We start from the raw sequence: 230686 nt of genomic DNA, 5'->3' as shown, positions 1-230686 counted from the left end.
AAAAGTTAGCAAAAATGATAATAAATATGTGTCTATTATCGAATTTACTACTTTTATCCTAAGTGAATTTGCAAATATTAATCAAGTAAGACAAGCTTTAAAAGAATATAAAGTATGGTCAGATAGCACAACTATGGTTGATGGTATATCTCCAGAATTACATTTTCTTATTACAGATAAGCAGGGAGAAGGTCTAGTTGTAGAATATGTAAATGGAGATGTAAAGCTTTATGATGTAAATTCTAACGTCAAAGTAATGACAAATGCTCCTACTTACGATTGGCATCTTATTAACCTAAAAAATTATTTAAACTTGAGTAATAAAACTATAGTTAAAGTAAAGATTAGTGATTTCGTTGAAGATAACAAAAACAAACAAAAAACTATTCAAGATATAAATGGATTAGGTGAAGGAAATGGCTTTTTAGGATTACCTGGAGACTATTCTCCGCCGTCTAGATTTGTTAAGGTTGCTATACTAGCGTACTATTCTAACAATGAAAGCCCTGCTCTAGAAAGCTTGGTAACGAAAATAGCTCATATATTACATAATGTTGATATTGCAAAAGGCACTGTTGTCGAGAAAATTAGTGACCAAACGATGTATGATCATACTGCTTATACTGTCATCAAAGATTTAGATAAAAATTTACTTTATTTGTCATCATATTCAAATCCAGCTAGTTCAGTAATGATAGATCTAAATAAGCTAGATAAAAATAATACGAAAGCATTTGATACTATAATTAAGGATATTAAAATTCCAAACACTGATATTACAGACAATTTCCTACAATCCAATATCTTAAAAGACTATTAACTTAATATCGCAATAAATCTGTATTCAAGGCAGAAAACACCTCTACAAATTGGTTAAACTGTTTCACATAAGTTTCCATAGTATGTTATCATCGTAGCGTAGTAGTACATAGTGCAATTTTAAACTTTGGAGAAACTCGTGCAATATAACTATGACATAATTATTATTGGTAGTGGCCCTGGAGGTGAAGGTGCAGCCATGAAAGCTACTAGAAATGGTAAAAAAGTAGCAATTATCGAAGGTGATGCGCTTGGTGGAGGCTGTACACACTGGGGAACAATTCCTAGTAAAACACTTAGGCAAATTGCCAGAGAAATTGGCATGAATGGACAAAAAGGTAACTATGATTTTCCAAAAATGTTAGAGGGTGCTTACCAAATAGCAGACCTTCAAACAGAGATCAAAAAAAATAGATTTATAAGCCATGAGATAGATATATACTATGGTTTTGCAAGTTTTAAAGATAATCATACTATAAGAATATCTAGAAAAAATGGCTCTACTGAAATAATTACAGCTGAAAATTTTATATTAGCTACTGGATCAAGACCATACCACCCTTCAGATATTGATTTTTCTCATCCAAGAATATTAGATAGCGATAAAATTCTTACCTTGCAAGATAAAAACATTAAATCAATTTCTATTTATGGTGCTGGTGTTATTGGTTGTGAATATGCTTCTATTTTGAGAGCCTTAGACATACATATTAACCTTATCAATACTAGAGACAAACTGATGTCTTTTTTAGATGATGAAATTGTTGAAAACCTCACTAACCACTTTTGTATAAATCAACATATCCATTTAATTAATAATGAAACATATAAATCAATACAAGCAAATGATGATTATGTAACTATTACTTTACAATCAGGAAGGATCATAGAGTCTGACTATGTGTTATTTGCTCTTGGTCGCTCTGGAAATATTGAAGGTTTAAACTTAGATAAAATAGGAGTTCAAATCAATCCAAGCAGAGGACAAATAACTGTAGATGATAGCTATCAAACATCTGTACCAAATATATATGCTGTAGGTGATGTTATAGGACCTCCATCATTAGCTTCAGCTGCTTTTAACCAAGGTAGATTTGCGGCAACTCATATTATAGATGGCTCATGTAATGATAAACTAGTAGAGGATATACCTACTGGTATATATACTAGACCAGAAATTAGCTCTATTGGCAAAACAGAACAGGAACTAATAGCTGAGGGTGTTCCTTACGAAGTAGGTAGATCTTACTTTAAAGAATTAGCTAGAGCACAAATATCAAAAAATAAAACGGGTATGCTCAAAATTTTATTTAACCCTGATAGCGGTGCTATACTTGGTATACACTGTTTCGGCCATAGAGCATCAGAAATTATTCATATTGGGCAAGCGATCAAAGCTATGCCAGCTGAACACAATACCATAAGATATTTCTTAAACACTACTTTTAACTATCCTACTATGGCCGAAGCTTATCGTATAGCTGCTATTGATGGTGTTAACAAAGCGAAATTAAAAAAAATAGCTGCAGAGAAAGCAAAAACCGCAAAAAATAATTAACCTCTATATTTTCAAGATTGTAAACTATAATATATAATCATCTTTATTTAAAGTTTTACTAACCACCTTAAATTAAATGTTTGATACATATGTAGTACTCTTTTTTACTTTTCTATTTGGTGCTGCCATAGGCAGTTTTTTAAATGTTCTAGCTTTTAGACTTCCAGAAATGATAGAGCAGCAAGATGAAAAAACTGCTAAAGAAATACTAAATATAATTGATAACGAAGCTGTTGATATAGATGTAAAGCAACAAGAAAATATCCTACGACCCTCAAAATGTCCCAAATGTTCTAACAAATTAAAATATAGACATAACATACCTATATTAGGCTGGTTTTTGCTAAAAGGAAAATGCTATTTTTGTAAAGTCAAAATATCCATTCAATATCCTTTAGTTGAATTAGTAACAGCTATTAGTTTTTGTATCATAATTTATTTATATGGAGTAAGCTGGCAAGCTTTTGCACTTATTTTACTTTTTTGTTTTTTTATTCCTCTTCTTATAATCGACTTAAAACACTATATATTACCTGACGAACTAACTCTTCCTCTTATTTGGATAGGACTAATTATAAATAGTTATGAGGTATTTACCAGCTTAAATAGCGCAGTATGGGGTGCTATTTTAGGGTATTTATCATTGTGGAGCATATATTGGATATATAAAAGTTTTACTGCAAAAGAAGGCTTTGGCTACGGTGATTTTAAGCTTTTGGCTGCTATCGGTGCATGGTTTGGTTATCAGATGTTAATTTATGCTATCTTTGCTAGCTGCATAATTGGCTTAATAATAGCTGGCTTAATAAATTTATTTGGACGTAGAACAAATGTTATTGCCTTTGGTCCTTCTATAATTTTAGCTAGCATTTTTTATCTAGCTACTAAAGATAATCTTTATATATGGTATAATCACGTTATGCTAATTCAATCTCCACTATGAGATGTCAAAGAGAAATTTCATTATCCTAATATTAATAGTAGTAATATTAGTGTTGCTTTTATACATTTTTAGTACTTTTAGAATAAATACAAGTGTCTCAAGTAATAAACAAGGCTTATTTATTGTTCAACAAGCATTCCCACAATATAAGATCATAAAAACTTTCGATACAGGAATAAACTTACAAGGATATGTTCTTGAGGATAAAAAAGACCCTAAAAAGCGTACGATCACATTTACAAGCAATGATGGTAGCGTAATAGTAAATGGTGAGCTTCTAGCTTGGGATAGAAACGAAAATACACTGACTAATCTTAACCAAATTTATATAAGTTACTTTACTTCAGATGATACTGCAAACAAACTTTATTTGGAAATAAAGAAAAACGCTTCTTATATTCAACAAGGAAGTGATACTGCTCCTCATAAATTTTACGCCATTATAGATCCTAGTTGTAGCCATTGTAATACTCTCTTTGATGCTGCTCAACCAGCTATAAAAAAAGGGTTATTAGCTGTACGTTGGATACCAGTTGGTGCATTAAACAACAGCACAAATATCGTTAATAGTTTTTTTAACTCAGAAAATCCATTGAAAGCTCTTTTGCAATTCTATCAAGATAAAAAATATGACAAGAAACTCAGTGAAACTAATCAAAAAACCTCTGGTAACCTTAAGTTATCTAAACTCATAAGTGGTTTTCCAACTATTATTTACAAGACTTCTCAAGGGGCTCTTAAAATTTCTGGTGGCAATAAACTTCCACTTACCAATGCTACTGTAGCTAAAAAAGAAAATGTTAAAAAACTTAATGAGTTTTTACTTCTAACATATGACCAATTTTAAACTCATGAAGAAAATAATTATTTTTTTATCTAGTTTAATACATATTACCATAACTTTTGCTACTTCAAATAGTATTGAGATATCAAACCAAATAGCTAAGTTAGAAACAGGATATGGTGGTAAAATTGGAATATATTTAATTGATTATAATAATAAAAGCCACTTTGGTTATAATGAGAACTTCTACTTTCCTATTTGTAGCGTTTATAAATTTTTAGTAGTTGGTGCAGTACTTAAAGAAAGTATGGAGACCCCAAACCTTCTCAATAAAAAAATAAAAATCAATGAAAATGACATTATTGGATACACTCCAATAACATCTAAAAATATAGACAAAAAATTAACTATAGCAGAATTAAGTAAAGCTACAATGTTAAGTGATAATACTGCTGCTAATTTGCTAATTAAAAAATTAGGCGGCTTAAAAAATTTAAATAAATTTATCCAATCTCTAGGTGATAGAGATACTATAATCACCGCAGATGAACCAGCTATAAATAACGTTAACCTTAGAGATAATTTAAATAAAACCACTCCCCGAATAATTGCTAAAGACCTTAATAAAGTAGCTTTTGATAAAAAAATCCTTAATAAAAAAAACCAATCTCTTTTCAAAAAGTGGTTACAAGAAAATGATACAGGAAAAAATAGAATAGCTTTTAATATACCAGAAGAATGGAAAATTGGGGACAAGACTGGAACATGTGAATATGGGACAACAAACGATGTTGCTATTATTTGGCCTAAAAATAAAAAACCTATTATAATAAGTATTTTTTATACTCAAGTAGATAAAAATGCTAAAGCTAATGATATTGTTATCCAAAAAATTACTAAAATACTACTGGACAACTTAAAGTACGATGACCAAAATTAAAATGATAGTTGGCCTAGGAAATATAGGCAAAGAATACGAAGATACCCGCCATAACGTTGGAGAGTGGTTTATCGCTAAAATTGCTCAAGATAAACAAGAAAGTTTTAGTGTAAATTCAAAACTTAACTCAAATATTGCTAAAGTAAATATTGCTTATAATAATGTAATTCTAGTATTCCCTACTACTTACATGAATAACAGTGGTTTAGCTGTTAGCAAAGTAGCTAATTTTTATAAAATAAAACCAGAAGAAATACTAGTTGCTCACGATGAGTTAGATATTGATTGTGGCCAAATTCGTCTTAAAAAAGGTGGTGGCCATGGAGGACATAATGGTCTTAGAAGTATTCATCAACATTTAGGTACAAATGAGTACCTGCGTTTAAGAATTGGTATAGGTCATCCTGGTCATAAAAATAAGGTTTCAAACTACGTGCTATCAAAACCATCTATAGAGCAAAAAAAGCAAATAGACATTAGCATTGATAATGCGATATGTTTTTTAGATGATATAATAAACTATCAATTAGAGCCTGTAATGCAAAGGCTACATACAAAGTAATTTTATTAAGGAATTTTTATGGGATTTAAATGTGGTATAGTTGGTCTACCTAATGTTGGTAAATCTACCCTTTTTAATGCACTTACAGAAGCTGGAATTCAAGCTGAGAACTACCCTTTTTGCACTATTGACCCAAATGTTGGGATTGTGTCTGTTCCTGATCAAAGGTTAAATGAGTTAGCTAAAATTGTTAATCCTGAAAGAATACTTCCAACTACTATGGAATTTGTTGATATAGCAGGATTAGTAGCAGGTGCTAGTAAAGGTGAAGGACTAGGTAATAAGTTTTTAGCTAATATTCGCGAAACAGATGCTATAGCTCATGTAGTTAGATGCTTTGAGGATGACAATGTAATTCATGTTAGTGGTAAAGTTGATCCTATAGATGATATCAACACCATCAATATAGAACTTATTTTAGCTGATATTGAATCTTGTGATAAAGCTGTTCAAAGGTTTGCTAAAATGAAAAAATCTGGTGATAAAGAAGCTCTAGCAAAAGCTGATTTTTATACTAAACTTAAAGAGCATTTAGAATCTGAAAAACCAGCTAGAACTTTTGAAATGACTGAAGATGAAATTAAATGGCTTAAACAAACTCCCCTACTAACAAGTAAACCTGTATTATATATTGCAAATGTTGATGAAAATGGTTTTGAAAATAATCCTCTTTTGGATAAAGTTATTGAGTATGCAAAAGCAGAAAACTCAAACGTAGTGCCAGTTTGTGCAGCTATGGAACAAGAAATAACTCTACTAGAACCAGAAGAAAAATTAGAATTTTTAGCTGATATGGGACTGACTGAAACTGGTCTTGATAGAGTTATTAAGGCTGGTTATTCTTTACTTAATTTACAGACTTATCTTACAGCTGGTGTCAAAGAAGTTAGAGCATGGACTATACCAGTTGGGGCAACAGCTCCTCAAGCAGCTGGAGTAATCCATACAGATTTTGAGCGTGGCTTTATTCGTGCTGAAGTTATAGCTTATGATGATTATATAAAATATAACGGTGAAAAAGGCGCCAAAGAAGCAGGTAAAGCTCGTCTAGAAGGAAAAGACTATATCATGAAAGACGGTGATGTGGTTAATTTTAGGTTTAATGTTTAACCAAAAATATCCCCATCTCCCTCAACAATAGCCTTTGCATTTTTAGTAATTTTTTCAAGTGACCAATCCCACCAAGCAAGTTTCAGTAACTTTTTAATAGTTTGCTCATCGAAGCGTTTACGTATTAGTTTAGCAGGGTTACCTCCCACAATTAAATAAGGCTCAACGTCTCTTGTAACAACTGATCCCGATGCAACTATAGCTCCATCCCCTATCTTAACACCTGGCATAATTAAAGCATCATAACCAATCCAGACATCATTACCTATAACAGTATCACCTTTACTAATTGAGCTAAGAGGTATATCTTTCCAACTATTCCCAAACGCAGCAAATGGAAAAGTAGAGAAACCTTTTATAGCATGGTTAGCTCCATTCATTATAAAACGAACATTTGCTGCAATTTGGCAAAACTTTCCTATAATTAACTTATCACCTATAAAATTAAAATGATACAAAACATTTTTGTTAAAATTATTTACATCTTCCGGATCATCGTAGTAAGTATAATCACCAACAATAATATTAGGATTATCCACAATGTTCTTTAGGAAACAAAGACGCTTTACATTTTCTATAGGAAATTTAATATTAGCATCAACCATTTATTACCTCTTTAGATTCATATCTACAAAACTGTTAGCTTTATAGATACTATTTTATTATCTCTAATTTCTGTGATTTCCAACAGAACGTTATTGTCTTTTATAGAACATGGTCCTGATGGTAAATTCTCAATCTCCTCAATTATTAAACCAGAAAGGGTTTTAGCATCCTCACTTTCAAACTGAATACCAATATGGCGATTTATTTCCCTAAGTGTAGCGCTACCTCCAATTAAGTAACTACCATCATCAAGCTTACGAATATTATTATGGATATCAAACCTATCAGAAAACTCTCCTACTATTTCCTCCATAATATCTTCTATTGTAACCACCCCTGTAACATCTCCATACTCATCGACAACCACAGCAAAACGCTTCCCTTTTTTTTGGAAATTGATAAGTTGCGTCTGTAAAGATACAGTTTCTGGGATAAAATATGGTTGCTGGGCAATTTTACGCAACTTAGACTTGTTAATACTAGACTTAGATAGTATTAGCAAATTAATTATTTCTTTAAATCTAATGACACCTATTACATTATTTATGCCATTTTCACATACAAGAATATTTGCTGATTTGATTTTAGAAATACGAGCAAGTATTTTTTCTGTAGGATTATTTAAGTCTATATACTCTATTTTATTAAAATGAGTCATTACCTCTTGAATCAAAATTTTATCAAGCTCAAGGACACCTAAAAGCATATTTTTATTTTTAGACCCTAGCTTTGCATTTGACTCATGGACAACAGTATGTATTTCGTCTTTATTTAAAGATTCATTATTTACTGATTCTATTTTAATACCAAATATCTTAAGCGCTACCCTAGATATTATCCCTAAAACTATAACTATAGGATATAAAATCAACATAATCAGTTTTAAAGGCAATGAAAATGGAAATGCTAGCTTCTGTGGATATACTGCTGCAAATGATTTTGGTATGATTTCTCCAAATATTAAAATAATCATAGTAACAGCTATAGTAGATACCATAAGACCTAAACTACCAAAATGAGTTTCTGAATATGACGAAATAACTGCTCCTGCAAAGATGTTTGCAAAAGTATTACCTATAAGTATAGTAATTAAAAGTTTTTCTGGTTTAGCTACTAATGATAAACTGCGCTTTGCAGCTTTATTATTTTTCTTAGCCAAATGCTTTAATTTATATTTATTAAGAGCCATCATACACGTTTCTGAACTTGAGAAAAATGCCGATATGCCTACAAGGGAAAATAAAATTACTATTACGGTGTAAGTATCCATTATCTACTGAATGATTATAAAAACAAACTTGAAAGTAATTCTAACATATACAAGTTGCTAGGTAAAAATATATGATTTTATTTGCTAGATTGTATTCTCAAGATTAGCTAAGAAGTTAAAGCTAATAAATATAATAATTATTTATAAAAAATTTATATATTAAATTTAACAAAAATATATTATATTATTATAGTTGCTCATTAAGTGTTTTAGTTTAAAAAAAACCTGTGTATGTATAATTTAAATTTTAAAAAAAAACGGTTACAAAAACTGTTATTAGCAATAATTTTAACCCTACCAACGTTAGGATACTGCGGATTTATAGATTGGATAAGTAACTATACAGAAGTTATAAATGAGATAGAGCAACGCCTTGAGCAAAAATATTATGGTGAGAAATTTGAAGTTTGGGATGTAAGTTACTCAAGCAATTTGAATGAATATAATTTTAAGTATAAGTTAGAAGACAGCGACGATGTTACTTATATAGGGTCGTATTCCCCTAAAGGAGATAGATTAGTAGCAAATGAATATATGTGGGAAAAAATCTCTAAAGAATGGAGATCAATATTTGAGCAATATGTTAAAGGAGCCAGTAATAATTATTTTTTAATTGGCGGTATTGCTACACAATACCATAAAAATTTCAAAAAATATAAAATCGGTTATAGAAGTAAAGCATTAGACGATTTATTTAGTGAAAGTTTAACAGCTCAAGAGTGGATTGATAAAGATCATAGTGTTATTGCTGGGAGTATATCCATATTTATAGAGATACCAAGAACAGCAGAAGGGATATACAAAACCTTGCAGATGGCTGAAAAAATACACACAAAGCTTAGATCCTTTGACTTGTCTAGCTATAAGTTAGAAATAATAACTTATGATTTACCTAACAAATTTGACATAGATAAATATTTTAATGAAGTTAAAGATAATTTCGTAACTTTAGTTGATTGGTGGTTTGAACCAGGAATTCAGAAATATGCATGGGGATATTTATATTTAGATTCATGTCAAAAGGTTGATACTTTTGAAGAGTCTTGTGATGGTTATAAGGAAAACAATACAAATAATGATAACTTAGCACTAATAAAAAATCATACACCTGAAAATAGAACGCTTAGCTTAAATTATTTAGCCAAAAAATTTCGTTTAATAGATTGGTTCGGCGCACCCAATAAATGTGATCCTATATTTGGATGTTCAGGTATATGGCTTGCAAAACTAAGAGCTAATAAATCATTAAAATCTAGTCAACATTATCCAACACTAGTAAAACTAATAAATGAGGAAGAATATAACTACAAACAACTAGGTAATTAGGCCTATAAATTATAAAAAAGTTTTTAAGAAAGATGATCTAGATGGATGTTTTAATTTTCTAAGAGCTTTTGCTTCGATTTGTCTAATACGCTCTCTGGTTACGTTGAATTGCTTACCTACTTCTTCTAAAGTATGGTCAGTATTCATACCTATACCAAAACGCATCATCAAAACTTTAGCTTCTCTTTCAGTTAACCCTGTCTCTATCAATTCTTTAATTGCTTCTCTTAGGTTTTCTAAATTTGCTGACTCTATTGGAGAATAGTTATTTTTATCTTCAATAAAATCACCTACTGTAGAATCTTCATCATCACCAATTGGGCTTTCCATTGAAATAGGCGTATGCGAAATATTAAGAATTTTCTTAAGCTTTTCTTTAGTCATATTTGGCGTATGTTCGATAATCTCCTCTTCTGTAGCTTCACGACCTTTTTCTTGCATAATCTGGCGCTTAACTCTATTTACCTTATTAATAGTCTCTATCATATGCACTGGCACACGAATAGTTCTAGCTTGGTCCGCAATAGAGCGTGTAATAGCTTGACGGATCCACCAAGTAGCATAAGTTGAAAATTTAAAACCTTTACGATAATCAAACTTATCTACAGCTTTCATCAAACCAATATTACCTTCTTGGATAATGTCTAAGAAATGTAAACCTCTATTTGTATATTTTTTAGCTTCAGAAACAACTAACCTTAAGTTTGCTTCTATCATTTCTTTCTTAGCTTGCGTGATTTTAGCTTCACTTTTTGAGATCTCTAAATTGACTTTTTTAAGCTCTTCAATATCCATCATCATTAAATTTTGGAATTGGTTTATCTGCTTAGTAAGTGTTTCTATCTCACGAATAACATTTTCAGTAAACTTATATTTTTTAGTAATGGGCGCAAGCCAGTCTATTTTGCCTATTTTGTATACTTTTAGGAATTCTTGTCGAGGAGTTTTGGCTCTCTCAACACTTAACCTTAAAATTTTTCTTTCCAATTCTCTAACTTTTACAAATGGTAATCTGATATAATCTACCAATTTTTGTAAATGTGATGTTGATAACCTTAAGTTATCAAATTCTTTAACTATTACTGTATAGAGCTTTTTGTTTGGATTTTCTTGATATTGCTCATACAGTTTCTCAAGGTTTATAAAAAATTCATATGCCCTTTGAGTATCTATTTTTTCCTCGTGATCGCTTTCAGCTAATTTCTCCTCAACATCTTGCTCATCACTAAAACCAGCCATTATTTCATTAAATCTAATATACTTAGTTACAGGTTCCTCTTCTATTTCCTGAGAAGCCATGTATTCAGCAGCCTTCTCTTCTAGCTCACGAAATCTTTCAATATATGTTTTAACAACTACTGGATAACTCAAAATAGTACTAAAAACTTCTGTTGTACCTTCCTCAATCCTTATTGCAATTTCTGTCTCACCTTTTTTATCTAAAAGGTCTACTATACCCATTTCTCGCATATACATACGGATAGGATCAGAAGTTTTTCCTTTCAAATCATCAAGGTTTGCTTCACTTACTTTACGTTCATCCTCTTCTTCTAACTCGGGAGTTCTATCGTAAACATCAATTCCAGCATCTACTAATATTGCCTCTATCTCTTCATACTTTTTAGGATCATCCGAAACATCACCGGGCAAAGCATCTAAAATATCAGCTCTCGTTAAGTAACCCCTTTCTTTACCATCGATGATTAAATCTTTTAGATCTGAGAGCAAATCTTCTTTTGTCATTTAACACTCCAATAGAATTTTATTTTTTATATTTATCATTTAATATTTAAACTAAACACCTAATTTTGCTACTAAATATTTACGTTCCATCTCTTGGATTTCTGTCCGAAGTGGCAACGATGCTAAATATTTAAGTTGCTGCTTTACGCTTAGATTCTCAACTCGTTTTAACATATCTACTATTTGCTTTTGGTAATCAGCTTCTTTTGCATGTTTTTTAAGTGTATTTTCAATACCATAACTCAAAATTTCAAAAAAATACTCTCGACACTCTGGATAGTCTTCCGCTAATAGTTGTATAAGTATAATAGCTTCAACTTCATTAGATGTGTCCTCTTTGAGAATTTTCAAGCTCTTTGCTAAAATATCTAGGTTTTGCGAGGCTGAAAATATCTCAAAAACAGTATTTTTTTGCAACTCTTTAAAATCTTCTATATTTACAAAAATTTCTGCCAATAATATCTGTTCTAAAAGCAAACTTTTGGAGATCTTTAGTTGCTTATTATAGCGCTTTACAGCTAAATTTTGACCTATAGTACTGTCTATTCTCTTGCGTATTTTTAAAATCTTCTTTACTTGATCTATTTTTATATTTACCTTATCAGATATTGTAGCTATTATGCTTTCTGAATAGATATTTTCCTCTACTTCAGTTAAAAATGCTTTTAAATTTTCTAACACTTCTACTTTTGCTTGTGCGGTATTAAGGTCTCGATTACCTACAAAATTTTTAATTAGAAACTCCGCTACTGGTAACGCTTTATCTAAAATATTTTGAAAAGCTTCTAAACCATATTCTTTTATATAATCATCTGGATCTTTATTATTTTCTAAAGTCAGTATCCTAAGTTTTTTATTAGCAGTTAAAGTTGGTAATACTATTTTTATAGTCCTGATAGCAGCTTTTTGTCCAGCTTGATCTCCATCAAAGCATAATACCACCGAATTAGTTTCTCTAAATAAAATTTTCGCATGATTTTGCGTAAATGCTGTCCCCAAAGTAGCAACTGCCCCATAAAAGCCATGCTGTGCTAATCCCACAACATCCATATAGCCCTCTACTACAACTAAACTTTCACTTACATTTTTCTGTTGTTTTTTAAATTGTCTATACTCATATAAACCGTAAAGTATATTATTTTTCTGGAAAATTAGGGTTTCAGGTGAGTTAATATATTTTACACCGTCCTTATCATCTAACACTCTACCACCATAAGCTATAACATTCCCTTGAATATTACGTATAGGGAACATTATCCTTTTACGAAAACGGTCATAAATATTACCGTTATCTTTTTGTACTACCAAACCTGTTTCAATCAAAATATCATCAGTAAGTTTTGCTTTTTTCGCCAATTGGATAATGTTATCCCACCCATCACAAGCATATCCGATACCAAAAAATTTAGCTAACTCGCTACTTATAGCACGTTTTTTTAAATAATCTATAGCCTTATCTTTCATACTGGAATTTCCTAGACTCCAACGATAATATTTTTGAGCTGTTTCCAGAAAACTTATACATTTATTATATAATTGTTCTTGCTGTATATCTTCTTGAGAATGATTTTCATATTCTATAGGCTTACCTATCATTTCTGCTAAATTTTTTACAGCATCAATAAAATCTAAATTATTAACTTTTTTTATAAAAGTAATAGTATCTCCTGACTCTTGACACCCAAAACAATGAAAAAAATTTTTATCCGGAGTTACAAAAAAAGAAGGAGTTTTTTCGTTATGAAATGGGCAACAACCTTTATAGTTTTTACCAGATTTTTTAAGCTTAACAAAACGTGAAATTACATCAACAATATCAACACTAGATATTAGATCTTTGATAAAAATATTGGAGACTCTTTTTGTCATATTTTAAAGCAGCAAAAACTAACCTAAATTTGATTTTACTATAGCACTAACTTTACTCATATCTGTTCTACCAGCTAACTCTTCCTTTACATATGCCATGATTTTTCCCATTTCTTTCATGGAAGTAGCACCTACAGACTCTATAGCTTTTTGCACTATTGCAACTACCTCTTCGTCACTTAGCTGCTTTGGCATATAATTTGTGAGAATTTCTATTTCCCTTTTTTCACCATCCGCCAACTCAACTCTATTAGCTTGGATATATTGATTATAAGAATCTTGCCTTTGTTTGATCATCTTATTAACGATAGCTATCACGATATCATCAGTTATAGCAATTTTTTCATCTATCTGCTTTTGTTTAATAGCAGCCATAGCCATACGAATAGTAGTTAGCCTATTTTTATCTTTATTTTTCATAGACTCTTTCATATCTTGAGTCAACTGATTAAAAATTTGTGACATTGTATAAATAAGATTTCCTAATAAAATAGATGAGAGTATTTAATTACTCTCAAGGTGAATTAAATTATCTTGCTACTATATTGCTTTTGAAAGCCCTTTTTACAGCAGCAGCTTTTTTTCTTTTACGTGCCCAAGTTGGTTTTTCATAGTATTCTCTACTGCGTAGCTCAGATACTATTCCAGCTTTCTCACAAGATCTTTTAAATCTTCTAAGAGCAACGTCAAAAGGTTCTCTTTCTTTAACTCTAACGCTTGGCATACTTCTCTCACCTCACTTAAAAATGCCAGTTAATTAAGTTTATAAAAGTTTAGGGTACACACCATTAAATAACAAATCAAGATTTTAGCATATATTCAATTAAATGCAAATTTTTAATAAAATTACTAGCTCTTAAAGTTAGTACTTTCAAAAATTTTATCAGCTGATTTAGCTACAAAACCTTGGTATAACTTACCATTTTTATCCTGATACCTTTTAGCAAATTCATAGTAACAGCATGGTATAGTTTGCTTACCTTCGATAAAATCCACCTCTACCAAACCAGACAGTGTACTTGACTGCTCTAACAAATCAGCTGAAGTGCCTTTTATTTCTCCACCTGAAGAGTTAAGCTTTATACTATTTTGTTTTAAGAAGTCATTTACTTGTGCTACTTCATCAAATTTTTTTAATTTATTGATAAATACTGTAAAATGATTTGCCCTAAAACCAAAGGCATAAAACCAAGCCGCATATTCAGATTCTTCTAAAAGTTTAGTATAAGTTTGATAACTTAATTTATCCCAACTAGTGCCTGAAATTAAAAGTTGCTCTTTATTGTCTAATAACTTTTGCGGAATAGCTTTGATACATTTTTTCATAGTTTCCTGAACAAAAGAGCTAAACTCTTTTGTCAATAACTGGCTTATAAAAACTTTTGGCTGATTCTCATCTGTATGTTCAAGGTGTATTGCTTTTAGTTTTTTAACGTTAAAATCATAATCTCCACAAATACTATACCCCTTATCTATAAAAACTTGAGCTAAAGTATTTATATCTATACTTGGATCATCTAATGTTCTTAATGCAATATGATCATTGACAGGATTTTCTCCTTGTTTCACAAACAGATCATAAATCTGGGTAACATGAGGATTAAAAGCAACATATTGATCCCATAGCTTATTTAAAATATCTATACTCATAAATTTTTAATCCTCCAAATTAAATTTAATACCTTGCGCTAATGGTAAATCTTTACCATAGTTTATAGTATTAGTTTGTCTACGCATATAAGCTTTCCATGCATCTGAACCAGCCTCACGGCCACCACCTGTATGCTTTTCTCCACCAAAAGCTCCACCAATTTCTGCTCCTGAAGTTCCAATGTTTACATTAGCAATACCACAATCACTACCTTGGCTTGAGAGGAACTTTTCAGCATTTTGTAAATTATTGGTAAAAATAGAACTTGATAGTCCATAATTAACCGAGTTATTTAATTTAATCGCTTCGTCTATATTTTCAAAAGGCATTATGTATAAAATAGGACAAAAGTTTTCTTCTGCTACTATATGCATATCTTTGTTAGCTTCTATAATAGTTGGCTCTACAAAAAATCCTTCTTTTTGTATTTGCTTACCGCCTATTAGAAGCTTACCACCTTGCTCTTTTGCTTTTGAAACTGTATTAATAAAATTCTCAACAGCAACTTGGTCTATAACTGGTCCCATTAGATTTTTTTGATCCAAGGGATCACCAACTTTGATTTGCTTGTAAGCATTAAGCATTTTTTCTTTGACCAAATCGTAGATAGACGTGTGCACTATAAGACGACGCAAGCTTGTACAACGTTGCCCAGCTGTACCAACAGCCCCAAAGACAGCTCCAGGTATTGCAAGCTTTAAATCAGCAGTTTCATCTATTATTGTTGCATTATTGCCACCTAACTCTAAAATACATTTACCAAAACGCTTTGCTACCTGTTGGCCAACATCTTGCCCTACTTTTGTTGAGCCAGTAAATGAAACTAAGTTTACCCTTTCATCGTTAACTAAAGCCTTTGAAACTTCTATATCCTTTGAAATAACAGTGTAAAAAATTTCTGGGTAGTTATTTTCTTTAATAACTTTTTGACAAATATTTTGTACAGCAATAGAGCACAAAGGAGTTTTTTCAGAAGGTTTCCATACTACTGTATTACCACATATTACCGCTAAAAATGCATTCCACGACCATACAGCAACAGGAAAATTAAATGCCGAAATAACGCCTACTACGCCCAAAGGATGCCACTGCTCATACATTCTATGTTCAGCTCTTTCAGAATGCATAGTTGCACCATAGAGCATACGTGATTGACCAACAGCAAAATCTGCCATGTCAATCATTTCTTGAACCTCACCGTCACCTTCTTGCTTAGACTTACCCATTTCTAATGATACTAAACTACCTAAAGAATCTTTATTTTCACGTAGCTCTTGAGCTATTAATCTAACCAACTCCCCTCTTTTTGGAGCTGGCATCTGACGCCACTGTAAAAAAGCTTCTTTAGCTTTTGCAATAGCATTTTGCATATCTTTAATACTGTGATTTAGAACTCTAGCGATAATTTGACCATTAGCTGGATTGAGGGTTTCAATAGTATCTCCACTATCATTTACTATATAGTTTTCTAGACCTAAGTTAAATTTCTCTAACATATTAATAACCTCCTGCTATTCAGCTTGTATCAAAAAACCAGAGTTTTTATAGTAATCTCCAAACTTATTATTATAAAAATCTTTTAAGCAAATAGACTCTTGATTAATAAAACCAGAAGCTTTTTGCGGTTTATTTAGCATGATATCTATAGTCACGCAAAGGCTTGTTGCTGTAGTTAATTGTAAAGCTGAAAAACGCTTTTTAAATATAACTTTGGATGGATATTTTTGAGCAAAATGACGCTCAGACTTAAGACCTTTACGAATCCCGTCTACTGAAACGTATATTAATACTATGTCTTGGTTAATACGTGGGATAGCATTATCCATAATTTTAACCATTAGGTCTAAATCATCACCAAGCTTCATATCTTGCATTAAAAATCTCATTTTTTCGCAATGCCCAGGGTGACGAATACTTTTATAATTCATATTTTTGACTTTATCTTTATAGGTCTCAATCATCGAGCCAACTCCACCTGAAGTACTAAAAGCTTCGTAAGTTAAGCCATCAATCTTAATCTCTTCAATATCAGCTAATGGTGCTAGAATCCTCTTTTGCCCTCCTACTACTGCTTCACAAGGCTTAGCGTACTCATTTACCAAACCTTCTGTAGACCACGTTAAACCATATTGAAGTGTGTTTGAGACATTAAGAGGTAAAGCTCCTACACGCATACGCACAGTGTCAACCTGCTCAAATTCACCCAAAAGATTATTAGTTACAATGCTAATAAATCCTGGTGCCAAACCACATTGAGGGGCAAAAAAACTATTTGATGTAGATGCTAATTCTTTAATATATTTTGTTGTTTCAACATCTTCTGTTAAATCAAAGTAGTTAAGGTCTAACTTAGCTGCTAAGCTTGCTATGCCTTTATTAAAATAAAACGGTAAACAAGAAACTATCGCATCAAAACTATTATCTTTAGCATAATTTTCTAATTTTTCTGTATTAGTTACATCTAATTCAATGTATTTAAGATTTGTATTATTTTTTTCCAAGGTTGGGTTATCTTCAGGTATAACCTTATCAACTAAATGGACAATATATTCACCACTGTCTACAAGCAAGCATGACGCCAAAGAGCCTACACGGCCAGCTCCTAAAATTAAAACTTTTTTCATAAGATACTTCCTTGTGTATTATTATGAATATTCTAATTAAGTTATATCATTTAGCCCATGGGGAGTAAATATGGTTACGGCTAGAAAATCAAACAATAAAATAAAAAACTTTTTTAAAGCTACCTATATCGACAACCCATAACAAAGTTGTTTTACCTTGCTGGACTGATATTTTTTGACGTATATTATTTATTTGGATAGTATAAGTTCCACTATCTATCTGTTGTTCAAACAAATCCACGCTATTTGGCAGCAGTAGCCAACTTCTTAAATCAGCTTCTTTTGGTTCTATTTTTGATAAATCAAATTTCAACTTACTTCCTAGCAACCCACCTAAGGCAAAATTTTTATCATAATTGTACTTTAAAATCTCAATGACTGTATTTTGCATAATTATCTTAGGATATTCAGCCACTAAAGATTTTATAGCAAATAAAGTACCATCTAATAGTGTTTCGGTATAAGTATTGACTAATTCTCTATCATTATCTGAAATTATAACCTTTTTAGGCTCAAAAAATTGGTACTGTGTATTGTAAACAGGTAATTGAAATTTCCTAACTCCAATATTGCCAATATTTAAAGGTGCTTTTATGGAATCTCTAGTGTTTACTAACCCTTGCTCATAAAAAACAACTATCCGACCCATTCCCATTGGAAATGGTGATGTTTGGCTTTCTATTGCAGAATAGAATTCTTGTACTGTTTGGTCAAGATAATGATTTCCAACTGTATATTGTTGAGCTTTTATTAAACTTGTTAAAGCAGCATTATAATCTTTAGATATAGAACTTTCTAAGATAGCATTTAAGTAATATCCCATAGGATTGCCATATGAATTTGGGACCCTGTCAGAAAAATTAGTCATATTTTCTAAAGCTTCGAAATTTTTAACGCCTAAATTTTCCATATTAACAGCATCTGTTTTAAGCTGTTTTTGTGCTAGTTTAGCCATACCTTTAGCTATACCATCTTGCTGAAGGGTCCAGAACTTAGCATCATCTAGTTGCTTTAACGAATTAAGTGCAGAACTTAAATCATTTTGTTTTAAATAGTTTAAAGCTTGATATATATACAAGAAGTTTATAGCGTAGTCAGGAATTACATACGCATTATCAGTGTCATAATAATTATAAGTATTTTTATTTAATAATATTGCTCTTGCTTGCTTTATAGCTTCATCTTTAGATGTCGCCACAGTACTTAAAGCTTTATTATACTCATCTATGGAAATTTGGTACTGATCATTTAGTTGTAATAATCTTCCAGATTCTAAACTATTTAAATTTTTAAGTTGTTCTATATTTCCAATATGGTTATTGCTTTTAATAGCTGATTTTAAATTTGCCTGTGCTAACTTCTCACGTACAGAAAAAAATAATTTAGGGTAGTTACCAGATTCAAATTCTACTTTGGTAAGGTCATCTTTAGCATCTTTATAAGCACTACTGCAGCTACCTAATAAACATACCCAGCAAATCAAAAATAATTTATTTAAATTTTTCATCTTTATAACACCAGTGCCATGGCTCATAAATAAAGCCGTATTTATTATTTCTAGGAAAACTCATTATAAAACCATATTTTGAAGCGTTTTCATCTAGCCAATAAAAAGCTTCAGTATTTTCAAACTCCTCAGTTAAAACTTCTTTTTCACCTAAGGTTGTCAAATCTATAGCTTTACCTGTATGATGCTCACTTTCTCCCACTAAAGCATTTACTTTGCTAATTTGCTCCAATGTTTGACCATTGGCTAATTTTCTATCAATAATCTTTTGTTGATAATCATAGCTTCTAAACCCAGATACAATAAAAAGTTCTATACCATCAGACTTAGCAGCAGCATATAAAGCTAACCAAGCTTTATAAGTATTTTTTTCTAAATATACATCTCTTTGAAAGAAGTCTTTTCCAACTAATACAAGAGTATTTTTATCAGCTTCTGTAAATTTAGGTCTTTTTACCATCTAATTTCTTCTTCTAGTTTGAGTATTCCCTGAAGATATTTATCATGTTCTGCAAGATTACTAACACTTGCTTGACGTAAATTTAGTCTTTCAAAATCTATATCTGCACTATCTTTAGTTGCAGATTTAGAAGTTTGTAATGACAGTTTAGTTTGCCCTCCTGTCATAGCAAGGTACACATCTGCTAAGAGCTCACTATCTAATAAAGCTCCATGAAATGTTCTATGATCATTTCTAATAGCATAACGTTTACATAAGGCATCTAGATTATTTTTTTGTAGAGGATGTTTTTTCCTAGCAACTTCTAAGCTATCTACAATGTTAGCAACATGATCCTCAAGTTTTCCATACTTGTTGTTTTTTAATAAATTAAGCTCCCAATTAATAAATGGTACGTCAAAAGCTGCATTGTGGATTATAATTTCAGCATCTCTAAGAAACCCTATCATATCATCAACTTTTTCATCAAAAGTTGGCTTATCTGCTAAAAATTCATTTGTTAAACCGTGTATCGCTAATGCTCCTGCTTCAACTTCAAAATTTGGATTACAATAAAAGTGTAAAGTATTGCCAGTTATCTTCCTATCAATAACTTCTACAGCTCCAAACTCAACAATCCTATTACCAATTTTAAAATCAAAACCAGTAGTTTCAGTATCTATAAAGATTTGTCTAGACATTTGATAACAACAAAAATATAACTATAATGAAATTATATCAACAGATAGCTATAAATGTACTATTAGTTCAAAAAATACAGAACTAAAACCACATCACTATTTTACACATCTCCTGACTTGACATGAATCTCTCCAAGGGACCTCTATTCTTAGCACATACATAACTACATATAGAAATTAGATCCTGTTTATATTTAATAAGAACAATCAAATTAAAATATTATTTTAAATATTTATTTTTTGTATTATTCCAACGTAATAAATAATTTATTAATTAAATAGCAACTTAACGGGGAAATATTATGAATGAAATAGATGAAATCAAAACACAAGTTGTTTCTATGTTTGACTTCGACGAGCTTCCATTATCTAAAAAAATAAGTTTACACATCAAAAATATCTTAGAACTTAATGGCCCTCAACTGTCGATTGAATCGCTGGATATTGCACTTAAAACCTTGCAAGATCAGTTAATATCTCTAAAAAATGTACAACCTGGAATAGAACAACTTAGAACAGTAGCATCTGACGGTGTTTATCAAAATATTAATACGATCTGTACCCTTTTTTTACAAGAAAAAAATAAATGTTTCTTTGGCTTGAGTCCTGAAAATCAAAACTTCGAAAAATACCCTCAAATATATATTCATTATATACGTATACTTGAATCTTACTTCAGCTATGTGTTGGTAACACTTGACTTAATTCGTGATTTTTTATTTTCAAGTAAGTACCATAATTTGCGTTCATACAATGAATTTCTTAGAAAATTAACAGACTGGAAGTTTAAACAAAAAGGAATTTTAATTATAGAACTCCTTATAATACGGTTTAAACTTCCGGAGTTTGAATTTGAAACTGTACAGTTACCTGCCCATGTTTGTAAAAACATCAAGGCTATCAATTCTATGTATTTAGATGAAATACATCATTATCACCAATCTGGATCTTTAGATGATTTTAAGCTTTTAAATCCCTTAAAACTCTTAGATCCTATAAAACCCATAAAATGTGTTTTTTATGCACGGATGCTTGAATCTTGCTTCAAATATATAGCATCATCTAGTTTAACATTGAGAATCTTACCTAAAAAAACTAATTTATTAGCACAAAAATTGGTGTATAGCTTAGGCATATTACCTCAATTCGAACATACCTGGCAACAATCCGTAACTATGTATAAAGGTATGCAGCGTTATACCAAATACAATCGTGAAGCTATAGTAATGCATATCGATACAAGTGGAGATAGATATGCGGTGAATACCTGTATGATCCTGGACCCTAATGTGGATTTAATAATGATCAGTGATTACAATTCATACAGCAAATTGAGCGGTTATCTCTCTTTTTGGATGGGCTTTGCAAAATCAGCTTTTCCCAAATTATATAGAAACGGGGCAAACTCACGTTTCACAGTGTTCATCGGAGGGTCCCATAAATCTTCTGATGAAGAATATTCAAACAAAAGAGAAATCGATTCTCATAAAAAACAAAAAACAGATCTTGAAAAAAAGATAAATAGTCAGAAAAAAACATATAAAACATTGGAAGAAAAACTTAAACAAGAATTTTATGACAATCACATGAACGAAAAAACCTTTAGTACTGTCCATCGTGAAGAAGAAAATTTAGTTTCGCTCGAAAATGATATTCAAATAGTGAGTGAAAAACTACACCAGTATGAACAAGAATCTAAAGAAGAAATAGCAAACCGTATCAAGTCATTTAAATCAGACTGGGATGACTGTAACTTTGGTGACTATGCCACTATCATTGTCTCAAAAAAAGGGGAAAATGAAAAACATACATATTATTACCAACAATTATCAAATCATCAATTTCAGAACAAATTTCATAACGATATACCCCAAAATTCATCATCACATATAACGAGCACTGACCTTGCACTAGAACAAATAGAAAAATATTCTAGTGTGCACAATAGACGTATTACCAGAACTGTAGGGGAAGCTCATGAGATGATAAAAAAGAGTATTGACAAAAATGGTGCAAAATATATGAAAGATATCATGACTGATAAGCTGAAGGCAAGTTTAACTGATACCGCAAGAACTGCTATTTCAAAATATATCGACACATTATTACAACAAAATCAGCTAATTCAAAACAAAGGGACTTTGGTGGTAATCAGCCGAGGCATGAATCGGGAAGAATTAACACTATTCCGAAATACGGAATACCAAAAGAAAAAAATCACAGATGACGTGAACTTGTTTGATCTGTGTGACACCTCCGCGCAAGGACGTGATAACAAGACCGGTAAAAAGAATTTACACCATATGATGTGTAAAGAATTAAAAGATTTTTATGAGGGCTTGTCAGACACTTATAATATCGTCTTTATGGGAGATCCAATTTATCACCATATGGGCTTTCCAAGCGAAGAAACCAAATATAAATTCTCAGATAAAGTAATTGATGCTACACAAATATGGAACAAAGAACCTTTTAAAAATGATAAAGACGGTTCAACCATGTGCAAACAAGCGTATTTTATCCTAGAACTGCAAAATAAAACAAAAGGTGTAGTACAAACTGGTGTTAGAACTGGCATGATGGAATACATGGCCTATTTTTGTGTTCCAACAGTAGGAATAGAATTTCAAAGAGACTATGATGAAAATCCAGGAACAACTGGCATCAATAGATTACTAAACATCGCATCATGGATAGATGAATGTGAAGAAGAAGGACCAGTAGCAACCTTCCAAAAACATTTTAAAACAAAAAATAATAAATTTGTTCCATGGATACTGTTAGGATCATCAATACCATACGGGGCTTCCACCAAGAAACATCCATTAACACACAATAGGAAATATAATGGATTTTGGCGGGAGTTCAAAGCAAATACCAAAGAATTATATCGATACATTTTCGATAATTATATGTGTAATATAAAAAATAAATTTACAATTTCTTAACAAACTGTGATTTTAGTTTCATAGCTCCAATACCCTCAACTTTACAATCAATATCATGATCACCCTCAACTAAGCGGATACCTTTGACTTTTGTACCAACTTTTATAACTTGCGAAGAACCTTTTAGCTTAAGGTCTTTAATAACTGTAACAGTATCACCATCTTGTAATAAATTACCATTTGAATCTTTGACTATAAGTTTATCATCCTCATTTTTAACTTCATCCAACTTCCACTCATGACCACACTCTGGACAAATTAATAGATCGTTATTTTGATAAACGTACTGTGACTGACATTTAGGACATTGCGGTAAATCTTGCATATTTTTACAACCTTAATAATTTACATAAAAACTATTCTAACACAAAAGCAACTATATCTTTTTATATAAAAATCCTTAAATACAGTGAGAGTAAGTTATCTTGTTGAAAAGACTTATTTGCTTGGGCATTAATATAACTATAACTAAAACCAAGCCAAGCATCTGCAAAGGTATTATATCTAAATCCTGTATCTATAATAACTGCATAGTTAGTACTAGATTGCTGTAGTTGAGAATAACTGACATATGGTACTAGGTCTTTATTGTAAAATCTTGTAGTGTAATTTAACTGTGATGACCATGAATATACTTGTCCACCAGATGATAAAAAGTTATTTGTATTTAAATTTGGAAATAATGAGGTATAAAATACTTCTTTTAAGTTAAAAGATCCAGAAACATCAGTAGTTTTATCTACTCCTTTATCGGTAAAAATAAATTCACTCATAAATTCTAAGTCACTAACACTAATTCCAAAATTAAAATCTACAACCCCAATGTTGTCGTTGCTTTTATTTGTAAAACCTGAGACATTTGAGTAAGCTGAGCCAAAATACCAGTAATCACCTACTGTATTTAAGTCATATGTATATTTCATATTTACAGAAAAACCAAGTTTTGCATTACCATTATAGGCATTTGCAACTTGCAAAAATTGATTCTGAGAAGGCGCTAAAAACACTACGTTTGCCTGCAAACCATCATTATTATACGATAAGTTCACATTACCACCAGACTGCATAAAGTATATCCTAGTAAGTGTTGGTATAAAGTTAGTAGTTTCATCAAAATTACCAAAATTAACCGTAGAAAGTGCAGCATATGTAAATACTGGTAAACGCTTTAAATCTCCTAAAAGAAAATAAATGCCACCAGGATTTACATTCCAATCACCATTATCAGTATAAATGTTTACAGACGCAAAAACAGAAGTCCAATCACCTAGAGTACTTAACATATAATACTCAAAATTATAATTATTTATAGAAGTTGAATTTTGATTGCTAGTGTTATTTCTACCCCACATAGGTAAAAATGAAGCTGTTCCCCCAGCATAAAGATAATCATCTTTTAAAAGACCATTTTGGCGAGATAGCATTATAAACAAAGGATCAGCAGTTTCTTGCTGAGTATTCATCATTGCTTGTGAAAATATTACATTATTATCTATAGCTTGATAATATGGGAGCTTGATCGTATTAAGGCGTGTGTAATCTAATATAGTTTTACCTATATCAACACTAGTAGTTGGAACAAAGGCTTCTCCCTCTTGCTGCTCGATTACATCTATTACAGATTTATTTTCGATTGATGACTGATCTTCTGTAAGTTGCGATTTTTGATTATTATCAGAAGGATTATTAGCTGCATAAACAAGGCTGCTAAATACTAGCATACCTATAATTAAAAATAATTTTTTCATCTATACAGCTTACTAGAATATTTTCAGCATTTTATTATTTAGAAATACAAATATAAATAAATTTTTTATAAAAAAATAGAATAAATATTTAGACTATAGATCATCAACATGGTCTACTAAGTATTCAGCAACACCTTTTGGAGAAGCCTTCATGCCTTGGTCGCCCTTATTCCAACCAGCTGGACATACTTCACCATATTGCTCATGAAATTGCAAAGCTTCAACCATTCTTATAACCTCATCCATATTTCTACCTAATGGAAGGTCATTAACAACTTGATGACGTACTACACCTTGTTTATCAATCAAGAAAGTACCTCTAAAAGCCATACCACCTTCAGCTTGAACATCATAATCTTTTACAATTTTTTGATTAATATCAGCAACCATAGTATAACTGACTGGTCCAATACCACCCTCATTGATTGGTGTGTTTCTCCAAGCATTATGCGTAAAATGAGAGTCTATAGATACAGAAACAACTTCCACACCTAGCTCTTTTAGTTTAGCTGTTCTCTTATCTAAAGCTATTAACTCAGATGGGCAAACAAATGTAAAATCCAAAGGATAAAATACCACTACAGCATATTTACCTTGGATCGCTTTTGCAAAATCATAGTTGTCTACAATCTCACCATTTCCTAATACTGCTGGTGCGTTAAAAACTGGTGCTTTTTTGCCTACTAATACCATAATTACATTCTCCATTTATTGGTTTATGTTTATTTTAAAAGGTTGTTGATTTAACGCTAATAATTTTGCTTATTAATTATTCTTATGTCAACTTTATTTACTCTAATATACTTAAAGATTTCTTTAAAACTTACTGCTAAAATGTAGACCATATAATATGATCGATAACTAACTTAATATGAATAAAAAAATAGTACTTTTTTTAAGTTTAGTATCCTCTTTTGGATACTCTGAAATAGTTAAGTCTGAAGTTTGGAAAGTTGATGATGTAAGTAACACTTATAAAACAAAATATTTCTGCAATAAAGATTTATCTAAACAAGATTGTGACAAAAATATAAAAAATATGCAGGAATTAGATGTGGATATAGATCATCTTAACTCGCAAGATATAAAAAGTCTTCAGCTTAATAAAATTTCGTATAAAACTACAAATACCTTTCCAGCTAGTGGAAAAATTACTTCTAAAGTTTCTGGATTACTCATACTACCAGATACAGAAAAACCGAAAGGTGTGGTTCTATACTATCACCCTACTGTATTTGATAATAGTGGAGTTCCATCAAATTTAGATAAAAATAATAAAACTAGCTTAATGCTTAATACTATTTATGCTGCTCTTTACGCTGCTAATGGCTATATAGTTGTAGCTCCTGATTATATGGGTCAAGGAGATGATTATAAAAATTATCATCCATATGTTCTATACCCTCAGCAAACTGTAAATACAGCTATAGATCTACTTAATGATATCTCTAATGTAATTAAGGAAAAATACAAACTAAGTAATACAAAAAGGTTAAATCTATTTTCTGTTGGCTACTCTGAAGGCGCCCCATATTCCATCTGGACAGCAAAATGCTTAGAATCTACATATAATTGCGATGGTGTTAGCAAACTTGAGAAGTTATACAGGTATAGAGCTGCGGTTGGTTTAAGTGGTGCATATGATATCAGTAGTACTACCCTACGTTTTATGATAGATAACAATGATTCAAAAGCATACAAACTCTATAGTAAAATCATAACCTCTATGTTAAAACCAGCATTAGTAGCAAATACTTTAATGAGCTATTTAAATTATAGTAACACTGATAAAACTATTAACATTAAAGACATTGACAAAGAATTTTTTAACATGAAATGTTCAACATTTGCTCAATCTAAGTGTGATATAGATGGTAAGCACTACACACTTGCAAATGTATTTAACCAAAAAGATCTACCAAATACAGTCTTAGCTGAAGCTGTTTTTAGTAGTTCTCTATATAAAAAATTTCCGAATCAAGAGTCTGCTTCACATTATAGTATACCAACAGGCAATAACTCCATGCTTAATCTGTTAAGTGAAAAAATTTTTCATGACCGTGAATTTTTACAAACATTACAGAGTGCTGACATAGTTGATTTTGGAACCAGGACTAGAACACCAATCTTCATATTTAGCTTAAAAGAAGATTCTATTGTGACGCCTCTTAACTACGACAGTTTCATGGCAAAATCTAACGCTATAGTGGATGGCTTTGTCCTAGATAATGATAAAATAGTAACCAAAAGTATAGATTGGCTACCTGATGCCTTAAGCATGGGTAAGGTTGATCACATAACTGGTGAGGTTTATGCCAATCTTTTTGCATACAAATATATAGATGACTTAAATAAGGTTTACATATAATTATGATACAAGCAATTACAGAAAGAACTGGAATATTAGTTAACTCGAACGGTTTAAAAAAACTAGAAACTGCAAATATCTTTGTAGCAGGATGTGGTGGCGTAGGATCTTTTGTTATTGAAGCACTCGCTAGAGCCGGTGTTGGAAAATTAACAATAATTGATATGGATATAGTAGACCCATCTAATATCAATCGCCAACTTATTGCTTTACATAGTACAGTTGGTAAGCCTAAAGTTGAGGTTATGAATGACAGAATTTTAGATATAAATCCTAAATGTCAAGTCAACGCCATGCAGACTTTTATTAATTCTGAAAATACATATAGTCTACTTACTGCTGAAAAATATGATTATGTAATAGATGCAATAGATACTCTAAATGCTAAAGTTAATTTAGTAAAAGCATCACATGAATTAGGAATAAAAACGATCTCAAGCATGGGTGCTGGGGGCAAAACAGACCCTACGCAAATAAAGGTTGCTGATGTTTATAAAACTGATGTTTGTGCTCTGGCTCGTGCCATGAGAACACGTCTAAAAAAACAAAAAGTTAAAAAAGGTATAAAGACTGTATTCTCTACTGAAAAAGGTATAGCTCCACTACCTCCTAAAGAACCTCAGCCAAACCAACAAGGTCGATCTAGAGCAACTAATGGCACTCTTAGCTATATGCCATCTTTATTTGGGTTAACCATAGCTGGTATTGTAATTAAGGAGATAGTTGGTGATGATTTTAATAGTCAATTTTAACTTAAAAATTGTAATTTATCAGCGAAGCATTCCATAACCTTTTAAGAATTATCTTTTTCAAATTTCTTTAATGGGGCTGTTACCACCCATCTAATTCCAGTTTACACCAGTCCCTTAATTTCTTATGAAAATCTAGTGAATACGTCATAACTCAAAAAGAATAAATATTATAAACAAAATTACTTGCTTCATTTATATACAATATATAAATATTATTATTTCTTTATTTAAAAAATTTTTTTTTAAATAAAGAAATGTTAAAATTAGTATTAAATATTGGAAATAATTTTTACTTACTTTAAACAAATATATAATGACGTACATTTTTGGAGAATATTTTTAATGAACCTATATTTTAACCTATATAAAAATATAAAAGATATATCAGAAGATTGCCATTGGGGCAATTATTATACCGCTCTAGGTTTGCCAGAAGGACTATGTTTTGGTATGGCTGCTATGTGGGGTCAAGCATATTTAGCTGATGATCTTAAGACTTTTTATAAAAGATTAGAGTTACTTACAAGTGTCACTATAAATAAGCAGTTTGATGGCATTACCTATACCAGATTAACTGACCTTATTAACGCTGTACATAATTATGAAAGACAACTACCTAAACGCAAATTAGCTGGACAGGTTATTACTAATCGTATAGGTCAAGAAAAAGAAATATATGAGTTAGTTATTTCAATAAGAGCTTTCTTAGATGGGTTGCTTGCTTACCATCAAGCTAAATATACTTTAGTTAATGGTGAGGGTATAGATTTTAATCAAAATATATTAAAAACTTCACCATTTGTTATAAATAAAGAATTAACTGTTGTTAGTCAAGGGATATTTGGTGATCAAGGGTCTAATGTTACTTATCAAAAGGTTTCTCCATTGATCGAAATATACAATTACCCTTTTATTGGAGACAAATGGGATTATTGTGGTTTCTTAAAACCATTAGTTGATAAGCTTGCTAAATATCAGTTTCGTGCTTATATTAAGGTATCTAGTATTGATCATATGGTTGCATTTAGTATTAAGCCTACTTCTTCAAATCATTATAAATTAAAATTGTATGATGCTAATAATTTATATAGGAATCAAGTTGAAGCCGTAACATTTACTGATGTTTATGGTTTAGTTAATAACGGTATTTTTGAAGCTTTTGATTTTAATGTAGAACAAAATAGCCTCCTAGCTTTAAATTTATCAATCTATATTAGCCCTACTATAGGAGTCGATAAAATTGATGCTTATGAAAACGCTTGTCGGATTAAATTTCAAAAAAAGCTTGATAAAATTAAATTGGAAATATGCAACCAGTTAAATAAATATATAAGTAGCTATTTAAAATGGAAAAATCATAAGAAGCGTGCAATATATACTAGAGATAAAGTAAGAACAATAGATATAAATAAGCTTTATAATTTTATTGCAGATGAAAAACACATATTACGAAGAGAAGAAAATCTGAATGAGCCAACGGAAATACATTTTAATAATAATATGCCGTCATTAGAGAACAATTTAGAAAAATCTGCATATATGAGGATTATTGAAGTTTCTCTAAAAAAGATTAAAGCAACTTATGCTGGCAACATATATGATGATCGTGGTTATAAGGAGATGCTATTTAAAAAAATTTGTAGCAAAGGATATCATTGTAATACTGATTTTTTATATATTGCTTGCCGAAATGGCCACACAGAAATAGTTATTGAGCTATTGAGACATCCTGAAATTGAGGTAAACAAAGGTACAAATACAGGTGCTACTCCTTTATTTATTGCTCGCTACAATGGTCGCCAAGAAATATCTCGTGCGATAGTTAGAGCGGGTGGTGTAGGCTCTCTCTCGTGAAGAGGCCTGTTGAAAGCATAGTCGATTTGCGCAATTTAAGCTTAATTTTAATGCTGCGCACAAATCAATAATTATATATTTTTTATTAATATTTACCATATTTTGATACACCAATCCCTAGTTAAGACATAAACTTAATAAAAATAATGGAATTGTTCAATGTCAAAATTGCTCTGCTGCAACACTTATGTGATAAATCTCTTTGTTTACCAAATATCATCTGCAAAGGCTCTGCACCACTGCTGGGAAAACTATCTGCAAGCACAATCATAAGAATAACTCGAAAAACAAGTCAAATGTTTCCAGCTATCACACAATAACTACTAAAACCTATAAGCCAAGGTTGTCATAACTTTTGACTGGAGTTTCATTATAATTCTGACAGGTTTAGGAAGTTTCTTTCCCCCTGCTTTCTCCGCCTCTACAGCATGTTGTGCCTCGTCAAGATACATCTGTTTTAAGATCTCTCTAGAACGATTATCATTTACAGGTAAGTTTTTTAGATGTGAATCCAAATGTTTCATTACTTGTTTTTCTGTTTCTACTACAAAACCATAGCTTAAACTATCACTTATAGCTCCAGCTGTAGCTCCTATACCAAATGATGCCCAATACCAAAAAGGATTTAATAAACTTGGTTTTGCATCTAACTCCTGTAATCTCTCGCCACACCAAGCTAAATGATCATACTCTTCATCAGCAGCTTGATATAAATAGGTCTTTGTTTCTACTGATTTAGCTACTGCAGCTTGCCCACGATATAAGCCTTGAGCACATATCTCTCCGGTGTAGTCAACTCTCATTAGACCTGCTGAATGTTTTTTTTCTGCTTGGGTTAACTGTTGATCATATATGTTTTTACTAGGAGACTTCCTAGTAGGGCTAACTTTAGCCTTTGTAAATTTTGTGTAGCTATCAAGCTCTTCTATAACCCTATCTAAAAACGATAATTTTCTCATAAAATATAAATTCCTTTTGAAATTATATTTTGCTAATAAAGTCCATACAAAGAAATTATTGCAACTAAGGCAAATAATATGTTTAGTGCTAAAAAAATCCAGCTCACAGTAAAACCTTGTCGTATAGAAAAAACTGCATAAACAGACAAGAATATACCGCAAATTACCATAAATTCATTTCTGGCTAGCACGATCCCCAAACATAAGCAAACTAAACCAATAAATGCACAAATTCTAGCAAAATTTAGTTTATGCCTAGCAAAATACCAAATAGCAAACACAAAAATCAAACCAACAAAAACAGTTAAATTATAAACCTGTGGAGCTTGATAAAAAACCACTATTGCACTTATTACAAGTGCGATACCTTCCAAACCTGTAAAAAACTGCTCCTTTTGAATCAACGCTGCCACAAACAACAAAAGTGTGGCATACAGTATCACCACATTTTTCTCAAAAATACCTTTCTCAGCTAGCCCAAACACAAACAGTGCTAAGCCGATTAGACCCAGACAAAACCCTATATTATTTATGTATTTTTTTAACATGCTTTAGTAAGATCACTCTTTACTCTAAGGTACACATTATATGCCTATAATTATACTTGTAAATACGAATTTTAGCAAAACTTTAATTTGTTAACTTAACAACGTATTATGTTATAATCTGTTTGTTTTATTTAACTAAAATATATAAAGGAGATTTAATGTCTAGAAAGAAAATTGCTCTTATTGGTGCAGGTCATATTGGTGGAACTTTAGCTCACTTGGCACTTATCAAACAACTTGGTGATGTTGTTTTATTTGATATTGCTGAAGGTATGCCTCAAGGTAAAGCTCTAGATCTAGCACAAACGTGCCCCATTGAGGGAGTAGACTTTAAGGTTAAAGGAACAAATGATTATAGAGATTTAGAAAACTCTGATGTAGTTATAGTAACTGCAGGCGTGCCAAGAAAGCCTGGTATGTCTCGTGATGATCTTCTTGGTATAAACATAAAAGTTATGCAAGCTGTTGGCGAAGGTATCAAACATAACTGTCCTAACGCGTTTGTGATCTGTATTACAAATCCTTTAGATATTATGGTTAATATGCTACAAAAATTTTCTGGTATTCCAGATAACAAAATAGTAGGCATGGCTGGCGTACTAGACTCTGCTAGATTTAGAACTTTCTTAGCAGAAGAGCTAAATGTATCTGTTCAACAAGTTCAAGCTTACGTAATGGGTGGGCATGGCGATACTATGGTTCCTCTTACAAAGATGTCTAATGTAGCTGGTGTTTCACTTGAGCGTCTAGTACAAGAAGGTAAACTTACCCAAGAAAGACTAGATGCTATAGTTGCAAGAACTAGAAATGGCGGTGGTGAAATTGTTGCTTTACTAAAAACAGGTTCAGCATACTACGCTCCAGCTGCTGCTGGCATCCAAATGGCAGAAAGCTACTTAAGAGATAAAAAAATGATTCTACCATGTGCAACTAAAGTAAAAGCTGGTATGTATGGCCTTAAAGAAGACTTATTTGTGGGTGTTCCCACTGAAATTTCAGCAAATGGTGTTAGAGCTATAGAAGTAGAAATTTCAGATGAAGAAAGAAAAAATTTACAAGTTTCAATAGATGCTGTTAAAGATTTAAATAAAGCAGCAACAACTATTTTAGCTAAATAATTTTTTACTAATCTTCTTAATCCTTTATATTATCTAGCTCTTAAAACACCTCTAGTAATGTCAAGGATAATATTTCCTTTTTTGCTATTTTAAAATCCTAAAAAGTTGGTAGAATTCTAATAATAAAATATCAATTATACTTATTTAGTATAGTTTTAATTTATTTGTTAGTTTATTAATAAGGTTTATTATGGCTAAAGAAAATTATCTGGGCATAAATATAGATGTCTCAAAAGACCAAGAGCTTTCTCTACAAGCTCAACAGCTACTTACTAATTATTATTGCTTAGAGAATGAACCATCTCCCCAGCATGCTTTTGCTAGGGCTGCTATAGCGTACTCTTTTGGTGATACCAACTTAGCACAACGTATATATAATGCTGCATCTAACGGTTGGTTTATGTTTGCTTCCCCTGTATTATCAAATGCTCCACTTCCTGGGGCTAAAGTCAAATCTTTACCTATTAGTTGTTTTTTATCTTATGTGCCAGATTCCTTAGAAGGGTTAATAGAGCATTCATCTGAATTAAGATGGTTATCTGTAAAAGGTGGTGGCGTTGGCGGTCACTGGTCAAGAGTTAGGTCAGTTTCTGATAAGGCTCCTGGACCTATTCCTTTCATGCATACTGTAGATGCTGATATGGTTGCATATCGTCAAGGTAAAACTCGTAAAGGTTCCTATGCAGCATATATGGATATATCTCACCCTGATATAATTGAGTTCTTAAGTATTCGTGTACCTACCGGTGACGTAAATAGAAAGTGTCTAAACTTACACCATGCTGTAAACCTAACTGATGAATTTATGCAAGCAGTTGCTAATAATGATAACTGGAAACTAGTTGACCCTGATGATAGATCAGTTAGAGATATAATCAAAGCCCGTAAGCTTTGGGAAACTATATTAGAAACTCGTTACCGTACTGGTGAACCGTATTTAAACTTTATTGATACTGCTAATAGAGCATTACCAAAAGCTCAAAAAGAGCTTGGGCTAACTATTAAAGGTTCAAACTTATGTAATGAAATTCACCTTGTAACAGACGAAAAACGTACAGCAGTTTGTTGTCTATCTTCTGTGAATTTGGAAAAATATGATGAATGGAAAGACACTACTCTAATCAAAGATCTAATTAGATTTTTAGATAATGTTTTACAGTTTTTCATAGATCACGCTGGTGATGAAATAGCTAAAGCTAGATATAGCGCTTCTCGTGAAAGAAGTCTAGGGCTTGGAGCTATGGGCTTTCACTCTTATTTACAATTGCATAGAGTACCATTTGAATCCAAAGAAGCTGAAAAAATAAATGAAGAAATTTTTAAAAGGATAAAACAACAAGCTATTGAGGAAACTCTAAAGTTAGGTAGAGAAAAAGGTGAAGCTCCTGACATGGTAGGAACTGAGCGTAGAAATGCTCATTTACTTGCTATTGCTCCTAATGCTAATAGCTCCTTAATACTAAATACTTCCCCTAGTATAGAACCTTGGAAAGCTAATGCTTTTACATCTAGAACAAGAGTAGGCTCCCATTTAAATAAAAATAAATATTTGGAGCAAGAACTAGAGAAACTAAACAAAAATACAGAAGAAGTTTGGTCAGAAATTATAACTAACGGCGGTTCTGTGCAACAACTAGATTTCTTAAGCAAAGAAATAAAAGAGGTATTTAAAACTGCTATCGAGATGGATCAAGACTGGCTAGTGTACTTAGGTGGTGCACGTCAAAAATATCTATGTCAAGGTCAATCTTTAAATGTGTTTTTTCCTGCTGGAGCATCTCGGGCATATTTACATAAAGTACACTTTAATGCTTGGAAATATGGTTGTAAAGGTTTATATTATTTAAGAACAGAGACATCAAATAGAGCTGAAAATATTTCTAAAAAAGTAGAAAAACAAAGGCTTGTAGAGTTTTCAGAAGTAAAACAATCTGAAAGTGAATGTATCGCATGTGAAGGATAAAACTATGAAAGTTAAAATATATACTAAAACTGGTTGTCCATTTTGTACTGGAGCAAAACAATGGTTTGATCAAAATGGTATTAGTTATGAAGAAACTGTTCTTGATAATAACCAAGAACGTAATAATTTTTATGATAAAATGAATCAAAGCGGTAAGGTAAAATCACATATTAGAACAGTGCCCCAGATCTTTATAGATAATGAGCATATTGGTGGTTTTACGGATTTACAGGCTAATGAAAGCAAGATTCTAGGTAAAAAATAGGTAATAACGTGGAAGTAAAAATATATACAAAAACTAATTGTCCTTTCTGTGATTTAGCAAAAAGCTGGCTTGGTGCTAATGATATTCCATTTACACAAATTACCCTTGACAATGATAATGAAAGAGCCAAATTCTATGATGAAGTAAATAAGAATATCTTATTAGTAGAAGAGCATGTTAGAACTGTTCCACAAATTTTTGTAGGTGATGTCCACATTGGTGGTTATGATAATCTAATGACTCGAGCTGGCGAGGTAATCGCAAGGGTTAAAGGAACTTCGCTTACAACTTTCTCAAAGACATACAAACCTTTTAGCTACCCTTGGGCTGTTGATCTAACAGTTAAACACGAGAAAGCTCACTGGATCGAAGATGAAATTGACTTGTCAGAGGATGTTACAGACTGGAAAAATGGCAAAATCTCAAAAGTAGAAAAAGAATATATTACAAATATTCTAAGACTTTTCACTCAGTCAGACGTTGCAGTTGGTCAAAACTATTATGATCAGTTTATACCAGCATTTAAAAATAATGAAGTTAGAAATATGCTAGGCTCCTTTGCGGCTAGAGAAGGTATCCACCAAAGAGCATATGCCTTACTTAATGATACTTTAGGGTTACCTGATTCAGAGTATCATGCTTTTTTAGAGTATAAAGCAATGACAGATAAAATTGACTTTATGATGGATGCTAATCCCTCTACCCGTCGCGGTTTAGGATTATGTTTAGCTAAAACCGTGTTTAATGAAGGGGTTGCTTTGTTTGCTTCTTTTGCTATGCTACTAAATTTCCAGCGCTTTGGGAAAATGAAAGGTATGGGTAAAGTAGTTGAATGGTCGATACGCGATGAGTCTATGCATGTAGAGGGTAATGCCGCTTTATTTAGAATTTATTGCCAAGAAAATCCTTATATTGTTGATAACGACTTTAAAAAAGAAATATACCTAATGGCTAGTAAAGCCGTAGAGTTAGAAGATAAATTTATTGACTTAGCATATGAGTTAGGAACTATTGAAGGACTAAATGCCGAAGAGGTAAAAATGTATATCCGCCATATTACAGATAGACGCCTCACGCAATTAGGACTTAAAGAAATATATAATATAGAAAAAAATCCTCTAACTTGGTTAGAGTGGATTCTAAATGGTGCTGATCATACCAATTTCTTTGAAAATCGTGTAACAGAATATGAAGTAGCTGGTTTAACCGGTAATTGGGATGAAGCATATAGAAGTTAATAATTGTAAGTCTTGTCAAAAATTATTACATCTTGTCAATTACACTTAATACCAACTGAATTTTTAATCTGATATACTCTATTTAATAGAAAAGCTGTGTCAAATAATTATATTCGAGGTAACAATATGTCATCAGTGCATAGTATATGGGTTGGAGAACGGGAAATTTCAGATAGTTATTTGACCCGCATTCAAAATATGATTAAAGTGAACCAGAAAAATAATCATTATATATGGATGGACCGTCAGCCTACAAAAAAGGAATATGAATATACTAAGAATGGAAAGTTAACATTTAAGCACATATCTTATTTGAAAATAGCTATATCCGACAAGCGATATTCTAAACACAAAAATAAGCTTCATCAATTGTACGAACTGGCTCTTCTTGAATCAAAAACAGTTTATGGAAAAGCTTTTGCAAATAATTATTTTAAAGAACTTCTTCTTTACGTTGGCGGCGGATTAAATGAAGATTGGTCAATTGTCAGAGACCTTGGCGCAACATTTGAGGATGATTATTTACCAACAGTTGACGACATACTTAAGACAGTACATGCTCAATTCCATAATATGTATGATACAACTATTAATTATAATGCAAATACAATTCCTACTCCTCTAACGAATAATGGTAGTACGGTTGTTATGATAGGTAGAGCCGGTGCTTGTGGTTTAATTACAGATAATGATGGAGTTTTGCCTATATTAAAAAAATACGCTCTTGTTGATTGGTCGGCTTTTTTTACATCTGACACAAGTAAAGAAAGCTTTGATGATAGGCCAGCACAAGAATTAAATCCACATAGATATGAGGATAAAGAAAACCCCCTGTTGTTATTACAGCAAAAAAATGTTAACGAATTATCTATAGATGAGCTATTAACGCTCGCCCACTCGAATATAAAATTAAGAGAAATCTGGTCTAAATTTAGTTTGATTGATATGTATTCAAGTACACAGATTAAAGATAAACAAACCACTTTATTTAAAGATATGCTCGATACCATAAAAGAATATAATGATGAAATAAATTCTTTAAATGTTAAGTGTATTGCTACTTCTTTTGATAAAAAAGATCAGAAAAAGCATAAAGCTTTTTATGATCAAATGAGCCACAAGCAAACAAGACTCAAAGAATATACTGAAAGTGCAATGTTCGTAACTGATTACACTAATCTTCCTTCATTTACAATGATGAAAATGGCTTGTGATTTTCTGTATGTTTCATCTATCGAATGTAATGGGCTTTGTGTAGATACTGGCTACGATGAAGCAGTAGCTGAACAGAATCGGAATTTATCTTGGGTTCCTGGAGCTAAAGAATTTAATTCTTATAAGAAAAATTATGACCATAATGATTTTATTAATCGTCCTCGATCAAAAAGCTCTTATAAATCTAATACTCTAGAAGATTCTGAAAAACGTAAAAATAAAGCTTTAATTGCTATAAAAAAACCATGGAAATTTTACTAATTTTTAACCAGGGTAGTTTGTAGAAACCTTCTGTACTAGCCCTATAATCATAGGTCTTTTTCTATTTTCCAAATAAATAAATTATCGTTTTCGATAGACAAGTGACTGTTGTCGACGATGGTTTCTATTTACAAACTGAAACTATAGTTTAGCAAAATTAGGCTTTGTACTCTACTAGAATTCGGCCAACATGACTCTACCCAGATGATACTTCTTAAAAATACTATTCTTTATATCCTCTTTTTTTAGTTGATTTAAACTAGGAAAAATGGCAAAATCTCAAAAGTAGAAAAAGAATATATTACAAATATTCTAAGACTTTTCACTCAGTCAGACGTTGCAGTTGGTCAAAACTATTATGATCAGTTTATACCAGCATTTAAAAATAATGAAGTTAGAAATATGCTAGGCTCCTTTGCGGCTAGAGAAGGTATCCACCAAAGAGCATATGCCTTACTTAATGATACTTTAGGGTTACCTGATTCAGAGTATCATGCTTTTTTAGAGTATAAAGCAATGACAGATAAAATTGACTTTATGATGGATGCTAATCCCTCTACCCGTCGCGGTTTAGGATTATGTTTAGCTAAAACCGTGTTTAATGAAGGGGTTGCTTTGTTTGCTTCTTTTGCTATGCTACTAAATTTCCAGCGCTTTGGGAAAATGAAAGGTATGGGTAAAGTAGTTGAATGGTCGATACGCGATGAGTCTATGCATGTAGAGGGTAATGCCGCTTTATTTAGAATTTATTGCCAAGAAAATCCTTATATTGTTGATAACGACTTTAAAAAAGAAATATACCTAATGGCTAGTAAAGCCGTAGAGTTAGAAGATAAATTTATTGACTTAGCATATGAGTTAGGAACTATTGAAGGACTAAATGCCGAAGAGGTAAAAATGTATATCCGCCATATTACAGATAGACGCCTCACGCAATTAGGACTTAAAGAAATATATAATATAGAAAAAAATCCTCTAACTTGGTTAGAGTGGATTCTAAATGGTGCTGATCATACCAATTTCTTTGAAAATCGTGTAACAGAATATGAAGTAGCTGGTTTAACCGGTAATTGGGATGAAGCATATAGAAGTTAATAATTGTAAGTCTTGTCAAAAATTATTACATCTTGTCAATTACACTTAATACCAACTGAATTTTTAATCTGATATACTCTATTTAATAGAAAAGCTGTGTCAAATAATTATATTCGAGGTAACAATATGTCATCAGTGCATAGTATATGGGTTGGAGAACGGGAAATTTCAGATAATTATTTGATTAGCATTCAAAATATGATTAAAGTGAACCAGAAAAATAATCATTATATATGGATGGACCGTCAGCCTACAAAAAAGGAATATGAATATACTAAGAATGGAAAGTTAACATTTAAGCACATATCTTATTTGAAAATAGCTATATCCGACAAGCGATATTCTAAACACAAAAATAAGCTTCATCAATTGTACGAACTGGCTCTTCTTGAATCAAAAACAGTTTATGGAAAAGCTTTTGCAAATAATTATTTTAAAGAACTTCTTCTTTACGTTGGCGGCGGATTAAATGAAGATTGGTCAATTGTCAGAGACCTTGGCGCAACATTTTATAATAATTATTTACCAACAGTTGAAGAAATGCTTAATAGAAAACTAGCTGTCAATCCTAAACCTCCTCAGTATATATTAGAAGACTCGGGAATCAAATGGTATGATTATTATTTAACTTCTCCGAATATTAAAGCAGTAGGCGGTTCTACGGTTGTTATGATAGGTAAAGCTGGTACTTGTGGTTTAATTCCAGAAGATAGTAAAGATGGAGTTTTACCTATATTACAAACATACGCCCTCGCTGATTGGTCAGCTTTTTTTACATGTGACACAAGTAGAGAAAGCTGGTTTAGTAATCCAGCACAAGAATTAAATCCACATAACTATAAAGATAATATGAAACCTGCTTTGTTATTCAAACAAAAAAATGTTGAAACTTTAGCTACAGATGCTCTATTAGCACTCGCCCACTCGAATATAAAATTAAGAGAAATCTGGTCTAAATTTAGTTTGATTGATATGTATTCAAGTACACAGATTAAAGATAAACAAACCACTTTATTTAAAGATATGCTCGATACCATAAAAGAATATAATGATGATTTAAATTCTTTAAAGGTTAAGGCTATTGTAAAATCTTTTGATCTAGAAGATAAGGAAGAGTATGATAGTCTTCTTAATCAAATGAAAGAAAAAGAAATACTAATGAAAAGTTTTTTTGAAAGTGGGATGTTAGTAACTAGTTACGTTAATCTTCCTTCACTTACAATGATGAAAAGTGCTTGTGATGAACTGTATACTTCATCTCTCTTTTGTAGTAATAATTTAGATAGTAACTACAATTCAGGAGAAGCTGAACAAAATCGGAATTTATCTTGGGTTCCTGGAGCTAAAGAATTTAATTCTTATAAGAAAAATTATGACCATAATGATTTTATTAATCGTCCTCGATCAAAAAGCTCTTATAAATCTAATACTCTAGAAGATTCTGAAAAACGTAAAAATAAAGCTTTAATTGCTATAAAAAAACCATGGAAATTTTACTAATTTTTAACCAGGGTAGTTTGTAGAAACCTTCTGTACTAGCCCTATAATCATAGGTCTTTTTCTATTTTCCAAATAAATAAATTATCGTTTTCGATAGACAAGTGACTGTTGTCGACGATGGTTTCTATTTACAAACTGAAACTATAGTTTAGCAAAATTAGGCTTTGTACTCTACTAGAATTCGGCCAACATGACTCTACCCAGATGATACTTCTTAAAAATACTATTCTTTATATCCTCTTTTTTTAGTTGATTTAAACTACTTAAATAATTCTCACATTCAATTAAATTGCTTTCATATAAAAATCGAAGGCTATTTTTACACTTTAAGTCTTTTGGATATGTGTTATTTTTTATTTTATACCATTCAGAAAGCCTATCAATATCATCTGCTGTTACTACAAAAAGGTGTTTTTTTACTCTTGTGATAGCTACATAAAAAAGCCTGCGTTCTTCTTCTAAAATCTCTTCTGATATTTTTGAATTATTTTCACCAAAAAAACCTCCTTCTGTAGCATCATGGATAACTACGTAATCCCACTCTAAACCCTTTGCTTTATGCATAGACATTATTTGAACCTGATTAGGATTAGTAACATTAAGTCCTTGTTGAGTAGATTTTAGATATAGTTCATATAAAAGGTCTATAAATACATTAAGAGTTTCTTTGTTACTTTTAGCAAAGCTAGATATTCCTTCAATTATCTGAAGTTTTGACCTACTAGAATATGTCTCTGCCGAGACTTTAGATATAAGCTTTTCTATTTCTAACGTTTCAAATATGAAGTCTATGGCTTTACCTGGTCTTTTTGCACGTGTATTATTGAAAATAGTTCGCCAACAGTGTGCCACAGCAAGGATATTTTTTTCTTTAAAAGGTTTATCAACATTTTTACTTAACTCTATAATTAAACTTGTAGCTTGATCGATATTTTTAGCAATTTTTACAGCTAAAGCTTGTTTTTGCTCTTTTTTAAGGTATAAAGATGGATAGTCAAGCATAGCCTTTATAAATTCTATACGTTGATCTATAGTATGTTTTTCAAGGCCATAGCCTTTGCTTAAAAGCATTAGATAGCCATAAATAGCTTTAAATATATTTTCACTAAAAATGTCCTTATCAGCAACCACATGATATGGCAAATCATTATATAAACAACTTAATTCAAAAACGGTTGTTGAATTATATTTTCTAACTAATATAGCGATGTCACTTGCGTTGATTCCTAGTTCAATTAGAGCTTTTAGTTTTAACACAGCTTTATCACTATTATCTAGAATACTAATATTTGTAGTTCTATCTAACTTTGGATAAGTAATACATAGGTTATCATGACGTTTTTTATTATTGGCTATAATGTTATTAGCCATAAGTGATATTAAATCACCATAGCGAAACGTATATGAAAGTTGATATTGTTTGACTTTTTTAAAGTCCTTTTTGAAGCCCTCTAACATATAATATGGAGTTGATCCACGCCATTGATATATAGTTTGATCCACATCCCCTACTGCCATGATGTAGGTATTATCGCCTACTAGACACTTTAAAAAAAATTGTTGTATTGGGTTTATATCTTGGTATTCATCTATAATGATATGTGAATATAAATTATTAGCTCGTGAGATATTTGCTTTATCTTTCTCAAAAAATTTTGCTGGAAGGTAAATCATATCGTCGTATGTAATAGCTTTTAACTTTTCACATTGCTTGTTAAATTCAACAAATATTTTATCCAAAAGTTTCTTTTCTTTAGAGTTTAAACTTTTTAGTTTTTTATTATCTAAGCAAAGATCAGATTTTAAAATAGAAATATATTCTTTAAAAGCTTCTACCCTATCACTATCTATCTCTTTAATAATTTTAAATTCCTTCTGGTGGGTTTTAATTAAATTTAATAAAATACTGTCAACCTCATAATCTTTGAGAATTTTATTAAATTCAATATATCCTGCTTTAGCAAAAGCTTGTAAAAAGCTATTACCTAAAGAATGCATAGTACGTACATTTATATACTTTGATTTCTCAGCTGATAAAACTTTTTTTAATCTGTTTGCAAAATCTAATTGTGCTGATTTATTATACATAAGAACAAGTATTTTATTTGCTGGAATGCCCTTAGCTAATAAATACTCTATTCTTGCTATAAGTGTTTGAGTCTTACCACTTCCTGCTACTGCTGAAACTAATGCATGACTAACTATGTCATGCTGTATGATTTTTTGTTGCTCGGATGTATATTGCATTTAAAGTTTTTTTAAGAAGGTTCTTTATTTTTTGTAGAGAAAAGTTTAGAAACTATATATAAAACAGTGAGTACTATTTGTTTTACAATACTAGCTATAAATTTAGCTATATACAAAAGTGTGTACCCAAGGTATTTAATATAGCTGCTAACACTAATATTAGCTTTATTATCTTTAATAAACCTAAATGGACTAAAAATAAGTAAAACAAAACTGACCATAACTATATACGAGAAGATAGATCCTAATGCTTGCTCATACCAAATAGAAAATTTGTAGAATAATAATAAGGCTAAAGCGATCAATATTACTAATGAAAAAAATACAAATAAGCTTTTTTTATTCATTTGAGTCTCTCCTATTGTTTAGTACTGTCATGATACCACTATTTACAGTAAGTTATGTTATAATCTTAGCTTTAAATTATACAATATTATTTTTTATGACTACAAACCAAAGACTAGATATAACTATAGAAGCTTTAGATGATTTAAAAGGCATAAATATCCAAACTATAGATGTTGAGCATTTAACTGATATAATGGATAAAATTGTTATCTGTACTGCCTCGTCAACTACACATGCCAGAGCATTAGCTAAACACTTAGAGCAAGAGCTTAAAGAAAACTCGATTTCTATACTAGGCATAGAAGGTAATAATAAAGCTGACTGGGTATTAGTTGATATTGGCGATATAGTTACTCATATAATGCTTGAGGAAACAAGAGAGCTTTATGCTTTAGAAAAACTTTGGGATATTAAACGCAAAGATAGCTAATTATGTAATTATGAAACTAGAACTAACTTTAAAGCAATGGCAAAAAGTTAAAAATTATGCTGTAAATGAGTTAGGCTTATCATCATTATCAAAAGCTGATTGTGATTTATCAGAATACATCCCTTACTATAATAAATGGATAGAAAATGGCTACCATGCTGAGCTTGATTATATGGTTAAGCATGGTCAAAAACGTTTTGTTCCTGATCAACTAGTTCCTGGTACAAATAGTGTTATAGTAGCTACCCTTAATTATCTTAATCGCCCTATTTCCACAAAGACTGAAGTAAAGCGTCTAAGAGCACCTTCCGAAATAGCTGAAGTTTCTATATATGCTCATGGTAGAGATTACCATAAGGTAATGAAAAAAAAGCTACAAAAACTAGGAGAATATATAGATAAAATTACAAGCGATCACCAATTTAGAGTATTTACAGATAGTGCACCAGTATTAGAAAAGCCATTAGCTGAAAAAGCAGGTCTTGGCTGGATTGGTAAAAACTCAATGCTGATGAACAAAGAACAAGGATCTTTTTTCTTTATTGGAGTTATATATAGTAATTTAGATTTATCCAAGTTACCAAATACAGATCTTAAATTAAATGAATGTGGAAAGTGTCAAGCATGCATTAAGCTTTGTCCGACTGGCGCAATTTTGCCCAATAAAATGATCGACTCACGTAAATGTATATCTTATCTAACTATAGAAAATAAGGAGGCTATACCTCTAGAGTTTAGAGATAAAATAGGTACTAGAATTTATGGTTGTGATGATTGTCAGTTAGTCTGTCCTTTTAATAATCAAGCACCTGTGACGACTGAACAAGATTTTCAACAAAGAAATTTTTTAGTAAATAGACCTTTACTAGAGCTTTTTTCATGGTCTAAAGAAGACTTTGATAAATATACACAAGGTTCAGCTATTCGTAGAATTGGTTATGATGCTTGGATAAGAAATGTTTCTATAGCCATAGGTAATTCACCATATAAACACGAAAATTTATTAGCTTTAGAAAATAAAAGAGCCGAATATTTAGATAATTTTCTAATATTGGAGCATATCGATTGGGCTATAACCAAATTATATAATAAACAAAAATCATCTATATAAAAGTTGGGATTATTCATATAGTTTGTTAGAATGATTTTAAAGTTACTAAAAAAATTTCAAACAATGGGAGAAAATAAATAATGAAATTAACTAAAACTTTAATTATAGCTCCACTATTAGCAGGAGCACTCGTAGGTAGTAGTTTTGCTGCTGACAGCAAAGATGATATCAGTTATTCTGTAGGTTACTCAATGGGTAAAACGCTTCAAACACAAATGGCTCAAAGTAATATCGCCGCTGATAACGAACAGATAGTAAGTGGTCTAAAAGATGGTATTCTAGGTAAGGATGCTAGATTAACTCCTGAACAAATGCAAAATGCAATGGTTGAATTTCAAAAACAAGCTATAGCTAAACAAAAGGCGGCTGTTGAAACCCAAAAGCAAGAAGTAACTAATGATAAACCTACTCAAGCAAGTAATAATGTAGTACAAGCACAATCTGGGAAAACACAATTAGCAGGTACAGCTTCAGCTGAACAAGTAGCAAGTCAAACTAAGTAACCATTTTGGTTAAGGAGTAAAAATATAATGACTAAGAAAAAACTTTTAAAAGCGTTAGCAATTGCAATCATAACTACTAGTCTAGTAGCATGCTCTGGAAGTAGCGATAATAATGATGAAACTACATCTTCTGTAGCTATAAGCACACCTACTGCAAATGAATCTAACGTGGATAACGTTAAATCAGATGCTAGCTACACAATTGGGTACGGTATGGGTTCGCACATTACTCAAGATCCTAATCTAAAAGATTACGGCTTTAATTCTGATAAAGTTATAGCTGGCTTTGAAGATGCGATTAATGGTAAGAAGCCTGCCATTTCTCAAGAAACTATTGATAAGAGCATGAAAGAGCTACGTGATAGTTTAATGCAAAAAATGAGTGCTGAACAAGTTACTAACTTCTTAAAGGTCAAAGATAGTATATACAACTCGGATTTAACACCTAAAACAGATATAAAAGATCCTGCTGTAGTTATCTATGAGTTCTTTGATTATCAATGTATGTATTGTTCGAAGGTTGCACCAGAAATTGAAAAAGCAATAGTAAATCATAAAGATGTACAGGTTGCGTTTGTAGAATTTCCTATCTTTGGCCAAAGAGCCCCTGCTTCTGAATATGCTGCTGAAGTAGGCACTGCTATATACAAAATTTATGGTGCTAAAGCTTATGTTAAGTATCATAATGGTATATTTGCTACTGGTGAAGATGAAGGTAAACTTAAAAATTCAACTATTGATAATGTAGCAAAAAGTGCTGGTGCTGATATAACTAAAGTTAAACAAGTAATTAAAAATAATAAAATTTCTGAGCATCTACAAGATACTTTGGAGATGGGCTTTAAAGACTTAGAAATCCAAGGCACACCTTTCCTAGTTATTGCACCTGCTGAAAAAGCTGATGATAGCAATACTACTATAATCGGTGGTTACACTCAATATTCTAATATTGAAGAAGCCATCGCAAAAGCTAAAGCTTAACTTTTCTTTATTTCCTATAATTTTTAATTTTGATAAGTATTATCTGTTAAAATAGTTTATCGAAATTACAATAATTCCCCCTATAAATATGAAACTTAGAAAAGGTAGTAAATATTTAATATTTTTTATAGTTATCTTCGTTGCTTTGCCTCCTTTTGCTATTGACACCTATATTCCTGCTTTTGGTAACATAAGTGAATTCTTAAATGTAGATGTAAGCAAGATGACTATTACAGTATCTACTTACCTTGTAGGTTTTGGTATAGGTATGTTGATATGGGGAGCATTATCAGACAGGTATGGCCGCAAAAAAATACTTATCTTAGGTATGCTTATATATACAATTAGTACTATCTTATGTTCATTAAGCTCAGACTTTGAAACTTTAATTTTTATGAGATTTATCCAAGGTCTTGGTGACTCTCCTGCTGCTGTAGCTTCTATGGCTATATTAAAAGACTGCTACCGTGGGCAAAAATTAATCAAAATGATGGCAACTATGATTATGGTATTTATGATTGCCCCTATAATATCACCAATAATTGGTAGCCTTATTATTTATACAACCGGTAAATGGCAGAATATATTTCATTTTTTAACCCTGTATGGTGTAGTTTTATTATGCTTGACATTTATAATGCCAGAAACCCACAAGCCACATAAAAGATCATCAAGTTTATTACAAAGCTTTTACGTGTATATAAAACATACTAAAAATGTTCCTTTTATTTTAGGAGCTATTGGTGCTGGACTATGCTTTGGAGCACTATTTAGCTTTATAAATGCTTCATCAAACATTATTATAGAATATTTTAATTTAGGATATTTGCAATACTGCATTTTATTTGCGACTAATATTTTGGGTATAGTCTTTGCAAGCTACTATATAAAGAAAAATATAACTCCATATAATCAAAATAACATTATTTTTTCAGGTTATCTTATATCTACAGTTGTTATAATAATTAATCTAATATGCTCTTATATATTTAATAACATCTACGTTTTTGTATTATTAAATACTCTTGCTACAGCTTGCTTTGCTTTGGTAAATATTACATTGACTTCAAAAATTATAGACTTACTCAAAGAAGGCTTTGCTGCTGGTAACGCTATAAATAGATTAACCAAATTCGCTATAGCTGGTATTGGTGGGTTTATACTTAGTTTTTACTCCATCTCAGAGCTTATGGTAGAGATACCAGTCCAACAATTAGGATTTATAATCCTATCTTTAGTTCTATTTTTAGGAATAAAAAATAGATTGTTTCCAAAAGGTTAAAATATTTTCTTATGAGTATGACAATACGGTAAAGAGCCTTTTTTAAAGTAATAATCCAGATGGTAATCTTCAGCAATATAAAAAAGTTTTACTTCTATAACTTCAGTAGCTACGTTGTAGCCTTTATCATTTAGCGTTTTCTTTAGGTTTGTGGCTAGTTGTCTTTGTTCATCAGTATAATAGAAAATTGCAGATTTATATTGTTCTCCTATATCAGGACCTTGGCCATCTACTTGTTCAAAATCATGTATTTCAAAGAAATATTTTAAAACGTCATCTAGAGATAATTTATTCTTATCAAATATAACTCTGACTACTTCTAGATATCCTGTATCACCATCACAAACTCTTTTATAATCAGGATATGGCTGATCACCACCACAATAGCCAGATTCCGCAAGGAGTATTCCATCTAATTTTTTTAAGTAATATTCCACACCCCAAAAACACCCTGCTGCTAGTATGATTTCTTCTGTTTCACCAAAACCTCTAAACGGTATAAAATCCACAGACGCTGAGTTTACACAGTATCGAGTATTTAGTTGAGTATATCCTTCACCATGGAAAATATGTCCTAAATGTCCGTCACAACTATTACATAAGATCTCTATTCTACGACCATCTCTATCGGGTAGTTGCTTTACATTATCAGCGATATGAATATCATAACTAGGCCAGCCACAACTTGATATAAACTTACTATCTGATTAAAACAATGGTGTAACACAATTCCTACAAATATAAGTTCCTTCACAATCTAGTTCATTATACCTACCAGTAAAAGGCTTTTCTGTAGCTTTATTTATGATAATATCGTTTTGTAACGGAGTTAAGCTTTTAGTTTTTAGCATATAGAGTCCTAATTTCTTCAAAATAAACTTGCCTAAGAGAATTATCATATAAACTTCCACAAATGTATATTCTTCAACTATAATTTTAGCCAATAACAGTGTTACAGTAGCTATGTTTAAGCCTTGAAAGGGGCTGTTGCAAGCTGGAATTAGATGGGTGGTAACAAGACAGACGTATTCGAAAAGCGCAGTTTACATGTAGTAAATGAGCATTTTGAGAATGTTTTTAACACAGTGAGAAACATATAATTTTAGTTTGCAACAGTACCTGAAAGTTCTCACGACTTTTAATTTTAACTTTTTGCTAGAAAATGTATTTATAAATCTTTTATTTTAGTCAATAATTCCATCTAATAATCGACTATTTACTAACGTATAAAACTAATTTCTATAAAAACAAACATGCACTATAAGAGAAAAATTCATGATTCAAAACTTGCTTTTAAGAGTTGATTAAATTGAAATACCAAAATAAATTTAGCATGAAAATTTTATAGTGAATTACTACTCTATAGCAAAAAGGATAAAATTGCACACTTTTATATTTGATAACTATATGGGGGAGAAGATGGTTATGCAGATAAGTTTTTTAAAGACTATTGAGCTATTCTCTCAAGCATCAAATACTACACTTGAGAAGCTTTCAGAAATTTCAACGAGTTTTTTTTATAGGAAAAATACTTTAGTTATGGATTATGACCAGAGTTTACAAACTTTTCTGTATGTAACTAATGGCTGGTTAAAACTTTTTAGAGTAAGTGTTGATGGTGAAGAAATTATTATTGATATCCTTTCACAGGATCATTATTACGGTGAATCACTTATTACAACCTCATCTAGAGAAGAAGCTTATATGGCACATGCCATTTCTGATCTTAAGGGTTTTACTTTGCCTCTTGATAAATTAAAACTATTGTTAACGTTAGATAGCAATTTATCATTTAGCTTTTTACAAAAAATGTCGCAAAAGCAACTTTTATTGAATGCACATATTGAACATCTATCTATCCAGAACGCTATGCAGCGTGTAGGGTGTTTTTTATTAAGATTAAATAACAATGTTAATACTAATTATCAGAAAAGCTCTACTATACATTTACCCTATCCAAAAAACATATTAGCCTTAAAACTTGGTATGAGACCAGAGACTTTTTCAAGAGCAATTAGCAAACTTTATACTCGTTGTAATGTTCAAATTAAGGGGGAATATGTTAATATCCCCCAACCTAAAAAGTTAATCTCTTATGTCTGCCAACATTGCTCAAAAACATTTCCTTGTAACTTACCAATTGATTAGTATTTATAATTATAAACTATGATTCTGCATTAGCATCTTTAAATAAGTCGGCTAATGAAGTCTTATCTTTTACACGATGAATAACATCTATAAGAGATAAAATACCACAGAAAGCCCCATTTTTATTTTTTATCAATACGCGGCGTATATTGTGGCGAGTCATTTGAGAAACAGCATGCTGTAATGAATCCTCTTCTTCACAAAAGACTGGATTCTTACTCATAACTTCTGTGATACAGGTTTTCTCTAGGTTTTTATTTTTTGCTATCGCTCTGACTATAATGTCTCTATCAGTGATAACACCTTTAATATCCTTATCGTCATCGACTATCGGCAAAATACCACAGTTAGATTCTTCCATTTCCTTAACAGCCTCTAATACAGTTGCGCTTTCATTTAAAGTTATAGGCTCCTTTGTCATCAAATTTGCTATTTTCATAATTACCTTCTCCTTACGTTAAATTAGTAACTTAAAATTTAACTAACTTTTTGTGTACCTTCCTTGATTTTAATCAATGACGCCCTTGGGAAAAATAGAGAATAATAGTAGTTGCTTTTCTAACACTACCAATAGGAGGTAATTATGAATTTGCTAGCTACTAAGAAAAATGTTCCTATTAATTTAGGTCAGCGTAAGAATACACCATTCTGGTCAACAGCACAAAACGAGTTTAATAAGGCATTTAATAATATCTATGAATGGTTTGAACCATTTAGCTCCTCTATTGAACGTTTTGAAGACTTATCTCTTTGCCCTGCTGTAGATGTTGTTGATGAAAAAAATCAACTTAAAATTGAAATTGAAATGCCAGGATTAGGAGAGGATGACATTAAAGTTTCCATAGACAACGGAATTTTAACAGTTAAAGGAGAAAAAACCACCTCTAGGCAAGATAAAGATAAAAACTATATGATGCGTGAAATTAATTATGGTAGTTATGAGCGTAGTCTATCTTTGCCTGATACAGTAGATGTTGATAAAGCTAAAGCATCATTTAAAAAAGGGATGCTTTGGGTAGTACTGCCTAAGAAACCTGAATGTACCAAAGAATCTAAAACTATTGAAGTTGAAAAAGCATTGTAAGCTCATAAACTTCATAAAACTAAACTTACAATTTTAGTGTTTTAAATGTTTGTAACAGTCCTATGATTAATATTACTATTTAAACTAATAATTAAAAAACATACAATAACTGTAAAAGTAAAAAACATACTGTCTCAAATGCAAACTCTGACTCAAAAGCTCCAAAAAGAAATAAAGAAATTACACTCAAATCAAGGTAGAAAAAAATCGCAATTCTATATTATTGAAGGGCTTAGGTGTTGCCAAGAGGCATTAGTTAGGCTCGATAAAACCCAAATTGCAGCACTTATATTGACCAGAGAAAGTGATAATGAAAGCTACGATATAGAGCAAAAATTTATCGTTTCTGAAAAAGAGTTTACTGAGCTTTCTCAAACACATAACTCCCAGGGAATCATGCTACTTGCATATAAACCAGAGGTTAAGGATCTAAAATTTAATGATGATTTTTTATTAGTCTTAGATCGTATCCAAGATCCTGGCAATATGGGGACAATATTACGCACTGCTATTGCTGTTGGGCTAACCGAAGTTGCTCTTATAAATGGTACTGTAGATCCCTTTAATCCTAAAGCAATACGCGCTGGCATGGGCGCTCAATTTAGTTTAACTTTCGGCTACTTTGAAAGTTTAAAAGAACTTTGTAATCATCCACAAATAAAACAACGTCAAATATGGCTAACAACTCCACATGAGGGAATATCATGTTATGACCAAAGTTTTAAGCTTAATAATAGTATTTTAGTTTTTGGTGAAGAAGCTAATGGAATAGTAGATTTCTCACTTGGACAAAAAACTATGATTCCAACACTTAGTAATATAGAATCATTAAATGTGGCTCAAGCTGCTACGATATATTTGTTTGAGAGCTTAAGGCAGAAATTAATAATTTCGTGATACTATTTTAAAAAATTTTAAAGAAAATTAGTTAACAATATCCTTATCTGCTACGGCTAGGTGTAAATAATGAAGATGCTTATCATATTGATTAATAATATCAGCTATAACCTGCTCTTTTGAGTAACCCATAATGTCATAATACTGACCACCATGGCTTAGAAAAACTTCCACTCTAGTATATTTATCAATATCATCATCTCTATAACTAGGGGAGTCATAAACTCTAAGCATAACTGTATATACAAAATTATCTGAATTTATCTTAGAAATTACCAAATGAATTTGCTCTTTTCCTAAGTCTACTTTTGTATCTAACCCAGTTTGTTGCATTTTATTAGCTACTTCTAGTATAGCTGGTTTTACAATTTCTTTTAGAAACTCTCGGGCTTGGTTTTTTGTTGGTTTGTTAACTATAGCTGCTAACCTGTCTTGCCAAGATGTATTTGCCTTAACATACTGAACAACTGTTGAGTGAGTTTCGATACTCTTTATACGTAAAAAATCTAACCTTAAACTCTTTATAAGAGATATACACATAAAAAAAAGTATAAATAATAATGGAAAAGCACTGATTATAGTTGCAGCTTGCAGTGCTTGCAAACCTCCTGCTAAGAGTAAAGATATAGCTAGCAAACCACTTAGTATGGACCAAGAAACACGGTGAGCTGTAATTGATTCTTTAGCATTACCTGTTGCTAGTATATCTATCACTAAAGAGCCACTATCTGCTGAAGTTACAAAAAATGTTATAACCAAAAATACAGCTAAAATAGACGCAAAAGTAGAAAATGGAAAAAATCTTAAAAACTCAAATAAAGCTACAGGAATATTATTTTGAGAAGCATTTATTAGCTCTGAGCCTGCCCCACTCATAACTATATTAATAGCTGAATTACCGAAAATAGTCATCCATAAAAATGTAAAACCAACCGGAATAAATAAAACGCCTACGACAAATTCTCTAATAGTTCTACCTTTTGAAACTTTAGCAATAAATATCCCAACAAACGGCGACCAAGCTATCCACCAACCCCAATAAAATAAAGTCCAACTTTTTAACCAAGTCTGATTGTTTTTATTGTAAGCATATAAATTAAAAGTTTTATTAACAATAGTGCTTAAGTAATAACCTATGTTTTGGAAATAATCTTTTATAAGGTCTGTAGTGTGGCCAAAAAACAATACAAAAGCTAGTAACGCTAATGCTAAGATAATATTAAAATTACTAAGAAGTTTGATTCCTTTATCTAGCCCTAAGGCTACTGAAACTGTAGCTAGAAAAACAATAAATATTATGTAGATAATCTGCATGTTTACATTATCTGGAAGTCCCACTAAAAAACTCATTCCGGCACTAACTTGCATAGCACCAAAGCCTAAGGATGTAGCAACTCCAAAAAGTGTACCCAGTATAGCAAATACATCTACAGCATGGCCTATAGGGCCATAAATATGCTTGCCTAATATTGGGTATAGTATAGACCTAGGCAATAATGGCAAGTCATGACGATATGCAAAGTAGGCCAATGATAACCCAACTATAGCATAGACAGACCAAGCCTCTACTCCCCAGTGAAAGAAAGTAATATTCATAGCTTCTTGTGCTAAATAAAATTGGTCTAGTGACTGATCAGGTGGAGCTAGATAGTGTTGCAAAGGTTCTGCAACACCGTAAAACATAAGTCCAATACCCATACCCGCAGCAAAAAGCATAGCAAACCAAGAAATATTACCGTATTGAGGTAAGTCATGTTCTTGACCTAATTTTATATCCCCAAATCTGCTAAACATTAGAAATATGCATAAACAAACAAATATACTCATCCCTAGTATATATAGCCACCCTAGGTTACTTAAAATTAAATTTTGTACTACTCCCATATATTTTGAGAATACAGTTGGGGCAAATATACCCATTAAGGAAAAGGTTATTGCTAAAATAATAGCAGGATAAAATACTGGCGCATATGCGCCTTTATTACGTTCTATCATTTTTTTAGTTTTTTATATTAAGGGTACTTATTAACTTAACATAATAAAAACTAATAATCAAAGTGGTTAAAAATAGTAACTAGGTTTTGGTTTAACTATTATTCCCTTGTGGATTCTAACTCTTCTAAAGCCTTAAACCATTGTAACTCTGTTTCCTCTAATAGCTCTTTTAGGTTTACATGCTCTATAAGAGTTTCCTGTAATTTTTCTTTATTACCATATAAATTTTGGTTTTGTAATTGTTTCTCTATAACTAGATTTTGTTGTTGTAGCTTATCTAAACTTTTTTCTAATTTTTTAACTTTGTCTTGGAGAGGTTTAACCTGTTTTCTTTTATCTGCTGAAAACTTACAATTTTCCTTTTTAACATCTACACTTTGGGATTTTGCGGAGACATTATTCTCAAGCTTTTTAATTTCTAAAATATACTTGTAATAATCATGCATATCACCGTCAAAAACTTTAACTTCACCCTGCCCAACCAGCATATACTCATCAACCGTAGACTCTAACAAAAACCTATCATGCGAGACAAGAATAATAGCTCCTTGGAAGCTTTGCAACGCTACTGTCAAAGCTTCACGTACGCCAATATCTAAATGGTTTGTAGGTTCATCAAGTAGCAAAAAGTTTGGTTCTTGATAGACTATCATCGCCAAAGCTAACCTTGCTTTTTCACCACCAGAAAAACTGTCTACTTTAGCTAAAGCTTTATCTCCCGTAAAGTTAAAACTCCCCAGAAATGTTCTAAGTTTTTCTTGGGTAGCTTTCGTATCTAGCCTTTGCATATGTAACAAAGGACTAGCTTGCATATCTAACATATCCAAAGAATGCTGTGAAAAATAGCCTACTCTAAGGTTTGGATGCTTTTCAATCTTACCTGAAAGTATATCTATTTCACCAATTAGAGATTTAATCAGTGTTGATTTACCAGCACCATTTAGACCCAAAAGCCCTATACGCATTTCATTATAAATAACCAAATTTATATTATTTAAAACCTTATTTTGAAAGTATCCCAAATCTGCATTTTGTAAACTGACAAGTGTGCCATTTAAACGCTCTTTTGGTTGCTTAAACTCAAAACTAAATTCTGACTCAGTTTTTACAGCTTCTATGCGTTGGATTTTATCAAGCATTTTGACTCGGCTTTGAGCTTGCTTGGCTTTTGAAGCTTTAGCCTTAAAGCGATTAATAAAACTCTCTAAGTGCTCTATATGCTTTTGTTGTTTTTCAAATTGCTTTTGTTGAAGTACTTTTTGTTCATACGATTGTTTTTCAAAAGATGAATAATTACCAGTATATGCAACTATCTTTTTTTCATCTATGTGAAAAACCTGCTTAACAACATTGTCTAAAAAAATCCTATCATGCGAAATAAGCAACAAAGAACCTTTATATTCTTGCAAATATTGCTCTAACCATAAAACTGCATCTAAGTCTAAATGGTTTGTAGGTTCATCAAGTAGCAAAATATCTGACTCTTGTAAAAGTGCTTGAGCAAGGTTTAACCTTATCTGCCAACCACCAGATAGCTCTTTTACTTTTTGTTCTAATTGACTAATACTAAACCCTAAGCCTGCTAAAAGCTTACTAGCTTGAGACTCTATAGAATAGCCTCCTAACGATTCATATTCCTCATGGCACGTAGAATACTCAACAAAATCTTCTTTATCTAAAGCTTCTGCCATCTTATGTTTTAAAGATCTTAGAGATTCAACACCATTAATCACATAGTCTATAACTGTAGCTTCAAAATCATCAACTTCCTGTTTAACAGTAACTATACGCGTATTTTTAGCTAGCTCTATATCACCTTTATCAGGTGAAATATTTGCTTGTATCAAGTTGAAAAGTGTAGTTTTACCGGTACCATTCTTACCAACTAAACCTATTTTTTGATTTTGGAAAATAGAAAAGTTAATATCATTAAATAACTCTTTTATCTCAACTTGATAAGATACATTTTTAAAAAAAATCATTTATTTGTACTTTTTATATTTATTAGAAACAATTATATATAGTTAATCCCTTATAAAAAAGTCACGCTGGATTAATTTTAGTATCTCACTGTAGGCAATGTTTTTATTGATATTTTAAACTAAAAAAGACGATATAAAAACTGCTTACTTTACTGTACTATTTATAAATAAAAAATAAATAAAAAGTTTAATAAAAAAGTATGTTAGAGATAGTAACTATCTTATATGATGATTTTGAAACCTTAGATGTATTTGGTCCAATTGAGGTCTTAGGAAGCTTCAAAGGCGATTTTGGACCAAACTATTATTCAATTAATGGTGGTATAGTCACTAGTAGTCAAGCAGTAGAAATAAACACTAAAGATTTCTCTAAGATAACTTCTAAAAATTATATTTTATTTATACCGGGTGGTATGGGTACTCGTCAGCTAATTCATAATAAAAAGTTGATAGCTGAACTTACTAGGCTAGCAAATAATGCTAAATATATTTTTACGGTCTGTACTGGTTCTTCTTTATTTTCCCAAACAAAGTTACTTGATGGTAAAAAAGCCACCTCAAATAAGAAAGCTCTAAACTGGACAAAATCTATAGCTGCTGATGTTATATGGATAGATAAGGCAAGATGGGTTAAAGACGGTAATATCTATACAAGCTCAGGAGTTAGTGCAGGCATAGATATGAGTTTGGGATTTGTTGCAGATTTACTAGGTTATGAGGCAGCAAAACAAAAAAGTATAGAAATAGAATATAACTGGTATGAAGACTCTAGCATAGATCCTTTTGCAGGTATTTATAAATAAAAAACCATGAGTAGGGTAAGAAAAATTATACATATTGATATGGATTATTTCTTCGCTCAAGTAGAAGAAAAAGCAAATCCAAACTTAAAAGATAAGCCTTTTGCTGGTGGTGGCACAAATCCCAAACGTGATGTAACATTATTAAGCTTGTTGATGTAGGACTAACCGCTAAGCCAATCTATCTGTCGCAATATGGTAATCTTCATCTTCTAAAATGTTTAATTCCACTAGATCACCCGCTTTACCTAGTAAAATTTTACATTCTTGATTTAAATGGCGTAAGTGTAATTTTTTACCAAGCTTAGTATATTCATCAGCAACCCACTGAATAGCATCTATAGCAGACTGGTCAGCTACACGTGAGTATTTAAAGTCGATTATTACTTCTTCTGGGTCTTTAGCAAATTTAAATAAACCTTTAAAACCAGTTGTAGAACTAAAGAACAAAGGCCCGTGAACAATGTATTCCTTCTCACCATTTTCATTAGTTTTCTCTTCTACCCAAATATTCTTGGCTGTTTCCCACGAAAATACTAACGAAGCTATAATGATACCAATCACAACTGCTATTGCTAAATCAAACATTACTGTAGTAATTGTCACGACTATAATCAACAGCACATCTTTTTTAGGCACACGACGCATCATTTTAAAAGATGCCCATTCAAAAGTTTCTATCACAACCATAATCATCACACCAATTAATGCTGCTAAAGGTATTATTTTGATCAAGGGCATAGCCAATAAGATAAATATAAGTAAAAATACCCCTGCTGTAATTCCGGATAAACGCCCTCGCCCACCAGAAGATATGTTAATCATACTTTGACCGATCATAGCACAACCACCCATACCTTTAAAAAAACTAGATACGATATTTCCAACCCCTTGAGCGATACATTCTTTATTACCTCTACCACGGGTTTGCGTACGCTCATCAATAAAAACTAAAGTCATCAAAGATTCTGATAAACCGATAATAGCCAATATAAATGCATATGGCACAATGATTTTAAATGTCTCTAAAGATAAAGGAATATGAGGAATACTAAAGCTATGTGATATACTTCCCCCACTCATTGCCATTAAACTACCTACTGTTGGCATACTAACACCTGCTGGCATTGGTATAAATATCACAATCAATGTAACTACTATAATAGCTGTAAGTGCTGAAGGCAAAAGTTTTGTAAAACGAGGTAAGTAATGAGTAATCGCCATAGCTAAAAGTACTAAACTAACCATAATCCAAAGACTAATTCCACTAATCCATACAGAAGGCTCAACTCCTGGTGGTGAAATCCTAAAAGATTGGATTTGTGATAGAAAAATCACTATTGCTAAACCATTAACAAAACCTACCATCACAGATTTAGGCATCATACGGATAAATTTACCTAAACCTAAAACTCCTATCACAACCTCTATAACCCCAGTAAGTAAAACCGTTGCCATTAGATAACTCAAACCAGTTACAGGATCGCCCGGAAATAGTAACATGATAGATACCATAACAACGGCCATAGAACCAGTTGCACCGGATATCATACCAGGACGACCGCCTATAATAGCTGTTATTAGACACATAAAGAAAGCTCCCCACAATCCTACTGTTGGATTAACTCCTGCTACTAAAGAAAAAGCTACTGCTTCTGGAACTAAAGCTAAAGCTACGGTTAAACCAGATAAAAAATCCACTCTATAACTACCACCAAATGGCATCAAAAAATTACTAATACCTTGTTTCATTTCTATTTATTACCTCAAAATATTTTAAAATTTAAAAGCATGCTCTAAAAGCATTCTTTTACGTATAATTATATACTGATCGCGGATACAGACTTAATGAATAAGAAAATTAGAACTAAGGTGGAGTGATAAGTTTCATTATAATTGAATCTATTAATTTTAATAATTTGATAGTAAATAATAATAACAAAAAAACACCTAGTATAAAACCCTAAATCCAATCAACCCACTCTTTTGCAATAAATACTACCTCTAACAAAACATACAAGTTAAACTAACCATATATAGTTCAAGGAGTTTTTAATATGCCTGTTATGTCTGATAGTCTAGGTAAGGTTTTTGTAAAAGATGGAGCATTATATGGAGCTCAAACTCAAAGAGCCATAGATAACTTTAAAATTAGCAACCTACAAATGCCTAAGAATTTTATAAATGCTGTCTTATATATAAAAGAAGCTGCTGCTATAGTTAACTATAACTCAAACAAGTTATCTTTTGAAAAATCACAAGCAATACAAAAATCTACTCAAGAATTAAGAAATGGTAATTATTCTAATCAATTTCCTTTAGACGTGTTCCAAACGGGCTCAGGTACTAGTACTAATATGAATGTTAATGAAGTCATTTCTGGATTTGCAAAAGAAAAATTTGGAATAAATTTAGACCCAAATGATGATGTTAATATGAGCCAAAGTAGTAATGATGTAATTCCTACAGCTATAACTGTTTCTTCGCTTTTATTAGTCAAAAGAGACTTGATACCTAAGCTAGAAAAGCTTATCAAGGTATGTAAAACTAAAGAAAAAGAATTAAAAGGATGTGTTAAAACTGGTAGAACTCACTTAATGGATGCTATGCCTATAGATTTTTCTCAGGAAATATCAGGCTGGAGATTTCAGTTTGAAGAAAATTTACAAAGAATACAAAACTGTATTCCTAGATTTTGTAGATTAGCTCAAGGTGGAACAGCTGTTGGTACTGGAATTAACACACCAACACATTTTGCTAAAGAAATAGCAAAGGTCATTTCTGAAATTACAGGTGTTAGCTTTGAGCCTAGCCAAAACCATTTTGCTTTGATGAGTGGTCAAGAAAACAGTTTAGAACTTTCTTCATGCTTAAAAAATACTGCCTCAACGCTTATGAAAGTTTCAAATGACCTAAGGATAATGAACAGCGGTCCTTTATCCGGATTTAATGAAATAGAGCTACAAGCTCTTCAACCTGGAAGTAGCATAATGCCAGGTAAGGTAAACCCTGTAATACCAGAGGCTGTATGTATGGCTTGTGCTCAAGTTATTGGTAATGATACTTGTATTACAATTGGAGCTCAGAGCGGGCTATTTCAATTAAATGTTATGCTACCTGTTATAGCTTACAATCTACTTCAAAGTATATCTTTAATAGCAAATTCAGCAGAACACTTAGCTGAAAAAGCTATAGCTACTTTTAAAGTTAGAGAAGACAACATACAAAAAACTGTCTATAGAAATCCTATATTAGCTACAGCTCTTAATGAGCATATTGGATATAAAAAAGCCGCTGAAATAGCTAAAAAAGCTTATAAAGAAAATAAATCTATACTAGAAGTTGCTTTAGCTGAAACAGATATAAAAGAGACAGAATTAAAAGAAATATTAGACCCTAATAAGCTTATTTGTAAAAGTCTAGACTAATTCACAACTGTATAAGTACTTGTGTTTTAAATACACCGTTTAATAAGAGCCTTTCCACTTAACTGTGTAAATTCACTTACATGAATCTCTGAATTCTATGCTCAAACTCGATAGCGAAATAAGGCATAGCCTCATTCCAATATTTAACAGGCATAGACCATTTTTTAGTCAAATAATCTATAGCCAAGTACAAAGATTTGAAAACAGAGTCATCTTTAGGAAATAGCTTTTTATTCTTAATGACTTTCCTAAACTGGCTATTAAGCGATTCAATCGCATTAGTAGTGTAAATAACTTTACGAATTTTTGGAGGATATTGCAAGAATACAGTTAAATTATCCCAATTATTTATCCATGACTTTGAAATTAAAGGATATTTAGTATCATATTTATTTGCAAAGTTATCAAGCTCAGATTGAGCTATTGCAATGGTATCAGCATCATATATTTTCTTTAACTCTCTAGCTACCTCTTTCTTGTCTTTATATGGCACATACTTAAGACTATTACGAATTTGATGAACGATACAAAGCTGATGCTTTGTCTCAGGGTATATAGCTTGTATAGCATCAGACATGCCTTTTAAATTATCAGTACATGCTATAAATATATCCTGTAAGCCTCTATTCTTTAATTCAGTAAAAACACTAAGCCAATATTTAGCACCTTCATTTTGACTGATCCAAAGACCTAATACATCCTTATGACCAGTTAACGATATGCCAAGAGCCACATACACAGCTTTATTAATAATATGCTTGTCTTCTCTAACTTTAACGACTATACAGTCAAAAAACACTATTGGATAAACTGACTCTAAAGGTCTATTTTGCCATGCTTTAACATCATCAATAATAGCTTCTGTAACATCACTTATAAAGCTTGTACTTATCTTTGTATCATATAACTCAAATAACTGTTGTTGGATATCTGTAGTACTCATACCTTTAGCATACAAAGATATAATTTTTTGGTCTAAGCCGTTTATCTTGGTGACTCTTTTGGGAACTATTTGAGGTTCAAAGTCACTATCTCTATCTCGTGGAACTGATATTTCCAAATTACCTGTGTCTGTAGCTAATGTCTTGTTACTATAGCCATTCCTAGCATTTGATGAATTAGTCCTTTGGTGTTTTGAATAACCAAGATGACTATTCATTTCTGCATCTAGTGCTTTTTCTAATAATCGTTTTGTTAGTTGCTTTAGCAAACCATCTTTCTCAAACATTTGATTAATATCAACACCTGAATCTATTATTTGATCTGCAATAGCTGTGTAAATATCTTCTGACTTCTTATTCTTAGACATTGTTTCTATCCTTAATATTTCGCTAGAAATAATCTAGCAGGTTAATTAAGAATTTACACATTTATTTGGAAAGTCCCTTTAATAAAGTAGCTCGCTCAATTTTAACATTACAATCCATGGAGTGATTCCCTATGATGTTTCAAAGCGCCACTTCGAGTAAATGTAAGATTGCACACTTCACATACATATGGCCGCTCTCCTGTATGTTTTCGTTTATGTCTAATTAAAACACCTGGTCGAATAGTGTAATAATCACAGCCTTCAAAGTCACACTCATATTTCTCCCCCTGTATGTGTCCGCATATGTGTCTTTAGTTCAATTGAGGTACTAAAGCTTGTACCACAATCCTCAAAGTTACACACATATGGTCTTTCTCCTGTATGTATTCGCTTATGTTTAGTTAAATCGCCTAGTCGAGTAGCGTAATAATCACAGCTTTCAAAGTCACACTCATATTTCTTTTTTATATGCCTTTGCTTATGTCTAATTAAATCACTTGATCGAATAGTATAATAATCGCAGCCTTCAAAGTCACACTCATATTTCTCTTTTTTTGTATGTATTCGCTGATGTTTAGTTAAATCACTTGGTCGAATAGTATAATAATCACAGCCTTCAAAGTCACACTCATATTTCTCCCCTGTATGTGTCCGCATATGTATCTTTAGTTCATTTAACTTACTAAAGCTTGTACTACAATCCTCAAAGTTACATACATATGGTCTTTCTCCTGTATGTATTCGCTTATGTTGTATTAACTGCGTTGAAACCTTAAAACTTTTACCACAGCCTTCAAAGTCACACTTATATGGCCTCTCTTGTGTGTGTATTCGCTGATGCCTCTTTAGGTGCGATAAATTAATAAAAGCTTTATCACAATAATCACACTTATAGGGTCTTTCCCCCGTATGTGATAATATATGTATTTGCAAACCGCCTAATTGTTTAAAAGTTTTTTCACAACCTGGAAAAGCACATAAATAAGGTCTTTCTCCTGTATGTGCTCGCATATGAACGTTTAAAATCGATGGATAGGGAAAACTTCTACCGCAGCCTAGAAAAGTACAATCATATAGCCCGCTCGTGTGGGTTTGATTCTGCTGACTAAGGTCTATTCTGATTTCCTGTTCTAGAGTATAAGGTGATAAATCATAACCCTTCCTTTTTTGACCGACTATATTGTAAGAAGATTGCTTTGATAAGTTTTCAACAGGTGAGGTAAGTTTTTGAGGTTTGTTAATCTTTAAATTACTTTGTTGTATTTTATTCACATTGAGCACACTAACGTTATTTTCTACTAGCTGGCCTGCAAAATAATGGTCGCCAGTATAACCTAATGTGATGATATTATGACCATTACCAACCGTTTGCATATTGTTACCGCCTACATATGTTGAGACAATATTAATACTCAAGCCCGGGTAAGCCAATGAGAGTAATTGTGGTGCTAAATCGCCAGCAGAATTATTCCAATTACCCATCTGAATTAGGCTACTTCTAATATTAGCTAAGTTACCCGCATTATATCCAGAATTCCTTAAAGCTTGCTGAAAATTATAACTATCAAAAACTTGTAATAAATCATATCGCATTGCTTGGATTATTGCTTCATCACTAGCTCTATTGATAGGTAATAAATGAGCACTATTATTATCTCTTGCTGCTCTTAATACTGCTCTATAGAAACAATTTCCATCAGATTCTACATCTTTATAATTACTTATTTTATACCGCTGGTTATCAGGTGGTTTTCTTGGTGTCTTAGAAGGTGGTTCATAGTGTAAAGCTTTAATTAGTAAGTCAATTACTTCCTTGCTAAGATTTATATTAGATCGGTCTGAAAAAACTTGAGTTTGTTTAAATTTATAAAATTTATCTACTTCTGGTAAAATATCTTTACTAAATTTAAGCTTATTTTCCCCATTAAACTTACTTCTTACAATCCTGCTTATAATTATAATTTTTGATATATAATTTGTGATGCTCTTTATCTTTTTCTTAAAATATGGACTACTTCTATTAATAATGTTTTTTGATAAAAGAAAATTTATTTCTTGAGCTGTTAATAAATCCTTCCTAAGAGATCTGGCTATATCTAAAGAGTTTTGGTTATTGAGCTTTAAAGTCGTTAAATGTAATTGTTTTATAAATTTGACCAATTCACCAAAATCCTGTTTGTCCCAAAATGTTTTGAACAAATTATCAAAAATTTCCTTACCATCATTATGATTATATTCTATTTTTGTGAGACCACTTTTTGCTCTGGGGTTTTGAGAATATTTGTTTGGATTGTTAAACATAATTCCATAATATTCTAAAGCCTTATCTGTACTTTCAAGTTCAGTTTTATAATTATAGCAAAATACAGATAGAAGAACTCTAGCGTAACCATTAGCAAAAAATCCTGATTTTTTTCCTTCAAATTCTTGTTTCTCTTTATATACCGCATTACTTGAGTAAAGGTATGATATATGAACAAAATTTTGTTTAGGATATTTAGGCTTATTATTACCAGAATTACCCCAATTATAGTAACAGTGTAACCGATGATCTATCGGAGTATCATAAACCAATACTGCTAAAATTAATTTAGTTACTTTACAAACTAATAATAATGCACCTCCATCGATATCAGGTAAAAATGGCCTTAATAGATTATCTTTTGGATTATCTATTAGATTAACTAACTCTTCAGGTTGTAATTGTTGTTTACAAGCATCTACACTCAACTTAGGAATTATATACTTATTGTCTCGAAGCAGTTGGTTTTTAGCTGCTATTGCTTTAGCTTCTTTTACTACAGTTGGTTTTATTTTACCAAACTTAAGATATCCATACTCTGTATAACCAAAGGCAATTTTAAAACCTGTGCTCTCATAAACTAAAGAAACTAGCTTCTCTGACCATGGTATAACGTAAATATCTGCTGCAATTGTATTTAAAAAATCTTTAAATCCTTCAGGAACATGTAAATTATATAACATTAGTAATATCCTCCAAATCAGTTATGATGCATTCTATTGACTTATAATTAGTCTGTTTATCAGTATGACATAAAAAATATTATATTATAAATAATTTTAATATAATATAGTTTTAAATTAATTTAAACATGTAACAATTATGCTGGATTTTTTTGATAACACCACGATGATATTGACCCATTTTATTTAACAAAGTTCTTATCTACCCTAATTGATTTTCATCAGTTATAGAACTTTAATCGTATTTAGCAGAAGCTTCACATTTATTACTAAATTTGGTTCATGGTCGTGTTTACTAGTGTTATCATGTATAATTAAACTTTTATTTCCAAAAACTCATAAACACAAATTCGACAAGGAAAACTATGGAACAAATAGTTGTATGTGCAATGTATAAGTTTGTCACTCTTGAAAATTACAAACAAATGCAGAAACCTATTTTAGATGTGATGGTAAAAAATAATGTCAAGGGAACTCTTTTATTAGCTAATGAAGGAATAAATGGTACTGTAGCAGGAACACGCGAAGGAGTAACTGCTCTACTTGATTACTTAAAAACTGATAAACGCTTAGAAGATATCGACTATAAAGAGTCTTATCATGATAAGATGCCATTTTATCGCTCTAAAGTAAAACTCAAGAAAGAAATTGTAACTTTAGGAGTAAACGATATAGACCCTAATAAAGTCTGTGGAAAACACGTAAAACCTAAAGATTGGAATAAATTAATTTCTGATCCAGATGTAATGTTAGTGGATACTCGTAATGAATACGAAATTGAAATAGGAACTTTTAAAAATGCGATAAATCCTCATACGGATAATTTTAGAGAATTCCCAGAATATGTTGATAAAAGTTTAGATCCTAAAAAACACAAAAAAGTAGCTATGTTTTGCACCGGAGGTATTCGTTGCGAAAAATCTACGGCTCTTATGAAAGCCAAAGGTTTTGAAGAGGTTTACCATCTACAAGGTGGTATTCTAAAATATTTAGAAGAAGTACCTCAAGAAGAATCTCTATGGCAAGGTGAATGTTTTGTTTTTGACTCAAGAGTTGCAGTAAATCACAATCTTGAAAAAGGTAGTTATGACCAATGCTATGCTTGTCGCATGCCTATAACAGAAGAAGATAAAAAAAGGTCTGAGTATGAAAAAGGCATAAGCTGTCACTACTGTTATAATAAATTAACTGAAAAACAAAAATTACGCTTTATAGAGCGTCAAAAACAATCTCAGCTAGCAGCAGAACATGGTTTTTCTCATGTGGGAGACGAGGCTAAAAAATTAGCAGAATTAAATAAAGATAAAAAACTAAAAGCAAAAGAGAAGGCTCGTCAGCAAAGTAAATAAATTTATAGCTAGTAGCTACTAGCTCCTATTTTTTACCTAAATCTCTAAGTTTAGAGCCAGAAACTAAGTTACTTTCTATTTTTTCTAAGCTAATTCCTTTTGTCTCTGGTACAAAAAACTTAAGAAATACAATAGAAAGTAAACAAAAACCAGCATATACGATAAATAATAATGGTTTACCCCATTCACCTGCACTCATTATTACATTTGAATTACTTACAACTACATACACAAAAGTCCAGTTTATAATAGTTGTTACTGTTAGACCCACTTCACGAACTCTCTGTGGAAAAATCTCAGAACATAAAGTCCAAGCAACAGGTCCCCAAGAACATGCAAAGCCAAATATATAAACCAAACAAAAAACTAGTAATACATATTTTGGAGCATTAGAAGTAGTATGGCTTATATCAATTAGATAAAAACTATATGCTGCTATCAATAAAGAGATCATCATAATTATAGCTCCTACTGTTAATAACTTTTTTCTACCCCATTTTTCTACCCATTTTATAGCTGGGAAAGTAGATAAGAAATTAACAAAGAAAACCATTAATCCTGCTAATATAATATTTAAACCAGCACCTTCTAAAAACTTAGGTGCATAATAAATCATCATGTTTATACCAACAAGTTGCTGGAACATCTGGATCATAACACCCACAAACAAAATTTTCCAAAAATATTTCTTAGTAATAGCTTCTGCTATCGAAACTTTTTTCTCCCCGAGTTTTTGCTTGATTTCACTAATTTCTAGCTCAACCTCATCTTTTTTTCTGGTTTTAGCTAAAATAACTCTTGCCTCTTCTTCTCTATTTTTCAACATCAACCATCTAGGGCTTTTTGGTAAAAAGAAACAACCGACAAGCATTAAAAATGCAAACAGTGTTATTACACTAAACATTAGAGTAAGAGAGATTTTCGTATGACCTACAAACTCTACTATAATCACGTTTGTAAGGCATATTAAAAATATCCCAAAAGTGATCATAAGTTGAAATAACGTAGACATTGCTCCTCTTACTTTTGTTGGAGCTGTCTCAGCTAGGTAAAGGGGTGTTGCAAAAGAAGCTAGTCCCACACCAAAACCTAAAGTAAATCTACAGGCTGTTAGAATTTCGATAGGTGGCAATAAAGAAGAAACAAGAGCCCCTATCAGAAAAGAAAAACCAGCAACTAGTAAAGTATTTTTCCTTCCTAAATAACGAGTAAAAAAACCACTGCATAGAGTTCCAGCTATCCCACCAAAAGCTAAAATAGCATTAAAATTACCCTCTTGTATACTCCCATCTGCAATACCATATATATGATTAAGAGTTTTGCCAGCATTAGCAATAAACCCCTGATCTAAACCAAATAGCAAACCACCAAGAGCTGCTACTATGCATATAAAAATAACGATTTTTCTGAATTCTTTTTGACTTTCCATTAGTTAAAGCATTTTTAATACACTGTTACTATAAAATAGATTATTTAGTAAACTAATGCAATTACAATTTACACCTAACTTAGAATAAACTCATATAAATAATAGAAAGTACAAAACTGCTCTGGGTCCCCAGATATTTAAGTAAAATATATTAAACAAGTTTAAAATACATTTACCTTTTTTATGATACAATTTAATTGGTTATTGCAATACGTATGATTTTAAAATAAGATGCAAAAACTTATTATTTGGGAAAAATATGTTTACTTGTCAAATTTGTCAAAAATCTTTTACAGATAAAAATCAATTTCGTATTCATACGAAAATTAAACATGGAACAAATTTTTTTTTTTGAGGATGATGAATTAGAAAGTATTAAATTATATTCTGGAATTTTGTACCAAGAAATTAACAACTATATAAGAGGTATTAAAGAATTTCTTGATTTTCATATTAACGACGAGAAAAAATTAAAATTATATAATAGTATAAGAGCTTTAACTCTAAAGGAGTTGCCTAAGCCAATTAGAGTATATAGAGGGGTCGATTTTAATTACCCAACCAACTTAAAAAAAATCAATTTAAAGGGATTTTCTAGTACAAGTTTAGAGAAAGATATTGCTTTGAGGTTTGTAAAAGGGTTAAATCCAACTTTATTAATTATAAATAGAGTTGTACAAGGAATTGATATGAGCCTTGACTATAGGCTTAATAATGTTGAAAAAGAAGTGATTTTACCAGATGATACTGAAATATTAATTACTTTTGATAAATATGAAACTCAATATAGAGTAATTGAAGGAACTTTTATTAAAAAACTTAATTTATTTCCTACTTTTAATACAAATATGTACCCCAAAAAACCAATTTTAAAAGATGTACCAGTATTAAAAAAAAGACGATCTTTTTTTGATTCTCACTGTGACAGTGACGACTCTTACTTTGATACTACCGAACCTATAGAAAAAAAGAAAAGTAAACTATTTAGCGACTTTGATGATAGATTAGCAGATCTTGAAGATTTTATAGATAAAATATAGCAGTTAATTAAGAATTTACACATTTATATGGAAGGAGCAATTTTTATATAAAAAGCTACCCAAACATATTTTTTAATGCTGAAATGTTTTGCTTTGAATTCTTTTTGCGAGTTTCTGGACATTCTTTTTCACTACCAACCCAATATAAATCTGTCTCTGGTAGCTCTTCTATAAACCTACTTGGAACAGTGACTATTTTTTCACCAAATTTTTTACGATGTTTTGTAAGTGTTATCGTTAAATTTTCTTTTGCTCTAGTTATAGCTACATAAGCTAGGCGTCTTTCATCTTCTATAGATTCTTCTTCTATACTTTGCTGGTGAGGTAATATACCCTCTTCCATTCCCATTATATAGACTTTTTTAAATTCTAAACCTTTTGAAGCATGCATCGTTATAATCTGAACTTGATCACCGTTTTTTTCTTCATTATCTCTATCTAAAATGTCTATAAGCAACATCTTATTCAAAACCAAAGATAAAGAATCAAGCCCATTATACGCTTCATCCTCTAACTGATTAACTATCCATCTTATAACTTCTAATACATTAGCGTACCTAAATTCAGCTTGTTTTTCTGATGAGCTTGAGTCTATTAACCACTGTCTATACGAAATTTTTTCAACAAATTCTCCTAAAATCTTTTTAAGCTCTACTGTAGAAATACTAGCTACAATCTCTTGTTGAGTAAAAATTATTAAATCTTTAAATTTGTTAAGATTTGCTTTAGCATACTCACGCAATTCTACTTTATCTAGGTTATAGAGAGTATGAAAAAAACTACAATGATAAAAGCTAGCATACTCACCAAGTTTATGAATAGTTGCGCTACCTACTTCTCTTTTTGGAGTATTAATAACACGTAAAAACGCTCTGTCATCATCAGGGTTTACAATAAGACGTAGATAAGAAACAATATCTTTAATTTCAGATTTTGAAAAAAATGAAGTACCTCCACTTATAGCGTACGGAATTTTATGCATTTGCATATACCTTTCTAATACAAAAGCTTGATAGTTACTACGAATTAATATCGCATAATCAGAATTTTTTGAATTTGTTTTTATTCTATCAAAAAAAATATCACTAGCGATGAATTGTGACTCATCTTCATCATTTAGCAAACTTATAACTTTAACCTGATCACCATATCCTTTAGCTGACCAAAGTTTCTTTTCAAAAATATGGCTATTATTTTCTATAAGTTTGTTTGCGACATTTAAAATTCTACCTGTAGAACGATAGTTTTGTTCTAGTTTTATAACTTTTAAATCAGGAAAATCCTCTTGTAAATGGCGTAAATTTTCTGGTCGTGAACCTCGCCAGGCATATATAGACTGATCATCATCACCTACTACTGTAAATTTATTTTTACCTTGCGTGAGATACTTTAATAGTTGGTATTGTGATTCATTAGTATCTTGATATTCATCTATTAGTATATATCTAAATTTATCTGACCATAGTTTTTGTATATGTAGATTAGTTCTAAAAAGCTGAATTGGTTGAAATATTAAATCATCAAAATCAAATGAGTTATATGACTTTAAATATTTTTGATACTCTTGGTAGATAAACATTGCTTGCTGCTCTAGTTCATCTTTAGGCTCAACTTGCTCTGGCATTAAAAGCGCTGATTTCCAAAATGAAATTTTAGATTGTATTGCTCCAGCATTTTGCTTTGGTAGTTGATACTCTTCATATGCTATATCGTAAATAAGAGCTAAAGAATCAGCGCTATCAAAAAGTGTAAAGCTTTTTTTATACCCTAGATCAACATAATGTTTCTTTAAAACTGATAAACCTAATGAGTGAAAAGTAGTTATCATCAAGCCTTTAGATACATCTTTATCAAGTCTAGCTCTGACTCTTTCTTGCATTTCTTTGGCTGCTTTGTTGGTAAAGGTAACAGCTAAGATACTTTTAGCAGGATATAATAACTGCTCTATAAGGTAAGAAATTTTCTCAATAATAACGCTAGTTTTACCACTGCCAGCACCGGCTAATACTAATAAAGGTGATCCTATATACTTTACAGCCTGTTGCTGTTGGGAGTTAAGATTATCTAGCATTTTATGATTTTATGGCCATCTTCTAGCTGGTATTCTGACTCTGTAGATTCTTTATGGAAAACTACTAACATATAACACCGGTTATCTAAAAAGATTTTATTTACTACGTTTGCTAATGGTTTACTGTTTTGATCTTTCAAATCTAGTTCTTGAATATCAAAACTAGATTTTACAACTGCCAATTCTTTTTTCAACTTAGCTTTATAGTGCATTCTAGCTATAACTTCTTGCCCCATATAGCAACCTTTCTTGTAGGATACTACATTTTCTAAACTATCTAACTCTAGTTCTGCTGGAAGAAATTTTTCAGTATTTTTTGCATCAATAATAGCTAGTTTATTTAGGATATTTTGTTTTTGGGCTGCTTCAAAACTGATATCAGACTCTAAACTACCTGTAGGTAAAATATCGTGCTTTAAAAATCCATTATCAGTAAGAAATAAAGCATATTGACCATTTATAGAAAAGCTAACTTTAGAAAACATACCATACTTTTTAAGCCAAGATTGCAGTATTTCTAAAACACCATCTTCTACAGAAAGCAAGAATTTATCATCAGCTATATATTTGATAAAACTTAACGAAATTATTCTACCCTTGAGGTTTGCAAACGCTGTAAGCAAAAGGTTGTTATTTGATGATAATAGATTTAAATCAGCAGTTGCAAGACCTTGGAGAAACTTTTTAGTATCTACACCTTGCACTTCTAATATTTTAAAATTTTGGTATTGATAAACACTCATAAATATATGTAACCTTTATTAGTCTAGATTTAACAATTTTCTTAACCGTAGCTAATCAATTAATAATTTATCACAATGAATAATGTTTAAAATATCAATAATATGTCACCACGCTCGTGAAGACAGGCTTCGCTTTGTGTGACATATTAGTTTTATGGTAAATTAGCTATAACAAATTTTATATATTTAAGATAAACATGTAAAGCTTAGTTAAACCAATTAACAAAGCATATTTTAAATGATTTCAGATAATAATTTTTATGCTTTTAAACGTCTAATTCGATAGTTAGCTATTATTATAGAAGAAATAATCACCAGCATACCTATCATCTGTACAATGGTAATTTTTTCATTAAGGAATAATACTGCTAAAATTAAAGTAAATATAGGCATCAATGCAGTTAACATCCCTGTAGTTGGTGCTTGAAGATATTCACTCCCCTTACTCCAACATAAATAAAAAAGTCCTGATGCAACACCTAAAATCAATAGCATAACCCAATCAAACATACTTAACTTTTCAATAAACCCAAAATCCACCCAGAGCAACATCGGTAGTACAAAGATTGCATTTATGACATTAATAATAATCGAGCCTATTAATGGATTAATAGGAATTTTCATAACTTTAATCAATACATAATAGCCAGCCTCTGGTAACATAGCAATAAGAATAAGTAAGTTACCCAACCAGCTTATACTATTAACGCTAGTACTATCGTGAGAATACTGTAAATTAACCATGATTAAACCTATAATTGCCGTTAGAACACATATCCACTGTTTCAATGTTATAGATATTTTTAGTAGTAACCACATAGCTAAAATCACCATTGCAGGCAAAGTACTTGTGATAATGCCTGCCATAGTTGCAGAAGTATAATGAATCCCTGAAAGCATTAACAAATTAAATAATGCTCCACCACATAAACCTTGAGCAACTAATACCCACCATGCTTTTCGAGGCATTGACTTAAGAGCCAAGACTTGTGTGGTTTTACCACTAATGATTAAAATTATTAGAAGTGACATAGCACCGATAATGAAACGCATCTCTAGCAAAAAAATCAAAGGAACATGTTCTACTAAATATTTTGATCCAGTGATATTTATGCCCGTAACAAACTGAGCTACTAAAATACAACATAAACCAAATATAACCAATGCTCTGGAGTCTTGTTTCATGTCAATAACCTGAAAATTTTAAGCTCAAAATAAACTTTAATTATGACAGACAAAAGCTATAAAACGCAATTGAATTTTTTCATTAAGATCTAGCTTTACTTAGTATCAGGTCGAATAAATTTTCTAATAAATGTATTAACTATACTTATCCATAATGGACTAAATAGCAATGATAATGAAACCAAAGTTATACTCATTTGATATGTAGTATTATCTAAGATATTTAGCACATATCCCATTGTTATAAGTACAAAACTAAACTCTCCTATTTGTGAGAGCATCGCCCCACCCATTAGAGCTTCTTCCACTCGCTGACGCAATGCTCTAAATATAAGTGTATTGATAATAGTATTAATTACAAAAATTAATATTAGAAAAATAATAAACACAGATAAATTATTAAATACCAATTTTAAATTAATAAGCATACCTATGGAAATAAAAAATAAAGCCATGAAGATAGTTTTTACTGTAGCTAGGCTATTACCGACCCACTCTGTTTCTTCTACTGTAGCTACAATCATTCCTCCTACAAAAGCCCCCAAAGCTGAAGAAAGACCTAACTCACCTGTTAAAGATGCCATCCCAAAACATATTATCAATGCAGCAAAAACTTTCATTTCATCATCTTTCCCAAGTGCGGGTATAAAAGGCAATTTGATACTTTTCTTAATAGCCATAATAGCTGCGATAATAATAACCAGAGTACCACCTACAATCTGTAAAACAATCTGACTATAAGATGGGGCCTCACCTCCTAAAAAACCTATAATGATAAGCATAGGAACAACCGCTAAATCTTGTACAAGTAGCACTCCTAATACATTTTGGCCTAACCGAGTCCTCATACTACCACTGTCATGTAATAATTTTAGAACTACAGCTGTACTGCTTAAACTTACAACAGATCCAAAAAGCACTATCTTGGCTAAAGACCATTCTAAAGCTATTCCAACTAATGAAACTAGCAGGGTTGTTATAGTAATTTGTAACATAGTCCCGATAACTGGAACTTGCCAGTTTTCAGCAAACTTACGTGGTGAAATCTCCATACCTGCAAAAAATAATAATAAAATTACTCCTATTTCTCCTAATCTAGCAAGATTATGATTATCTTCTATAAGGTTTATGCCATATGGACCTAACAGTATTCCTGTTAGTAAATACGCTACAACATATGGTTGTTTAAGCTTTTTTATAATCATCGTAAGTACTAGTATTCCTAGCATTACAAATACAAATAATGAAATTAAAGGTTCTGTATGCATCTTATATATCTTTTAAAATTGTGTCTTTATATTAACCATTGTCCTACAGTTTTTACACTTGCTACCCTATTTATATTATTAATAGATGCTACATGCGCGGCTTCACTATAAGTTGTACACGCATCCTCTAAAACAGTTACATTATAATCTCTATCATGAGCTTCTCGAGCGGTTAGCTCTACAGCCATATCCGTTGATACTCCCATAATTATAATATCTTTAAAATCATTTGCTTTTAAAACACATTCTAAATCCGTGTTATAAAAAGCACTTATTCGGTGTTTAATTACGATATGATCATTAGCTTTAACATCTATTTGATCATAAATTTTTGTTCCCCATTTCCCTAGCTCTAAAGCATTAAATTTTTTAGCGTTACTAAAAATTGGTGAGTTTTCTGGACACTCTATATAATTAGCTGAAAATCCAACCTTCACATGTATAACTTGAATATCATTTGCACGTGCCTTGCTTATAGCCAAATTTGCATTTTCAATGACGTCATTTTTGACTAAGTTAGGTATAAACTTAGCTGCTAGCTTTCCTTCTGGATGTACAATTTCATTAATAAAATCAATTGAGAGTAAAACTTTTTTTACCATTTTACAACCTAACCTATACTTATAGTTAAATAACTTACTTAGCTATATTATACAAAACCATTGTTTGTTAAACCAACAAAAGCTACTTCTAATGATAATAAATTAGATTATTCCCCTATATCTTCATTCCAAAGACTAGGACTATCTTTGATAAACTTCTGCATTATCTCAATACATTGGGCATCATTTACAACTGTAACGTTTATATCATTGGCTTTTAAAAGTTCTTCTTGCCCCACAAAATTAATGTTTTCACCAATCACTACATTTTTAATACCATAAAGTAATATAGCTCCTGTACACATCGCACACGGTGACAAAGTAGTATATAGAGTAGCCTTTTGGTAATCAGCTGCTTTTAACCTACCAGCCTTTTCTAAACAATCCATTTCTGCGTGGAGTATAGGGCTACCTTTTTGGATTCTTTGATTATGTCCAGCTCCAACAATTTTATTATCAATCACTAATACCGCACCTATTGGTATACCGCCCTCTGTTAGTCCTTTTTTAGCTTGTTCTAAGGCTTGCTGTAAATATTTATCCATTTCTTAGTAAAACTTTAGGTTATTTATATAAAGCTTATAATACTCTAATATAATCGAACAGCTTTATTTTTACTTTGTCAGTAAAATACTCTGTAAAGGGGCTATTGCAGCTAACAATTACCTCCAGCTGTATTATTGAAATTATAAAAGATTTATGTAATTTTATAAATTATTCAGCTTTTTTTATCATAAAATGTTTAATTACAAGAGCCCTAATTGGACTAAACCATGATACACACCATCATGGTAATTCGCTTTTGTTATTAAAGTTGCCTTTTCTTTTAACTGCTTAGAGGCATTTTCCATTGCTATAGCAACATCAACCCTATCAAACATTTCTAAATCATTATTGCCATCACCAAAAGCATAAGTTTCATAATCTTGTAAGTTAAGATATTCAACCATTTTATCTATACCATCAGCTTTAGTATGACCTGCCAAATAACAATCAACATAACCATGTTCAATGTGCGGTGCTGTAACATAATCATCACCTAAGGTGTGTTGTAACGCTACAACATCAACATCCCTACCTAACACTAGAGCATTATAAATTGTTACATTTTGTAAGTTATGAGCTTTTATAATCTTATCTTTATTAACAATCACTTTATTATAAAAATATTTCAAGTCTTCTGATTCTAGATCATCTACGTAAGCAAAGTCACCTTCAAAAAGCCAATTATGATTATGCTTTTCGCAAAATTTAAGCACAGAAGTTATAGCTTCTTGAGGAAAAAGCTTTTCATAGACTAATTTATCACCAACTCGTATTACAGAACCATTTGCAGTAATATAGCCATCCATTGGTAAATCATACACTCTAGGTGGAACAAAATTTGGTGTCCTTCCTGTAGCTATAAAAGTTTTAAAACCTTGAGCTCTAAGCTTTTTAATAGCTTGAATATTTTTATCAGAAACAAAAAGTTGGCCTTTATTTTCGTAGACCAACGTACCATCAATATCAAAAAAGAACGCTTTTTTCATTTTTCTCCTTAGTAAATAAACATCGCGTCGCCATAACTATAGAAACGATATTTTTTATCTATAGCATGTTTATACGCATTTATTATATTTTCTTTTCCTGCAAACGCACTTACTAACATTATTAAAGTAGATTTTGGTAAATGAAAATTAGTAATCATTGCATCAACTATATTAAATTTTTTGCCAGGATATAAAAATATATCTGTCTCACCTTGATAAGCTTGTATTTCACCACTTTGCCCTGCTGATTCTAAAGAACGCACAGAGGTTGTACCTATTGCTATCACTCTACCACCATTAGCTTTTGTTTGACGGATCTTTTGGCAAACATCTTCTGGTACCGATATAACTTCTGAATGCATTTTATGACTCTCTACATCATCAACCTGTACAGGTTTAAAAGTACCAGAACCAACATGTAAAGTTATATAAGCTGTACCAACTTCTTTATCTTTTATCTGTTGCATTAATTCTTCTGAAAAATGCAAACCTGCTGTTGGTGCTGCCACTGAACCTAAATCTTTTGCATAAACTGTTTGGTAACGCTCAGCATCAAATTCTTCATCTTCTCGCTTCATATACGGAGGTAGTGGAATATGCCCAAACTCTTGCATTAACTGGTAAATATTCTTTTTATCTTGTAACTCAAGAAGATATATACCATCATCTTTATTCAAAACTTTAGCCAATGTGTCTTGAACATAAATTTCACTACCTATAACTGGTGAGCGATTTGCTTTGATATGAGTTTCAAAAACTTTTGGTGTTTTGATTTTTTCTACTAAGAATTCAAGCTTTGCACCTGTGGTTTTTTTACCATAAAGGCGAGCTAACATTACTTTACTATTATTAAAAACTAGTAAATCGTTTGGATTTATAAAATCGATAAAATCTTTAAATTTATAATCTTTGATATTGCCAGTCTCTTTACTTAACTTTAAAAGTCTACTTTCATCACGCTTATCCAATGGATAACTAGCTATTAGTTCCTCTGGTAATTTATAATCAAAATCATCTGTTTTCATTTTTATCTCTTTTTATAAAACTTATATTTGTAAAACTCCCCTCTTAAGAGGAGTATCTTGCTAAGCAAAGGGAGTAGAGTATAGTAACTACTAACTACAAAGCTTGTTTTACAATAATTCTTTTTATAAAACTATTTTTATCAACAAACTTTAGTCCAAATCTACGTATTTTTTTAATATACTTATTATCACTACCAAATACCTCTTTAAAAGTTTTCATTAAAGTAATCATTTTAGTATTATCAAGTTTTCTATCACGTTGATATTTGTCTAAAGTTGATTCAGCCCCCAATAATCTACCTTTTGCAAAACTCTCACTTAGAACATTAGTCAAAGAAATAACATCTTTAAAGCCAAGATTTACACCCTGTCCAGCAAGTGGATGAATACTATGAGCAGCGTCCCCTACCAATACAACTTTATCTTGAATATAACTTTTGGCATGGCGTTGCAGCAATTCAAAGCCAAACCTTTTTGTTAGTAATTTAGTATCACCCAATATGTTTCCAATCGCTAAAGCTAAAGCTTTTTCAAAGACTTGCTCTTTCAAACCCATTAAATAATTAGCGTAATCTGTCTTAACTGACCAAACAATTGAAGCTTTATTTTTATTCTCCAAAGGTAAAAAAGCTAATACACCTTTATCATAAAACCTTTGGTATGCTGTTTGGTTATGGTCCTTTTCGAGCTCTAAGGTAGCTACTATAGATATGTGATCATATGGTTTGACCTTTGTTTCAAAATTAAAATAATCTCGAATAAATGAGTTAGCTCCATCAGCTCCAACCACCAGACTTGTTTCTATAGTTTTATTTTCCAAAATGATTTTAGCTATATTTTGGCATCTTTGAACTTCTTTGATTTTTTGATTATCAAATATTTCAATACCAGTTTGGCTAATTTTTTCCAATAAAGCTGTTGTTATAACATCGTTCTCTACTATATATCCTAAACTATGTTCTGATATTTCCTCTGCTGTAATAGTAATTTTTTCATCAAAATTATCATCCCATACCTGCATTTGATAATATGGTGAAACCTTGTAAGATCTAATAATATTCCACACATCTAGTTCTTTTAAAAATCTTTTTGAGGTATGGTTTATAGCACTAACTCTAGTTTCTATTCTGTTTTGATCTAGTACTTTACTACTAATGCTTTTAGCCTCTACTATCGCTACTTGCAAACCTTTTTTATGTAGAGCTAAGGCTAAACTTAGCCCTACCATACCAGCACCTACAATCACAATATCTTTTTGCAACATCATCACTCAACAACCTTTCTCATAAGAGTTGAACCCTTGCTAAGTTTACCCATCATTACACGAGATAGAGCTTTTTTAGCTAATTTACTACGCTGTAGTAAATGTAATCCAATATTTCTACTTACAACTAACTTTGGATCATTTGACACAAACCAGCGAATAAATCCATGCGTTATATAAATAGTTCTATCGTGATCTGGTTTTCTCACATTAGCAAATTCTGCTAACTTTTGATTTAAAGTTTGTTCTGAAAAATTATTATTCAGCAAATCATATAAAAACCCGATATCACGAATACTTAAATTTAAACCCTGACCTGATACTGGATGTAAAAAGTGTAAAGCATTCCCAAAAAATAGAATATTTTGTTTATATACTTCTTCAGATTGCACAAGGTATAGTGGGAATATAGCAGGCTTAGAAACCAGTTTTAGTTGCCCTAATCTATAACCAAACCTATCTTGGATAAGCTTTTCAAATTCTTTAGCATCAAGGTTTAATTTTGATTTTGACTGACTTCTATCTACTGTCCAAACACAGCCCATAGTATTATCAGTTTTTGGCAAAACAGCTAATACTCCATCACTCATAAATCTTTCAAAAGCTGTGTTTTTGTGCTCAAGTTCAGTTTGGATATCAAAAACTACAGCATCTTGCTTATAATCAGTAGTTTTAGCCGCAACATCTAACATCTTACGTATACTTGAATTTGCACCGTCACAAGCAATTATAAGTTTAGCTTGGATTATCTCCTGATGAGAACTAGTTTTATGTTTAACTATTAAGGAATAGTTTTGATCTTGTTTTCCTAAGTCTTCAATATTTGTGGCAAAAGATTTTGTAATATTAGGGTTATTAGCAACGGCTTCTAAAGCTACTCTAAGTAATTCTTGCATTGGAGCAATAGTACCTAAGAATGGTAAATTTTCATCTTTTGCAAATATTTCTGCTCTACCATATTTACCTTTATCTGAAATGTGTACTTTTTGAATAGGCTGTGTACTACTTGTAATTTTATCCCATATTTCTAAGGTATTTAAAAATGCTATTGACGAATATGAGAGAGCTAAACTTCTATTATCATTTTTTACTTCTAGTTCATCTTTTTCTATGTGGATAATGTTAAGCTTCGCCTTAGCTAGAGTCAAAGATGTTAGTAAACCAACAACACCTCCTCCTACTATTGCTATATCATATTTACTAGCCATAAAATTTCTAAACCTTTTCACTATCTATTAGAAGCACAGCTACACGTGTGTATTCTAATAATTCCAAAAAATCACTTTCGCTAGTATCATTATCTTCTAAACTACTATAATCCATATATGATATTTGCATAAGGTCATAAATAGCCTCTTTTACTTCTTTACTTTCAGCGTTTTCATAATCTAATCCAAATAAGCCCACTCCTGATAAAAAGCCCTTAATCCAATGGCTAAGGCCTTCAGCACGGTAGCTAAGAGACTCTTCGTCTCCTGGAATAAATAAATCAAAACTTAAGCCTTTTTCATCAAACTGATTTTTTGTAAAATCATATAGTTCTTTCATGGTTTGTAGGGCTGATGCTGCTATGATATCTCCTTCTTCAAGTGACTTAGTCATCAGTGAGTCAGACCAAGCTGTAAATTTGACTTCTGCACCAAAGCTAAATAAAGCGCATAATAATCCATGAGCTTCTGAAGCAGTTGGCAAAGCTTGCATAACTTTCAAAGCTTCATTTATATCTTCAAAATTAGGTTTTTTATTTTTTTGCATAAAAGAATATTTATCATTTTATATTTATTGCCAAATATTCTACTTCATATGGCAGCTTAGTTATAGATGTTTTTTGAAAATGTAGATATAGTTAAGTTAAACAATTTGTATAAAAATTGTTGTTATAACTTAATGAAAGAAATTTTACTATATAGATTAGGACTTGAACTAGTCTAATTAATAAAAACATAGGAGCTGATTTTTGAATTACATAAAGTCCTTTATCGTCGCTGGTATAGTAGTTACATTTTTAACAAGTTGTACACCGCCGCAATCATATGATAAGAACTTATGGTATAGATATCACAATAAATCTTCTTCAAGTTCTAAATTACACTCTAAGCTTATAGAAATGAATGAAAAAACAGGTAGTAATTTTAATTGGACACATTATGACGTTAGAAATAAATAAGGTAAATAATATAAATCTGTTGCAAGCTGGAATTTTAGATAGATTAAACACAGCCCATTCTTTAAAAATAAGTAGTATGCCACATTGTGGAAACTTTACCTACAACAACTTCTCTTTCTGGTATATTGATTAAAAAATGTAAGCCTGTACGGTCCTCAATATCTTTTATAGAAGTCCTATAATTAGCGACTTTTTTCTTCTCAACTCTAGAATTTGGCATTACAAAAGCTATAGCTTTATTTTTAGTAGGTACATATATTATCTTAAAAAAATAATCAGGTACTGCTATCTTATTATCACCTATCGTTTTATGAATTTTTTGTTTTTTGTATATTGGACCAACATAAACATAAATACTATCATACATATTTGCCCAAATACGCTCATCTGTTTCTAAAGCTTCCCACCCTTGTCTATTTAAGCCAGCTTTTTGTGGAGAAATATTAGAAAGTAAAAATGACTGTTCTGCTGATTTTTCACTAAAATCAGTAGAAGCATATGAGGCAAGATGTCCTCTATCATAACCAGATTTCTTATAATCACTTAATTGAGCCCTATAAACAAAAGGCACGTCAGTGTCTTCACGAAAATTATCATCTCGTTTTTGCTTATTGGCAACCTTTGCTTTAGTAAGCTTAAAAGCAACCCAACTAGCTTGCTTAGTTTGATAATTATAACCAACCACATAGCCATCTCTACATAGATACAAATTAGCCTGACCTAGTCCATCAGTAACATCAAAGCTAGGGTTACCAAACTCCAGAAAACCATGACAGTAATCAGTAACAGCTGGTAAAGTTCTTTGTGGAGCATATTGTTTTAAATTATCAAACTGGTTTGCTTGTTGCTTCTTAGCTTCTTCACTTTCAGAAAAAAATCTTGCTATAATATTTTTATTATCTTCTGAAGTATAGTGTTTGATTGGCTCTCTAGTAAAATAATCATAGATAGCATATCTAAAGTTTATAAGTTTCTCTTTAAAATTATACTTATCAAAATAAGCTCCTGAAAAACCTGCGATTACAGTAATGCCAAGGTAGAGGAATATTTTAATATGTTTTTTATCCATATTTTTTTATTTGATATGTCTTGTTTTGAGTAATAAGAAATCTCTTACATCTTTTTCTTCAATTAATGGCAAAACTTCTTTTCTAATCCTACTATAATAGTTATTTATAGTTTTCTTCTCTGTGTACGTCAGCATATACGTTTCTATTAACTTATATTCATAAGGTATTAAAGTTAAATCCTCGAAACAATAAAATGGTCCGTGACCTGTAGGAGATTCTTGGTTACGTTGTTTAACATAACATAAATTTTCTATCCTAATACCAAACTCACCTGGAAAATATGCTCCTGGTTCATTACTTAGTATCATCCCAGGCATTAACTCTACTTTAGAACTTGAATTAATGCGTTGGGGACCTTCATGAACCCCTAAGAAACTACCTACACCATGGCCTGTGCCGTGACTATAATCAGCACAAAAATGCCACAAATGTTCGCGTGCTAAAACGTCTAATTGAGACCCTGTAGTCCCTTTTGGAAATACAGCTCTACCTAAAGCTAAATGTCCTTTTAACACTAAAGTGTAATATCTTCTATGCTCTTTAGTTGGCCTACCAAAATGTAGTACTCTAGTTATATCTGTAGTACCCTCATTATATTGTCCTCCAGAATCGCATAGTAAAGGCACTTGATCATCAAGTGTTTTTAACTGCGAGTTATTTTTAGGCTTGTAATGTATAATAGCACCATTAGCGCCATGCCCTACAATATATGGAAAACTATCTTCAACATAGCCTTTTTGCTGTGCTCTATATTCAGCTAGTTTGGCAACAGCTTGTAGCTCATTGATCCCTTGATAATTATTCTCTAGCCAATACCACCACTTTATAAATGCCGCTGCGTCTTTCCTATGAGCGTCTTTAGCGCCATTTATTTCTACGGAGTTTTTTATAGCTTTACTTAATACAATAGGTGATCTATCCACTAGTATTGAACTTTTAGAATTTTTCTCTATTGCTTGTTTTATAGCATAGCTAGCACTAGTAGCATCTAATAGATACTTAGCTTCATAAGTAGCCAAATCCTCAAAAAATTGTGTGTACTCTTTAACTATAACATTATTACTTGTTAAATAAGCCTTTATCTGCTCATCCAATTTAGAATTATCTATATAAAAGTAAACTTCTTCTAAAGTCATAACTAAGTAACTAATAGCTACTGGAGTATGTTCAATATCTCTACCACGAATATTAAGAGCCCACATGATTTCATCTAAACTAGAAACAACTAAAGCGTTTTGAGATTTTTCTTTTAACTCTTTACGGATAGTGTTTAGCTTTGATTCAACAGATTGACCGGCGTATTGGATTTGCTGTTCAAATACTCTTGCAGTTGGTACAGCTACTACTTGATTTAATTCCTGCTGAGCTCTTGCAACCAAATTCTCATCATCAAAAATTATCTTTCCACCAGATTTTGTAGCAATATCTAATAAATTTGAAACTCTAGTTATACCTATTTTTTTAGGATCTATAGCTAAAGTTTTATCAGCAAAACTTTTAGCTAACCATTTTTCAATTTCAGATTCAAAACTAGCTTGCTTTAATAAAGTAAAATCACTCTTTGCTAACTGATATTCAGCTTGAGAAAAATATCTACCATCAGTAGATAAGTATGCATGATCTAAAGTTACTAAAACATCCCCTGCAGATCCATCAAAGCCACTAATCCAACTACGATACTGCCAACACTCAGGTACATATTCATTATTATGATCGTCTATCGAAGGCACCAGATAAAAGTCATAGCCTCTTTCATTCATTAACTTTCTTAAAACTTGTAATTTTTGTGACATAAATATCCTTTTATACTTATTTACTCAAACCATATAAAACTAGCTTGTCTGCCTGTAACCCCTTCTTTACGATAGGAATAGAATCTTTTATTACTAAATGTACATAAACCTGAATCAACTACATCAAAACAATGATTACTATTTAAAATCTGCTTAGCAATAAACTTAATATCAAAAAAATATTTATTTTCTCCTTTTGGTTTAAAAGCTTGAATAAACGTTTCGTCTTGCTTGATAAAACTATCATATACGTCTTGGCCAACTTCATAATACGGTTGTGTTATACAAGGGCCAAACCATGCAACAAGGTCCAAACCTATAAATTCTTTTAAGCTAACTTCTAATACTCCATGAGCCAAGCCTTTCCAACCAGCATGTACTGCAGCTACTTTTGTCATTCTTTTGTCAAAAAGTAAAATAGGAAGGCAATCTGCTGTCAATACAGTACAAACTTGATTTGGTTTATCTGTATAGATGGCATCACAGAACTCTCCATCATACTCCTCGAAACTTTTTATAATATTTGTATGATTTTGTCTAAGCCACTTAACATTGGCGTTTACACACGATTTAAATAAATTACGATTTTTTTCAACTGCTAGAGGATTATCTCCAACACTATCAGATAGATTAAACTTAGCAAACTTTCCTTTACTAAAGCCTTGAGTATTATTTGTATAGCCAAACTTAAGCTTTGGGAATGGCGTTTTAATAAAAACTACTGACATCTCTCTACCTACTCACTTTTTTATAATTATTTCTAACATAATTCTCGACTATCTCTATAAATTCGTTAGAGATGTTATCACCTCTTAATGTATGAGACTTTTTACCGTCTATAAATACAGGTGCTACTGGTGATTCTCCACTACCAGGTAAACTGATACCAATATCAGCATTTTTAGACTCACCAGGGCCATTTACCACACAGCCCATAACAGCAACCTTCATGTTTTCAACACCTTTATACTCTTCTTTCCATTGGTGCATCTTTTCATCAAGATATTCTTTGACTTGGCTAGTTAGCTCCCTAAAAAATGAGCTTGTTGTTCTACCACACCCTGGACAAGATGTTACACTTGGAGTGAATGTTCTTAAACCAAGATTTTGCAGTATCTCACGGCAAACTCTAACTTCCTCTGTGCGCGGAGCATTTGGGGCTGGTGTTAATGATACTCGTATAGTATTACCAATACCTTGTTGTAAAAGTATACCTAAACTAATAGCACTAGCAACTATACCCTTTGTGCCCATACCAGCTTCTGTAAGCCCAAGGTGTAAAGCGTAATCGCATTCTTTAGCTAATTTTTGGTAAACAGCTATCAAGTCTTGAACCTCACTAACCTTACATGAGATTATTATTTTATCTTTTGCTAAACCTAAATCTTGAGCATATTTAGCACTTTCTAAAGCTGATGTTATAAGAGCTTTATGCATTATCTCTTTTAAGTCTAATGGATTTGCAGAGGAATTATTTTCATCTATTAATCTTGCCAGTAAACTTTGATCTAAACTTCCCCAATTAACTCCTATACGTACAGGTTTATCGTTTGCTATAGCTATTTTTATAATTTCAGCAAACTGAGTATCTTTTTTCTTCCCAAAGCCAACATTACCTGGATTAATTCTATATTTGGCTAATGCTTTTGCGCATTCTGGATATTTACTTAAAAGAGTATGGCCATTATAGTGGAAGTCCCCTACCAAAGGTACATGACAATCGTGTTTTGCGAGCTCTTTTACAATTACAGGAACTGCCTTAGCAGCTTCTTCGTCATTAACAGTAATCCTTACAATTTCACTACCAGCTCTATGCAATGCTAAAATTTGTTTTACCGTTTTATCTATATCAGCCGTGTAAGTATCCGTCATAGACTGCACTACTATAGGGTTATTACCACCGATTAAAATATCACCAACTTTTACAATACTTGTTTTATACATACGAAAACCCAAAAATTATGCTTTTACATTTTAAATACTATTTCAGAACATATACAATGTAAGATTATATCACTATAAACTTTATTTTTCAGACCTATGCACTTTAAAGAGCTAGAAAAATTCCTAAATGATTATTTTGAGATTAATGCTTATAAAGACTATGCTCCTAATGGCTTGCAAATACAAGGCAGCAAAAATATTAAGAAAGTTATAACTGGAGTAACAGCTTGCCAAGCTTTAATTGATGAAGCTATTTATGAAAATGCTGATGCTATAATAGTGCATCATGGTTACTTTTGGAAAGGTGAAGATTATCCTATTACTGGAATAAAATATCAACGCATAGCAAAACTTATAAAAAATGGTATACATCTATTTGCTTACCATTTACCCCTAGATGGTCATAGGGAAATTGGCAATAATGTACTACTAGCCCAAAAATTAAATCTGGAAAACATTTCTTTTTTTGATACTGGAGTGAAGCCTGATATTTCAGTAATAGCTGATTGTAATTTAGATTTAGCTAGTTTTAGCAAACTTATAGCAAAAATTTTAGGTAGAGAACCTTTAGTCATCAACACTAAGAGCTCAAACAAAAAAGTAGCTATATGTACTGGTGGTGCTCAAGATTTCATAGAATATGCTTATAACGCTGGAGCAACTACCTTTATATCAGGTGAAATATCAGAACGTACACCCCATATTGCTAGAGAACTAGGCATAAACTATATCGCAGCTGGTCACCATGCAACTGAAAAAGAAGGTGTAAAAGCCATTGCAAATCTTCTTGAAGAAAGGCTTAACTTAGAAGCTAAGTTTGTAGATATTAATAATCCTGCTTAAACTATTATTTGATAAAACCTTGTTCGATTTCTTCTAGGGTACGACCATTTGTTTTTGGTACAAACTTAAATGCTATAAAGCTATATACTAGAGTACATACTCCACATATGCCTAAAATCACACCATAATTTCCATTAAAATGCTGAGTAACAGGCATTACAGCAGAAGCCAAAATTGCAGAAGCCATGCTATTTAAAAACAACGCCATAGCTAAACCTTTACTTCTAATGTTTGTAGGTAAAAGCTCTGACATGATAACCCATATATAAGCTCCTGGACCAATAGCAAAGAAGAATATATATAATATAAAACCGATAAGTAAAGCCACTCCTTTAGCTGAAGTATCAGGCATAACATACATTAAAACAGCTAAAGTAAGTAAAACTATAGAAACCATCAAAGTTCCAAAAGTAATTACAAATTTCCTCTCGATCTTATCAGCTATAAGAACAGCTATAATAGTTGTAACAAAGTTAAGACCTGTTATAGCAACCCCACCAACAACAGCAGCATAAACAGAGCCCAAACCAGTTTCTTTTAGCATAGTTGGTGCATATTGTAAGATACTGTTTATCCCAGTCATCTGAGCTAAGATAGCAACTGAAAACACAATAAGCATCGGCATTAAATAATGTTTTTTTGTAAGACTTGATAGCAGACTACCTTCATTTTTGGTTTTCTCAATTAGAGTTTTAACCTCTTGCATTTGTCGTTTTGCTGCATCTACACCTATAGTTTCAGTAAGGATCTTTTCTGCTTCCTGTTCTCTATTTTTCATAATTAGCCATCTAGGAGACTTAATTAGAAAAAATCCGCCTATAAACACAATCAGACCAGGAACCAAAGCTGTAAGAAACATATTTCTCCAATCACCGATTTCTAGACCTGTAGTAGGATCTTTTGATATGAAGAATAAACTTATTGCTACAGACATTAATATCCCAGCAGTCAAAAACAATTGAAAGCATGTAACCGCTAAACCACGGATCATACTAGGCACAGACTCTGTCAGGTATAATGGAACAGTTATAGATATAAAACCAACAGCTATGCCTTGAACTAATCTTGAAAACACAAGAAAATTATAACTTTCAGCAAAATAAATCATAAAAACTGATGCCATAAATAGCAAACCAGATGCTGTAATGATATTTTTTCTTCCAAAGATATCAGCTAATACTCCGCCAATAAGAATCGCAAAAGCTCCGCCAAATAAAACAGAGCCTCCTAAGAACGACTCCTGCGCAGCAGTCATACCCAATTCAGATTTGATAAAAGGTAGAACCCCACCTATTATACCAATATCATATCCATATAGCATACCCCCCATTGCTGAAAAAAATATCAGCATTATGATCTTGAGTCTTGCTTTTTTAGTATTCATAAAATTTCTCCTGATAAGAATTTAAACTGTTTCTGTAACTTTTTTAAGGTTTGTTGGGTTATCTGGATTAAGACCAAGTAAAATAGCTAGATCATTAACCATAATGTAAAATTTTTGCAGTATCACTATTGGTTCAAGTACTGGGTGGGTTTTTAATTCTGCATTTAAACTAACCTTAGCTTGGGTTTCCAATTTAGCCCCAAAGCTAGCAAAAATAGTATTAACTCCTAAGTTTGACATCCTATTTACAATATCAACTGTTCCGGGCGCGCTTTCATCATTCTGTAAGACTGTAAAAGTTGTAAATGTTTGGTTCATAAGAGCAAACGGACCATGTAGCACTTCGGCCCCACTAAAAGCTTCTGCATGAATTCTACAAGTTTCTTTAAATTTTAAAGCCATCTCTTGAGCTATAGGAAATCCAAAACCACGACCAATAACAAACATATTTTTGCTTTTTTTAAAAGTATCAATAGCAGCAGTCCAGTCTAAAGTCAGAGAAGCTTCTAATACTTTAGGTAAGTTTTCTAAGGCTTCAAGTAAGCTTTCTTCTTGAGAATATTCTGCCACTATGTTAACTAAAGCCACTAGTGAGGTAATAACACTTTTTGTTGCAGCAACGGCATTTTCCTCACCAGCCCTGACAGGTAATACTAAATCTGCCACCTTAGCTAATGGAGATTCTTCCTTATTAACAATTGCTAAAGTAGTACAACCTGTTTTTTTACACCCCTGCAAAGCCAACCTCAAATCAGGGCTACCTCCAGATTGCGAGATAGCTACAGCTAAAGTTTCACTATCACCTATATTCTTGCCATAAATAGTAGTTACTGACGGTGACAATGATGAAACACTAAACCCTAATTTTACTTCAAATAGATATTTAGCAAAATTCGCTACGCAATCAGAGCTTCCTCTTGCTATTGTTATTATTCTTTTGATATTCTTAGATTTTAATAATTTAACAATGTCACTTACTATATCTTTATTTAATTCTAGCTGATTAGCTACTTTCTGAAAGCTACTAACAGCCTCTTGATGCATAAGCGTATTTGACATATTACTATTCCAGAAGACTAATTAACTTCATTATAATAATAGATTATATTTTTTTACAACATAAATTTGTATTTAAATATTTTAATAGAAGTTATTAGTTTATACATGTACAATATCCAATCATTTGTAATATTTATAAGTTATATAGAGGTTTAAATAAGATGTTCTTCATTCTAATAGTAGTTTTTTTACTGCTAATTTTTCTACACCTAAAAAGCTATAGTTTTAACTTTAGGACTATATTAGCACTAATCACCGGGACAATTGTAGGTATTTGCTATATTACAGTGGGTTATCATAGTGAAGCCTTCATCCAAACTAGTAACATATTAGGTAATGGCTATATTTCTCTATTAAAAATGCTAATTATCCCTATAGTTTTAACTTCTATAGTACATTCTATAGTTAACCTAAAAAATTATACTGGCTCCTCTATAATTAAGTTTGCTTATAAAACTATAGCTACTTTACTTATCCTAACTGGAGCAAGTGCTGCTATAGGAGCAACGGTTGCTATTCTTATGGACATTGGACACGGGCTAGATATACCTTCAATAGCTGGTAACTTTGCTAAAGAGATAAAAACTTCTACTTTTTCAGAAACTATCTTAAGCTTTTTACCTGATAATCTATTTCATCAAATGGATAATAATAACGTCATGGCTATCGTCATATTTTCCATCTTACTCGGTTTTTCTATGCTTATAGCCCACCGTGAAGATAGCAAACTTGCTAAACCATTTATCGATTTTATAGATTCAGCATTTTTTATAATCAAAAAGCTTGCAAAGATAGTTATCGCAATTACACCTTATGGTGTGCTCGGCCTTATGATCCAAATGAGCATAGAACTTGATAAGAATAGTATATCAACAGTTCTATACTTTATTTTAACCTGCTATATAGCTATGTTTATTGTTTTAGCTATGCATATTGGTCTATTAGTAATATTTAAAACTAACCTGGTTAGGTTCTATAAAAGTATTTGGAAGGCTATGTTAGTAGCAGCTACCTCCAGGTCAAGCATGGGCACACTACCTTTATCAATAGAAGGTTTAAATAAATATGGCACATCTAGTACTATTGCAACATTTGCTCCTACTATGGGGACTACATTAGGAATGAATGCTTGTGCTGGGGTATTCCCTGCTGTATTAGCTATTATGGCTATGAACGCTACTGGAGCTGATATTACATTCTCATGCGTTATAATTATATCTTTTATTTGTATGCTAGCATCTTTAGGTGTATCTGGTATACCAGGTACAGCTTTTGTAGCAGCTGGCGTAGTATTTTCTTACTTCGGCTTACCTTGGCAGCTTATTGCTCTAATTATAGGAGTAGATGCTATTATTGACAGCTTTAGAACCCCATTAAATATTCATGGTTCTATGACTACAGCTATTATTGTTGATAAAACTACAAAGATTAATTAGGCCACATCTAAAAGGTCTTTATAAAATATAATCCTTTAAAGTTTAACTTATAATGCTTCAATAAACATTAATCTTAGATATATTAAGTATAAATATCAACAACTTCTCTCTCATCAAAATATTCTTTAATTCCATTTTTATCTAAATAACACTCATGCCCCTTACCAGCTAATAAGATTACATCATTAAAAGTAGAATTTTTAATGCAATGGTTTATCGCTTTTTCACGTGAATTAATAAAAATATGGTTTTCAGGTTTTAAAAAGCCTTCTTTAATATCACTAAAAATATCTTCTATATTTTCAAAGCGATTATTATCTTCTGTTACAATCACTTTATCAGCAAATTTTTCTGCTATTGTTGCCATTTTAGATCGTTTAGTTTTATCCCTATTACCACCGCAGCCAAATACACACCACAATTTAGCTTTTGAATACTTCCTTAAAGTTTGTAAAACCTTCTCTAGAGCATCTGGAGTATGAGCATAATCTATTATAACTTTAGCATTATTAGCTAACTGTATAATCTCCATACGGCCTTTTACTGGTAAGATTTTAGAAATATTTTCAAGTAAAAAGTTTTTATCAACATTATTAATCAAAGCTCCTATACTTAAAGCCAAATTTATTAGATTAAATTCACCAATCAAAGAAGTTTTAAACTGGCCAGCAAACTCACCTTTAATGTATACGTTAAAACTAGTAAGCATATCTCTTACTTCGCTAACCTGTACATATATATCGGCTTGCTTTGATTTTAAGCTTACAGTTACTACAGGAGCTACAGATAAATTAACTAGCCTTTTACCATACTCATCGTCTATATTTATTACAGCTTTTTTTAGGCTTTTAAACTTAAATAGCTTAGCTTTAGCCTCAAAGTAACTATCCATAGTCTTATGATAATCAAGATGATCATGACTAAGATTACTAAATACTGCGACATCAAAATCTACTCCCTCAATACGCTTTTGATCAAGTGAGTGTGAAGAAACTTCCATTACTAAATTAGCAATATCAACTGTCATTCCGGACTCCGGTCCGGAATCTACATCAGTTTTATCACAATACGTAGTTATTGTTTGATATAAAGACAAAATATCAAGCGTTGTATGTGAGCTTTCTTTTAAATTAGGGTAAATACCATTACCATTTGTACCAAGCAATAGTGACTTTTGTCCAGCTAAATTTAAAAATTGCGCAACGTAATTAGAAATAGAGGTTTTACCATTTGTGCCAGTTATTCCTATTATATTTTGTGGTTTTTTGTAGTTATAAAACCATTTTGCTAAAGTTGGTAATTTATCTTTTAGATTATCCACAAAAAAGACATTTTCTCCATTAGCTAGTTTAGGATTATCAGATAAAACAAGTTTTACACCTTTAGCTAAGACATCCTCAATATATTTATTACCGTCAGTAATTTGACCTTTAAGAGCAATAAATGCTGATTTATTATCACATTTACGACTATCTAAATATAAGGATTGAATTTGAAGATTTTTAGCATCTAAAGCTTTAATCCCAAAAAATTCTAATATTTGATTTTTCATGCTAGAAATTCATCCTCTAACGATTATTTTAACAGGAGAAAACCTCCGTAACTCTTCCATCATCCTCGTGCTTAATACGGGGGTCTATTGACTAATCGCTAATATCTTAATGATACCCGCGTACGCGGGTATAACTCTACTTTTTTATTTAATAATAGTGATAACTATTCCTTAAACGCTGGAAAACCTAGTTTTTCTCTGGCTTGATAATATTTTTTAGCTACTTCTAATGCTAATTTTCTTACTCTTAAAATATAGCCTTGTCTTTCTGTAACAGATATAGCATGGCGGGCATCTAATAAATTAAAAGTATGCGAAGCTTTTAATACAAACTCATATGCCGGAAGAGGTAAATCTTTTTCTACTAATCTGTAACCTTCTTTCTCAAATAGATCAAACTGTTTAAACAGCTCTTCAACATTTGCTTCTTCAAAGTTATAAGTCGACATTTCAACTTCATTTTGGAAAAATACATCACGATAGTATAAAGGTCCATTTTGCGTATTGGCCCAAAGAATATCATACATACTGTCAACATTTTGAATATACATTGCTAAACGCTCAAGACCATAAGTGATCTCACCCATTACAGGTTTACACTCTAAACCACCAACTTGTTGAAAATATGTAAACTGTGTAATCTCCATACCATTTGACCACACTTCCCAACCAAGACCCCAAGCACCTAATGTTGGTGATTCCCAGTTATCTTCAACAAAACGAATATCATTCTCTAATGGGTCTATACCAAGCTCTCTTAATGAACCTAAATAAAGTTCTTGAATATTATCAGGGGATGGTTTCATCACAACTTGATATTGGTAGTAATGTTGTGTACGATTAGGATTATCGCCATAACGACCATCTGTAGGTCTTCTTGATGGTTGTACATATGCTGCTGTCCAAGGCTCTGGACCTATTGCTCTAAGAGTCGTTGCAGGATGAAATGTTCCGGCTCCTACTTCCATGTCTAGCGGTTGAATAATAGCACAACCTTTTGATGCCCAATAATGGTGTAATTTTAAAATAATTTCTTGAAATGCCAGCATATTATATTTATAAAAAGAAAGATTAAATAACTATCGAAAATTTTAACATATTTATTAGGACATAAGAAGAAAGCAAAGGAAACATCTAAAAAATTAATATAACCGAACTTTAAGAAGTTACGCCTTGACTATTTAGATGACCAAACAATATCAAGCTCTTTAGCAGCTTTGACATCATCTAAACGACGAGCTGGTAGATTATATGGAGCTCCTTTTAAATATTCAGGATTTTCTTTAGCAATATCACGAATCTCTACCATTGCTTGGATAAATTTTTCCATACTATCGACATTTTCAGTTTCAGTAGGCTCTATTAGCAGACACTCTGGCACTAATAATGGGAAGTACATGGTAGGAGCATGTACGCCTCTATCTATCAAACATTTAGCAAAATCTGTAGCTGTGACACCATATTTTTGTAGCTCAGGCTTCAAAGTTACAATAAACTCATGTGAAGCCCTTCTTTCTGGATAAGCTATAGTAAAACCTTCCTGTTTTAAACGTGCCATCATATAATTAGCATTTAAAGTAGCTATTTCGGATGCTTGTGTCAGACCATTGCCACCTAAAAGAGCTGCATAAATATACGCCCTAATTAATACGCCAATATTACCATTAAACGCAGATAATCTGCCAATAGTATTTGGCACATCTTTTTCTTCTAACCATACAAATTTATCGTCTTTTTTACCAACCATTGGTATTGGTAAAAACTCTTTTAGCTTATCATTCACAGCTACTGGACCAGCACCTGGACCGCCACCACCATGAGGAGTAGCAAACGTTTTGTGTAAATTCATATGTAAAACATCAAAACCCATATCTCCAGGACGAGTTTTACCCATGATAGCATTTAAGTTTGCTCCATCATAGTACAATAGACCGCCTGCTTCATGCACCTTCTTAGCAATAGTTGCTATGCTTCTTTCAAACACACCTACTGTAGAGGGGTTTGTTAGCATAATACCAGCTGTTTTAGGTCCTAGAACTTTTTCTAAAGCTCCAAGATCAATATCACCGCACCTTTTAGTAGGAATTTCAATAACTTTTAGACCACAAACTTTTGCAGTAGCTGGATTTGTACCATGAGCAGCATCTGGCACGATGATTTCATCCCTTTCACAATCTCCACGCTTTTGATGATATGCCTTTATCATAGCAACACCAGCAAACTCACCTTGAGCACCAGCCATAGGAGTCAATGAAACGCCAGTCATACCAGTTAGTTCTTTAATAACTTCTTGAAGATCATACAAGCACTCTAAAGTTCCTTGTATACTTTGACTATTTGCATATGGATGCCTTTCCAGAAACCCTGCTAAACTAGCATACTTATGAGCTGCGCGAGGATTGTACTTCATGGTACAAGACCCTAATGGATAAAAGTTAGTATCAATACAAAAATTTTTACGTGATAACTGCGTGTAGTGTCTAACAACATCTAGCTCTGCTTGTTCTGGTAATATAGGTTTTTTAGAACGAAGCATATTTACTGGAATATTTGAAACATCACCTTTTTTGCTAGGCATTACAGCTGGTGAGTTTACACCTCTAGTTTTTTCAAAAATAACCATTTCCTAACCTCCTAACCTAGCTAAAACTTTTTTAGCTGTAGTGATATAATCGATAATGTCTTCTTGTGTATGGATTTCAGTAGAGCAAATCATAATAGAGTTTTCTAAATCACTATGGTACTCACCTAAGAAATAACCAGCATCTATACCTTCTTTTTCCATCTCTTTTACAAAATTTTGCGCATTTACAGGTAAATCAACAACCACCTCATTAAAAAATGCTTCGCCAAACCTAACTCTAACACCATCTAGCTTAGAGAGTTCATTAGCTAGGTTTGTAGTATTTTCGTGTGATACACTAGCTACACGCTGTAAACCTTCAGCTCCAAGTAAACTCATATAAATAGTTGCTGCTGTTACCATTAAACCCTGATTGGTACATATATTTGAAGTAGCTTTCGCACGACGAATATGTTGCTCTCTAGCTTGTAAAGTTAGACAAAAACCTTCCTTACCATCTAGATCAACAGTTCTACCAACTATACGTCCTGGCATTTGGCGTACATAATCCATTTTACAAGTCATAAAACCAAAATACGGCCCACCAGAAGCTAAAGGCACGCCCATAGGTTGACCTTCCCCACAAACAATATCAGCACCATTTTCACCCCAGTCAGAGGGTGATTTCAAAATTGCTAAAGACATAGGATTAGTAACAGCAACAACCAAAGCACCCTGGTTATGAGCCCAATTAGTCAAATTATCAACATCAGCAATTTGGCCTAAGAAATTAGGGCTTTGAATTACTACAGCAGCATAGCTTTGACCTTGACACTTTTCTAAACTACTTATGTTTGTTTTTCCATTTCTTGAGTCTAGTTCGACTATATCTATCTCTATACCCTGATGCTTAGTAATAGTTTCTAAAACTTTTAAATATGTAGGGTGTAGCGCCTCTATAATTAACACTTTTTGCGACTTAGCTTTTTTATTAGAGCGGATTGCCATTAGCACAGATTCAGCTAAAGCTGTTGCTCCATCATACATAGAGGCATTAGAAACTGCCATGCCTGTAAGCTCTGCCATCATAGTTTGGTATTCATAAATGACCTGTAAGCTACCTTGAGAAGCTTCTGCTTGATATGGCGTATAAGCTGTATAAAATTCTCCTCTACCCACAATATCCCAAATAGCTGATGGGATGTAGTGACTATATGCTCCTGCTCCAATAAAGTTGGTATTTTGATGATTCTTACCTGCTCTTTTTTTCGCAAGGTTAGCTAACTGAATTTCATTTATCCCATCTTTGATCTTTAAAGCTTTTGATCTTAATTGTGATGGGATTTCATCAAATAAATCGTCTATTGAAGAAACTCCAATAGTATCAAGCATTTTTTTAATCTGCTCTGGTTTATGCGGAATAAAAGACATATACCCTCCTATGCCTTTGTATAAACTTTACAAAAGGTTAAAGATTTTTAATTAACTAAAAAAGTTTTGCTATGCTACGACTTAATAGTAGCGTCTTTTTTTTGACTCCCTAACTATTAATCCTACAGCCAAGCCACAGAACAACTTTAGTTACGTATTAATTTAATTTGTATTTTACGAAAAACTAGTCTTCTATGTTTTTTGCATAGTCTTCAGCACTTAACAAGCTAGTCAACTGAGACTTATCAGAAACTTTCATCTTAAATAACCAACCATAATGGTATGGTGTTTGGTTAACTTGTGAAGGATCATCAACTAAAGCTTCATTTACTTCTATAACTTCACCATCTACAGGTGCGTATACATCTGAAGCTGCTTTTACTGACTCAACTACACAAGTATCATCACCAGCTGCAAACTCCTCACCAACTTCAGGTAACTCCACATATACTAAATCACCTAATAAAGATTGGGCATGTTCTGTAATACCTACAGTTATCTCATCACTATCTACTTTTATCCATTCATGAGTTTTTGTATATTTCAAGTTATTAGGAATATTCGACATTTTATAACCTCCATACTTATAAATCAGTTAAATTTTAAAATTTATATTAATGACTTCCCGTTTTTAACAAACCTAGGCTTAACTACTTCAACCTCTAATAACTTTCCTCTGATATTAACTTTTGGGTTACCACCATCTTTAGGGATATATGCTAAAGCAATAGCAATTTTTAAAGTCGGTGAAAAACTACCACTTGTTATGTAACCACTTTTACCATTATCAAATACTATTTCTTGGGCTGCTCTAAGAACTCCTTTTGATCTTAATATTATACCAACCCACTTAATATCTATACCTTTAGCTTTTGTAGCTAAAAAAGCTTTTTTACCTATAAAATCTCGTGACTCATCAGATAAATCCACACTCCAACTCAAGCCTCTTTCTAGTGGAGTTGTATTTATATTCATATCTAAGCCATATAAATGCATACCAGCTTCTAGTCTTAAAGTATCTCTAGCACCTAAACCAGCGGGGCTTGCCCCTAAGCTAATTAATTTATCCCAAAATTCCACAGCGTTTTCAGCTGGTAAAATAATCTCAAAACCATCCTCACCAGTATAACCTGTACGAGCAAACATCCATTTGTCAAATACGCTAAATGTAAATGACTTTAGATCTAATACTTTATCAACAATATCAGTTGATAAAGCTTGTTTTACAACATCAGCTGCTTTTGGTCCTTGGACAGCTACTATTGCTAAATCTTCTTGTGGAGTTATATTAACATCAAAATTTGTAGTATTTTTTATAAACCATGCAACATCTGACTCTCTATTACCTGCATTTACAACTATTCTAAAATGTTCAGAATCTATCTTATAAGTAATTAAATCATCAACTATTCCAGCCTCATGGTTTAACATACACCCATACTGAGCTTGGTTAGATTCTAACTTAGCAACGTCATTTGCAAGTAAATAACGTAAGAAAGCTTCTGCATCTTGTCCTTTTATGTCTACAGCAAGCATATGAGAAACATCAAATAAGCCACAATTCTCACGAACATTATTATGTTCTTGAATTTGTGAACCATAATTAATAGGCATTGACCAGCCTGAAAAATCTACCATCTTAGCATTTGCAGCAAGATGGCACATATATAAAGGAGTCTTAAGCATAAAAGAACCAATGATTTTTTATATTAATAACAACAATATACATTTTTTAAATTTTTTTTATAAGAGTCTAGATAAAAAATATTCTACTCTTCATTAATCACTTTTATATAAAGCTTACCATCTTTAGACCTTTCTGGACCATGTATATCGGTATCAAAACCAGGGAGCATAGATCCAATTTTTTCCAGCATTAATAAGAAATCCAAAATCACCTTCGAATCGGCAGTAATTTTTTCCCCAGGGAATATTACTGGTATCCCGGGTGGATACGGTAATATCATAACTGCAGAGACATGGCCATATAATTCAGCTAGCGGAACTTTCTTAACCTTACCTTTAAGTAATTTCTGAAAAGCTCTATGCGGGTTTATTTGTTGCTCTGGAAGCGCATTAAAAGCTTGGTACATAAGCGTAGGTAAATTAGCTTCATACATATAGTTATGCAACTGTTCACTAATTTCCTTTATTCGTTTATCATCATAAAACTTCGGATCCTCTGCATATAAAGTTGGCAACATCTTTTCTACTAAAGCATTTTCGTCATACATCTGCTTAAACTTATTTAGAACAGATATAAGTCTTACAGATTTTGCTTTTGTTGTACCCAAACTAAATATGAACAGTAAAGAATATGGACCTGTTTTTTCAACTACGATATCATGCTCGTCTAAAAACTTAGCAACAACGTCTGCTGGTATACCCCAATCTTGTACCTCATTGTCTTTTATTCCCGGAGTCAATATAGTTATTTTTAATGGATCAAGTGATAAAAAATCTCCATCTACATCTTTAAATCCATGCCAGCTATCAGTATTCTTTAGTAACCAAGTTTCTTTATTTGAAATATCATCTGGTTGCCAAACGTCAAAAAACCATCCTTGGGCTTCGGATTTTAATTTGACTAATTCTTTTCTAAAATCCATAGCTAAATTAATAGTTTTATCTATCAAATTATATCCTTGTTCACCATCCATCATAGCTGCTGCTGTTTCAGTACTTGCAACTATTGGATAAAACGGTGAGGTTGATGTATGCATCATAAAAGCTTCATTAAGTACTTCTTCACTATAATCTCCTTTTATATGTAACATCGAGGACTGACTAAATGCTGCTAGTAGCTTATGTGTTGAGTGTGTTTCAAAAACAACATGCTCAGGCTTAGGGACAATTTGCATAGCTGATTTATGCTTATATATAGGATGAAAGATAGCATACGGTATCCATGCACCATCAAAATGTAACTTTTTGATATCTAGTTCATTATGAATTGTATCTGTGTTATATAAGATACCATCATAGGTTGAGTTTGTTATAACCGCATATTCTGGCCATTTATCAGCAATCTTACTTTCCTGTATTTTTTGCTGTATAGCTTCTTTTCTAAACTCTTTTCTTGGAATACCTCCAATAATTCCATAAGCATTTCTAGTTGGCTTTAGATACACAGGGTTTACATCTACCATCATCATAAGGTGAGTTACAGATTTGTGACAATTTCTGTCAACTAAAATAGTATCACCATCAGTAACACTATACATACCAACAATTTTATTTGCAGTTGAAGTACCATTTGTGACTATTAAAGACCTGTCTGATTTAAAAACCTTTGATATATATTCTTCCGCATCTTTATGCGCATCAGAATGATCAAGCAAGCTTCCAAGTTCTTTTACAGAAATTGAAAGATCTGTTTTAAATATATTCTCACCAAAAAAATCATAAAATAGTGCCCCTACTGCTGATCTTTGAAAACCATAGCCGCCTTGATGCCCTGGCGTACAAAAAGAAGAGTTAAAAGATTTAGAATACTTAAACAGCTCATATGTAAATGGCGGTAAAATATCATTAAAATAATTAATTATAGTTTTGTTGATAAAATCTGCATCTTCCCCAGCTAAAGCATCATATTGTAAGAAATTAATATTCAAGTTAAAATCTTTTAGATTAAGCTTGATACTATTGTTATAGTCAGAAACCACGAATATAGGCAACTTTGTATTTAAATGTGCTATGTCATGAAAAGCATCAATATTAAAACTTGCTCTATCTAAAACTATCGAGCATATTCTAGAATTTTCCTCAAGGATATCGACAACCTCATCCATGTCATCAACTGCTAAAGTATAATACTTATAAGCCTGGAGATCCTTTTTTATTTTTAAAAGGAAACTTTCTTTATATGATTTTAAATTGTTTTTATAGACAAAGACTATTGTTTTCATACTCTAACCTTAACACCGAACTTTAAATTATTTTATACTATGCACTATACCAAAAAACTATTAACAATAAAGGTTTATTAGCGATATCAACTTAAAATATGACAATCTTAAAATTTCATTACAGTTATTACTAAAAAGTTTTTTTCATATTTTTTCACGTAGTTAGAAAAATATAATTTTAGTTTGCAAGAGTCCCTTCATTACTCTAAACTAACATTGGTAGTTTAAAAATCTTTTTGTGCAAATTCTACTAGTTTGAAATAGATTACCAGTTATATTACAATTCACATAACTTATATAAATAGGAAGAGATTATGAGAATACTTTCTGTTCAAGATATGTCTAGCATCGTTACTAAACATGGGTTTGATAACTTTGTAAATGATTTAGTAAAGTATCTTAAAGAAGATTTTCTAAGGTGGAATGAATTTGACAAATCACCACGCTATGCTGCTCACGTTCCAGGTGGTGTAATAGAGCTTATGCCTACAGCTAATAAAAAACTATTTACTTATAAATATGTAAATGGCCATCCTAAAAACCCAGAGTCAGGCAAACAAACAGTAATCGCTACTGGTCAGCTTAGCGAGGTTAAACATGGCTACCCACTGCTAATTTCTGAAATGACATTACTTACAGCTTTAAGAACAGCTGCAGCTACAATTTTAGCTACTGATTACTTAGCCCGTAAAAATAGTAAAACAATAGCTTTAATTGGTACCGGAGCTCAAAGTGAGTTTCAAACTTTAGCTCATAAACTAATTCGTCCTATAAAAACAGTTAGATACTTTGATACAGATCCAAAAGCTATGAAAAAGTACGCTAATAATATGAAAGGTGCGGGACTTGAGTTAATAGCTTGTGATAGTGCAAAACAAGCCTGTGAAGGTGCTGATATTATAGTCGTTTGTACTGCTTGTAAATTACATGCTACTGTTATAGAAAATGACTGGATTAAAAAAGGTGTTCATATAAATGGTTTAGGCGGTGATTGTCCGGGTAAAACTGAGCTTGATAAAAATATTTTGTTTAGAGGTAAGGTTGTTGTTGAATATACACAACAATCTATGATCGAGGGAGAAATTCAAAATCTAACTCAACAAGAAATTGATCAAGTTTTACATGCAGAAGTCTGGGAAATCGTTACTGGAGCTAAAAAAGGTAGAGAAAGTGATGATGAAATAACGATATACGATTCTGTAGGCTTCGCGATCGAGGATTTTTCAGTATTACGCTTGGCTTTAGATTTAGCAGAAAAATATGATATTGGTAGCCAAATGGATATGGTTCCACCTATTAAAGATCCTAAAAATTTATATTCTATTATTTAACAAAGGCTCCAAGCATATGCCTCAGATTGTACTTGTGAATGGCTATTTAAGTTACTTAACTTTTTTTTAAAATTATACCTCCACCAGTCGCAGTATTATTAGTTACTAGTATATTTCCAAAGACTGATTAAATGGACTCTCTTGCTGGAGCAGTGATGCTTCAAAGAGCAAGTTGTTATACTTAAATTAACAAACCTAAACAGTCCACAGCCTATAATGAATATTACAATATTAGCTATAGATATTGCAAAAAATATTTTCCAATTACACGGCAACGATAAGTTTGGTAAATGTGTTTATAAAAGACGCATAAAAAGAGATAGTTTGCTTCAAACAATCGCTAATATCCCAAAATGCACAATTGTTATGGACAACATTTACTATATTTAATTAAATTTAACTCCCCACGAGCTAAAAATATTAAGCCTAGTTATTGTTATTGCTTACATAACAATTAACTCCCCACTGATGCAGCGCCTCACTCAAAATAAATCCATTATACGCTGATGCTCCGGAAGAAGAAGAGTTTGAAAAACCAGCGCCATTTGAAGCATACAACACTGAAGTATACCCAGTTGGAGTACGAACCGGCTGTAGACCCTGATTATTAGTTGTAGATGATCCAACCGCTAAAGTTGCAGCAGCTCCAGCCATCTCATAACCGTCTTTACATGTAAAAATCAAGCTATCACCACTAGCTGTGATACTAGCTATGCCACCTGGCAACCCTGCTGTATTGTTGTAGTAATTAGCAACAGCTTGCGCTGTAGTTCCTGTATCAGGGTAGACAGTATATGTAGCTTGCGTATAAGCTGGCGCTAGGCCTGAATTAATAGTGATAGGGGCAGTCACAGGAGCGATAGTTGCAGATGGTGGTGTTGCCACTAACGTTACAGTATATACTGTATCATAACTACCAAAAGTAACTTGCGTCTGGGATGTTGTAGTATCTGTGAATGTAGCACTTGGGCTTGAACTCCAACTTAACGTCCACTGATCGGTTATACCCGTATTCTGTAAATTTGCTGTTAAATCATAAGTTAACGTAGTGCCATAAGCTTTTTCAGATTGTATAGATGGTACTGTAGCTGATGCTGTTTTTACAGTTGTTGTAGCTTGTCTTGTATAACTGCCTTTAGTAGCTATATATTCAACAGTATAGGCGGTTGAAGTTAAAGGGGGACTTTCCAAATAAATGTGTAAATTCTTAATTAACCTGCTAGATTATTTCTAGCGAAATATTAAGGATAGAAACAATGTCTAAGAATAAGAAGTCAGAAGATATTTACACAGCTATTGCAGATCAAATAATAGATTCAGGTGTTGATATTAATCAAATGTTTGAGAAAGATGGTTTGCTAAAGCAACTAACAAAACGATTATTAGAAAAAGCACTAGATGCAGAAATGAATAGTCATCTTGGTTATTCAAAACACCAAAGGACTAATTCATCAAATGCTAGGAATGGCTATAGTAACAAGACATTAGCTACAGACACAGGTAATTTGGAAATATCAGTTCCACGAGATAGAGATAGTGACTTTGAACCTCAAATAGTTCCCAAAAGAGTCACCAAGATAAACGGCTTAGACCAAAAAATTATATCTTTGTATGCTAAAGGTATGAGTACTACAGATATCCAACAACAGTTATTTGAGTTATATGATACAAAGATAAGTACAAGCTTTATAAGTGATGTTACAGAAGCTATTATTGATGATGTTAAAGCATGGCAAAATAGACCTTTAGAGTCAGTTTATCCAATAGTGTTTTTTGACTGTATAGTCGTTAAAGTTAGAGAAGACAAGCATATTATTAATAAAGCTGTGTATGTGGCTCTTGGCATATCGTTAACTGGTCATAAGGATGTATTAGGTCTTTGGATCAGTCAAAATGAAGGTGCTAAATATTGGCTTAGTGTTTTTACTGAATTAAAGAATAGAGGCTTACAGGATATATTTATAGCATGTACTGATAATTTAAAAGGCATGTCTGATGCTATACAAGCTATATACCCTGAGACAAAGCATCAGCTTTGTATCGTTCATCAAATTCGTAATAGTCTTAAGTATGTGCCATATAAAGACAAGAAAGAGGTAGCTAGAGAGTTAAAGAAAATATATGATGCTGATACCATTGCAATAGCTCAATCTGAGCTTGATAACTTTGCAAATAAATATGATACTAAATATCCTTTAATTTCAAAGTCATGGATAAATAATTGGGATAATTTAACTGTATTCTTGCAATATCCTCCAAAAATTCGTAAAGTTATTTACACTACTAATGCGATTGAATCGCTTAATAGCCAGTTTAGGAAAGTCATTAAGAATAAAAAGCTATTTCCTAAAGATGACTCTGTTTTCAAATCTTTGTACTTGGCTATAGATTATTTGACTAAAAAATGGTCTATGCCTGTTAAATATTGGAATGAGGCTATGCCTTATTTCGCTATCGAGTTTGAGCATAGAATTCAGAGATTCATGTAAGTGAATTTACACAGTTAAGTGGAAAGGCTCGTTAAAGGAAATGTATACGTTAGAGTATTTGCAGTCTCTCCTGCTACCACATTTCCATCTATCAACCATTGTTTGACCCAACTATTATCTACAACTGTTCCACTAAGGTCCGCTACTATTGTCCATTTTAATGGATCACTACCCACTTGTTCGCTTGATAGCACTGGCTGGCCAGCCGTACCTGTTGTTATATTTTCTGTCGCTGTAGCTATCACCACATCATCTACTGATACTTCCAAAGTTACAGTGTATTTAACTCCTTCTTGGGGAAATAAATATTCTACTTCTTGTCCTGTTCCTACTTGCGTACCATTTACTTTCCATGTAAAAGTAGCATCTCCTGAGATTCCTGTATCTTCGATATCTACCGTAAATCTATAAAATAATCCGATTATTTCTTCAGATGTTATTTTGGGATCACCCATTTCCACAGAAAAGCTTTTCGATAAATTTATCTCTTGTGTGCTACCATTTGAATTAACTATAATCCCTGATACACTTATTTCCTTTAGGCCTAAAGAATCAAACACATAACCCGTTGGATTAGATGTATCCGTACACGTTTGATTTGCACATTCTATTAAGTTATGATTAGAAAGCTGTGTATTTGTAGCATATTGTCCATCATTTATAACCCATACTATGTTATCTTTGGAATTCTGTGATGGCTCTTCTTTTATTATATGGTCTATAGTTTTGCCTAGAACAGTTGTATATCTGATTAGATCAATATTATCTACCGCAATGCTACACACCTCCCCTCTACAGTCTGTAACTATATCATACTTATTTACATTTTCTGACGAGCCACAGCCACTTAAGAATATTGCCGATAATAATACCACACTACCATTTAATAATACTTTTTTCAAAATTTTTAAAAAATAGAAACTTATCATTAAATTAACTCCAAAACACTAAAATAATTAATTAATATATCAATAATATTAATTAATGTAAATATAAAATATAATTCTTGTTATATATAAATCATTTTTTATTGTTTACATAACTAAACAAATATATTTTGAAGTATATTTTATGTATATAAGGACTTATTTGTGGTAAATTTAAATAATCGAGTATAAGAATCAATTGGCAAGGCAAGGCAAGATGACTTTTGTTAAGCACATATTTTTAGTGCTTTTATAGTCACCTCTAAAACACTAGGTATTAACCCCACCTAAAGACTATATTGATTTAATCACAGAAATTCACATAACTGGGCGTGTTGAAATCTAATACTGCCAAGTCAAAGTTTTGTTAAAATATGTACAGTAAAAGTTATTTGAAATTTATTTATGAATCAAATAGAAATGATAAGTCTTAATGATTTAATACCGAGAAATCATACCTACCGTAAGTTTGTATCAATTTGGAACTTTAAAAATGTTGCTAAGAAATTAAGAAATTTGAAAAAGATAACCCTTACAAAGTTTATGGAATACTACGTTTATTTAAATGTTTGCTGTTACAGTTTATGGAAGATCTTAGCGATAGAGAATTAGAGAAATATCTACAAGAAAATACTGCAGCAAAATGGTTTTGTGAATTTGCATTATCAGAAAAAACACCCGATCATAGTGTATTTTGTAAATTGAGAAAGAATATAGGTACACGTTTTATATCAAGATGCAGATGAATCTGACGTATTAGTAACAATCCATCCTCCTTTACCTGGTACTTGTGTTAATTGATTAACTTGAGCATTCCAAGCATATGCCTCAGACCATACTTGTGAATGGCTATTTAAGTTACTTAACTTTTTTTTTAAAATTATACCTCCACCAGTCGTTTGATGAGCTGGGGCATCAACTGAAATAAAGCCCCCATTATCTTTCTCATATTTATAAACTACTAGACTATCAGTATTATTAGTTACTAGTATATTTCCAGATAAAGATCTATTAACTGAAATATCAGCATTTATATTACTACTAGAGTTTAGAAGTTTACTATTATCTTTTTCTGTAACTTCAAATTCTCTAAAGAATTTATTTTTCCCATTTACCTCACTTATAGCAACAATGATTTTTTGATTATTATTACCATCTACCTTTATTTCATTTTTATTATTTTGAAATCCAGTGATGTTAATAGTGTTCTTATTTACATCATTAGCCAATAAAAAACTAAATGAGCTCAATATCATTGTAGATATTACTAAAATATTTTTTTTCATATTTTATATTACCTCTCTTACTTTATTACTCTAAACTAATAAATATTTGGAAATTTAAAAACTTTTTCAAAATTTATGTTATACAAGTCACTCTACCAATTTTTTCAAGAAATACTGCTAATTTTGACTATATTAGCGAATACTTTCAATTGTCATGTAATACTACAATATATAGTTTCTTTTTTATTCTCAACAAATTCATAGTAACTTTATATGATTAATTTAATATATATATAATAGCAAAAGTAAACATACATTATCAGATATACTTTTTAAAAAAAGTTCAATGAAAATTAAAATACAAAGTTAGAAAGTACTAATATGTGTTGGAATTGGTATAACAGATGCAATTAGAAACTACTGCAATATCAGTTGCCCGTCCACTAGCTTATAAACCTTGTCCATCCGGCTAGCAAGTTGCTCATCATGAGTTACTATTACAAAACTAGTTCCAAAATCTTGGCTTAACTGTTGAATTAACTGAAATATACTTTCTGAACGCTGGCTATCTAAATTACCAGTTGGCTCATCTGCCAGTATACAGTTTGGATTAGTAACTAGTGCCCTAGCGATAGCAACTCTTTGACGTTCACCACCTGAAAGCTCAGCTGGTTTATGATCAAACCTTCCTACTAGACCAACTTTAGCTAAAATTTCTTGGGCTAACTTAATAGATTCTTTTTTAGTATATTTTTTAGTAATAGCCAAAGGAATCATAACGTTTTCTATAGCTGTAAATTCTGGTAATAAGTGATGTAATTGGTAAATAAAACCTAAGTGTTTGTTACGCATTAAAGCTCGTTTATTAACGGACTGATTGTCAAATCTTTCACCCATTAAATAAACTTCTCCAGCTGTACATTTATCTAACCCGCCAAGAATATTTAGCAAGGTAGTTTTACCAGATCCAGATAATCCTAATATAGCTATTTTCTCACCTTTTTGGATATCCAAATTAATATTTTTTAGAATATCTATTGTATTTTTAAACTCTATATATTGTTTAGAAACATTCTTACAGCTTAATACAATTTCTTTATTCATATCTAAGTGCCTCCACAGGTTGTACTCTTGAAGCACTCCAAGCTGGATACAACGTAGCTATAAAACTTAAAATCATTGAAACTATAGTTACTTTTATAACGTCATCTAACATAAGTTTTGACGGTATATAGTCAATCAAATAAACATTTGCACTAACAAGCTGTCTACCTGTAGCGTGCTGGATAAAGTTAACTATTTCAGTAGCATAACTAGAGAGTAAAACTCCCAATAATACTCCTAAAATAGTACCTATTAAACCTATAATAAAACCTTGGTAAATAAATATTGTTAGAATCTGTCGTGATGACATTCCCATCGTTCTTAATATAGCTATATCACTACGTTTATCAGTAACTACCATTACCAAAGAAGATAATAAATTAAATATAGCAACTGTAATAATTAAAAGTAAAATGAAAAACATCATCGTTTTTTCCATCTTTAAAGCATCAAAGAACGATTTATTTTCATCGGTCCAATCTCGAGTAAAATAGTAAGACTGTATAGCCCCATCGTTAAGTTTATTTTTTATCTCTGGAGCATCATAAATGTTATTTACGCCAAGTTGTAAAGCTGAAACATTATCACCTAACTGAAAAACCTTTTGTGCATTTTTAATATTTATAAGCGCATAATAAGCATCATACTGATAACTAACAGAAAAAATTCCTGAAACTGTAAACTGCTTAATTCTAGGTATCATACCGGCTGGAGTCAAGCTCACCTTTGGTACAATAAGCGTTACCTTATCACCTATTGTTACTCCTAAGCTATCAGCTAAAGCACTTCCTAAAACTATATTGTATCCTTTATCATCATCTAGTGTCGCCAAAGAACCATCTATAATATGCTCTGCTATAGGTAAAACTTTGGTTTGGTATTTAGGCTCTATACCCTGTATTTGCACAAAAGCTGTTGTACTACCACCGCGATTTGCGCTTAATAACCCTTGTGAATCTATGACCGGCGCTGCTGCTTTTACCTTAGGTATCTTAGATTCTATTTGCTTTGCAACACCTTGCCAATCTTCTAATTTCCCGCCTAACTCATAAACTTTCAATGGTGGCACCATCATAAGGATACGACTTTTAATCTGCTCATCAAAACCATTCATTACAGACATAACTGTAATAAGCACAGCTACACCTAAAGATATCCCTAAAAAAGAAATTGCAGAAATGATAGATATAAATCTATTACGTTTTTTCGCACGAATATATCTTAGACCAATAAATAAAGGAAGACTTCTAAACATCTATTTTTTTATACACATAAAACTAAATATATAGGATAGCATATTAAAGATTGAAAAACATTTTAAAATCTACCTATGCAAAAACTATTAGGAAACAATACCAAATTTGAAAAGTCCTGACGATTACCTACTTTCACCTGGGCAAATGCCAGACTATCATCAGCGTTAGTCCATTTCACTTCTGAGTTCGGAATGGGATCAGGTGGTTCCAGACTGCTATTATCGTCAGTGCATATATGATACTCTTCTTAATCTATAAGTCAACTATTAGTTTTAGTATTGCCACAAAAAAACTTATAAATCTTCACCTATTTGGTATTTTTCTAATAACAATAAAACCTCCTCGCCACATTCTTGATAAGCTTTAAGCTCGCCACTAGCACATGCATGTGCTTTAACAGATAGTGAATCTATCATGAACTATTGTGAATCAATGTCTGAAGCATAAGTCATTAGATTATTTCAAATACCTTTATCAGCCTAGTGTTTATAACGCTTATGGATGGCTCTACTATTACCATAATCCTTGTGAAGATATTTCCACTGAGCTCCTATTTTTAGGATAAAAAATACCGCTTCTATGAATTTTCTTAGTTTAACTGTATCTTTCGTATGTAAGCCTTTTTGTGATGTAAGAAAAGTTGCTAGATTGTATTCTGAAAGTTTTAAAATAGTTGACCAATTTGATTCTGATATATAATATTCCATGTGCATTAAGTATATTTTTTGTTTCGCAAAAAATATTTAAATATACTTACATGCATATTGCAAAAAATTTTGTTCATGGAACCTAATAAATTAAAAGTTTATGATTTCTTTAAAAACTGATACCAAGTATTATAATATAACTATATTGAGAGATCTCTTTAATGATTTGCTAGTCCGTATGCGACTATGGTTCAAAGCTTACTAAATTTTCTCATAGAAAAAATATACATGTAGCTTCTATAGCTGAGGCTGATTCAGTTATTAATGAAATTATAAATATAAGAATAAAACACGGGTATAGTGTAATATGAATTTAGATATTAATCCTCAATTTTCAAAAGCCTTAGATTTATTAAAAACTGGTGAAGAACATTTGTTCATTACAGGCAAAGCAGGTACAGGTAAATCAACGTTACTTAATCACTTTTGTAAAACAACTAAAGATAAGCCTGTTATTCTCGCTCCAACAGGCGTAGCTGCTCTAAACGTGCAAGGTGAAACTATTCATAATTTTTTTAATTTTTATATAGATGTAACTCCAGATAAAATCATCAATAAACAAATAAGACCTAAAAACCCTAAAATATACCAAAAAATAAATACCATAGTGATTGATGAAGCTTCAATGCTAAGAGCTGACCTATTAGACTGCATAGATGTTTTTTTAAGAATCTATGGTAAAAATGAAACATTACCATTCGGAGGAGTCCAGATGGTATTTATTGGTGATTTATATCAGCTCCCACCAGTTGTAAATAAAGCTGAAAAGAAAACCTTTGCTAGTTTATATGATTCTTCTTATTTTTTTAGTGCTAAAGCTATACAGAATATTGAACTTAATATAATAGAGTTAGACAAAATATACCGCCAAAAAGATCAAGATTTTATTGATCTATTAAATAAGATCCGAAACAAAACAATTGAGCAAATAGATTTAGATAAGCTCAATAGCCAATTATATAATAATACAAATACTTGTGATAAGTTTACTATAAACCTTACCTCAACAAATAAAAGTGCTGACCAAATTAATGAAGCTAAACTTGGGCAACTTAAACATAAATCACGCTTTAGTCATGCAATTATTACTGGTGATTTTGGTAAAGAATACTTTCCCACATCTCCTGAGCTTCAATATAAGATAGGAGCTCAGATAATGATGTTGAATAATGATTCAAATAATAGATGGGTTAATGGTAGTATTGCTGAAATAATAGATGTTCAATACGATGAGGATGAGCAGGAATACTTAAAGGTCTTATTAAATGACTCTAACAGAGTTGTTAAAGTCTACCCTCATACATGGGCTGTATATAGATTTTTCTTAAAAAATAGTAAATTAGTTTCAGAAAGTATAGGAAGCTTTACGCAATATCCTTTTAGATTAGCTTGGGCTATAACTATTCATAAAAGCCAAGGTAAAACTTTTGATAGAGCCGTCATTGATCTTGGAGCTACATCTTTTGCAAGTGGACAAACATATGTCGCTTTGAGTAGATGTACTTCTTTTGAAGGAATAACCCTTAAAGTTCCAATCAAAAAACACCATGTCAGAGTTGACTATAAGGTCTATAAGTTCTTAACTGATTACGCATATAAAAAAGCTAATGAAAAACAATCATTTGATAGAAAACTAGAAATTATAGAAGAAGCTATAAAAAGTGAAAACGAATTAAGTATCATCTACCTTAAAGCTAATGATACGAGATCTGAAAGAGTCATAATCCCAATATCTGTAGGTAGACGAATTTATCAGGGTAAGAAGTTTTATGGTTTGCTAGCATATTGTACTTCACAACAAGAAGAACGCATGTTTACTGTAGATAGAATTCTTGAGATTACATAATTATAACTATATGACATATAGCTGTATATGTTGTTATATATACTATTATTCTTCTTTCGCTATTCTTTTATTAAGGCCTTTTTTTAAAGAAATAAAGCATTGAGATTAACTATTTGCTAATATAGACAGACAATAAAAAAATATAGTAAATTATGTTCTTTAAAAATCTAACCGCATTTAAAATTACTGATATAAATATTGATACGTTTGAAGAATCAATTAATAAGCTGGCTTTTATCCCATGTAGTAAATCTCAAAAGTCTACTAAAGGGTTTGTAAACCCTTTCATCAAAGATGATGAAAATTGCCTCTTTAGGTTTAATCACCTAGCTGTTTTTTGTTTATTGACTGAAGATAAGCTACTTCCTGCGCAGATAATTAACCAAGAAGCACAAGCTTATATAGAAGAGTTAGAACAAAGTCGTTATGTAAGTAAAAAAGAAAAATCTGAGATTAAAGAAGATACTGAACAAAGACTTCTGCCACAAGCTTTTAGTAAATTTAAAAAGGTATACGGTTACCTAGATCTTACAAATAATTATCTAGTTATTGATAGTGTCTCTGAGAATCAAGTTACTAAAATAATAGAACTATTACAAAGATGTGAAGCAAGATTTGAATTAGTTCAAAAAGAAGAGTCTGAGATACTTACTCATTGGTTTATTGATAATGCTAACCCTTTAGATGTTGAAATATCAGATAAGTGTAAGCTCACTAGTGATATTGGTGATGGTATAGCTAATATTTCATGTCAAGGCTCCGCTGTGCTGAATGATCAGATAAAATCATTTGTAGAGGCTGGTGGTTATATAACTGAATTAGCTATAATTTGGAAAGAACAGTTAGCCATGACTGTTAATACCAAACTACAGTTTAAATCAATCAAATTCTTAGATGGTATTAAAGATCTAAACAAAAATGAAAGCCATGAGGCTGACCTTCTTTTAATGTCTGATACCTTCGCTGAACTAATCAACTCGATAGAGAAATGGCACAATGGATAAAAATATGTTGAAAAAGTTTTGAAGCTAAAAACCGTACTGCTAGAGATGGTAGAAACCCTCTTATACTACCCCAAACTAACCGTACTACCTTCTGCTATTAAGCTACTAATATCATTAACAAACTCATATATTGAGAAAGGTTTCTGTAAAGTATCAAAATTAGCTTCTACTCCGTCTAAAGATATAACTATCTCTAAAATATTTGATTTTTGTTCATTATGGAGGTTGATATTATTTTTAAAGTTATTAAGGACTTTTATCAGATTAGTAGGGTTTATATTTTCACCCTTTAACGTTAGCCTAACTTTACTAAAATTTTCATCTATATATTGAGAAATTGGCTGAACTTTATCAACACTTAGCTTATTTCTCTCTCGCTGTATATCTCGGCTAACTTTACCTTCTACCACAACTATATCATCAACACTAATACTGTCTTTAACAGATGCAAATATATCTTCACTAACTAGACAATCTACTCTATCAAATTCATCATCAATATTGATAATATACAAAATTCGACCAGTCTTAGTCTTTCTACGAATAGCCGGGGTTATCATACTAGCAATAATTCTAACTGAATTTCCATCCATATTTGAGCGTTGTATTTTTTCAAGGTCACTAAAACTTACATGATTACGCCAGTGACTTTCTTCATCAAGAATATGTCCAGTAAAGTACATGCCCAAAGCTTTTTTTTCATTTATTAATAATTCCCTTAAGCTCCATTCTTCTGCGAAACATTCTTTTTCAAATTCAGAATCTGTATCACTTTCTTGTTCTGTAAAGCCAAACAAATCATCTTGACCAGCAGCATTCATCTCGTTGACGTAACCGGCATTTTTTATAGCTTTTTCTATAGAATTAAAAGCTGTAGCTCTGTTTTTTGAAATACCATTTATAGCGCCAGCAAAACATAACGCCTCAAGAGCTTTTTTATTGACTTTACGTAAATCTACTCTACGACATAAATCAAAAATTGAACTGAATTTACCTGCTAACTCCCGTTCCGTAAGAATACTTTTGATAGCTTCTCCACCAAGCCCTTTTATAGCTCCTAAGCCAAGTAATATAGTACCTTTTGAAACAGCAATACAAGCATATACACTAGTGTTTATATTAGGGGCTTGGACTGATATTCCCATGTTTTTACAATCTAGAATAAACTTAACTAACTGATCAGTATTACCCATATCACCAGACATGAGAGCAGCCATATATTCATCAGGATAATGCGCTTTTAACCAAGCAGTTTGATAAGCTATCAAAGCATATGCAGCAGCATGGGATTTATTAAAACCATAACCAGCAAAAGCTTCCATCTGGTCAAATATTTCATCAGCTAAGCTAGACTCAATGTTATTGTATTTTTTAGCACCTTCTTTAAAAATCTTACGTTGTTGCTCCATCTCTTCTGGTTTCTTTTTACCCATTGCTCTACGTAAAAGGTCTGCCGCTCCGAGAGTGTAGCCAGCTAGTTTTTGTGCCATTTGCATTACTTGCTCTTGATAAACTGGTATACCGTAGGTTTCCTTAAGGACCACTTCAAGTAAAGGATGTAAATAAGAAATCTGCTTACGCCCATGTTTTCGATCTATAAATATTGGGATATTTTCCATAGGTCCTGGTCGGTATAGCGCAACTAGTGCAATAATCTCTTCAAAATTTGAAGTGCCAAGATCTTTAACTATCTGACGCATCCCCTGTGATTCAAGCTGAAATATTCCTGTAGTATTACCAGCTTGTAAAAGTTTATAGGTTAATTTGTCATCTAAAGGAATATCAGAAATATTTAAAAAAGGTTCACCAGCTTTTTTCTTAGCATTAATACTTTTAATAGTGTTATTTATTATCGTTAAGTTTTTTAAACCTAGAAAGTCAAACTTGACTAAGCCAACATCTTCTACATCGCCTTTGTCAAACTGAGTAACAATATCCCCACCTTTGTCCTCACAGTATATCGGAGCAAATTCAGATATAACTGTTGGTGATATAACAATACCCGCTGCATGTTTACCTAAACTACGTGGTAAGCCTTCAAGTTTTTGGGCTTTTTCAACTATTTCTGCAACATCCTCGTCAGATTTCATTTCCTCATACAAAGGCTCACCTTCATGAAGAATTTTTTTAAAAGTTGTACCAGGTGTTTCTGGAATAAGTTTAGCTATCCTATCACCAAAACCAAAACTTTGCCCCATAACTCTAACTACATCGCGCACAACACCTTTAGCAGCCATTGTTCCATACGTAATAATCTGGGCTACGCTTTCCTTACCATACCTTTGTTCAACATATTTGATTACTCTATCTCTACCTTGGATACAAAAATCTATATCAAAATCAGGCATTGATACCCTTTCAGGATTCAAAAACCTTTCAAAAAGTAATCCGTATGATAAAGGATCAATATCTGTAATCGATAAAGAATAAGCTACTAATGAACCAGCCCCTGAACCACGTCCAGGTCCTACTGGAATATCATTTTCTTTTGCCCAACGTATGAAATCCTCAACTATAAGAAAATACCCCGGAAAACCCATATCACAAATGATATCGATTTCTCTTTGTAATCTTTCTTTATAAGTTTTAATTATATGCTCATGTTTATCTGCAGACTTAAGCGATAATATTTTTTCTAGACGCTTTTCTAGTCCTTTATAACATATTTTTGAAAAATATTCTCTCTGTGTTAAACCTTCTGGGATACCAACAGTAGGTAATGATGGTTTACCAAGTTCAAATGTAACATTACAACGCCTTGCTATAGCTAAAGTATTGGTTAACAATACTGGTAAACCACCAAAGGTCTCGTGCATTTCTTGTGATGACTTTAAATATTGTTCTTGGGTAAACCTAGATTTTCTAGTCTCATCTAAGATAGTTGTTTTCTCGTTAATGCAAGCTCTAATTTCATGAATATCATAATCTTCTGAATTCATAAATACTGTTAGATTAGTAGCTACAGCAAGCAAACCTTTTTCATGGGCCAATTCTAAAGCTTTTTCAACATATGTGCCTTCATTTTCATAACCTAATTTATGGATTTCTATAAAATAATTATCTTTGCCAAAGATACTAATATACTCTGATATAACTTCTAAAATTTTACTAGAATCTTTTGAAAGTATAGCTTTACCTAACTCGCCATTTTGACCGCCGCTTAAACAAATAGTATTTTTAAAATCCATTTGATTAAACCATTTTTTAGGCACTAAAGGAATTGAGCCTACTCTATCAGCCTCCTGATATGCTCTTGAAATAAGGTTAACAATATTTTGATACCCTTGATTATTTTCAGCTAGTAATATTAAATCACATATCCCCAACTGAGTATCTATTTTTAGCTCAACACCAAATATTGGTTTGATGCCTGTTTTTAAGGCTTGTTTATAAAATTTAACAGCTGCAAATAAATTACATACATCAGTCAAAGCTAAAGCAACTATATCTTTTTGTTTAGCTGTTTCAAAAAGCTCATTTAGCCTAACTGTACTGTCAATAACAGAAAACCCTGTATGAACCCTAAGGTGAGAAATCATTATAAATATTTTTTTATAAATAAATTTAACTACAAATGTTACTATAAAAGAATTATAAAATCATGGTAGAATTTCACTAACACATTGTTAGACACAAAAAAAATTCTACCTAAAACTTAACTTATGGGATAACTTAGATCCAAGAAAGTCACTGATATGCTTTTGCTTATCTTTAAGGACAAAATCATTATATACAATCATATAAACTAAAACTTTACGAACATAGTGCCTAGTTTCACCGAATGGTATGTTTTCTATCCAAATGGGAGCTGGGACTTCTTTGCTATTTAACCATTTAGCTACATTTCCAGGACCAGCATTATATGCTGCTATGCCCAAGATTATATTCTTATTAAAAAGACTATCTAGAAAATATAAATTTGCGGTACCAATTTTAATATTATTCTCTGGAGTAAATATTTGGGTGTCAATCTTATCTAGCTTAGCTCCAACTAAAGATAGTTTATATTTTTTAACTATAAATTCTGCTGTTGGTATAGTTACTTGCATTAAACCTTTAGCACCCGCTGGTGATTTCGCTTCTATATCAAAAAGTGACTCTTTTCTCATTATAGAAAGGATTAGACCTTTATCAATAGCATACTTATCAGCATTCTCCTTAACCTTAGAAATAAAAGCCTTAGGAAATAGCAAGTTAATATTTGAATACTGACCAATAACTGACATATTAAATATAGCTGCATAGTACATATTCTCATTAGCTACTAATTGAGCTAATTTTTTTATTTCATCTTTTTGATCATTTTTTAATTTGTTTCTAATACTCCATTTCCATAAACTAGTAGAATCTGTATACTGATCAATCTGGTACAAATCAATAGCCTGTTGTATTGTTTGTTCTTTTAATAAGTCGTTAATATCTTTAGTGTCTAGCTTATCATTAGGTTTATCACCATAGTTATATGGTTTACCCAACTCATCAGCAGCCAAAAATGAATAATATTCTAAAGGTTCTTTAGCTAACTGCTCAAATATTTGTTTCGCTTTTTCTTGTTGTCCTAATTTCTTATAACTATATGCTAACCAATATCTCCAAGCATTGTCTTGTTGAGATTGCTTAGGAAGCTTACTATAAGTTTTTATATAATCTTTAAAATCACTATTATATAGATCTACTCTTAATAACCATTCCCAAACAATAGTATCTAGATATCTCTTATCTACTTTATCAAGCCAGTGTTTGGCTTGCAATGATTGAGAACGCGCGAAACTTACTGCTATTTCAGAAATACACTGATGTTTCGTTTTCTCATTTAGATACCTTGTATTTTTTAAACTATCCCAAACTTTAGCATAATTTTCCGAATCCTTTTTGATTAAATTTTTCGATATCTCTACAAAGATGTCATTAAAATTTTTATATCTATGGAACTTTAAAATAAAGTTATCCAGCTTACTAGGATCTTTTGTCACTTCTTTCCAAGCTGTAATGTAATTCACATAATCATCATTATTTTTTACATAAGTATTTAATAACCATAACGCATCGCTAAATTTACCTGCAAAAGCTAAAGTATAAGCTTTAGTTACAATATAATCTTTAGCTTTATGATCATAGTTATCCCAATATTTTTGCATTTCATTACAACCAGATGGCATATACACCATATCTTGCCATAGCTGAGCATATGCGTTTAAAGCCTTTTCCTTATCTTCTTGCTCATACTGAGCTTGTATACTCCAACATTTTCCGGAAACACCTAGACCACCTGTATAGTATTTATCAAATAACTCCCAATTATGATTTTTCGCATAATACGTCGCAAGGTCATCAGATAATTGCGATAACCAGTATGTGTCTTTGTTATCCTTGTAATAACTATCTATAGTCATTTGATCAAAAATACCTGGTTCTGAACTAATTTCTTTATACTGCAAATAAGAATAAATACTCGTATCTTTAAGCTTCGATTTGAGAAAATAATAAGACTTATAGTCTTTGTCATACAATGCCTGAATGGCTTGCTTTGAGGACTTAATTTGCTGATCTGTAAGACTATAGCCAAATTCTAAACTCGTTATAGTTAAAAAAACGATAAAAAATTTTTTTGTCATTACTGTCCTTTATTATATTCTTTGTATTAAGCTAAAAACGAAATTTGCTGATTTTTGTGCTGCCATTTTAGCAAATTCATCAAAATTTTCTGGTGCGTCACCATCTGCAGTATCTGATATACTTCTTAATATTAAACTTGATATACCAAGCTCATTACATACTAAATTAACACTACCACCTTCCATCTCTATAGCTTTTGCAGCAAACTCGCCTACTACAAAATCTTTTTTTACTGTATCGCAAATAAACTGATCTCCTGTAGCAATTACACCCATTTTAAGATCTAACTCTAACTCTTTTGCTACCAGTTGAGCTTTCTGTAACATCTCTTTACAGGTATCTATTTTGATCTCTGAAACTGGATTTTTACCATGTGGATAACCAAATGCTGTTATATCAACATCATGTTGTACTGTCGCTGTAGCTGCTAGCAGATCACCGACTTGTAGCTCTTGTAATCCTCCAGCTACTCCAGTAAAGAGTAAACATTCAGCTCCAAAACGCTCAATCATAATAGCTGCTGTCATGGCAGAAAATACTTTACCTATTTTGCTATATGCGATAACCAATTCTTTATCTTGGTAATTAGCTAAGTAATATTTGTTATTTGCATATTCAACTATTTGATAATTGTCTAATTTTTCTAGTATAGGCTGGATTTCAATTTCCATCGCACCAAGTATAGCTATTTTTCTCACTGTTTTTCCTCAACTTCAACTTCTATCCCATGTTTTTTTTGCAAACTTAAAAAAAGATAACAAAACAGTTGTTACTGCCGATACCCTAGAAGAGGAAGCTATACTCCCAACAGCACCTTCTAATAACACCATCAGTCTTTCTAATAAATTTAGTAAATAATCGAAAGAGGATTCCACATGAGATTTATTATGGTATGTAAAGTTCCAATAAAATCCAAGGGGTTAAAAAATGCTACACATAGACATTTAACTCTTTCAGATAGATATTGTATACAAAATTTACTTGGATTAGGATACCTGGAGACAGAAATAACCAATATTGTAAATTTTTTGTAAAATACTATTTGCATTAGCAAATAAAAAATGTAAAACCTAGTTTCATATTTTAAACCACCATAATATATAAAATAGTATATAAGCAGCAAATATGAAGGTATTTTTACCAAGCTCTGTAACAAATATTACTTCGGTCATTAATAGTTATTAAATATGTTATTAAATTTGTAATATTTATACTATATATGGTAGCCCATAAGTTACTTCCTATCAAAAACTTACTTTATGTATCAATTTCACCATATATAAATCAGAATTTTTAACCTATAAACTTCTTTCAAGTTTTAATTGTTTAGTATTTAGACTAACATAAACAAAGTAGGAGGATGAATATATGAAATATTTTTGTAAAATATGTAAAAAAGAAAAGATGGGTGGATATGATGGAGAACCTTGTAACTTAACTCGAGATTGTTCAGGGAAAATGGTGCCGCTATCATTAATTTTCGGAACTGATTACAATAATTTTAATACCTATTTTCCTGAAAAAATAACAAAAACTATGTATAAAGGCGAAGAATATATATTGCCTAATGAAATAGAGATTACAGGAAAAAAAATAAAATCCATTCATAAAGGTGAAGAATATATATTACCTGATAAAGTAAAAATCATGAAAAGCATAGCCAATGAAAACAGTGAGAGGAGGAGAAAAAAGGTTGATCCAATCGCTGCTTTAAAGGAAACTGATTTTGAAAGAAAGGTGGTGTATGAACAGTCTCTAGATGGGAAAAACTTATTAAATTCACTAAGAATAGATAATCCTATCCACGCATCACAACCAAACCTTGTTCATTTTATTTGGTTTGGTCGAGTACTACCAATAACATATCTTTGCAATATAGCTGATTTTTTAAGCCTAAATCCAGAGTACACAGCTATAGTATGGACATCAGACGTTCAAACAATGAGTGAATATGTAAGTCATGTGCCATGGAAAAGGGAACAAGCTGGAAAAACTATGGGAATAACTCAACCAGGTCTAAGGAATGATTTAGTCCTGCTACCATCGAAGAAAAGTTTAAGTTATTTAGATCTAGCATACACTGCTCGACAATCCACCCCAATGTCGGATGGATTAATGAAAGATTACAAAATGTTAATGTCTAAAGAAGCTGTTTATGCAGATAAAGTTGAATTAAATAAATCTTTTCCTGACGGAGTTCAGCAATTTAAAAAGCTATATAGAAATGGTCGAATAAAGATTCTTAGCGTACTTGACTTGGATGATAACATAAACAAAGCATTCGTGGAAACTAAAATTGACAAAACACAGTACAATGCTATACGAGAGCTATATGATCTCTCATTGAATCTGATAGGAGGACCGAATAAACATTTCGCTATGGCAAGTGATATCCTTCGCTTAATTTTGATTTTAACGAAAGGAGGACTTTATCTTGATACTGATACTTATTTTCACCCTAAAATGAAAGAAGCAAATAAATTAATTCGTAATAAAGATTCAAAAATAAGTCTAGTCCTGGGAAGTAAATATGCTAGTGCAACATATACTGCATATAATGCTATTATGTATGGGCCACAGTACTCTAGAGGAGCATTAATGATGTTAGAATTTATGTACAATAAGTTGCGAAAGTCTGTAAACTACGGTCGCTTATCTGAGGTATTGATAAAAAAGGACTTAAATCCTCAATTTGTCCTAGACAATACAGGACCATCGTTATATGAACAATATTTATCACTTGTTGGGGACGAAGGAGTTATTGCGACAAATGAATTTGCTATTATTGAATCAGACAAAACGTGGAAATAACAGGATTGATATGATTTGTCGTAAACTGACAAGCCTCTGAATTTATAACTCATATAAATATCCCTGGCTTAAAACCTAAGCAAGATTGCCTAGAAGGTATGTACGGCTCTGGTGAAGCTTTTATAAGACTTGTCCAGCAAGAAATAGTTACCGACCTTAAAGACAAAAAATTTGTCCTTTTCGGTTATGGTAAAGTAGGTAGAGGAGTTGCAAAATACCTTACTAAGGCTGGAGCTAAAATTAGTGTTGTTGAAATCACACCAAACACCTTGATGGAGAGTTAATAAATCAATGGTCAGAATTTTTAAGAGCCTTTCCACTTAACTGTGTAAATTCACTTACATGAATCTCTGAATTCTATGCTCAAACTCGATAGCGAAATAAGGCATAGCCTCATTCCAATATTTAACAGGCATAGACCATTTTTTAGTCAAATAATCTATAGCCAAGTACAAAGATTTGAAAACAGAGTCATCTTTAGGAAATAGCTTTTTATTCTTAATGACTTTCCTAAACTGGCTATTAAGCGATTCAATCGCATTAGTAGTGTAAATAACTTTACGAATTTTTGGAGGATATTGCAAGAATACAGTTAAATTATCCCAATTATTTATCCATGACTTTGAAATTAAAGGATATTTAGTATCATATTTATTTGCAAAGTTATCAAGCTCAGATTGAGCTATTGCAATGGTATCAGCATCATATATTTTCTTTAACTCTCTAGCTACCTCTTTCTTGTCTTTATATGGCACATACTTAAGACTATTACGAATTTGATGAACGATACAAAGCTGATGCTTTGTCTCAGGGTATATAGCTTGTATAGCATCAGACATGCCTTTTAAATTATCAGTACATGCTATAAATATATCCTGTAAGCCTCTATTCTTTAATTCAGTAAAAACACTAAGCCAATATTTAGCACCTTCATTTTGACTGATCCAAAGACCTAATACATCCTTATGACCAGTTAACGATATGCCAAGAGCCACATACACAGCTTTATTAATAATATGCTTGTCTTCTCTAACTTTAACGACTATACAGTCAAAAAACACTATTGGATAAACTGACTCTAAAGGTCTATTTTGCCATGCTTTAACATCATCAATAATAGCTTCTGTAACATCACTTATAAAGCTTGTACTTATCTTTGTATCATATAACTCAAATAACTGTTGTTGGATATCTGTAGTACTCATACCTTTAGCATACAAAGATATAATTTTTTGGTCTAAGCCGTTTATCTTGGTGACTCTTTTGGGAACTATTTGAGGTTCAAAGTCACTATCTCTATCTCGTGGAACTGATATTTCCAAATTACCTGTGTCTGTAGCTAATGTCTTGTTACTATAGCCATTCCTAGCATTTGATGAATTAGTCCTTTGGTGTTTTGAATAACCAAGATGACTATTCATTTCTGCATCTAGTGCTTTTTCTAATAATCGTTTTGTTAGTTGCTTTAGCAAACCATCTTTCTCAAACATTTGATTAATATCAACACCTGAATCTATTATTTGATCTGCAATAGCTGTGTAAATATCTTCTGACTTCTTATTCTTAGACATTGTTTCTATCCTTAATATTTCGCTAGAAATAATCTAGCAGGTTAATTAAGAATTTACACATTTATTTGGAAAGTCCCATTTTTAATGTTAACTGCTTCGACGTGTGCTTATACTTTTAGAGCTACTTATCATTTTTCCTCAATCTCAACTTTAGTGATTTTTCTAAATCCTTGTGGTAAAAGCACTCCACCACCTGATGTCTTATCTGTAATATAAGTGTCTATATTTTTATTATCTATACGTATAAACCTTTTACCCGCATTTAAAATAATTTCTTGGCTTTCTGGATCAAAGAGTTCTACATGTTCTACTTTATCTTTTTTATCAAGCTTAATTATAGACTTGCCTTTACCTTTTTTTAGCTCAGCAAAAGTTGAGAAGTCTCGAATTACAGCCCTACCTTGGGCACTTATAATTAAAGCTTTTGAACTACTGTCAAAAGCAACAAATTTTATCACCTCATCAGCATCAAAAATGTTTTTCCCCGTGACTTTATTTGCTACAAGATCCTCGCCAGGTATTACAAAGCCTTTACCACTACTATTTGCTAATAAAAAATGTGAAGCTGTATTTACAAATGCAATACCTATAATTTCATCTGCTTTATCTAAAGGAATATAAGCTGTAATATGCTCACCATATCCCCTTGCTGAAGGCAACTTATCTATATACATAGAGTACGATTTACCTAGTTTAGAGAAAAAGATAATTTTTACGTTGCTATGTCCTGATGCTGCTAGATAATGGCTATCTTCTGGCTTATAGCTAAGGCCTGTAGGATCTATATTATCACCCTTAGCACACCTTACCCAACCTGCTTTAGAGAGTAAAACTGTAACCTTTTCATTAGGGATTAAATCTTTTTCTTCTAAGGCTTGAGCTTTCTCAGCTTCTATAATTTTTGAGCGTCTTTGATCACCAAAATCAGCTAGTATCTGCCCAAACTCTTTTTTCATAAGGTTTTTAAATTTAGTTTCACTATTTAAATAACCCTCTAAAAGCTCTTTCTCTTTATCTAGCTCTTTTTGTTCTTTTTTAATCTCTATTTCTTCAATCTTTGCTAATTTACGTAATCTGATATTAAGTATTGCTTCAGCTTGAATCTCTGAGAGAGCAAATCTATTTTGTAACTCTATACTTGGATCATCATAATTTCTAATAATATTAATTACTTCATCTATATTTAGAAACGCTATTAGTAAACCCTCTAAAATATGTAAACGAGCTAATACTTTATCTAAGCTTGTAGTTAACCTTCTTTTTAAAGTTTGCTTTCTGTACTCAAGCCACTCTTGTAAGATTTCAAGTAAATTTTTAACTCTTGGACGATTATCAAGTCCTATCATATTCATATTCACACGAAAACTTTTTTCAAGATCTGTTGTTGCTAACAGATGCCCCATTAACCTTTTAATGTTCTTTTTTGTTGTATTCGAATATAAAACTATTTTCACAGGCTCTTTATCATCAGATTCATCTTGGATGTTTTTGATCCACGTTATCTTTTGTTGTTTTAGTTGGTTAGCTATTTGCTCCATAACAGCTGCACTTGAAACTTGATGAGGTAGTTTTGTGATAATAACATTACCATCATTATCAATGTCATACACCGCTTGCTGCCTAATTGATCCTGTACCAGATTTGTAAACTTCTGATATCTCCTGTTTGGTACTTATAATATTAGCTCCAGCTGGATAATCTGGTGCTTCAACTATCTCTAAAATATCATCTATGCTAGCTTTTGGATTAGATAAAATATGCAAACAAGCATTTATAACTTCTGTTATATTATGTGGCGGGATATATGTCGACATCCCAACAGCAATACCCATAGCCCCATTTAATAATATATTTGGCACTTGAGCTGGTAAAAGTTTTGGCTCATCTAAAGTACCATCAAAATTTTTCACCCAATCAACAGTTCCTTTCTTTAATTCGTCCAAAAGAAGAACTGCATACTTTGAAAGCCGAGATTCTGTATAACGCATTGCAGCAAATGATTTCGGATCATCAATAGAGCCCCAATTTCCTTGACCATCTATAAACGGATACCTATAAGAAAAGTCTTGAGCCATCAAAACCATAGCTTCATAGCACGCACTGTCGCCGTGTGGATGGTATTTACCTAATACATCACCCACTGTGCGAGCAGATTTTTTGTATTTAGAAAGGTGACTTAACCCAATTTCACTCATTGCATATATGATACGCCTTTGCACAGGCTTTAAACCATCTGAGATATGTGGTAATGCTCTATCTAAAATCACATACATTGAGTAAGTTAAGTAGGCTTGTTCTGAAAATTCACCTACTGATTGCCGGTTCTCTAAACTTGAAAATAAATCCATCTAATAAATTATAAATTACTGACTTTTGGTAAATTATATATTAACTACCTAGAGTATGCTAGTTTGAGCTGTTTCTAAAGAGTGCTTTGTTTCCTATGGTATTCTATAGTCTCAAGCTCCTTTGAAAACACAAACTTGTTTCTTCTAAGAAAATCAAGTGTTTTAAAAATATCAGTAAACTCTGATAATATCCACGCTTGAATATCATAATCATAAATAGTTTTTGCTTTTAAATACCTACTAACGCCTGCCCTACACTCTTGAGTTAGAAAATCAGTAGCTGGGAACTTTATAACAATATGCCCCCTTTTATCATATACAGCTACTTTTGAATACTCTCCTAGGCTAACAAGCTGTTCTTTTAATCCTTTAAAGTCTTCCCAAGCTAAGAGAGTCTTTTCAAACTTATCTCTCTCTAAGTATTTAATAGCTGTCGAGTTATAGTTTTGTTTTAATTCATAGGTTTGATCTTTTAGCTCATTATACTTAGTTAGCAACTCATTATATCTCTTATTTAGAGTTAAATTTGAAATTTCTAAGCTATCATTTTTATTTGAGAGCTCTGCTTGCTTTTCTCTATTTTTTTTAGTTTTAGTAGCAACTTCATTGTCAATATATTTAGCAAGCTTATTACGCAAAGATATAGCACAATCTTTCTTATCAATGGCGAATTCTTTTAAAGTTTCTTCTATCAAGAGCAACAGACTATCTTTTGGCTCCTCTTTTTTTACATCTTCTTGCAACTGAGCTAATTCTAACGCTTTAGGATGATTTTCTTTATATAAAGTAACTTTATCTACTAAATCAATTATTGAGACAGCTCCACCTATAAGTTTGCGAACCTTATTAACTGTTATCTCTTCATTTTGTGATTTTAAAAGGTCACATTTTTGATTTACTAGACTCTGTGCTACTTTTTGGACCATATTAAACTTTTTCTTCTTTTCTTAAGGTTAATACTTCATAACCATCTCTGGTGACCAATATAGTATGCTCCCATTGAGCAGATAAAGATCTATCTTTTGTCACCGCCGTCCAACCATCTTTTAATACAGATACTGGCCTTTTACCTATATTGATCATTGGCTCGATAGTAAATATCATACCCTCCTGAAATTTTGCTCCTGTCCCCATCTTACCATGATGCATTACATGTGGTGGCTCATGAAACTCTTTACCAATACCATGACCACAAAAAGTATCTACGATAGAGTAACCAAATTTTTTAGCATGACTTTCTATAACAGCCCCAATATCTCCAAAATGGTTGCCTGGCTTAACAACCTCAATCCCTTTCCATAAGCATTGGTGAGTTACCTCCACAAGCTTTTTAGCCATAACAGAAGCCTCCCCTATTATAAACATCTTGCTTGTATCTCCATGAAAGCCATCTTTTTTTACAGTTACATCTATATTTACAATATCACCTTTTTTAAGCTTTTTATCACAAGGAATACCATGACAAACAACATGGTTTATAGAGGTGCAAATAGACTTTGGAAAACCATGGTAATTAAGAGGCGCTGGATAAGCTTGCTGTTCATTTACTATATAATCATGACAGATTTTATCTAGTTCTGCTGTGGTTACACCTTCTTTAACATATGGAGTTATCATTTCTAAAACTTCAGCTGCTAATTTGCCAGCAACACGCATTTTTGCTATTTCTTCAGGCGTTTTTATAATTATTTCACTCATGACTTATTAAATTTCTAAAAATCTGGTTATACATTATAAACTATTGACTTATAAATATATAGCATCGCCTAAGATGGTGATAAAATTACGTATAACGGAAAACTAAGTGTAAACAAGTAAATATGTCCATTAAAAAAGCCCAAGAAAGCGTTTCTAACCTTTTTAGTGATATTACCCACCCTCGTCTTGCTAGTTTTATTGCTCTAACAGAAGAAATAGGTGAACTTGCTAATGAAATAATGAAAAAAGAAATTTATGAAGAAACTAACGATTTTACAAAGATTAAAGATGAAATAACTGACGTGTTTGTCAGCTTATTAGAAGTTGCTAATTTATATAACATTGATCTTGAAACAGCTTTTAATGAAAAAATAGAAAACCTAAAACCTCGCGTAAAAAAATGGAACAAAGCAAAAAATATTCTAAGCAAAAAAAGAGAAAAGCTCGACTAATCTAGGCTAATCTATAATAGCTTAGTCTAGAACCTAACATTTTACATGTAATTAATACTTACACAACTATTAACACATGATGTACAACTCAATTCCAAAATTTTATTCTGAAATGTATTTTTCATACTCACTTGGCTTAAGAAGTTGGCTAATTTCTTCAAGATCACTAAGTTCTAACTCAAATATCCATCCCTCATCATAACAATACTGATTTATTAATTTAGGATTATCAACTAGTTTTTCATTGATTTTCAACACCTTGCCTGATAATGGAGAGTAGATATCCGAAGCTGTCTTAACAGATTCAATAACACAAATTTCCTCACCTTTATCATAAACATGACCAAGTTTAGGCAAGTCAACATAAACTATCTCTCCAAATTCATTTTGAGAGTAATCATCTATACCTACCTTTACAATGTTGTCTTTTACTTGAACCCACTCATTTGTTTGGGTATATAAACAATTTTTATTTATTTTAGACATGCGAGCCTCCTATATTAGAAATATACATTAACTAATAACTGATGATAGATAATAACATAAAAATCCTTTAAAATTAATTTTGACAAACACCTAATCACATATTTTAAAATGGATAATTTGAGCAATAAAAATATTATAATTGCTGCTGGTGGCACTGGAGGGCATATTTACCCTGCTATGGCTGTTGCGGTGCTTCTTAATGAAAATGGAGCTAATATAACTTGGGTTGGTACACCTAACAGTATGGAAGCAAAGCTAGTAGCCGGTGTATTTGATATTAGATACATTAAAACTACTGGAATTAGAAGAAAAGGCTTTGTAAAAAAACTCTTATTCCCTATGAAATTAGCTATTAGCACCTTAAAAGCTTACAAAGTCTTAAAAGACACAAAAGCAGATTTAGTTATAGGGTTTGGTGGATATGTATCTGGTCCGGTATGTTTAGCAGCAAAACTAAAAAAGGTTCCTATAATTATCCATGAGCAAAATGCTAAAATCGGACTTACAAATAGGGTTTTAGCAAAATTAGCAGATAAAATATGTCTAGCATTTGATATTGATAATATAAAAAACTACTTTAATTCTAAACAGCTAGCAAGAACAAAAATCGTTGGTAACCCAGTAAGAAAAGATATTCTAAACCTTAACAACCTAGAAAAAAACTTCTCTCATCCAGAACTAAGGATTTTAGTACTAGGTGGTAGTCAAGGTGCAAAAGCTATAAATGATATTATACCTAAACTAATATTAGAATCTAAAAAGCATAATATAAATATTAAAGTGTGGCATCAAACAGGAGCCTCTTTGTTTGAGCAAACACATGCTAATTATGCTAATATACCTCAAGAAAACATCAAAGAAATTTCTGCATTTATAGTTGATATGGCAGCAGCATATAAATGGGCAGATTTAGTGATTTGTCGAGCCGGCGCTCTTACAGTATCTGAATGTGCTATTGCCGGGTTACCAACTATATTTATACCATTTCCGTCTGCAGTTGATGACCATCAGTTTTTTAATGCTCAAATTATTGTAAAAAGTAATGCTGGTTTTTGTATTAGACAAGATCAGATAGATTTAGAAAAATTAATAAGTATAATTAAACCCCTAACTGAAGATCGTAGTAAGTTAAAAAACTTATCAAATAATGCAAAAAAAGCATTGATAAAGAACTCTAGTGAACAGATATTAGAATGTGTGAAAGAAGTTTTATGTTAAGTAACTATTTAAGGATTTAAAAATGAATTTTGATATGTCTAAATTAATGCAACAAGCACAAAAAATGCAGGAGCAAATGAAAAAAGCTCAACAAGAACGTGAAAACATAGAAGTAACAGGAGAAGCAGGGGCTGGATTAGTAAAAGTAGTTATGACTGGTAAACATGACGTTAAATCTGTAAATATAGATCAAAGTCTTTTGAACGAAGATAAAGAAATGCTAGAAGATCTAATAGCAGCGGCTGTGAATAGTGCTGTTAAAAAAGTTGAGGTAAATTCTTCTACCGATCTACAGAAAATGGCTCAAGATGCTGGAATAAACCTACCTGATGGAATGAAATTTCCATTTTAATAAGAAAATTTTAAACGAAATGAACAATAAAATATTCTCTCCAAAAATTACAGCTGTTATTGAGTCTTTAAGAAAGCTTCCTACTATTGGTAAAAAAACCTCACAAAGACTGGCTTTACATTTATTAAGTAAATCGCCTGAAACAGCTATTGACATAGCTAAATCTCTTATAGAGGCTACCCAAAGTATTACTAACTGTAAATACTGTCAAGCTCTAACTGAAAATGAAATATGTGAAATATGTAGTGACTCTAAACGTGATAACTCTAAACTATGTATAGTAGAAAACTTGCTAGATCTCGTTGCCATAGAAGATGCTAATACTTTTAAAGGAAAATATTTTATCTTAAATGGAAGAATTTCTCCCCTAGATGGTATAGGACCTAAAGAGTTAAAACTAGATTTATTAGAAAAGATTATAGCATCAAGAAATATAAATGAAATTATACTAGCAATTAGCCCTACAGTTGAGGGGGAAACTACTGCTCATTTCATATCACAGATTATAGGTAAAAATATAATAATTTCTAGAATTGGATTTGGGGTGCCATTTGGTAGTGAGCTTGAATACCTAGACCAACAAACTCTATTACATGCTTTTAATGCCAGAACTAATCTCTAATTATCTGACTACTTAACCATATTTTTTCATCATTTTTGAAATAATTAATGAAGATAACAGACAGCTTATTAATATCAAAAGTATAGTACTATTAAGTATATATATATTAAGGACGCCAATATTATAACCTATCAATGCAACAGCCAGAGCAGCTGCAGCATGAGAGCTGCTTAAACCGAATATAATAATCTGATCTTCGTTTTTAAAGTTAAACATAATTTTTACCAATTTAGCGACCAACCATTTACTAAATATCGCCACTACAATAAAAGAAAATGTTAAGGTCAACCCCATCTTAAAAATAATTTTATAATCAAACATCATTCCTATACTTATTAAAAATACCGGGATAAAAAGCGTATTACCAATAAAATATATGTCTTGTTTGACTATTTCAATTTTATTTGAGAAATTACTTAAAACCAAACCAGCAAAGAATGCTCCAATAATAATATCCATACCCATACTCTCAGCAAAGATCGCTGAAGCAAAAACTATTAATAAAACGAATATATACACTAAGCTTTTCTGGTTTGAAAACCTATTTAAAAAAACTCTAGAAATAAAAGGGACTAAAATAAAAATTACTAATATGAATGTTATAAAATAGAGTGCTAAAGTAAAAAGCACTGACCATATAGTAACATTAATAAATTGATGCTTTATGTTAGTAAAAAATGCTAATATAAAAAGTACTATAGTATCTGTAATCACCGTTCCACCAACAACTACTGAAATTATATTTTTCTTCGGGAAATTAGTTATTAAAGGATACGCTATTAATGTGTGAGTTGAAAATATAACCGCTGTTAAAACTGCAGATTGAAAACTAAAATTAAAAAAGTAACTAAATACTATAAAACCCAAAATAAAAGGGATTAAAAAGGTAAGCGACCCAAAAGCAATAATCTTATTTTTATTAGTTCTAAAATCTGTAACATCAAGCTCAAATCCAGCTAAAAACATAATGTATATTAAACCTGTTTTTGCAAATATAGTTACTGCTAAACTTTGGTCAAGAATATTAAAACCATAAGGTCCAATTATAACTCCAGCAATTATTAAACTAATTATATTAGGTAATCTCAAAAACCTAGATAAAAGACTCGAAGTAAAAATTATTAAAAGTATAACTCCAAAAATATCAACTGGAGATTTTAAAGGAAAAATATCTAACCCCATTATTCAAAAACCTTATGATCCTTATAATAGAAAATCTATAATTTATTAAAATTAATACGTTAAGAGTAAATAATTACTATTTACTTATTCAGTATTCTTTCTACATTTATTGTCACATCTAATTTTCTAGTTAAACGTAGTAATAAATAAAGCTCTCTTCTATTACGCACTACCACTATAGCTGAAAGCTTAGCTTGTTTATTATCAATAGACATCATGTCAAGACTACGAATATCTATGCCTTCTCTGGCTAAAGTCGTGGTAAGTTTAGCAACTGCTCCAGGAATATTTTTTAAGGTTACAGCAATCCTAGCTCTAAAACTAGGCTCATCATCATTATTTACAGACCATTCTGCTTGTATCTGTTTAATGCCCTCCCTTTTAAGTATATTATATAATTCATTACAGCTACTTCTATGAACCTCTATATTATCTTGTGTTACTATTGCTTTTATTTCATCACCAGGCAGAGGCAAACAACACTCAGCTATACGCTGGTCATCTCCGTATCTGATTTGCACTTTTGATGCTGAGGATTTACTATACGAATGTTGAATATCATCTACATACTTAGCTATAAACTCAATAAAATTAGTAGGATCTATTAACCCTAAGCCAGTATCCAGGTAAAATCTATTTACAGTTTCTATACCCTCATAATTAAATAAAGCGCCATTAATAATTCCATTAGGAATACTTTTAATGTCAATATTATGTTCTTGTAATTTGCTCTCAACAAACTCCTTACCTGTAATGTAATTAACATTCTTATATTGCTGTTTTAGAAAATCTTTAATTGCTGATTTAGCTCTACCAGTTTCAACAAAATCCAACCAAGCGGGATTAGGGTCAGCTACTGCTGAAGTTACAATTTCTATGTTATCTCCTTGTTTTAGACGGTAATTAAGAGATACTACTTTTCTATTAACTCTCGCAGCTACACATTTATTACCTACATCCGTGTGAATATAATAAGCAAAATCTATACATGTAGAATTCTGGGGTAATTCAACTATCTCTCCTTGCGGAGTAAAAACAAAAACATCATTATTAAACATATCTGTTTTAACATTTTCTAAAAATTCTACAGAGCTGGCTGTATAAACGTTAATATCTGATATTTTCTTGAGCCACCTTTGTATAGCTTTATCAGTTTTTTCGCCTATCTTATAGCTCCAATGAGCTGCTATACCATATTCTGCTTGTCGATCCATCTGTAGTGTTTTAATCTGTATTTCTAACGGTATATTATAAGGTCCTAAGACAACAGTATGTAATGATCTATAACCATTAGCCTTAGGGGTTGCTATATAGTCTTTAAAGCGTTGTGGTATCGGCTTATACAGTTCATGAATTTTTCCTAAAGCTACATAGCAGTCAATACGACTAGGAACTATCACTTTATAAGCATACATATCCATTATTTCCTCAAAAGAAATACCTTTTTTACGCATCTTATTATATATACTATAAATTGTTTTCTTACGTGCTTTTATGCTATCTTTAGATGCCAACTCCCCTAACTTATCTACCAAAGTTTCTTTAACTTGATAAAATACTTTTTCTTTATTTTTTTCTACCTTTTTAACTTTTTCATCTAAAATGTGGTATCTATAAGGGTACATTCCCTGAAAAGCAAGAGTCTCTAATTGTTCTTTAAGAGTATTAATACCTAACCTATGAGCGATAGGAGCAAACACGTCTAAAGTTTCTTGTGAAATCCTTCTTTTCTTTTCTGGCTTAAGTGGTGCCAAGGTACGCATATTATGCAATCTATCAGCTAATTTAATAAATATAACTCGGACATCTTTTGTTACAGATAAAAGCATTTTCCGAAAATTTTCTGCCTGTTGTTCTGCTATATTTTTATGTCTAATTTGGGTTAATTTAGTAACTCCTTCAACAAGTTGTGATACCTTAGAGCCAAAAAGCTCTTGTATTTCCTGATGCGTATGCTCTGTATCTTCAACAACATCATGAAGTAGCGCTGCTATAATAGTGTCAACATCCATTCTTACTTCTGCTAAAATACAAGCTACTGCAACAGGATGAGTAAAATATGGCTCTCCAGAACTACGTACTTGAGTCTCATGAGCATCTGCCCCAAAAATAAAAGCTTCTGCTATTTTTAAACGTTCTAGGTCAGGAAGATACTTAGAGATAAGCCTATTAAGTTCATAAAAACAAAACATAATAAAATAAATAATATATATTAATGTTATAGATGATAAATCGATTTGATAATCAAAGCAATTACAACTCTACTTTGTTTTATAAGAAATTAAATATTTTCTTGAAATTATAGCCATCCCAACAACTAAACTTATGTCTATTATCAATAAAATAATTGCTAGAGTCGAGTTATAATTTTTTTGTGAAAAAGCTGCCCCTTGCCCCGGAGGAATAACTCCTATTGGGTTATATGCTAATCCATACTTTTTAATAATAGATGAGTTTATATCTCTTATGTTAACTACTGGAATACCTTCTTTTAAGAAATTTACTGCAACAGAATTAATATTTTTATATTCAGTAGGCAAATCTTTCACTACACCAGAAGGAAAACTATGTAACTTAACAAACCTATCTTCTTGTTCATTAGATTTAGTGTTTGCAGATTTTTCTTTATTATCTTTATCTTCTTTTTCTGATTCTGGCTTAATTTGTTTAAGTCCTATAGACGCCATATTACCGCCAACATTTATATATGCTTTAATTTTTTCATCACCAGCAGCTTCTTTATACATTTTCAAACGCGTTTCTACAGAAGTATTCGTGGCATCTTTATATGGGACATTGATAGTTTCATAACCATTTCTCTTGATTGCGTCATTTAATTTTAAAATCGCTGAAGGAGTCATACCATAACCATTATCTCTAGAGCCCCCTAATGTTGCTCCTAAAATTGGATAATCAAACATACCTTTTTCTACCAAATTATGATAGATATCTAACCATGTAAAATTAGGCCTATTAGCCCCATATTGGGAAGAACCAGCTGAAAATATAATTAAAGGCTTAAGTTCTAAAGTTTTAATTGCTGATAACATAGCAATATCTAAAGCAGGGTATGATCCAGTTTCTTGAACAGCAACAAGATCACCTTTTTTAAGATCTAACTCATTCAACCAGCTAACAAATATCGCTGCGATATTTGGATTAACAGAAGACCTTTTAGAATATAAATCGCCAGAATCAGTAGTAATTTCTGTCATTGATAAACCTACCAAGCCAGTACAAGTCACATCACCGACACCTTTACATAAGTAACCTTTAGACATAAAAAAGTTTTGTGTAAGTTTAAAAGCTTGACTGCTGGTCTCTGCTGCTTGTAATTTTTGAGTGTAGCCTTTAGTTTCGATGACTAAATTTTTCTCTACTATATATAAAGAAATTATCATGAATGCACTTAAAAACAATATTATATAACGCGACAAATATTTACGATGCCAATACATATTTTTCATTATTTATATTCCTACTATTTGAGGGCCAATCAACACTATCAGTAACAAACGAATAATAACAGACGCTATTAATAATGAACCTATAGTCTCAATAAGACCTTGTCTATCTATAGATAAAGTAATAAGGCCAGGTATAATATAACCTATAACTTTTATATTATCGAAATAAAAACTAGAAGTCATATATTCAGACAATATACTATTACATATAGTCCCTAATATAAAAGATAAAAGTACTGTAATAGCAATTCTTCTTCTACCATAAATAATCATAAATTTAGACATCAACCTAACTATTCCAAAAATCACTATCGAAATAACTATAGTCAATATGACTCTATCTGGTGCCCCCATTTCTAAAGCAAAATAACCTGGCACAACCATACCACCTGTAGATAAACCTAAAAGTGACACAAAGACTAGTCCAACAATCAAACCTATCCCTATAGAGAGAGTTAATGGATCCATATTTTCTCCTATTAAATGTACAATTTTTTAAAACAAACCGTATTTATAAACCATGCTTCTCTTTATGACTTTTATCACAAAAATCTACTAAACTCATTCCGATATCTTTAATATTACCAACTCCAACAAGTATGTATGAGTTAGCTTCTTGAGTTTCGTGTACTTTTTCAAGAATTTCAAGAGGTTGCTTGTCTTCACAAATGATAACTTGAGATCTCTTTTTATTAAGTGATTTTGCATATTTTTTATAGAAAGAAGTGAAAACTTCTGTACCTGTTCCAATAAGAACAACCAAGTTTGGAACTTGCCAATCAAGTATAGCTTCTGCTATCTGTTTAGACCTATCCTCTCTATCCTCTCGGCAGTTGACAACTAAAACTTTTTTATCACAATTCTCATACTTACTATAAAGCTTATCCCAAAGCATTTTAGTTGAAACTGGATCATTTGCAGCAAAAGCATTAGCAAAATTCATTTCAGAGCCTTTAATATCAAAATTATACTCTGTCATAGCTCCAGGATCAGGGGTTGCTTCCCACATACCTTTTAAAGCTACTTCTCTTGGTATCCCCAAATCATCTGTCACTTTTAATGCCAAAGCTACGTTAATTTTAAACTCAGAATATACAAACTTATTAATTTCTTCATCTGTTATTTTCTCAGCATCAGTAGCAGTAGCAACTATAAGTTCACTTCCCCTATCTTTACATGCATATTTGAAAAAATCAACATGCACATCTTCAGCTGTGAAATATTTTGCCTTTACAGGAACTGCCCCAGCTAAAGCTTTTGCAACATCTCTTTCTGTTGGACCCATCACATCTAAATGATCAGGTCTAGCATTAGTAAGTACGCCATGTGTAGCTTTAACTAATTTTAGCTCACATAAAGATTGTAATAATGGTTGAAGTGCCATACATTCTATAACTATAGCATCAGCTTTAGCTCTTTTTGCTTTAAACATTATTTTTACTTGCTCAGCTATATTACTAAAACCTATTCTAAAAACTGGAGTTTCTGAACCATCAACATTTATGTACCTAGCTAAAGTTCCTGTAGTTTTCGCAACAGTCCTATGGCCTCCAGCACGCACCCCAGCTGCTATTAATCTAGCAACGCTTGATTTACCCCTAGTACCATTCACATGAATACGTATCGGGATACTCCTAACACTTATATTATGGATAATGTTTTCTACTGTTAGATAAATACTTAGAACAAGAAAAACTCCTATAATCAGCCAAAAGTCCAAAATAAACCCCTTTCACACCTTTAAAACTTCTTTTCCTAATATATCATAAAAGCTAGCTTATCAAAAGCTAATGAGCTAATTTAAAATTTTTGATAGTCCCTTTAGTCGCAAAATAAATACCTATAATAAGCACAATACCCCAAATAATAAAGTTCACAGTTACTTTCTCAAGGTGAAAAATTATACTAAAAACACCTGCCCAAAAAATAAATGTAGCATTAAAAGTAGTTCCTAGACTTGCTCCTATACGCTTTATAGCATAATAATAAGCGATATATGATGCCATAGCAGACATCACACATATGATAAGTATTTTTATCATGAAAAAGTTTTCCACCACCTTTAAAAATTCTAAAGGAAAAAATATACAAATAAAGATTAAGCAAACCAAATAAGATATTGCTGAACAAAACTGTCTTGTAGCTAATAAAAATGAACTATGACCTTCAGTAGCCTTTTTTAAGGCCAATGAAAATAAAATTGATTCTAGCCCCCACCCAAGCATTGCACAAAGAGCAAACATAATGCCAATTAGTGTCTTACCACCTCCATGACGCCCGCCAGCAATTGATATGAATATAACAGCCAAGACTGATAGCACTATGCCAAGTATTTTTAAGTTTGTTGGTTTTTCTTTTAGAAAAAATATTGCTAAAACAAGAGCTACTATCGGGTAACATGAAGTGACAACACCAGCGTAAATAGGCCCAGCATATGATATACCAACTATACCAGCAACCATTCCTAGAGGTCCAGCGAAAATAGCCGCTAGACACAGTAACCAGAAGATTTTTTTTAAAGATTTAATTCTAGTGAAAAAAATTTTGGGAGAACTAAAATAATGGTATCCAAATATAGCCAAACAAGATGAAGTATCTTGCACAGCAGCTAAGAGTAAAGAAAAAATTATAGTTAACAATCCTGTTGATAGGATTCCTATTTTAATACTAAAAATATTGATATATACATCATTAAGGCCCCACAGCACGCCTGATAAGACTCCCACAAATATACCAAAAAATTTTAAAGACTTAAAACCTAACAAAATAAATCTATTACAAAATAAAACTAGAATCATAATAACATCTTAAAAGGTTTAAATAAACCATTTCAAACTTTTCTAGGGACGAGTAATTAAAAACCGACTTTTATAACTTCACCATCAGCAATACCAGCAACAGATTTTAGATAAGCATTTGCTACATTACTAGCCTTAACAGGTTTAAATCCAACAAAAAATGGTGCATATTTTTCTAAAGCTTCTTCAACAACAGTAGGGCTAACAATGTTTATACGGAAATCTGTATATTCAAGTGAAGCTGCCTTAACAAACCCTTCTAGAGCAGAATTTATAGTTGCAGCTATAGTACCATTAGCTATTGGTTGTACGTTTAATATTCCTGAGGTAAGTGTAAAGGATCCTCCTTTTGAAACATATCTTGCACCAATTTGGACTAAATTTACCTGGCCTAAAAGCTTATTAGATAAACTTAAATCCCAATCTTTTTGCTCCAACAGGCGTATATCCTTAAATACGACTTTACCTGTAGTCGATACAAGAGCATCAAAACTTCCTATCTGTTCAAATAACGCACAAATGGAGTTTGTATCCTGTATATCAACTTTGTAATCAGAACCTTTTCCAGAGAAACTGGCAGAAATAACATCAAAGCCAGCTTCAACTAAAGTTTTATACGTTGCTGAGCCTATCACTCCTGTAGCACCGATTAGAACAACTTTTTTAGCCATAAATTACTTAGACTCTAAATATTTTAGTAAATTCTCTGGAGAAGTCTCGCCATATGGGTCATCTTCTGAATTATTGCATTTCCCCGGTTCTACAAAAAATTTCTCAATTTCACCATTATTTACCACCATAGCATACCTCCATGATCTTTTACCAAAACCAAGGTTTTCTTTATCTACAAGCATATCTAAAGCTGCAGTGAACTCACCATTTCCATCAGGAATTGGTTTAATATTTTTAATCTTTTGGAACTCAACCCATTTATTCATTACGAACGAGTCATTCACAGACAAAACATAAATTTCATCGATTCCAAGCTTTTTAAATTTATCGAAGTTGTTTTCAAAACCTGGTAATTGATATGTAGAACAAGTTGGTGTGAATGCTCCAGGAAGTGAAAACACAATCACTCTTTTGTTATTAAAAATCTCTGAAGTAGTTAAATCTTGCCATCTAAATGGGTTTGAACCACCTATACTTTCATCTCTAACTCTTATTTTGAAAGTTACATTAGGTACTCGTTTTATCATTTTTCATTCTCCGACGTTATTAGATACAAGGTTTATTGTATTACAAATACACCAGTTGTAAAATATATAAAAGTTATGTTTGTAATAAGTTTTGCTTATATGAATACTAGAACCTTAGAATACATAATAGCAGTATACGAAACTAAAAGCTTTATTACAGCATCTGAAAAATGTTTTGTAAGCCAACCAGCATTGAGTATGCAAATTAAAAAATTTGAAGAGTACTTGGATATACAAATATTCGAGCGAGGTACAAAACAAGTATTTACTACACAAGCTGGCGAAAAAATAATTACTCAAGCCTATAAAATAATTGATGAGGTGAAAAACTTAAATAAAATAGCTAGCATGTATTTAAAGGGCAGTAAAATTAGTGTCTCTATAGGAGCTTTTCCCACCATATGCCCCTATATCATGCCAAAACTTTTACCATCTATAAAACAGCAAATACCTAATTTAAGTATCTCTGTGGTTGAGGAAAAAACCGATATCCTCGTAAGTATGCTTGAACAAGGAAAATTAGATTTTGCCTTATTTGCTGATCCTATAGATCACAATCAATTTATATCCAAAAAACTATTTGATGATAAGTTTTTTGTAGCTGTAGCAAGTACAAATAAACTTTCTAAAAAAAAGAAGTTATCTATAGCTGAAATTATAAAACAAAATCTTATGATTCTTGATGAAGGACATTGTCTTAGAGATCAGACTCTAAAACTATGCTCATTAAACAAATATAACAATATTAATTTTAAAGGAAGTAGTTTAGAAACTTTACGTCAAATGGTGTCCATCGATGAAGGCATAACCCTTATACCAGAAATAGCTTGTACTCAAATGGAGAATATAAGTTATTTAGCGATAAATGATCCGAATTTCAAAAGAGAAATATTTTTAGCAATGAGGAAAAATTCTGTATATAGTAAGATTTTTAAACAATTAGCTACTATTATAATTAAACATCATTAGACACAATTTCTCGTTTACTAACTAGGTTTTCGAAGTGTTTTATGGGAATATTTTTTTTAACACAATTAGAGTCATATAATTTTAGTTTGCAACAGTCCCTTATCTAAAATACTTAAACGTTATCAAATTAGTCATATATAAAAAAATACTATTAACTCATATAATCAAATCAAGTTTTAAGTGTAACAAAAAGTATTTAGAGGGTAATTCGATGTCTAATAAACTAATCCAACAACAAAAACAACAACAAAAAATTGAGAATTTACTAACACAGCTGCCACAGTCAAAAGCGCTTACTATTAGAGAAATTAGAAGCGAGGGTTACCTTAAAAACCTACAAACTGAAGCTTATGAACCTCTTATATAATTATTGAGTTTGTACATCAAAAATAAAACCTCTATCTCATCATTAAACATTAATGAAATATTCTTCGGGAAGACTAAAAAAAGATCTCTTGAGATTATAAATAACCTCTTAGTTAGAGAAAAGCAAAAAAATACTAATGATATCTCTATAAATTCTATCACTCCAGCTAAAACAAGTAGCTTTATATCATCGAATAAAGGAATCGTTGAAAGAAAAAAATGGATCATTAAAACAAATGATTTAAATCACTCTAGCCTCATCAATAAAAGTCAAAACCTTAACGATAGTAACTCTATACCTGACTTTGTAAATAAAAGTCAAATTTTTAACGATTATGATAGCTCAAATAATAATTCTATACATTATAACCAAAATCAATGGCTCAAAAATATGGGTAAATCCACTTTAGGAGAATCTCGATTAATAGATGATTCTCTTCTTATTAATGATCCTAATAGCTCAGTGAATTTATCTTATTCTATAACTGAAATCAGAGATACAGCTATAACATCTCTATGCTTATCAAATGAATCTCTAGATTTATTACAAGAATTACAGATTTCGCAAAATACTAATCTCCAAACAGAGTATTTAGAAAACATCATGCAACTTTCTCAAAACCACCATCAGCTTAAAAAAATGGTAGAATCTTCTTTAATTAACTCAACTACAGGACGCCGTAAATGGGAAAAACCTATTAATGGAACAAATTCTCAATTAAACCCTGAGCTTCAAAAGATATTCGGTGTAGCTCCTGGTGAGCTTCAAAGAAAGTATAACGATGCTATGCAAAACCAAAATATTAGTATGAACACATCTTTAACAAATCCAATTACAGGGCACCGTAAATGGGAAAACCTATTAATGGAACAAATTCTCAATTAAACCCTGAGCTTCAAAAGATATTCGGTGTAGCTCCTGGTGAGCTTCAAAGAAAGTATAACGATGCTATGCAAAACCAAAATATTAGTATGGGCACATCTTTAACAAATCCAATTACAGGGCACCGTAAATGGGAAAAACCTGTTAATGGAACAAATTCTCAATTAAACCCTGAGCTTCAAAAGATATTCGGTGTAGCTCCTGGTGAGCTTCAAAGAAAGTATAACGATGTTATGCAAAACCAAAATATTAGTATGAACACATCTTTATGTATGTCATTTGAAGAAATCTCCTCAATTAACGAAGAAGCTAATGATATATTATCTTTACTTGAGCAGATAGAAGACTTAGATTAAACCAATCTCTAATTAACATCTGGCTCATTGCCAGCATCCTACCAAAATTTCATCCTTAGGTCGTAAATAATAGCAAATAAAAAAATCATTCTATGCATAATTTTCTACTTTGCTTTTTTTAATAAGGTAATTTTAATAAGGTAAACATAACAATCATCTGTATTTACAGTCTTTAAAATGATATTATTTGAAACTATAAATCTAAAAACTGCATGGTTTATAACTTTGATTTTAAATAAACATTTTAGACTACTTTTTCTTATATTCTTAACTTTTATAAGTTTCTGCAGCACTTATGCAGCAACAGCTCGTAGTGAAATACAATATTTAGTAAAGGAATATGGCCTTACTGATGTAAAAATAAGTATAGCTACCCAAAATACAATTTCTGGTGCAAACTTATACGCTTATGGCCAAAATAGACCAATGAAACCTGCTAGTAATAATAAAGTTTTTACTATGGTAGCTGCATTATTTGCTATACCTGATAGTTTTACGTTTACAACGACAGTTAACTACTCTAGCAACAAAGTAAAAGGTCATATTTTACATGGCGATCTATATATAAAGTTCTCAGGCAACCCTGCTTTAACTGGAGGACAACTATCATCTTTAATAAAACAAATAAAAACTACTAAGGAAATAACACAAATAACAGGAGATGTATATCTTGTTGGCAATTTTTCAGGACCATATATCCCAGAAGGGTGGACAAAAGAGGATAGTACTTTTTGTTATGGAGCACCTGCTTCAAGTTTTACTATAAACAGAAATTGTACAGTAGTAAAACTAGCCAAGAATCCAAATAGTTTAACAACTCGTGTTATCACACTTAGCAATGCCAGCAATATCACAGTCAAAAATACCGCTAAATATACTAATTCAGCAGAACCTACTATTATTTCCATGAACGATGATAACGTTTTATATATTAGAGGCTACTTATCTCGTGCTGCAGAAAAAATGTTCAAATTAGCTATTAAAAATCCTGCTTTAAAAACATTAAATACCGTTGATGATTTTTTAAACACTAATGGAATTAAACATAACAAAATAGCTATAACAACTTCAATACCACCAGGAAATACTGAACAATTAAGCATAAGTTCTACAACTATAGGTAGTTTTATCGACCAAACACTTAAACACTCCGACAATCTATACGCTGAAACGATATTAAACACTATTGGTCTAAAGCAAAAAGGCATAGGCTCAACTAATGCAGGAACAGCTGCAGTTCAAGAAATTCTTTATGATAAGCTTAATCTAGATACTTCGGCATTAACCATGTATGATGGCTCAGGACTATCACACCTTGATAGAGTTACAGCCCAGTTTATGGTTAATTTTTTAACTAAAACATACAATAGCTCTATTGGTCAAAAATTCTACAGTTACTTACCAGCATCTGGGATAAGCGGAACTATATCATATAGAATGGGGGACAAATTACTAGGTAAAGTACATGCTAAAACAGGCACTCTAGCTGGAGTTTCCACTCTTGCAGGCTATGTCCTTACAGAGAAAAATCATCGTATAAGCTTTTCTATTATGCTTAATGATCTTAAGGCTTCTGATAGGTATAATGCTCGTAGGTTTCAAGATAAAGTAGTTGATGTTTTTTATAGGCATTTATAAATGAAAAAAATATTTAAGATCATATCAGTAACTACTATATTAGGTATACTTAACTCTTGTGCGACTGAACAACCTAAAAATATAAATAATGCTTGTAGTATAATCCATCAATATCCTAATTGGTATTACGATATGATTGACTCATACAATAGATGGGGAGTACCTCTTAATATTCAAATGGCTTTTCTTCGCCAAGAATCCTCTTTTAGAGCAGATGCTAAACCTTCTATGAATTACTATTTTGGTTTCATACCAGTAGGTAGAGCTTCAACAGCATATGGGTATGCCCAAGCTCTTGATGGTACTTGGGATCATTATAAAAAAGAAACTCAGCAATCTTTTGTCTCAAGGTCAAACTTTTCTGATGCTGTAGATTTTATAGGCTGGTATTTAAATAATGTACATAATAAAACAGGTATTAGTAAAACTGATGCCTATCACTTGTATTTAGCCTACCATGAAGGTATTGGTGGATATAAAAATGGTACCCACAAAAACAACTCTTTCTTAAAGAACTATGCTAGAAAAACAGCTGATATAGCACAAAAATACTCTACTCAATTACAAAATTGTAAGATCCCTGGTAAGCCACTATTATCTTACTTATTCTAGGAAATTTATGAATAAACAGCCTTTCAAAAAAACAATAAATATACGTTGGTCAGATACGGATAAAAACGGCCATGTAAATAATGGAAAATATTTTGATTATTTTGAAGAAGCTCGCACACAATGGGTTTATGCTTTTAAAAAACTTATTAATTGGAGCATAGAAAACTCTATCCAATTTGTTGTAGCTGAACAAAGCTGCAAATATATGTACCCCCTATTACACCCAAATACAATTGAGGTAACGCAGTATGTATCTAGAATTGGAGCAGCAAGTATAGAGTTTAAATATGAAATAAGGATACTAGGAAATGACAGAATTGTCACAACAGCATACTCCAAACTAGCATGTTATAACTTAAAAACAGCTAGATTAGAAAAGATACCTAATGATATAAAACAAGCTACTTTAGAAGACTATTATGAATAACGATAAGCAAAGCCTTAAAAAGCTAGAAAAACAAATATTACGAAAAACTGCCCAGGCTATTAATCAGTATAATATGATTGAAGATGGTGATAAAATTATGGCCTGTTTATCTGGAGGCAAAGATTCCTATTGCCTACTAGAAATGCTGTTACTACTACAGCAAAAAGCGCCTATTAAATTTGATGTCATCGCAGTAAACTTAGATCAAAAGCAGCCTAATTTTCCTGAAGATGTTTTACCAAATTATCTTAAAGAGAAAAAGATAGATTTTCACATTATAGAGCGAGATACCTATAGTGTTGTAAAAAGAGTAATTCCAGAAGGTAAAACCACTTGTGGGTTATGCTCTAGGATGCGCAGAGGCATCTTATATGACTTTGCGCAAGAGCATGGAATTACTAAAATAGCTCTAGGTCACCATCGTGATGATATAATAGAAACTTTTTTTCTAAATCTTTTTTATAATGGCTCTATCAAAGCTATGCCACCAAAGCTACTTAGTGATGATAAACGTAATATTGTAATTCGTCCATTAGCTTTTGTAACTGAAGAAGAAACTACAGAATACTCAAAGTTAAAAAATTTTCCTATCATTCCATGTAACCTCTGCGGTTCACAAGATAATTTGCAAAGAGTCTTTATTAAAGATATGCTTAACAAATGGGAAAAAAATAACCCAGAAAGAAAAAATGTGTTATTTAAAGCTCTGTCTAACATTTCACCATCACAAATGCTAGATAAAGAGCTTTTTGATTTTTTTAATATAACAAAAAATGACATACAAAGATAAGGAGTACAAAATGAAACTCAAAAAAATTGTTACTATTATATCCTACTCACTAATAGGGCTAACTATTAGCTCATGTTCTACCACTAGTAGTAACGACACAAGCACTGTAGAACAAACTGATAAAACGGCACCATCAGTGACAGTTTCCCCAAAAGATACTACACTACCTACAGCTAAAGTTACAGTAAAACAGGTTAAACCTATTACACTTGAAATGCCTGCAAATGCTAGCTATACAGTAGGATACCAAATCGGATCTGGTATTGCTAAGCAAGACTTTATTTTAAACGATGAGCAAACTATAGCTGGATTTAAAGATGCTATGGCAAATAAAAAGCCCAAATTGTCTGAAGAGCAAATACAAGAAAATATAGACTCTCTAAAAGACAAAATAATAAAAAGACAACTTGGTGTAGCTAAAGAAAATCAAACCAATTCATCTGCTTTTATAGAACAAATCTCTAAAATGAATAATATAATAAAAGTTAATGATGATGTTTATTATCAAATTGTAAAACAAGGAAATGGTAAAAAACCAAACTCTGATAGTCAAGTAACGATAGCATACAAAGGAACTACCCCTATCGTAGCTTACCGGAAAGATAACTCCAAGTTAGACTCAGTTAAACAAGCTAAACTAATAGGTCCTACTTTTGATTCAAGTGATAACGCTACTTTCCCGCTAACAAACTTAATTCAATGCTGGAAAGATGCTATACCAGAAATACCAGTTGGCTCCACTATTATATTATACTGTGCTCCCAAAGTAGCTTATGGCAGCAGAGCTCCAGCTGCAATAGGTCCTAACCAGGCACTATCTTTTGAAATAACACTTAAAGATTTTAAATAGGTTTTAATACTTACTAATAATTGATAAATCAGATAATAAGAATAAGTCCTACCCATTTATATCTTGCTGAAACTTTTGTTTTATTAATTCATCCAAACTTCTATCATAAAAAATTATTTCTAATAAGGCGATGGCATCCATTTCGCTATTAAGTACTATACTTTTTATCTTTTTTCCCAAATCTCCCTGAAGCAATGCCGCCTTCTCTTGTGGAGATAAAATAAATGGTGGAGACTCTCCTTCTGATAGAAACTTATTAGAATTAAATAACATACATAAAAGTTTTTTAGCTGCCCTTATTTTATCATCCTTAGAAAAACCTGTATTAAACAAAGATGTATAGCTACCCTTTTGTTCTCGTTCTTTAATATAATTTAAAAGAGCATATGCTAACCTATTTCTGATACAAATTTTTTTATAAAAAAGAAAATCATAAGATCTTTTATTTTTTGTTAATTGGTCAACTGGGGAAGTACGTTCAAACCCTTTTTTTTCTATATCAAAATGTGCAAATGTAATTTTAGTAGCTAATAATGTTATATTGTCAATTTCATTAATAAACATTTCTTCTTTGATATCTTTAAAGACCGTTTTAAGATCATTTCTAAACAAAGGATTCTCAATGCAAAGCTCCTTTACAAAGTAAACAATTTTCTTTCCTTCTTGTGATATTTGTTTTATCCCATTTTCTCTAGTAAGGAACTTATCTGAGAATATGATTTCAGTAGAGTCTGCAATTATATCGGGACTTATATTATCAAGAACGTTAGGAAGCTTACTAATAAAACCTATCCACGGATCTAGTAACACCCATCCTACTTTTTGTTTAACAACAACAAAACTATGTACAGGATCTCTAGAGTCAGTAACAAAAACATGTTCATAATGTTTTCTAAGGTTAAGTGATAAAAACAACGCTTGAAGCCTACAGTTAGAATATCCTGCTTTTTTTAAAGACTCATAAGCTTTACTTATATCATCTCTTTCCCACTCGTATACTTTTGCCGCGTATTCATCATTATGGAAATAAAATTTATCAGTAAGAACTGAGTTTTTTTCTTCAACTCCAAGTATTTGTCTATCATGTAGGTAAGGAGTTTCTCTTTTAGAATAAAGATGATTGTACTCATCTGTTATACCTCTATCACAAGTTCTACTTACATAAAACTCTGACATTATTTTTTTGAAAATGTCTGTTATTTTTTTATCTATCAAGTTTTTAGCTCATTTTTTTTTAAAAAAAGCTTATCACTACTGTGTTTAAAATCAATAAGTTTCGTAATAAAAAATAATAAATTGGTATTTTCCCGTACTAAACCTCACAGCAATACTTACTGACTAGAAGCTATGGCTTCTTCAACTAATTTATAATAATTCTCTTTATTTGTATATAATTTGCTAACGTTAAAGTCAGGATTCCAACCCTCTAGTTTATTTAAAAAAACCATGTACTTACTTCTGTCGCTCCCAATCTTCCTAGCCTCTCTTACCCAGTCTAAGCTTAATCCGTCGATCTCAAACGCTAATTTATTATTTGGTACTACATCAAAAGAGAAAATACCCTTCGCTGTTTTAGTCATCGTGATATTATCCTTGGATAATTGATTAGGCAAATTTTTTCCTCTAACTACAGCACAAACAGTTAACGTGCCCCTAAAAATACACTCTAAGTCATATTGACTCGGGAAGTAATAGTTATCTATACAAGTCTGTAAATAATTAATCACAGAACTTATAGCTTTACCTTTGCGATTACTATGATTTTTAGTATACCAACCCGATGATTTCTTTTTCAACCTAATAAAAAAATCCCTTAAACTAATCAGTTGCTGGTATTTCTGGATATTATATTCTAAGCTTCTTCTAACACTACTAAATCTACGACCCTGTGCAAAAGAATCTCGTTTATTTACTAATTTTTCTTTTTGTATTTTATAGCACTCTTGAAATGTATCTATATATTGTTTATCTATTTTAATAATATTTGAGGAAGGATTTATTTCTAAATGTTGACCTATATACATAACATTACCCCTATAATAATCTAGTACATCATATAACACAGCATGTTCTAAGTGTTCTCTTAAGTTTGACAATTTTGTAGCTTTATATATCCATGGATCAATAATAACAGCATTTTTTAGCTCATCATCTTGTTTAAGTTCACGAAGACTTTTTTTATACTTAGTCCATTCTCTTGCAGCATTATTAGCTAAACTTAAGCTATTGTGTGCTATAAGAAATACATGCTTTTTATATATTGACATTAAAGACAAATAAAAAGTGCCTATTTTTATTTCTTCTAAACCTTGTGCAATATGTAAAATAGCTAACGATAGTTCATCACATAAACCTACACCATTTTTCAAATAAACCTGTTTGCCTTGAGGAGTATAGGGCAGATGAAGTGTGTATATTTGCTCTAGCTTTTTACTCCTATGCTTGTAAAAGTCACTTTTTTTATAGCCCCTATATAAGTTATCAATGTTTTCAGAATATTTAATCTTGGATCTAACCGTCTGAACCAAAGCAGCTCCTATAGCTAATAACTCATCACTATCAATCATTAAAAATATTTTTTAAATAAAAATAATATATTTTATCACTATTTTTAAATAATAGTTTTTATTTTTATATGTAAATAATTATATTTATATTAAAAAATTGTATATTTGTTATTTTTCTCTTTTAACCACTAAATCACACAATAAATACATAGCTTTTTTATAATCACTATTTGGCAAAAACTGTATTGCCTGTTTAGCAAGCTCAGCATATTTACATGCTACACTATAGGAATATTCTATTGCTCCACTGGTTTTAACTATATTTATTATTTCATTTATTTGGTATTGCCCTTGCTCTATTGCTGTTTTTAAAATAGTTTGCTTTTCAACAGAAATATTTGTTAATGCGTAAATAGTAGGCAAAGTCATTTTACCTTCATCTAAATCATCACCAATGTTTTTACCTAAACTTTCGGCATTAGAAACATAATCCAAAACGTCATCAGCTATTTGAAAGGCATTACCAAGGTAAACACCAAAATTTTTAATATCTTGGCTATGTTTTTCGTATTCAAGCTTATCTAAACTAATAACTCCAGCTAATTCACATGCTGCCTCAAAAAGCTTAGCTGTTTTACAATAAATCACATTAATATAATCTTTTTCTGTAAGTCCAGAATTTCGCGCGTTTAAAAGCTGTAAAACTTCACCTTCTGAAATCTTATTTGTAGCATCAGCAAGTATCTGCATAATCTGCATACTATCTAACTCAACCATCATCTGAAAAGCTCTAGAATAGAGAAAATCACCTGTCAAAACACTAGCGGCGTTACCAAAAACGTTATTAGCAGTTTGCTTGCCTCTGCGTAGCTGTGAATTATCGACAACATCATCATGTAATAAAGTAGCTGTATGGATAAACTCGATAATAGCAGCACACGCTAAATGCTTTTGTCCTTGGTAACCTAAAGCTTTAGCAAATAACATCACTAAAAGAGGACGTAATCTTTTACCGCCACTATTTATTATATAGTGACTAATTTGGTTAATAAGTACCACATCTGAAGATAATGAATCTTTTATAAATTGATTATTGTCTTGAATATCTTTGTCTATAAGAGATTGGATGTCTTTTAGTTGCTGCATAATTATACTTTTAACCCATTTTAAAATACTATAGCTATCCTTGGTTCTATTATAGCTGATTGATTATTAATATTTCAAAAAAATATAAATTCCTTAGTTTTAATCATAGATCACAAATATTAGTTATTTGATGTATGTAATTCTTTAATTAATTGAAATATTTCTCTATACGATTTTTTTGGTTTATTTTTTTCTGCTTCTCTATGATGAGATCTAATTAATTGTCTTAATTTTTGGATATCCATATCTGGAAATTCCCCAATTAAATTATCTAAAGTTTGGTTACTCTTGTCTTTATCAGAATCTAAAAGATTATCACGGATATTTTCTAAACGATGAAATAAAAGATTGGCTTGCTTATCTTTATTTATAATTATATCGTAAGCTTTTTGAATTTCATCAAGATTATCAACCTTTCGCAATAGTTTACCTATAAATTGAATTTGTCTTTTTAAAGCTATCTTTTGCATAGACTTAGTAGCTAAAATATTATCTCGAAGGTTATCAGAAATCGGAAGCTTGACTAGCTGCTGATTACTAAGATCAATAAGTGCTTTACCAAAATCTGTAATTTCAAGCATATCTTTTTTTACGCTACTTTTACTTCTTGACAGTCGGTAGTGCGAATTCTCCTCTTCTCGCTCAAGACGTTCAACTTCATCTAGATCTATTACTTTGCCCATATATTTAGTATCTGTTATTTATTTACTATATATAAGGATATAAGATATAATCTAAAACATTCAACTTATTTTATTATATTTTAGAAGATCAGGAGACAATCAAGATATGTTCAACCGTGATAAAAATAGTCTAAAAAATACTGATAAAGAAATATTTGACGCCATAGAACTTGAAATTAAAAGGCAACATGAACATGTAGAGCTTATCGCATCAGAAAACTATGCTAGCCCGGCTGTGATGGAAGCACAAGGCTCCCAGCTAACAAATAAATATGCCGAAGGTTATCACGGCAAAAGATATTATGGCGGTTGTGAATATGTTGATATAGCTGAAAAGTTAGCTATTGAAAGAGCGCAAAAACTTTTTAACGTTGATTATGCTAATGTGCAACCACACTCTGGATCTCAAGCAAATGCGGCTGTCTATAATGCTATATTAAAACCAGGTGATACTGTACTTGGTATGGATCTAAGTGCTGGTGGACACCTAACTCATGGAAGTAAAGTTAATTTTTCAGGAAAGATTTACAATTCTATACAATATGGTCTTAATGAGGCTGGTGATATTGATTATGGCCAAGTAGCTGCATTAGCAAAAGAGCACAAACCAAAAATGATAATTGCTGGGTTTTCTGCTTTTTCCGGAATCTTAAATTGGGAAAAATTTAGAGAAATTGCTGATTCTGTAGATGCTGTACTTATGGCAGATATTGCCCACGTAGCTGGTTTAGTAGCAACAGGACTATACCCTAGCCCATTTCCATATGTAGATGTTGCAACTACCACCACCCATAAAACTCTTAGGGGGCCTCGCGGTGGTTTAATACTTTGCAACAATAATCCAGAGCTAGCTAAAAAGTTTCAATCTGCTATCTTTCCAGGTATTCAAGGTGGTCCTTTAATGCATGTAATTGCAGCTAAAGCAGTTGCTTTTAAAGAAGCTTTAGAACCAAACTTTGTAGAATACCAAAAGCAAGTACTAAAAAACGCTAAAGCTATGGAAAAAGCTCTTAAACAACGTAATATTAATATCATATCTGGTGGAACTCATAATCACCTACTACTTTTAGATATTACAAACTCTGGATTCTCTGGTAAAGAGGCTGAAGCTGCTCTAGGTAGAGCAAATATCACCGTAAATAAAAACTCTATTCCAAATGATCCTCGCTCACCATTTGTAACTAGTGGTTTAAGGATTGGTAGCCCTGCTATTACCACTCGTGGATTTAAAGAAGCTGAATGTGAATTTATAGCAAACTTACTAGCTGATGTGGTTTTCAACTGTGGTAACGAACAAATAGAAAAAGATGTAGCTAAGCAAATTCTAGAGCTTTGTGACAAATTCCCTGTTTATAAATAAGTATTAATTAGCATCTTTAAATACCTCAAATACCCACAATTTTAAACCTTCTTTATTAAAGCACTTATTACATTTGTATTACATATGGTATAATATAATTTTCATAATCAAAAAGAGAATAGCATGACAACTCTTACAATTAGAAAGACTGGTAATGCTGCTGGTATTAATATCCCAAAGAAAATACTAAAGCTTTTAAATCTACACATAGGTGATGAGCTTGATTTAGATATAAAAGATGATCAAATCATTTTAAAGCCCCATCATGAAGAATTAAATTTAGAGCAGCTATTAGCTGAGAGTGATAAAGATAGTTTCAAAGTAACACCAGAAGATAAACAATGGTTAAACCCTAAAGGTATGGAAATATGAAATACATACCTCAGCAAGGAGATATCATCTGGTTAGATTTTGACCCTTCAGCTGGCAGTGAAATAATGAAAAGACGCCCAGCACTAGTACTTTCAAGAAAGATATTTAATGAGCATACTGGTTTTGCAATGGTTGCTCCTATAACAAGTATAGAAAGAAAAAATAAATTTACTGTACCAACGCCAGAAAATAATAAAACAGAAGGATATGTTTTAACTTATCAAGCTAGAACACTAGATTTTAAAGTCAGAAATGCTGAAAAGATAGAATCTGTATCTTCTGAATATCTTCAAAAAATCACAACATTAATAAAGCTTATAATAAGCTAGGATAATCTTATATTATAGCCTATCTTTTTTAAAGATATTTCAGTCAGTACTACTTTTATACCTAGTAGGATGTAGTATTTTGAAAATATGGATAAATCAAAATCTTAATTTTATTTGTTTTAATTGATTTTGATAAAGAATGTTGAAGCAATTTTGATAGTAATTCTAGAATGAGGCAGTTGATAATTTCTGCCTCTATTTACTAATATACTTTATAGCAACTCATAGAAACAATTTTATTGCTGCCATCTAGGTTTCTCCATTTCATAATTCTACCAACAGCTGCAGGATTATCTGAATATATATTTCCAGTATTTTCATCAAGTGATAAGTAAATTAGCAGTTCGTCTTGTAAAAGAGGATAAGTCTTTTCTGTCCCTCCTGATGTTGGAGCAGATACAGAAGCTGGATATGCATAACCTGCTGGACAGGTGAACGTCAAATTACTAGATGAACCACCAAATTTAATACCATTTGCACCCACGCCGCCTGTAGGATATTTATTTAATATATTAGAGTAAGAGCCAATCATAGTCATTTCGTCTTTTAACCCAATCCCCGTGTCAATGCTTATATTAGCTGTTACAGGACTAAGACCTGAACCAGATGGTGGAGTAGCTTTAAAAGTTATAGTGTAATTAGTGTTATAATCACTAAATATTGCAGTTGGGTTAGTGTAAGGGGGATAAATCATTCCTGTGTCTGGTGACGATGGACTGAAGTACCAATATAACTGCCACTCTGAAGTTATTCCAGTATTTGTTAGATCTGCTGTTAAAGCATAATCTAACAACCCTGTTCTAGTACTACCCAATTCAGGTACTGTAGCTGGGCCTGTGAGTACAGGTTCAGTAACACTTCTGGTACTTTGACCTTTTGTAGCAGTATACGTTACGTTATATGTTGTACTAGTAAGTGCAAATGTATAATTTAGTGTATCTGTAGATCCTGGTACTACAACATCATTTACCTTCCACTGTTTTGTCCAACTGCTATCTATAATTGTACCTGTAGTATCTGCGATCATCGTCCAAGTAAGTGGATCACTACCATCTTGGCTATATGATAATGATGGTTGATTGACTGTACCTATATGTATAGTATCAGTAGCAGTTCTGATACTCTGACCTTTTGTAGCAGTATATTCTACCTGATATGTTGTATCAGATTGGGTAAAAGTATGGTTTAGTGTATCTGTTGTAGCTCCTGATACTACACTACCATCTATCTTCCACTGTTTTGTCCAGCTACTATCTATACTTGTATTTGTAGTATCTGCTGTTATTGTATAAGTAAGTGGATCACTACTATCTGGAGTAGTGATTAATGTCGGTTGAATGACTTCTCCTATCTGTATAGTTTTAGTAGCACTTCTTGTAAGCTCTCCTTTTGTAGCAATATACTCTACTTGATATGTCGTATCAGATTGGGTAAATGTATAGTTTAGTATATCTGTTGTTGCTCCTGATACTACATTACCATTTATCTTCCACTGTTTTGTCCAGCTACTATCTATAATTGTACCTGTAGTATCTGCTGTTATTGTATAAGTAAGTGGATCACTACTATCTACTACAGGTATTAATGTCGGCTCTACTATTTCACCTGTAAGTATATCTTTTGTATCTGTTGAGATTACTTCACCATCTACAGAGACTTCCACACTTACTGTATAAGTTGTATTTGGTGCTGGGAAAAGATACTCTATCTCTTGGGTTGTACCGACTTCTGTACCATCTATTTTCCAAGTAAAAGTCGCATCGTCTGGTATACCAGTATCTGTGGTATTAGCTGTAAATTTATAGTCCAATCCTGAACCTCCTACAACCTCTGACTCTATCTTAACTTGACCATACTCAGTACTTACTGTTTTCGCTATATCAATGCTCTGAACAGTACCATCTGGATATGTTATTGTTCCAGAAACACCTATCTGATGTGCACCTGATGAACCAAATACCCAACCAGTTGGATTAGATTCATATGTACAATCGCCATTACATAATGGTAAATTACTATTACCAAGCTGTTCATTTGTAGCAAACTGACCATCTGTCAGAACCCAAGTTAGGTTATATTGTGGATCTGGTACAGCTTCTTGTTTTAGGACCTTATCTACTGTTTTACCTACTACGTTTGTATATCTAAGCAAATCAGCTTGGTCTAATTCTATACTACAAACTGCACCATCACAATTTGTCCCTATTTGATATTCTGTTAGCTCCTCTTGAGAACAACTACTTAAAAGCACCGCCAATCCTAAGACTGAACTAACACCACATATATATTTATTTAACACTTTAAAGCCTCCATTTAAGTTAAATACAAAATATAAAATATAACAAAATTTAATTTAAGTAAATATATTTTATAAATAAATATTAATATTTTTTTATTTTTTTAATTTTTAAATTGTTTTAAAATAATTAAAAACTAAGTTATATTAGTGCGTATATAGGTAAATGAAAGAAGTTAAACATTTTGAAGCAATAAAATTTTTGATTAACGTGACTTTAAAAAAACTGAGTTAGATGTATGAAACACAATCTAAATGGAAGAATCGAGATATTACAAGGTATAGGCTGACTTCTTAGGTGAAATTAAAATTGAACATCTTATCATTAAAATTATTAAATAATATTAAACTTAATTAATATGGTGCCCCCGGAGCTGGACTATCTAATGTAAACAAGAAATATTACATGTTAGTTTCAGTACCTTGTATATACATTAAGAATAGAATTAGAATAAAAACTAGATAAATTATAAAATAAATCTAAAGTTTTGGATTTTATATATTAACAATCGCAATTAATCGCAAAATGTTGTATAATTAACTCATTAACATTTAATAAGGGCTAAAAATATGGCTTTGTCAGTTAGATTATCAGATGATTTAGTAATTAAAGCAAAAACAATAGCTAAGGTTATGCACCGATCTTGTGCAAGCCAAATAGAACATTGGGCTATGATTGGTAGAATTGTAGAAGAAAACCCGGACCTGCCTTATGATTTTGTTATTGGAAGTTTAGTAGCAAAAGCTGAGATGGATAATGGACTGGTAGAAGATTATGAGTTTGAAAATTAAACAAACCAATACGTTCAAAAAATATATAAAAAAACTATCTCTCAAAGATAAAAAAGAAGTAGATAACGCTGTAAAACTTATCGCTAGCAATCCCAGTATAGGAGAGCAAAAGAAAGGAGATTTAGACTTCCTAAGAGTGTACAAGTTCAAAATAAATAATCAGCTTATACTGCTTGGCTATAACTATAATGACGAAACTATTACATTAACATTATTAAAAATTGGCTCACATGAAAATTTCTATAGAGACATAAGAAAAGTTTCTTTCTAAGATGGGATTTCCAAGTCGAAGCACCAATAAATTTTTAAACTACAATCAAGTAAAATTAAATCAAAAACTTAATAAACGATCTATTCTAGATTATGATCTTACACTTATACCCACCAAATTTACGTATATTTATGACTCCTGTATCAAAGATTAAGTACTGTCCTTTTATACCCATAAGTTTACCGCTGATTATAGAATCTTTATCTAAGTTAAGCGATTTAATTTTTATTGGATACTGGATAACAGGATAATTTATTAACTGAAGTCTTCCTTCTACTGGCTCAACGCTATTTTCGCCATGTTTTAAGCGTATAGTACTAATTTCTGGATTTATTACTTCTAATATTCTATTTCGTAGTTCAAATAAAACTATGGAGGTATCTGGCTCGCCTTGAAGCATTTTACGCCAGTTAGTTTTATCAGCAATATATTTTTTTACTAGTATTTCAACTAAACCAGAAATTAATCTACTCTCTACTGCAAAGATAGGTATAGCTTGACTAGCTCCTTGATCAATCCAGCGTGAAGGTATATTTTTTAATTTTGTAATACCTACTTTCACATCTCCAGTATTTGCTAAATAAACTATATGGGTCTTCATGCAGTTATCCTCACCCCATGCTGGGTCTCTACATGTGCCTTGTGCAAAATGACATAACTCAGGTTTAACTATACAGATATCACATTCCGGTAATCTTCTCATACACATAAAACAGTAACCTTGAGAATAGCTTTTATTAGTCTTAGCTCCACATGCAACGCAATTTATTTCATTTAAATACTCTATTTTAAGGTTACTACCAATATAATCATTTAAACAAATATCATCAAGTTGATATATAGCCGTATCATTTTTATCTAGAGTTGTTTTTAATTTGTGTAAGTTTATGATGTTTTGCATTTTTAAAATTAATATCGCCCAAATTACCTCTTAGCATATCAAAATTTGAAATAGGTTAAAACTTTTTACTCATATCAGCTATGAATAAACTCTTCTTGAACTTTTAAACTGGAATTATAACAAAATATATTTGGCTATAACTTCTTAAAAGGGCTAGCTAATTTTTTTTTCATCTCTTCATCTTAGAACACAGAGACATATGTTATTTTTGAAGTTTGAATTTTGATTTTTTTTAGAAAACCAAAATATTTTAATGCAATTGCCCTGAGCTTTATTATGGACACCTTTACCAATAATAATTAGTTACTAAATTTCTCAATTAGTCTAAGGGCAACATAAATTATGGCACTAATAATAGCTGAAATTATACAAACTTTTAAAGCTAGCGGAAACAGACTAATAAATACTGTAACTATAGTTACAATAATTAAAACACCTACAAATATCGATAAAAACTTATCCATTTTATAAACTCCTTATTTTATAATAACTTTGGCAAATTTACGCTTACCCACTTGGAATACATTCTCTGTACCAATTTTAAAAACTAATTTGTTATCATCAACTTTCTCACCATCAACTTTTACAGCTCCTTGCTTAATCATCCTGTTAGCTTCAGATGTACTAGCTACTAAACCTGCTTCTTTTAGTAAATTAGTTATAGGTAAACTATCTTTTATATCTAATTCTACAATATTTATATCTTCAGGTATCTGGTTTTTTTGAAATCTTTGTATAAAATCTTGATGAGCATTTTCAGCAACTTCTCTACAATGAAATCTTTGTATAAGCTCTTTTGCTAACTCTATCTTGATATCACGAGGATTTGCACCATTAAGCACATTTTGCTTTAAACTAGTGATAACTTCTAAAGATTTAAAACTAAGCAACTTATAATAACGCCACATAAGTTCATCAGAGATTGACATAATTTTGCCAAAAATATCAATTGCTGATTCTTCTATACCTATATAATTTTGGCTAGATTTTGACATTTTTTTAACACCATCTAAACCTTCAAGTAATGGCATAGTTATAATAACTTGTGGCTCTTGATTATTTTGTTTTTGAAGCTCCCTACCCATTAGCAGATTAAACTTCTGATCAGTACCACCTAGCTCTATATCAGCCTTCATTACCACAGAATCATAACCTTGTACAAGTGGATACAAAAATTCATGTATAGAAATAGACTGGTTATTTTTATATCTCTTAGAGAAATCATCTCTTTCAAGCATTCTAGCAACCGTTGATTTGGAAGCTAGTTTAATCATATCAGCAGCTGACATATTGTTAAACCAATCACTATTTCTACGCACAATAGTTTTTTCTTTATCTAAGATTTTAAAAACCTGGCTCGTATAAGTTTCTGCGTTTTTAGCAACCTCTTGTGCTGTCAATGGTGGTCTAGTAGCATTTTTACCAGTTGGATCACCAATCTGAGCTGTAAAATCCCCTATCAAAAAATGAATTTCATGACCTAAATCTTGTAACTGCTTAAGCTTGTTAATAACAACCGTATGTCCTAAATGAATATCTGGAGCAGTTGGATCACAACCAAATTTTATAATTAAAGGTTTACCCTTTTGAAGCTTTTTAACCAACTCTTCTTCTAAAAGGATTTCGTCCACCCCTCTTTTAATAATATCTAGGGTTTGCTGTATGGATGACATCAGATTATTTAACTTTAATTTTACTCAATAAAGCAAAATTATATCACAAAACACTTTTATAGAACCAATAAAACCTTATACTTACAGAAAACTATAAATAACAACTAACTGATGAAAATATATATATCACAAAGCAACGATGTTTATTTTAATTTAGCTTTAGAAAATTGGTTATTCTTGGAAGATTTGAAAGATCAAAAAATATTATTTTTATGGCAAAACTCGCCATGCGTTGTAATAGGTAGGGCTCAAAACCCCTGGCTAGAATGTAATCTATTAGCTATGGAAAAAGATGGTGTACCTATCATTAGGCGTCAAAGTGGCGGTGGTACTGTTTATCATGATTTTGGTAATCTAAACTATACAATCATTTCTCCAAAGAACGATCACGATATTAAAGCTAATCTTGAATTTGTTTGTAGTGTTATCCGAAAATTGGAAATAAATGCCTATCCAAACCAAAGAAATGATATTGTAGTTGATCATAACAATTTCACATATAAAATTTCCGGGAGTGCTTTTAGAGAAAAAAAAGACAGAGCATTTCACCATGGAACACTACTAATAAATGCAAACACTAGCAAGCTTTATAACTACTTACACCAACCAATTGATACATCTTTGGATACTAAAGGAGTAAAATCATATAGATCTAAAGTAATCAATCTAAATGAATTAAAGCATGATTTACAAACTCAAGATATTACAAAAGCTTTTTTAAGTAGTTTTAAAAGTGTCAAACTAAGCTTAATAAATGAACAAACTCCTCTTGCAAATAAAGAGCTTATCGAACAAGAAATGAACGTATTAAAAAGTTGGAATTGGTGCTTTGGAAAAACTTTACCATTTACAAAAACATATTCTGAAAACCAAGAAGAATTAAAAATAAAAGTCGAATTTGGCATAATTAGTGAGCTAGATTATCAAAGTAAACAAAAAGATATTTCTAAGAAAGGTATTAAATTTAGCCAAAATTATAAATTTAAAGATTTAATCAAATATTTTGATCAATAGCATTTTTTTCACGAGTTACTAAAAAAGTAGCTACTGTAATAGCAAATATAAATGGTACCACTAATGAATCTACTATTGTCACAATAATATTTTGAATACTATTTTCTAAAGGGCTTATCTCCATACCTACATTTTTTAACAAATATATCAAACCCAAAGTAAGTAACGGCTTAACCACCATAAGAATTAGTATCACAAATACCAACTTAAACATGTAAAAAAAGTTTAATTTGATAACCTTAAGGTTATCTGTGATAGCTTCAAAAATGCTACTCTTACCTAAAAGTACAGCTGGCATAACAGTTAAAAACAACAAGATTGCAAGGAAGATACCTATATACTGTAAAAACATTGACAATAACGTTAATACGATTATGGACAGTAAAAAAGCTCCTAAAAAAGAAAATATCCGTTTAGAAAAAATCTGTAAAGAAAGTTTTATAGCTTCAGATGCCTTTAGCTGATTTTTAATAAATATTCCTTGTAACAAAATTATCATAGCATAGACAAAAATTGTAGCTACCATAATTACTAGTACCATAAAACTTAGTACATTTGCTGACGGAAAGTCTACTGGTATAGTTTTTCCACCACTTTCTATATACTCAGCCATACCGTGCTGCATCATATACACAAAGCAATATTCAGATATAAATGACAACATAAATGCTAACACGAATGTGAGTTTAAATGATCTCTTATAAATATTCGTAGCCAAACTAATCGTCTCTTTAAAGTTTAAATCACTTCTCATATCAAAACTCTCTGTAAAGTTAAACAAAAATAAACAAAAACCAGCTAAAATATATCATAAAAATACACCCTTTGTATTACTTTCGAACAAATATAAAAAATAATATTAAAAAAGCTTGTAAAAAACATAACTAGTCCCAATCTAGTTATATTAAATTAATAACATATTTTTAAATTTATAAACCACTAAAGAAGGTGTGTCAATTATGGAAAAAATGAAAGGAACTACTATCTTATGTGTTAGAAGAGGAGATAAGGTAGTTATAGGAGGAGATGGTCAAGCAACTTTAGGCAACTCTATAGCAAAAGATAATATTGTAAAAGTAAGAAAACTAAATGGCGGTAAAGTTCTTACAGGTTTTGCTGGCTCTACTGCTGATGCATTTACATTATTTGAAAAATTTGAACAAAAATTAGAATTTTATCAAGGAAATCTTGAGCGTGCTGCGGTAGAAATGGTACGTGAATGGCGTCTAGATAGAATGCTTAGTAAACTAGAAGCTATGATTATCGTAGCAGATGAAAAATTATCACTACTGATATCTGGAGTTGGGGATGTGATGGCAGCAGATAAAAATGATATAATATCTATCGGATCAGGGTCAAGTTACGCTCGTTCTGCAGCAACTGCTCTTGTTGAAAACACAAATTTAACAGCTGAAGAAATAGTCAAAAAAAGCTTAACTATTGCAGCAGATACTTGTATTTACACAAACCATAATTTCACGATAGAAAGTTTAGATAACAAAAAGGATAGTTAATACATTATGACGCAAATAATGACTCCAAAGACAATCGTACAAGAATTAGAAAGACACATAATTGGTCAAAATGATGCAAAAAAAGCCGTTGCTATAGCTTTACGTAATAGATGGCGTAGAATGCAGCTAGATAGTGAAATGCGTCAAGAAGTAACTCCAAAAAATATTTTAATGATCGGACCTACCGGTGTTGGTAAAACAGAGATAGCTCGTAGACTCGCTAAATTAGCTGATGCTCCATTTATTAAAGTTGAAGCTACTAAATTTACTGAAGTTGGTTATGTTGGTAAAGACGTTGAATCTATAATCCGTGATTTAGTAGAAATGGCTGTAAAAATGAAGCGTGAAGAAGCTAAAAATAAAATTATTGAAAAAGCTTCTAAATTGGCTGAAGATAGAATTCTTGATGTACTAATCCCACCAGCTAGACCAACTGAGTCAAAGATTGGCTTTGCTAATGAGCCTGCTGAAGATTCAGCTTCTAAGAAAGAAAAAGAAAACAAAACCCGCGAAATTTTTAGAAAAAAAATTCAAAATGGTGAACTTGATGATAAAGAAATTGAAATAGAAATAGCGGCTGCTCCAAAAGCTATTGGAGTAATGGGACCTCCAGGTATGGAAGATATGACAAGTCAAATTCAAGATTTATTTTCTAGCTTAAGTAGTGACAAAAAGAAAAATAAAAAAATGAAAATAAAAGACGCTATCAAACTAGTAAAGGATGAAGAAGCTGCTAAGCTAATTAACGAAGAAGATATAAAAGCTCGCGCTTTGGAATCTGTAGAACAAAATGGTATTGTTTTTCTTGATGAGATAGATAAAGTTTGTAAAAAATCGAATACTTATGGTGCTGATGTCTCTCGCGAAGGTGTACAACGTGACCTTTTACCACTTGTTGAAGGCTCTACTGTATCAACAAAATACGGAATGATAAAAACAGATCATATTTTATTTATCGCTTCAGGAGCATTTCATGTATCAAAACCTTCTGATTTAATTCCTGAGCTTCAAGGTAGATTACCTATAAGAGTAGAATTGAAATCTCTTGAGATAAATGACTTTGTTAGAATTCTTAAAGAGCCAGATTGTTCAATACTTAAGCAATATATTGCTTTAATGAAAACAGAAGGTGTTGAGCTGACTTTTGATGATAATGCTATTCAAAAAATTGCTGAGATTTCATACAGAGTCAACGAAGAAATTGAAAATATCGGGGCTAGACGTTTACATACTGTAATGGAAAAACTACTTGAAGAAATTTCCTTTGACGCGCCAGAATTAACTGATAAGACCATCAGTATAACTACTGAGTACGTTAATGAGAAATTAGGTAAATTAGTTAAAGATAAGGATCTAAGTAAGTATATTCTGTAATATATAAAAGTCTATACACAAAACATATCTAAAACAGAACGATTAAACCTAAATTCCGGATACTCAACCCCAACAAAATAAAGTCCTTGAGCTTTAGCTGTTTGCCCTGCTTGAGTACGATCTTTAGCTATTAATAAATCATTTATCCAACTTGGGTTTCTAAAACCTAATCCAACCTTGATTAAAGACCCTACCAAATTTCTAATCATGTGATGCAAAAAAGCATTTCCTATTACTTCAAAAATTATAAAATTACCAAATTTTACAAACTCTGCCTTTTTAATATTTCTAAAAGCTGTATTTGATTGACACTGAGAAGACCTAAATGAACTAAAATCTTGCTCACCAAGTAAGTATTTACAAGCTTGATTCATTTTTTGTATATCTAAAGGTCTATTTTCCCATAAAGTGTGCTCGGTAAACAATGGGGAGCTTATAGGCGCATTATAAATCACATAATTATAAGTCCTATTTATAGCTGAAAATCTCGCATTAAAATTTAATTCTACTTCTTTTATCTGCAAAATTTTTATATCTTGAGGTAACAATGCATTTACTCCTCGTTGCCACGCTTGTAGAGACCTATCTGCATCAGATAAAAAATTAACAACTTGTGAGCTTGCATGAACCCCCGTATCAGTCCGACCAGCACATATAGTTTCTATATTATGGTTAGCTACCTTTGATAAGGCTTTTTCTAATTCCTCTTGTATAGTTGATGAATGCGATTGTCGTTGCCAACCACAATAATTTTTTCCAAAGTATTCAATTTGTAAAACATAATTCTTCATTTTTTATTTAAGAAATTTAGTTATTCTTGTATGTAAAATATCCATCTCATTTGGAATAAGCTTTGAAAAGTTAATAAACCCATGTACCAAACTATCAAAATGGTAATGCTGTACTTCTACATTGTGTCGTATAAGTCTCTCTGCAAAAAGTAGACCTTCATCTTTTAGTGGATCAAACCCAGCTGTTATAACTAAAGTGCGTGGCATACCTTCTAATTTTTTGATATAAAATGGCGAGATTTTAGGAGACTGTTTATCAACGTTATCTGGTACATATAACTCTGAATACCACATGGTTTTGGCTTTAGTTAGTATATAACCACTAGCGAAATCTTCTAACGATTTAGTTGGCATATGTGATAAATCAACAGATGGATACAAAATAATATTATTAGCAATTTTGATTTTATTATCTTTTAATAGGTTATAGGTTGCAAGGATAGATAAATTAGCTCCTGCACTATCACCCATTAGTGTAAATTCTTTTTTAGAAACTCCAAAATTTTTTGCCTGGTTGTAAACATACTCAGCAATAAATTCTACATCATTTAGCCCTGCTGGAAACTTATGTTCAGGAGCAAGTCTATAGTCTACAGAAAAAACCACCCTATTTGTAGTTATTGCAACCTTTCTACAAAATGCATCAAAAGAGTCCAAAGTTCCTGAAACAAACCCGCCTCCATGTGAAAATACTATTGCCTGAAGTTTTTTACTAGGATCAGGGTTATAGAGCCTAACTGGTATATTATGTCCATCGTTATGAGTAATTTGGAGATCCTCTACTTTCTTAACTTCTAGCTTTTGGTAACTATATAAGTTAAGTGAAGCTGCCGCCTTTCTTGTTGATTCAATGTCTCTACGATTTCCATCTCTATCATATTTACTTATGAAAGTTAGTAGATCTTGCATTTTGGCAGGTATTGTTTTGATTCCACCATACAAATCAGGAACTTTCTTAAAAATTTCGGCTTCAAGAGCTTTTTCATGTTTAGAGTTATCTTTAGCAATAACTTTTAGCCAAGCCCTTTTGTTTGGAGGCAGTGTATCTAAAGGAGTAGATAAATATCTAGCTATTCCAAGCTCATGACAATCATTTTCAGAATAAAAAGATAAGTTTTTAACCAACCATTTAATTATACTTTCAGCTTTTGTGTTATTTGTTTGTCTTATTTCTAAAACGTTATATTCATTCCTAACGTCATAAGACCAAGGAACATAATCAACTATGAAATTACAACAAATATAATTTAAACCAGCCTCTCTTGCTAATGCAAACTCTGGGTAAGCTGTCATACCTATTACACCACCACCCATACTTTGAAAACATTTAGCATCTATAATTGTTGGAAACTGAGGCCCTTCTATACAAACATAGCTTTGCTTGAAATGTATAGTAAAATCAAAATCTGCTTTTCTTTCTCTAATTTCTTCGGCTATGCTTTCAGTTATTGGCCTTGAAAGAGAAACATAATTAAGTAAACCTTGATCACAAAATGTAAAATCACGTAAAGATTTTGTTCTATCTATAAATTGGTATGGGATTACCATATCTCCTGGCTTTAACTCATCTCTTAAACTTCTCACCGAAGAAAGCGCTATTATAGAGGTTGCACCATATTTTTTTAGTGCATAGATATTAGCTTTATAGTTAATTTGATGTGGTAAAATATTTTGCTCAAGCCCTGTTCTGTTTAAAAATAAAGCTTCTTGCTTGTCTATTTTTACTTTAAATAATCCATTTGAGCACAAACCAAAAGGAGTTTCTCTAGATAACTCTTCTATAATTTCAAAACTATCGAAACTTTCAAATCCACTACTACCAACAATTGCCCACATTTTACCACCGTATTTTTATTTAAAAAATGCCTCTAGAATAATGCTATCTTTACAAAATAGTTCTAACTTAAATTTATCGTTATAATTTATAACTCCAACACCTTTAGGTGTACCAGTCATAAGTAAATCATTTTCACATATAGAAATGTTATTATCCTTTAGAAAGTTAATTACCTGATTTGGTTTATAAATCATTAAATCATAACTACCCTCTTGGATTAGTTGATTATTTTTGTATGCCTTAAAACTTAAAAAAGGAATATGTAGCGCTCCAATTTCCACAAAATCGCTAATCACTGCACTACCATCAAAACTTTTAGCCAACTCCCAAGGTAGGCCTTTTGATTTAAGTTTTGACTGCAAATTTCTATCAGTTATATCTAATCCCAGCCCTACTGCTTTAATTTGAGATTTACCATCAAAAGCAAATACTATTTCACATTCGTAGTGTAACTCTCTACCAGAAAGTAGTTTTAATGATCTAGCTACGCTAGAATTTGGCTTTATAAAAATAACGGGATTATCTGGAATCTCATTATTTAATTCTTGGATATGTTCTACATAATTTCTACCGACGCAAATCACTTTTGATTTAGAAGTATCTATTTCTTTTACCATTTTTATCTATAGTTTAAAATCTTCTCCTAAATATACTTTTCTTACAGTTTCATCTGCTAGTACTTCCTCTGGCGTACCTGATGCTAGCATATTCCCAGCATTTACAATATAAGCTCGTTCACAAATATCTAATGTCTCTCGTACGTTATGATCCGTTATAAGTACTCCTATACCTCTATCTTTTAGATGTCTGATAACTTCCTTAATTTCAATCACTGAAACAGGATCAACACCAGCAAATGGTTCATCCAACAGAATAAATTTCGGATCCATAGCTAAAGCTCTAGCTATCTCAACACGTCTTCTTTCACCTCCAGAGAGACTCATACCTAAGCTTTTACGAATATGCTGAATACTGAATTCATCCAAAAGAGAATTCAAATTTTCATTAATCTGATCTCTTGTCAGCTCTTTTCTTGTTTCAAGGATAGCTACTATATTATCCTCAACACTAAGCTTCCTAAAAACAGATGCCTCTTGTGGTAAGTAGCCAAGCCCTTTTCTTGCACGTAGATGGATAGGCATCTTAGTGACATCTTCTTTACCCATACGAACTTTGCCACGAGTTGCAGATACAAGGCCAACTATCATATAAAAAGATGTTGTTTTACCAGCACCATTTGGTCCCAACAAACCTACAATTTCACCTGTTGAAACTTTCATTGAAACGTTATTTACAACCCACCTTGAGCCGTACTTTTTACCTAATCTTTTAGCTTCTAAAGTATATTTTTCCATTCCTAATCTCATATCCTTCTGCTTATGACAGAATATTTTCTGAATCGTCAAAACTAGAAGTTTTAACTATACTACCACTACTGACTTTTTTATTCTTGTTATATTCACTAATAGGTTTTAACCCTGTATCAATCTTAGTTTCACTCTGAACACCATCTAAGATTATTTTAGAACGTCTATCTTTACTACCAGGAATAGCTACAAGATCATGCTCCATATCATAATTAATTTCTCTACCCTTATAGTGGTTTTCATTCTGGTTAATTACAGCATTTTCAAAAAGCTCAAGATTCTTTTTAACGATGTTATAAATAATCTTTCTAGCTACCCCATTTAGTGGTCCTTTGGTTAGCTTTTTACTTTTTTGGTAAGCTTGATCTGAATTAGTTGGGAAGGTATAAAATTGAGATAATTCACCATCCATTGATTCCATAGTAAGAGTTTGAACTTTACGGTTTTTATCTAGTTCCATAACAAGTTTTTGACCTGATATGAAATTACACCCCTGCTCATCTGCACATAGCTCTTTTGCTTGCTCAAACCATTGTTGTTGTAATTCTTTAAAAGGAATTGATTTATTCCTAGTAAAATAAACCATATTTGTTTTGGTAGATTTGGTAGTTTTAGGCTTCTTACATAAAATGTGCTTATTATGAATTTGGATTACAAAAACATCTCCATAATATGTAAGAGTTTCTTTATTGCTATCGTAGGTAGCTTTATCAGCACATATTGTAAGAGGACCATATTCTTTGAGAATATTATCAGCACTTGTATCTTCTTTTTCATCTGCTACTGCTACGCTACCTTCTTGAAAAGGTATATTTTGATTAGAACTTGAATGTAAACCATTATCTGCTGAGCTAGAAGAATCACTATAACCAGACAAGAAAATACCTAAAACTCCTAGAGCTACTAGTACGATCCTAGCTTGACGCATAGTAACTCCTTACGTCTTTCTTAAAATTAATAACCTTAGTATCTGAGTTTCCAACTATTCCTATACCTGTGGTATTATTTTCCGTGTCAGGATCATACACTTTGACAAATTTATCATTATAATAATCATGTGTTTCTGTATCATAGTACATTTCTGATGATTTTATATATATTTTATTTGGTAGATATTTACCATCTGCATCTGGTGTCTGTTTAGCAGAACTTTCCCCTGAATCTGCTTGCTGATTTTTTGTAAACAAAATAGCATTAACTCCGTCAAATAAATGTATCAACTCATTATTATCTTTTTTCTGTGAAAAACCTTTAGGCGCTTTTACTCTCCAAGTCTCATCGCCTGTTTTCTCATCATAACTAGTTTCTATTAAATTGGTCATTTTAATATCTTGATTGACATATTGTTCTAGTTTTTCAGTAATAAAATTTGTAGTTAGTTTACCATCATCGTTATAATTATTATAATGAAAGTTAAATGCTGTTAATTCAACGCTACTTGAAGGTGAAAATTTTTTAGGATCGCTACCGCCCTGAACTGCTTCAGAATAAATAAATATTGTACTAAAAACCACAATCACTATCGCAAACACATTAACAAGCAGCGAATATTTAGTAAAAAACTTCATATTTTTATTTCATGCCACCATTTTCAATGTAATTTTCAATAACCTCATTGTAGCAACCAAGATGCTTTAATATATATTCACAAAACTCTCTAACAGCGCCAGTGCCACCCTTATTCTGACAAACGTAATCAGAGTAGTTTTTAACTAAATCTATACAGTTTGATGGTGCTGCTGAAATACCAGCTTGCTTCATAAGGACTATATCAGGAAGATCATCACCCATATAAGCTACGTTACAGTCATCTAGCTGATACTTTTCCTTTAAGGCCTGGTAGGCACTAACTTTATTTTTTTGTCCTTGAAATATATCCTCTATATCAACACCCAAGCTTGTAAACCTGTTAATAACTATTTGTGATTCCTTACCAGTAATTATTGCTATTTTTATACCAACTTTTTGTAACAAAACCAAACCTAAGCCATCTTTAACGTCAAATAACTTTGTTTCGTTACCATCATTTGACAATATTATTTTTCCATCAGTCATAACGCCATCAACATCAAAGATAGCTAAACGAATATTTTGATAAAATTTATTATTTTTCATTACTTACCCATAAAAAGAAAACTTACATACCTTCAATAGAAATATTACCACAAATAGAAAAAAGACAAAAACAGTAAACGTGAAGTTTTAGACATTAATCCTGTACACAATAAAAAAGCTGCGAATTTTTATGTTTACGATTGTTTTTTAAAGCACATTTGCGTTTAGCAACTGTTCAGCTAGTGAAAAAGAAACTACAAATTTAGCAAAATTGTTAATAGCCATCAAGGTTAACTATCTCTAAATGCTCCATTTGAGTTTGTAAAAACATCTCACCTATAGCTTTAAATTTTATAGGTATATCAGTCACATAAAATTTATATTCTGGCTTAGATTGCTTTTGGTTTAGCAAGTTATTTTGTTTTAACGAATCTTCAAGCATTTTGCTAGCCTGTAGCGAAGGATCTATAAGTTTTACAGGGTTCAATTCAATAGCAATATTGTCTTTGATAATAGGATAATGCGTACAACCAAGTATCAAAACCTCTAGAGATTTATCATGAAAATACTCTAGATACTGTTTAGCTACTAAAGTTACAATTTCACCATTTATAAAACCCTCCTCAATCATTGGCACAAATAGGCCACAGGCTTTAGAGTAAACTTCAGCCTTAGGATTAAGCTTATGAATCTCTAACGCATAAGCGTTACTATTTATCGTAGCAGGTGTGGCTATTACACCAACATTACTTAAGTCTGCTACTAAACTTACACCTGCACTTATTATATCTATAACTGGTATATCACCAGCTATTTGTTTCACAGTATCTTTAGCGATAGCAGAAATAGTATTACAAGCAATAACAATAGCCTTAACTTCTTGATCAATTAAAAACTTAGCTGTTTGAGCTGCAAATCTTTGAATAGTTGCCCGAGATTTTGTGCCATAAGGGATTCTTGCAATATCCCCAAAATAGATTATATTTTCATTTGGCAGCATATCCATAAGGCTTCTAACAACTGTTAAACCCCCTATCCCAGAATCAAAAACCCCTATTGGTCTATTGTTAATCATTTATTTTTTCTCAAGCTTTTTGATAATTTTTCTACGTGAGCGAGTTGGCATTTTTTCAAGATATTGTTCTTTTGCGTTAATAAAAGGTAATAAATTTTCTAAAGATAAAACTGCTTGATTAGCATCTTCTGCAACAAAATTATCACTTAACTGCACTTCTGGATTAGCAAATATTACAACAGTAACTACAGGGATACCTTTTATATAAATTCTTTGATTATAAAGATAGGTTTGTAGAACTTTTTTTTGTGCAAAAGTTTGCCTAATCGGGTTTTTAATAGTTTTTGCATAAGTTTTGTTATTTTGCGAGATTTTTTCCACTTGCCATCTCTCTGCCATATTTTCGACCTTAATATAACCTCGATTATTTTTAACCTCTACTATATATATCGCTTTTCTAGATATAACAAGAAAATCTAACTCTCTATTGCCTATCGTAGATTTATCATCTGGTAAAACTATTCTATTAAAAAGTACATAGTTACTATCTAGTTTTTTTAACTCATTTAATACGACTGATTCCCCTTTGGCACCTGATATTATGATATCTACAGGATTATTATCTTTTGTTATTAAGAAAAAAAATATAAATAGTATAAAAGCAAGTGTTACTGCTATCTGTAATGATTGGTTTACAAAATCTATATTGCCAAGGTATAAATTAACTCCTACAATAAAACCACACAATATAATTGAGGCATATAAACTTTTGCGTGCTCTAAACCAATAATTTTTAAATCTTACCCAAGTAAAGCGTAAAAAAAGCCGATCCTTTTTTAATTTATTCTCTATTGCCATAATCCATCAATAATATATTATTCATAACTCTATAAATCTCTGCTTTATCTTAAGTATTTTGTCTCTAATTAAAGTAGCCTGCTCAAACTCAAGCTCTTTTGCATGAGCTTTCATACGTTTTTCTAAAGCTTTTATAATTTTACTAGCCTCAGTTATACCTAGTATAGCCGAAACATCAACATCATCAACACTTATCCTGCTGTTATTTTTATATTCTCGCTTCTGCCTTTCTGGAGAGCTATCTAACATATCATCTATATTTTTTATGATCGTTCTAGGGATAATGTTGTTCTTTTTATTATACTCATCTTGTAGCTTACGTCTACGTAACGTTTCATCCATAGCCTTTTTCATAGACTTAGTTACAATATCTGCATATAGTATTGCTCGACCATTTTCATTTCTTGCAACTCTACCTATGGTTTGTATAAGAGACTTTTCTGAACGTAGAAATCCTTCTTTATCAGCATCAAAAATAAGTAATATACCAACTTCAGGCATATCTAATCCTTCTCTTAAAAGATTAATACCTACTAGCACATCAAATATCCCTTGACGTAAATCATGGATGATTTGAACTCGCTCAACAGTATCAATATCTGAATGCAAATACCTTACATTGACGTTATGTTCTGACAAATACTCTGTCAAATTCTCTGCCATTTTTTTAGTCAATGTAGTTATCAAAACTCTTTCATTACTAGCTACAGCCTTATTTATCTCAGATAAAGCATCTTCAACTTGAATTGCCACTGGTCGTACAAAAACTTCCGGATCTAACAGTCCTGTTGGACGAATCACTTGCTCAACTGTATTTTGAGATCTCTCTAACTCATAAGTTGCTGGCGTTGCTGATACATAAATTGTTTGTGGAAGTAGTTTCTCAAACTCATTAAATTTTAGTGGGCGATTATCCAACGCTGATGGAAGCCTAAAACCATAATTTACTAAGTTTGACTTACGTGAAAAATCACCTTTTTGCATACCCCCAAACTGTGGCAATGTCACGTGAGACTCATCAATTATTACAAGAGCATTTTCTGGTAAATAGTCCAAAAGCGTTGGTGGTGGGTCTCCTGGATCACGTCCAGATAACAACCTAGAATAATTTTCAATACCAGTACAGTAGCCTAGCTCTTGAATCATCTCGATATCATATTTTGTTCTTTGCTCTATCCTTTGAGCTTCAAGTAATTTACTCTCTTGTTCAAAATATTTAACTCTTTCTTTTAATTCTTTTTTAATTTCTTCTATAACTATATCTTTACGCTCTTTTGAAGCCACATAGTGAGTACTTGGAAATATTGTTGCTCTATGTAAAGGTTTAATTTTTTTTGAGGTTAAAGAATCTATTATACTTATTACTTCTATCTCATCATCAAAAAACTCAACCCTAATAGCGTCTTTTTCAGAATCTGCTGGAAAAATATCTAGTATCTCACCACGCACACGAAAGCTACCACGACTAAAGTCCATATCATTACGCGAATATTGCATTTCTACTAATTTGGTTTGTGCCTTTTTTATATCCAAAGTTTCACCAACCTTTAAGTGCAAAAGCATTTGCATGTACTGTTCAGGATCACCTAAACCATAAATTGCAGATACAGTAGCAACTATAATTACATCATTACGCTCTAATATAGCTTTAGTTGCGGATAAGCGCATTTGTTCAATATGCTCATTTACAGAAGAGTCTTTTTCAATATATGTATCTGATGCAGCAACATATGCTTCTGGTTGGTAATAATCATAGTATGAGACAAAATACTCAACGGCACTATCTGGAAAATATTGTTTCATCTCTGAATATAGTTGTGCAGCTAAAGTTTTATTATGAGCTAAAATTAGACATGGTTTCTGTGTTTGATTAATTACATTTGCCATAGTATAAGTTTTACCAGAGCCTGTTACACCAAGTAAAACTTGATGCTGTAAACCATTATTAACACCCTCAACTAGCGACTTAATTGCTTTGGGCTGATCTCCACTGGGGCTATATTTAGTAACTAAATTAAACTTAGCCATTTAAAAAAGATACTCCTCTAACTCATATAATAAAGAATGTTGTTCTTCTGTCAGCTCTTGTGTTTCTCTTAAATGTTCTATTTCTTTATAAATCTCTTCTAAAGTTACTCTTTTACAAGCTTTATGATCTACTAAAAGTTCCTCTTTTTCTAAACTCACTATTTTATTTAAATACTTTTGAAACTCATATTGAGCTTTCTCTGGTAACTTAGAAAAATCCAACCTACCAATTATTCGTACAGCTCTATCATAATAACTTTTAGGTAACTGATCTAACATTTGTGCTTTTTGTGTAACAGCTAAACTATGAAATTTATCACAACCCTTCTCATCAGCAGTAGTCATAAAATCACTTTGATATATAGCTGCATCACTATCGATATTTTCTATTTCCGGATACTTATACTCTAAAACATACTCAACAAAACTAACTAAAATCTCAGGATTATCCTTTATAAACTCTTTATTTGCTTTTATAAGATCTAGCCTTTGCTGCGGTAACTTCCCAACAAAGCGAGTTTTAGCTGGTAGAATAACTGGTATATCTCCCCACTTTTTAGCAATAGTTAATCTCCAATGTTCAGCCTCTAAACTACCAAACTCCTCTATAAAATCACTAAACAAATAATTATCTAAACGTAGAAAAATTTCTTGGTTTTTGTAGTGCCTATGCTGGCCTAAATCCAAAATAGCTGACATGAAATTACTGCTATAGCCAAAAGCACCACTTATAGCTATAGCCTGCTTGTAATGCGTATTATTTATACTAACACCAATATCAAGCTGATTCAAAACTTGCTCATCGTTTTGCTTATTAAATCTATCTAGTAAAAACTGCCACATTTTAGGATTAGCTTTTTTGAGTTTTTTTGCTAATTCAACCGTTACTAAAACATCTGTAATAGCATCGTGAGCTCGACCCTCACTATACAAATTATTTACGGTATTTAAATTCTCAAGTTTTAGAGAAACTTTTTTATCACCTTCTTTATCTACAGTTTCAGGCCACTCTAAAGCTTCATTAAAAAATAAATGATAACAAGCAACTATTGGAAACAAATCCGCCCTAAAGCAGCCATTTTTGTACTGATGAGTATAGGGAGGTAACATATTCTTAAAAAAAGCGAACCTTAAAAACTCATCATCAAATCCAAGTGTATTATAACCTATGCTAATGGTTTCTGGTGTATTAATTATTTTATGGATTTTTCTAACAGCCTGATATTCTGATACGCCCTGTGAATTGGCTTGAGCTATAGATATATGATGTGTTATCGTAGCTGTTGGAGATGGTGTAGTATCAGGGTTTAATTTTACAAAAAAGTTAAATCTCTCAACTTCATTAAAGTTAAGGTCGGTCCTCACAGCTGCAAATTGCAAAATCTGGTCAAAAGAGTTATTAATTCCACTGGTTTCTAAGTCATAAAATAGAAATGTTTGATTATTATACATGTTAAAATTCAGATACAAATTTAATTAATCTTTCTGTATTAAAATTCTATCATACCTAATTGTTAGTTTTTCAAAGTTTTTCTGAGATGTATATACCAAAGTAAAATTAACGAAAAATTACGTGGTTTTATCAGATCAATTTTATTACCAAGTATAAAACAAACCATACTTAAAGAGATAAGATCTTTGTGATAATGAATTGTGACTTAGAAAAGCTAATATTTATAGGTGATTATTGATAGAGCCTATCAAATTTTAATATCGGCTGTTGTATAAAATAGTAATTTAACCATCATATTTTTAATGTATCATATAAATTTATAAAACAATAATGACCACAATTTAATAATAGCAACCAAATGAATGGATATGGTAGATATGATTTATATAACTGACTGGTGGGAAAACAAACTACCAACCCTAGAACAAATCAAGATAGGAGCATGCACATTTGATATACAATGCATGTTAATACAAAATGACGGCTATAAATTTATTTTGGGTCGCGGCAATGGGCAACCTAGAATCTGGTATAAATCTAAATCAGAAAGTTGTTGGCGAGCTTTTACCGGTTTTAGACCTATGGGTGGTATGCAGAAAGGTGACGAATATAATGAAAATTATAGAGGGGCAGGGTATGTATTCGAATGTATGGTGATTTCAGAACTAGATGAAAAATTTGATAACATCTTTAGAATTGCTGAAAGAGAAAAGAAGATTGAGCCATCGTCCGGCTTATATCGACTGATAGCTAAATACGAACATGATAATTCTGATTTATTCAAATATTTAGTGGCTCAAGATGAAGACAAACTAGTGAACCAGGCAAAGGTGGCTCAGTATTACTCTTCCGAAGTAAAATTATCACACCCTATGAAGGATGCTAATGAATTCCCTTCTAAGTTTTTGGGTATCTTTCAACATGGAGAGAACTTTTCACAAATTGATAACACATATATCCAGGCGGATTACAGAGGAGAGCTTCTTGGAGCAGTTTACCTGAAAGATTACTACAATTTGTTTAGCGCCGCACTAAGAGCGGTTCATGTAGATCATAGGCGATCGCATCACGATGCCCTTGATGATGACATAGACATAGACACTTATCAATTTGAGTATAATGAAAAAATGTATTGCTATGAAATTGCCTCAACAATTAATTCACGACCACACTACTACACTAAAAATCATAAACGATTAAAAGTAGATGCTAAAGTTGTATGGGTGAGGACATTATATCAGTTAGATAACAACGAGGTTTCTAGCTTTGGTAATTATAAGGTGATACCTATTGAAATGGCAGCTCTAGTTCAAAAGCCCTGTGATTACCAACACCAGGTAGCAGATGTTTACAAGAAAGAAATTAATGAACAAGGTCTCATAGGAAACACATATATATTGCTTTCAGTTATTAACGAGATTACTTCGCCAATCATACAACAATATAAACTCATAAATAATGAACCTCTTCTGTCTGGAAATAGCGAACCTATGCTAGATGGTGTAAAGTTTAAATATACTTACACAACGGTCCCTTCGTCCAAACTTCTTCAGCTTAATCGACCATTTTTGTTATCTGAAGCTAATATTTTTAAGCAAACTGTAATTCAACCGCAACAAATTATTATTAACATAGATTATGATGTAATAAGTAGTAAGTTAATAGATTCAATTATTGAAGGAATAATGAGGTATAAAGCTTTATGGGAAATGCGCAATAGAAATAAAAAAACGGTAGAACGTAGGGAGGATGCAAAAAAATTTAAATTAGGACATCATGGTGATACTGGTCTAAGAAGAGCGGCTGAGTTAAAGCGATGTATTGCCCAAGCGGTCGATTTAGAAGCAGTAGATAGTTATTTAGTCTCTTGCTTTAAAGACAATAACATAGGTAATGAAAAACATATATTCCGTGCTATAAAATCTGAACCTTATTCTCTATTTACCTTGGTAAACTTGTCACTACTTTATGTGTTAAAAAATTTCAAATTTGACTGGCAATATGATGGAAATTTAAAGTACATACCTTTGATCCACGCACTTTATAGTTGCTTTAGTAAAGATGACATCCAAGCTGGACCTGATAAGTTTGTTAATTGTGTCGAACCAGTTAGTTCTAAATATCTTGATTTCGTTAAGAAAATAGATACAAAAAGTAAGTCACCTGTACAAGAGCTTATTATAAAAAGAAAACAGATAGTTATCATTTAATACGCTACAGAAGAATCATATTAGTAACTGCAAAAGTTTATAAACTTGATTAATCTTTTTGTATTAGAATCCTATCATACCTAATTGTTAGTTTTTCAAAATTCTTTTTGAGCTGGCTATTGGTATACTCTACCAAATCGGCATATAGCTCGTTATTATGTTTCTTTTGCTCAATAAATAAAGCTCGATAAGTTTTCAAATTTATTAAAAGTTCGTCCATAAGCAATATCATTTTTTTATACTCGTAGTATCTTTTATTAGACGAAAATTCATATTTAGCATTCACAAGCATTTCACTGAGTTGTATGTTTTTTTCAACTAAAAAAATTAATTTTCGGTTTGGAACATTTCTGTCAACATTATTGAGTATTTTCTTAAATTCCCCATAAGTTATATACATTTCTTTGGTAAAAATATTCAAAAACTTTTTACCTCTAGTCAAAAATGTAACAAGCACAATACAAACTGTACCGATAGCTACACTTACTATTCTTACAATAAAGAGTTCATGATCCCAGCCAACAAACAAACCAAAAAACATAACCAAGTATATATGTATAAAAAATACGCTTGTAGCATAATTTAAAAACATAGTGTAAATATACAATGTCAAAGCCAAGCCACAAAATACAGCTATAGTTATAAAACTAGCCATACTGTTATTTATCATAATCTTCTGGGTAACTAATAGTAAAACTGATCCTAATGACGTTCCAAGGATAGAAAATATAATAATAGCTTTCGCCCTGGTATATATAACGCTAGTGCTAGTACTTGCTGCAACACTTATAACTGCAATTACAACCCAATAGATTCTATCCTTAAACCCATGCTCTCCAGTAAAACTAAAAACCCCATAGCTCACAACCAAACCCAATGAGGCTGCTATTAAAACCCTATATGCCAATAAAGTTGTATCAGAAAGCTTATCTATAAGTCTATTTTTAAATAAGATCATAATAAGCCTCTTTGATATTTTCTAAACTAGTAAATATATCATCTAAAAGCAATATACTATCAAAAAGCAATTTCCTTTTTTGACGGTCTTTTTGATACTTTTCAATGTAAGCAATCTCAAGTTTATACTTTAGGTAATCAATTTCTTTTTTCTTCTCTTCTAAAGTATTAGGTTCTTGTTGGAATTGGAGTAATAAAGCTAGAGTTTGTTTAAAAATTTTTTCCAAACTTTCTGCTAAAACCTGAGCTTCAGAAGCATCCTTAAAACCTAGCCGTATATAGCCTAAACTTATTTTTTTATAAGTCAGTATAAATTTAGCTGCTAATCTATTAAATAGTATTAAATTATGACAAAAATAACGCCAGTTATCTTGAGTGTTCTTACGCATAAACATAAGCCCATGAGACTGTAATGAAATTATATTATTAAACTTACTATGGCTTACCTCTAAAACTCTAGTTTGAGTAAATCTTCTATACTTTGCTTTCTCAAATGTATCTAAATAGCTTTTTACGGAAATATTAAAAAACTCCCTAACAATTTTTTCAATGCCCCCTGAATTAATAAGCTTATAACGACTAATAAGTAAAATATAAAAAGCAACTCCCACTAATAATGCTGCTAAAGTAAAACTTAAATGATTGTACCTAGCCAGAGGAAACCTAATAAAACAGATACATGCCATTACTACAATCATGATTGGGAAAATAGTAAATGTATCCCCTAATCCACGCACCCAAAACCCCAAAAAAACCACAGTTATAATCAGCATAAAGTTATCTTCAAAAACATTATGCACATATGGTGATATGTTTAAAATAAAAATTGCACTTACTATGTACCAGAAAAATGCTTTTCTTTTTACTTCTATATTACCAATTAGTACGCTAGCTGCTAAATTTGCTATAAATAAAATCGTGATAACGATCAAATTTTTGTCAAAATTAAAAGTTGCAGCTATTATCAAAAACATAAAAAATATAATTGCAGACTTGATAGCTCCATCTTGAAAAATTTTTATAGGGTCTTGATCAATATATTTATGGTAAATCTCACTAACCTTTAACATTTACTGGTTTAAACCTCAAAATACAACCCTTATTACCTTGCTATAGATTATATTGCAAAAGCAATTTAATTAATATTACTAGAATGGTTATTTTCACATAAAAATGTAGTAGAATTTAGACGATATGGATATTACTATTTTTCTTATAAAATGATTTATAAAACTACTTATGATGTAATAGTTGTTGGTGGCGGTCATGCTGGTGTTGAAGCTGCTACTGCATCTGCTCGTACAGGAGCAAAAACACTACTCCTAACGCATAATATAGACACTATAGGACAGATGTCTTGTAACCCGGCTATTGGTGGAATTGGTAAGGGTCACCTAGTTAAAGAAATAGATGCTATGGGTGGCATCATGGCAAAAGCTATTGATATGGCAGGGATCCAGTTTAGAATTCTTAACTCACGTAAAGGTCCTGCTGTTAGAGCAACACGTGCCCAAGCAGATAGAGTTCTCTATAAACAAGCTATAAATACCCTTGTTACAAATCAAGAAAATCTTGATATATTTCAAGATTCTGTAGATGATGTTGTGATAAATAATGACATTATCTCTGGAGTTATAACTAAAACTGGCATCACATTTAAGTCTAAAAAAGTTGTTTTAACAGTTGGTACATTCTTAGGCGGGAAAATTCATATTGGTAAAGTATCAAAATCAGGTGGGCGTGCAGGCGACCAACCGGCTAACGCTTTAGCTGCTCGTCTTAGAGCACTACCATTTAGGGTAGATAGACTTAAAACTGGTACTCCTCCGCGTATTGACAAAAGAAGTGTTGATTTTAGTGTTATGGATGTTCAGCATGGTGATACTCCTACTCCTTATTTTTCTTTTTTTTCTAAAGGAAAAATACAACACCCACAGCAAATACCATGCTATATAACTTATACAAACCAAAAGACTCATGAAATAATCACAAATAACCTTGATAAATCAGCCATGTATGGTGGGCTGATAGAAGGCATAGGGCCTAGATATTGCCCCTCTATCGAAGACAAGGTAGTCAGATTTGCAGAAAAAGAAAGACACCAAATATTTGTAGAACCTGAAGGTTTAGAGAGCATTGAACTATATCCAAATGGTTTATCTACTAGCTTACCATTTGAGGTGCAATGTGAATATATCCGCTCTATAAAAGGTTTTGAAAATGCTTTTATTATGCGTCCAGGGTACGCTATAGAGTATGATTTTTTTGATCCTCGTGATCTTAAACCAACGTTAGAGACTAAATTTATTAAAAACTTATATTTTGCTGGTCAAATAAATGGTACTACTGGATACGAAGAAGCTGGCGCTCAAGGTTTAGTTGCTGGTATAAATGCTGCTATAAGTATTGATAATGATAAAGCATGGTACCCTACTCGTGCTAATAGTTATATTGGTGTACTTATTGATGATCTTATAACTAAAGGTACTAAAGAGCCTTATAGAATGTTTACTTCACGTGCTGAATATAGACTAATATTGCGTGAAGATAATGCTGACTTACGTTTATCAGATATAGCTTGCCAATTAGGTTTACTAAATAATGAAGATCAAAAAACTTTTATTGATAAGAAAAACACTATCAATGAACAGATAAACTTTATGCAAAATACATGGATAGGACCACAAACACAAAAAGCACGTGATTTAGAAAAATTCCTTGAAAAAAAGATGACCAGAGAAAGTACGCTTTTTGATCTTTTAAAACGCCCCGAGTTGGATTATAAAAAGTTACAACAAATACCTGAATTGAATTTAAATCTAAGCGATGAAGCTATAATTGAACAAATTGAGATATCTGCTAAATACTCTGGCTATATAGAACGCCAAAACAAAGATATTGCTAAATTATCGATTTTTGAACAAAAGAACATTCCAGTAGAGTTTGATTATTCTCAAGTCAAAGGATTATCAAATGAAGTCTTGCAAAAACTTACTGAACAAAAGCCAACAACGTTAGGAGAAGCTTCACGTATTCCAGGAATCACTCCTGCAGCAATATCTTTGCTAACAATATACATGAAAAAAACTGGTTTTATAAAATAAGGAGTTTAAATGTTTAAACATACTTTTAAAATAACCCTCCTATTGTTATTTATTATAAGTCTTTTTTCTTGTGCTACTAGACAAAAATACATAGACCAGCAAAAAGCCTGGATTGGCAAAAACATTGATCAATATATGAAAGTATTTGGTTACCCTGAAAATGTAATAAGCGTTGCTCCTAATCCAAATATCCAAACGTATGTCTACATACGCACAGCTGTTAACCCAGAAACTCCAGCTCTAGCTGGTTCAGCTGTTAACAGTTTAGTTATGGCTAATAGAGATCCTCAATTTGTACAGTTTGGTGCTCTTAAGTGTACTACTTGGGTTTCTATTGATAAAAATACCAAAATAATAAAAAATATTACATTTCGCGGTAACTACTGTGCAACTAGAAACTAATTTATAGGTTAGGTAAATGAACATAAAACAAACATACGCTTCCCTTCTAGTAGGATTCATTTCAACAGCAACTTGCTTTAGCTTTGGCTTTTTTACAACTGTTTTTAAATATAATGGACTTGAGTTTTTTTATGCTTATATTATATTTTCTATACTTTTATCTTATACAATGAATTTGGTTGCTTTTTATATAGGCAAATTTCATCCAGAAATTAATACATACTCTAGTCTAGTAAAATATGTCATTGGTAGCTCAAAGTTTAGGTCTATTAGTATTTTATTTACAGGTACTGTAATCATATTGCTGACACTAATACTTTTCAATACTGTTACATACCTATCAGATCTTATCAGCAGCGTTTACACAAATACTTTAGATGTTAGTACAAGCTTAAACTTGGCAGCGTTAGGTATTACATTTATCTATATAACAATACTATTAGTTCTAGCTTTAAAAACAAAAAACCATATTAAAAAGTTTTTCAAAGCCTTAGCTTTTGTGGGCTTAATTCTAGTTATAACCACTGTTTTAATAGTTATATACACCTCACCATATAGCTTAATTGAATTTAAAAACTTCAATACTGCAGATAGCCAGATAAACACCTTAAGCAACATGCTAGTAATGGCTTTAGTTTACGCTATATTAAGTAAGTTTATTTCACTAGCACTTTATAAAAATATTCTAAACACTCTTGATAATAGTTTTAATAATTTAAAAGTTATTTCTTTTAGCAGTCTGTTTTGCAATATTACATTTTCTTTAGTAATTTGTATGTCTATATACGCTACTTTAGGAAACTATGGTATTTTTCTACAACCCATGGATGAGGTGTGTCTAATCACTCTCTTTAGCTTAATAAAGCAAAATTCTTTTATCGTCTATATTTTGCTTGAAACTACTTTTATTCTATTTAATCTAATTGTAATGATCTCGATTCTAGTCTACATCACGAAAATAACTAACAAATTCTATATTAAAGTAGCAATTAGTATAATTCCTTTACTAATTACTATAAGCTTGATCACTCAAGGCTTCACACATGTTAGTTTTTCAAAAATGTTTGCCCTTGATCTTCTTATAGTATTTATTTTCCTTTTTGAAGTTTTTATCATCGGTTGGATTTATGATGCACAAAAACTTAGTTACGAGATCCTAAAACATACAAACACAAAACTATCTCCTATGTTTAACATTATGCTAAGGATCGTTATTCCTTTTGTTTGTTTATATACAGTAGCTGGCTATATCTTTGTGTGCAAATCAGTAATATTACAAACGTTAATAGCTGTGATTTTTATGATTATCTACATAACAATAGGTATAATATTCAACAAAGTTTTTAATAAGAGAAAGTTTTAACATGTTCTTTAATAAAAAAAATAATCAAGACGAGTTAAAAAAGCTTGTTGCTATTGAAGCTGCTAAATTAATTACTCCAAATATAACCCTAGGTATTGGCACAGGTAGTACAGTTAAGTTTCTTATAGAAGAGCTTATTAACTATAAAAATAAAATTGCACACATAGTGTCTAGCTCCGAAGATTCTACTGAAAAATTAAAGAAACTAGGTTTTGATGTAGTAGATCTTAACTACGCTGGGGAAATTGATTTATACGTAGATGGTGCTGATGAGTGTAATGTCCATAAAGAGCTTATTAAAGGCGGGGGAGCTGCTTTGACACGTGAAAAAATATGTGTCGCTGCTGCAAAAAAATTCGTATGTATTATAGATGAGTCAAAAAAAGTTGATATTTTAGGTAACTTTCCTCTACCAATAGAAGTAATACCCATGGCTAGAAGCTATGTGGCTAGAGAAATAGTAAAACTTGGTGGCCAGCCGGTCTACAGAGAGCAAACTATTACAGATAATGGCAATATAATCTTAGATGTACATAACCTAAAAATTGATAACCCTCTAAAATTAGAAACTGAATTAAATCAAATAACAGGAATTGTCACTAATGGTATTTTTGCGTTAAAGCCTGCTGATACTGTTATTATGGCTAAAAAAGATGGAAAGGTTGAAATTTTCTAGCACTCAAACTCATATCCTTACATTATCTACCAATAGTATTTATTTTCTAACAATTTTTTTAACTATAAATGGCACCACTGTCAATACTGCTAAAATACTCAGAGCCAATACAAGCTCTTTGTCTAAAAAACTTTCATTATTAGTAAGCTTCTGGCTAAAATTGGTACCAATCCATACATATATAAATGTAATTGGAACAATACCTAGCAAAGTAGTAAAAAAGAAAATACTATTTTTAACTTTTAAAATCCCAGCTAAAATATTTGGCACGAAAAACGGTATAGGTAACAATCTTGCTAAAAATAATACCATAATAGGATGGCTCTCCACCATATCCTTAAATCTAGACATTAGTTTATATTTAGAACTGTTAGAGACTTCTCCCCAATTATATTTTATAAACATAAAAGCTAACATACCACCAGTTGTGGCAGATACTATAGATACACAAAAACCAAAAAACAAGCCAAAAAACAAACCTGCTAACATTTTCAAAGCTGGTTTTATTGGTATAGAGAAAAAAACTGTTAATACATAAATACATCCAAACATGAAAATAGCTTTTGTAAAGTGAAGATCTACATAACTCTTAAAATTTTTATATATACCTACAAGCTCATTGAAAGAAGAATATTTAGACCCATTAAATAAAAAAAATAAAACTAACCCTCCTACAAGAAACAGTAGTAAAAAAAACCTTTTTAAAAAAGTTAAATAATGAGAATTCACAAAATAGGATTACTATAGAAAAAAGCTAATTCAGATAATAAATATATAAACCCAGAACTAAGCTAACGCAGCTTTTGCTTTTTCAACTACAATAGCAAAAGCATCTTTGTTATATACTGCTAGTTCAGCTAAAGCTTTTCTATCCAACTCAACACCAGCTTTATTCAAGCCATTAATTAATTGGCTATAGCTCATATCATACTGTCTTGCCGCAGCATTAATACGAACAATCCATAAAGATCTAAATGTTCTTTTCTTAACTTTACGATCTCTATAAGCATATTGACCCGCTTTAATTACAGCTTGTTTAGCTACTCTATATACTCTTGAGCGAGCACCATAGTAACCTTTTGCTTGCTTTAAAACTTTCTTATGACGTGCACGTGCTGTTACGCCTCTTTTTACTCTTGACATAATCTAATTTTCTCCACTTTAAAAATTTTATACACAAACCTACGCGTAAGGCATTTGTTGAACTAAACTAGCAGTATCAACTTTAGCTACTTGATTCATACCTCTTAAATGACGTTTTCTTTTAGTCGTCATCTTAGTGTTGATATGAGCACGATTTGCACAACGGTGTTTAAAACCACCTTTACCTGTCTTTTTAAAGCGTTTAGCCGCACCACTTTTTGTTTTTAACTTTGGCATATTTAAATACTCCGCATTGTTAAGTTATTTTTATTACATTTGTTTTTTCTTTGGTCCTAAAACCATTATCATCTGGCGACCTTCCACTTTAGGTTGGTGTTCCACTACACTATGTTCAGCTGCATCATTTGCCATACGGTTAAGCATTTCAATACCTAACTCTTTATGGGACATTTCTCTACCTCTAAACCTAAGCGTAACTTTTACTTTATCGCCTTTTTCTAGAAACTTAATCAGGTTGCGTAGTTTTACCTGATAGTCTCCTACATCAGTTACAGGTCTAAGTTTTATTTCTTTGATCTGCATCTGCTTTTGGTTCTTTTTAGCTTGTGCTTTTTTCTTACTCTGTTCAAATAAGTACTTACCATAGTCCATCAAACGACAGACTGGTGGCTTAGCATTTGCTACCATTTCAACCAAATCAACACTAGCCGCTTCAGCTAATGCTAAAGCTTCATTGATAGATACAACTCCAATTTGCTGACCATCAACTCCTATTAAACGCACTTCTTTAGCTTTTATTTGCTCATTTATAGGTGCTTTTTTTTCCGCTTTAATAACTATTTTCCTCCAAGAAAATTATTTTTTATTTCTACCTGTTCTTTCAAGAAAACACAAAAATCCTCTATTGACATTTGTCCTAGAGTTTCACCATTATGTTTTCTCACAGTTACAATATTTTGCTCTAATTCGTTTTTACCAAGAACTACTAGGTAAGGAACACGCAACAGAGTATGCTCACGTATTTTAAACCCTATTTTCTCATTTCTCAAGTCTATTTTCACCCTAAAGCCTCTTTTTTCAAGGGCTTCAAATACACGACTACAATATTCATCTTGCTGATTACTAATTCCCATCACGACAACCTGAGTTGGTGCTAACCATAACGGTAAATTACCAGCATAATGCTCTATTAACATACCTATAAACCTTTCTAGAGAGCCAACGATTGCCCTATGTAACATTATCGGAGTCTGTTTATCACCATTGTTATCAATATAGGTTGACCCCAATCTTTGCGGCATTGAGAAATCCACTTGTATCGTTCCACACTGCCAACTTCTACCAATAGCATCTTTTAAATGAAACTCTATTTTAGGTCCATAAAAAGCCCCTTCGCCTGGCAATAATGTATACTTGACATCATTTCTTTGTAAAGCATTTTTTAGAATCTGCTCGGATTTATCCCAAATTTCATCACTACCGATTCTATTATCAGGTCTTAAAGCTATTTTTACTTCAAAATCTTCAAAACCAAAATCTTTATAAACTTCAAAGCATTGTTTTACCATTAAGCTAACTTCGCTTTCAACCTGTTCAGCTGTACAAAAAACATGTCCATCATCTTGAGTAAAACTTCTGACTCTAAGTAGCCCATGTAAAGATCCAGATGGCTCATTTCTATGTACCACACCAAACTCTGCCATTCTTACAGGTAAATCCCTATAGCTGTGTAACTTGGTATTATAAACTTGCACGCACATAGGACAGTTCATAGGTCTAATTGCAAAATCTTTATTCTCTGATTTTGTTGCAAACATGTTTTCAGCATATTTAGAAGCGTGCCCCGATTTTTCCCATAAACTAAAATCAGCTATCAACGGTGTACGTATCTCTTTACAACCATATTTGTTGTTAGATTTTCTCATATAGTCTTCTACTTCACGCCAAATCCTAACACCATTATCATGCCAGAAAGCAATCCCTGGAGACTCTTCTTGAAAGTGAAACAAATCTAAAGCTTTACCAATTTTACGATGATCACGCTTTTCTGCTTCTTCAAGCATATGTAAATATTGGTCTAGCTCTTCTTTAGTTGCCCAACATGTACCATAAATTCTTGTTAGCATTTCATTATTAGCGTCACCACGCCAATATGCTCCTGCTATTTTAGTTAATTTAAAAGCTTTTAGCATAGAAGTATTTGGGATATGTGGGCCCCTACATAAATCACTAAAATCACCTTGAGTATAAATTTTTAAATTCTCATCAGTAATGTTATTAATTATCTCAACCTTATAACTTTCATTTTGTGAATTGAAAAAATCTATAGCTTCTTGTTTTGAAACTACTCTATAATCAATTGGTATAGATCTCTTAACAAGCTCTTTCATTTTGTTTTCTATTTTTTCAAGATCAGACTCACCAAGGGATTCTTTGAAAGAAAAGTCGTAATAAAAACCGTTCTCTACTACTGGACCTATAGTTACCTGCGTTTCAGGATATAGTTGTTTAACAGCATGAGCTAGCAAATGAGCACAAGAGTGGCGTAATATCTCCAACCCTTGAGTGTCTGTTAGAGTAACAAGCTTTACTTTACTATCTGTAGTTATACCATCCTTAGCATCTCTTAACTGCTCATCAACATAAGCAGCAACTGTGACTTTTGCTAAACTTGGGGATATAGATTTAGCTATTTGTAATGAATTAACTCCTTTTTCAAATTCTCTAATCGAGTTATCAGGAAATGTAATTTTTATCATAATTGTTTTCTTCTTATTTTTATAAAAATGGTCACCAATCAAACATGAAAATTAATTATATTATATAGGTATGATTATGTAAATTTTTATAAACTATATGTGCAAAATTTTAACTCAACAAAATTAATAAATACTATCTAAATACCATATTTGCCAATAGCCACTGCTGTTGCCTGCACATCAAAAACTTAAATTAGTCATAAACTCCTTTGGGATAAATGCAACAATTTATGTTGGAATTGGTATAAAGTGTTAAAACCCAGAAAAGCACTACTTTTCATAAGTTTCTGAAGAAAAAGAAAGTTTATTGAGTACATACATATATATATGCTAAACACACTACTAAAAACTTTTATACTTGGCTATGATACTTTCCATAAAATATCTAAAAAAGTGTGTTATGAGCTTAAAATCTAGAGCAATATCATTTTTCATACTCATTTTGACAGCATCTTCTATAGTAACCTTATTTATTAAACTTATGGGGCTAAGCTTTACAAAAGAAAATTTAGGCAATTTACTCACAGCAGTATCAATTACTTCTGGATTCAATCTACGCGCTGTTATGAATATAAGCTCGTCAAAAAACTTAAAAAATCAACCAGGTTTTAAAACATTAGAGTTTTTCATAACAATATCTAACCTAGCAACGTACATAACGTTCTTATCATATATAGGATTAACATTAGCTAGTGACAGGGTATTTAAGATCGTATCAACAAACACTTATGCTTCTTTTTTATTATGTTTTTTTACTATACTGAGTATTGCATTTATACCTTTTTTGATAATTATAATTAAAGATTATTAATTGCATAAAACTGTAAGATTAATACCAATAAATAGCCAATCTTGATAGTAATTTCTTTTTTTATGAAGTTTTTTGAAAAGAGAAAAAAATAATAAGCGTTAATTATTCAACTTTTAAATCGCTCTTTCTAAGTTTACAAATAATTTAAAGATTGTACCAAGTGTAGCATTTCTAAGTATACAATATTAAAAAATAATATTTTTTATATTTTTTTATATTTATTTTTATATAGTTTACTTATAAAATAATATCTTGACTTTGATATAATGCAGCCAATTATAATTAATGAGCTAGAACGCTTATTACTATAAGTTATTAAAGGCTAATTCAAAGTGTAAGCCAATTAGGAGTTCTGAAAAATGTTAACTTGGGATAAAACACCATGAGCTATTATGATAATTTAAATGAGAATATACAAAATATATCACGTGGGTCTGATTGGGGTGATTATTATTATGCTTTAAGTCCACAAGAAGGTTTATGCTTTGGTCTAAGTGCTATGTGGGGTCAAGCATATTTGGCCAATGATGTTGAAACTTTTTATAAAAGATTAGAGTTACTTACAAGGAATAACATAACAGGGTATTTTAATGGCAAGCCATACAATAATTTAAGCGAACTTATTAATGCTGTATGTACCTTTGAAAAGACACTCTGTAATCTGGGAAAAGAAAAAGTCAAGCATTGTATTAATAGCCTAGATCTAGGTAGAAACCAAGAGCAAAAAAAACTATATTCCCTAGTTATATCAATAAGAGCTTTTTTAGATGGATTGCTTGCATATCACTCCCCTGAAAACACATTCTTAACCGAGCTTAAAAATAATAAGATATATTTTCAAAGCGTATCAAAAATTTCTCCGTTTGTTATAAATAAAAAATTAACTGTGGTTAATCAAGGGATATTTGATGATCAAGGGTCTAATGTTACTTATCAAAGAGTTTCTCCTTTTATAAAAATATACAATTACCCTTTCATTGGAGACAAACGGGATTATTGCGGTTTCTTAGAACCATTAGTTGATAAGTTTACTAAATGTCAATTTCGTACTTACATCAGCGTGGGGAGTATTAATCATTCTATTGCATTTAATAGTAAGTTAGAGTTGTACAATGCTAATAATATGTCAACGTTAAGTAACAATATTAGGGCCACCAAATTTCATAATATTAGAGAGTTAGTAGATGGTATTTTTGAGGCTTTTTCTTTTAATAAAGAAGGTAATAATCTTTTAACTCTAAATATATCAGTTTATATAAGTCCAACAATTGGGGTTAATCAATTTAGTGTTTATAGAGATTATTATGAGCCTGATTTTAAAAAAAAGCTTGAAACCATTAAAGATCAAATATGTACTAGGTTAGATGAGTATACAAGTAAGTGGAAATATGGAGTTCACATAGCCCGCGCGAAATGTACTAAAAATAAAATAGCCACGATAAATGTAGATAGCCTTCATGCATTCATTGAAAAAGAAAATTGCTTCTTACGAAATGAAGCAAATGATAATTTAACTGGAGAACTTTGCAAAAATAACTGGTTGCCATTAGATAATAATTTAAATGGTTCGGGGTACAGAATGGTTATTACAGAATCACTAACCGAGATTGAGAAACTTTACACTAAAAGGATAGTAGGCGATGATAAATACTATAAAGAGATATTACTTGAAAATATTTTTAAAAAAAGGTATCACGAGAATACTAATTTATTATATATTTCCTGTGAAAACGGTCATACAGAAATAGTTAAGTTATTATTAGCTAAAGCCAACCTTGATATAAACAGACCTATATCTACAGGCTCCACTCCTTTATATATTTCCTGTGAAAATGGTCATACAGAAATAGTTAAGTTGTTACTAGCTAAGAATGCTGTTATAAACAAACCCATAGATGGTGGATATACCCCTTTATTCATTGCCTGTAATAAAGGTCATATAGAAATAGTTAAGTTATTACTAAGTCAAGTTTCATTAGCGAAAGATAATAATTCTGTTGCCAGTTATTTTGCGGCTGGATGTTATAAAGATTCAAATAATCAAGTCTTGGCATTGTTAAAAAGTTATTTTCAGCAGCATGATATTAATATCCCATGGCATATGCCACAAGAGAATGGGGTTACAACACCATTCACTCCTTTAATGCTAGGATGTTATTTTATGGATAATAGAAGTATTAGATGGCTTTTTGATAACTATAAGGATAATTTGAAGAACGGCATAATTTCTGAAAATAGACGCGCTCTAGAATGGTATCAAACCCATAATTCCAAAGGTAACGTAGATTATAATAAAAGTATAGAAAGTAAATTACAAAAATTATGTAAGGAAAGGGTTTTCAATAAAAGTGTTAGTATTCAAAATGCTAAACCCACAAGAAAAAGAGAGGTAAAATATGTTAATAAAAAACAGACATTTTTATGGAAGAGATCCATAAAAATCTAAGCAGTTTATATTGTTTGTTATTTAGCTTATTTTAAAGGAGCTGAAGCACTAGCTTGTACACGTTGGTTACTTGCATCACTCTTAGCAACACCTGAAAGAGTATCATAATAACCAAATCCTTTTGTTATTATCTTTTCATTATTTAAACCTAGAGATCTCATATAATTAGCAACTGATTGTGCTCTTTTTTCAGAAAGCTTTTGATTGTAAACCTCAAACTCACCACCAGTTTGACCTTGGGATGCATAACCTTTGACTGTTACAGATGCGATGTTACTATCTTTAACAAAATTCACAAAAGAAGATATCGCTTCTTTACCTTTTTTATTTAATTCAGCACTATCATAAGCAAATTTAGTGTCTAAATAAACAGTTACATCATCCCCATCTACTGTGTAGCAAGCAACTCCCTCTTTAGTTAAGTTAAAGTTACCTTCACACTGTTTTATGCCTTGTGGTAGCATATATTTAGCTTCATCTATTGATGGCATAGCTGCAACAGCTCCTGTTTCTGCAGCTGTTTTTGCGCCATTATCTTGTATCTTTGCAGTACTTGTACCAGCAGAATCTCCACCAAAGAACCAAGTAAGGCCTGCACCTATCATATTAGTTCCTGCTGCTGCATTGATTTGTTGACCACCACCAGCAATTGGGTTTGGTGCCATCGTTTGGATATATCTGTAATCAACACTAGCTTGAACATCTCTAGATAATTCAAACTTAAGTCCTCCACCCACATCCCATGCCCCTGTAGCACGACCAGCAAGGTTCGCCCATCCTGCACCACCTACCGCATATGGAGTAAACATAGTATCATTTGACAGGTTAATTACACCTTCACCTAAACCACCAAACATACCATTATATGTAGCAAACTGATTATATTGAATAGCTAAGTATTTATTAAAATTATAACCTACTATACCATTCCAGCCTGAATTAGAGCCTTTAGAATTTATATTATTAGCAAAACCACTAACTCCTATGCCTAAATACCACTGGCCTGTTCTATCTTGTGGGCCCCAAGTGTTATTTTCATTAGTTATAGAACTCCAAGTGTTTGCAAAAGGTTTCATAATACTACTTGAAAGACTTGTATCTACTGAAGAACTATCATTAACTGTAGTATCTGAAGATACAGCTGCAAAAGACATACTAGTTGTACCAAGTAGCACTGACGTAGCTACAAAAATACCCTTTAATTTCATAAAAACTCCTTTTCACATGCCAAACATGCGTTAGTTTAATAAATGTTTAATAAATAATTTTCCATAATCATAACTAAAGTATACTATGTAAAACTATTTTTCAACCTTTTTATCTAACGGAAATTAAATATTGTCGCATCTGTTTCTGCAGCTGTTTTTGCGCCATTATCTTGTATCTTTGCAGTACTTGTACCAGCAGAATCTCCACCAAAGAACCAAGTAAGGCCTGCACCTATCATATTAGTTCCTGCTGCTGCATTGATTTGTTGACCACCACCAGCAATTGGGTTTGGTGCCATCGTTTGGATATATCTGTAATCAACACTAGCTTGAACATCTCTAGATAATTCAAACTTAAGTCCTCCACCCACATCCCATGCCCCTGTAGCACGACCAGCAAGGTTCGCCCATCCTGCACCACCTACCGCATATGGAGTAAACATAGTATCATTTGACAGGTTAATTACACCTTCACCTAAACCACCAAACATACCATTATATGTAGCAAACTGATTATATTGAATAGCTAAGTATTTATTAAAATTATAACCTACTATACCATTCCAGCCTGAATTAGAGCCTTTAGAATTTATATTATTAGCAAAACCACTAACTCCTATGCCTAAATACCACTGGCCTGTTCTATCTTGTGGGCCCCAAGTGTTATTTTCATTAGTTATAGAACTCCAAGTGTTTGCAAAAGGTTTCATAATACTACTTGAAAGACTTGTATCTACTGAAGAACTATCATTAACTGTAGTATCTGAAGATACAGCTGCAAAAGACATACTAGTTGTACCAAGTAGCACTGACGTAGCTACAAAAATACCCTTTAATTTCATAAAAACTCCTTTTCACATGCCAAACATGCGTTAGTTTAATATATTTTAAACAAATACATAAATAAAATATTATAATTAAAATAAATTTTCAATACTTTTTTAAAATAAAATAAAATTAAATATATGATTTAAAGAAGCATACAACTTACCGAGCTAAATTTTTATATTTTCCCAAGAGTTGTTCTTTCGTTTCCATATAATTTGGATCAACAGTTATGCACCTTATAGGACAAACTTTTGTACATTGAGACTCAAGAAAATGTCCTACACATTCTGTACATTTTGCAGGATCAATTTCATAATATTCCTCTCCCTGAGATATAGCCTGATTAGGACACTCTGGCTCACAAATATCACAATTAATGCAGTCATCTGTTATCAGCAAAGCCATTTATCACACCTTTATATTTTTTTTCTATTTCTTGAAATACAAACTCTGGTACAAACTCCCCTAAACGTCTATAATCATGTATTGCTACAGCTCTTACCATTGTTGAAGAAATACAAGAAAATTTTTCACTAGGTGTTAAAAATATAGTTTGGATATTACTATTTAACTTACTATTAATACTTGCTAACTGATATTCGTAATCAAAATCTGAAACTGCTCTTAACCCCCTAACAATAGAGCATGCTTGATACTTAGCTGCTGCATCCACTAATAGTCCCTGGAAGCTTATAACTTTAACCTTTGGATTATCTTTAAACACTGTTTTGACAATTTTCTCACGATGATCTATGTCAAATAAAGTTTTTTTGCCATAAGCTGTTGATACAGCTATTACTATTTCATCAAAAATGTTTAAAGCTCTATCAACTAAATCAACATGTCCATTTGTAATTGGATCGAAAGTCCCAGGGTAAATAGCTATTTTATTATTCATAACTTTAAAACAAACCTAACTCCAGTTTTGCCTCTTCTGTCATCATTTCAGAATTCCAAGGAGGATCAAAAACCATTACAACGTCAACCTTATCTACATTTGGTAACATTGCTACTCTTTTTTCAACATCTGTCATTAACACAGGGCCCATACCACATCCTGGTGCTGTAAGTGTCATATCTATTATTACATGGTAATTACCACTTTCCAGCTTCCTAGTTACGATATTATAGATCAAACCAAGGTCAACTATATTTACTGGAATTTCTGGATCATAAACAGTCTTCATCTGATCCCAAATGGCATCCATATTAATAGGATCTCCTGCTTTTATATTATAATCTTCAACAGGGTATCTCACTATTTGCTTACCAATTGCATCAGCATCTTTTCCATCTAAGTGAAGTAAGTTTCCATTAACATTTAAAGTAAAACTTCCACCTTTATCTTGAGTTACAAGTACCTCTTGTCCTGGCATTAGTTCAATCTCATTACCAAATGGAACTGCTATTGCTTTTACCTGTCTTCTTATTATTGTTACATCTGTAGGTTTCATTATTATTCCTAAACTGTAAAGCTTTCACCACAACCACAACGAGCTGACTCGTTTGGATTAGTATACTCTAACTTATATAAGCCAAATTCATGTTTAACATAATCTATCTTTAATCCATTAAGAAAATCTTTAGATTTATCAGATACAAAAAACTTTAATCCATGTTGTACTACTTCTGTAGTCTCTAATGGCTTACTCTCAACAAAATCTATATCATAAGATAGCCCTGAGCATCCCATAACCTTAGTACCAATATAAACACCTATACTTTGCGGGTGTTTTTCTAGGTGTTTCTTAAAATGCTTCGCAGCTGATTCTGTAACTTCTAATATATTATTTGTAGGGTTAAAAATTTCTACCATAGTGCCAAACCTCTTAATATATCTGACTATTTTAATTGAGATATTACTTTTTTTAAAGCAGTTATAAATAAGTCTATCTCTTGGAATGTATTATACATACCAAATGACATTCTAACTGTTGAAGTAACCCCAAACCTGTACAACAATGGATGCGCGCAATGTTTACCTGTACGTACACAAATTCCTTTTATAGCAAGTAATTCTCCAATATCGCTAGCATTACATCCTTCTACAGTAAAAGTAATAACCGCTGCTTTATGCTTTGCTTTTCCAACAATATGTAAGCCTTCTATATTTTCCAGCTCAAAAGTCGCATAATCTAAAAGTTTTTGTTCATAATTAGCGATATTTTCCATACCTATAGAGTTCACATACTCAATTGCTCGACCAAAGCCAATAACTCCAACAATATCAGGTGTGCCAGCCTCAAATTTGTATGGAGGTAATGCAAATGTAGTTTTCTCTATCGTTACGTCTTCTACCATATCACCACCATAGTTATAAGGGGGCAGTTGATTTAATAAATCATATTTTCCATATAAAACACCAACCCCTGTAGGACCATAAAGTTTATGGCTAGAAAAAACAAAAAAATCGCAACCTAAGTCTTGAACATCTATTTTAGCATGGATTACAGCCTGGGCTCCGTCAACTAATACAAGGATATTAGGATTAATGTTCTTAACCTTATGAATAATCTCTTTTACAGGATTAATCGTACCTAATACATTCGAGCAAAGCGTGATAGCTAAAACCTTAGTTTTAGCAGTAATTAAAGATAACAAATTATCTACATCAAGCTCGCCATTATCAGTAATTTTAGCAACTTTAAAGCTAAAGTTTTTGTTCTTGCATAACATCTGCCAGGGTACAAAATTTGCATGATGCTCCATTTCAGTTACTACTATCTCATCTTCTTCGTGTAAAACAGCATTACCTAATGAATTAGCTACCAAATTAATAGCTTCTGTAGAACCTTTTGTCATTACTATTTCATTCTGAGATTTTGCGTTAATAAATTCTTTAACTATAGCGCGAACATTCTCATATCTATCACTAGCTTCTTGACTTAAAAAGTATACTCCTCTATGCACATTTGCATAACTAAAAGCATAAGCATTAGCTACTGCATCAATTACTACTTGTGGTTTCTGTGCTGATGCTCCCGTATCAAAAAAAACTACCGGTTTATTATTTACACTTTGAGCTAGAAAAGGAAAATCTTTTCTGATGTTATCAATATCGATCATTTTTGTGTCAAATTTAAATTCGTAATAAAAACAAAAACAATTATACTAAATTAGTATAATTTTACTAGAACTTATTAGCTAACATACTGGAACATTAATAGCTAAACCACCTAAAGATGTTTCTTTATATTTGCTAGACATATCCAAACCTGTTTGATACATAACTTTTATGACATAATCTAAGCCAACAAAACGTTTCTCACCCGTATCAAGGTAAGCAAGTTTAGCAGCATTTATCGCCTGAACAGCCCCCATAGCATTACGCTCAATACATGGAATTTGCACTAATCCTCCTATAGGATCACAAGTAAGCCCTAGATTATGCTCCATAGCTATCTCAGCAGCTGATTCTATAGACTCTATATCGCCACCCAGTAAAGCACAATATCCAGCTGCAGCCATCGAACAAGCTACACCTATCTCACCTTGGCAACCTACTTCTGCTGCTGAAATAGATGCTCCTGACTTATATAAAATCCCTATCGCTGCACAAATAAGTAAATATTTATCGATATTTTCTTCAAGCTCAGTTTCTGTTAATTCCTTATGTGTTTCAATATAATATTTTAATACTGCTGGTACAACTCCTGCAGCTCCATTTGTAGGTGCTGTAACTATACGCTCACCACATGCATTTTGCTCATTTACAGCTATAGCATATGCGTTTAAATAATTAAAATCGGTATTAACAACATTTTTTTCTCTAAGTTTTTTGATCATGCTAGGAGCTCTTTTTCGCACCTTTAGTCCACCAGGTAACACCATCTCTGGACAGTTTAGCCCTCTCTCAATTGAATTGTTCATAGCTTGCCAGATTTCTTTTAATTTAATGCGTGACAGCTCTTCACCATAGGCCATTTTTTCATTTTCAAACATTATTTGATCAATGCTTTTTTGCTCCTTTTCACATAGCTGACGAAGCTCTACCATACTTGCAAACTTATATGGCTTATCACAAGGTTTTTCTGTAGGTACTGCATCTTTTTTGATTTGTTTTTTATCTACTATAAAGCCTCCCCCTATAGAGAAATATTCTTTTTCACAAAGAAGTTTATCCCCAGCAAATAATGAAAAACGCATACCATTAGCATGCTCAGGTAAAAATTCATCATAATGGAAAATCAGATCTTTGTTATAATTAAAATCAATAGTGAATTGTTGATTTAGATCTAACTTTTCATCAGTCAAGCAATTGCTATACAATTTTTTAGCTAGCTCAATATCTACTGATTCTGGTAAAAAACCCATAACACCTAAAACAACCGCATAATCAGTCTTATGCCCTTTTCCTGTCAAAGCAAGAGAGCCATATAAATCTATCTGTATACGTGTTGTTGCTGGTAAATGTTCTTTATAAATGTTTATAAAATCACAACCTGCTCGCATAGGTCCTATGGTATGAGAAGAAGATGGCCCTACACCGATAGAAAAAAGCTCAAAAGTACTTTCCATAATATCCCTCCTGATACAAGGATACAAAAACGTTACACTAATTGATTATAACCTATTTTAGACTTTTTTCCCTAACTTTCCAGTCTGGCATATAGCTTGCCACATAAGAGTAAAAATCTTTAGAATGATTTGGATGTGTTAGATGAGCTAACTCATGAAGTATAACATACTCAATAGCTTGAATGTCCCTAAGTATAAGATCAATATTAAGATTTATAATCTTTTTAGTGTGATTACAAGATCCCCACCTAGTTTTAACCTTTTTGATTACGACTCTTTGTATATCTTGATTAGTTATTTTTAGATACTTAGCTACTAAGTTATTTAAAATAATATCGGCCCTATCTTTGTAAAATTCTTCTAACAATTCTAATTTAAATTTTCTATTATCTATAACACTTGGATTCAAATAAAATACTAAAGAATTTTCTTTCTCAACAAGCAGATTTTGCTTTGATTCTACAAGTTCTACCTTATACCCTTTACCAAGAAAAAACGCCTGGCTTCCTTGATCTAAAGTATATAAACTGTAAAGGTATTTCTTATTAGCAGTAATCCTATTGCGATGTTTTTCTATCCAAGCTTTTCTTGTATCTAAAAGATCAAAAATCTCTTTCTTTGAGAAACTTTGAGGTGAAGTTACTACTACATTTCCTATTGCATCTAGAGCTAATTTAAGGCTTTTAATATTTTTATAGACTATCTTTACATTTTCCATCTAATCTTCGACGTTTATATTTTGCCAACCTTTAGTAATCTCTGCAGGATGCGAACTCCAGTATTTTATTATTAAATCGCGAGCAGGGACACTACTATCTTTATAGTTTTTTACACCTTTAAATACAAACCCATCACCACCTGTTATTAAAAAATCTATTGTTGCAATTTTATAAACTCTATATAAATCTAACGGCTGGTCTCCAACAAGCACTTTGGATATATTGCCTGCTTTATCTAAATCTATATTAATTCCAGCAAAAACTCCCAGCTGCTCGCCTTCTTTTGGAGATAAGCTATGTTTAATAAGCTCTAAAAGGTCATCTCCTCTGATATTCAATGTCACAATTGTATTATCAAATGGTAGCATTTCATAAAGCATACTATAAGTGATGTCACCCGATGGTAATGACCTTCTAATACCATGCGAATTAAGTAAAGCGACATTACTAACTGTTGCTGTTTTGATTATATCAGCCAAAGTATAAGTTAATGGAATATTATAATGTCCATCTTGAGCTTGATTAGAGAGTGAAGATGGTGCTTTAGTGATAACTTTCTCTAACTCGCCTTTAATAGTAGCAGTATAACTGTCTAGTATCTTCTTTACCCCTTTATCGGCAGGTAAACTTTTAGTCACCTTCAATAAATTTATAACCTCTGGAGTAACCTTACACTCATTAGCAGTAGTATGACAATCATAATGAAGTACACTAATGTTTTTACCTTGACTTGCTCCTTGGACAACAGCCACATTATTTAAGTAGCCAGAAACAAGCATATGGCTGTGGCCCGATAAGACAGCAGAAATACCCTCAACATCTTTAGTAACCGCGTATATTTCTGACTGTTCATTTAAATCATGTCTCTTTGAAGAGTAAATATCTGCTCCCTTTTGCTGACTTGGTATATGAGTAAGTAAGACAATCGTATCTGGTTTTGGTAAGTTATTCTTCTTATAATCCTTAATAAAAGATACCCACTGATTTGCACTAATAACAGGATTTGTAAATTCAAGATTAGAAATATTTTTTTTAGCTGTAGTTTCAGGTGTTTCAAGAGTTGACAAACCAATAAAATACACCGTTTTACCGTTAGTGAACGTATGGTAGCCAAAAGGCTTAATATAGTCTAGTGATACATCACCATTGTATAAATCTCTAAAATAACTTAAAATCGAAGAACTTTTATAATCAATATTTGCAGATAAATATCTTACACCACTATCATTATACCAGTTTCTAAACCAACGCTGTCCATAATCAAAATCGTGATTACCAACAGCGGAGTATTTAAGCCCTATATAATCAAAAAAAGCGTTTACAACAGCGCCGTGAGATATATTAGAAATTGCTGTTCCTTGATAGTTATCGCCAGCTGACACAACTACTAAATTAGGATGGTCTTTTTTGTAACTTTCAATGAAACTAGCTATTTTAGCAGCTCCTACCATATTTTTATTTGGCTCAACTTGGCCATGAAAGTCGTTTAATGATAAAACTGTCATATCATCATATGCGTAAGCACATAAAACAAATAGCAATAAAAATATACTTAATAAAAATCTTTTCATAGATCCACCCTAGTTAAATTGAAATGTTTTGTAAGATCCTAATACTTTCAAAAAAGTGCTTTTTTTTAACACTTCTAACAATGCCAACTGAATATGATTATCATCTTCTGAACCTTCAAAATCGATAAAAAACAAATAATTCCAAGCTCTATCTCTAGATGGACGAGACTCAATTTTTGTAAGGTTAATGTTATGCTTGCCAAAAATGTTAAGAATATTTACTAACGCATTCGTTTTATCTTCAACGGAGAAAATAATTGAAGTTTTAAGTTTAGTGTTAACTTGCGCACCTAACTCAAGGTTATCATAACCCATTAATAAAAAACGTGTATAGTTGAAATGCTCATCTTCAAATTCACTTTGGAAAATCTCAAGACCATAAGTTTCTGCAGCAAGTTTACTTGCTATTGCTAGATAATTACCTTTCTGTTTTTCAAAAATATATTTAGCTGCCCCTGCGGTATCAGCAAATGCTTGGGGAGTAAGCTTAAGTTTCTTAAGACTCTTTGAGCATTGAGCTAAAGCCTGTGGATGTGATATTACAGCGTCAATTTCAGAAAATTTCACATCTTTCAAACCCATTAAACAATGCTGTATTTTAAAAACTATTTCAGCTTTAACTTTCAAATTACTTTTTATAAGCTCATCATACGCAGGAATTACAGCACCTGCCAAAGAATTTTCTACTGGCAAGATAACAAAATTTGACCTACTACTCACAGTCTCTTCTATAGCATCAAAAAAAGATAAGCAAGGAATAGCTTGAAATTCCTCTATTCCTTGTAACTTTAGAAAGCTTGATATTGCTTGTTCAGAATAAGCTCCATGTTCACCCTGAAAAGATACTTTAAGCATTTGGTTATAAAAAAAATTCTTTTAGCTGAATAATACCGCTTTTTAGAGAAAAAAAAAATGATTTTTTATAAGCTAGACCTCTAATGTTTTTAAAAATTTCCAGCAACCATAATAAATAAATTACAAGTATTAAATTTATTATTTATTTTAATTTTAATTTTTATTTATTTTATTATATAAATAATTTTAAAACCAAAATGTATTGGCGGTGTTTAATGCGTTTTCACCCACATGAGAATAATAATGATATAACTATAGAGCATTATGAAAATAAAATATTAACAAATTTACCAGATAAAGACGCTGCTGTATTATGTGAGCTAGTGTATGAAAATAAAGTTTTTGAAAACATTGTATCAGATAGGAAATTATATAACTCTTCATTCGCTAGTATTATTTATAGATTTGACAAAAAATCACTTGTAGAAGATTATGAAAACTTACTGTCATCAGACGCACAATATGCTTTAAAAAACTACCCTCATCACTACTATCCAATATTAGCAAAATATAAGTTAGTAGCTACAAGTAGCCAATTAGGTAACGATGTTGGTTACTATGGTATCGCAGTAGCAGCTGCTGGAGATAAGCAAAATAAAGGTGTATATGTAATAAATAGAGGTACAAGATTAAATAGTTTGGATGGTATCTATAATGATTTAATCAAAACAGATTTGTTAAATATGACAATTTTAGGTAAAGGTACACCAATTACAATGGTATCAAATCATACAAAATCAGGTATAGAATTTGTTAATTCCCTTCTTAAAAATTATAATGTTATGTATATAGGATTTGCAGGACATAGCCTGGGGGGCTCAATAGCACAAATGCAAGCAGTATACTTTGTAGATAAGAGATTGAGAGGTATTAGACTATCACCATCAAAAGGATTTGAACCCTTTGGTATTAAGAATGAAGCAGACCCATTTATGAAATATAATAATGAGGACGGAGCACTTTACTATTTGACTTTAAATCCAATTAAAGCTTTTAAGTCATGGCAGTGTAAGCTAGCAGCTAAAAATTGTAGTAGTTGGCAAGGTATAGCAGATAAATTAATAATTAATTATACAAGCTTTAAGTCAGATATTGATTTTACATCTTTTAGTAGGAAAGGTGATATTATGGCTAACATAGCTGTAAGCGTAGGTAAAAAAGTGTTGATAGATAGTGCTGGTAGTTATAAGGACTTTAAAACTCTTCATGAGATAGCTAACTATCGTTATCAAGAATACCGACCAGATGGTAGTTTAATAGAAACACAAGTAAATAAACTTAACTCAGATATTTTAAAATCAAGCGATAATTTAGAGCAAAAGACTAAGTATAGAATCTGTTTTAATACAGATACTTTTAGTTACCGAGTAGAGGTTTAGCTATAATGAGACAAATTCAAATAATAACACTATTTTTTTTATGTTGGTTTTTAACTAGTTGCATGACAGCTGCTGCAACATATGGATATTTAGAAAGAAGTATAAGTCCAAAAGCAACTAAAGAACAACAGCAGCAAGTTAAACAAGAGGTTATGCAACTTCTTGAGAAAGAATATAAGCAACCATTTAAATTAGAAAGTTTTGAATATAAATACCAAACTCATAACCGCCCTGGGTCTTTTGATTTTGCTGAATATGGTACTTACTACTTTAAAATACAAGCTCTAGATAATCCAATTATAGTTATGAATTTCAGAATCGATGATATTAATAAATCATCAACCAATGAATTGTTAGAGGATTTTAAAAATAAAAAATTAAAAGATTTATATTGCGGTAGCTTAGAAAGCTATTATCTAAATTTAGAAACCGAAATATCTCAACCTTACGCTAACGAAGCAGAAAAATACTGTGACAGTAGGGATCAAGCATACTACAAAGTACAAAAAGAAAGATATTTACAATATTTGAATTTAAAATAACGCTATGGCTTTTTTTAGACTATAATTTCTAAAAAAAGATAGAGGTGTAGCTAGATTCCACAAACTACATACATGCTCTAGTATTCAACAATTTCCTAACCATAAATGTGCTTTTAAAAAAGCAAGTGTAGAACTTGAAAAGTTTTTATCATATCCAAAGATAGAAAACAATTAATCTAAATATTCTCTCTGGTGATGCAAAGCTTGTTTGATACCATTTTTCATTTCCGCAGATGATAAACAATAGTATTTAGCTAATAATGCGGTAATAAAACTTACTAATAACAATATTAAAGCTGCTGAGTAAAAATCTAAGGCTCCTGTACCACCAAACTCACTAAAATACGAAACCACTGTTACTGCTATAATATAAAACCAAAACCAAATAGATTCTTTAAAATTCCAAAAAATTTTAGCTGACTTGTCTGCCCCAAAATTTCTATACAACGCTAATAAAAAAATAGCTATAAAAATCGCAAACCCAGATTTTGAAACAATTGACCAGCCACTCCATAAAAACACCAATGTAGATGCAAAAACTCCTAAAACTGAGATTAAGAAAGCTGCTTTTAGTCTAAATGGTCTTTCCATGTCTGGCAAGCGATATCTCATTGCGAGAGTTGAGGTAGCACCTGTTAGATAAGTCAATGATATTAATGATGTAAGGAAAGCTGCCATCGTTTTCCAGCCCGGAAAGGGTGCAAACATAATCATAGCAACCAAGAAATTTAAACCTATAGCATAAACAGGTTTATTTACAGTTGGATTAATTTTGTTAAGTATTTTTGGCATATAACCATTTGCTACCATAGCATTTAATGAATTCAGAGCGACACAGAAATATAAAAGCCCTGCAATCAGTGGAAATAATATTGCTCCAAAATATAATAAATACATAACCCAAACTTGACCAAACTGCCTTGCTAGCAAGGCAAAAGCTCCAAAGCTTGAACTATAACCTTTTGAAATAGTGTCCAAGTCCCACACGTTATTATGAACATACTTAGATATAACCAGTAAATATGCTACTTGCAAAAGTAAAAATACAACCAAACATATAAATATCGTACTTAAAGTAGCAACAGGAATAGCTTTCTTAGGGTTGTTAGTATTTCCTGCCAGTTCAACTATAGCCTTAAACCCAATAAAAGCATAACCAATACCTCCTAGCGAAATTGCTGATAAAATCCCATTTATACCAAATGGCATAAACTCTAAATTAGACTCTATCGTTCTACCTTTAAGTTCTGGTAATGAGAAACAAAAAACTATAAAAGCCAATGCTATCGTTGTCGGAACCAAAATTTTAAACAAAGTAATTACATTATTTATTTTTACCAACCAACGTAAAGAATAAAAATTAAATGCGCAAAAAACTAGTAATAAAACAACAGCTATTGGGATGCCTTGCATTGTTAAAGCGCCACTGTTCTGTGGGTCTATTAAACCAGGATAAAAAACTGCAATGTATTGCAATACTGCTTGGACTTCAATCGGAGCTAATACTAAATATGAAATCCAGGTGATCCAAGCAAAAATATAGCTTATTAAAGTTCCATGTGTAATGTGAGGAATTCTTGAAGTTGAGCCTTGCACTGGTACGATAGTACAACTTTCAGCAAAAGTTAAGGCTATGAAAATCATTAGTAAAGCCCCTATAATCCAAGAAATTATTGAAGCCGGGCCTGCGTATTCTGAAGTATATTGCGCTGAAAACATCCAGCCTGAACCCATAATAGTCCCTATACCTATTGCTATAAGGCTACCTATTGTTAATTTGTCTTTAATCATAAAAAATTCTTTGTTTTGCTTACAATCCCTAGTCGAGATTACTAGTTTATTGCTTTAAAATTAAAAAGTAAAGCCTAAATAATCACAGGTATTCATGTCTTATCACTCTTTGATTAAGAGTTGTAATTATATCGTATTCTATTGTATGTAGGAGCTTAGCTAATTCTTTAACACTATTTTCCTTCTGCGGTAGATCAGAAATCAACTCCACTTTTTCACCAACTTTTACATCATAATTATTTTGCCCTAACGACACTGCTAAAGCATCCATATTTATCCTACCAACTATAGGATATTTTCTCTGGCTTATATACACATGTCCTTTACTACCAAGCTGGCGAGAAAAACCATCACCATAACCTACAGGTAGTATAGCTATAAACTCATCGTTTTTTCCCTTATAACTTATAGAATAACCAACATACGAAGCTTCTGATAGCTTAATAACTTTTATAACTTGAGTTGAAAGTCTTGCTATAGGTTTAATAACTTTAAGAGCATTGTCAACTTCGAATTCTGGTAAAAAACCATAACTTAAAATGCCTGGTCTAACCATATCATAAAATATACCCTTCTGACCCACGCTGCCATAAGAGTTAGCAAAATGACATATAATTTTTGGATCTAGACTCTTTACATACTTAGCTATAACTTTAAATTTTTCACTTTGTAACTTATTAAAGAAATGATCTTTTATATCAGCACAAGCAAGATGACTGTATACTCCTTCTAGAAATATATATTCTGACTCAAATACCGTTAGTATAGTTTCTAAAGCTTGATCATAATCAACACCTAGCATATTCATACCTGTATTTACAAATAAATGCACTTTAAGTTGTGTAGAACCTTTTTTGGCATATCTTTCAAGTTTCTGAATATCATCTAGATCATGAATACTAAATCGAACGTTTTTATCTACAAGCTCTTGTATACTTTCTTGTTCAACAGCTCCAAAGATCAATATAGGTACATCAGCACTATTTTTATATACTTCCAAAGCTTCACTAGCACAAGCAGTAGCGTAAAAATCTACGATATCTTTAGTATTTTTTACAACTATCTCTAGTCCATGACCATAAGCGTTTGCTTTTACAGGTAAACAAAACTTAGTTCCTGTGTATTTTTTAATAGCTAAGATGTTATTTCTTAAACTGTTTATATTCACCTCAAGAATATTAACATTCATATTATCTCCTTAGGCAGCTAAATACTTGTTTTGTATATTTTCTATAAAACTTCCTAAATTTTTATCGTAAACAAAATTTTGTAACCTCTTGCCACAATTACTATCAGCTACTGTTATCAAAAAACTGAAAACTGTTAAATCAACCAAAGATATTTTATCATTAAAAAAACATTTCCTTGCTTCTAAAAAGTTAGCTATAGCATCAATATCTTGTTGGGCCTTTGAATATATTTCATTTTTTGTTAAGCTTATAAGTCCAATAGATTTAAGTTGCCGTAAAATATTTCTCTTTGCTACAGGATATATAATGTTTGCCATAACTTTAGGTAACCCAGAAGCCTCTATAAAATTTACTTTCCATTTATTGTTATCAGCATCTACCCAGCGACTATAAAGTCCAGCCCAGTATAAACTGTCTTCACACAATCGAATAAAACTAAAAGCTATAGCTTTTTGCTGGCTATCTAAATGTTCATCTATAGAAAAATTATTCTCTTGTTGTAATCGAGAAATTATAAGATTACTATCTGCATATTTTTTACCTTGCGTCTCAATATATGGCATTTTACCTGTAGGAGAGCTATTAAAATCTAAGCCAAAATGGTTTTGATAAGTCAAACCAGCAACTTTTAAGTATAATTCCATCTTTATACAAAATGGACTCATACTATAACTTTTATCTTGTAGCTTGGGTAATTGGTGTAAATGAATCATAATAAATTTCTACTCGTCAAATTTTATAACATTATTTATAGCCTGCTTGGGGTAGACTTGTTCTGAACCTATATTTTCTTTGACAATATCAGCCTTTTCATATTCAGAAATAACTATTTCATCTAACTTGCCATTTCTAAGAACTATATACGCCCTAAACCTCTCACTTGAAGTTAAGGTATTATAATCAAACGAATAAACCCTATATATCGCTATCTTATAATTTTCTAATTTAATATTTATTTTACGTAAGCATACTGTATCGTCTAATAAATCCAAATTATATTTATTTGCTGATCGTTCAGCTATGTTAATTGCTAATTCCTTATTTTTCATGAAATTTCGCCATGTAAAAAAGCAAACACCCAAAAACATTAGCGTGTACAAAGCTACCGACATACCTTAATCCTTTTCAAAAACTTATAAATTACCATCCTATTATATGTTAAAATCTAATAGTTATAAAATACAACCACATAATTATTTTGAAAACTTTAAAGTATTTTTACGGCTCATTCTTTGTAACTGTTTTAGGTGTAGCTATCGGAGTATTTTCTTATCCAAATAACCCTTCTGAGATTATTTATGCGATTTCGATATTAGCAATCTTAGAAATTTCTTTAAGCTTTGATAACGCTGTTATTAATGCAAAAGTACTGGGACAAATGCCAGAAATTTGGCAAAAAGCTTTTATTTTTATTGGTTTACCTATAGCTGTATTTGGTATGAGGTTAGTTTTTCCAATATTATTAGTTAGTATATCCAGCAACGTTAGCTTTGTTCAGGTAATTAACCTAGCTTTGAACAATCCTACACAATACCAAACTATTCTAGAAAGCTCTATGCCATATATTTGTAGTTTTGGTGGTAGTTTTTTACTTATGGTTTTTTTTAATTTTTTCCTTAGTGAAAACCAAGGCCACCATTGGCTACCCATCTTAGAAAATAATATCTTAATAAGAAAAATCAGGCAATATGATGGTGGATATATACTACTTGCTGTGGTTATTGGCTTTCTAGTAATTTATTTCACGAATAATGGTATGCAGGGAGAAATAGCTATAGCCTACCTGCTTGGTATAATTGTGCATGAAAGTATAGGTTTAATAAACTCCTTTTTTGGAAGCCCAAACATTGATGCTACAACAGTTGCTCGTAATGGTCTAATGGGTTTTATTTATCTAGAAATTATCGATGCTTCATTTAGTTTTGATGGTGTAGTTGGTGCTTTTGCCATTTCTACCAATATTATAGTTATTATGATAGGTTTAGGTATAGGTGCAATGTTTGTAAGATCATTAACTATTTTATTTGTTGAAAGAAAAACCTTATCTAAATACATATATGTAGAGCATGGCGCTCATTACGCTATAGGATTTTTGGCCACTATGCTATTACTAAAAGTGTTTATGCATATACCAGAATGGTTTAGCGGATCTGTAGGGGTATTAATACTAGTAGTTTCATTTGTACATTCTATAGTAACCAATAAATCTCTACAAGAATAAAAGATCTCTAAGCTCATGTACACTATTGGCAATATGTTTTGCTTTACTGGTAACATTTTCCCTAGCCACATGTTCAGTGTATGCGACAAATTTATCTACAAACCCAGATTCATAAAGTTGGTAATCTGTGTAACCATCCCCTACTGCTATCACTTCACCAGTAAATAAACTTCTAGCTTTTTCAAAAGCACTAAGTTTGGAGTCACAAGCTCCATTAGTGTTATCTAAAGAGTAGAAGCTTCCATTTTCACCCCAAACCACATCAACAGCAAAAATATTATTCTTATCAATACCTAAATATTCAGCAAAGGGAATAATACTATCAGTTAATCCACCACTGAATATCCAAATATTAAAACCTGCTTGTTTTAATTCTACGATTAACTCTAATATTCCTGCTGTAAGTAAATTAGGGCAATGTGTAATCACAAAATCCTCTATTCTTGCCTTAGTTGGACTAGCTATAGCAAGTCTTTTTTCTAGCGACTCCCTAAAATTTATTTCTCCTTGCATACCAAGGTTGGTTATATTCTCAATCTCTTTTAGTTTATTAGGGAATTCTTTTAATATAGGCTCTAAGATAAGTTCTAACGATTCTTTTTTTATTAATGTTGAGTCAAAGTCAAAAATCACATTCTTTTTTCTAATTTGCATTAGTATTCCCTACTATTTTTATAAAATACGGTTAAACTTGGTTATAGAGCCAGACTATACTCTCAATATTTATTGTTAGTTTCAAAGTGTGCCTCAGGTACAAAATAATTTAAACATTTCTTTGATCTATTATTCAAGCCAATTTACAATTTCCCAACCTACTTTTTGTCATCTTAATTATAATTAAGAAGTGTTAAATACGAGCGCATATACCTTCAAGGAGGTTGAGCCAGTAGCTGAAGCTAGAACAGCTCGTGTTGATTACTTTGAGTATTATAACATCAATAGATATCATTAAAGTCTAGAGTATAAAACTCCTGCAGGTGTGTACTTTTGTAACGTTAAAATAGAAAATATTTTTGATAATTTGACACCTATTTTCTGACTAAATTCTGTCCGAAAAAATTCACCACTATACTTCACTATTCTGAATCTGTATAATTAACTACCCACAAATACCTATATATTGAATAAATTGTACACAGAAAATAAACAAACCCAAGTCTCTAAAAAAGATACTGTGTTGATTCATTTTTATGATATAAAAACTGCCTTTATAACAACTACACGTTTTTACAATGTATACCTAAAGAATTTTATAACAGTATACAATAACCACATGAATGATGAAAAAATAAGCATGAAGTTCATTTCATTTTCTGAGGCGGCAAAGTATCAAGACTTAGAAGCATCCCTTACCCAAATAAGATTAACTATGGGCAAAAAAGAGTCTTTCCTTTTAGACTCAGATTCTGATGAAGTTAGCTTAGATAGTTTTGAGATGTTTATATCATTTTATAATAGATGTTGTAAATTAGCCCATCATGAGGTTATAAATTACAAACATATAAACCTTGTATTTGACTCATTTTACCCGCATTTCTTGGAAACTTTGAAACATGTGCGTCTAATTTACAACGAAGATAGTATATATGGATTAAAGGTGATTTTATGTGATTACTCTAATGACATCGAACAACAACTGTTTCATTTGTATGGTCAACACCATAAGTACGGGCCGTTAATCAAGGAGAGATTAAAAATTAAAGACAAATATATACCAGTCCCTTTTTTTGAAGGTGAAACAGTTCATCAAATTTGTCTTAAAAAAAGAATGACTGTAGGTATATGTCATGCGATTTTAAGTGAGATAAAGAGAGTCCTTTTAATAGAAAGTAAGATGCAAAAAAGAACGCCAAATCACTTTTTTATGCATGCAGATTTGAATGCCTCTAATATTATAGTGAATGAAAAAACAAAGGATGTTGTTATTATAGATTTTTCTTTTAGCAGTCAGTTCATTGATGAAACAGACCATGTATTAAGGGAAACGTTAAATGAAATGCAGCATGGCGTGGCCGCCAATAGCGTTGATTTTATTCGTGTTAAACTTTTAATTGAAAATTTTAGAATGATACACAATGATAATAAACTATTTTTTGATGATAGCATATTAAAAAAGCACACAACAAAAAAAAGATCTAGTTCTGTAGTTAATGGTAGTCACTTTAACGACGGATTGAACATGACTAATTTAAAGACAATTTATAGAAAAGGGCAGTTACAACATACATATAAACATACGGAAAATTATATGAAGTATAAAGATATATTCGATTTTTCTAGACATTTTAAAAAATGAAGTGACGAGGCTATTGCTGGTGAATAACGACACCCAAAATTGAAAGTAGCGGCACCCTCAAAACTTATAGGTCTCGCCGTCTGTTTCTATTGCTGATACTCTTTTTAATGCGACAAGCGTTTGCCCATGAATATTATGGCTTCATCTATAAAAAATGCTACAACAGGTTTATTTCTTTAATTAAACAAAAACTTTTTCCAGAAGTAAATGCTAGACTAAATGGAAAAATACCTATGAGAATTATATCGTAGTCCAAGCAAGCTGTAAGCTAACCATCAGTCTCAAGAATGTAAGTTTTAGATTCGAACTATAAATACTCAAAGCACAATCTAGCAATCAAAAGTGCTCATAATAACAAACATCAATCATAAGTTTTCTTTAAATAATAATTATTTACTTTTTTTCTATCATAAAATTGCTTATCATTAAGCATCTTAACTTAACAGCAGTATAGATTCTAAAGATGAATAAAATCTCCAAAAAACCTTTGGTTTCTATAAAGAACCTTTCCAAACAATTTGAAGACGGCCATTTGGCTGTTGATTCTGTGGATTTAGATGTTTATCCTAAAGAATTTTTTTCCTTACTAGGTGGCTCTGGAAGTGGTAAAAGTACACTACTAAGAATGCTAGCTGGGTTTGAAAAACCTACCGATGGCAAGATTATTATTGATGGGGTAGATATGTCTAATACTCCACCGTACAAAAGACCCGTAAACATGATGTTCCAGTCATATGCTTTATTTCCTCATATGAATATAAAACAAAATATCATGTTTGGATTAAAGCAAGAGAAAACTCTTAAAAAAGAAGATATAGAAAAAGCTACTGATGCTGCCCTTAGAATTATTAAAATGGAACATCTAGCAAAAAGAAAACCGCATCAACTATCTGGTGGACAACGGCAACGTGTAGCTTTAGCGAGATGCTTAGCAAAAAGACCAAAGCTTATTCTTCTTGATGAGCCACTTTCCGCGTTAGATAAAAATTTACGTGATCAGATGCAGTTTGAGCTAGTAGATATTCAAGAGCAGACTGGTAGTACATTTATAATGGTTACTCATGACCAAGAAGAAGCTATGACAATGTCTACAAGAATTGGAATCATGTCAGAAGGTTGGTTAGAACAAGTAAGCACTCCATCAGAAATTTATGAGTTTCCAAAAAGTAGATTTATAGCTAACTTTATAGGAAAGAGTACAATATTTGAAGGTCGTGTTGAAAAAGTTGGTAGACATAAAAGTGTTATAACTTCTCAGGAGGCAGGCACGTCCTTTATACTACAAAGAAATATAGAAGCTATAGAAGACCAAGAGATTTGGGTTGGTATAAGACCAGAAAAAATTTTCATAAGTAAAGACAAGCCTGAAGATTACAACCCTAAAAAACCAGAAAACTGTATTAAAGGAAAAGTTGAGGATATTGCATACCTAGGTGGATTATCTACATATCATGTCAGAACAGAAAATGGTAGGATTGTAAAATCTACTGACTTTAACGTTGAAAGAAATGCGGACCATCCTTCTTGGGATGATGAAGTATATCTTACTTGGGAATCACAAAATATAATGGTGTTATATTCATAATGCAAAACTTACAACAAAATATTAGACATACCGTAGTTTATCTAATACCTTTTCTGTGGTTTGTTATATTTTTACTGGTACCTTTTTTATTTGTAGTTGGCATTAGTTTTACATTACCTGCGGATGGCACTCCTCCTGTTACAGCTCTATTAAACTATACAGATCAAACTTTGTATTTTACTTTTTATCTGAGAAATTATATCGAGCTAGTACATTATAATCTAATTTTTGTTTCTTTATTTAATTCGTTAAAGGTTGCTTTTATTACAACCCTTTTGTGTATTTTAATAGGCTACCCAATGGCTTTAGCTCTGTCACGAGCTAAAAAAAATACCCAAATTATATTCTTAATCCTTATTGTCATACCCTACTGGACTTCTTTTTTATTAAGAACTTATGCTTGGGTGACCTTATTAGGAAACCATACTTTAAATAAATTCTTAATGGACTTAGGTCTACCAAGTATGGCGCTTTTATATAATGATTTTTCAATGTATCTAGGTATGGTTTACTGTTACTTGCCTTTCCTAGTACTGCCATTATATAGTACTTTAATTAAAATAGACCCAATTCTTTATGATGCAGCCGAAGATTTAGGCTCTAAGCCAGTTAATTCATTTTTTAAAATCACATTGCCACTTTCTATGCCTGGTTTGATAGCCGGAAGTTTACTTATATTTATTCCAGCTGTTGGTGAGGTTGTAGTGCCTCAGATAATGGGCGGCATGAACTCCTTAATGATAGGTAATATAATTTGGGAAGAATTTTTTACTTCAAACAACTGGGGCATGGCTGCAACTATCTCAGTAGTATTAATAATAATATTAGTATTACCTATTTTATGGATGCAGCGCATCCAAACTAAAAAAACTTTTGTATAAGAGGATATAACCATGAAAAAACTTTCATTTAGTAATATCATGCTTATTTTAGGCCTAATATTTTTATATATTCCTCTAGTAATATTAGTCATATTTTCTTTTAGTAACTCTGAAATTATAAACTTATGGGGTGGATTCACATTTGACTGGTATCATGAAGTTATTAATGATGAAGATATTATTAATGCAACTTTTACTAGCTTAAAAATAGCAACTATAACTTCTATAATTTCTACAATACTAGGTACTATAGTTGCCTATGCCATGACTAGATTTAGATTTTTTAGGTCACGTAGTTTTTTATATGGACTAGTAGCAACACCTCTGGTTTTACCTGACATTATACTTGGTGTTGCTTTACTTTTAATGTTTTCGACATTACAGCAGTTGATCGGCTGGCCACATGAAAGAGGAACCACAACTGTAGTAATAGCTCATGTAACGATGTGTACAGCGTATGTAACTATAGTTATGCAATCAAGAATAGCTAGTGTTGATATTTCACTAGAAGAAGCTTCTTTAGATCTTGGTGCTGGCCCCACTAAAACATTTTTCTATATAATGCTACCCCAGTTGCTTCCTGCTCTTATTACTTCAGCTTTACTAACATTTACACTATCCATAGATGATTTAGTTGTAACAGAGTTCGTTGCCGGAAGTGATAACCCTACCTTACCTATGTATATTTATTCTACGGTTAAAAATGGTCCTACTCCTGAAATTAATGCTCTAGCAACTATTATGATAGCAATTATTATAACTGGAGTATTAGCAGGTATGTTTGTATCTGCAAAATTTCAAAATAGAAGGAATAAGTAACTAAATATTCTTATAACTATAGCTAAACTTTTGTATACCGTTTATTAAATAAATGATAGTGTAACGTACTTTTATACTTAATCAGAGCTCTTAATTTAAAAGTGACTATATAAAAGACACCGCCTTGTATTTGTATTAAATAATTTATAAATTATTAACTAATTATTTATTTTTTGTTTTATTCATTAACAAATTATATATAATAATTAAATTATTTTATTTTTATACGTAAATTATAAACATGGAAATTTTACCCTTAATGAAACGTCTTGGATATACTATCAAAGAAAGCGGGATGTGTTTTTATGGCAATACAAGCTATTATTAGAAACGATATTAATACGTATGTTAACAGATTAAGGTTTATTAATGAATATGACGATAAGTTAAGAAATTATAAAGTTATGAATCAGGATCCACTGCCTGAATATCATGAATTAGATACCATATATATAAACCCCTCAAATAAAAAGTATAGTTTTCACTACAATAAAGAAGGTATCGTTGAACTTATAATAGGTAAATTGCCATCTGAAATTGTAAGTAACATTCATCTAAATGTATCAAATATTCCAGCAAAAATAACAATAGAATTAAAAGAGTTTTTTGCCATCGAGCTATTAGTTTATCATATTAACAAAGCAGAGCTAATCAGAGCTAATAAAAATAAACCTCAACAAAGTCTTATTGCAATAGATAAGTTATTAAACATAAAACCCTGGCTTGAGGGGATAGCAATATATTTTGGCTTAATAAGGCCAAAAAATCTTAGTACAGAAGAAAAGGTAATATGGAATAAAAACTTTAAAACATGGGATGGAAAAAATAAGCCATTTACACACCAAGACTACAATCGTGGTGTTCAATTATTCAGAAAACCAAGTAACAATAAATCTCAAGAGAGCTTCATTGGTTTACTAAAAAGTGAAACAAAGCAAAAAGATAATTCTATTTATTTACTTCAAAAACATGTAGGGATTTATAATAAAAAAAATATAGGTGAAATTATAAATTTTCTTAATAATAATCCTTCTACTCCGCTTGCATGTTCACTTACTAGAAGCGGTCATACTATTGCAATTGGTAACTATAAAAAAATGGGCTATCGTTTAATCGATCATGATAGATATAAGAAATCTATTAACTCAGATTCTCTCCACCAAGATATAATGAAGCGCTTATTTAGAGAAAAAAGTTATAACCCTATGCGAAAATGTGCTATTTCTATTTTAGTATTTGGAGTAGAAAAATCTCAAGATAACCTCGTTCCAAAAAATACTTTTGACCTTACAGAAGAAGATTACTGGAACTTTTTAATTTCAAATGCAAATATGAGTAGTGATGCTGGATTATTACATTTAGCCTTACGACATGGCCATGCAGACGCCATTAGAAGTTACATTGAAGTGATAGAAAAGGTTAATATGAATAACAACACTGATAAGCAAAAATTATTAGCTGCTAAAGATTCAGGAGAGGTTCCAGGGCTTTTTATGGCTTTGCAAAATGGTCATGCTGCTGCTGTTGAAAGCTATATTAAAAATATAGCTAATATTAATGGTATCAATAAACAAGAATTATTAGCCGCTAAAAATTCAGATGGGGTTCCTGGACTTTATGCAGCTTTGTATAAAGGTAATACAGAAGCTATCAAGAGTTATATCGAAGCTGTAGTAAATATTAACGGTATTATTAAACAAGAATTACTAGCTGCTAAAAATTCAGTTGGAACTCCAGGATTAGTTATAGCTTTAAGATATAATCAAACAGATGCTATTGCTGTTTATTTAAAGATTAAAGATAATAATAGCACCTACGCAAATTATATAATGCAGGGGTATGAAAACTATCGAAAAACTTTTAAGAATGATATATTAGAATGGGCGCGAAACTACAAACCAAAAAAAATGAAAGAAAAAGAAACTTATAGTTTGCTTATTAGCCTTCTTTCTTTTAATAGAAGCAATTTGAAAATATTTAAAAAAAATACTACAGAATCAATAAAACTTCTTAACAACATACCTCATTGGCGATAAGTTTAGCTATAAATCCAAAAGTTTATTTTTAGCTTATAAGAAATTATATAATATAGTCGTAATAGCTTAGAGCTATTAGAAAAAAGTAGTTAAAAGCTAAAACTTACTCTTCAATAGAAACAAATTTACGGTTTAAAGCACCACCAGTGTGAAATTTTACATGACCATCTTGTAATGCAAACAAAGTATGATCTTTACCACAACCCACGTTAACACCTGGATGTACTTTTGTACCTCTTTGACGAATTATGATAGTTCCTGCTTTTACAAATTCACCGCCATATCTTTTAACACCTAAATACTTAGGGTTAGAATCTCTACCATTTCTAGTACTACCACCAGCTTTCTTATGAGCCATTTGTATACTCCTTAATAATCTTTATAAATTATAAACTAATAGATGAAACTTTCACCGCTGTAAAATACTGGCGATGACCTTGCTGCTTCATACTATGCTTGCGACGACGGAACTTCATAATTTTAACTTTTTTGTTACGTCCTTGTTCTACAACCTCAGCTACTACTTTAGCGCCCTCTATAACTGGAGCACCAACTTTAACTTCGCCTTCTTCAGTTTGTCCCATCAAAACTGTATCGAACTCAACTGTTTCACCAATACCAAGGTCTATTTTTTCAAGTTTGACAACTTCACCTTGCTTTACCTTGTATTGTTTACCGCCACTTTTAATTATCGCGTACATGTATAAAACTCCATTTATTAGATTTTAAACTACTCAGAACTATTTATAAATTTATTATAAACTTCTGACTTTTTGTTATTATTAACATCGATCTAGATCTAGTTATAAAACTAGACACTAAATTATAGCAAAAAACATTTGTTTCACAAACAATTATTTGAATGTTATTCAACTTTACCGTGACACTGTTTATATTTTTTACCAGAACCACAAGGACAAGGATCATTTCTCTTAATTTTTGGCCCTTGTCTTTTAACTTGTTGAACTCTCAGCCCTTCTTGCTGATCTTGCTCTTCTGAAAATTTTTGATTATTATCAATCACGCTTTCGTGCTCAGCCCTAATATCACTCATAGACTCTTGCCACTCTAGCTGAGCTCTTTGGGTCTCCTCTTCAGTTCCTATCCTAATTTTAGCCAAAGAACTGATCACATCATATTTAAAGTTATCAAGCATGCTAGAGAACAACTCAAAAGCTTCTTTTTTATACTCATTTTTAGGATCTTTTTGAGCATATCCTCGTAAATTAATACTATTACGTAAATGATCTATCGCACTTAAATGCTCACGCCAGTGTGTATCTAATGATTGCAGCAGAGAGAACTTCTCAAACTGCCTAACCACCGCTGGGTCTAAGTCCTTAGTTTTCTCACTAAATTCAAGCGTTATAGCATCTACAACCATTTTCTTAAGACTTTCTTCACCCAAGTTTTCATTTTCTTGATAGAATTTTTGTAAATCTACCTCTATCATAAAGTCAGATTTAAGTGCTTTTTCGAGACCCTTCAAATCCCATAATTCATGCATAGACCCTGCTGGAATATAATCGTGGAAAACCTGCTCAGCTACATCCATACGGATATCGTTTAAAATATCACTAACATCTTCAGAATCTAAGAATGCTTGTCTTTGCTCATAGATAACTTTACGTTGAGTGTTTACAACGTTATCATATTCAAGAAGGTTTTTACGAATATCAAAATGATAACTTTCTACTTTACTTTGTGCTTTAGATATAACTTTTGACATAAAACCAAAAGCTAACGATTCACCACCTTTTAGGCCTTTTTTAACTCTCTCAGCCATTGTGGGTGAAGCAAAAATTCTTAATAAGTTATCATCCATTGATAAATAGAATTTACTCTCTCCAGGATCCCCCTGACGAGCAGCACGCCCTCTAAGCTGATTATCGATCCTACGTGAATCATGTCGCTCTGAACCTATGATGCATAAGCCTCCAGCTTTTTTCACAGCTTCATTTCTTTTCTGCCATTCTTCTTTAATTTTTGCAATTCGTTCTTCAGTAGGATCTTCTAATTGAGCTACCTCAACTTCCCAATTACCACCTAAAATAATATCTGTGCCTCGACCTGCCATGTTAGTAGCGATAGTTACAGCACCTGGGTAACCTGCCATTGCAATAATTCCAGCTTCTTTTTCATGCTGCTTAGCATTTAAGACATTATGTTTAATTTTTTTCTTTTTAAGCAAGGTAGATAAAACTTCTGAAGCTTCAATCGATGCTGTACCTACTAATACTGGCTGACCATTTGCTATTCTTTGCTTAATATCTTCTACAATAGCATTAAACTTTTCTCTAACATCGCCATGTATTACATCATGATGATCTTTTCTTATCATTGGTTTGTTAGTAGGAATAATGATTACTTCTAAACCATATATTGAATGTAGTTCAAAAGCTTCTGTATCAGCTGTACCTGTCATACCAGCTATTTTATTGTAAAGCTTAAAGAAATTTTGGAAAGTAATAGACGCCATAGTTTGATTTTCAGCATTAATCTTAACGCCTTCTTTAGCCTCTATAGCTTGGTGTAAACCATCTGACCATCTACGCCCAGGCATTGCTCTACCTGTACTTTCATCAATAATTATCACTTCTTGGTCACGTATAATATAATCAACATTTAGCTGATATAAAGAATGTGCTCTTAGACATGCATTTAGATAATGCATTTTGGTTATATTATGAGGACTATATAGATTATCATTTTCCTCTAAGATACCTTCCTTCTTAAGAATATTTTCAATTTTTGCATAGCCTTTTTCAGTTAAATAAGCATTTTTAGATTTCTCATCAACATAAAAATCTTTTTGCTCCTCTCCTTCATCAAGCTTCTCTTTATCTTGCTTTTCTAGATAAGGCACTAGTCTGTTAAATAGATTATACATTTCTGAACTATCATCAGAAGCCCCTGAGATTATCAAAGGAGTTCTTGCCTCGTCTATTAAAATTGAATCTACTTCATCTATAATCACAAAATTACGGCTTCTTTGAACTTGGTGTTCTTTTTCATAAGCCATATTATCTCTAAGGTAATCAAAACCAAACTCGTTGTTTGTTCCGTAAGTAATATCACAAGCATAAGCTTTTTTACGTTGTTCAGGGTTCAAGTCAGCTATTATTACACCAACTGACATTCCTAAGAAATTGTAAATTTCGCTCATTAATTCAGCATCACGTTTAGCCAAATAATCATTCACTGTGATTACATGAACACCTTGACCAGTTAGAGCATTCAAATAAGCTGGGAGTGTCGCAACTAAAGTTTTACCCTCACCTGTTCTCATCTCAGCGACTTTACCCATATGCAAAACAATACCACCTATAAGCTGCACATCATAGTGTCGCATATTTTTAGTACGTTTAGCTGCCTCTCTTACAGCTGCAAAAGCTTCTGGTAAAAGACTATCCAAAGTCTCTGCTTTAGTTAATCTCTCTTTAAACTCTATCGTCTTAGCTTTTAGTTGCTCATCTGAAAATTTTTCAAACTCTGCCTCAAGAGAATTAACCTTATGTACTGATTTGGAAATTTTTTTGATAAACCTGTCATTACGACTACCAATAACTTTTTGAATTAAACTTAACATGTTTCAAACCTAAACCGTTTTTTATAAAATTAATATTTTAAATATACTGCTCTGACTCTACATTATATAGAATTTGCAGAAAATTTAAATTAAGATGGCCATTTTAAACTAAGACTCTTCTATAAAACTAGAGTTTTTCATATTTCATCGTATAATTAAGTGGAAATACTTATGGACAAAATGATAAAAAAATTTTATTCTGATTTTAAAGCAAAGTTTTAATGGCTACCATAAAAAAGATTAATAGAAATGACTATAACTATTATTCCCGAAAAAATCTCTAATATAGATAAATATAAAACTCGCAGTAAAATAACTAACTCAACCCAAGCAAACAAAGAACTAATAAATAAAACTAAAAACTTGATCTTATCTATTGAGGTAGCAAATAAAGAATTAAAGAAACTAAATATCCCGTATCTAAATGATACCGAAATTGTGTATTATGCGCCTCAAAAAATAATATGCAAAAGTCAAAAGGAAATTTTAAAATTTAAAATAAAAGAATTACAATCACAATTTATAGAGATACTAAAAAAAAGTAAGCTTTTTTCCAAATTAGAAAAAATAGAAGTCTTAATCGATTACTCAACTAACAAGCCCCATGAGAAAAACCTTTCGAACTACAAAGCAAAAGAAGCTCTGCAACAAATTAAAAAAAATTTAAATATCTGACAAATATTATTTTTAAATTTTCATTAGTAAATACAATCTAGCAATGTTGTATGCGCCGCTGTGAACTTACTGTAGCCAGATTATAACAGCCAATTATAGAAATAAAATTTATTTAAAATTTAAATTACTCATGCAATTTATAGCTTTCCACGTATAATATTTAAATTAAATATTATAAAATTTTTTAGTAGAATTAATTTAATAAATATTTTATATTTTTTAAATATTATTTTACATTTGGTAAATCATTTTCATAGGTTTTAAATACCTAAACAACATTAGATTTACGTATAACTAACCAATATGAGGAAAAACATGTACCATTTAAAATTACCAAAAGACTTTATAAATCTTTTACATATATTAAATATAGACATTTATGCGGTCCCATGGGATAAAAAATTTACTAAAAATATTTATCGACATCCATCATTCCAAATACCTTTTGACTACGTCCAATATGAGGTTTTTAACTTTGGTAAGGCAAAAACAGTGGTACCTGAACAAAAGGCTAAACAAATTAGTCAAACCCTATTAAATGGCTCTAAATCATTGTCAGATTTATTAAGAGTTAACGAAGATAATTCATTATCTAAAGTAGCTTTATTTGATAAAGAAAATACCCTAGTACCTGACTCTACACTTCCGGCTCCTACAGGCGCATTATTATTTGTGTGTAAGACAACTCACATGATCTTATCTGGGTTAGTGTATATGGGATTGGATAATATAAAAGATTTCATTCATCAAGGTTTAATGTGTCAAAAAAAACTTAAAAAAGTTCATATTTATCTTCTGTATTCTTCTCATTCATTGTATAAAAAATATAGGGAAGTGTATGAAAAATATATGGAAACTCGACCACCCATAAGTCAACTAGAAAACAATGAAAAAGAGGAAAGAAAAATAGGAGGCTTTGCTAGTGGGTATGCAGGATTATTATTAGCTGTTTTACTTGAAAATTTTCATGCTAAGTTAGAAGCTACTAAAGAAGCTTTAAGAGGTTACGGGGGTATGTTTGGTGATCAAGAAAAATATATAGGTTTAAAAGTGAATGCACAGGATATGTATGATATAAGTTTTGAATGCGGTGATGGACTAAAGATTTTTTATAATTTTTATACCAAATTTCTCCAAAAGCAAAGTATTAGACATCTATACAAAAGTACACTAATTAGGTTAAACGCAAATATTAAGGCTAAAGAAGAACAAATTGATAAATATAAGAAGCATTATGAAAAGGTCAAAATAAAGAATACTCCAGAAATAGGTAAATTAGAAATTGAACTAAAACAGTATATTTCTGATATCAATAAATTAAATAATGATAACCTTGAATCAATATTTTCTGACAACAGATTATTTAACATGATCTCGAAAACCATCCATAGCGTGATAATATTTCAAAGACTCTTTTTTCTATCTGAGTTAAGTGTTAATAATCTTAAAGAAGTTTATCCTAATGGAAATAAAGATATACATAAAGAAATACGCAAAGCCAAGGCTGTAGAAATAAATAATTATAAAGGAAAGCCAATTCCTCCGAAAATTGAACTACCGAAAAATAATCTTAAAAGCGAGATTATTAAGCATATTGAGTATAATCAAGGTTATAAAGATCAAAAGTTAATTGATCAATTTATACAAGAATTAAATAAATTTTTCATTAAAAACGATGGGCCACAAAAAAGAAAAAGTAGAAAATTACAGCGTAATAACATTAAAGATAATGGTGAGATAAAACGCGATGGTAACTGTTTTTATAATGCTGTAGTTAAACAAGTTCATCGTTTAGGAAGAGTTAATGATATTGTTGGCTTTCCTGACTCTGGTGAGGATTTAAGGGCTATATTAGCTTCATATATTCAAAATGACATGGTGGTACAGCAGTATCTAAGGCCTTTTGTTCCTGCTAGTAATTTTAATAAAGTTTACTATGATATAGCAAATTCAGGCTTATGGAATAATGAAGCTGGCGATTTAGTTATGTTTTTATTAGTAAATTTATACCCCAATATTAGACTTAATATACACAGGAGAATGGTAGAACTAGGACAAACATCTATTGAGCAAATAACAGCTATAGCTCCGTCAAATAATTTAATCGATATTGATGTTGGTTATGATAATACAGTAGCTGGCCAAGAACACTATTTTTTAATAGCTGATAGACAAATGGCCAATAATAGAATACAAATTTCTTCAGGTATGAATAAAAACCAAGAACAACCCTACATTGAAGTAAATAATAATAATATTAGCATACCACTACAAATACAAAAGGCTACTAAACAGTTAGAAAAGTCAAAAATAACAGATAAAATTTTAGGTAAAAGACAAAATAAACCTCAGTCAGTAGATATTCTTATGGAAGAAACATTAAATGGTGGTAATGAAAATTCAACAGGGAATTTAGAAATACATACTAGAGAGAAAAAACATAAGTGTGGAGTCTGTAATAAACGTTTCACCCAATCATCAAACTTGAAAAAACATATGCGCATACATACAGGAGAGAAACCATTTAGGTGTAATTTTAAAGGCTGTAATAGTAGCTTTAACACCTCATCAAACTTAAAAGTACATAATGAGCGAACACATCAAGTAAATTATACAAAAAACAGACAATTAGGTCGTCCTTTGCAATACTCTAGTTATGAAGATTTTGTGACATATATAAGTACTGAGGTAAAAAAACTGTATGGTAATGCTGCTGAGGTTATTATTCCCGATAGTTCATGTAAATATAAAAATACGAGTGGGTTTATCAACTTCTGTAATAAAGCTAAGGATACTGCATCTCAGAAGTTACAAATTACTCCCTTCTTAAAAAACAAAAACTATGATCTTTATAATATAAGTGGTACTAAAGCCTATTTTTGGTGTGGTATTAATAATCATGCTTGTATAGGTCCTACAAAAATATTCAGAACCATCAAAGGATATGAGGAAGGTGGGGTATTTTATAACACATGGTGTAAGGAGGGAAACTGCAAATCCAATAAGGAACTAAATAATAAGAAATTGAAAGTACAGTATGAAAAAGATAAAAAATAAACCAATTAAATATGTGGATTAACAGCGTAGATTCATAAGTAAAAATGGCTTGAATAAACACATGCAAAGGGACTTTCCAAATAAATGTGTAAATTCTTAATTAACCTGCTAGATTATTTCTAGCGAAATATTAAGGATAGAAACAATGTCTAAGAATAAGAAGTCAGAAGATATTTACACAGCTATTGCAGATCAAATAATAGATTCAGGTGTTGATATTAATCAAATGTTTGAGAAAGATGGTTTGCTAAAGCAACTAACAAAACGATTATTAGAAAAAGCACTAGATGCAGAAATGAATAGTCATCTTGGTTATTCAAAACACCAAAGGACTAATTCATCAAATGCTAGGAATGGCTATAGTAACAAGACATTAGCTACAGACACAGGTAATTTGGAAATATCAGTTCCACGAGATAGAGATAGTGACTTTGAACCTCAAATAGTTCCCAAAAGAGTCACCAAGATAAACGGCTTAGACCAAAAAATTATATCTTTGTATGCTAAAGGTATGAGTACTACAGATATCCAACAACAGTTATTTGAGTTATATGATACAAAGATAAGTACAAGCTTTATAAGTGATGTTACAGAAGCTATTATTGATGATGTTAAAGCATGGCAAAATAGACCTTTAGAGTCAGTTTATCCAATAGTGTTTTTTGACTGTATAGTCGTTAAAGTTAGAGAAGACAAGCATATTATTAATAAAGCTGTGTATGTGGCTCTTGGCATATCGTTAACTGGTCATAAGGATGTATTAGGTCTTTGGATCAGTCAAAATGAAGGTGCTAAATATTGGCTTAGTGTTTTTACTGAATTAAAGAATAGAGGCTTACAGGATATATTTATAGCATGTACTGATAATTTAAAAGGCATGTCTGATGCTATACAAGCTATATACCCTGAGACAAAGCATCAGCTTTGTATCGTTCATCAAATTCGTAATAGTCTTAAGTATGTGCCATATAAAGACAAGAAAGAGGTAGCTAGAGAGTTAAAGAAAATATATGATGCTGATACCATTGCAATAGCTCAATCTGAGCTTGATAACTTTGCAAATAAATATGATACTAAATATCCTTTAATTTCAAAGTCATGGATAAATAATTGGGATAATTTAACTGTATTCTTGCAATATCCTCCAAAAATTCGTAAAGTTATTTACACTACTAATGCGATTGAATCGCTTAATAGCCAGTTTAGGAAAGTCATTAAGAATAAAAAGCTATTTCCTAAAGATGACTCTGTTTTCAAATCTTTGTACTTGGCTATAGATTATTTGACTAAAAAATGGTCTATGCCTGTTAAATATTGGAATGAGGCTATGCCTTATTTCGCTATCGAGTTTGAGCATAGAATTCAGAGATTCATGTAAGTGAATTTACACAGTTAAGTGGAAAGGCTCCATGCAAATGCGGCTATGCCTTATTTCATCATTCACCTTGAAAGTAGATTGCAGGCATAATCTATAAAACTATCTACACAGTTTAATGAAAAGGCTCGAAAAAAAGGTCAAATTAGTTATTTTCTAGAGTACCTAAAGCAACTTCCATCATATTAGTGAAAGAATCCTGCCTTTCTGCTGAAGTAGTAGATGCACCTGTTACTAAACAATCTGATACTGTCATAATCGCAGCTGCTTTTTTACCTAATACTTTTGCGTTTGCAAATAGAGCAGCAGTTTCCATCTCTACAACCCCGCAACCGAACTTTTTACTAATATCTTTATAGTCATTGAAATTTTTTCTATAAAAAATATCTGTACAATGCGCTTTTACTTTTTTTAATTCTATACCCAAGTTTTTAGCTGACTTAACAAGCTCTGCATTTAACTTCGTACTAGGCTTAATCATATTAGTTTTTTCACCTGTCACAAGCTCAATAAACATTGACTCACCATAACTTTCTTCAATAAGCACAACATCGTAGATTTTATAATCTTCCGTATATGAACCACAAGACCCTACTCGAATAATATTATCAACATCATAATACTTAAATAACTCGTATGAATATATACCCATACTAGGAACGCCCATACCAGAACCCATAACACTAACTTTTTGTCCTTTGTAAGTACCTGTGTAACCCAGCATATTTCTAACAGTATTTACTCTGATAACATCTTCTAGGTAATTTTCCGCAATATATTTCGCTCTTAAAGGATCACCCGGCATTATTACTGTTTTTGCGAACTTATCTTTGCTATCTGCTTCTATATGAGGAGTTGGTAACATATGTTTTTCCTTATTATTATTTATATAACCAGTTATTTTATATTATCACAATAAACAGTAAAATTCTGTTTTTACTACGGTTCTTTCAGGGCAATTGCATTAAAAAAGGTTGAAATTGTGAGATTATAGTATCTAGATTAGACCTCTTGCATAACCCATCTAGAGCTCGAAATTATAAATTCCAGCGATCAAATTAAACCTCAAACCAAATCTTTTTCTTCTATTTCTATAACGATCGGCAATAATTTTAAATCGCTTAACCATGCCGATCACATTCTCATTTAGAACACGTTGACTAGACAGTTCACGGTTTTTCTTTTTGGCTTCTTTGGTTAGTGGATTCTTCTTTGTTTTTTTCTTCGGCAATTCTGAATACTGATGCAACTTATGTATCCCTTGATAGCCCGTATCGGTGAGACTTTTAATCTCTGGATGGATATGAACACCAGATTCTTTAAATAATCTAGATAGTGTCGTCATGAGATATTAAGCCATATAGCAAAACTATTTAAATATACTTAACCGCTTTATTCAATTTCTTTGTTCATGGAACCTATATAATTCAAGCTTTATTCGAAACTTGTATTATGTTAACTATATAAAGATGATTTCTATACACTATTTGATCAACGTGTATTAACTAAAATGCCGTATATTGTTTATAATTAATTAACATGTATATTTTTCTATACCTATTATATTAAAAATTATTGATAAAACTACGGTATGAAATTTTAATAAAAGGACTTCCAATGAAACTATCATTAATTAATTTACAAAAAGTACTTGGTTATGAAATAAACCAGGATGGAATGTGCTATGGAATAGCTTTTATGGCTATACAAGCAATCCTCAGAAATGATTTTAAAACATACAGAGACCGTTTGAATCTAATTGATTCTTATTATTTTAAAATTAAACATATAAAACAAGTTGGCGATATCAATGAAGCTGAAGATCCTAAAAATGAAGGCTTTGTAATTAAAGAAATTAACACTTTTAAAATACGTCTAGGAAATGATGTTATTGAGTATAACTATAAAAATATCACTAACGAAGATAGGCAAGATATAGCTTTATATTGGTTAAAGCATGATATAGAAAAAGCTCAAGAAAAAAGAAGTAATAAAAACACCAGAAATAACCTATCTTATAATGATCATCAATTACTAAATATATTAAGCTGGTTTGACGGAGTCCAAATATACTTTGGGTTAGACAAAAAGTCCCTTAACAAGGATAATAAATATTGTTTCGGCACCCAAGACTACCAAAAATCTATAGATTTTTTCAAAGCTAATGATGGTAGTAATATATATCTTCACTCTAGTAATTTAACAATTTTTACAGAAGAAACGGCTCAAAAATTGTACAACAAAATAACTAATAGTGACATGCCTATAGCTTTTTTACTAATCGCTGAAAGTCATTGCATAGCAATAGGTGGCTGTCAAAAACAAGGGGGTTATTTAATTAATCATGATGAATGTTATAATATGACTACATCCTCTACTTCAGCTAAGCAAATATATGAAATCATTTATAAAAACCTTTATAATAACTCGCCTTTTAATATAAATGAGGAAGCTATTTATATTAAAGAATTCAAAAATGTTCAAGTTCAAGCTCAAACTCATAATCTATCTTATTTTAGCATAGATGAAAAATATGCAAAATCCAAACCACAACAAGTAAGTAAATTGTTACTTTTAGCTCTCCATGAGGGTCTTACTGAAGCTGTTACAGCATATATTCAAATAATACAAAATATACCCGAATTAAATAAACAAAAACTATTAACTGCAGAAATTAATGATGGCACTCCTGGATTATTTATGGCTTTGCAAAATGGTCGAAATGAAACTATTACCGCATATATTAAAGCAATAAAAGCTATATCCGGATTAAATATACAAGAACTGTTAACCGCAAAAAATAGTGATGGGACACCTGGTTTATTTATGGCTTTACAAGATGGTGAGGCTCAAGCAGTTAAAGCATATATTGATAGTATTAAAAATATACCTAAAATCAATAAAAACATACTTTTAGCTGCAAAAAATAGTGATGGGACACCTGGTTTATTTATGGCTTTACAAAATGGCCAAGCTGAAACTGTTAAAACATATATCCAAGCGATAAAAGATATACCTGAATTAGATATACAAGAACTATTAACTGCAAAAATTGATGGTATACCCGGTTTATTTATGGCTTTACAAAATGGTCAAGCTGAAACTGTCGCTGCATACATCCAAGCAATAAAAGATATACCTGGGTTAGATAAAAAACAACTAATAGCTGCTAAACGGTATGATAAAACCCCTGGTTTATTTATGGCTTTACAAAATGGTCAAGCTGAAACTGTCGCTGCTTATTTAAAAATTGAAGATTATAATAGTACTTACGCAAGTTTTATAATGTCTTCTATAGAGGGGAATAGAAAAAAATTAAAAAATATGCTACTAGATTGGGCAAAAACTTACAAACAGACCAGGAATAAAAAGAAAAGTGACTATGGTTTACTTATTAGCCTTCTTTCTTTTAAAAGAAGTACATTCTATCATTCATCAAGTATTACACAATCAATAAAAAAGTTTAATGCAATTCAATACTGGGAAGATTAATTACATTTAGGTTTAATAATTATTTTATATCCTCACTTTCATTTTCCTTTAATAGAGGTTCAACCTTTGTAGACTCTGCAGGATTAGATTCTAAAATAGCTGCTTCGCTTTGTATATTCCTTGGCTTATAACTATCACCGTACTCTCCAGGCTCACGGACATCTCTTCTAGCCATTAGATCATCAACTTGCATTGCATCTATAGTTTCATACTTCATCAAAGCTTCTGCCATAGCATGTAAAATATCTATATTTTCTTGTAACAGTTTTTTAGCTTTAGCATAACTTGAATCTATAAGTTTACGTACTTCAGTATCTACCTCACGTATCGTAACATCAGAAATTTTAGAAATTCTACCACCAGAGCCTCCAAATGGGCCATCATCTTCTACCTCATAGAGTATAGTACCCATAGAATCAGATAAGCCCCAACGAGCAACGTAATTACGTGCTATATCCGTTGCTACTTGAATATCATTAGATGCTCCTGTAGTAACGTGCTCATAACCAAATATTAGCTCCTCTGCCAATCTACCACCAAAAATACTACATAAGCGCCCTTGGAGCACTAATCTACTTTGGCTAACCTTATCACCATCTGGAATATACATAGTTACACCAAGAGCACGGCCTCGTGGTATAATACTAACCTTATAGACAGGATCATGCTCAGGCATAAGTCTACCAATGATAGCATGTCCAGCTTCATGATAAGCTGTAAGTTTCTTTTCTTTTTCAGTCATTGCCATTGACCTTCTTTCAGCTCCCATAAGGATCTTATCTTTAGCTTTTTCAAAATCAGCCATTGTGACTTTTTCTTTAGACTCTTTTGCAGCAAATAATGCAGCTTCGTTGACTAAATTTGCTAACTCTGCTCCAGAAAAACCTGGAGTACCGCGAGCAATCCAGTCAGCTCGTACATCATCACCCATATTTATTTTTTTCATATGTACTTTTAATATAGCTTCACGACCTTTGACTGTTGGTAAACCTACAGTAACTTGTCTGTCAAACCTACCTGGTCTTAGTAATGCTTTATCAAGCACATCTGGTCTATTAGTTGCTGCTATTATGATAACGCCCTCATTATCAGCAAAGCCATCCATCTCAACTAATAATTGGTTCAGAGTTTGTTCTCTTTCATCGTTACCACCACCCATACCAGCACCACGATGGCGACCTACAGCATCTATTTCGTCAATAAATACTAAACAAGGTGCTTTTTTCTTAGCTTGCTCAAACATATCACGCACACGTGAAGCACCAACGCCTACAAACATTTCAACAAAATCAGAACCCGAGATAGAAAAAAACGGCACTTTAGCTTCACCAGCGATAGCTCTAGCTAACAAGGTTTTACCTGTACCTGGAGGTCCAACCATTAAAACGCCCTTTGGTATTTTACCACCAATTTTTTCATACTTTTTAGGTTCTCTTAAAAAATCAACTATTTCTGCCACATCTTCTTTAGCTTCGTCCACCCCAGCAACGTCATCTAAAGTAACTTTTATCTGATCTTCACCTAAAAGTTTAGCCCTACTTCTACCATAAGAAAAAGGACCTCCTTTACCACCGCCACCAGCTTTAGTCATCATATAAATAAAAAAACCAAAGATTAAAAGCATTGGTAACCAATTAAGCAAAAATGCTAAAAGTAAATTAGGTTTCTCTGGTGCTTTTGCCTTAACTACAGCTTTACTAGTTTCTAGCTTACCGACTAGACTACTATCTAACAAAGGTGCGTATGTGACAAAGCTTTCGCCAGAACTAGTTTTCCCTGAAATTGTTCTGCCATCGACATCTACTGAACTTATCTGATTATCTTTTAGCTTAGATACAAAAGTTGAATAATCAATATTTCGAGAAGAATTATTCGTATCATTAATACCATTAAACAACAATAACATTCCACCAATTATTAATACCCAAAAAATAATATTTTTTAGCATATTACTTTTATTGTCATTATTTTGTGCCATATTTTTATTTAAGCCCTTAATTCCTTTTTTAAATTTTAAAAATAAAATCCTAATATACTATAGTAAAAATTTTTACTATTGGCTAGTTGTTTTAACTAAAAAGCCCAACCACAGCTAAATATGTAACTCCCATACCTACATTCTAGTCTATTCAATTACTAATCTAAAGCTGAAATATTAGTTTACTAAACAAAACTTCTAATAATTTTTATAGTAGCTCTTTTAAATATTTACCTGTATAAGATTCTTTACACCCAATTATTTCTTCAGGTGTACCTTCAAATATTATTTGTCCACCCTTGTTACCACCTTCTGGACCTAAATCTATTATCCAATCAGCTGTTTTTATCACATCTAGGTTATGCTCAATAACAACTATAGTATTTCCTTTATCACGTAAATCCATGATAACCTTTAGTAACTGATGAATATCATAAAAATGTAACCCTGTTGTTGGCTCATCTAATATGTATAAAGTCTTACCAGTAGATCTTTTAGATAGCTCTTTAGCTAGTTTTACACGCTGAGCCTCTCCACCTGATAATGTTGTAGCACTTTGTCCTAGCTTAATATAAGACAGTCCCACACTCATCAAAGCTTCTAGCTTAGTTTTAATAGTGGGGACAGCTTCATAAAATTCAAGCGCTTCTTCGACAGTCATTTCTAAAACTTCGTAAATGTTTTTTCCTTTATATTGGACCGCTAATGTTTCTCGGTTATAGCGCTTACCTTCACAAACATCGCAAGCAACGTATACATCTGCCAAAAAGTGCATTTCTACTTTTATTACACCATCACCTTGGCAGGCTTCACACCTTCCACCACGAACATTAAAACTAAATCTACCAGCAGTATAACCTCTTGATCTAGCCTCTGAGGTTGCTGCAAATAACTCACGGATTGGTGTAAATACTCCGGTGTAAGTGGCTGGGTTTGAGCGTGGAGTCCTACCAATTGGTGACTGATCAATATCAATAACTTTATCTAAATGATTAAAACCCTTATGAGATTTATATTGCATAGGAACTAATGTACTTCTATTTAACAATCGTGATGCTAATGGATAAAGTGTTCTATTTATAAGAGTGGATTTACCTGATCCTGAAACTCCTGTAACGCAAGTAAGCACCCCCATGGGAATTTTTAAATCATCACCTTGAAGATTATTACCAGTAGCTCCCGTTATTTCTAAGAATCTGTTTTTATCAGTTTTAACTCTAATTTCTGGTACTGCTATTTTTTTACGACCACTTAGGTAATCAGCAGTCAGTGAGTTTTGGCTCTTTATGATAGTGCTATAATCACCTGTAGCAACAACTTGACCTCCATGAACCCCAGCCATAGGACCCATATCGATTATATAATCTGCCTGGCGTATAGCGTCTTCATCATGCTCTACAACTATAACAGTATTGCCTATATTTTTAAGATTATGTAAAGCATCAAGCAAACGTTGATTATCTCGTTGATGAAGCCCTATAGAGGGCTCATCTAAAATATACATTACTCCAACTAAACCAGCACCTATTTGACTAGCCAAACGAATACGCTGAGCCTCACCACCTGATAAAGTATCTGCCTGTCTTGCTAAACTAAGATATTCTAAACCAACATCTGCTAAAAATTGTACTCTTAATTTTATTTCTTTAAGTAAACTCTCAGCTATCACCTGCTGTTGTCCAGCAAACTGTAAGTTACCTAACCAAACTAACAGATCTTGAGTAGATAACTGGCAAACATCTGCTATATTTTTGTCAGCTATAAAAATGTTACGTGCGTACTCATTGATTCTAGCACCGCCGCATGATTTACAAGTTAAATTACTCATCAACTCATATAGGTCTTTTTTGACCATATCAGAATCTGACTCATAATACCTACGTTCAAAATGAGGAATTACCCCCTCGAAAGCTTTTTGACGTACTTGCTTACCTCCACGAATAGAGTCTATCGTCATTTTTATTATCTCTTCATCTGAGCCATATAAAATTATATTCTGTATTTCTTTAGGCAATTCTGCAAAAGGCTTGTCTAATGAAAATTTATAATGCTGAGCTAATGATTCTAGCTGCGAAAAATAGTATTGATTATTTTTATTCCACTTAGAGATAGCTCCAACTCTCAGAGACAAAGTTTCATCAACAATAATTTTTTTCTCATCAAAAAACTCCTTAACACCTAACCCATCACAGCTGCTACAAGCTCCTAACGGGCTATTAAAAGAAAATATTCTTGGGGAAAGCTCTTTTAATGCGAAACTACATAAAGGACAAGCATGCTTTGATGAAAATAGTATATCTTTAGCACTTTCATCATTCATATTAGCCAACTTGACTATGCCATTTCCTAAATCTAAGGCTGTTTCAAGTGATTCGGCAATGCGTTGCTGATTATCTTGTTTTGGCTTAAATCTGTCTACTACAACATCTATGTTATGTTTTTTGTATCGGTCTAATTCTGGGTAGTCTTCATCAAGATTGTAAAACTCGCCATTTATTCTAACCCTAATATAACCTTGTGCTTGTATTTTATCTAAAAGTGTATGATGAGTTCCTTTTTTCTCAGAAATAATTGGTGCTAATATCATTAACCTATCATTATCATCAAATTCTAAAACCCTATCAACCATTTGACTTACAGTTTGAGCTTTAAGCTCAATATCATGAGTAGGACATTTCGGTTGGCCCACTCTAGCAAAAAAAACTCTCAAATAATCATAGATTTCTGTAACAGTTCCTACCGTAGAGCGTGGATTATGTGAAGTTGTTTTCTGGTCTATGGAAATAGCTGGTGACAAACCCTCTATGTGTTCAACTTCTGGCTTGTCCATCATAGATAAAAACTGCCTTGCGTAAGAGGATAAAGATTCGACGTATCTTCTTTGTCCTTCAGCATATAAAGTATCAAATGCAAGGGAGGATTTACCAGAACCACTTAAGCCAGTTATAACTGTTAGCTTATCTCTAGGTATTTCAACGTCGATATTTTTTAGATTATGGGTTTTTGCGCCCTTAATTATAATTTTTTTCATATAGAATCTGTTTTAAGAATAAAACTAAAAAGTAAAGTTATTGATACAAGACTTCGACAATTTCGTAAGTAACTCTTCCTTTCGGTGTTTCTAAAACAACCTCATCCCCTTCTTCTTTTTTGATAAGTGCGCGTGCTAATGGCGCTTGTATTGATATTTTTTGATTATCTATATCAGCTTCATCTTCACCAACTATTTTATATGTAAACTCTTCTTCAGTATCTATGTTCACAAGAGTAACTGTACAACCAAATACTACCATACCATTTGCTAGTAATTTTGTAACATCTATAACTTGTGCATTTGCCAGCTTTGCCTCAATATCTTTTATCCTACCCTCAATCATACCTTGTCTCTCTCTAGCTGCATGATACTCTGCGTTTTCTTTTAGATCACCATGCTCACGTGCTTCAGCTATAGCTGCTATAATCTCTGGTCTTTCAACTTTTTTAAGTTGATTAAGCTCTGCTCTAAGTGCTGCTTCACCGGTTGGTGTCATTGGTATTCTATCACTAGCCATTATTTATTCTCCTTAATACAAAATCAAACTCTAATTACATTCATATAATTCATTACTATTTTTTTTAGTCGGACTATCAGTATATACTACCCTACCTACTAGGTTTAAAATCAACGCTGCCCTATACGTGTTAGTTTTATCACAATATACTATATTTCCATTGCCTGTAGCCATAAAACCATTAGGACTAATTTTTAAATAAGAGGGATTACCTGATAAATTGATATAGAGAGATTCATTATTACCTTTAGGTAGATTTGCTATTATCTTATCCTCATTAGCTACGTATGTAGCTGTACCATCAGAGCTTTGAAATGCAACTATAGGGTTGTCCCCCCAACTATCAGTATTAGCACAGTTAAAGGTTGTTTCATCTAACTTTCCTGTAGCATCAAAACTATCAGCGTTAGCTGCACATATAACCACAGTTTTACCATCAACTCTAGCTTTTATAACAGCAAATTCAATCATCTTCTGTAGATTTGTAAGCCTTGTTTCTGCAAAAGTTTTGTAATAAAAAGTAAAGGAACTAATAGCAGCCATCATAAGTATAGTCATAATAGCTATTACGACCATAACCTCTACTAATGAAAAACCTCTTTTTTTTATATATTGCTTAGGCATCTTAAAATTTGCTTTTTTGTATTAGATTTTTAGTTGATTCGTCAAGTTGAGAATACTCTGTAGAATTAAAATTTCTCATAGCTTTTAAGATATTTTTTCCAAGTTTTTTTCCAAGTTCAACACCCCATTGGTCATAACTATTAATGTCCCACAAAACACCTTGAACAAATATCTTATGCTCATATAAAGCTACCAAAGCACCAAGGTTATATGGACTTAACTCTTCTAGAAGTATTGTAGTACTTGGTCTATTGCCAGGTATTGCCTGATGATAGGCCAAATTCTTTGACTCATACTCACCAAAACCATTTTCTAAAAGCTCATTATAAACCATATCATAAGATTGTCCAAACATTAGTGCTTGAGACTGGGCAAAACAGTTTGCCAATAAAGACTCCTGGTGATTAAAGTAATTATGATAGCTTTTAGCAACTGCTATAAAATCAACTGGAATAAAAATATTACCTTGATGTAAAAGTTGGTGAAAAGCATGTTGACCATTTGTGCCAACTCCACCCCAAAGTATAGATCCCGTTTGATAATTAACTGTGTTACCAGTTAAATCAACAGACTTACCATTACTTTCCATATCTGCTTGCTGAAGGTAATCAACAAAAAAACCAAGTCTATCATCATAAGGCAATAAGGCTTGAGATTGACTACTATATACACATGAATAGTAGCTAGCAAGTAGCGCCATAATAACAGGAATATTTTTATCAAAATCTGTTTCTTTAAAATGTTTATCTATAGAGTAAGCTCCTGCTAAAAGCTTTTCAAAATTATCATAACCTACTGCAAATGCTATAGGTAAACCAATAGATGACCACAATGAATAGCGACCACCTACCCAATCCCACATTTTATAGCAATGCTCTAAATCAATACCAAACTCTTTAACCTTATCAAGCTGACTTGAAATAGCCACAAAATGATTAGCTACAGCCTGTGTTTTTTTATAATGATTTAAAAGCCACTCTCTAGCTGAAATAGAATTTAATAAAGTCTCTTCTGTTGAAAAAGATTTTGAAGCTATGATAAATAAAGTTGTTTCGGGACTAACGCAGCTCAAAGCTTGTAATAACGAATCAGCATCAACATTAGAAACAAAATGTACCTTTAATCCAGTACAATGATATGGAGTAAGTGCACGAACGACCATCTTTGGACCAAGATCTGAACCACCAATACCTATATTAACAACGTCTGTTATTTTTTTACCAGAGTAACCTTTCCATTCACCAGAAACAACTTTTTCTACAAGCAATTTAACACGTTGTTTTTCTTGCGAAATTTCTAGACGTACGTCTTGGTCATCAACTATTAGCTGGTTATTTGATAAATCACGTAAAGCAGTATGTAACAC

Annotated in this window: 203 protein-coding genes, 1 rRNA gene and 7 pseudogenes (2 of these 211 running past the window's edge); 83 read left to right on the top strand and 128 right to left on the bottom strand. The window is 31.7% G+C overall.

The annotated features are described in order from the left end of the window. From E3E15_RS03505 to ychF, 7 genes are all read left to right on the top strand, one after another. Positions 1 to 820, top strand: the 3' portion of a protein-coding gene (locus tag E3E15_RS03505) for a choloylglycine hydrolase family protein (protein WP_035718955.1). 356 nt of this gene lie to the left of the window's left edge; the window shows 820 of its 1176 coding nt (coding positions 357–1176); its start codon lies beyond the left edge, outside the window; the stop codon is at positions 818 to 820. Between the two features lie 138 nt (positions 821 to 958). Continuing rightward, positions 959 to 2377 (top strand): Si-specific NAD(P)(+) transhydrogenase, encoded by a 1419-nt coding sequence (gene sthA, locus E3E15_RS03500; RefSeq protein ID WP_051686746.1) that lies wholly within the window; start codon positions 959 to 961, stop codon positions 2375 to 2377. A gap of 76 nt (positions 2378 to 2453) precedes the next feature. Beyond that, a complete protein-coding gene (locus E3E15_RS03495; RefSeq protein ID WP_172106602.1) occupies positions 2454 to 3320 on the top strand; it encodes a prepilin peptidase in 867 nt (288 codons plus the stop codon). Between the two features lies 1 nt (position 3321). After that, positions 3322 to 4167: a thioredoxin domain-containing protein gene (locus E3E15_RS03490; RefSeq protein WP_172106601.1), complete on the top strand. Its 846-nt coding sequence runs from the start codon at positions 3322 to 3324 to the stop codon at positions 4165 to 4167. A 4-nt stretch (positions 4168 to 4171) separates the two neighbouring features. Beyond that, positions 4172 to 5044, top strand: a complete 873-nt coding sequence (gene bla / locus E3E15_RS03485) for a class A beta-lactamase (protein ID WP_172106600.1) — start codon at positions 4172 to 4174, stop codon at positions 5042 to 5044. Continuing rightward, positions 5031 to 5606: an aminoacyl-tRNA hydrolase gene (gene pth / locus E3E15_RS03480; protein WP_035718947.1), complete on the top strand. Its 576-nt coding sequence runs from the start codon at positions 5031 to 5033 to the stop codon at positions 5604 to 5606. Before bla ends, pth begins: the two co-directional genes overlap by 14 nt. Positions 5607 to 5624: 18 nt before the next feature. Then, positions 5625 to 6716, top strand: a complete 1092-nt coding sequence (gene ychF / locus E3E15_RS03475) for a redox-regulated ATPase YchF (protein ID WP_035718945.1) — start codon at positions 5625 to 5627, stop codon at positions 6714 to 6716. Here the strand turns inward: ychF and E3E15_RS03470 are convergent. Both E3E15_RS03470 and E3E15_RS03465 read right to left on the bottom strand, forming a co-directional pair. Then, positions 6713 to 7321, bottom strand: a complete 609-nt coding sequence (locus tag E3E15_RS03470) for a CatB-related O-acetyltransferase (protein ID WP_172106599.1) — start codon at positions 7319 to 7321, stop codon at positions 6713 to 6715. The two genes, ychF and E3E15_RS03470, sit on opposite strands and share 4 nt — an antisense overlap. Positions 7322 to 7344: 23 nt before the next feature. Further along, positions 7345 to 8592 carry an HlyC/CorC family transporter gene (locus E3E15_RS03465; RefSeq protein WP_172106598.1) on the bottom strand — a complete coding sequence of 416 codons (1248 nt, stop codon included), beginning with the start codon at positions 8590 to 8592 and terminating at the stop codon, positions 7345 to 7347. A gap of 231 nt (positions 8593 to 8823) precedes the next feature. On the opposite strand from E3E15_RS03465, the gene E3E15_RS03460 reads away from it, so the two are divergent. After that, positions 8824 to 9918, top strand: coding sequence for a hypothetical protein (locus E3E15_RS03460; protein WP_172106597.1), 1095 nt, complete (start codon positions 8824 to 8826; stop codon positions 9916 to 9918). A gap of 9 nt (positions 9919 to 9927) precedes the next feature. On the opposite strand, the gene rpoD is transcribed toward E3E15_RS03460, so the two are convergent. The 10 genes from rpoD to dnaQ form a co-directional block, all read right to left on the bottom strand. Beyond that, the gene (gene rpoD / locus E3E15_RS03455) at positions 9928 to 11661 is read right to left on the bottom strand and encodes an RNA polymerase sigma factor RpoD (RefSeq protein WP_035718935.1); all 1734 of its coding nucleotides are present in this window, start codon (positions 11659 to 11661) and stop codon (positions 9928 to 9930) included. Positions 11662 to 11712: 51 nt separating this feature from the next. Continuing rightward, positions 11713 to 13530 (bottom strand): DNA primase, encoded by a 1818-nt coding sequence (gene dnaG, locus E3E15_RS03450; RefSeq protein WP_172106596.1) that lies wholly within the window; start codon positions 13528 to 13530, stop codon positions 11713 to 11715. An 18-nt stretch (positions 13531 to 13548) separates the two neighbouring features. After that, entirely contained in the window at positions 13549 to 13995 is a 447-nt protein-coding gene (locus E3E15_RS03445; protein WP_035718929.1) for a GatB/YqeY domain-containing protein, read from the bottom strand. Positions 13996 to 14059: 64 nt separating this feature from the next. Beyond that, positions 14060 to 14254 (bottom strand): 30S ribosomal protein S21, encoded by a 195-nt coding sequence (rpsU, locus tag E3E15_RS03440; protein WP_035718927.1) that lies wholly within the window; start codon positions 14252 to 14254, stop codon positions 14060 to 14062. Between the two features lie 125 nt (positions 14255 to 14379). Next, on the bottom strand, positions 14380 to 15180 hold the full coding sequence (locus tag E3E15_RS03435; protein ID WP_172106595.1) for a DUF1338 domain-containing protein: 801 nt from the start codon (positions 15178 to 15180) through the stop codon (positions 14380 to 14382). A 6-nt stretch (positions 15181 to 15186) separates the two neighbouring features. Continuing rightward, entirely contained in the window at positions 15187 to 16677 is a 1491-nt protein-coding gene (gene amaB / locus E3E15_RS03430) for an L-piperidine-6-carboxylate dehydrogenase (protein WP_172106594.1), read from the bottom strand. A gap of 15 nt (positions 16678 to 16692) precedes the next feature. After that, positions 16693 to 17805, bottom strand: coding sequence for a saccharopine dehydrogenase family protein (locus E3E15_RS03425; protein ID WP_172106593.1), 1113 nt, complete (start codon positions 17803 to 17805; stop codon positions 16693 to 16695). Between the two features lie 88 nt (positions 17806 to 17893). Continuing rightward, complete coding sequence (locus E3E15_RS03420; protein WP_172106592.1) at positions 17894 to 19312, bottom strand: COG3014 family protein; 1419 nt, start codon at positions 19310 to 19312, stop codon at positions 17894 to 17896. Further along, positions 19296 to 19772: a M15 family metallopeptidase gene (locus tag E3E15_RS03415; RefSeq protein ID WP_172106591.1), complete on the bottom strand. Its 477-nt coding sequence runs from the start codon at positions 19770 to 19772 to the stop codon at positions 19296 to 19298. The genes E3E15_RS03420 and E3E15_RS03415 overlap by 17 nt, the downstream gene beginning before the upstream one ends. After that, a complete protein-coding gene (gene dnaQ, locus E3E15_RS03410; protein WP_172106590.1) occupies positions 19766 to 20452 on the bottom strand; it encodes a DNA polymerase III subunit epsilon in 687 nt (228 codons plus the stop codon). The genes E3E15_RS03415 and dnaQ overlap by 7 nt, the downstream gene beginning before the upstream one ends. A gap of 302 nt (positions 20453 to 20754) precedes the next feature. On the opposite strand from dnaQ, the gene E3E15_RS03405 reads away from it, so the two are divergent. Further along, a complete protein-coding gene (locus E3E15_RS03405; RefSeq protein ID WP_172106589.1) occupies positions 20755 to 23400 on the top strand; it encodes a hypothetical protein in 2646 nt (881 codons plus the stop codon). On the opposite strand, the gene E3E15_RS03400 is transcribed toward E3E15_RS03405, so the two are convergent. The 3 genes from E3E15_RS03400 to E3E15_RS03390 form a co-directional block, all read right to left on the bottom strand. Further along, positions 23387 to 23725 (bottom strand): zinc ribbon domain-containing protein YjdM, encoded by a 339-nt coding sequence (locus E3E15_RS03400; RefSeq protein WP_172106588.1) that lies wholly within the window; start codon positions 23723 to 23725, stop codon positions 23387 to 23389. The two genes, E3E15_RS03405 and E3E15_RS03400, sit on opposite strands and share 14 nt — an antisense overlap. A 61-nt stretch (positions 23726 to 23786) precedes the next feature. Continuing rightward, positions 23787 to 25148: a hypothetical protein gene (locus E3E15_RS03395; protein ID WP_172106587.1), complete on the bottom strand. Its 1362-nt coding sequence runs from the start codon at positions 25146 to 25148 to the stop codon at positions 23787 to 23789. 93 nt (positions 25149 to 25241) lie between these two features. Continuing rightward, positions 25242 to 25841 carry a peroxiredoxin gene (locus E3E15_RS03390; RefSeq protein WP_172107228.1) on the bottom strand — a complete coding sequence of 200 codons (600 nt, stop codon included), beginning with the start codon at positions 25839 to 25841 and terminating at the stop codon, positions 25242 to 25244. A gap of 178 nt (positions 25842 to 26019) precedes the next feature. On the opposite strand from E3E15_RS03390, the gene E3E15_RS03385 reads away from it, so the two are divergent. The 3 genes from E3E15_RS03385 to E3E15_RS03375 all read left to right on the top strand — a co-directional run bounded on the left by E3E15_RS03385 (position 26020) and on the right by E3E15_RS03375 (position 30122). Then, positions 26020 to 27516 (top strand): alpha/beta hydrolase family protein, encoded by a 1497-nt coding sequence (locus E3E15_RS03385; protein WP_172106586.1) that lies wholly within the window; start codon positions 26020 to 26022, stop codon positions 27514 to 27516. A 2-nt stretch (positions 27517 to 27518) separates the two neighbouring features. Next, positions 27519 to 28268, top strand: a complete 750-nt coding sequence (locus E3E15_RS03380) for a tRNA threonylcarbamoyladenosine dehydratase (protein ID WP_172106585.1) — start codon at positions 27519 to 27521, stop codon at positions 28266 to 28268. A 342-nt stretch (positions 28269 to 28610) separates the two neighbouring features. Continuing rightward, complete coding sequence (locus E3E15_RS03375; RefSeq protein WP_172106584.1) at positions 28611 to 30122, top strand: ankyrin repeat domain-containing protein; 1512 nt, start codon at positions 28611 to 28613, stop codon at positions 30120 to 30122. 323 nt (positions 30123 to 30445) lie between these two features. On the opposite strand, the gene coq7 is transcribed toward E3E15_RS03375, so the two are convergent. Together coq7 and E3E15_RS03365 are read right to left on the bottom strand one after the other, a co-directional pair. Continuing rightward, positions 30446 to 31081: a 2-polyprenyl-3-methyl-6-methoxy-1,4-benzoquinone monooxygenase gene (gene coq7, locus E3E15_RS03370; protein WP_172106583.1), complete on the bottom strand. Its 636-nt coding sequence runs from the start codon at positions 31079 to 31081 to the stop codon at positions 30446 to 30448. Positions 31082 to 31113: 32 nt separating this feature from the next. Continuing rightward, the gene (locus tag E3E15_RS03365) at positions 31114 to 31629 is read right to left on the bottom strand and encodes a hypothetical protein (protein WP_035718899.1); all 516 of its coding nucleotides are present in this window, start codon (positions 31627 to 31629) and stop codon (positions 31114 to 31116) included. Positions 31630 to 31787: 158 nt separating this feature from the next. On the opposite strand from E3E15_RS03365, the gene mdh reads away from it, so the two are divergent. The 7 genes and pseudogenes from mdh to E3E15_RS03330 all read left to right on the top strand — a co-directional run bounded on the left by mdh (position 31788) and on the right by E3E15_RS03330 (position 40284). Next, the gene (mdh, locus tag E3E15_RS03360; RefSeq protein WP_035718897.1) at positions 31788 to 32747 is read left to right on the top strand and encodes a malate dehydrogenase; all 960 of its coding nucleotides are present in this window, start codon (positions 31788 to 31790) and stop codon (positions 32745 to 32747) included. A 190-nt stretch (positions 32748 to 32937) separates the two neighbouring features. After that, complete coding sequence (locus E3E15_RS03355; protein ID WP_172106582.1) at positions 32938 to 34710, top strand: ribonucleoside-diphosphate reductase subunit alpha; 1773 nt, start codon at positions 32938 to 32940, stop codon at positions 34708 to 34710. Between the two features lie 4 nt (positions 34711 to 34714). Next, positions 34715 to 34975 carry a glutaredoxin gene (locus E3E15_RS03350; RefSeq protein ID WP_172106581.1) on the top strand — a complete coding sequence of 87 codons (261 nt, stop codon included), beginning with the start codon at positions 34715 to 34717 and terminating at the stop codon, positions 34973 to 34975. Between the two features lie 8 nt (positions 34976 to 34983). After that, positions 34984 to 36213, top strand: a complete 1230-nt coding sequence (locus tag E3E15_RS03345; RefSeq protein WP_172106580.1) for a ribonucleotide-diphosphate reductase subunit beta — start codon at positions 34984 to 34986, stop codon at positions 36211 to 36213. Between the two features lie 126 nt (positions 36214 to 36339). Next, positions 36340 to 37689 carry a hypothetical protein gene (locus E3E15_RS03340; protein WP_172106579.1) on the top strand — a complete coding sequence of 450 codons (1350 nt, stop codon included), beginning with the start codon at positions 36340 to 36342 and terminating at the stop codon, positions 37687 to 37689. Positions 37690 to 37953: 264 nt separating this feature from the next. Continuing rightward, positions 37954 to 38784, top strand: a pseudogene (locus E3E15_RS03335) (ribonucleotide-diphosphate reductase subunit beta); the annotation flags it as partial. Between the two features lie 126 nt (positions 38785 to 38910). Further along, positions 38911 to 40284: a hypothetical protein gene (locus E3E15_RS03330; protein ID WP_172106578.1), complete on the top strand. Its 1374-nt coding sequence runs from the start codon at positions 38911 to 38913 to the stop codon at positions 40282 to 40284. A gap of 174 nt (positions 40285 to 40458) precedes the next feature. Here the strand turns inward: E3E15_RS03330 and E3E15_RS03325 are convergent, their stop codons facing one another. Both E3E15_RS03325 and E3E15_RS03320 read right to left on the bottom strand, forming a co-directional pair. Continuing rightward, positions 40459 to 42531: an ATP-dependent helicase gene (locus E3E15_RS03325; RefSeq protein WP_172106577.1), complete on the bottom strand. Its 2073-nt coding sequence runs from the start codon at positions 42529 to 42531 to the stop codon at positions 40459 to 40461. An 11-nt stretch (positions 42532 to 42542) separates the two neighbouring features. Then, complete coding sequence (locus E3E15_RS03320; RefSeq protein WP_172106576.1) at positions 42543 to 42878, bottom strand: hypothetical protein; 336 nt, start codon at positions 42876 to 42878, stop codon at positions 42543 to 42545. A 95-nt stretch (positions 42879 to 42973) separates the two neighbouring features. Here E3E15_RS03320 and rsfS point away from each other — a divergent pair, with 95 nt between their 5' ends. The 5 genes and pseudogenes from rsfS to E3E15_RS03295 all read left to right on the top strand — a co-directional run bounded on the left by rsfS (position 42974) and on the right by E3E15_RS03295 (position 47186). Continuing rightward, complete coding sequence (gene rsfS, locus E3E15_RS03315) at positions 42974 to 43309, top strand: ribosome silencing factor (RefSeq protein WP_035719055.1); 336 nt, start codon at positions 42974 to 42976, stop codon at positions 43307 to 43309. A 10-nt stretch (positions 43310 to 43319) separates the two neighbouring features. Then, positions 43320 to 44420, top strand: coding sequence for a tRNA epoxyqueuosine(34) reductase QueG (gene queG / locus E3E15_RS03310; protein WP_172106575.1), 1101 nt, complete (start codon positions 43320 to 43322; stop codon positions 44418 to 44420). Positions 44421 to 44500: 80 nt separating this feature from the next. Continuing rightward, positions 44501 to 44923, top strand: coding sequence for an FKBP-type peptidyl-prolyl cis-trans isomerase N-terminal domain-containing protein (locus E3E15_RS03305; protein WP_172106574.1), 423 nt, complete (start codon positions 44501 to 44503; stop codon positions 44921 to 44923). Between the two features lie 27 nt (positions 44924 to 44950). After that, a pseudogene (locus E3E15_RS03300) lies at positions 44951 to 45901 on the top strand (DsbA family protein); the annotation flags it as partial. 91 nt (positions 45902 to 45992) lie between these two features. Further along, positions 45993 to 47186, top strand: coding sequence for a multidrug effflux MFS transporter (locus E3E15_RS03295; RefSeq protein ID WP_172106572.1), 1194 nt, complete (start codon positions 45993 to 45995; stop codon positions 47184 to 47186). Here the strand turns inward: E3E15_RS03295 and E3E15_RS03290 are convergent. Further along, positions 47183 to 48037: pseudogene (locus E3E15_RS03290) on the bottom strand (bifunctional methionine sulfoxide reductase B/A protein). The gene E3E15_RS03295 and the pseudogene E3E15_RS03290 overlap by 4 nt on opposite strands. A gap of 574 nt (positions 48038 to 48611) precedes the next feature. On the opposite strand from E3E15_RS03290, the gene E3E15_RS03285 reads away from it, so the two are divergent. Beyond that, positions 48612 to 49334, top strand: coding sequence for a Crp/Fnr family transcriptional regulator (locus tag E3E15_RS03285; RefSeq protein WP_162173586.1), 723 nt, complete (start codon positions 48612 to 48614; stop codon positions 49332 to 49334). Positions 49335 to 49350: 16 nt separating this feature from the next. On the opposite strand, the gene E3E15_RS03280 is transcribed toward E3E15_RS03285, so the two are convergent. Continuing rightward, positions 49351 to 49773, bottom strand: coding sequence for a CBS domain-containing protein (locus E3E15_RS03280; protein ID WP_035718878.1), 423 nt, complete (start codon positions 49771 to 49773; stop codon positions 49351 to 49353). 144 nt (positions 49774 to 49917) lie between these two features. Between E3E15_RS03280 and E3E15_RS03275 the strand changes: the two genes are divergently transcribed. After that, positions 49918 to 50418, top strand: coding sequence for an Hsp20/alpha crystallin family protein (locus E3E15_RS03275; protein ID WP_172106571.1), 501 nt, complete (start codon positions 49918 to 49920; stop codon positions 50416 to 50418). Positions 50419 to 50556: 138 nt separating this feature from the next. Further along, positions 50557 to 51315 (top strand): TrmH family RNA methyltransferase, encoded by a 759-nt coding sequence (locus E3E15_RS03270; protein ID WP_035718864.1) that lies wholly within the window; start codon positions 50557 to 50559, stop codon positions 51313 to 51315. Positions 51316 to 51342: 27 nt separating this feature from the next. Here E3E15_RS03270 and E3E15_RS03265 read toward each other — a convergent pair whose 3' ends face one another. Together E3E15_RS03265 and E3E15_RS03260 are read right to left on the bottom strand one after the other, a co-directional pair. Then, positions 51343 to 53307, bottom strand: a complete 1965-nt coding sequence (locus E3E15_RS03265; RefSeq protein WP_035718869.1) for a BCCT family transporter — start codon at positions 53305 to 53307, stop codon at positions 51343 to 51345. Between the two features lie 101 nt (positions 53308 to 53408). Continuing rightward, the gene (locus tag E3E15_RS03260) at positions 53409 to 55292 is read right to left on the bottom strand and encodes an ABC-F family ATP-binding cassette domain-containing protein (RefSeq protein ID WP_035718862.1); all 1884 of its coding nucleotides are present in this window, start codon (positions 55290 to 55292) and stop codon (positions 53409 to 53411) included. Positions 55293 to 55492: 200 nt separating this feature from the next. Between E3E15_RS03260 and E3E15_RS03255 the strand changes: the two genes are divergently transcribed. Further along, positions 55493 to 56095, top strand: a complete 603-nt coding sequence (locus E3E15_RS03255) for a DJ-1/PfpI family protein (RefSeq protein ID WP_035718859.1) — start codon at positions 55493 to 55495, stop codon at positions 56093 to 56095. Between the two features lie 6 nt (positions 56096 to 56101). After that, positions 56102 to 56230, top strand: a pseudogene (locus E3E15_RS03250) (Y-family DNA polymerase); the annotation flags it as partial. Between the two features lie 33 nt (positions 56231 to 56263). On the opposite strand, the gene E3E15_RS03245 reads toward E3E15_RS03250, so the two are convergent. Beyond that, positions 56264 to 57844 (bottom strand): SulP family inorganic anion transporter, encoded by a 1581-nt coding sequence (locus E3E15_RS03245; protein ID WP_209451684.1) that lies wholly within the window; start codon positions 57842 to 57844, stop codon positions 56264 to 56266. Between the two features lie 305 nt (positions 57845 to 58149). Between E3E15_RS03245 and E3E15_RS03240 the strand changes: the two genes are divergently transcribed. Then, positions 58150 to 59520 (top strand): class II fumarate hydratase, encoded by a 1371-nt coding sequence (locus E3E15_RS03240; protein ID WP_172106570.1) that lies wholly within the window; start codon positions 58150 to 58152, stop codon positions 59518 to 59520. A gap of 76 nt (positions 59521 to 59596) precedes the next feature. Here the strand turns inward: E3E15_RS03240 and E3E15_RS03235 are convergent, their stop codons facing one another. Beyond that, on the bottom strand, positions 59597 to 60829 hold the full coding sequence (locus E3E15_RS03235) for an IS256 family transposase (protein WP_172106156.1): 1233 nt from the start codon (positions 60827 to 60829) through the stop codon (positions 59597 to 59599). A gap of 273 nt (positions 60830 to 61102) precedes the next feature. Continuing rightward, positions 61103 to 63814: a C2H2-type zinc finger protein gene (locus E3E15_RS03220; protein ID WP_172106569.1), complete on the bottom strand. Its 2712-nt coding sequence runs from the start codon at positions 63812 to 63814 to the stop codon at positions 61103 to 61105. A gap of 365 nt (positions 63815 to 64179) precedes the next feature. Here E3E15_RS03220 and trhO point away from each other — a divergent pair, with 365 nt between their 5' ends. Further along, positions 64180 to 65163, top strand: coding sequence for an oxygen-dependent tRNA uridine(34) hydroxylase TrhO (gene trhO, locus E3E15_RS03215; protein ID WP_172106568.1), 984 nt, complete (start codon positions 64180 to 64182; stop codon positions 65161 to 65163). Positions 65164 to 65188: 25 nt separating this feature from the next. Here the strand turns inward: trhO and E3E15_RS03210 are convergent, their stop codons facing one another. Next, complete coding sequence (locus tag E3E15_RS03210; RefSeq protein ID WP_172106567.1) at positions 65189 to 66592, bottom strand: sugar porter family MFS transporter; 1404 nt, start codon at positions 66590 to 66592, stop codon at positions 65189 to 65191. Between the two features lie 332 nt (positions 66593 to 66924). Between E3E15_RS03210 and E3E15_RS03200 the strand changes: the two genes are divergently transcribed. Then, positions 66925 to 67632 carry an ADP-ribosyltransferase gene (locus tag E3E15_RS03200; protein WP_172106565.1) on the top strand — a complete coding sequence of 236 codons (708 nt, stop codon included), beginning with the start codon at positions 66925 to 66927 and terminating at the stop codon, positions 67630 to 67632. Positions 67633 to 67687: 55 nt separating this feature from the next. Here the strand turns inward: E3E15_RS03200 and E3E15_RS03195 are convergent, their stop codons facing one another. The 11 genes from E3E15_RS03195 to E3E15_RS03145 all read right to left on the bottom strand — a co-directional run bounded on the left by E3E15_RS03195 (position 67688) and on the right by E3E15_RS03145 (position 79077). Then, a complete protein-coding gene (locus E3E15_RS03195; protein WP_172106564.1) occupies positions 67688 to 69703 on the bottom strand; it encodes a UvrD-helicase domain-containing protein in 2016 nt (671 codons plus the stop codon). After that, positions 69697 to 70446: a CAF17-like 4Fe-4S cluster assembly/insertion protein YgfZ gene (ygfZ, locus tag E3E15_RS03190; RefSeq protein ID WP_172106563.1), complete on the bottom strand. Its 750-nt coding sequence runs from the start codon at positions 70444 to 70446 to the stop codon at positions 69697 to 69699. Before ygfZ ends, E3E15_RS03195 begins: the two co-directional genes overlap by 7 nt. A gap of 258 nt (positions 70447 to 70704) precedes the next feature. Next, positions 70705 to 71631, bottom strand: a complete 927-nt coding sequence (locus E3E15_RS03185) for a DMT family transporter (protein WP_172106562.1) — start codon at positions 71629 to 71631, stop codon at positions 70705 to 70707. Positions 71632 to 71726: 95 nt separating this feature from the next. Beyond that, positions 71727 to 72899, bottom strand: coding sequence for a cation:proton antiporter (locus tag E3E15_RS03180; protein ID WP_172106561.1), 1173 nt, complete (start codon positions 72897 to 72899; stop codon positions 71727 to 71729). A 26-nt stretch (positions 72900 to 72925) separates the two neighbouring features. Further along, positions 72926 to 73501, bottom strand: coding sequence for a cysteine hydrolase family protein (locus tag E3E15_RS03175; RefSeq protein ID WP_172106560.1), 576 nt, complete (start codon positions 73499 to 73501; stop codon positions 72926 to 72928). Positions 73502 to 73608: 107 nt separating this feature from the next. Continuing rightward, entirely contained in the window at positions 73609 to 74046 is a 438-nt protein-coding gene (locus E3E15_RS03170; protein ID WP_172106559.1) for a nucleoside deaminase, read from the bottom strand. 201 nt (positions 74047 to 74247) lie between these two features. Continuing rightward, on the bottom strand, positions 74248 to 75033 hold the full coding sequence (locus E3E15_RS03165; protein ID WP_035718807.1) for a Cof-type HAD-IIB family hydrolase: 786 nt from the start codon (positions 75031 to 75033) through the stop codon (positions 74248 to 74250). An 8-nt stretch (positions 75034 to 75041) separates the two neighbouring features. Beyond that, positions 75042 to 76058 carry a tRNA preQ1(34) S-adenosylmethionine ribosyltransferase-isomerase QueA gene (gene queA / locus E3E15_RS03160; protein WP_172106558.1) on the bottom strand — a complete coding sequence of 339 codons (1017 nt, stop codon included), beginning with the start codon at positions 76056 to 76058 and terminating at the stop codon, positions 75042 to 75044. Positions 76059 to 76152: 94 nt separating this feature from the next. Then, positions 76153 to 77325, bottom strand: a complete 1173-nt coding sequence (locus E3E15_RS03155; RefSeq protein ID WP_172106557.1) for a UbiH/UbiF/VisC/COQ6 family ubiquinone biosynthesis hydroxylase — start codon at positions 77323 to 77325, stop codon at positions 76153 to 76155. After that, positions 77325 to 78530, bottom strand: coding sequence for an FAD-dependent monooxygenase (locus tag E3E15_RS03150; RefSeq protein ID WP_172106556.1), 1206 nt, complete (start codon positions 78528 to 78530; stop codon positions 77325 to 77327). The genes E3E15_RS03155 and E3E15_RS03150 overlap by 1 nt, the downstream gene beginning before the upstream one ends. A gap of 7 nt (positions 78531 to 78537) precedes the next feature. Further along, positions 78538 to 79077: a UPF0149 family protein gene (locus tag E3E15_RS03145; protein WP_172106555.1), complete on the bottom strand. Its 540-nt coding sequence runs from the start codon at positions 79075 to 79077 to the stop codon at positions 78538 to 78540. 202 nt (positions 79078 to 79279) lie between these two features. On the opposite strand from E3E15_RS03145, the gene E3E15_RS03140 reads away from it, so the two are divergent. Next, positions 79280 to 79489 (top strand): hypothetical protein, encoded by a 210-nt coding sequence (locus tag E3E15_RS03140; protein WP_155960860.1) that lies wholly within the window; start codon positions 79280 to 79282, stop codon positions 79487 to 79489. A 61-nt stretch (positions 79490 to 79550) separates the two neighbouring features. On the opposite strand, the gene E3E15_RS03135 is transcribed toward E3E15_RS03140, so the two are convergent. From E3E15_RS03135 to ispG, 4 genes are read right to left on the bottom strand one after another with little or no spacing between them, the layout of a single operon-like run. Next, positions 79551 to 80558 (bottom strand): DNA/RNA non-specific endonuclease, encoded by a 1008-nt coding sequence (locus tag E3E15_RS03135; protein WP_172106554.1) that lies wholly within the window; start codon positions 80556 to 80558, stop codon positions 79551 to 79553. Positions 80559 to 80564: 6 nt separating this feature from the next. Continuing rightward, on the bottom strand, positions 80565 to 82352 hold the full coding sequence (locus E3E15_RS03130; protein WP_172106553.1) for an aminopeptidase P family protein: 1788 nt from the start codon (positions 82350 to 82352) through the stop codon (positions 80565 to 80567). Between the two features lie 20 nt (positions 82353 to 82372). Next, complete coding sequence (pgeF, locus tag E3E15_RS03125; RefSeq protein WP_035718794.1) at positions 82373 to 83080, bottom strand: peptidoglycan editing factor PgeF; 708 nt, start codon at positions 83078 to 83080, stop codon at positions 82373 to 82375. A gap of 4 nt (positions 83081 to 83084) precedes the next feature. Next, a complete protein-coding gene (gene ispG, locus E3E15_RS03120; protein WP_035718793.1) occupies positions 83085 to 84296 on the bottom strand; it encodes a flavodoxin-dependent (E)-4-hydroxy-3-methylbut-2-enyl-diphosphate synthase in 1212 nt (403 codons plus the stop codon). A gap of 96 nt (positions 84297 to 84392) precedes the next feature. On the opposite strand from ispG, the gene E3E15_RS03115 reads away from it, so the two are divergent. Beyond that, positions 84393 to 85139: a Nif3-like dinuclear metal center hexameric protein gene (locus E3E15_RS03115; protein WP_035718791.1), complete on the top strand. Its 747-nt coding sequence runs from the start codon at positions 84393 to 84395 to the stop codon at positions 85137 to 85139. Positions 85140 to 85143: 4 nt separating this feature from the next. Here the strand turns inward: E3E15_RS03115 and E3E15_RS03110 are convergent, their stop codons facing one another. Together E3E15_RS03110 and E3E15_RS03105 are read right to left on the bottom strand one after the other, a co-directional pair. Continuing rightward, complete coding sequence (locus E3E15_RS03110; RefSeq protein ID WP_035718789.1) at positions 85144 to 86523, bottom strand: sugar porter family MFS transporter; 1380 nt, start codon at positions 86521 to 86523, stop codon at positions 85144 to 85146. Between the two features lie 21 nt (positions 86524 to 86544). Continuing rightward, positions 86545 to 87582, bottom strand: coding sequence for an SIS domain-containing protein (locus E3E15_RS03105; RefSeq protein WP_172106552.1), 1038 nt, complete (start codon positions 87580 to 87582; stop codon positions 86545 to 86547). Positions 87583 to 87743: 161 nt separating this feature from the next. Here E3E15_RS03105 and E3E15_RS03100 point away from each other — a divergent pair, with 161 nt between their 5' ends. After that, positions 87744 to 89018, top strand: a complete 1275-nt coding sequence (locus E3E15_RS03100; protein WP_172106551.1) for a dicarboxylate/amino acid:cation symporter — start codon at positions 87744 to 87746, stop codon at positions 89016 to 89018. An 82-nt stretch (positions 89019 to 89100) separates the two neighbouring features. Here the strand turns inward: E3E15_RS03100 and E3E15_RS03095 are convergent, their stop codons facing one another. From E3E15_RS03095 to ldcC, 7 genes are all read right to left on the bottom strand, one after another. Then, positions 89101 to 90570: a UDP-N-acetylmuramoyl-L-alanyl-D-glutamate--2,6-diaminopimelate ligase gene (locus tag E3E15_RS03095; RefSeq protein ID WP_172106550.1), complete on the bottom strand. Its 1470-nt coding sequence runs from the start codon at positions 90568 to 90570 to the stop codon at positions 89101 to 89103. 164 nt (positions 90571 to 90734) lie between these two features. Next, positions 90735 to 91619: a glycine--tRNA ligase subunit alpha gene (glyQ, locus tag E3E15_RS03090; RefSeq protein ID WP_035718782.1), complete on the bottom strand. Its 885-nt coding sequence runs from the start codon at positions 91617 to 91619 to the stop codon at positions 90735 to 90737. A gap of 128 nt (positions 91620 to 91747) precedes the next feature. Continuing rightward, a complete protein-coding gene (gene gcvPB / locus E3E15_RS03085; RefSeq protein WP_172106549.1) occupies positions 91748 to 93193 on the bottom strand; it encodes an aminomethyl-transferring glycine dehydrogenase subunit GcvPB in 1446 nt (481 codons plus the stop codon). A gap of 3 nt (positions 93194 to 93196) precedes the next feature. Continuing rightward, positions 93197 to 94564, bottom strand: coding sequence for an aminomethyl-transferring glycine dehydrogenase subunit GcvPA (gene gcvPA, locus E3E15_RS03080; RefSeq protein ID WP_172106548.1), 1368 nt, complete (start codon positions 94562 to 94564; stop codon positions 93197 to 93199). Positions 94565 to 94748: 184 nt separating this feature from the next. Further along, positions 94749 to 95132, bottom strand: a complete 384-nt coding sequence (gcvH, locus tag E3E15_RS03075) for a glycine cleavage system protein GcvH (protein WP_172106547.1) — start codon at positions 95130 to 95132, stop codon at positions 94749 to 94751. 41 nt (positions 95133 to 95173) lie between these two features. Then, positions 95174 to 96250 (bottom strand): glycine cleavage system aminomethyltransferase GcvT, encoded by a 1077-nt coding sequence (gcvT, locus tag E3E15_RS03070; protein WP_172106546.1) that lies wholly within the window; start codon positions 96248 to 96250, stop codon positions 95174 to 95176. 83 nt (positions 96251 to 96333) lie between these two features. Beyond that, positions 96334 to 98472 carry a lysine decarboxylase LdcC gene (ldcC, locus tag E3E15_RS03065; RefSeq protein WP_035718774.1) on the bottom strand — a complete coding sequence of 713 codons (2139 nt, stop codon included), beginning with the start codon at positions 98470 to 98472 and terminating at the stop codon, positions 96334 to 96336. 314 nt (positions 98473 to 98786) lie between these two features. Here ldcC and E3E15_RS03060 point away from each other — a divergent pair, with 314 nt between their 5' ends. Continuing rightward, entirely contained in the window at positions 98787 to 99803 is a 1017-nt protein-coding gene (locus E3E15_RS03060; protein ID WP_172106545.1) for an ornithine cyclodeaminase, read from the top strand. 216 nt (positions 99804 to 100019) lie between these two features. Next, positions 100020 to 100193 (top strand): hypothetical protein, encoded by a 174-nt coding sequence (locus tag E3E15_RS03055; protein WP_172106544.1) that lies wholly within the window; start codon positions 100020 to 100022, stop codon positions 100191 to 100193. 36 nt (positions 100194 to 100229) lie between these two features. On the opposite strand, the gene E3E15_RS03050 is transcribed toward E3E15_RS03055, so the two are convergent. Continuing rightward, positions 100230 to 100994: a hypothetical protein gene (locus tag E3E15_RS03050; RefSeq protein ID WP_172106543.1), complete on the bottom strand. Its 765-nt coding sequence runs from the start codon at positions 100992 to 100994 to the stop codon at positions 100230 to 100232. A 65-nt stretch (positions 100995 to 101059) separates the two neighbouring features. Here E3E15_RS03050 and E3E15_RS03045 point away from each other — a divergent pair, with 65 nt between their 5' ends. After that, complete coding sequence (locus E3E15_RS03045; protein ID WP_172106156.1) at positions 101060 to 102292, top strand: IS256 family transposase; 1233 nt, start codon at positions 101060 to 101062, stop codon at positions 102290 to 102292. 14 nt (positions 102293 to 102306) lie between these two features. Here the strand turns inward: E3E15_RS03045 and E3E15_RS03040 are convergent, their stop codons facing one another. Further along, positions 102307 to 103194 carry a DUF3281 family protein gene (locus E3E15_RS03040; protein WP_172106542.1) on the bottom strand — a complete coding sequence of 296 codons (888 nt, stop codon included), beginning with the start codon at positions 103192 to 103194 and terminating at the stop codon, positions 102307 to 102309. A 608-nt stretch (positions 103195 to 103802) separates the two neighbouring features. Here E3E15_RS03040 and E3E15_RS03035 point away from each other — a divergent pair. After that, positions 103803 to 103964 (top strand): transposase, encoded by a 162-nt coding sequence (locus tag E3E15_RS03035; protein ID WP_172106541.1) that lies wholly within the window; start codon positions 103803 to 103805, stop codon positions 103962 to 103964. Here the strand turns inward: E3E15_RS03035 and E3E15_RS03030 are convergent. From E3E15_RS03030 to E3E15_RS03005, 6 genes and pseudogenes are all read right to left on the bottom strand, one after another. Then, positions 103950 to 104504: a hypothetical protein gene (locus tag E3E15_RS03030; protein ID WP_172106540.1), complete on the bottom strand. Its 555-nt coding sequence runs from the start codon at positions 104502 to 104504 to the stop codon at positions 103950 to 103952. The genes E3E15_RS03035 and E3E15_RS03030 overlap by 15 nt on opposite strands. Before the next feature lie 357 nt (positions 104505 to 104861). Further along, positions 104862 to 105548 (bottom strand): lipoprotein-releasing ABC transporter ATP-binding protein LolD, encoded by a 687-nt coding sequence (gene lolD / locus E3E15_RS03025; RefSeq protein ID WP_172106539.1) that lies wholly within the window; start codon positions 105546 to 105548, stop codon positions 104862 to 104864. After that, on the bottom strand, positions 105541 to 106803 hold the full coding sequence (locus E3E15_RS03020) for a lipoprotein-releasing ABC transporter permease subunit (protein WP_035718765.1): 1263 nt from the start codon (positions 106801 to 106803) through the stop codon (positions 105541 to 105543). Before E3E15_RS03020 ends, lolD begins: the two co-directional genes overlap by 8 nt. Before the next feature lie 114 nt (positions 106804 to 106917). Further along, positions 106918 to 107033, bottom strand: a 5S ribosomal RNA gene (rrf, locus tag E3E15_RS03015). Positions 107034 to 107097: 64 nt separating this feature from the next. Next, a pseudogene (locus tag E3E15_RS07945) lies at positions 107098 to 107184 on the bottom strand (peptide deformylase); the annotation flags it as partial. Between the two features lie 99 nt (positions 107185 to 107283). Further along, positions 107284 to 107511 (bottom strand): transposase, encoded by a 228-nt coding sequence (locus E3E15_RS03005; protein ID WP_172106538.1) that lies wholly within the window; start codon positions 107509 to 107511, stop codon positions 107284 to 107286. Between the two features lie 307 nt (positions 107512 to 107818). On the opposite strand from E3E15_RS03005, the gene E3E15_RS03000 reads away from it, so the two are divergent. After that, the gene (locus tag E3E15_RS03000) at positions 107819 to 109357 is read left to right on the top strand and encodes an AAA family ATPase (RefSeq protein WP_172106537.1); all 1539 of its coding nucleotides are present in this window, start codon (positions 107819 to 107821) and stop codon (positions 109355 to 109357) included. Between the two features lie 152 nt (positions 109358 to 109509). Then, entirely contained in the window at positions 109510 to 110361 is an 852-nt protein-coding gene (rdgC, locus tag E3E15_RS02995) for a recombination-associated protein RdgC (protein ID WP_172106536.1), read from the top strand. Positions 110362 to 110426: 65 nt separating this feature from the next. On the opposite strand, the gene dnaE is transcribed toward rdgC, so the two are convergent. The 3 genes from dnaE to E3E15_RS02980 all read right to left on the bottom strand — a co-directional run bounded on the left by dnaE (position 110427) and on the right by E3E15_RS02980 (position 116675). Then, positions 110427 to 113900: a DNA polymerase III subunit alpha gene (gene dnaE, locus E3E15_RS02990; protein ID WP_172106535.1), complete on the bottom strand. Its 3474-nt coding sequence runs from the start codon at positions 113898 to 113900 to the stop codon at positions 110427 to 110429. A gap of 105 nt (positions 113901 to 114005) precedes the next feature. Continuing rightward, positions 114006 to 115976: a lytic transglycosylase domain-containing protein gene (locus E3E15_RS02985; RefSeq protein WP_172106534.1), complete on the bottom strand. Its 1971-nt coding sequence runs from the start codon at positions 115974 to 115976 to the stop codon at positions 114006 to 114008. A gap of 12 nt (positions 115977 to 115988) precedes the next feature. Continuing rightward, positions 115989 to 116675 (bottom strand): 5'-methylthioadenosine/adenosylhomocysteine nucleosidase, encoded by a 687-nt coding sequence (locus E3E15_RS02980; RefSeq protein ID WP_035718758.1) that lies wholly within the window; start codon positions 116673 to 116675, stop codon positions 115989 to 115991. 670 nt (positions 116676 to 117345) lie between these two features. Here E3E15_RS02980 and E3E15_RS02975 point away from each other — a divergent pair. Together E3E15_RS02975 and E3E15_RS02970 are read left to right on the top strand one after the other, a co-directional pair. Next, positions 117346 to 118788 carry a glycosyltransferase gene (locus tag E3E15_RS02975; RefSeq protein ID WP_172106533.1) on the top strand — a complete coding sequence of 481 codons (1443 nt, stop codon included), beginning with the start codon at positions 117346 to 117348 and terminating at the stop codon, positions 118786 to 118788. Between the two features lie 98 nt (positions 118789 to 118886). Continuing rightward, the gene (locus tag E3E15_RS02970; RefSeq protein WP_172106532.1) at positions 118887 to 119072 is read left to right on the top strand and encodes an NAD(P)-dependent oxidoreductase; all 186 of its coding nucleotides are present in this window, start codon (positions 118887 to 118889) and stop codon (positions 119070 to 119072) included. Positions 119073 to 119126: 54 nt separating this feature from the next. Here E3E15_RS02970 and E3E15_RS02965 read toward each other — a convergent pair whose 3' ends face one another. The 4 genes from E3E15_RS02965 to map all read right to left on the bottom strand — a co-directional run bounded on the left by E3E15_RS02965 (position 119127) and on the right by map (position 124405). Beyond that, positions 119127 to 120359, bottom strand: coding sequence for an IS256 family transposase (locus E3E15_RS02965; protein WP_172106156.1), 1233 nt, complete (start codon positions 120357 to 120359; stop codon positions 119127 to 119129). A 128-nt stretch (positions 120360 to 120487) separates the two neighbouring features. Then, the gene (gene parC / locus E3E15_RS02960) at positions 120488 to 122707 is read right to left on the bottom strand and encodes a DNA topoisomerase IV subunit A (RefSeq protein ID WP_172106531.1); all 2220 of its coding nucleotides are present in this window, start codon (positions 122705 to 122707) and stop codon (positions 120488 to 120490) included. Between the two features lie 74 nt (positions 122708 to 122781). Beyond that, positions 122782 to 123633 carry a hypothetical protein gene (locus tag E3E15_RS02955; RefSeq protein WP_035718750.1) on the bottom strand — a complete coding sequence of 284 codons (852 nt, stop codon included), beginning with the start codon at positions 123631 to 123633 and terminating at the stop codon, positions 122782 to 122784. 1 nt (position 123634) lies between these two features. Next, the gene (map, locus tag E3E15_RS02950) at positions 123635 to 124405 is read right to left on the bottom strand and encodes a type I methionyl aminopeptidase (RefSeq protein ID WP_035718749.1); all 771 of its coding nucleotides are present in this window, start codon (positions 124403 to 124405) and stop codon (positions 123635 to 123637) included. A gap of 122 nt (positions 124406 to 124527) precedes the next feature. On the opposite strand from map, the gene E3E15_RS02945 reads away from it, so the two are divergent. Beyond that, the gene (locus E3E15_RS02945) at positions 124528 to 124857 is read left to right on the top strand and encodes a MazG nucleotide pyrophosphohydrolase domain-containing protein (protein ID WP_172106530.1); all 330 of its coding nucleotides are present in this window, start codon (positions 124528 to 124530) and stop codon (positions 124855 to 124857) included. A 102-nt stretch (positions 124858 to 124959) separates the two neighbouring features. Here the strand turns inward: E3E15_RS02945 and gcvH (E3E15_RS02940) are convergent, their stop codons facing one another. Further along, a complete protein-coding gene (gene gcvH, locus E3E15_RS02940) occupies positions 124960 to 125343 on the bottom strand; it encodes a glycine cleavage system protein GcvH (protein WP_172106529.1) in 384 nt (127 codons plus the stop codon). A gap of 108 nt (positions 125344 to 125451) precedes the next feature. On the opposite strand from gcvH (E3E15_RS02940), the gene murG reads away from it, so the two are divergent. The 3 genes from murG to recR are packed head-to-tail and all read left to right on the top strand — an operon-like array spanning position 125452 to position 127535. Then, a complete protein-coding gene (gene murG / locus E3E15_RS02935) occupies positions 125452 to 126561 on the top strand; it encodes an undecaprenyldiphospho-muramoylpentapeptide beta-N-acetylglucosaminyltransferase (protein ID WP_172106528.1) in 1110 nt (369 codons plus the stop codon). Positions 126562 to 126583: 22 nt separating this feature from the next. After that, positions 126584 to 126913 (top strand): YbaB/EbfC family nucleoid-associated protein, encoded by a 330-nt coding sequence (locus tag E3E15_RS02930; RefSeq protein WP_035718743.1) that lies wholly within the window; start codon positions 126584 to 126586, stop codon positions 126911 to 126913. Between the two features lie 19 nt (positions 126914 to 126932). After that, positions 126933 to 127535 carry a recombination mediator RecR gene (gene recR / locus E3E15_RS02925; RefSeq protein WP_172106527.1) on the top strand — a complete coding sequence of 201 codons (603 nt, stop codon included), beginning with the start codon at positions 126933 to 126935 and terminating at the stop codon, positions 127533 to 127535. Between the two features lie 12 nt (positions 127536 to 127547). On the opposite strand, the gene E3E15_RS02920 is transcribed toward recR, so the two are convergent. The 8 genes from E3E15_RS02920 to E3E15_RS02885 form a co-directional block, all read right to left on the bottom strand. Beyond that, positions 127548 to 128717, bottom strand: a complete 1170-nt coding sequence (locus E3E15_RS02920; RefSeq protein ID WP_172106526.1) for a cation:proton antiporter — start codon at positions 128715 to 128717, stop codon at positions 127548 to 127550. An 80-nt stretch (positions 128718 to 128797) separates the two neighbouring features. Further along, positions 128798 to 130909 carry a RelA/SpoT family protein gene (locus E3E15_RS02915; RefSeq protein ID WP_172106525.1) on the bottom strand — a complete coding sequence of 704 codons (2112 nt, stop codon included), beginning with the start codon at positions 130907 to 130909 and terminating at the stop codon, positions 128798 to 128800. A gap of 69 nt (positions 130910 to 130978) precedes the next feature. Then, positions 130979 to 132184, bottom strand: coding sequence for a poly-gamma-glutamate system protein (gene pgsW, locus E3E15_RS02910; protein ID WP_172106524.1), 1206 nt, complete (start codon positions 132182 to 132184; stop codon positions 130979 to 130981). A gap of 3 nt (positions 132185 to 132187) precedes the next feature. Then, on the bottom strand, positions 132188 to 132652 hold the full coding sequence (gene pgsC, locus E3E15_RS02905) for a poly-gamma-glutamate biosynthesis protein PgsC (protein ID WP_172106523.1): 465 nt from the start codon (positions 132650 to 132652) through the stop codon (positions 132188 to 132190). 43 nt (positions 132653 to 132695) lie between these two features. Further along, positions 132696 to 133904, bottom strand: a complete 1209-nt coding sequence (pgsB, locus tag E3E15_RS02900; RefSeq protein WP_172106522.1) for a poly-gamma-glutamate synthase PgsB — start codon at positions 133902 to 133904, stop codon at positions 132696 to 132698. A gap of 67 nt (positions 133905 to 133971) precedes the next feature. Continuing rightward, complete coding sequence (locus E3E15_RS02895) at positions 133972 to 134982, bottom strand: DMT family transporter (protein ID WP_172106521.1); 1011 nt, start codon at positions 134980 to 134982, stop codon at positions 133972 to 133974. A gap of 56 nt (positions 134983 to 135038) precedes the next feature. Continuing rightward, positions 135039 to 135653: a short chain dehydrogenase gene (locus E3E15_RS02890; protein WP_172106520.1), complete on the bottom strand. Its 615-nt coding sequence runs from the start codon at positions 135651 to 135653 to the stop codon at positions 135039 to 135041. A gap of 3 nt (positions 135654 to 135656) precedes the next feature. Next, positions 135657 to 136181, bottom strand: coding sequence for a peroxiredoxin (locus E3E15_RS02885; RefSeq protein WP_172106519.1), 525 nt, complete (start codon positions 136179 to 136181; stop codon positions 135657 to 135659). A 99-nt stretch (positions 136182 to 136280) separates the two neighbouring features. Here E3E15_RS02885 and oxyR point away from each other — a divergent pair, with 99 nt between their 5' ends. The 9 genes from oxyR (at position 136281) to E3E15_RS02840 (ending at position 143072) form a co-directional block, all read left to right on the top strand. Continuing rightward, entirely contained in the window at positions 136281 to 137150 is an 870-nt protein-coding gene (gene oxyR / locus E3E15_RS02880) for an oxidative stress transcriptional regulator OxyR (protein WP_172106518.1), read from the top strand. 211 nt (positions 137151 to 137361) lie between these two features. Next, positions 137362 to 137517, top strand: a complete 156-nt coding sequence (locus E3E15_RS02875) for a hypothetical protein (protein WP_172106517.1) — start codon at positions 137362 to 137364, stop codon at positions 137515 to 137517. A gap of 3 nt (positions 137518 to 137520) precedes the next feature. Next, entirely contained in the window at positions 137521 to 138402 is an 882-nt protein-coding gene (locus E3E15_RS02870; RefSeq protein ID WP_172106516.1) for a hypothetical protein, read from the top strand. Then, positions 138366 to 138755, top strand: coding sequence for a hypothetical protein (locus E3E15_RS02865; RefSeq protein ID WP_172106515.1), 390 nt, complete (start codon positions 138366 to 138368; stop codon positions 138753 to 138755). Before E3E15_RS02870 ends, E3E15_RS02865 begins: the two co-directional genes overlap by 37 nt. Before the next feature lie 177 nt (positions 138756 to 138932). Then, positions 138933 to 140393: a D-alanyl-D-alanine carboxypeptidase/D-alanyl-D-alanine endopeptidase gene (gene dacB / locus E3E15_RS02860; RefSeq protein ID WP_172106514.1), complete on the top strand. Its 1461-nt coding sequence runs from the start codon at positions 138933 to 138935 to the stop codon at positions 140391 to 140393. Further along, positions 140394 to 141005, top strand: coding sequence for a transglycosylase SLT domain-containing protein (locus E3E15_RS02855; RefSeq protein ID WP_172106513.1), 612 nt, complete (start codon positions 140394 to 140396; stop codon positions 141003 to 141005). Between the two features lie 7 nt (positions 141006 to 141012). Beyond that, complete coding sequence (locus tag E3E15_RS02850; protein ID WP_172106512.1) at positions 141013 to 141432, top strand: acyl-CoA thioesterase; 420 nt, start codon at positions 141013 to 141015, stop codon at positions 141430 to 141432. Then, a complete protein-coding gene (ttcA, locus tag E3E15_RS02845; protein ID WP_425352914.1) occupies positions 141425 to 142222 on the top strand; it encodes a tRNA 2-thiocytidine(32) synthetase TtcA in 798 nt (265 codons plus the stop codon). Before E3E15_RS02850 ends, ttcA begins: the two co-directional genes overlap by 8 nt. A 10-nt stretch (positions 142223 to 142232) precedes the next feature. Then, positions 142233 to 143072 carry an FKBP-type peptidyl-prolyl cis-trans isomerase N-terminal domain-containing protein gene (locus E3E15_RS02840; protein ID WP_172106511.1) on the top strand — a complete coding sequence of 280 codons (840 nt, stop codon included), beginning with the start codon at positions 142233 to 142235 and terminating at the stop codon, positions 143070 to 143072. Positions 143073 to 143120: 48 nt separating this feature from the next. Here the strand turns inward: E3E15_RS02840 and E3E15_RS02835 are convergent, their stop codons facing one another. The 4 genes from E3E15_RS02835 to yjgA form a co-directional block, all read right to left on the bottom strand. Further along, positions 143121 to 144248, bottom strand: coding sequence for a hypothetical protein (locus E3E15_RS02835; RefSeq protein WP_172106510.1), 1128 nt, complete (start codon positions 144246 to 144248; stop codon positions 143121 to 143123). Between the two features lie 155 nt (positions 144249 to 144403). After that, on the bottom strand, positions 144404 to 145639 hold the full coding sequence (locus E3E15_RS02830) for a hypothetical protein (RefSeq protein ID WP_172106509.1): 1236 nt from the start codon (positions 145637 to 145639) through the stop codon (positions 144404 to 144406). Positions 145640 to 145747: 108 nt separating this feature from the next. After that, a complete protein-coding gene (locus tag E3E15_RS02825) occupies positions 145748 to 146725 on the bottom strand; it encodes a polyprenyl synthetase family protein (RefSeq protein WP_172106508.1) in 978 nt (325 codons plus the stop codon). Between the two features lie 119 nt (positions 146726 to 146844). Next, positions 146845 to 147408: a ribosome biogenesis factor YjgA gene (gene yjgA, locus E3E15_RS02820; RefSeq protein WP_035718711.1), complete on the bottom strand. Its 564-nt coding sequence runs from the start codon at positions 147406 to 147408 to the stop codon at positions 146845 to 146847. A gap of 106 nt (positions 147409 to 147514) precedes the next feature. Here yjgA and glyA point away from each other — a divergent pair, with 106 nt between their 5' ends. The 3 genes from glyA to E3E15_RS02805 all read left to right on the top strand — a co-directional run bounded on the left by glyA (position 147515) and on the right by E3E15_RS02805 (position 149469). Beyond that, a complete protein-coding gene (glyA, locus tag E3E15_RS02815) occupies positions 147515 to 148768 on the top strand; it encodes a serine hydroxymethyltransferase (protein WP_172106507.1) in 1254 nt (417 codons plus the stop codon). A 123-nt stretch (positions 148769 to 148891) separates the two neighbouring features. Continuing rightward, on the top strand, positions 148892 to 149140 hold the full coding sequence (locus tag E3E15_RS02810) for an AbrB/MazE/SpoVT family DNA-binding domain-containing protein (protein ID WP_172106506.1): 249 nt from the start codon (positions 148892 to 148894) through the stop codon (positions 149138 to 149140). After that, positions 149137 to 149469, top strand: a complete 333-nt coding sequence (locus tag E3E15_RS02805; protein ID WP_172106505.1) for a type II toxin-antitoxin system PemK/MazF family toxin — start codon at positions 149137 to 149139, stop codon at positions 149467 to 149469. Before E3E15_RS02810 ends, E3E15_RS02805 begins: the two co-directional genes overlap by 4 nt. A gap of 202 nt (positions 149470 to 149671) precedes the next feature. Here E3E15_RS02805 and E3E15_RS02800 read toward each other — a convergent pair whose 3' ends face one another. Beyond that, positions 149672 to 151768 (bottom strand): hypothetical protein, encoded by a 2097-nt coding sequence (locus E3E15_RS02800; protein ID WP_172106504.1) that lies wholly within the window; start codon positions 151766 to 151768, stop codon positions 149672 to 149674. A gap of 567 nt (positions 151769 to 152335) precedes the next feature. On the opposite strand from E3E15_RS02800, the gene E3E15_RS02795 reads away from it, so the two are divergent. Beyond that, complete coding sequence (locus E3E15_RS02795) at positions 152336 to 152557, top strand: TA system antitoxin ParD family protein (protein WP_035718705.1); 222 nt, start codon at positions 152336 to 152338, stop codon at positions 152555 to 152557. Then, entirely contained in the window at positions 152541 to 152828 is a 288-nt protein-coding gene (locus E3E15_RS02790) for a type II toxin-antitoxin system RelE/ParE family toxin (protein WP_172106503.1), read from the top strand. Before E3E15_RS02795 ends, E3E15_RS02790 begins: the two co-directional genes overlap by 17 nt. An 85-nt stretch (positions 152829 to 152913) precedes the next feature. On the opposite strand, the gene E3E15_RS02785 is transcribed toward E3E15_RS02790, so the two are convergent. The 3 genes from E3E15_RS02785 to tyrS all read right to left on the bottom strand — a co-directional run bounded on the left by E3E15_RS02785 (position 152914) and on the right by tyrS (position 155402). Further along, on the bottom strand, positions 152914 to 153729 hold the full coding sequence (locus E3E15_RS02785) for a DUF2797 domain-containing protein (RefSeq protein ID WP_172106502.1): 816 nt from the start codon (positions 153727 to 153729) through the stop codon (positions 152914 to 152916). Positions 153730 to 154028: 299 nt separating this feature from the next. Next, positions 154029 to 154193, bottom strand: a complete 165-nt coding sequence (locus E3E15_RS02780; RefSeq protein ID WP_166666868.1) for a hypothetical protein — start codon at positions 154191 to 154193, stop codon at positions 154029 to 154031. Positions 154194 to 154205: 12 nt separating this feature from the next. Then, complete coding sequence (tyrS, locus tag E3E15_RS02775; protein ID WP_172106501.1) at positions 154206 to 155402, bottom strand: tyrosine--tRNA ligase; 1197 nt, start codon at positions 155400 to 155402, stop codon at positions 154206 to 154208. Between the two features lie 111 nt (positions 155403 to 155513). Here tyrS and E3E15_RS02770 point away from each other — a divergent pair, with 111 nt between their 5' ends. After that, the gene (locus E3E15_RS02770; protein ID WP_172106500.1) at positions 155514 to 156416 is read left to right on the top strand and encodes a lipoyl protein ligase domain-containing protein; all 903 of its coding nucleotides are present in this window, start codon (positions 155514 to 155516) and stop codon (positions 156414 to 156416) included. Here E3E15_RS02770 and E3E15_RS02765 read toward each other — a convergent pair. Further along, entirely contained in the window at positions 156397 to 157170 is a 774-nt protein-coding gene (locus E3E15_RS02765) for a hypothetical protein (protein WP_172106499.1), read from the bottom strand. The two genes, E3E15_RS02770 and E3E15_RS02765, sit on opposite strands and share 20 nt — an antisense overlap. 205 nt (positions 157171 to 157375) lie before the next feature. Between E3E15_RS02765 and hslV the strand changes: the two genes are divergently transcribed. Continuing rightward, entirely contained in the window at positions 157376 to 157930 is a 555-nt protein-coding gene (hslV, locus tag E3E15_RS02760; protein WP_172106498.1) for an ATP-dependent protease subunit HslV, read from the top strand. 6 nt (positions 157931 to 157936) lie between these two features. Then, positions 157937 to 159304 (top strand): ATP-dependent protease ATPase subunit HslU, encoded by a 1368-nt coding sequence (hslU, locus tag E3E15_RS02755; protein ID WP_172106497.1) that lies wholly within the window; start codon positions 157937 to 157939, stop codon positions 159302 to 159304. An 11-nt stretch (positions 159305 to 159315) separates the two neighbouring features. Here hslU and truA read toward each other — a convergent pair whose 3' ends face one another. The 11 genes from truA to E3E15_RS02700 form a co-directional block, all read right to left on the bottom strand. Further along, on the bottom strand, positions 159316 to 160095 hold the full coding sequence (gene truA, locus E3E15_RS02750) for a tRNA pseudouridine(38-40) synthase TruA (protein WP_172106496.1): 780 nt from the start codon (positions 160093 to 160095) through the stop codon (positions 159316 to 159318). A 3-nt stretch (positions 160096 to 160098) separates the two neighbouring features. Beyond that, complete coding sequence (locus E3E15_RS02745; RefSeq protein WP_172106495.1) at positions 160099 to 161931, bottom strand: alpha/beta hydrolase fold domain-containing protein; 1833 nt, start codon at positions 161929 to 161931, stop codon at positions 160099 to 160101. 15 nt (positions 161932 to 161946) lie between these two features. Beyond that, positions 161947 to 162549: a fumarylacetoacetate hydrolase family protein gene (locus tag E3E15_RS02740; RefSeq protein WP_172106494.1), complete on the bottom strand. Its 603-nt coding sequence runs from the start codon at positions 162547 to 162549 to the stop codon at positions 161947 to 161949. A 6-nt stretch (positions 162550 to 162555) separates the two neighbouring features. Further along, on the bottom strand, positions 162556 to 163287 hold the full coding sequence (gene lptB, locus E3E15_RS02735) for an LPS export ABC transporter ATP-binding protein (protein WP_035718833.1): 732 nt from the start codon (positions 163285 to 163287) through the stop codon (positions 162556 to 162558). A 22-nt stretch (positions 163288 to 163309) separates the two neighbouring features. Beyond that, positions 163310 to 164227 (bottom strand): LptA/OstA family protein, encoded by a 918-nt coding sequence (locus E3E15_RS02730; protein WP_172106493.1) that lies wholly within the window; start codon positions 164225 to 164227, stop codon positions 163310 to 163312. Then, positions 164214 to 164867 carry an LPS export ABC transporter periplasmic protein LptC gene (lptC, locus tag E3E15_RS02725; RefSeq protein ID WP_172106492.1) on the bottom strand — a complete coding sequence of 218 codons (654 nt, stop codon included), beginning with the start codon at positions 164865 to 164867 and terminating at the stop codon, positions 164214 to 164216. Before lptC ends, E3E15_RS02730 begins: the two co-directional genes overlap by 14 nt. 4 nt (positions 164868 to 164871) lie before the next feature. After that, complete coding sequence (locus E3E15_RS02720; protein ID WP_172106491.1) at positions 164872 to 165414, bottom strand: KdsC family phosphatase; 543 nt, start codon at positions 165412 to 165414, stop codon at positions 164872 to 164874. 214 nt (positions 165415 to 165628) lie between these two features. Next, positions 165629 to 166429, bottom strand: a complete 801-nt coding sequence (gene murI / locus E3E15_RS02715; RefSeq protein WP_035718677.1) for a glutamate racemase — start codon at positions 166427 to 166429, stop codon at positions 165629 to 165631. Continuing rightward, complete coding sequence (locus E3E15_RS02710; protein WP_172106490.1) at positions 166430 to 167227, bottom strand: nuclease-related domain-containing protein; 798 nt, start codon at positions 167225 to 167227, stop codon at positions 166430 to 166432. It lies immediately after the preceding gene. 21 nt (positions 167228 to 167248) lie between these two features. Next, positions 167249 to 169255, bottom strand: a complete 2007-nt coding sequence (uvrB, locus tag E3E15_RS02705; protein WP_172106489.1) for an excinuclease ABC subunit UvrB — start codon at positions 169253 to 169255, stop codon at positions 167249 to 167251. After that, positions 169256 to 170707: an exodeoxyribonuclease I gene (locus E3E15_RS02700; protein WP_172106488.1), complete on the bottom strand. Its 1452-nt coding sequence runs from the start codon at positions 170705 to 170707 to the stop codon at positions 169256 to 169258. It abuts the gene before it with no gap. A gap of 378 nt (positions 170708 to 171085) precedes the next feature. Here E3E15_RS02700 and E3E15_RS02695 point away from each other — a divergent pair, with 378 nt between their 5' ends. Beyond that, entirely contained in the window at positions 171086 to 172918 is a 1833-nt protein-coding gene (locus E3E15_RS02695) for a hypothetical protein (protein ID WP_172106487.1), read from the top strand. Between the two features lie 49 nt (positions 172919 to 172967). Here E3E15_RS02695 and E3E15_RS02690 read toward each other — a convergent pair whose 3' ends face one another. Beyond that, entirely contained in the window at positions 172968 to 173876 is a 909-nt protein-coding gene (locus tag E3E15_RS02690; protein WP_035718663.1) for an FUSC family protein, read from the bottom strand. Continuing rightward, positions 173863 to 174945: a hypothetical protein gene (locus E3E15_RS02685; protein WP_172106486.1), complete on the bottom strand. Its 1083-nt coding sequence runs from the start codon at positions 174943 to 174945 to the stop codon at positions 173863 to 173865. The genes E3E15_RS02690 and E3E15_RS02685 overlap by 14 nt, the downstream gene beginning before the upstream one ends. Before the next feature lie 150 nt (positions 174946 to 175095). Here E3E15_RS02685 and mnmG point away from each other — a divergent pair, with 150 nt between their 5' ends. The 4 genes from mnmG to rpiA are packed head-to-tail and all read left to right on the top strand — an operon-like array spanning position 175096 to position 179420. Continuing rightward, positions 175096 to 176979: a tRNA uridine-5-carboxymethylaminomethyl(34) synthesis enzyme MnmG gene (gene mnmG, locus E3E15_RS02680; protein ID WP_172106485.1), complete on the top strand. Its 1884-nt coding sequence runs from the start codon at positions 175096 to 175098 to the stop codon at positions 176977 to 176979. 9 nt (positions 176980 to 176988) lie between these two features. Next, on the top strand, positions 176989 to 177381 hold the full coding sequence (locus E3E15_RS02675) for a hypothetical protein (RefSeq protein WP_035718658.1): 393 nt from the start codon (positions 176989 to 176991) through the stop codon (positions 177379 to 177381). A 16-nt stretch (positions 177382 to 177397) separates the two neighbouring features. Beyond that, on the top strand, positions 177398 to 178744 hold the full coding sequence (locus E3E15_RS02670; RefSeq protein ID WP_172106484.1) for a hypothetical protein: 1347 nt from the start codon (positions 177398 to 177400) through the stop codon (positions 178742 to 178744). A gap of 1 nt (position 178745) precedes the next feature. Beyond that, positions 178746 to 179420 carry a ribose-5-phosphate isomerase RpiA gene (gene rpiA, locus E3E15_RS02665; protein WP_172106483.1) on the top strand — a complete coding sequence of 225 codons (675 nt, stop codon included), beginning with the start codon at positions 178746 to 178748 and terminating at the stop codon, positions 179418 to 179420. A 39-nt stretch (positions 179421 to 179459) separates the two neighbouring features. Here the strand turns inward: rpiA and E3E15_RS02660 are convergent, their stop codons facing one another. The 5 genes from E3E15_RS02660 to thrS form a co-directional block, all read right to left on the bottom strand. Further along, on the bottom strand, positions 179460 to 180104 hold the full coding sequence (locus E3E15_RS02660; protein ID WP_245313680.1) for a TVP38/TMEM64 family protein: 645 nt from the start codon (positions 180102 to 180104) through the stop codon (positions 179460 to 179462). A 102-nt stretch (positions 180105 to 180206) separates the two neighbouring features. Continuing rightward, positions 180207 to 180563 carry a 50S ribosomal protein L20 gene (gene rplT / locus E3E15_RS02655; protein WP_035718651.1) on the bottom strand — a complete coding sequence of 119 codons (357 nt, stop codon included), beginning with the start codon at positions 180561 to 180563 and terminating at the stop codon, positions 180207 to 180209. A gap of 39 nt (positions 180564 to 180602) precedes the next feature. After that, positions 180603 to 180800, bottom strand: coding sequence for a 50S ribosomal protein L35 (gene rpmI, locus E3E15_RS02650; RefSeq protein WP_003034330.1), 198 nt, complete (start codon positions 180798 to 180800; stop codon positions 180603 to 180605). A 33-nt stretch (positions 180801 to 180833) separates the two neighbouring features. Then, positions 180834 to 181358, bottom strand: a complete 525-nt coding sequence (gene infC, locus E3E15_RS02645; protein WP_280954107.1) for a translation initiation factor IF-3 — start codon at positions 181356 to 181358, stop codon at positions 180834 to 180836. 2 nt (positions 181359 to 181360) lie between these two features. Continuing rightward, positions 181361 to 183283 carry a threonine--tRNA ligase gene (thrS, locus tag E3E15_RS02640; RefSeq protein ID WP_172106481.1) on the bottom strand — a complete coding sequence of 641 codons (1923 nt, stop codon included), beginning with the start codon at positions 183281 to 183283 and terminating at the stop codon, positions 181361 to 181363. A 400-nt stretch (positions 183284 to 183683) separates the two neighbouring features. Here thrS and E3E15_RS02635 point away from each other — a divergent pair, with 400 nt between their 5' ends. Together E3E15_RS02635 and E3E15_RS02630 are read left to right on the top strand one after the other, a co-directional pair. Further along, entirely contained in the window at positions 183684 to 184094 is a 411-nt protein-coding gene (locus tag E3E15_RS02635) for an LITAF-like zinc ribbon domain-containing protein (protein WP_172106480.1), read from the top strand. Positions 184095 to 184476: 382 nt separating this feature from the next. After that, a complete protein-coding gene (locus E3E15_RS02630; protein WP_172106479.1) occupies positions 184477 to 186540 on the top strand; it encodes an ankyrin repeat domain-containing protein in 2064 nt (687 codons plus the stop codon). A 26-nt stretch (positions 186541 to 186566) separates the two neighbouring features. Here E3E15_RS02630 and E3E15_RS02625 read toward each other — a convergent pair whose 3' ends face one another. The 11 genes and pseudogenes from E3E15_RS02625 to pheA all read right to left on the bottom strand — a co-directional run bounded on the left by E3E15_RS02625 (position 186567) and on the right by pheA (position 196239). Next, positions 186567 to 187748 (bottom strand): OmpA family protein, encoded by a 1182-nt coding sequence (locus E3E15_RS02625; RefSeq protein WP_172106478.1) that lies wholly within the window; start codon positions 187746 to 187748, stop codon positions 186567 to 186569. Positions 187749 to 187882: 134 nt separating this feature from the next. Next, positions 187883 to 188590 (bottom strand): annotated as a pseudogene (locus E3E15_RS02620) (porin family protein); the annotation flags it as partial. Positions 188591 to 188735: 145 nt separating this feature from the next. Further along, entirely contained in the window at positions 188736 to 188981 is a 246-nt protein-coding gene (locus E3E15_RS02615; protein WP_035718632.1) for a YfhL family 4Fe-4S dicluster ferredoxin, read from the bottom strand. Beyond that, complete coding sequence (gene coaD / locus E3E15_RS02610) at positions 188959 to 189474, bottom strand: pantetheine-phosphate adenylyltransferase (protein ID WP_051686739.1); 516 nt, start codon at positions 189472 to 189474, stop codon at positions 188959 to 188961. The genes E3E15_RS02615 and coaD overlap by 23 nt, the downstream gene beginning before the upstream one ends. Before the next feature lie 4 nt (positions 189475 to 189478). Further along, on the bottom strand, positions 189479 to 190030 hold the full coding sequence (gene sufT / locus E3E15_RS02605; protein ID WP_035718630.1) for a putative Fe-S cluster assembly protein SufT: 552 nt from the start codon (positions 190028 to 190030) through the stop codon (positions 189479 to 189481). Positions 190031 to 190038: 8 nt separating this feature from the next. Then, positions 190039 to 190392 carry a HesB/IscA family protein gene (locus E3E15_RS02600; RefSeq protein ID WP_035718628.1) on the bottom strand — a complete coding sequence of 118 codons (354 nt, stop codon included), beginning with the start codon at positions 190390 to 190392 and terminating at the stop codon, positions 190039 to 190041. A gap of 26 nt (positions 190393 to 190418) precedes the next feature. Further along, complete coding sequence (locus E3E15_RS02595; protein ID WP_172106476.1) at positions 190419 to 191642, bottom strand: aminotransferase class V-fold PLP-dependent enzyme; 1224 nt, start codon at positions 191640 to 191642, stop codon at positions 190419 to 190421. Positions 191643 to 191720: 78 nt separating this feature from the next. Continuing rightward, the gene (locus tag E3E15_RS02590; protein ID WP_172106475.1) at positions 191721 to 193094 is read right to left on the bottom strand and encodes an L-serine ammonia-lyase; all 1374 of its coding nucleotides are present in this window, start codon (positions 193092 to 193094) and stop codon (positions 191721 to 191723) included. Positions 193095 to 193146: 52 nt separating this feature from the next. After that, the gene (locus E3E15_RS02585; protein ID WP_035718619.1) at positions 193147 to 193812 is read right to left on the bottom strand and encodes a M48 family metallopeptidase; all 666 of its coding nucleotides are present in this window, start codon (positions 193810 to 193812) and stop codon (positions 193147 to 193149) included. Beyond that, positions 193813 to 195384, bottom strand: coding sequence for a bifunctional metallophosphatase/5'-nucleotidase (locus tag E3E15_RS02580; protein ID WP_172106474.1), 1572 nt, complete (start codon positions 195382 to 195384; stop codon positions 193813 to 193815). It abuts the gene before it with no gap. Positions 195385 to 195393: 9 nt separating this feature from the next. Continuing rightward, positions 195394 to 196239 carry a prephenate dehydratase gene (pheA, locus tag E3E15_RS02575; protein WP_035718615.1) on the bottom strand — a complete coding sequence of 282 codons (846 nt, stop codon included), beginning with the start codon at positions 196237 to 196239 and terminating at the stop codon, positions 195394 to 195396. A gap of 215 nt (positions 196240 to 196454) precedes the next feature. On the opposite strand from pheA, the gene E3E15_RS02570 reads away from it, so the two are divergent. Both E3E15_RS02570 and E3E15_RS02565 read left to right on the top strand, forming a co-directional pair. Beyond that, a complete protein-coding gene (locus E3E15_RS02570) occupies positions 196455 to 197618 on the top strand; it encodes a lipase family protein (protein WP_172106473.1) in 1164 nt (387 codons plus the stop codon). Between the two features lie 5 nt (positions 197619 to 197623). Next, positions 197624 to 198160: a hypothetical protein gene (locus E3E15_RS02565; RefSeq protein WP_172106472.1), complete on the top strand. Its 537-nt coding sequence runs from the start codon at positions 197624 to 197626 to the stop codon at positions 198158 to 198160. A 171-nt stretch (positions 198161 to 198331) separates the two neighbouring features. Here the strand turns inward: E3E15_RS02565 and E3E15_RS02560 are convergent, their stop codons facing one another. The 4 genes from E3E15_RS02560 to E3E15_RS02545 form a co-directional block, all read right to left on the bottom strand. Next, on the bottom strand, positions 198332 to 199951 hold the full coding sequence (locus E3E15_RS02560; RefSeq protein ID WP_172106471.1) for an APC family permease: 1620 nt from the start codon (positions 199949 to 199951) through the stop codon (positions 198332 to 198334). An 82-nt stretch (positions 199952 to 200033) separates the two neighbouring features. Then, positions 200034 to 201140: an alanine racemase gene (alr, locus tag E3E15_RS02555; protein ID WP_172106470.1), complete on the bottom strand. Its 1107-nt coding sequence runs from the start codon at positions 201138 to 201140 to the stop codon at positions 200034 to 200036. Between the two features lie 9 nt (positions 201141 to 201149). After that, the gene (locus E3E15_RS02550; RefSeq protein ID WP_209451683.1) at positions 201150 to 201854 is read right to left on the bottom strand and encodes a glutathione S-transferase family protein; all 705 of its coding nucleotides are present in this window, start codon (positions 201852 to 201854) and stop codon (positions 201150 to 201152) included. A gap of 9 nt (positions 201855 to 201863) precedes the next feature. Then, positions 201864 to 202253, bottom strand: a complete 390-nt coding sequence (locus E3E15_RS02545; RefSeq protein WP_172106469.1) for a DUF3301 domain-containing protein — start codon at positions 202251 to 202253, stop codon at positions 201864 to 201866. Between the two features lie 86 nt (positions 202254 to 202339). Here E3E15_RS02545 and E3E15_RS02540 point away from each other — a divergent pair, with 86 nt between their 5' ends. Next, complete coding sequence (locus E3E15_RS02540; protein ID WP_172106468.1) at positions 202340 to 203362, top strand: DUF475 domain-containing protein; 1023 nt, start codon at positions 202340 to 202342, stop codon at positions 203360 to 203362. Here the strand turns inward: E3E15_RS02540 and E3E15_RS02535 are convergent. Further along, on the bottom strand, positions 203351 to 204016 hold the full coding sequence (locus E3E15_RS02535; RefSeq protein ID WP_172106467.1) for an HAD-IB family phosphatase: 666 nt from the start codon (positions 204014 to 204016) through the stop codon (positions 203351 to 203353). The genes E3E15_RS02540 and E3E15_RS02535 overlap by 12 nt on opposite strands. Positions 204017 to 204482: 466 nt before the next feature. Here E3E15_RS02535 and E3E15_RS02530 point away from each other — a divergent pair, with 466 nt between their 5' ends. The 5 genes from E3E15_RS02530 to E3E15_RS02510 all read left to right on the top strand — a co-directional run bounded on the left by E3E15_RS02530 (position 204483) and on the right by E3E15_RS02510 (position 210979). Further along, positions 204483 to 205658, top strand: a complete 1176-nt coding sequence (locus tag E3E15_RS02530) for a protein kinase family protein (RefSeq protein ID WP_172106466.1) — start codon at positions 204483 to 204485, stop codon at positions 205656 to 205658. Positions 205659 to 206121: 463 nt separating this feature from the next. Beyond that, positions 206122 to 207243, top strand: a complete 1122-nt coding sequence (locus E3E15_RS02525; RefSeq protein WP_172106465.1) for an ABC transporter ATP-binding protein — start codon at positions 206122 to 206124, stop codon at positions 207241 to 207243. Further along, a complete protein-coding gene (locus tag E3E15_RS02520; protein ID WP_172106464.1) occupies positions 207243 to 208124 on the top strand; it encodes an ABC transporter permease in 882 nt (293 codons plus the stop codon). The genes E3E15_RS02525 and E3E15_RS02520 overlap by 1 nt, the downstream gene beginning before the upstream one ends. A 12-nt stretch (positions 208125 to 208136) precedes the next feature. Further along, complete coding sequence (locus tag E3E15_RS02515) at positions 208137 to 208943, top strand: ABC transporter permease (RefSeq protein ID WP_035718583.1); 807 nt, start codon at positions 208137 to 208139, stop codon at positions 208941 to 208943. Between the two features lie 305 nt (positions 208944 to 209248). Next, a complete protein-coding gene (locus tag E3E15_RS02510; RefSeq protein ID WP_172106463.1) occupies positions 209249 to 210979 on the top strand; it encodes an ankyrin repeat domain-containing protein in 1731 nt (576 codons plus the stop codon). Between the two features lie 103 nt (positions 210980 to 211082). On the opposite strand, the gene rpmA is transcribed toward E3E15_RS02510, so the two are convergent. From rpmA to secA, 3 genes are all read right to left on the bottom strand, one after another. Beyond that, positions 211083 to 211337: a 50S ribosomal protein L27 gene (gene rpmA / locus E3E15_RS02505; protein WP_035719377.1), complete on the bottom strand. Its 255-nt coding sequence runs from the start codon at positions 211335 to 211337 to the stop codon at positions 211083 to 211085. A gap of 28 nt (positions 211338 to 211365) precedes the next feature. Continuing rightward, positions 211366 to 211680, bottom strand: coding sequence for a 50S ribosomal protein L21 (rplU, locus tag E3E15_RS02500; protein ID WP_035719376.1), 315 nt, complete (start codon positions 211678 to 211680; stop codon positions 211366 to 211368). Positions 211681 to 211844: 164 nt separating this feature from the next. Continuing rightward, the gene (gene secA, locus E3E15_RS02495) at positions 211845 to 214568 is read right to left on the bottom strand and encodes a preprotein translocase subunit SecA (protein ID WP_172106462.1); all 2724 of its coding nucleotides are present in this window, start codon (positions 214566 to 214568) and stop codon (positions 211845 to 211847) included. Positions 214569 to 214817: 249 nt separating this feature from the next. On the opposite strand from secA, the gene E3E15_RS02490 reads away from it, so the two are divergent. From E3E15_RS02490 to E3E15_RS02480, 3 genes are all read left to right on the top strand, one after another. Then, positions 214818 to 215243, top strand: coding sequence for a hypothetical protein (locus E3E15_RS02490; RefSeq protein ID WP_172106461.1), 426 nt, complete (start codon positions 214818 to 214820; stop codon positions 215241 to 215243). Between the two features lie 315 nt (positions 215244 to 215558). Then, positions 215559 to 218300: a C2H2-type zinc finger protein gene (locus E3E15_RS02485; RefSeq protein WP_172106460.1), complete on the top strand. Its 2742-nt coding sequence runs from the start codon at positions 215559 to 215561 to the stop codon at positions 218298 to 218300. 145 nt (positions 218301 to 218445) lie between these two features. After that, positions 218446 to 219678 (top strand): IS256 family transposase, encoded by a 1233-nt coding sequence (locus tag E3E15_RS02480; RefSeq protein ID WP_172106156.1) that lies wholly within the window; start codon positions 218446 to 218448, stop codon positions 219676 to 219678. A gap of 142 nt (positions 219679 to 219820) precedes the next feature. Here E3E15_RS02480 and deoD read toward each other — a convergent pair whose 3' ends face one another. Together deoD and E3E15_RS02470 are read right to left on the bottom strand one after the other, a co-directional pair. Next, positions 219821 to 220540 carry a purine-nucleoside phosphorylase gene (deoD, locus tag E3E15_RS02475; RefSeq protein WP_172106459.1) on the bottom strand — a complete coding sequence of 240 codons (720 nt, stop codon included), beginning with the start codon at positions 220538 to 220540 and terminating at the stop codon, positions 219821 to 219823. Positions 220541 to 220699: 159 nt separating this feature from the next. Next, a pseudogene (locus E3E15_RS02470) lies at positions 220700 to 221005 on the bottom strand (transposase family protein); the annotation flags it as partial. Between the two features lie 287 nt (positions 221006 to 221292). On the opposite strand from E3E15_RS02470, the gene E3E15_RS02465 reads away from it, so the two are divergent. Then, a complete protein-coding gene (locus E3E15_RS02465; RefSeq protein WP_172106458.1) occupies positions 221293 to 223167 on the top strand; it encodes an ankyrin repeat domain-containing protein in 1875 nt (624 codons plus the stop codon). A gap of 19 nt (positions 223168 to 223186) precedes the next feature. On the opposite strand, the gene ftsH is transcribed toward E3E15_RS02465, so the two are convergent. The 5 genes from ftsH to pgi all read right to left on the bottom strand — a co-directional run. Continuing rightward, positions 223187 to 225145: an ATP-dependent zinc metalloprotease FtsH gene (gene ftsH, locus E3E15_RS02460; protein WP_172106457.1), complete on the bottom strand. Its 1959-nt coding sequence runs from the start codon at positions 225143 to 225145 to the stop codon at positions 223187 to 223189. A gap of 208 nt (positions 225146 to 225353) precedes the next feature. Continuing rightward, on the bottom strand, positions 225354 to 228176 hold the full coding sequence (uvrA, locus tag E3E15_RS02455) for an excinuclease ABC subunit UvrA (protein WP_172106456.1): 2823 nt from the start codon (positions 228174 to 228176) through the stop codon (positions 225354 to 225356). A 37-nt stretch (positions 228177 to 228213) separates the two neighbouring features. Continuing rightward, the gene (gene greA, locus E3E15_RS02450; protein WP_035721707.1) at positions 228214 to 228696 is read right to left on the bottom strand and encodes a transcription elongation factor GreA; all 483 of its coding nucleotides are present in this window, start codon (positions 228694 to 228696) and stop codon (positions 228214 to 228216) included. Positions 228697 to 228726: 30 nt separating this feature from the next. Next, positions 228727 to 229320, bottom strand: a complete 594-nt coding sequence (locus E3E15_RS02445) for a pilus assembly FimT family protein (RefSeq protein ID WP_035721704.1) — start codon at positions 229318 to 229320, stop codon at positions 228727 to 228729. A gap of 1 nt (position 229321) precedes the next feature. After that, a protein-coding gene (gene pgi, locus E3E15_RS02440; protein WP_172106455.1) for a glucose-6-phosphate isomerase crosses the window boundary here: on the bottom strand, positions 229322 to 230686 show its 3' portion. It continues 249 nt past the right edge of the window; 1365 of the gene's 1614 nt are visible here — the last part of the coding sequence; the start codon falls outside the window, past its right edge; the stop codon is at positions 229322 to 229324.

This window comes from Allofrancisella frigidaquae (assembly GCF_012222825.1).
Taxonomy (GTDB): Bacteria; Pseudomonadota; Gammaproteobacteria; order Francisellales; family Francisellaceae; genus Francisella; species Francisella frigidaquae.
This window is presented reverse-complemented; position numbering and strand designations above follow the sequence as displayed.

What these genes read in the sequence shown, in the direction of transcription:
- E3E15_RS03495 (WP_172106602.1), top strand. Translation starts at nt 2,454, where the DNA reads ATGTTTGATACATATGTAGTACTCTTTTTTACTTTTCTATTTGGTGCT.
- E3E15_RS03490 (WP_172106601.1), top strand. Translation starts at nt 3,322, where the DNA reads ATGTCAAAGAGAAATTTCATTATCCTAATATTAATAGTAGTAATATTA.
- bla (WP_172106600.1), top strand. Translation starts at nt 4,172, where the DNA reads ATGAAGAAAATAATTATTTTTTTATCTAGTTTAATACATATTACCATA.
- pth (WP_035718947.1), top strand. Translation starts at nt 5,031, where the DNA reads ATGACCAAAATTAAAATGATAGTTGGCCTAGGAAATATAGGCAAAGAA.
- ychF (WP_035718945.1), top strand. Translation starts at nt 5,625, where the DNA reads ATGGGATTTAAATGTGGTATAGTTGGTCTACCTAATGTTGGTAAATCT.
- E3E15_RS03470 (WP_172106599.1), bottom strand. Translation starts at nt 7,321, where the DNA reads ATGGTTGATGCTAATATTAAATTTCCTATAGAAAATGTAAAGCGTCTT.
- E3E15_RS03465 (WP_172106598.1), bottom strand. Translation starts at nt 8,592, where the DNA reads ATGGATACTTACACCGTAATAGTAATTTTATTTTCCCTTGTAGGCATA.
- E3E15_RS03460 (WP_172106597.1), top strand. Translation starts at nt 8,824, where the DNA reads ATGTATAATTTAAATTTTAAAAAAAAACGGTTACAAAAACTGTTATTA.
- rpoD (WP_035718935.1), bottom strand. Translation starts at nt 11,661, where the DNA reads ATGACAAAAGAAGATTTGCTCTCAGATCTAAAAGATTTAATCATCGAT.
- dnaG (WP_172106596.1), bottom strand. Translation starts at nt 13,530, where the DNA reads ATGACAAAAAGAGTCTCCAATATTTTTATCAAAGATCTAATATCTAGT.
- E3E15_RS03445 (WP_035718929.1), bottom strand. Translation starts at nt 13,995, where the DNA reads ATGTCACAAATTTTTAATCAGTTGACTCAAGATATGAAAGAGTCTATG.
- rpsU (WP_035718927.1), bottom strand. Translation starts at nt 14,254, where the DNA reads ATGCCAAGCGTTAGAGTTAAAGAAAGAGAACCTTTTGACGTTGCTCTT.
- E3E15_RS03435 (WP_172106595.1), bottom strand. Translation starts at nt 15,180, where the DNA reads ATGAGTATAGATATTTTAAATAAGCTATGGGATCAATATGTTGCTTTT.
- amaB (WP_172106594.1), bottom strand. Translation starts at nt 16,677, where the DNA reads ATGTTAGAGAAATTTAACTTAGGTCTAGAAAACTATATAGTAAATGAT.
- E3E15_RS03425 (WP_172106593.1), bottom strand. Translation starts at nt 17,805, where the DNA reads ATGAAAAAAGTTTTAATTTTAGGAGCTGGCCGTGTAGGCTCTTTGGCG.
- E3E15_RS03420 (WP_172106592.1), bottom strand. Translation starts at nt 19,312, where the DNA reads ATGAAAAATTTAAATAAATTATTTTTGATTTGCTGGGTATGTTTATTA.
- E3E15_RS03415 (WP_172106591.1), bottom strand. Translation starts at nt 19,772, where the DNA reads ATGGTAAAAAGACCTAAATTTACAGAAGCTGATAAAAATACTCTTGTA.
- dnaQ (WP_172106590.1), bottom strand. Translation starts at nt 20,452, where the DNA reads ATGTCTAGACAAATCTTTATAGATACTGAAACTACTGGTTTTGATTTT.
- E3E15_RS03405 (WP_172106589.1), top strand. Translation starts at nt 20,755, where the DNA reads ATGAATGAAATAGATGAAATCAAAACACAAGTTGTTTCTATGTTTGAC.
- E3E15_RS03400 (WP_172106588.1), bottom strand. Translation starts at nt 23,725, where the DNA reads ATGCAAGATTTACCGCAATGTCCTAAATGTCAGTCACAGTACGTTTAT.
- E3E15_RS03395 (WP_172106587.1), bottom strand. Translation starts at nt 25,148, where the DNA reads ATGAAAAAATTATTTTTAATTATAGGTATGCTAGTATTTAGCAGCCTT.
- E3E15_RS03390 (WP_172107228.1), bottom strand. Translation starts at nt 25,841, where the DNA reads ATGGTATTAGTAGGCAAAAAAGCACCAGTTTTTAACGCACCAGCAGTA.
- E3E15_RS03385 (WP_172106586.1), top strand. Translation starts at nt 26,020, where the DNA reads ATGAATAAAAAAATAGTACTTTTTTTAAGTTTAGTATCCTCTTTTGGA.
- E3E15_RS03380 (WP_172106585.1), top strand. Translation starts at nt 27,519, where the DNA reads ATGATACAAGCAATTACAGAAAGAACTGGAATATTAGTTAACTCGAAC.
- E3E15_RS03375 (WP_172106584.1), top strand. Translation starts at nt 28,611, where the DNA reads ATGAACCTATATTTTAACCTATATAAAAATATAAAAGATATATCAGAA.
- coq7 (WP_172106583.1), bottom strand. Translation starts at nt 31,081, where the DNA reads ATGAGAAAATTATCGTTTTTAGATAGGGTTATAGAAGAGCTTGATAGC.
- E3E15_RS03365 (WP_035718899.1), bottom strand. Translation starts at nt 31,629, where the DNA reads ATGTTAAAAAAATACATAAATAATATAGGGTTTTGTCTGGGTCTAATC.
- mdh (WP_035718897.1), top strand. Translation starts at nt 31,788, where the DNA reads ATGTCTAGAAAGAAAATTGCTCTTATTGGTGCAGGTCATATTGGTGGA.
- E3E15_RS03355 (WP_172106582.1), top strand. Translation starts at nt 32,938, where the DNA reads ATGGCTAAAGAAAATTATCTGGGCATAAATATAGATGTCTCAAAAGAC.
- E3E15_RS03350 (WP_172106581.1), top strand. Translation starts at nt 34,715, where the DNA reads ATGAAAGTTAAAATATATACTAAAACTGGTTGTCCATTTTGTACTGGA.
- E3E15_RS03340 (WP_172106579.1), top strand. Translation starts at nt 36,340, where the DNA reads ATGTCATCAGTGCATAGTATATGGGTTGGAGAACGGGAAATTTCAGAT.
- E3E15_RS03330 (WP_172106578.1), top strand. Translation starts at nt 38,911, where the DNA reads ATGTCATCAGTGCATAGTATATGGGTTGGAGAACGGGAAATTTCAGAT.
- E3E15_RS03325 (WP_172106577.1), bottom strand. Translation starts at nt 42,531, where the DNA reads ATGCAATATACATCCGAGCAACAAAAAATCATACAGCATGACATAGTT.
- E3E15_RS03320 (WP_172106576.1), bottom strand. Translation starts at nt 42,878, where the DNA reads ATGAATAAAAAAAGCTTATTTGTATTTTTTTCATTAGTAATATTGATC.
- rsfS (WP_035719055.1), top strand. Translation starts at nt 42,974, where the DNA reads ATGACTACAAACCAAAGACTAGATATAACTATAGAAGCTTTAGATGAT.
- queG (WP_172106575.1), top strand. Translation starts at nt 43,320, where the DNA reads ATGAAACTAGAACTAACTTTAAAGCAATGGCAAAAAGTTAAAAATTAT.
- E3E15_RS03305 (WP_172106574.1), top strand. Translation starts at nt 44,501, where the DNA reads ATGAAATTAACTAAAACTTTAATTATAGCTCCACTATTAGCAGGAGCA.
- E3E15_RS03295 (WP_172106572.1), top strand. Translation starts at nt 45,993, where the DNA reads ATGAAACTTAGAAAAGGTAGTAAATATTTAATATTTTTTATAGTTATC.
- E3E15_RS03285 (WP_162173586.1), top strand. Translation starts at nt 48,612, where the DNA reads ATGCAGATAAGTTTTTTAAAGACTATTGAGCTATTCTCTCAAGCATCA.
- E3E15_RS03280 (WP_035718878.1), bottom strand. Translation starts at nt 49,773, where the DNA reads ATGAAAATAGCAAATTTGATGACAAAGGAGCCTATAACTTTAAATGAA.
- E3E15_RS03275 (WP_172106571.1), top strand. Translation starts at nt 49,918, where the DNA reads ATGAATTTGCTAGCTACTAAGAAAAATGTTCCTATTAATTTAGGTCAG.
- E3E15_RS03270 (WP_035718864.1), top strand. Translation starts at nt 50,557, where the DNA reads ATGCAAACTCTGACTCAAAAGCTCCAAAAAGAAATAAAGAAATTACAC.
- E3E15_RS03260 (WP_035718862.1), bottom strand. Translation starts at nt 55,292, where the DNA reads ATGATTTTTTTTAAAAATGTATCTTATCAAGTTGAGATAAAAGAGTTA.
- E3E15_RS03255 (WP_035718859.1), top strand. Translation starts at nt 55,493, where the DNA reads ATGTTAGAGATAGTAACTATCTTATATGATGATTTTGAAACCTTAGAT.
- E3E15_RS03245 (WP_209451684.1), bottom strand. Translation starts at nt 57,844, where the DNA reads ATGAAACAAGGTATTAGTAATTTTTTGATGCCATTTGGTGGTAGTTAT.
- E3E15_RS03240 (WP_172106570.1), top strand. Translation starts at nt 58,150, where the DNA reads ATGCCTGTTATGTCTGATAGTCTAGGTAAGGTTTTTGTAAAAGATGGA.
- E3E15_RS03235 (WP_172106156.1), bottom strand. Translation starts at nt 60,829, where the DNA reads ATGTCTAAGAATAAGAAGTCAGAAGATATTTACACAGCTATTGCAGAT.
- E3E15_RS03220 (WP_172106569.1), bottom strand. Translation starts at nt 63,814, where the DNA reads ATGTTATATAATTTACATGTTCCTGAAGGATTTAAAGATTTTTTAAAT.
- trhO (WP_172106568.1), top strand. Translation starts at nt 64,180, where the DNA reads ATGGAACAAATAGTTGTATGTGCAATGTATAAGTTTGTCACTCTTGAA.
- E3E15_RS03210 (WP_172106567.1), bottom strand. Translation starts at nt 66,592, where the DNA reads ATGGAAAGTCAAAAAGAATTCAGAAAAATCGTTATTTTTATATGCATA.
- E3E15_RS03200 (WP_172106565.1), top strand. Translation starts at nt 66,925, where the DNA reads ATGGAACAAATTTTTTTTTTTGAGGATGATGAATTAGAAAGTATTAAA.
- E3E15_RS03195 (WP_172106564.1), bottom strand. Translation starts at nt 69,703, where the DNA reads ATGCTAGATAATCTTAACTCCCAACAGCAACAGGCTGTAAAGTATATA.
- ygfZ (WP_172106563.1), bottom strand. Translation starts at nt 70,446, where the DNA reads ATGAGTGTTTATCAATACCAAAATTTTAAAATATTAGAAGTGCAAGGT.
- E3E15_RS03185 (WP_172106562.1), bottom strand. Translation starts at nt 71,631, where the DNA reads ATGAAACAAGACTCCAGAGCATTGGTTATATTTGGTTTATGTTGTATT.
- E3E15_RS03180 (WP_172106561.1), bottom strand. Translation starts at nt 72,899, where the DNA reads ATGCATACAGAACCTTTAATTTCATTATTTGTATTTGTAATGCTAGGA.
- E3E15_RS03175 (WP_172106560.1), bottom strand. Translation starts at nt 73,501, where the DNA reads ATGGTAAAAAAAGTTTTACTCTCAATTGATTTTATTAATGAAATTGTA.
- E3E15_RS03170 (WP_172106559.1), bottom strand. Translation starts at nt 74,046, where the DNA reads ATGGATAAATATTTACAGCAAGCCTTAGAACAAGCTAAAAAAGGACTA.
- E3E15_RS03165 (WP_035718807.1), bottom strand. Translation starts at nt 75,033, where the DNA reads ATGAAAAAAGCGTTCTTTTTTGATATTGATGGTACGTTGGTCTACGAA.
- queA (WP_172106558.1), bottom strand. Translation starts at nt 76,058, where the DNA reads ATGAAAACAGATGATTTTGATTATAAATTACCAGAGGAACTAATAGCT.
- E3E15_RS03155 (WP_172106557.1), bottom strand. Translation starts at nt 77,325, where the DNA reads ATGATGTTGCAAAAAGATATTGTGATTGTAGGTGCTGGTATGGTAGGG.
- E3E15_RS03150 (WP_172106556.1), bottom strand. Translation starts at nt 78,530, where the DNA reads ATGGCTAGTAAATATGATATAGCAATAGTAGGAGGAGGTGTTGTTGGT.
- E3E15_RS03145 (WP_172106555.1), bottom strand. Translation starts at nt 79,077, where the DNA reads ATGCAAAAAAATAAAAAACCTAATTTTGAAGATATAAATGAAGCTTTG.
- E3E15_RS03135 (WP_172106554.1), bottom strand. Translation starts at nt 80,558, where the DNA reads ATGGATAAAAAACATATTAAAATATTCCTCTACCTTGGCATTACTGTA.
- E3E15_RS03130 (WP_172106553.1), bottom strand. Translation starts at nt 82,352, where the DNA reads ATGTCACAAAAATTACAAGTTTTAAGAAAGTTAATGAATGAAAGAGGC.
- pgeF (WP_035718794.1), bottom strand. Translation starts at nt 83,080, where the DNA reads ATGTCAGTAGTTTTTATTAAAACGCCATTCCCAAAGCTTAAGTTTGGC.
- ispG (WP_035718793.1), bottom strand. Translation starts at nt 84,296, where the DNA reads ATGTATAAAACAAGTATTGTAAAAGTTGGTGATATTTTAATCGGTGGT.
- E3E15_RS03115 (WP_035718791.1), top strand. Translation starts at nt 84,393, where the DNA reads ATGCACTTTAAAGAGCTAGAAAAATTCCTAAATGATTATTTTGAGATT.
- E3E15_RS03110 (WP_035718789.1), bottom strand. Translation starts at nt 86,523, where the DNA reads ATGAATACTAAAAAAGCAAGACTCAAGATCATAATGCTGATATTTTTT.
- E3E15_RS03105 (WP_172106552.1), bottom strand. Translation starts at nt 87,582, where the DNA reads ATGTCAAATACGCTTATGCATCAAGAGGCTGTTAGTAGCTTTCAGAAA.
- E3E15_RS03100 (WP_172106551.1), top strand. Translation starts at nt 87,744, where the DNA reads ATGTTCTTCATTCTAATAGTAGTTTTTTTACTGCTAATTTTTCTACAC.
- E3E15_RS03095 (WP_172106550.1), bottom strand. Translation starts at nt 90,570, where the DNA reads ATGAAAAATCAAATATTAGAATTTTTTGGGATTAAAGCTTTAGATGCT.
- glyQ (WP_035718782.1), bottom strand. Translation starts at nt 91,619, where the DNA reads ATGCTGGCATTTCAAGAAATTATTTTAAAATTACACCATTATTGGGCA.
- gcvPB (WP_172106549.1), bottom strand. Translation starts at nt 93,193, where the DNA reads ATGGTTATTTTTGAAAAAACTAGAGGTGTAAACTCACCAGCTGTAATG.
- gcvPA (WP_172106548.1), bottom strand. Translation starts at nt 94,564, where the DNA reads ATGTCTTTTATTCCGCATAAACCAGAGCAGATTAAAAAAATGCTTGAT.
- gcvH (WP_172106547.1), bottom strand. Translation starts at nt 95,132, where the DNA reads ATGTCGAATATTCCTAATAACTTGAAATATACAAAAACTCATGAATGG.
- gcvT (WP_172106546.1), bottom strand. Translation starts at nt 96,250, where the DNA reads ATGCTTAAGACTCCTTTATATATGTGCCATCTTGCTGCAAATGCTAAG.
- ldcC (WP_035718774.1), bottom strand. Translation starts at nt 98,472, where the DNA reads ATGAAAACAATAGTCTTTGTCTATAAAAACAATTTAAAATCATATAAA.
- E3E15_RS03060 (WP_172106545.1), top strand. Translation starts at nt 98,787, where the DNA reads ATGAGAATACTTTCTGTTCAAGATATGTCTAGCATCGTTACTAAACAT.
- E3E15_RS03055 (WP_172106544.1), top strand. Translation starts at nt 100,020, where the DNA reads ATGAATATTACAATATTAGCTATAGATATTGCAAAAAATATTTTCCAA.
- E3E15_RS03045 (WP_172106156.1), top strand. Translation starts at nt 101,060, where the DNA reads ATGTCTAAGAATAAGAAGTCAGAAGATATTTACACAGCTATTGCAGAT.
- E3E15_RS03035 (WP_172106541.1), top strand. Translation starts at nt 103,803, where the DNA reads ATGGAAGATCTTAGCGATAGAGAATTAGAGAAATATCTACAAGAAAAT.
- E3E15_RS03030 (WP_172106540.1), bottom strand. Translation starts at nt 104,504, where the DNA reads ATGAAAAAAAATATTTTAGTAATATCTACAATGATATTGAGCTCATTT.
- lolD (WP_172106539.1), bottom strand. Translation starts at nt 105,548, where the DNA reads ATGAATAAAGAAATTGTATTAAGCTGTAAGAATGTTTCTAAACAATAT.
- E3E15_RS03020 (WP_035718765.1), bottom strand. Translation starts at nt 106,803, where the DNA reads ATGTTTAGAAGTCTTCCTTTATTTATTGGTCTAAGATATATTCGTGCG.
- E3E15_RS03005 (WP_172106538.1), bottom strand. Translation starts at nt 107,511, where the DNA reads ATGGAATATTATATATCAGAATCAAATTGGTCAACTATTTTAAAACTT.
- E3E15_RS03000 (WP_172106537.1), top strand. Translation starts at nt 107,819, where the DNA reads ATGAATTTAGATATTAATCCTCAATTTTCAAAAGCCTTAGATTTATTA.
- rdgC (WP_172106536.1), top strand. Translation starts at nt 109,510, where the DNA reads ATGTTCTTTAAAAATCTAACCGCATTTAAAATTACTGATATAAATATT.
- dnaE (WP_172106535.1), bottom strand. Translation starts at nt 113,900, where the DNA reads ATGATTTCTCACCTTAGGGTTCATACAGGGTTTTCTGTTATTGACAGT.
- E3E15_RS02985 (WP_172106534.1), bottom strand. Translation starts at nt 115,976, where the DNA reads ATGACAAAAAAATTTTTTATCGTTTTTTTAACTATAACGAGTTTAGAA.
- E3E15_RS02975 (WP_172106533.1), top strand. Translation starts at nt 117,346, where the DNA reads ATGAAATATTTTTGTAAAATATGTAAAAAAGAAAAGATGGGTGGATAT.
- E3E15_RS02970 (WP_172106532.1), top strand. Translation starts at nt 118,887, where the DNA reads ATGTACGGCTCTGGTGAAGCTTTTATAAGACTTGTCCAGCAAGAAATA.
- E3E15_RS02965 (WP_172106156.1), bottom strand. Translation starts at nt 120,359, where the DNA reads ATGTCTAAGAATAAGAAGTCAGAAGATATTTACACAGCTATTGCAGAT.
- parC (WP_172106531.1), bottom strand. Translation starts at nt 122,707, where the DNA reads ATGGATTTATTTTCAAGTTTAGAGAACCGGCAATCAGTAGGTGAATTT.
- E3E15_RS02955 (WP_035718750.1), bottom strand. Translation starts at nt 123,633, where the DNA reads ATGGTCCAAAAAGTAGCACAGAGTCTAGTAAATCAAAAATGTGACCTT.
- map (WP_035718749.1), bottom strand. Translation starts at nt 124,405, where the DNA reads ATGAGTGAAATAATTATAAAAACGCCTGAAGAAATAGCAAAAATGCGT.
- E3E15_RS02945 (WP_172106530.1), top strand. Translation starts at nt 124,528, where the DNA reads ATGTCCATTAAAAAAGCCCAAGAAAGCGTTTCTAACCTTTTTAGTGAT.
- gcvH (WP_172106529.1), bottom strand. Translation starts at nt 125,343, where the DNA reads ATGTCTAAAATAAATAAAAATTGTTTATATACCCAAACAAATGAGTGG.
- murG (WP_172106528.1), top strand. Translation starts at nt 125,452, where the DNA reads ATGGATAATTTGAGCAATAAAAATATTATAATTGCTGCTGGTGGCACT.
- E3E15_RS02930 (WP_035718743.1), top strand. Translation starts at nt 126,584, where the DNA reads ATGAATTTTGATATGTCTAAATTAATGCAACAAGCACAAAAAATGCAG.
- recR (WP_172106527.1), top strand. Translation starts at nt 126,933, where the DNA reads ATGAACAATAAAATATTCTCTCCAAAAATTACAGCTGTTATTGAGTCT.
- E3E15_RS02920 (WP_172106526.1), bottom strand. Translation starts at nt 128,717, where the DNA reads ATGGGGTTAGATATTTTTCCTTTAAAATCTCCAGTTGATATTTTTGGA.
- E3E15_RS02915 (WP_172106525.1), bottom strand. Translation starts at nt 130,909, where the DNA reads ATGTTTTGTTTTTATGAACTTAATAGGCTTATCTCTAAGTATCTTCCT.
- pgsW (WP_172106524.1), bottom strand. Translation starts at nt 132,184, where the DNA reads ATGAAAAATATGTATTGGCATCGTAAATATTTGTCGCGTTATATAATA.
- pgsC (WP_172106523.1), bottom strand. Translation starts at nt 132,652, where the DNA reads ATGGATCCATTAACTCTCTCTATAGGGATAGGTTTGATTGTTGGACTA.
- E3E15_RS02895 (WP_172106521.1), bottom strand. Translation starts at nt 134,982, where the DNA reads ATGATTCTAGTTTTATTTTGTAATAGATTTATTTTGTTAGGTTTTAAG.
- E3E15_RS02890 (WP_172106520.1), bottom strand. Translation starts at nt 135,653, where the DNA reads ATGGCTAAAAAAGTTGTTCTAATCGGTGCTACAGGAGTGATAGGCTCA.
- E3E15_RS02885 (WP_172106519.1), bottom strand. Translation starts at nt 136,181, where the DNA reads ATGATAAAACGAGTACCTAATGTAACTTTCAAAATAAGAGTTAGAGAT.
- oxyR (WP_172106518.1), top strand. Translation starts at nt 136,281, where the DNA reads ATGAATACTAGAACCTTAGAATACATAATAGCAGTATACGAAACTAAA.
- E3E15_RS02875 (WP_172106517.1), top strand. Translation starts at nt 137,362, where the DNA reads ATGTCTAATAAACTAATCCAACAACAAAAACAACAACAAAAAATTGAG.
- E3E15_RS02865 (WP_172106515.1), top strand. Translation starts at nt 138,366, where the DNA reads ATGGGAAAACCTATTAATGGAACAAATTCTCAATTAAACCCTGAGCTT.
- dacB (WP_172106514.1), top strand. Translation starts at nt 138,933, where the DNA reads ATGATATTATTTGAAACTATAAATCTAAAAACTGCATGGTTTATAACT.
- E3E15_RS02855 (WP_172106513.1), top strand. Translation starts at nt 140,394, where the DNA reads ATGAAAAAAATATTTAAGATCATATCAGTAACTACTATATTAGGTATA.
- E3E15_RS02850 (WP_172106512.1), top strand. Translation starts at nt 141,013, where the DNA reads ATGAATAAACAGCCTTTCAAAAAAACAATAAATATACGTTGGTCAGAT.
- ttcA (WP_425352914.1), top strand. Translation starts at nt 141,425, where the DNA reads ATGAATAACGATAAGCAAAGCCTTAAAAAGCTAGAAAAACAAATATTA.
- E3E15_RS02840 (WP_172106511.1), top strand. Translation starts at nt 142,233, where the DNA reads ATGAAACTCAAAAAAATTGTTACTATTATATCCTACTCACTAATAGGG.
- E3E15_RS02835 (WP_172106510.1), bottom strand. Translation starts at nt 144,248, where the DNA reads ATGTCAGAGTTTTATGTAAGTAGAACTTGTGATAGAGGTATAACAGAT.
- E3E15_RS02830 (WP_172106509.1), bottom strand. Translation starts at nt 145,639, where the DNA reads ATGATTGATAGTGATGAGTTATTAGCTATAGGAGCTGCTTTGGTTCAG.
- E3E15_RS02825 (WP_172106508.1), bottom strand. Translation starts at nt 146,725, where the DNA reads ATGCAGCAACTAAAAGACATCCAATCTCTTATAGACAAAGATATTCAA.
- yjgA (WP_035718711.1), bottom strand. Translation starts at nt 147,408, where the DNA reads ATGGGCAAAGTAATAGATCTAGATGAAGTTGAACGTCTTGAGCGAGAA.
- glyA (WP_172106507.1), top strand. Translation starts at nt 147,515, where the DNA reads ATGTTCAACCGTGATAAAAATAGTCTAAAAAATACTGATAAAGAAATA.
- E3E15_RS02810 (WP_172106506.1), top strand. Translation starts at nt 148,892, where the DNA reads ATGACAACTCTTACAATTAGAAAGACTGGTAATGCTGCTGGTATTAAT.
- E3E15_RS02805 (WP_172106505.1), top strand. Translation starts at nt 149,137, where the DNA reads ATGAAATACATACCTCAGCAAGGAGATATCATCTGGTTAGATTTTGAC.
- E3E15_RS02795 (WP_035718705.1), top strand. Translation starts at nt 152,336, where the DNA reads ATGGCTTTGTCAGTTAGATTATCAGATGATTTAGTAATTAAAGCAAAA.
- E3E15_RS02790 (WP_172106503.1), top strand. Translation starts at nt 152,541, where the DNA reads ATGAGTTTGAAAATTAAACAAACCAATACGTTCAAAAAATATATAAAA.
- E3E15_RS02785 (WP_172106502.1), bottom strand. Translation starts at nt 153,729, where the DNA reads ATGCAAAACATCATAAACTTACACAAATTAAAAACAACTCTAGATAAA.
- E3E15_RS02780 (WP_166666868.1), bottom strand. Translation starts at nt 154,193, where the DNA reads ATGGATAAGTTTTTATCGATATTTGTAGGTGTTTTAATTATTGTAACT.
- tyrS (WP_172106501.1), bottom strand. Translation starts at nt 155,402, where the DNA reads ATGTCATCCATACAGCAAACCCTAGATATTATTAAAAGAGGGGTGGAC.
- E3E15_RS02770 (WP_172106500.1), top strand. Translation starts at nt 155,514, where the DNA reads ATGAAAATATATATATCACAAAGCAACGATGTTTATTTTAATTTAGCT.
- E3E15_RS02765 (WP_172106499.1), bottom strand. Translation starts at nt 157,170, where the DNA reads ATGAGAAGTGATTTAAACTTTAAAGAGACGATTAGTTTGGCTACGAAT.
- hslV (WP_172106498.1), top strand. Translation starts at nt 157,376, where the DNA reads ATGGAAAAAATGAAAGGAACTACTATCTTATGTGTTAGAAGAGGAGAT.
- hslU (WP_172106497.1), top strand. Translation starts at nt 157,937, where the DNA reads ATGACGCAAATAATGACTCCAAAGACAATCGTACAAGAATTAGAAAGA.
- truA (WP_172106496.1), bottom strand. Translation starts at nt 160,095, where the DNA reads ATGAAGAATTATGTTTTACAAATTGAATACTTTGGAAAAAATTATTGT.
- E3E15_RS02745 (WP_172106495.1), bottom strand. Translation starts at nt 161,931, where the DNA reads ATGTGGGCAATTGTTGGTAGTAGTGGATTTGAAAGTTTCGATAGTTTT.
- E3E15_RS02740 (WP_172106494.1), bottom strand. Translation starts at nt 162,549, where the DNA reads ATGGTAAAAGAAATAGATACTTCTAAATCAAAAGTGATTTGCGTCGGT.
- lptB (WP_035718833.1), bottom strand. Translation starts at nt 163,287, where the DNA reads ATGGAAAAATATACTTTAGAAGCTAAAAGATTAGGTAAAAAGTACGGC.
- E3E15_RS02730 (WP_172106493.1), bottom strand. Translation starts at nt 164,227, where the DNA reads ATGCGTCAAGCTAGGATCGTACTAGTAGCTCTAGGAGTTTTAGGTATT.
- lptC (WP_172106492.1), bottom strand. Translation starts at nt 164,867, where the DNA reads ATGAAGTTTTTTACTAAATATTCGCTGCTTGTTAATGTGTTTGCGATA.
- E3E15_RS02720 (WP_172106491.1), bottom strand. Translation starts at nt 165,414, where the DNA reads ATGAAAAATAATAAATTTTATCAAAATATTCGTTTAGCTATCTTTGAT.
- murI (WP_035718677.1), bottom strand. Translation starts at nt 166,429, where the DNA reads ATGATTAACAATAGACCAATAGGGGTTTTTGATTCTGGGATAGGGGGT.
- E3E15_RS02710 (WP_172106490.1), bottom strand. Translation starts at nt 167,227, where the DNA reads ATGGCAATAGAGAATAAATTAAAAAAGGATCGGCTTTTTTTACGCTTT.
- uvrB (WP_172106489.1), bottom strand. Translation starts at nt 169,255, where the DNA reads ATGGCTAAGTTTAATTTAGTTACTAAATATAGCCCCAGTGGAGATCAG.
- E3E15_RS02700 (WP_172106488.1), bottom strand. Translation starts at nt 170,707, where the DNA reads ATGTATAATAATCAAACATTTCTATTTTATGACTTAGAAACCAGTGGA.
- E3E15_RS02695 (WP_172106487.1), top strand. Translation starts at nt 171,086, where the DNA reads ATGATTTATATAACTGACTGGTGGGAAAACAAACTACCAACCCTAGAA.
- E3E15_RS02690 (WP_035718663.1), bottom strand. Translation starts at nt 173,876, where the DNA reads ATGATCTTATTTAAAAATAGACTTATAGATAAGCTTTCTGATACAACT.
- E3E15_RS02685 (WP_172106486.1), bottom strand. Translation starts at nt 174,945, where the DNA reads ATGTTAAAGGTTAGTGAGATTTACCATAAATATATTGATCAAGACCCT.
- mnmG (WP_172106485.1), top strand. Translation starts at nt 175,096, where the DNA reads ATGATTTATAAAACTACTTATGATGTAATAGTTGTTGGTGGCGGTCAT.
- E3E15_RS02675 (WP_035718658.1), top strand. Translation starts at nt 176,989, where the DNA reads ATGTTTAAACATACTTTTAAAATAACCCTCCTATTGTTATTTATTATA.
- E3E15_RS02670 (WP_172106484.1), top strand. Translation starts at nt 177,398, where the DNA reads ATGAACATAAAACAAACATACGCTTCCCTTCTAGTAGGATTCATTTCA.
- rpiA (WP_172106483.1), top strand. Translation starts at nt 178,746, where the DNA reads ATGTTCTTTAATAAAAAAAATAATCAAGACGAGTTAAAAAAGCTTGTT.
- rplT (WP_035718651.1), bottom strand. Translation starts at nt 180,563, where the DNA reads ATGTCAAGAGTAAAAAGAGGCGTAACAGCACGTGCACGTCATAAGAAA.
- rpmI (WP_003034330.1), bottom strand. Translation starts at nt 180,800, where the DNA reads ATGCCAAAGTTAAAAACAAAAAGTGGTGCGGCTAAACGCTTTAAAAAG.
- thrS (WP_172106481.1), bottom strand. Translation starts at nt 183,283, where the DNA reads ATGATAAAAATTACATTTCCTGATAACTCGATTAGAGAATTTGAAAAA.
- E3E15_RS02635 (WP_172106480.1), top strand. Translation starts at nt 183,684, where the DNA reads ATGAGCTTAAAATCTAGAGCAATATCATTTTTCATACTCATTTTGACA.
- E3E15_RS02630 (WP_172106479.1), top strand. Translation starts at nt 184,477, where the DNA reads ATGAGCTATTATGATAATTTAAATGAGAATATACAAAATATATCACGT.
- E3E15_RS02625 (WP_172106478.1), bottom strand. Translation starts at nt 187,748, where the DNA reads ATGAAATTAAAGGGTATTTTTGTAGCTACGTCAGTGCTACTTGGTACA.
- E3E15_RS02615 (WP_035718632.1), bottom strand. Translation starts at nt 188,981, where the DNA reads ATGGCTTTGCTGATAACAGATGACTGCATTAATTGTGATATTTGTGAG.
- coaD (WP_051686739.1), bottom strand. Translation starts at nt 189,474, where the DNA reads ATGAATAATAAAATAGCTATTTACCCTGGGACTTTCGATCCAATTACA.
- sufT (WP_035718630.1), bottom strand. Translation starts at nt 190,030, where the DNA reads ATGAAACCTACAGATGTAACAATAATAAGAAGACAGGTAAAAGCAATA.
- E3E15_RS02600 (WP_035718628.1), bottom strand. Translation starts at nt 190,392, where the DNA reads ATGGTAGAAATTTTTAACCCTACAAATAATATATTAGAAGTTACAGAA.
- E3E15_RS02595 (WP_172106476.1), bottom strand. Translation starts at nt 191,642, where the DNA reads ATGATCGATATTGATAACATCAGAAAAGATTTTCCTTTTCTAGCTCAA.
- E3E15_RS02590 (WP_172106475.1), bottom strand. Translation starts at nt 193,094, where the DNA reads ATGGAAAGTACTTTTGAGCTTTTTTCTATCGGTGTAGGGCCATCTTCT.
- E3E15_RS02585 (WP_035718619.1), bottom strand. Translation starts at nt 193,812, where the DNA reads ATGGAAAATGTAAAGATAGTCTATAAAAATATTAAAAGCCTTAAATTA.
- E3E15_RS02580 (WP_172106474.1), bottom strand. Translation starts at nt 195,384, where the DNA reads ATGAAAAGATTTTTATTAAGTATATTTTTATTGCTATTTGTTTTATGT.
- pheA (WP_035718615.1), bottom strand. Translation starts at nt 196,239, where the DNA reads ATGCTTAAAGTATCTTTTCAGGGTGAACATGGAGCTTATTCTGAACAA.
- E3E15_RS02570 (WP_172106473.1), top strand. Translation starts at nt 196,455, where the DNA reads ATGCGTTTTCACCCACATGAGAATAATAATGATATAACTATAGAGCAT.
- E3E15_RS02565 (WP_172106472.1), top strand. Translation starts at nt 197,624, where the DNA reads ATGAGACAAATTCAAATAATAACACTATTTTTTTTATGTTGGTTTTTA.
- E3E15_RS02560 (WP_172106471.1), bottom strand. Translation starts at nt 199,951, where the DNA reads ATGATTAAAGACAAATTAACAATAGGTAGCCTTATAGCAATAGGTATA.
- alr (WP_172106470.1), bottom strand. Translation starts at nt 201,140, where the DNA reads ATGAATGTTAATATTCTTGAGGTGAATATAAACAGTTTAAGAAATAAC.
- E3E15_RS02550 (WP_209451683.1), bottom strand. Translation starts at nt 201,854, where the DNA reads ATGATTCATTTACACCAATTACCCAAGCTACAAGATAAAAGTTATAGT.
- E3E15_RS02545 (WP_172106469.1), bottom strand. Translation starts at nt 202,253, where the DNA reads ATGTCGGTAGCTTTGTACACGCTAATGTTTTTGGGTGTTTGCTTTTTT.
- E3E15_RS02535 (WP_172106467.1), bottom strand. Translation starts at nt 204,016, where the DNA reads ATGCAAATTAGAAAAAAGAATGTGATTTTTGACTTTGACTCAACATTA.
- E3E15_RS02525 (WP_172106465.1), top strand. Translation starts at nt 206,122, where the DNA reads ATGAATAAAATCTCCAAAAAACCTTTGGTTTCTATAAAGAACCTTTCC.
- E3E15_RS02520 (WP_172106464.1), top strand. Translation starts at nt 207,243, where the DNA reads ATGCAAAACTTACAACAAAATATTAGACATACCGTAGTTTATCTAATA.
- E3E15_RS02515 (WP_035718583.1), top strand. Translation starts at nt 208,137, where the DNA reads ATGAAAAAACTTTCATTTAGTAATATCATGCTTATTTTAGGCCTAATA.
- E3E15_RS02510 (WP_172106463.1), top strand. Translation starts at nt 209,249, where the DNA reads ATGGCAATACAAGCTATTATTAGAAACGATATTAATACGTATGTTAAC.
- rpmA (WP_035719377.1), bottom strand. Translation starts at nt 211,337, where the DNA reads ATGGCTCATAAGAAAGCTGGTGGTAGTACTAGAAATGGTAGAGATTCT.
- rplU (WP_035719376.1), bottom strand. Translation starts at nt 211,680, where the DNA reads ATGTACGCGATAATTAAAAGTGGCGGTAAACAATACAAGGTAAAGCAA.
- secA (WP_172106462.1), bottom strand. Translation starts at nt 214,568, where the DNA reads ATGTTAAGTTTAATTCAAAAAGTTATTGGTAGTCGTAATGACAGGTTT.
- E3E15_RS02490 (WP_172106461.1), top strand. Translation starts at nt 214,818, where the DNA reads ATGACTATAACTATTATTCCCGAAAAAATCTCTAATATAGATAAATAT.
- E3E15_RS02485 (WP_172106460.1), top strand. Translation starts at nt 215,559, where the DNA reads ATGTACCATTTAAAATTACCAAAAGACTTTATAAATCTTTTACATATA.
- E3E15_RS02480 (WP_172106156.1), top strand. Translation starts at nt 218,446, where the DNA reads ATGTCTAAGAATAAGAAGTCAGAAGATATTTACACAGCTATTGCAGAT.
- deoD (WP_172106459.1), bottom strand. Translation starts at nt 220,540, where the DNA reads ATGTTACCAACTCCTCATATAGAAGCAGATAGCAAAGATAAGTTCGCA.
- E3E15_RS02465 (WP_172106458.1), top strand. Translation starts at nt 221,293, where the DNA reads ATGAAACTATCATTAATTAATTTACAAAAAGTACTTGGTTATGAAATA.
- ftsH (WP_172106457.1), bottom strand. Translation starts at nt 225,145, where the DNA reads ATGGCACAAAATAATGACAATAAAAGTAATATGCTAAAAAATATTATT.
- uvrA (WP_172106456.1), bottom strand. Translation starts at nt 228,176, where the DNA reads ATGAAAAAAATTATAATTAAGGGCGCAAAAACCCATAATCTAAAAAAT.
- greA (WP_035721707.1), bottom strand. Translation starts at nt 228,696, where the DNA reads ATGGCTAGTGATAGAATACCAATGACACCAACCGGTGAAGCAGCACTT.
- E3E15_RS02445 (WP_035721704.1), bottom strand. Translation starts at nt 229,320, where the DNA reads ATGCCTAAGCAATATATAAAAAAAAGAGGTTTTTCATTAGTAGAGGTT.